This window comes from Roseomonas sp. KE2513 (assembly GCF_016107305.1).
In the GTDB taxonomy this organism is placed as follows: Bacteria; Pseudomonadota; Alphaproteobacteria; order Acetobacterales; family Acetobacteraceae; genus Roseomonas.
In genome coordinates this window covers 55,369-233,192 of record NZ_RCVR01000006.1, presented here as the reverse complement: position 1 = coordinate 233,192, position 177,824 = coordinate 55,369, and the positions used below count along the sequence as shown (strand labels likewise).

The following is a 177,824-nucleotide window of genomic DNA, read 5'->3' as shown; positions in this document are numbered from 1 at the left end:
CCGGCCCCGTGCAGAAGGGGTGCCGCCGTTCCGCCACCGGCACGGCCCGCCGGCAAGGGCGGGTCTGGGTTTCGCACCGCTCGCTTGACCCCCGCCCCGCCCCCTCCGCATATGGCGCCCATGCTCTTCCGGCCGCCCCGCGCGCGAATTCCCGGCCCGGTCCTCCCCTGAGGGCCGGGAAAAGACCGCCGCGCCCGCCCCTTCGCCGCGCCCCCTGCCCCGGGGCCGCGCGGCCCGAGACCCCGGACCACCCATGACCGACGCCCCCGCCGAAACCGCTCGCGACTACCGCGGTACTGTCTTCCTGCCGAAGACCCCCTTCCCCATGCGCGGGGACCTGCCGAAGCGCGAGCCCGCGACGCTCGCTCGCTGGAAGGCCCAGGACCTGCGCGGGCAGCTCCGCGAGCGCTCCCGCGGGCTGACGAAGTTCGTGCTGCACGACGGCCCGCCCTACGCGAACGGCCCGCTGCATATCGGTCACGCCCTGAACAAGATCCTGAAGGACGTGATCAACCGCGCCGCCCAGATGTCCGGCAAGGACGCCGACTACGTCCCCGGCTGGGACTGCCACGGCCTGCCGATCGAGTGGAAGGTCGAGGAGGAGTACCGCGCGAAGAAGCGGGACAAGGACAGCGTCCCCGTCCTCGAGTTCCGCTCCGAGTGCCGCGAATACGCCCGCCACTGGCTCGGCATCCAGTCCGCCGAGTTCCAGCGCCTGGGCGTGCTCGGCGACTGGGAGGGGCGCTACGCCACCATGGACTTCACCTCCGAGGCGGTGATCGCCGAGGAGATCGGGCGCTTCCTGATGAACGGCTCGCTCTACCGCGGCCTGCGCCCGGTGATGTGGAGCCCGGTCGAGAAGACCGCGCTGGCGGATGCCGAGATCGAGTACCACGACGTCACCAGCCCGACGCTGCACGCCGCCTTCCCGGTGGTGAAGCCCTCCCTGCCCGACCTCCAGGGCGCGCGGGTGGTGATCTGGACCACCACGCCCTGGACCATCCCCGCCAACCGCGCCGTCGCCTATGGCGAGGAGATCGACTACGCGCTGGTGCATGTGGACGGCATCGCGGAGGGATCGCTGCTCGCCACGGGCGACGACCTGCTGATCGCCCTTCCCCTGCTTCCCGCCTTCGAGAAGGAGGCGGGACTTGCCGCGCACTCCCTCAAGCGCGTCTTCAAGGGCAGCGAGCTGGCCGGTACGGTCCTCGCCCATCCCCTGCGCGGCTGGGCGCCCGGCGAGGGCGCCTATGACCACGACGTGCCGCTGCTGGCCGGCGACTTCGTCACGGCCGAGACCGGCACGGGATTCGTCCACATCGCCCCCAGCCACGGCGAGGACGACTTCGCCCTCGGCCGCGCCAACGGCCTGCCCGTGCCCGAGATGGTCGGCGACGACGGCACCTACACCGTCCAGGCCATGGGCTTCACGGGCATCCATGTCTTCAAGGCGCAGGACGCCGTCTGGGCCGCGCTGGAGACGATGGGCACGCTGGCCGCGAAGGGCAGCCTGCGCCACAGCTACCCGCATTCCTGGCGCAGCAAGAAGCCGGTGATCTTCCGCGCGACGCCCCAGTGGTTCATCGCCATGGACGATGACAATCAGATCCGCACGAAGGCGCTGGAGGCGATCGCCAACACGCATTTCGTGCCCGACCAGGGCCGCAATCGCATCGGCTCCATGGTCGCCGCGCGGCCGGACTGGTGCATCTCCCGCCAGCGCGCCTGGGGCGTGCCGATCGCCGTCTTCGTCGAGAAGCGGAGCGGCGAGCCGCTGCGCGACCACAACGTGATGGAGCGCATCCTCGCTGCCTTCCGCGAGGAAGGGGCCGATGCCTGGTACAAGCCCGGCGCCGCCGCGCGCTTCCTCGGCAACGAGCGGAACCCCGACGACTACGAGCAGGTGATGGACATCGTGGACGTGTGGTTCGAGAGCGGCTCGACCCACGCCTTCGCCCTGCCCGACCACGGGCTGCCCTTTCCGGCCGACCTCTACCTCGAGGGCACGGACCAGCACCGCGGCTGGTTCCACTCCTCGCTGCTGGAATCCATCGGCACGCGGGACATGGCGCCCTTCAAGGCGATCCTGACGCATGGCTTCGTGCTGGACGAGTCCGGGCGGAAGATGTCGAAGTCCCTCGGCAACGTCACCGCCCCGCAGGAGGTGATGAAGGACTACGGCGCCGATATCCTGCGCCTCTGGGTGATGAATTCCGACTTCGCGGACGACCTGCGGATCGGCAAGACCATCCTCGGCCAGCAGGCGGAGCTGTACCGGCGCATCCGCAACACGCTGCGCTGGCTGCTCGGCAACCTCGATGGCTTCACCGAGGAGGAGCGCGTCGATTACGCCGAGCTGCCGGAGCTGGAGCGCTACATCCTGCACCGCGTCGCCACCATCGACGCCCGCCTGCGCCGCGCCGCTGCCGACTACGACTGGTCGGGCGTGATGCCGGAGATCCACAACTTCTGCGCCTCCGACCTCTCGGCCTTCCTCTTCGACATCCGCAAGGACAGCCTCTACTGCGACCGCGCGGACGATCCGCGCCGGCGCGCCGCGCGCACGGTGATCGACGTGCTGCACCGCTGCCTCTGCACCTGGCTCGCCCCCGTGCTGGTGTTCACGGCGGAGGAAGCCTGGCTCGCCCGCTTCGGCGAAGCGGCTGATAGCGTGCACATGCAAACCTTCTTCGACGTGCCCGCGGAGTGGCGGGACAACGCGCTGGCGGATCGCTGGGCCCGCGTGCGCGCGGTGCGCGGCCTCGTCACGGGCGCGCTGGAGAAGGCACGGGCGGCCGGCACCATCGGCAGTTCCCTCCAGGCCGCGCCCGAGCTCTTCCTCGGCGCCGCGGGGGCCGATCTCGCGGACCTGCCCTGGGCGGAGCTCTGCATCACCTCCGACCTCTCCCTCCGCGACACCCCGCCGGAGGGCGAGGGCGTGGAGACCGAGGCCGAGGCCGCCGTGCGCTTCGCCCCCGCCCCCGGCGCCAAATGCGACCGCTGCTGGCGCGTCCTGCCAGAGGTCGGCCGCAGCGCCGCCCATCCCACGCTCTGCCTGCGCTGCGATGGGGCGGTTACCTGATGGCCGCGCTCAACCTGCGGCGGGGGCTGCTGCTCGCCCTCGTCATCCTGATCGCCGACCAGGCGAGCAAGTGGTGGATCCTGGAGGTCTTCGACCTTCCCACCCACCGCAGCGTGGAGATCTTCACCGCGGGGCCGGTCGGCATGAACCTGACCATGGTCTGGAACCGCGGCGTCACCTTCGGCCTGCTCTCGGGCAGCGCGCCCTGGCACGGCTGGGCCCTGGCGGCGCTGGCCGCCGTCATCGCCGCCTTCCTCATCCGCTGGATGACGCGCGCCGAGACGCGCCGCACGGCGCTCGCCCTCGGCGCCATCGTCGGCGGCGCGATCGGCAACGTCATCGACCGGCTGCGCTTCGGCGGCGTGGTCGACTTCATCGACGCGCATGGCTGGGGCTGGCACTGGTACGTCTTCAACGTGGCGGACGCGGCCATCGTGCTCGGCGTGGCCGTGCTGCTGGTGGAAGCCCTAACCGGCCGCCCGGCCACCCCGGACACGCCCCGCAAGGCCGCCTGACGGAACGGGGTTCGGGCTCCCTGTTCCCGCGCCCCTCCCTCCCCTGCTAGAAGGCGGATGCCATGAACCCCAGACCCCTCCTCCTGGCCCCGCTGCTGCTGCTGGCCGCCTGTGGCGGCGACACGGCCCGCACGCTCGGCCTCACGCGCGACGCCCCGGACGAGTTCCAGGTCATCACCCGCGCGCCCCTCTCCATCCCGCCGAGCATCGGCGACCTGCCGCCTCCGCGCCCCGGCGCCCAGCGCCCGCAGGAAATGTCGGCGAGGGAGCGCGGCGAGACGACGCTCGCCCCCGCCACCATCACCGGCGGCGGCCGCCAGGACCGCCCCTCCGGCGCGGAAGCCGCGCTGGTCGCCCAGGCCTCCCGCGCCGCCGGCAACCAGGCGGGCAACAACATACGCCGCCAAGTGGACGAGGAGAGCCTCCGGCTCGACCGCCCGCAGCAGAACGTGGTGGAGCGCCTCATGTTCTGGCAGGACGCGCCGCGGCCCGGCACCGTCCTCGACCCCCAGAAGGAGGCGCAGCGCCTGCGGGAGAACTCGGCCCTCGGCCGCTCCCCGGAAGAGGGCGACACGCCGATCATCCAGCGCCGCCAGCGCGGCATCCTGGACGGGCTGCTCTGATGCGGGCGGCCGGGGCCGTTTTTCACGCGCCCCGGCCACTCCCGCCAGCGCCGCCAACCCCCACATGCCAGGAATGCCTCCCCTGACCCGTCGCGCTGCGCTGGCCACCGCAGCCGCTGCGCAGGCCGCCTTGGCCACCCGCGCCCCGGCCCAGACCCCTGCCGCGGCGGCCCTGCCCGCCCCGGCCCCCATTCCCGCCGACCGCCCGCTCTTCGGTGCCCGTCTCTGGACGCTCCCGAACGGGCTGCGCGTTGCGCATGTCCGCACCCGCGGGGCGCCGGTGGTCGCGCACTACCTCTTCTACGGCGTCGGCGCGGGGGATGACCCCGCGGGCAAGTCCGGCCTGGCCCATTTCCTCGAGCACATGATGTTCAAGGGCAGCGCGCATGTGGCGGACGGCGAGTTCTCCCGCCGCGTCGCGCGGGAGGGCGGGCAGGACAACGCCTTCACCTCGCGCGACGTGACGGCCTATCACCAGACGGTGGAGGCCACGCGCCTCGCCCTCGTCGCCTCCATGGAGGCCGACCGCCTGCGCGCCCCCCTCTACCCCGAGGCGACGGTGGAGCCCGAGCGCGCGGTGGTGCTGGAGGAGCGGCGCCAGCGCACCGACAGCTCCCCCCGCGCCCGGTTCCGCGAGGCCTTCGACGCCGCCATGTGGGGCCGCCAGCATTGGCGTGGCCGACCGATCATCGGTTGGGAAGAGGAGATCCGCGCCCTCACCCGCGACGACATGCTCGAATTCCACCGCCGCTGGTACACGCCCGCGAACGCCGTGCTGGTGGTCGCCGGCGCCGTGGACGAGGAGGCGCTGCGCCGCGTGGTGGAGAGCGAGTACGCGGGCGCCGAAGGCGCGCCCGCCACGCCCCGCCGCCGCGCCGAGCCGCCGCCCGCCCCGTTGGAGGGCCGGCTGGTGCGCAACGACCCCGGCGTGCGGGAGGCGCAGATGCTCCGCGCCTGGATCGCCCCCACCCAAACTTGGGGCCGGGACGAGGCGGACAAGGCGCACGGCCTGCCGCTGGAGGTCCTGGCGCACCTGCTGGGCGGCGGCCCGGGCTCGCGCCTGCACCGCGCCCTGGTGGAGGGTGGTCTCGCGGTCGGCGCCGGCGCCGGCTACGACAGCGACGAGCTGGGTGCCTCCTCCTTCGGCATCTTCGCGACGCCGCGCGGCGATACCACGCCCGCCAAGGTGGAGGCCGCGGTGGAGGACGAGATCGCCCGCCTGCTCGATGCTGGCGTGACGGCGGAGGAGGTGGCGCGCAGCCAGCGCCAGCTCACCGCTGGCGCCTTCCTCTCGCTCGATGGCCTTGGCGCCGCGCCGCGCCTGCTGGGCAGCGCGTTGGCTATCGGCCTGCCCGCCGATGCCGTGGAGCACTGGCCCGCCCAGATCCGCGCCGTGACGCCCGAGGCGGTGATGGCCGCGGCCCGCGCCGTCTTCACCCATCCCTCAATGACTGGCTGGCTGCTGCCCGAGGGCACCCGCGCACCATGAGCGGCACCATTCCCAGCGGCTTCACCCTCCCCGTGCAGGTGGTGGAGGCGGCCGGCGTGACCGCCTGGCTGGCCGAGGACCACGCGGTCCCCGTCATCTCACTCTCCTTCTCTGTCCCCGGCGGCGCCTCCCTGGATCCGGAGGGCCGGGAGGGCGCGGCCGCCCTCGCCGCCGCCCTGCTGACTGAGGGTGCCGGCGACCTCACCGCGCCCGCCTTCCAGGACGCGCTGCGCGACGCCGCCATCTCGATCTCCTTCTCGGCCGACCGCGACGAGTTCTCGGGCAATTTCCGCTGCCTGACCGATGCGCTGCCTGAGGCCGCCCGCCTTGCCCGCCTCGCTCTTTCCGCCCCGCGCATGGAGGGGCCGGATGTCGAGCGGTTGCGCGCCCGCGCGATCGCCGGCGCGCGGCAGGCGTTGGAAAGCCCCCGCGGCCAAGCCGGGCGCGCCTTCTGGTCCACGGCCCTGCCCGGTCCCTTCGGCCATCCGCCGGGCGGCACCGCGGAGACCATCGCCGCCCTGCCCGCCGAGGTGCTGCGCGGCGTGCCCGCCCGCCAGTTCCGCCGCGGCGGCCTTCTCATCGCCGCTTCCGGCGCCATCACCGCGTCGAACCTGCGGGATCTGATGGAAACCCTCTTCGGCGACTGGCCGGCCGAGGCGCCGGCGGCCCTGCCTGCCCTGCCCCCCTTCTCCGCCCGCGGCGTGCAGGTGGTGGGCATGGACAGCCCGCAGTCCAGCGCGGTCTTCGGCCAGCCCGGTCTCGCCGTTGACGACCCCGACTGGGAGGCGGCCGGCGTGGTCATGCGCGTGCTCGGCGGCGGCGGCTTCTCCTCCCGGCTAATGAAGGCGGTGCGGGTGGAGCGCGGCCTTGCCTACGGCATCGGCGCGGGCCCGGAACCCGTGGCGGGCCGCAGCCTCATCGTCGGCTCGGTGGCCACCGAGAACGCGCGCATGGCCGAGACCATCTCGGTGCTGCGCGGCGAATGGGCCCGCATGGCCGCCTCCGGCCCCACCGAGGCGGAGCGCGAGGAGGCGATCGCCTATCTCACCGGCAGCCAGCCCCTCTCCTTCACCTCCACCCGGCAGGTGGCCGGCATCCTCCTCGCCCTGCAGCGGAACAATCGCCCGCTGGACTGGCTGGCCAACCGCCCGGCCCGCCTCGCGGCCCTCTCCCGGGACCGGCTTGCAGAGGTGGCGGCGCGCGTGCTGCGGCCGGATGATCTGGCCGTGACGGTGGCGGGGCGGCCGGTCGGGCTTTAGGCGGGCCCGGCGCCCCAAAGAGGGCTCCGCCCTCCGGGCGAACGCGCAGCGTTCGTCCCGCTCCGGACCTCACCCGCCAAGGGCCTGAGGCCCCTGGACCCCCATCTGGCTGCGCGGGACCTTCCTGACGGTGCAGTTGCCTCGGGTCCACGACCCGAGGCGCACCGGCTGAAAAAAATTTCAAACAGATAGAAAAAGATGAGAGGGGGCCTGGGGGAGAGAATTCGTTCTCTCCCCCAGAGTCACCAGCACCACCCGCTCAGATCGTCAGAGTCCCCGCCTTCGCCGCCGCATAGCGTTCGGAGACCTTGTTCCAGTCCACCACATTCCACCAGTTGGCCAGGTATTCCGGCCGGCGGTTCTGGTATTTCAGGTAGTAGGCGTGTTCCCACACGTCGTTGCCGAACAGCACGCGCTCGCCCTCAAAGAGAGGCGTGTCCTGGTTCGGACGAGTGGTGATCGCAAGCTTGCCGTCGCGGGCGACGGTCACGAAGACCCAGCCGCTGCCAAAGCGCGAGGCACCGGCCGCGTTGAAGTCAGCCTTCATCTTGTCGAAACCGCCGAGGTCGCGGGTCACGGCCTCGCCCAGTTCGCCGCCCGGGCTGCCGCCCTTCCCGCCCATGATCGGCCAGAACATGCTGTGGTTCGCGTGGCCACCGCCGTTGTTGCGCACGGCGGTGCGGATGCCTTCCGGCACCTCATTCAGCTTCGAGAGCAGCACCTCCAGCGGCATGGCGGCAAGCTGGCCGTGGTCCTTCAGCGCGTTGTTGAGATTGGTGACATAGGCCCGGTGATGCAGGTCGTGGTGGATCTGCATCGTCTGCGCGTCGATGGAGGGCTCGTTCGCCGAGGCCGCGTAGGGCAGCGGCGGCAGGCTGAAGGGGCCGGAGGCTGCCGGGGCCTGGGCGCGCACACCCCGCGTCATCGCGGAGGCGGCGAGGAAGGGCAGCGCGGCCAGGACGGCACGGCGAGGGGTCGAGATCACGGCGCGGGTTCCCTGATGGAGGCGCGGCGTCGCGCCTACGCGATTAAGCCGCCGTCATCCGCGCGGTTGCCAAGCGTGCCCGAGCCCTCATCCCCTTCCGTTCCACTCCGCGGACGCGAAAGGAGGGCAACGCCCAGCAGCGCGACGACCGGCAGCAGCGCGAGCGCCGGCGCCGCAACGGCGGGCGCGCCGGTGTCGAGCAGGGCGGCGACCGTGCTCTCGCCGAGCGAGAGGGCGAAGGACAGCGCGGCGCCCGTGGCGAGGGCGGCGCGGAAGCGGGGCCGCTCGACCGTCCGGACAACGAGGTCCGGCGGCGCGCCGCAGGCCCAGGCGGCACGAAGCAGCGCAGGGTCGATCCGGTCCAGCGTGCCGATGACGACGGCGGCAACGAGGGGCGCCGCGATCAGCGCGTGCCAGAGCGCGGCGGCCGGAAGCGCGAGCCCCGTCTCCCCCGCCACAAGCCGCAGCGCCGCCCCGGCCAGCACGGGCGGGAGGAGCGGCGGCAGGGCGATCAGCGCCAGGGCCGCGCCCCGGCCGGAGAAGCGCGAGCGCAGGCCGAGGCCGGCGGCGCCGCCCAGGGCCGTGGCGGCCAGCGAGGCGGCGATGCCGACCAGCAACGCGCCCAGGGGAGAAGCCGGCCCGCCCCAGGCCTCGCCGACGAGGAGCAGGAGAAGGAGCGGGGCGAGCGCCGCCGCCAGCACTGCCGCGCCGAAGACCCGGCTCATGCCGGTGCTCCCCGGCGCGGGCGGAGGAGCGCGGCCGTCAGCATCGCCGCCAGGAGCGCCGGGAGGAGGAGCCAAGTGGCCAGCGCCCCGGCCTCCGCCCAGTGCCCCGCCCGCGCGGCGGCGGCGAGGTTGGTGGCGGCGAGCCCGCCCTTCCCCAGCAGGGCGGACGGCAGGGCCAGCACGCCGAGCGCCTGAGTGAAGACAAGGGCGCAGCCCGCCACCACCCCGCGCCGGGCAAGCGGCAGGTGAACGCGGCGGAACACCAGCCAGGGCCGCGCCCCGAGCGCCGCCGCAGCGCGCGGCAGCCGCGTTCCCGCGTGGCGAAGGGAGATCGCGATCGGCAGCGCCATCAGCGGCAGCAGCCCAAGCACGAGGGCGACGAGGAAGGCGAGCGGCCCCGCGGCGATGCTGGACCAGCCCATAGCCCGCGCTCCCTCCCCGGCCAGAAAGGGGAGGGCCGTGGCGGCGGCGAGCAGCGCGGCCCGGGCGGGCGGCGCCTCGGCGATCCAGCGCGCGAGCGGCCAGGCGAGGACGAGGCAGCCGATCGTCGCCAGCGCCGCCGCGCCGATGCCGCCGGCAAGCGCCGCGCGGGCCTCGGGGCTGTGGGGGCTGCCCTCGAAACCGCCCGATGCCGTGCGGCGCAGGCCGAGGGCGGCGAGGAGGTAGAAGCCCGAGGCGTCGCCTCCCGCCTGCCGCAGCACGGCCCAGCTCTCCGGCTCGCTCCAGGCGGGATCGGCGACGAGGACCGAGACGGCGCGGACGGCGCGCGTCTCCGCAGTTCGGGTGGCGGTGCTGGAGAGGACCTCGTTCATCCCCGGCAGGTCGGCCGAGAGGCGGGCGGTGGCACGGGCCATCAGGGCAGCGCCCGGCGCGCCGGCGGCGCGGAGCGCGGCGAGATCGACGGCAAGGGCCTCGAAGGCCCCGTCATCGGGCAGGCCCGCGCCGTCCCAGTGGCGCAGCGCGGCGGCGGTGCGCGGCAGGGCCGGCCTCACCTCCGTCTCGATGACCGATTGCGTCAGGAGGGCGCCGAGCGGCACCACCGCGCCCAGGAGGACGAGCAGCACGAGGGGCATGGCCAGCATGGCCGCGGTGAAGGGGTCACGCTTCAAGGGGATCTCGCTTTCCGAGGAAGTTGGCGCGTCAGGCCGCGAGCCAGGCCTGGAAGCGGCGCTCCAGCCGGTCGAGGTGGAGGCGCCAGAAGGCGTCGTCGATCCGGAGCGCGTCGCGGGTATTGTCGGGCGCGGTGGGCAGGTTGGCCAGCACGTCGTCGGGCAGCCCGTCCTCCGCCCCGCGGGCGGTGACGCCGTAGGGGATGCGTGGCGGCAGCCCGGCCTGGATCGCGGGGTCGCCCACGAAGCGGAGGAAGGCGAGCGCCCGCTCCCGGTTCGGGCTGCCGCGCATGATCGCCCAGCTGTCCTGCGCGATGAGCTGCCCCGCCCAGACGGTGCCGAGATCCGCCGCGTCGTCGCGGTTCGCGACGTCGATGCGGCCGTTGTAGGAGACCGCCATTGCCGCCTCCCCGGCCGCGAGCAGCCGCGGCGGCTCGCTGCCCTGGTCCCACCAGCGCAGCACGGGGCGGATCGTCCCCAGCCGGCGGAAGGCGCGGTCCACCCCCGTGGCCGTGGCCAGGGCCGGGTAGACGGCCGCCGGCGCCACGCCATCCGAGAGAAGGGCGATCTCGAGCGTCGTCTTCGCACCCCGGCGCATGGCGCGAGGGCCGGGGAAGCGGCCGGTGTCGAAGAAATCCGCCCAGCCCTCGGGCACGAGGTCACTGCGGCGATAGGCGAGAACGAAGCCGTAGAGGATGGTACCCACGCCGCAGCGGCTGAGCGTGCCGGGGATGTAGCGCTCGGCGCCACCCACCTGCTCCGGGCGGATCGGCTCCAGCAGCCCCTCCTCGCAGCCGAGCTCCAGCTCGTCGCCCTCCACCTGCACGAGGTCCCAGCGCGCGGTTGCCTGACGGTCGCGCAGTACCTCCATGCCACCGTCCCAGGTCTCCTCGAGCAGGCGCTGGCCCGTCGCGCGCTGGAAGGGGCGGAACATCACCTCCCGCTGCGCATCCTGGTAGGCGCCGCCCCAGGAGACGACGGTGAGGTCCCGCGCCTGCGCGCGCGCGCGCCCGGCGGCGAGCATCGCCGGGAGGAGAGGAGGGGCGGACACGAGCAGCCTGCGCGTGATGGGGCGCATCATGGCGTCCTTTGGCCCGATCGGATCTGCAGCGCAGCATAGAACCTAACCGCGGGGCGCGGCACCCGTCCTGGCGATTCCATTGCGCGGTTTTGGCGCGCGGTGTCGCCGCGCTCTGGCCTCAGGCCGCGTAGACGCGCGCCGCCGCCAGGTCCCAGGCGATGGAGGCCTCCTCGCCCGGCTCAGGCAGGGGCAGGCCGAGCGGGCGGTGGCAGACCAGCTCGCCCCCCTCCCCGATCAGCAGCCGCAGGCGGAGGTGGTCGCCGGCGAAGCGCGTCTCCAGCAGCCGGGCGGCGACGGCGTCTCCGCCCATCTCCTCGGGCGGCACCGGGGCCACGGCCACGCGCTCGGGCCGGATCACGAGGGTGCAGCGGCCACCCGCCACCGGGGCCGCCGCCCCGCGCACGGGCGTGCCGACGCCTTGCAAGCCGCAGTCGAGGCGGACGAGGCAGCCCCCGCTCTCCAGCGAGAGGACGCGGCCGGGCAGGCGGTTGCAGGGGCCGGTCAGGGCGGCCACCCCCGGGTCGATGGGGGCCTCGTACAGCTCGCGCGGCGTGCCCGCCTGCCGCACGCGCCCGCCCTCCATCACCGCCACGCGGTCCGAGAGGGAGAGGGCGAGGGCGGAGTCGCCGGTGGCGTGCAGCACGGTCAGGCTCAGCTCGTCCCGCAGCCGCAGCAGATCGGCCGCGAGCGCCGCCCGCTCCTCGCCGTCCACCGCGCTCAGCGGATCGTCGAGCAGCAGAAGGGCGGGCTCATGGACGAGGGCGCGCGCCAGGGCGACACGAAGCCGCCGCCCGGGCGGCAGCGTGGCCGGCAGGGCGGGAAAGAGCGTGGCCGGCACGTCCCAGCGGCCCAGCATGGCGCTGGCGCGCTCCTCCCGCTCCGGGCGCGCGACGCCGCGCGCCTCCAGCGGGAAGGCGGCGTTGGCGAGGACCGTCATGTCGGGGAAGAGGTCCGGCTGGGAGGAGACGAGGCCGATGTCGCGCTGCCAGGGCGGAAGGCGGGTGACCGGTTCCCCCTTCATCATCACCTGCCCCCCGGCGGCGGGTGCGAAGCCGGCGACGATCTCGATCAGCGCGCCGCCTCCCGCATCGGCAGCGCCGAGCAGCGTGACGATCTCCCCCCGCGCCAAGGCCAGGTCCACTCCGGCGGAAGAAGGGGCGGCATCGCCGCGCGCGGGTCGCCGCACCCCCTCCAGCGAGAGGACGGGCATCGCCATGACGGCGGGCGTCGCGGGCAGCGGCGTGGCGCGCGCGGCCTCGCCGGCGAACACCGTTCCCTCCGTCCCGTAGCTCACCACTCGCCGCGCCATGGGGGCCCTCCCGCGCGGGCAGCCATCGCGGGGTGGGGCGGCGGTGTCAACCGGTCTCGGTGGTCCAGGGTCGCAGGCCCGGGCCGCTTGCCGTCCGGCAGGGCGGCGGCTAGGCGGGAGAGGGCAGCAGCGGAGAGTCCGGGATGGAGGGGGTAGAGCCGAGCGTGGTGGCGCGCGTGGAGGGCCGGGCCGGCACCATCCTGATGAACCGCCCCCGCGCGCTGAACGCGCTGGACGGGGAGATGATCGGGCGGCTGGCCGAGGCCGCCGCGCGCTTCGCGGAGGACCCCGCCGTCGATCTCGTGATCCTCGAGGGCGCGGGCGGCCGCGCCTTCTGCGCGGGCGGCGACGTGCGCGCCATCCGCGCGGCGGCGCTCGCGGGCGATGCCGGGACGGTGGAGCGCTTCTTCGCCGGGGAATACACGCTCAACCGCCGCATCGCCGAGTATCCCAAGCCCTGGATCAGCCTCATCGACGGAGTCTGCATGGGTGGGGGCATCGGCGTCTCCGTCCATGGCAGCCACCGCGTGGTGACCGAGCACGCCCTGCTGGCGATGCCGGAGACCGCTATCGCGCTCTTCCCCGATGTCGGTACCTCCTACGTGCTGCCGCGCCTGCCCGGCACGCCCGGCGCCATGGGCCGGTGGCTTGCCCTGACCGGCGCGCGCCTGCGCGGCGCGGAGGCGGTGGAAGCGGGGCTGGCCACGCACCACGTCCCGCGCGAGCGCCTGCCCGCGCTGCGCGAGGCGCTGCTTTCGGGCGATGCCAGCGTCGTCGAGCGCCACGCCGCCGCCGTGCCGCCCGGCGCGGTGGAGGCGGCGCGGGCCGCGGTCGAGTTCGCCTTCGCGCCCGGCGACCTCTCCTCCATCATGGCTGTCCTGACCGCCCAGGGCACCGACTGGGCACGCGCGCAGCTCGAGGTGCTGCACCGGATGTCCCCGACATCGCTCCTTGTCACGCTGGAGCTGCTGCGGCGCGGCGCGACGATGGACCTGCCGGCCTGCCTGGCGATGGAACTCGCCCTCACCCGCGCCGTGACGCGCCACCCGGACTTCGCCGAGGGCGTGCGCGCCGTGCTGGTGGACAAGGACAACACGCCGCGCTGGTCACCGCCCGCGATCGCCGATGTGGACCCGGCGGCGGTGCTCGCGATGTTCGGAGGGTGATCACCCTCTCCACCTTCCGCCGCCTCGAGCAGGCCAGCGGCTGGCTGTTCGACCGGCTGGGCGGTGAGTACCGCTGCCGCGGGCTCCGCTTCTCCGTCCCGGCGGAGCTGACCCGGCGCGGCTTCCGCGGGCGCTTCCTCCTCGGCCTCTACGAGCTGCCGGAGCGGCGGCTGCTGCGCCACCTGCCGGCGGATGCCACCCTGCTGGACCTCGGCGGCTGTCTCGGGGTCGTCTCCTGCCTCGCGAACCGGCGGCTGCGGGATCCGGCGCGCCACGTCGTTGTAGAGGCGAACCCAGCGCTGCTCCCCGTGCTGGCGCACAACCGGAACCGCAACGGGGCACACTTCAGCATTCTGCACGGCATGGCCGGCGGCAGCGGGTGCTTCTGGCCAGGCGGCAACATCGTCGCTGGAAGCGCGCACCGGCCGCGCGGCACCCCACTTTCCGTCCCGGTGCTGAACCTCGACGAGGTCGAGGCGCGGCACGGGGTGGCCTTCGATGCCTACCTGATCGACATCGAGGGCGGAGAGGCGGAGTTCATGGCGGCACAGGCGGCGCGCATCGCCCGAGCGCGCTTCGTGCTCGTCGAATTCCATCCGTCCTTCATCGGCAAGCCGGCCTGCGACGCCGCCCGGCAACAACTGGCCGCCGCCGGGCTGGTGCGCCGCGGCCGCGTGTTCGACGCCGAGGCCTGGATCCGGCCGGGCTCCTGACTTCGGCGCGGTGCGGCAAGGATGCCACAAGGGGCGCCAGCACCCGGCCTAGTCCTGGCCGAGCAGCCCGCGTCGCAACCCCGCGCTCCCCGCCCCGGGTCCGATGAAGCTCGACAGCATCATCCGGCCCTGCTGCCCGGTGACGGTCACGGGCGGCTCGCCGGCATAGGCAATCTCCGCACGGTCGGGCAGGAAGAGCCAGTCCTCTACCTGGCCCGACGGCAGGTCGCGCAGGCGGGCGCGGAAGGCGGGCGGCATCTCGCAGCCGCAGCCGTCCTGGAAGCCCTCCTCCCAACCCTCCACGAGCCTGCTCTTCGGCACAGGCACGGAATAGCGCAGCCGAAGCAGCTTCGCGCCGCCCGAGGCGAGGATGACCTCCGCGTCGCTGCTCCGACGCTCAAGGTAGAGCCATCCGCGGAGCACCTCGATCAGGAGGAAGCGGCGCACCCCCGTGCCGTTCAGCACGAGGCGCCGGCCTGCCACCTGGACCTCTTGAGGGGCCTCCTGCGCGAGGGCGGGCCCGGCCGCCAACAGCGGCAGCGCGGCGAGCGACCGGCGCGGCACGGAACCTGCCTGGAAGCGGCGGACGGCGGAACCCACCGCCCCCTCCGTTACACCTTCCGGGAGACCGTCCTTCGCCATGCCGCTCATCCTCTCACGCCGCGCCCTCGCGGGTCTTGCCGCCGGCACCACGACCGTGGCCCTCTCCGCCCCGCGCGTGCTGCGGGCCCAGGAACGGGCGCGCGTCCGCCTCGTGCTCAACTTCGGCGTAGATGGGTCCACCGCGCCGTTCTACCACGCCGAGGCGTGCGGCTACTTCCGCGAGGCCGGGCTGGACGTGCAGATCGACCCCTCCAACGGCTCGGGCGATGCCATCACGCGGGTGGCCAGCGGCACCTACCAGTTCGGGGTGGGCGACCTCTCCACCCTTACGGAATTCGCCTCCCGCCAGCCGGAGAACTCGCCGCGCGCGGTGATGGTGCTGCAGAACCGATCTCCCCAGGCGGTGATCAGCCTCAAATCCGCGGGGATCAACACGCCACGCGACCTCGAGGGGAAGGCGATCGGCAACGGCGTGTCGGACGGCGCCTCCCGCATGTTCCCGGCCTTCCTCAAGATCAACGGGGTGGACGAGGCGAAGGTGACGCGCCGGCAGGTGACGGCGCAGCTGCGCGACCAGATGCTGCTGACCCGCCAGGTCGCGGGCGTGACGGGCTTCGACTACACGACCTTCTTCAACATCAAGGCCAACGGCACGCGGCTGGAGGACGTGAACTTCCTCTCCTACGCCGACCACGGGATCGACAGCTACGGCAACTCCATCCTCGCGGGCCAGTCAGTGATCCGGGAGCAACCGGACGTGGTGCGGCGCTTCCTCCTCGCCGCCACGCGGTCCTGGCGGGAGTCGCTCGCCGATCCGAAGACGACCGCCTCGACCATTGCCGCCCAGTCCCAGCTCGTGGACCTCGCGCTCGAGACGGAGCGCCTGACCTGGCTGGCCCAGCGCCAGATCCTCACCCCCGCCACCCGCGCCCGCGGCATCGGGGACGTGGAGCCGGCGCGGCTGGCGGAAACCATCAGCACCGTCGCCAGCGGCTTCGGCCTCGCCCGCGTGCCGGCGCCGGAGGAGGTCTATGACGGCCGCTTCCTTCCTCCTCAGGAGGCGCGGATGCCCCTCGCCTGAGGTGGACAGGTCGGCGGAGGCATGGCTGGCAGCCCTCCTGGCCGCCGATCCCTGGCGGATGCGCCTCCTGCGCGCCGTGGCCGCGCTGGATCTGCCCGATGGCTGGATCGGCGCCGGCTTCGTGCGCGACGCCGCCTGGGACGCGCTGCACGGCCACCCGCCCGCGCCCAATCCCGGCGACGTGGACGTGGTCTGGTTCGACGCCTCCTCGCCCCTCGCCGAGGAGGACCGCGCCATCGAGGCCCGCCTGCGCGCGGCGGAGCCCGGCGTGCCATGGTCCGTGACGAACCAGGCCCGCATGCACGCCCGCAACGGCGACAGTCCCTACCGCAACACCGCCGATGCCCTGCGGCACTGGCCGGAAACGGCCACAGCCGTCGTCGCACGCTGGGACGGCAGGGGCGTGGCGGTGCTGGCGCCGCTCGGGCTGGATGACCTGCTCGGCGGTGTGATCCGGCCGGGGCCGCGCTTCATGGGCGAGAAGCGGGCGATCATGGAGGAACGTTTGGCCAGCAAAGGCTGGCGGCAGCGCTGGCCGCTGCTGCGGATGGGCTGATGCGGCGCTCGTGCCTCCGGGGGAGAGAAGGATTTCTCTCCCCCAGCCCCCTCTCATCTTTTTTCTATCTCTTTGAGGGACTTCTACGGCCGGTGCGCCTCGGGTCGTCGACCCGAGACGACTGCTCGGACAGGAAGGGCGTCAGGGAACAGAACTACCCGGGATCATCGCGTCCGCGCAGCCAGACGGGGATCCAAGGGCCTCAGGCTCTTGGCGGGTGAGGTCTGGAGAGAGTGGGGCCCTCTCCAGGGGCCAAGGGCGCAATCAGTCGGCCGGCGCGGCGGCCGTCACGCGCGCGCGGGGCGCCACCTGTGGCACGAGCAGGGCGAGAAGCAGCGTGATCACCGCCGTGGCCAGCACCGCCCAGAAGGTCAGGTGGAGCGATCCTTCCAAGGCCGCCCGCACGGTGCCGTCGATGGTGGTGGTGGCACCTCCGTGCTCGAGCAGCCGGCGGATGTCGTCGTAGTCCACGTCGCCGCCGTGGCGGGCGAGGCCGATGTTCAGCACGCCGCCGAGCACCGCCGCTCCGAGGGCGCTGCCGAGGTTGCGCGAGAAGACGTTCGAGGCCGTGGAGGCCCCGCGCTCGGACCAGCCCACGCTCTCCTGGACGATGACGATGGCGGAGACGCTGAGGAAGCCCATGCCGAGCCCCATGACGAGCGAGCCGGCACCGGCGAACCAGGGGGAGGAGCCGGGGCCGAGCAGCACGAAGGTCACCGCCCCCGCCGGCACCAGCACGGCGCCGAGCAGCAGGCAGGCGCGCAGCCCGAAGCGGCCGAAGGCGCGGGCCGCGATGGTGGCGCCCAGCGGCCAGCCGAAGACCATCACCGTCAGCGTGAAGCCGGCGACGAGGGCGGAGCGGCCGAGCACGGCCTGCACGTACATCGGCAGGAAGGTGGTCAGGCCGATGATGGCCATGCCGCTGAACAGGACGGTGGCGTTGGAGGTGGCGATCGGGCGGCGCAGCCAGAGGCGGATGTCCAGCACCGGGTCCGCCGCGCGGCGCTCCTGCCAGAGGAAGGCCGCGGCGCAGGCGATGCCGCCGAGCAGGGACGCGATGGAGAGGGCGCTGCCGGGATCGTTCGTCGCCACCATCAGCCCCGCGACCGCGAGGGTGAGGAGGAGGGCGCCCGCCACGTCCACCGGGCGGCCTTCCTGCGGCACCGCTTCGTGCAGGAAGCGCCAGAAGCCGGCGGCGGCGAGCAGGCCGATCGGGATGTTCATCCAGAAGATCCAGGCCCAGCTCGTCCGGCCGATGATGATGCCGCCCACCAGCGGCCCCGCGACGGAGGAGATGCCCCAGACGCTGGCGAGCCAGCCCTGGATCCGTCCGCGCTCCTCGATGGAGTAGAGGTCCCCCACCACCGTGAGCGAGACGGGCTGGATCGCCCCTGCGCCCACGCCCTGCACGAGCCGGAAGGCAATGAGCGATGGGATGGACCAGGCGAAGCCGCAGAGGAGGGAACCGAGAAGGAAGATCCCGATGCCCCAGAGCATCACCGGCCGCCGCCCATGGCTGTCGGCGAGCTTGCCGAAGACCATCGTCGTCGCGGTCTGCGCCAGCAGGAAGGAGGCGAAAACCCAGGAGTAGAGGTGGAGGTCGCCGAGCTGCCCCGCGATCTGCGGCATGGCGGTGGAGACGATGGTTGCCTCGATCGCGATCATGAACATCGAGGCCATGACCGAGGCCAGGACCAGCGGACGGCGCAACTTGGGCGGATTGGGCATGGCCGCGGGTTAAACCTGCTCGGGCGCGGGGGGAACGGGGCGCCGCGTCACCTTCGGGGGAGGCTGCCGCGCGCCTAGTTCCGTCGCCGCCGCTCCGCCGCCTCAGCCCGGCGCATGTCCACGAAAACCGCGTAGTCCTCGTGCTTCGTCGGCACCCAGCCGACGGCGCTGCCGCGCTCCACGGCCTTGTGGATGTCGGGATGGGCGCTGGGCAGGGCGAGGTGGAAGTCCACCATGTCCTTCTTGAACGCCGCCGGCAGGTCGGAGCGCACCACGATCGGGCCGTTCTGGATCGGGCGGGAACGCCAGATGACGCGGATGTCCTTCATGTCCAGCAGCCCCTTCTCGACGGCCGCCGTGAGCACGCCGCGGGAGAAGCCGCGGCTCTCCTCCCCCTGGCCGGAGGACCAGCAGACGCCGGCGTCGTACTGCTTCTGAAGCACGGCCACGAGCGCCTGGTCGTGCCCGCCCGCGAAGCCCGTGCGGGAGAAGAACCCCCCCGGCTCCGGGTTGATGCCGGCCGCCCGCAGCTCGGCGCGGGGGATCAGGTAGCCCGAGGCCGAGTTGGGATCGGACCAGGCCATCGACTTTCCGCGCATGTCCTCCAGCTTCGTGATGCCGGAATCGGCGCGGGCATACATCAGCGCGACGTAGCTCGTGCTGCCGTCCGGCTCCTTCGTGACGAGGATCGGCTCCACCCCGCCATTCGTATCCAGCCAGACGCCGGCATAGGCGGCCGGCGACATGTTGGCGATCTCGAGCGTCTTCGCCGCGAAGGCCTGCTGCACGCCGGAATAGTCGGAGGCGAAGAACATCCGCGTGGGAACGCCGAAGGTGTCCTCGAAGAGCTTGCGATAGGCCTCGTAGCGGCCGAGCCGGTCGCTCTCCGATTCGCCGCCGAGGACGCCCAGGCGGATCCCCGGCACCTGCGCGGCCCAGGCCCGCTTCCCCGGCGCGGGCATCGCCGGGGCCGCCTGGGCGCGGGCACGCGCGGCGGGCAGGAAGGGCAGCAGGCTTCCGGCAGCGACCAGGTGGCGGCGGCGGATCATGAGGCGGCTCCGGGCTTCGGTCTCGGCACCAGCGTGTCACGCCGGCGCGCCATCCTCCAAGACCCCGCCGGTTGCGCCCCATCGGTTGCGCCCAGTCGGTTGCGCAAGGAGCGCCGGCCGACCACCCTGGCGCCATGGCAAGGCGGCAGGACGGCGCGCCGGGGAAGGAGGCACGACACGCCGCCATTCTCCAGGCGCTCAACACGGACCCCACGGTGCGGATCAGCGCCCTCGCGGCGCGATTCGGCGTCTCCGGCGAGACGGTGCGGCGGGACGTGGAGGAGCTCTCGGCGAAGGGCGCGGTGCGGCGCACCTATGGCGGCGCCTCGGTCACCCATGCGGGCGTGCAGCCCGACCTTCTGGCGCGAGAAGCCATGGCAGGGCCGGAGCGCGCGCGGATCGGCGCCGCCGCCGCCGCCCTGGTGGAACCCGGCGCGGTGCTGATGGTGGATGCGGGCAGCACCACCGCCCGCTTCGCCCAGGCGCTCGCAGGGCGAGGGATCGCCGCCACCGTCCTGACCAACAGCCTGCCCGTGGCCGCCGCCACCGGGGAGGCCGCGGGCATGCGCGTGCTGGTGGCGCCCGGCGAGTTCCTGGCGGCCGAGCGCGCCCTCTACGGGCACGAGACCGACGCCTTCCTCCGCCGCTTCAGCGCGGATATCGCTCTCATCGGCGCCTCCGGCCTCGTGGCCGAGGGCCCGACGGATGCCGAGAGCCGCGCCGCCTGGGTCAAGCGCGCCATGCTGGAGCGCGCGCCCCGCCGGGTGCTGCTGCTCGATTCCGGCAAGTTCGGGCGCGGCTACATCGAGCGCGTGGCCGATCTCTCGGTGCTGACCGACCTGGTGACGGACGCGCCCCCTCCCCCGCCCCTGGCCACCGCCCTCGCCCGGGCTGGAGTCGTGGTGCATGTCGCGAAAGATGTTTGACCCTCCACATCATTGAGTGACATCCTCCACATCAACAGGAGGGACGATGCCCGCGCCGCTGCCCTTGAGCGAGGCTCCGCCGCACCGGCTGGCGGCGCTGCGCTACGTGCTCACCGATATTGACGACACGCTGACCGAGGAGGGGCGCCTGCCTGCCCTTGCCTATTCGGCCATGGAGGCGCTCTCCGCCGCCGGGATCGCGGTGATCCCGGTGACGGGCCGCCCGGCCGGCTGGTGCGACGCCATCGCGCGGCAATGGCCGGTCGCGGCCGTGGTCGGGGAGAACGGCGCCCTCTGGTACGCCGAGGACCGCGCCGCGCGCCGGATGCTCCGCTGGCAGGCGCAGGACGAGGCGGCGCGGCTGGCGAACCGGGGCCGACTGATGGCGCTGGCCGATCGGGCCATGGCGGCGGTTCCCGGCAGCGCCCTCTCCGCCGACCAGCCCTTCCGCCTCTTCGACGCCGCCGTGGACTTCGCCGAGGATGCCGGCCCGCTGCCGCTGGAGGACGCGCACCGCATCGCCGCCGTCTTCGAGGCAGGGGGTGCGCAGGCCAAGGTCTCCTCCATCCACGTGAACGCCTGGTTCGGGGACTGGGACAAGCGCTCGGGCATCGAGAACCTCTTCGCCACCCGCCTCGCGCCGCTCGCCTCGGTGATCGGGAGGGTGGCCTTCCTCGGCGACAGCCCGAACGACGCGCCGCTCTTCGCCGCGGTGCCGTTCTCCGTCGGCGTTGCCAACGTCATCCCACATCTCGACAGTATCGCAGCGCCCCCCGCCTATGTGACGCGCGCCCCGGGCGGGCGCGGCTTCGCGGAATTCGCGGAAGGGCTGCTCGCCGCGCGCAACACGACAACGGAGGAAAACGCCGCATGAGAAGAACCTTTCTCGCCACCCTGCCCGCGGGGCTGCTCGCCCTGATGGCGCTCCCCGCCATGGCGCAGGCCCCGGCGCCTGCTCCCACCTCCGGCCAGGCCGGCTGCTTCCGCGGCACGCTGGACGAGGGCTATTGCGACGAGAACCGCGACATGGTCGCGGACACGCCGGCGGCCGCGCGCCAGCGCGACCCCTCCACCCTTGTCTTCGCCTATACGCCGGTGGAGGATCCCGCCCTCTACGCGAGCCAGTTCCGGCCGCTGATCGACCACCTGACGCGCTGCACGGGCAAGCGCACCGTCTATTTCCAGGTGACGAGCAACGCGGCGCAGGTGGAGGCCATGCGCTCAGGCCGGCTGCACATCGCGGGCTTCTCCACCGGTCCCACCGCCTTCGCCGTGAACCTCGCGGGCGCCGTGCCCTTCGCCGTCAAGGGCGGGCCGGATGGGTTCGAGAGCTACCGCGTGCTGATGCTGGTCCGCGCCGACAGCCCCTTCCGCACGCTGGCCGATCTCAAGGGCAAGCGGGTGGCGCATACCTCCGCCACCTCCAATTCCGGCAACCTCGCGCCGCGCGCCTTCTTTCCGGGCCTCGGCCTGAACCCGGACGCCGACTACCGCGTGCTCTACTCCGGCGGGCACGACCGCAGCGTGATGGGCGTGAACGCCGGCGACTACGACGCGGCGCCGGTGGCGTCGGACGTCTATTCGCGCATGGTCTCGCGCGGGCAGGTGAAGGGCGAGAACTTCCGCGTCATCTGGCAGAGCGACCCCTTCCCCACCTCCTCCTTCGCCATGGCGCACGACCTGCGGCCCGAGCTGCAGGACAAGATCCGCCAGTGCTTCCTGGAATACCGCTTCCCGGAGGCCATGGTGCGCGACCTCGGCGGCAATGACCGCTTCTGGCCCGCCACCTATGCCGAGCAATGGGCGCCCGTGCGCGCCGTGGCCGATGCGGTGAACGCCCCCTACAGCCGCGCCGCCTTCGACGAGGAGAGCCGCAAGGAACTGGAGGCCGAGGCCCGGCGCAACGCCGCCCGCAGCGCGCCGCAGACCCAGGAAGCGGCGCCGCACGCCACCCCGCAGGCCGCTCCCCGGCCGTGAGCGCCGCCCTCGACATCCGCGGACTCACAAAGGAGTACGTGCCCGGCAAGCCGGTGCTGCGGAACCTGGACCTGTCGATCGGGGCGGAGGGGATCACGGCCATCATCGGCCCCTCCGGCACGGGCAAGTCCACGCTGCTCCGCTGCATCAACCGGCTGGTCGAGCCCACCAGGGGCGAGATCCGGTTGACGGGTGCCGGGGGCGCCATCGACGTCGCGAAGCTGCGCGGGCGGGCCTTGCGGCTCGCCCGGCGGCGGATCGGCATGGTGTTCCAGGAGTACAACCTCGTGGAGCGCCTCTCCGTCATGGAGAACGTGCTCTGCGGGCGGCTCGGCTACGTGCCGCTCTGGCGCGCCTGGCTCCGGAAGTACCCGGAGGAGGACGTCGCCCGCGCCTTCGCGCTACTCGACGCCGTGGGCCTGCCGGAGCACGCGACACGGCGGGCCGACGCGCTCTCGGGCGGGCAGCGGCAGCGCGTGGGCATCGCCCGCGCCCTCATGCAGCGCCCCGACCTGCTGCTGGCCGACGAACCCACCTCCTCGCTCGATCCCCGCACCTCCGTCGAGGTGCTGGAGATGCTGACAAAGCTCGCCGCGGCCGAGGGCGTGCCGGTCATCATCAACATCCACAACGTGGCGCTGGCCAAGCGCTACGCGCGCCGCATCGTCGGCATGCATGAGGGCGCCATCATCTTTGACGGCCCGCCCGAGGCGCTGCAGGACGACCACCTCCGCCGGATCTACGGCGGCGAGGACTGGCTGTGAGCGACACCGCCCTCCCCTCCCCGCGCCGCGCGCCCTTTGCGCCCGACTGGACGATGCGGATCCTCGGCGCGCTGCTGCTCGCCTATCTGATCTACGCCTCGACGCAGCTCGACCTCGGCCTCGGCCGCTTCGTCACCGGACTCGGCGAGGGCGGGCGATTCCTGGCGCGCATGTTCCCGCCGAACTTCGAGCGCTGGGAGCTGCTGCTGGAGGGGATGGTCGAGAGCATCCAAATCGTGGTGCTGGCGACCGTCTGCGGTATCGTCCTGTCGCTCCCGCTCGGGCTGATGGCGGCGCGCAACCTGGCGCCCTGGTGGGTGTCGGGGCCGGTGCGCGGCTTCATCGCGGTCTGCCGCAGCCTGCACTACGTGATCGTGGCCATCCTCTTCGTGAAGGCGCTCGGCTTCGGCGCGCTGGCAGGAGTCGCGGCGCTGACGGTGGCTTCGATCGGCTTCGTGTCGAAGCTCTTCGCCGAGGCCGTGGAGGAGATCTCCATGAAGCAGGTGGAGGCCGTGCGCTCCACCGGCGCCTCCGGCATGGCGGTGCTGCTCCTCGGCGTGCTGCCGCAGGTGGCCTCGCGCTTCGTCGGCTTCGGGCTCTACCAGCTCGACAGCAACCTTCGGAATTCGACCCTGGTGGGCGTGGTCGGCGCGGGCGGCATCGGCGGCACGCTCTTCGCGGCCTTCAAGCGCTTCGACTACGACTTCGTCTCGGCCATCCTGATCTCCATCATCGCCCTCATCCTGCTCGCCGAGCTGGTATCGGGCCGAATCCGGGCAGCGATGAGATGAGCGCCACCACCGGAGATACCCTGGCCCCGCTCCGGCGCGAGTGGATCCGTCACACGCCGGCCGAGCGGCTGGTGCGCTGGGCGATGCTTCTCGCCGTCGTCGCCTCCGTCGTCTGGGCGGTGCGGACGATCGACATCATCCCGGAGTTCCTGGCGGACGCGCCGGAGCAGATGGCGGACCTGCTGGTGCGGATGTGGCCGCCCGACCTCGCCTACTACCCGCGCACGGTCCACGCCGCGCTGATCGAGACGCTGCATATCGCCACGCTTGGCACCGTCTTCGGCTTCGTCATGGCGATCCCGCTGGCGCTGCTCGCCGCGCGCAACATCTGCCGCGTGCCGGCGCTGAACGCGCTCGCGCAGGTGGGGCTGGTGGCGTCGCGCTCGGTCAACTCCCTCGTCTGGGCGCTGATCTTCGTGGCCGTCTTCGGCCCGGGCGCGGCGGCGGGCGTCTTCGCCATCGCCTTTCGCTCCATCGGCTTCGTCGGCAAGCTGCTGGCCGAGGCGTTGGAGGAGATGAACCCTGGCCCGCGGGAAGCCCTGCGCGCGGCCGGCGCTCCCTGGGGCGCGGAGATGCTCAAGGCCGTCTGGCCGCAGATCCGCCCGGCCTTCTGGGGCGTCGCCCTCTTCCGCTGGGACATCAACGTGCGCGAAAGCGCCGTGCTGGGCCTGGTGGGCGCCGGCGGCATCGGCGTGGTGCTGGAGGACGCGATCAACTTCTTCCAGTGGGACCAGGTGGCGACCATCCTCCTCGCGATCCTCGCCGTTGTGCTGATCGCGGAAATCGTTGTGACCCGCGTGCGGGCAAGGCTTCTCTGATGGCTATTCCTGAAAGCGTGGACCTCCTCGTCATCGGCGGCGGCGTCAACGGCAGCGGCATCGCGCGCGACATGGTCGGGCGCGGCTTCTCCGTCATGCTGGTGGAGCGCGGCGACATCGCCGAGGCGACCTCCTCCTCCTCCTCCAAGCTCATCCACGGCGGCATCCGCTACCTCGAGACCTACGAGTTCCGCCTCGTGCGCGAGGCGCTCGCGGAGCGCGAGGTGCTGCTGGGCATCGCGCCGCACATCGTCTGGCCCATGCGCTTCGTGCTGCCGCACCGGCCGGAGATGCGGCCGCGCTGGATGATCCGCGCGGGCCTCTTCCTCTACGACCATCTGGCCAGCCGCAAGTCGCTGCCGGGGAGCGAGGCGCTGGCCCTCGACGGCCTGCCGCAGGGCGAGCCGCTGAAGCAGCCGCAATTCTCCCGCGGCTTCGCCTATTCCGATTGCTGGGTGGAGGACAGCCGCCTCGTTCTCCTCAACGCGCGCGACGCCGCCGATCGCGGCGCCACCATCCTGCCGCGCACGGAGTTCCTCAGCGCCAAGCGCACCGCCGACACCTGGATCGCCACCATCCGTGGCGCGGACGGGCAGGAGCGCGTCGTCCGCGCCCGCGCCATCGCGAACGCCGCCGGCCCCTGGGTGATGGGCGCGCAGGACGCGACCGGCACGGCGCTCGCCGGCCGCGTGCGGCTCGTGCGCGGCAGCCACATCGTCGTGCCCGCGCTCTACAGGGGCGAACAGGCCTACATCCTGCAGAACGACGACCGCCGCGTGGTCTTCGTCATTCCCTACGAGGGCGAATACTCCCTCATCGGCACCACCGACGTGCCGCACGACCCCGCGCAGGGCAAGCCGACCTGCACGCCGGAGGAGGCGGCCTATCTCTGCGAGGCCGTCTCCCGCCAGTTTCGTACCCCCGTCTCGCCCGACAGCATCGCCTGGACCTACTCCGGCGTGCGCCCGCTGCACGACGACGGCTCGGACAATCCCTCCTCCGTCACGCGCGACTACACGCTGGCAATGGACACGCAGGGCGCGCCGCTGCTCTCCGTGCTCGGCGGCAAGATCACCACCTACCGCCGCCTTGCGGAGGACGCCGCCCGCCAGATCGGCCGCGCCCTCGGCCGCGAGGGCGCCGACTGGACCGGGCGCGCCGCCCTTCCTGGCGGCAACCTCGGCGGCATGTCGCGCGCGACCTTCACCGAGAGCATGGCCGCCAGCCATCCCTGGCTGCCCCGCGACCTGCTCGACCGCCTGATCCGCACCCATGGCGGCGAGCTCGAACGGGTGATCGACGGCGCCACCTCCATCGAGGCCATGGGCGGCGACCTCGGCGGTGGCATCACCGCGCGGGAACTCGAGTGGATGCGCGCCCGCGAATGGGTGGTCGCACCGGAAGACGTGCTGTGGCGGCGCACGAAGCGCGGGCTGCACATGACGCATGCGGAGCGCGAGGCCTTCGCGGCGCGGTTCGAGACGGTGGCGGCGTAGCGGGGGCTTCCGCTCTGCGCGGCCGCCGCTGATGACTCTGGGGAGAGGAAGAAAGAATTCTTCCTCTCCCCAGACCCCTCACCATCATCTTTTTCTTCAAGCTGGGGATGCTTTGCGGCTGGTGCGCCTCGGGTCGTGGACCCGAGGCGCACCAGCCGCAAAGAAAGAGCGCCGAGAGAGAACCGGCCCCAATTACCGCATCCGCGAAGCCAGGTGGGGATCCAAGGGCCTCAGGCCCTTGGCGGGTGAGGTCCGGAGAGGGCAGCGCCCTCTCCGGGGCCGGCCCTATCCCTCCCGCGCCAGCAGTCCCCGCGCCAGCGTCTCGAACTCCGCCACGCTCAGCGTCTCCGCCCGCCGCGTCGGCTCGATCCCGGCATCGGCCAGAAGTTCTTCCGCCTTCCCCAGCGACTTCAGCGACCCCCGAAGCATCTTTCGCCGCTGGCCAAAGGCGGCGGCCGTCACGCGCTCCATCGCACGCGCCAGGGGCGCTTCCGGCTGCACGGCATGAGGCACGAGGTGCACCACCGCCGACCAGACCTTTGGCGGCGGGGAGAAAGCGCCGGGCGGCAGGCGCAGCACCATGTGCGCCGCGCAGCGCCACTGGGCGGCAACGGCCAGCCGGCCATAGCCCTCGCTGTCCGGCGCGGCCACGATGCGCTCGGCGACCTCCTGCTGGAACATGAGGGTCATGCTCTCGAACTCGCCGGCCCGGGCCAGCCATCCGATCAGCAGCGGCGAGCCGACATTGTAGGGCAGGTTGGCCACGATCCGGCGCGGTGCCGGCATCATCGCCACCGGGTCGATCCGCAGCGCATCCGCCTCGATGACGGTCAGCCGGCCGGGATAGGCGGCGGACAGCTCGGCGAGCGCGGCGACCGCGCGGGAATCCAGTTCGACGGCGTGTACGTGGTCGGCGCCGGCGGCGAGCAGCGCGCGCGTCAGCCCACCGGGGCCGGGGCCGACCTCCAGCACCTGCCGCCCGGCGAGATCCCCGGGCAGGCGCGCGATGCGGGCGCAGAGCGCCTGGTCGAGCAGGAAGTGCTGGCCGAGCGACTTGCGCGCGGCCAGCCCGTGCCGCGCGACGGTCTCGGCGAGGCCAGGAAGAGGGATCGGAAGATCAGTCACGCATCTCGATCGTCGCGCGGCGGCGAAGGTCGCGGATCTGCTGGCGGGAGAGGTTCTCCGCGCGGTCGCGCAGGATCTGCTGCTTGGCCTGCTCCGGCGTGAAGAGGGCGAGGTTGCGCGTCTCGCGGGAGCAGACGGCGATCACGAGGATGCCGTCCGGCGTCACGATGGGCTGGCTCGGGCGGCCGGGGGTAAGGCTAGCGACAAGCTGACGCAGCGGCGGCGGGTTCAGCGTCTCCAGCCGCACGGCGCCGCCGGGATCGGCGGGGCGGGGGGAATTGGCGGCGCGGGCCGCGGCCTCCACCCCGTCACAGCCGCCGCGGATGGCCTGGGCGCGGGCGAGCTGCGCCTTCTGCTGCTCCGTCGGGTTCTGCGGGTCGAGCGCGGAAGTGAAGGGCAGGAAGGCCTGGCGCAGCGTGATCATCGTCGCGTTCTCGCGGCCCGTCTCACGCTTCTGCCGCATGGCCACGACCTGGAAGCCGCCGGGCACCTCGATGGCGTTGGAGATCGCTCCGGGCGGCATGCGCTGCACGACAGAGGCGACGCTGGGGTCGAGGCTCTCCGCGCTCACCCAGCCGAGGTCGCCGCCCTGGAGGGCCGTCTGGCTCTGGCTGAACTGGGTGGCGGCGATGGGAAAGGGCAGGCCCTGGCGCAGGCGGCCGATCACGTCATCCACGAAACGCCGGGTCTCGGCGGCGGAGGAAGGGTCCTCCACCGGCACGAAGATCTCCGAGAGAAGGTATTCCGGCTGCCCGGCCCTCGCCTCCTGCGCCGCCACGGCCTCCTTGATCGCCTGCTCCGAGGGCTCGGCATTCGGGCCGAGGAGGGCGCGGATGAAGCGCGACCAGCCGATCTGGGCGCGGAGCTGGTCATAGAGCACGCGCGGCTCAACGCCCGCCGCGCGAAGCTGGGCGCGGAGGCCGCCGGGCGGGAGGCCGTTGCGCCTCTCGATGTCGCCGATCGACTCCGCCACCTCGTCATCGCTCACGGGGATGCGGCGGCGCTGGATCTCCTGCAGGCGCAAGCGCTCCTCGATCAACTGGCGCATGATCTGCGGGCGCAGCCGCGAGAGCAGCTCGGCGCCGGGCTGGAGGCCGATGTTGAGGGCGAAGAGCTTCGCGCGCGACTGGACGTCGGATTCCGTCACCACGTCGCCGTTGACGACCGCAAGGATGCGGTTGCCACTGGGTGCCGGTGCCGCGCCCCCGTGCGCAGCCCTCGGCTGAGGCTGGCGCGCGGCCGGCTGGGCCAGGGCGCCGCCGGCCAGCACGGGCACGAGCGAGAGGAGGGCGCCGAGCGCGAGCCCGCTCAGAGGGCTCTTCCGGCGGCCGGAGGGGCCGCGGAGAGGGCCGGGCAGGACCGGGCGGAGACGGGGGGAACGTCGCATCCGGGGTCTCTAGCCCATGCGGGCCACGGTTTGAAGCGATCCCTTACGCGCCGCGGTCCGCCCGTCGCTACAGCGCGCGCCCGGCGAACTCGCCGACGGTCTTGAGCGAGACTCTCAGGATAAGGGTTGTGCCGCTCGGATAGGGCCGGGCGGTCACCGGGTTCTCCGCCAGCGAGCGGTAGAAACGTCCCTCGAAGATGAAGCACTCATCCTCGTAGGCGGCGGTGGCGCCATAGGAAACCGCCCGGTTGAACTCGAGGTCGTAGCGGGTGAAGGCCGAGGCCCGCCAGCGGTCGGCGATGCGGGTGCTGGCCCCGGCATAGACCTCGCGGATGAAGCGGGGGGCGGAGGCGTAGACGCCCGGGCTGGTCTGTTGCACCTCGGTCCGCAGCGGCGAGGGAAGCTCGTAGAGGTAGCCGAAGGTGAGGCGCGAGGTGTTCAGGCCGATGGGTGCGAGGCCGAAGCCGGCGGAGGCGTCGATCATGCGCCGATCGAGCGTCTCGCCGTCGAGGCGCGTGCGCGCGGTGAGGTCAAGCCAGCTGGTCGGCGCGATGGTGGCGCGCGCCACCCAGTCCGAGGCGCGCTTCTCGAGGCCGGAGCGGGCCTCGAATACCCGCTCGTCCGAGGCCCGGAAGGAGCGGCCGACCAGGCCTTCGACGGAGCCACCGCTGGGGAAGTACCAGGCCCCGCGCATCGCGGCATCCACCCGCGTGCCGCCCTCCAGCCGGTCGCGGCCGGTGAACCGATTGAGGGCGAAAAGGTTTGCGTCGGTGAACTCGAAGTCGAGGCTGTCCTCGTTCGGGATGTTCGACTGCCGCCCGGTGCTCGGCCCGGTCACGACCTGCACGCGCGGCTCGATGAGCTGCTGGCCGTATGCTCCGGCGGAGCGCACCAGCGGCAGGCGCCAGTCCACCGCGGCCCGGATGTTGGCGCGGACCGTGTTGACCTCCTGGCCGCCCTCGTTCGAGCCGCGCAGGAGCGCGGCGGCCGGGACGTCCACGTTCTCGGCGTTGTAGCCGACGAGGTCGGCCTGGCTGCGGAAGGTCCACTGGCCGCCGAGGCTGTCGTAGCGCGGCAGCTCGTAGCTCAGCCGCGTGCCGGCCCGCCGGGTCTTGGCGCCGAGGTCGCGGTAGACGTTGATGGCCGAGGCGTCGGCCGTCAGCGTGCCGCCGAGTTCGTCGCGGTTGAACACCTTCTCGTAGTAGAGGTTGGGCAGCACGAAGGGGATGCGCGCCGTGACGTCCTGCGTCCGCAGGCTTTGGAAGGAGAGCGTGCTGATGCGGGCATAGGCGTTGTAGCCCCAGAAGCCATCCGCGTAGATCGTGCTGCTCAGCACGCCGGTGCCGGGCTGGCGATAGGCGCGCAGGTAGGTCTCGCTGGTCGCCCGGTTGATGTTGAAGCCGGCCTGCCAGTTCTCGTCGATGGTGAAGAGGCCGCGGGCAAAGACGTGGCCGCCCAGTCCCTTCTCGCGGCTCGATTCCTTGCCCGTCAGCTGGCCGACGGAGCCGAGGATCGTCATGGTGCCGAAGTTGTAGCGCCCGCGGTAGTTGGCGAAGGCGCTCGGCGGCGCCTGGGTCGCGATGATTGGCGTGACGGTCAGGTCGCTCTGCTCGTCGATCGCCCAGTAATAGGGGATCTCCGTGAAGGCGCCGAGGTAGCGCGTCTGCCCGAAGGAGGGGCTGAGGAAGCCCGAGGCGCGCGGCGTGCTCGGATCGGGCATCGACAGATAGGGGGTGTAGAAGGACGGGATCCCGTCGAACTCCACCGTCGCGTCGCGGAAGCGGATGCGCTTGTCCTCGCCGTCCTGCGTGGCCAAGCGGGAGCGGAGCTGCCAGAGCGGCGGCGCCTCCGGGTTCTCCGCGCAGAGGTCGCAGGAGGAGTAGACGACGCGCGAGAGGTCCGAGACCACCGCCCCGCTCTCGGTCGTGCGGCGGCGCGCGCCGTTCGCGGCCAGGCGGCCGTTCTGCGCGAGCAGGCCGCGGAGCCCCTCCACCACCGTGTCGCGCATGCCGCCCTGCAGCACCGCACGCTCGGCGAAGATCACCTGCCCGTCCGGCTCCAGCAGCTGGACATTGCCCTCGGCGGTCGCGATGCCCGTGTCGCGGTCGTAGGTGAAGCGATCGGCGCGCAGGATGCGCTCGCCCTGCCAGGCCTCCACCGCGCCGCTCGCGGTCACGCGGTTCTCGTTCTGGTCGTACTCCACCTCGTTGGCGGTGAAGGTGACGGGCGCGTCGCGGTCCACCGGGGTGCCGCCCGCGCGCAGGATGCTCAGCCCCGCGGCCGGCGGAGCGGCGCCCGGCGGCGGCGCGGTCACCTGCGGCACGCCGCCCGCACCCGCGGTCCCCGGCAGCACGATACCGGTATTGCCGAAATCACTCTGCCGGAGCGGTTGCGCGGCCACGGGGCGAGTGGCCCAGGGCTGAGCGAGCAGCGCAAGGGCGGCTGCGCCGCCGAGGAGCCGCGCGCGCCGGGGAAGATTGCGGGGAACAGGCGGCGCGCCAGGGCGCTTCCTTGGAGCCGCGTCGTTCATCCGTCCTCCAGGTGCAGCAGGAGCGCGACGGCACACATCAGGCCGGCAGCGGCGGGCGCCCAGGCGGCCAGCACCACGGGCAGAGCGCCCGTTTCGCCGAACTCGCCCGTCACGCGGTCAATGAGAAAGAGCACGAAGCCGGCGGCCACCCCCGCACCCAGCATCTGCGCCACGCCGCCCTTACGGGCCTCGCGCATCGAGAAGGCGGCCGAGAGGAGCGCCATGGCGACGGCCAGCATGGGCAGGGCGAGCAGGGAATGGAACTGCAGCCGGTGCCGCACCGCCGAGAAGCCGGATTCCTCCAGCACCTCGATGAAGTCCGGCAATGTCCAGAAGGAGAGCGTGTCCGGGCTCGCGAAGCTGTCCTCGATCCGGTCGGGCGTCAGCTCGGTCGGCAGGCGGAAGGTGCTGGCGGGATTGGCCTTGCGATCCGGCCCGAAGGCGACGGCGTTGTCGAGCACCCAGGCGCCGCCCGAGAGGCTGGCGCTCGGTGCCTCCACGCGCGCGAGGAAGCGGTCGGCCGAGGAGATGCGCCAGAGCGACACCTCCTCCAGCCCGAAGCGGCCGTCGCGGCGGTTCACGGCGCGGCCGGAAAGGATGGCCACGCCCTGCGGGTCCAGCTCGCGGTCCGCCTGGCGCAGCCAGAGGCGGCCGCCCGCGATGGCCGTCGTGCCGCCGCTGTTGCGGAGCACCGCCGCGTCGAGCCGCTCGGCCCGGGCCAGCATCACGGCCGAGAGCGGCGAGAGCCCCGCCGTCGCGCCCGCGCCGTAGAGGGTGGCGACGACCACCGGCCCGAGGAGGAAGCCCCAGGCCGAGATGCCCGCCGAGCGCGCCACGACCAGCTCCGACCCGCGGGCGAGGCGCCAGAACGCGAGGATGCCTCCCAGCAGGATGGCGAAGGGCAGCACCTGCAGCGCGACGAAGGGGATGCGCAGCCCCGCGATCGTGGCGACGATCCCGAAGCCGGCCTCGCGCGTCGCGGCCCGGCGCAGCAGTTCGATGAAGTCGAACAGCACGACGAGCCCGGTGAGGGCGGCCAGCATGATGAGGCACATCGCGGCGAAGCGGCGCGCCACGTAGAGCCCGAAGGTGAAGGGAAAGGTCACTCCGCCGCCGCCCCTTGCGGGAGGCCGGCGCGCCGGGCCGCGACCGGCGGCGACATCTCGGCCGGCACGGGCGGCGCACGGCGCGGCCAGCCCGGCGCGCCCGAGAGCACCCAGGCCGAGAGGATGGCCGGCCCGATGGCATGCACCCAGATGAGTGGGATGAAGCGGTTGTCCCGCGCCGCGAGGTTGCCGACGGCAAGCCCGAGGGCCAGCAGGGTGATGACGGCCGCGATGGCCATCATGGCGGACATGCCGCCGCCGTGCCGGCGGAAGCCGGTGGAGAGCGCCGCGGCCAACCCGACCATGGCGAAGGAGAAGGCGGTGAGCGGCGAGGCGAGGCGCCCGTGGCCCTCCGCCCGGAACTTGCGGATGTCGCGCTCCAGCAGCCCCTCCTCGGGGGCGGGATTGAGCAGCTCGCCCACGAAGCGCTCGCGCGAGTCCCGGTTGCGGGCATCTTCGGCGCGGCCGGAGCGGGCGAGGTCCACGCTGTTCTCGCCGAAAGTGAGGACCGAGAGCTGCGGCACGGGCGGCGTGCCCGGCGGCGAGCGCGGCGGCACCACCATCTCCATCTGCTGGCGCTGGCCGTTGAGCAGGATCACGCGCGGGCCGTTCGCCCCGGGCAAAATCACGCCGCGTTCCGCCAGGATGGTCACGGGGGAGCCGGGCTCGCGCATGTCGTGGATGAGGATGCCGCGCAGCGTGCCGTCGTTCTCCCGGAGGCGGGCATAGACGGTCAGGTCGTTGCTGACGGAGCTGAACACCCCCTCCTGGAGGAGGATCGCGGCCATCTGGTTGCGGATCTCGAACTGCCACTCGCGGAAGGCGGCATGGGAGACCGGCACGAGCCATGTCTGCAGCACGAGGCACACGGCGGTGGACAGGGTAGCCACGATCAGCGCCGGCCGGGCGAGTTGCCAGTCCGAGAGGCCCGCCGCGCGCATCACCACCAGCTCGCGGTCGGTCGAGAGGCGGACATAGGCGAAGAGGGTCACGATGAAGGTCGTGATCGGCAGGATCACCGCGAAGAAGGAGGGAAGCAGCAGCCCGGTCAGCTCGAGGAAGACCGCGAAGGAGAGGCCGCGGTCGAGCACCAGCTCGATGAAGCGCAGCGACTGGGTGAGCCAGATGAGCGCGGCAAGGCCGATCGTCACCGCCAGAAGGCTGACGGCGATCTGTCGCGAAATATAACGGGTTACCCGGCTCATGCGGGGATGAACCTACCCCTGCCAGTGGATGCGGGCAAAGGCCGCGTTCTGGAAATCACGTGCCGGGCCCGCGAAGTCCCGCCGCCGTGTCGCCCGCGCCCGGTGCGGCGGGGCCGGAACCCTTGCCCGTGCCTTCCACGTCACTGGTACCCTCCACCGCGCTCAGGAAGGTGCGGATGGTGGCGGCGGGCACGATGCGCGAGTGGTTGGGCGTCGCGTCCGGCCGATGGCTGACCACGCCGAGAAGGCAGAAGCTCCGCGCGTCGAAGACGCCGGCGCCGGATTCACCCTGGGCGAGGTGGATCGGCAGGTCGGCATAGGCGCCGTCCGATTCGCGGATCTCGGGGACCATTGGCCCGGCCCGCGTCTCGTGGCGATCGCCGGAGAGAACGATCACGGCCTGCCCCGCGCTGGGGCCGGCCGGGCAGGGCCGCGCGCCGGGGCCGGGCGGCACGCGCGAGGTCTCGAGGAGGGCGAGGTCCTCGCCGCGGCGGTAGATCGGTCCGATCTGCGGCTCCAGCTCCCCCACTCCCAGACGCAGCAGTCGCACCGGCATGGTGTAACCGTGGAAGACGACCAGCGGCTCCAGCGGGATGCCCGAGCAGTGGCGCAGGCGCGGCACCATGTCGTCCACCAGATGCGCGGCCGTCAGGAAGCGCCCGCCGCCGAGATAGACGGCCTGGCCGCGCAGGCGGCAATCCGGGCTGCGGCCGCCGAGAAGCTCGGCGCGGAAGGCGTCGGGCACGTCGGGCAGACGGGGCAGCGGCTCCAGCCTCCGCGCCTCGGGCTCGGCGCAGGCCGAGAGGAGGAGGACGGCCAGCAGCGGCAGGGCGCGGTTCAAACGGGCAGCACCTTGCCTGGGTTCAGCAGGCCCTTGGGATCGAGCGCCGCCTTGATCCGCCGCATCGCCTCCAGCTCCGCGCCCCCGCGCCAGTCGGCGAGCATGTCGGGCTTGAGGCGCCCCACCCCGTGCTCGGCGGAGAAGGAGCCGTCGAGGTCGCGGACAATGGCGTTCACGCAGTCCATGATGTCGTGGCTCAGCGCCAGGAAGGCGCCGGGGTCCATCCCCTCGGGCTGCTCGAGGTTCATGTGGATGTTGCCGTCGCCCATGTGGCCGAAGGGCACGGGGCGGCTGCCGGGGATAAGCTCCTTCAGCGCCGCGTTGGAGCGCCGGATCAGTTCCGGCACCTTCGAGACCGGGACGGAGACATCGTTCTTCACCGAGGCGCCCTCTCGCTTCTGCGCCTCCGGATGCTCCTCGCGCAGGCGCCAGATGGCGGCGCGCTGGGCCTCGCTCTCGGCCAGCGCGGCGTCCAGCACCTCGCCCGCCTCCAGCGCCTCCTCCAGCACCGCCTCCATCAGCCCGCGGAGGTCGGCATCGGGGCGGGAGGAGGCGAGGTCCACCAGCACGTAGTGCTCCGCCCGCTCGGAGAGCGGCAGGGTGGCGCCCTCGACGTGGCGCAGCACGAGGTCCATGCCCTGGCCGGCCATGTACTCGAAGGCGCGCACCGCCGTCTCATCGCGGTCGCGGAAGCGGCGGAAGAGGGCCAGCGCCGCCTCCTCGCTCTCGACCGCGCAGAGCGCGATGGCCTCGGCGCGCGGGCGGGGGAAGAGGCGCAGCACGGCGGCGGTGACGATGCCGAGCGTGCCCTCGGCGCCCACCATCAGGTGGCGCAGCGCGTAGCCGGTGTTGTCCTTGCGGAGCCGGCGCAGGCCGTTGATCACGCCACCATCGGGCAGCACGACCTCCAGCCCCAGCATCAGGTCCCGCGCGTTGCCGTAGCGGACGGTGGTGTTGCCCCCGGCATTGGTGGAGAGCACGCCGCCGATCGTCGCCGTGCCCTCGGCGCCGAGCGAGAGGGGGAAGAGGGTGCCGGCCGCCGCCGCCGCGTCCTGCGCCGCCTTCAGCACCACGCCCGCCTCCGCCACCATGGTCATGTCCACAGGGTCGATGTCGCGGATGCGGTTGAGGCGGGAGAGGGAGAGGATGACCTGCCGCCCGCTCTCGTCCGGCATGGCGCCGCCAACCATGGAGGTGTTGCCGCCCTGGGGCACCACCGGCACGCCGGCCTCAAAGAGCAGGCGCATCGCCGCCGCCAGCTCCCCGGTGGAGGCCGGGCGCAGCAGCGCGGGGGAGGCGCCGCGGTAGAGGCCGCGCCAGTCGGACAGATGCGGTTCCAGGTCCAGCGGGTCCGTCACCACGCCGCGCGGGCCAAGGAGGCCGTGAAGGGCGTCCAGCAGGCCGGCGGGCAGGGCCGGGAGGAGGGGCATGGGCGTGTCGGGCATGGCGGGGGACCAAACGCCGCGGCGGGGCCGCGGGTCAAGGGCGGTTTTCGGGGGTTACGTGCGGGAACCGGCCCTATCTGGCCCCGCGCTTCCATCCCGCAAAGGAGTCGCCCAGCAAAGCCCTCAGGCCGGCGGCCTGGACCTTCGCCCCGGCCGCCTCGCCCTGGCGGCCGTCGCCCGCCCGCCGGCCACCATCAGCGCGATCACCGGCAGCCCCACCACCACCAGGGCCAGCGCGGCCACCGCCCCTTCCTCATAAGTGCCGCGCGCGGCCTCGCCGTAGAGGGCCGTCGCCAGGGTCTCGCGGTTGAAGGGGCGGAGAAGGAGGGTGGCGGGCAGTTCCTTCATGGCGTCGAGGAAGACCAGCAGCGCCGCGGCCAGCAACGCGGGCAGCAGCAGCGGCAGGTGCACGCGCCAGAGGATGCGCCCCGGCCCCGCCCCCATGGCGCGGGCGGACCAGTCCACCTCCCGCTGGATGCGGCCATAGGCGGCGTCGAGGCCCGAGGCGGGGATGGCGAGGAAGCGCACGAAATACGCCAGGATGAGCGCGGCCAGCGTGCCCGAGAGCGGCGGCGGCGCGAGGGCGCCGAACGTCTCCAGCACGTCGTCGAGGCCTCCGAAGGCGATGATGAGGCCGACCGCCGCGATCCCGCCGGGCAGGGCGTAGCCGAGGAGGCTCGCGCGCAGCAGCGCGGCGTCCAGCCCCGGCCGCCCGCCCACCCCCGCGCCGGTACGCGCCCCGAAGGCGAGCAGGAGGGCGGCGGGCAGCACGAGGAGGGTGGCGATGGCCGCGAGCGTGGCGCTGTTGGCGATCCATGTGCCGAGCTCCGCCGGCCAGCCGAACTCCGCCACCCGGCGGGAGGCCGCCCAGAGAAGGTAGGAGGCCGGCGTGACGAAGCCGAGCAGTACCGGCACGGCGCAGGCGAGGGAGGCGAGCAGCCCGCGGCCGAGCGGCAGCGGGCGAAGGTCCGGCGGGATGGCGTCCGGCACCGCCCGCGCGTCCCGTGCCCGGCTGCGGCCCCAGCCCTCGATCGCGAGGACGGCGGCGACGGCCGCGAGAAGCACAAGGGCGATCTGCGCCGCCCCCTCCAGGGAGGAGCGGGTGATCCAGGTGACGTAGACCGAGACGGTGAGCGTCCGCACGCCCAGGAATTCGGCGGCGCCCACGTCGTTGAGCGTTTCGAGCAGCGCCAGCGCCGCCCCGGCCGTGACCGCCGGCCAGGCCATGGGCAGCCCGACTGTGAGGAAGAGCCGCCAGCCCCCCGCCCCCATCGCCCGCCCCGCCCGCAGCATGTCCGGCCCCTGGGTGAGGAAAGCGGCGCGGGCCGCGAGGTAGACATAGGGGAAGAGGACCGTCCCCATCACCATGATGCAGCCGGGGAGCGAGCGGATCTCGGGCAGCGGGATGGCGCGGGGATTGGTCAGTCCCAGCAGGGCGCGCAGGCTGGATTGCACGGCGCTGGCGGGGTGCAGCACGTCCAGCCAGGCATAGGCGGCGACATAGGCGGGCATGGCCAGCGGCAGCACGAGCGCCCAGGCGAAGGTCTTGCGCCCCGGGAAGCGGCAGGTGGTGACAAGCCAGGCCGTGCCCGTGCCGATCCCGACCGCGACCATGCCGACGCCGGCGAGCAGGAGCGCCGTCTCGACGGCGGCCTCGGGCAGGACATAGCGGATGAGGTGGGGCCAAAGGTCGCCAGAGCCCCGCGCGGCGGCGAAGGCGAGGGCCACCACCGGCAGGGCCACCAGCAGCACACCGAGCGCGGCGCCCAGCCTGAGGCCGAGCGCCGCGCGGCGGGTGCCGAGGCCGGGCCGGGGCGGCGCGGCGGAGAGCGCAACAGGGAGGAGGGGCGCGGTTCCCTGGTGGCTCATGCGCGCGCCGGGACCGCCCTCAGCGGTCGAAGCCGACCTCGTCCACGATGCGGCTGGCGGCCGCGCGGCGGGAGGCGACCTCGGGCAGGGACACGTCGCGCGGGTTGAGGGCGCCGAAGCCGGCGACGATCGGGTTCACCGGCGTGTTCGGGCGCACGGGGTTCTCGAAGTTGGCGTCGGCATACATCGACTGCGCCTCGGGGGAGGCGAGGAATTCAAGGAAGCGCACGGCCTCCGCCCTGTTGGGCGCGTGGCGGGTGACGGCGCCGCCGGAGATGTTCACCGCGGTCTCGGCGCGCGGCAGGACGACGCGCACGGCCTCGCCCCAGCGCTTCTGCTCCTCCCCGCCCTGCCCCGAGAGCATGAGGCCGGCATAGTAGGTGTTGGCGAGCCCCACGTCGCAGATGCCCGCGAGGATGTCGCGCGCCACCTCGCGGTCGCCGCCCGTGGCGCGGCGGGCGAGGTTGCCGTGCAGCTTCGTCAGGTAGTCGCGAAGCCAGGCCTCGCCGTGATGGATCATCAGGATCGAGAAGAGCGCGGTGTTGTAGGGGTGCTGGCCCGAGCGGATGCAGACCTTTCCCTTGAAGCGGGGGTCGGCGAGGTCCTCGTAGGTGAGCTTCGCGGCCTCGGCCTCCGGGATCCGCTCGCGGGAGGCGTAGATGGCGCGGGCGCGCGTGGAGAGGGCGAACCAGCGGCCCTGCGGGTCGCGCAAGGGGGCGGGGATGGCCGATTCCAGCACCTCGGAGCGCACGGGCTGGGTGAGATTGCGGTCCACCAGCTCCATCAGGTTGCCGACATCCACCACCATGGCGACATCGGCGCGGGAACGGCTGCCCTCGGCGTTCAGCCGCTCCGCCAGGCCGCCCTGGACGAAGACGGTGTTTACCTTGATGCCGGTTTCCTGGGTGAAGCGCTCCGTCAGGGGGCGCATCAGGCCCGGCTCGCGCGTGGTGTAGAGGTTCACCTCCGCCGCCCGGGAGGCGACGGGGGAGGCAAACAGGGAGAGGGCGAGCAGGAGGGCGGTCCGCGGGCGGATCATGGCGCTGGCCTCGGCAAGGGGCTGGTCAGATGAACGGCGCGCAATCTGTCCCGCCCGGGCGGCGCGGGCAAGAGGTGAGAATGATTATTAATCCGGCAGGCGGCGGCTACCCGCCGAGCAGCACCAAGCCGAGCAGCCCGCCCGCCAAGAGCGTCCAGATGGGGGAGAAGTTCGACCGCCAGACGAAGAGGGTCGAGGCGAGGGTGATCAGCACCGCGACGGCCATCTCGGTTCCCGTGCCGCGCGCCGCCGCGGCCCCCGTGACAAGGCCGGTGGCGAGGATCAGCCCGATCGCGACCGGCACAAGCCCGGCCCGTAGCGCCCCCATGCGCGGGTCGCCCGCCAGGCGCTGCGTCAGCATCGCGACGGCCCAGGCAAGGATGAAGGTGGGGCCGAGAAAGCCGATCAGGCTCGCCGCCAGACCCTGCCACCCCGCGACGTGCCAGCCGATCACCGCCACGAAGAGCACGTTCGGCCCCGGCGCGGCGGAGGCGAGGGCGTAGCCCTGGGAGAAGGCGGCGTCCGTCATCCACTGGCGCAGCTCCACCACCTCGTGGTGCATCGACGGCACGGCGGCGTTGGCCCCGCCGACCGCGACGAGGGAGAGCTTTAGGAAGAAGAGGAAGAGGTCCCAGACAGGCCCGGTCATGCCCGCGCCTCCCCGCCGCGCCGGGCGCGCCAGACCACGGCCGCGATGGAGATCGGGCCGAGCACGAGCACGATGATCGGCAGCGGCACCCGGAACCAGGCGGCCGCAACGGTGGAGAGGATGCCGATCGCGATCAGCTCCGGCGGCGGGCGGAGGCGCCCGATCATGCGAAGGCCGTTGCCGATCACCATCCCCGCCGCCGCGCAGGCGAGGCCGTGCATGAAGGCCGCGACCGCTGGGATATCGGCGAATTCCTGCCACAGCAGGACGAGCGACATCAGGACGATCAGCGGAAAGAGGTAGAGCCCGCCGGTCGCCGCGAAGGAGCCGGGCAGGCCCGCGAAGCGGCGGCCGATCATGACGGCGGCATTGCCCACATTGGGGCCGGGCAACACTTGGCCGAGGCCGAGGACCTCCGCGTAGTCCCGCTCGGTCATCCAGCGCCGCTCCTCCACCAGGGCGCGGCGGACCCAGACCTGGGCGCCGCCAAAGCCCATCAGCCCGGCCTTGGCGAAGGCGGCGAAGAGCTGGGCGGGGCCGGGCGGCGGGTTGAGGGGAAGCTCGGCGGGCGGGGCGGACGGCTTGGGCACGGCGGCAGACTCATCCCGCCGCCGGGTGCGGGCAAGGGGGTTCGGCCGCTAATCGTGGCCGCGCCGCGCTATCTCGGGGCGGCGGCGCGGCGGAGGCGGTCGTTGATGGCCTCGCCCAATCCCTCCACCGGCACGGGCATGGCGGCGATGCCCTTGAGGCCGCGGCGCGCACCCTCCGCATCCAGCCAGCGCAGGCCGGAGAAGAGGCGGGCGGCGGCTTCGGACGCGTCGCCGGCCAGGGAAAGGTTCCAGGTGACCGCCGCGCCCGGCAGGGGCGGACCGAAGGCGAGCAGTCCTTCCTCCGGCCCGACATCGGCGGCGGCGAGGCGCACCGGCAGGGCGGGCGCGTAGTGGGAGAGCATCATCCCGGGGGAGCGGAGCGTGCGCGTTGCCTCCGCGGCCTCCACCGGGATGGGGCGGCCGATGGGGCCGATCACCGCCTCGATCGCCGCCGCCGTCACGCCGCCAGGACGCAGCAGCACCGCCCCGGCTCCGGTGAGGTCGAGCACCGTGCTCTCCACCCCGACGGCGCAGGGGCCGCCGTCCAGCACCGCGGCGATGCGGCCGGACAGCCCGTCCAGCACGTGCTCCGCCGTGGTGGGTGAGACGCCGCCGGAGCGGTTGGCAGAGGGGGCGGCGACCGGGGTGGCCGCCTCCCGCAGCAGGGCGAGGGCGAGGGGATGGGCGGGCACGCGCACCGCCAGTGTGTCCAGACCCGCGCCGGCCAGGAGGTCCACCCGGCTGTTCCGGCGGCGCGGCAGCACGAGGGTGAGCGGGCCGGGCCAGAAGCGGGCGGCGAGTGCCAGGGCGCGCTCGTCGGGAACCACCTCCTCGAAGGCGGCGGCTGCTTCGGGGAAGTGGAGGATGAGCGGGTTGAAGTGCGGGCGGCCCTTGGCCGCGAAGATCGCCGCGACTGCGCCGCCATTGCGCGCGTCGGCGCCGAGGCCATAGACGGTCTCGGTGGGAAAGGCGACCAGCGCGCCCTCCCGCAACAGGGCGGCGGCGCGCGGGGCAGCCTCGGGCGGCAGGCGCTCGGTCATGCGGCCGGAAAGCCCTGGGCGAGGAAGGCGCCGTTCTCGAAGCCCGGCTTGCCGTAGCGAAGCGGCGTGCCATCGAAGCCGGCGACGCGACCGCCGGCCGCTTCCAGCAGGGCTTGGGGGGCGGCGGTGTCCCACTCCATCGTGCGGCCGAAGCGGGGATAGAGGTCCCCCGCCCCCTCAGCGAGGCGGCAGAACTTCACGGCGGAGCCGATCTTGATTACTTCCGCCACCCGCCGCCCCTCGAGGAAGCGGTCCAGCCGCGGGTCGTCCGAGTAGTGGCGGGAGGCGAGGACGATCACGCCCTCCGGCGGGATGGCGCGGGCGCGAATGGCGCGCCGGCCGGCGGCGTCCCTCTTCCAGGCGAGGCCCAGGGGGACGATGCCGCCGAAGACCTCCATGGTCGCGGGGATGGCGACGGCGCCGAGATGCGCGCGCCCCTCCACCACGAGGCCGACATTCACGGCGAAGCTGTCGTGGCCGGCAGCGAATTCGCGCGTGCCGTCCAGCGGGTCCACCAGCCAGGTGCGCGGGGCGAGGGCGGTGAGGATCCCGGCCGCGACCTCCTCCTCCGCCACCACGGGAATGTCGGGGGTGGCGGCGCGCAGGCCCTCCACGATCAAGGCTTCCGCGATGCGATCGGCTTCGGTCACGGGGGAGGCGTCGCTCTTGCGCTCCACCGCGAAGCCGGCGGCGCGGATGGCGTTGATGGCATGGGCGGCGCGCTCGGCCAGGCCCGCGGCGAGTTCGAGCAGGTCTTCGTCGGTCATCGGATGGGCATAGCGCGGGCGGGGGGTGCAGGGGCAGCCCTGGCCATCATCCCCAGAGCCATCATCCCCCTGGCCATCCTGGGATGTTGCGGCGGCTCGATCGCGCGGCCCATCATCGCCGCCAACCAAGCAGGGGAACTTCCATGCGCCTTCCGGTCATCCTCGGCGGCTTCGCGCTTGCCTTCACCGCCGGCCTCTTCGCGGCGGATGTCGTGCCGCACGCCCTTGCTCAGGCCCAGGGCCAAGTCGGAAGGCCCGCGATGGAGCCGCGGATCGTGAACCTGTTCAGCATGACCGAGGACGAGATCGGCGCGCCGCGCCCCGGCGCGGACCTTCGCTCCCGCACCCTCGTAGACACGGAGCACGGCACGGTTGCGATCCAGAGCGGCAACGTGATGAAGCACTTCCACGCGGATGCGGACGAGATCCAGCTCATCCTCGACGGCACCGGCTCCTTCTGGCTGGGAGAGCGGGAGGTGCAGATCAAGCCGGGCGACCTGATCATCATCCCCCGCCGCACCGCGCATGCCGGCTCGCGCCCGGCGACCGGGCGGTTCCGGGCGGTGGCCATCAAGCTGCCGCCGCAGCGGGCAGACGACGTGCACCCGGTTCCCTGAAGCTGGGCACAGAGCGCGCGATCACGTCCCCGCGCGCGGGCCTCCTGCCACGGCGCGGCCCTGATCCGGCCGCGGTTCAGACAGCTGCGGCGGGCGTTATTCCCGCCTGGCAGGGACCGCCGGCATGTCGCCGGCGCCCCGGCCGAGAGGAGGTCACCATGACCAACCGCTCCCGCGTGCTTCGCGCGCTCACCCTTGTCGTCGCCGCTGCCTCGCTAGCCGGCTGCGTCGCCTATCCTGTCGGCTATGGCGGCGGATACGGCGGCTATGGCCGTGGGTATGGTGGGCCGGCCTACCGCTCCTACGCCTACTCCGCCCCTGCCTATGGCTATCGCGGGTATGGCTACGGCCATGGCGGCTACTATGGGCGCGGCGGCTGGCGCTGAGCGGCGCCGCGTCCTTCCGTTCGGAGCATCGGAGTAGGACGCGCGGGCGGGCGGAGCGGGACGGACAGCCCTTCCGGGGCGATGCGCCGCCGCTACCGCGCCCTGCCCCTGCCTGCCAGGCGGGTGACCGGCCCGCGGCCGTGTTTCAGAACGAGACAAGCTCCCCGGTGCGGTGGGGGCCGTGTGGCGTATCGCGCGGCGGGTGCTATCTCTCGGCTGACAGACCCGGGATCCCCCATGCTCGACATCGCCTTCGCCAAAGCCTCCCTGCCCGAGAGCGGCGCCCTCGTCCTGCCGCTGGCGGAGGAGGATCTCGGCGGCGCGCTGATGGGCGAGTGGGACCGGCTGCTGGGCGGCAGCCTCGCGCGCGGGGCGGCGGCGGCGGAGTTCAAGGGCCGCAAGGGCCAGGCAACGACCCTCTACGCCCCCGGCGGCGGACTCTCGCGGCTGGTGCTGGTCGGCCTCGGCAAGCGCGAGGCGCTGGACGCGGCGGGCGCGGAGGTGGCGGGCGGGAACGCCGTCGCGGCGCTCGGGCGGGAGGCACTGGCCTCGATCGACACGCGGGCCATCGGCGGCTGGGCCGGGGCGGCGGCGGATGTGGCGCTCGGCGCCGTGTTGCGCGCCTGGCGCTTCGACCGCTACCGCACGACGGAGAAGCCGGAGGACAAGCCGCGCCTTGCCGGCGTGAAGGTGCTCTGCGAGGACCCGCACGCCGCCAAGGCCGAATGGGCGAGCCGCCGCGCCATCGCCGAGGGCGTGTTCCTGACCCGCGAGTTGGTCAGCGAGCCCGCCAATATCCTCAACCCGCCCGAATTCGCTGACCGCCTGCGCAAGCTGGAGAAGCTGGGTGTGGAGGTAGAGGTCTTCGGGCAGAAGGACCTTGAGAAGCTCGGCTTCGGCTCGATGCTCTGCGTCTCCCAGGGATCGGCGCAGCCGCCGCGCATGGTGGTGATGCGCTGGAACGGCACGGATTCGAAGAAGAAGGACAGCCAGCCGATCGCCTTCATCGGCAAGGGCGTGACCTTCGACACGGGTGGCATCTCCATCAAGCCCGCTGCCGGCATGGAGGACATGAAGTGGGACATGGCCGGCGCCGGCACCGTCGCCGGGCTGATGATGGCGCTGGCGGGCCGCAAGGCGAAGGTGGACGTGGTCGGCCTCGTGGGCCTCGTGGAGAACATGCCCTCCGGCACCGCGGTGCGGCCGGGCGACGTCGTCACCTCCTATTCCGGGCAGACGATCGAGGTGATCAACACGGACGCCGAAGGGCGGCTCGTGCTGGCCGACGTGCTGTCCTACTGCAAGAAGCGCTTCGATCCCGCCTTCATGGTGAACCTGGCCACGCTGACCGGCGCGATCATCGTCGCGCTCGGCAACGAGCACGCGGGGCTGTTCTCGAACGACGAGGGGCTGGCGGCGCGCATCCAGGAGGCCGGCAAGTCCGTGGGCGAGCTCGCCTGGCGGATGCCGCTGGGCGAGGCCTATGACCGCGCGATCAAGTCCGACATCGCGGACATGAAGAACGTGGGCGGCGGGCGCGCGGGCGGCTCGATCACCGCCGCGCAGTTCCTCCAGCGGTTCGTCGACGGCTGCCCCTGGGCGCATCTCGACATCGCCGGCGTCGCCTGGGGCGGCAAGGACCAGCCGACCGTGCCCAAGGGCGCCACGGCCTGGGGCGTGCGCCTGCTAGACCGGCTGGTGGCCGAGCACCACGAGGGCCGCAACGTGGAGGCGCCCGCCCCCGCGGCCGAGCCCGAGGCGGCGGTGAGCGGCGTCGGCAGCGAATCCCCGGCCATCCTGGCGGAGGGCGGGGCGGCGAGTGACGCCTCCATCGCCGAGCCCGTGGCCCCGCCTGCCCCGGCCCGCGCGGCGCGGCCGGCGACCCGCCGCCCCCGGCGCTAGTAGCAGCCGGCCGTGCTGAAGCTCCGCCTGACCGAGCTGCCGCGCGGCCGCCATCCCGTGGCCTTCCCGGCCCTGCCGGAGGAGCCGCTGCCCGCCGCCTACGCGCCGCTGGCCGCCGTCGCGCGCTTCGGCGCGGCGAGGGGGGAGGCGCTGCGGCTGGACGGCGTGCTGGGCGGGCGCACCGCTTGGCTGATCGGCGCGGGCCCGCCGCACCCGCTGCGGCTGGAGGTGGCGGGCGCGCTGGCCGTCGCCTCCATGGCGACGGACCCCGAGGACCGGGATTCGACGCCGGTCCGCCAGGCGGTGATCGACGCGCGCGGTCTGGACCCGGACGCGGTCGCGCAGCTCGCCATGGGCGCGGGAATGCGCGGGCACCGGCTACCGAATCTCTCCACCGGCCCGCGGCGCGACCTGCGGCGGCTGGACCTGCTGGTGGACGATGCCGCCGCCGCGGCGCCGGCGCTGGCGCGGGTGGAGGCGGTGCTGCGCGGCGTCGGCCTCGCGCGCGATCTCGCGGCCGAGCCCGCCAACCGCCTGACCCCCGATACCTTCGCTGAGCGGCTGACCGGGCTTCGCAAGCACGGGATCGAGGTGACGGTGCTCGGGCGCGAATGGCTGGAGCGGGGCGGCTACGGCGCCCTGCTGGCGGTCGGGCGGGGATCGGCGCATCCGCCGCGGCTGGTGGTGCTGCGCTGGCGGGGCGAGGGCGCGCCGGTCGCCCTTGTCGGCAAGGGCATCACCTTCGACACCGGCGGCATCTCCATCAAGCCCGCCAAGGGGATGGAGGCGATGAAGGGCGACATGGCCGGTGCGGCCGCCTGCGCGGGGGCGATCCTGGCTCTCGCGCTGCGCCGCAGCCCCACCCACGCCGTTGCCGTGCTGGCCATCGCCGAGAACGCCACGGGCGCCGACAGCTACCGCCCCGGCGACGTGCTCCGCACCGCCTCCGGCCGCACGGTGGAGGTGGTGGACACCGACGCGGAGGGACGGCTGGTGCTGGCGGACGCGCTGCACCACGCCCGCGGGATGGGGCCGCGCGCCATCATCGATCTCGCGACGCTCACGGGCAGCATCGTCTCGGCCCTCGGCCACCATCGCGCGGGGCTCTTCAGCAACGACGACATCCTCCGCGACGCCCTCATGGCGGCAGGCGATGCGGTGGGGGAGCCGCTCTGGCCCATGCCGATCGGGGCGAAGCACCGCCGCGACCTCGACAGCGCCATCGCCGACCTCCGCCACTGCCTGCCGGTCGGCGGCGGGGGGCCGGGATGGGCGGGGAAGTTCCTGCCCGACGCCTGCCAGGCCGCGGCCTTCCTACGGGAATTCGCGGGGGGTGACGCGCCCTGGGCGCATCTCGACATCGCCGGGATGGACCTGCGCGAGGAGGGCGTGGAGAGCGGCGCCTATCCCCTGCCGCCCGGGCCGAGCGGCTTCGGCGTGCGGCTGCTCGACCGGCTTGTCGTGGATCGCTTCGAGAGATGAGCGAGATTGGCTTCTACCACCTGACCCGCACGGCGCTGGAGGTGGCGCTGCCGCGCCTGCTCGGCCGCGTGCTGGCCACCGGCGGGCGCGCCGTCGTGCGGGTGGGGGGGCCGGAGCGGCTGGCGGCGCTGGATGCTGCCCTCTGGCTCTGCCCCGAGCCGGACTGGCTGCCCCACGGCACGCCCATCACGGGCGATGCCGACCTCCAGCCGATCTGGCTGACCACCGAGGACGAGGCTCCCAACGGCGCCCGGCACCTCTTCCTGGCCGACGGGGCTGAGACAGCGCGCGCCGAGGCCTTCGACCGCATTTTCGATCTCTTCGACGGGAACGATCAGGCGGCCTTGCAGGCGGCGCGGGACCGCTGGCGTCGGGGCAAGGCGGCCGGGCACGCGCTGACCTACTGGCAGCAGGGCCCCTCCGGTTGGATGAAGCGGGACTAGGCCGAGTTCACGCGCCCGTCACGCTCCCCGCCCCTTGCCCGCTTCCCCGCGGCCTGCCACATCGGCGCAGCCTTCAGGAGCGACCCCCATGTCCGACGACAATCAGGCCACCGAGACCATGACGGTCGGCGCCCTGATCGCCGAGCTGCAGAAGCTCGATGCCTCCCGCCCCATCGCGCTCGGCATCATGCTCGGCGGCGAGGAGGATGACGGAGACATCGACATCTACGGCATCGACCTGATCGAGGAGATGGAGGCCGAGGATGGTTCCCCGGCCTATGTCATCGCCTGCGACCTGCGCGGCGCCGACGACGAGGAGGAGGGCTGAAGCCCCCTTGCCTGCCGGCCCCTGACCGGGCCGGCTGAAGGGCATTTCCAACCGCCCCGCGCGGCGGCTGTTCGCGTACGCCCACGTTTCCTCGCATGGAATGCATCCATCCCGCGGCGGTCCCGTTTTCCCGGGGCCCCCAAGGATCGGATGCGCCCGATGATCATCTCCACCCGGCTGCACGGGCTGATCGACTATGGCATGGCCGCGCTGCTCGGCGGCCTCTCGGCCTCGCGCGCTCTGCCGCCACCGGTCTCGCGGCTGCTGGGCGCGGCGGGCGCCTATCACGCGGGCTACGCGGCGCTGACGGATTATGAGGGCGGGCTGACCCCGGCCCTTTCCATGCGCCAGCACCTCGCGCTGGACGCGGCCGGCGGCGCGGCGCTGCTGGTGGCAGGGCTGGCCATGCGGCGGCAGCCGGACGCGGCCCGCGCGCTTCTCGTCGGCCTCGGCATCACGGAACTGGTGGTAACGGCCATCAGCAGTGCGTCGCCGCGGCAGGGGCCGGGCCAGGGGGGCGGGCCGGTCGCGCGGCTGCTCGCCCAGGACAGCCACGAACTGGCGCACCATGTCGGCTATCCGCCGCTCGACACGCCCAAGCCCGTGGCGGAGGGCCTCTTCATCGTGGACAGCACGTTGGAGGGCGCTCTCGGCGCCGTGCTGGGCACGCGGATGACGGTGATCCGCCTGCCGGATGGCGGGCTTCTGCTGCACTCCCCCACGCGCTTCTCCCTCAAGCTCAAGGGCGAGCTGGAGGCGATCGGGCCGGTGCGGCACCTCGTCGCGCCGAGCTTCGGCCACTGGACCTTCATGAAGGACTGGTCGGACGCCTGCCCGGAGGCGACGACCTGGGCCACTCCCAGCCTGCGCTCCCGCGGACAGGTGCGGCGCAGCGGGCTCCGGCTGGACCACGACCTGCCCGGGACGGCACCGCCGGAATGGGGGGACGCGATCCAGCTCGTGCCGGTGCCGGGCGCCGCCGGCTTCACGGAGACGGCGATGTTCCACCGGCCGACCGAGACGCTGGTGCTGACGGACCTCGTCATCAACCTCGAATCGCCGAAGGTGCCGCTGCCGGTACGGCCGATCGCCTGGGCCTTCGGCGTGCTCTCACCGGACGGGATGCCGCCGCCCTATCTGCGGGCCATTGTGCGGCAGCGGCAGGCCGAGGCGGCACGCGCGGCCTCCCGCCTCATCGCGCTGCGGCCGGAGCGGGTGATCTTCGCCCATGGCCGCTGGTTCGAGCGCGACGGAACGGAGCATCTGCGACGCTCCTTCCGCTGGCTGGTCGACTAGGGCCGCGCCGTGGCCTTCAGCGCCCCTCGTCGGGGATGTTGAGGACGACGCCGCAGGCCTTGCAGTGCACCGCGTCCGCCTCGTGCCGCATCAGCCCGCAGGAGGGACAGTCATGGCGCACCTTGGAGGGGCGGAACATCGCCTGCGCGAGGCGCAGGAACAGCGTGACGCCCGCCAGCATGATGACGACGGAGAGCATGCGCCCCGTCGTGCCCGGGAGGGTGATGTCCCCGAAGCCGGTCGTCGTCAGCGAGGTGATGGTGAAGTAGAGCGCGTCCGCGTAGTTCGTGATGTGCGGGTTGGAACGGTGCTGGGTGGCGTAGACCATCCCGGTCATGACGAAGATGAAAACGATCAGGTTCGCCGCGGCCAGGACGGCCTCCTCCTCGCGCCGGAAGAGCGGCGAGACCTCGCGCAGCCGCTCGAGCACGCGGAAGAGCCGCAGCACCCGCAGGAGGCGGAGCACGCGCAGGAAGCCGAAGGCCTCCCCCGTCACGGGCGCGAGGAAGGAGGCGATCGCCACCATGTCCACCCAGGTCCAGGGGTGAAGCAGGTCCCGGCGCGGTGTCCGGCTGGCGAAGAAGCGGGCGGTGAATTCGGCGAGCAGGAGCAGTCCGAGCACGCCGTCCACCACCTCCACCCAGGCATGGCCTGGCAGGAAGGAGGTAGCGATGACGAAGACGAGAATGCTGATATCGGTGGCGAGCAGCACATCCCGTGCCCGGCGCGCCCAGGGCGTGTCATCCTCGTAGAGGCGGCGGAGGCGGGAGCGCAGGCGACGCAGGTGACCGGAAAGGCTGCGCCGCGGGCTCGCCAGGGCCGCCCCCGTCACGGCATTGCTCGTGCGGCAGCGGGCGGGCGCCCGCTACCCGCCACCACCCGGATCATCGCCGGAACGAGGCCCATTCGGCATCCTCCCCGATATCCGCACAGAGTGGAGTCGGGGCGGGCAGGACCGCAACCGCGGCCTACGGCTTGCGGCATTTTCCCCGCGGTCACGGCGTCCACAGGGAGAACTCCGTCCCGAAATCCGTTGTAGCCAGAGCTTGGCAGCGGGAGGGCTGGGGGCCGCAACCAGGCCCGGGCACGGCCGCGATCCGCCCGTCGCGCAGCGTGAGCACCAGCGGCACCGGCGGCTCCGACATCTTCGCGTAGGAGAGCGCGACGAGGAAGCGGATGGAGTCGTACCGCGCCGGATCCGCGTAGAAGACAAGGTCGCGCGAGACCGCCTCGCCGGGGTTGAGGCCGGAGGGACCACCCGACGCGCCGTCGAAGAGCACGCCGTTGCGGAGCAGGACCTCGCCCTCCTCCTCCGCGTAGTCGCGCGCCTGGGCCACCGCCCCGCTTTCCGGCGGGGCGGAGGGCAAGTCGCCGCCCTCCGCGAAGCGCACCCGCACGCCGATGACGTTGTAGGTGAGGCCGAGCACGCGAACCTCGGTCTGCCCGACGTTCCGGCGCGTGACGGTCGAGCGGATGGCGACGAGCCCGTCCTTGTGGCCGACCCGCTCCAGCGTGCTCGTCACGGAGACGCTCGGCGGTGCAAGGCCGGGGGCGATCCGGGCCTCGTAGATGAAGGTGTAGACGCCCCAGGCGCCGGCCCCGATGATGGCGAGCGTCTGCACGACGTTGTTGAGCGTTTCCGCGCTGAAGCGGGAGCGCCCGGCACTTCCGTCGGCTTCCTCGGCCATCCGGCATCCCTCCCCACATTGTCTGGGGTAACCCGCGGGCCAGCTCCCGGTTGTGGCGCGCGGCCTGCTTAGGTCCGGCCGAACATCCGCGCGAGGTCGCCCGCGCCCAGGCGCAGGAAGGTGGGGCGGCCATGCGAGCAGGTGGCGGCGCGCGGCGTCGCCTCCATCTCCCGCAGCAGGGCGGCCATCTCCGCGGGGTTGAGGCGGCGCCCGGCGCGCACGCTGCCGTGGCAGGCCAGGCGCGCCACGGCGGCGTCCAGCCTGCGCTCCAGCGCGGTGCTCTCCTCCCAATCCGCAAGCTCGGCGGCGATATCGGCCAGGATCGGCCCCGGCTCCGGCGTGCCCAGCAGTGCCGGCAGGGCGCGGACGAGGATGGCGCCGGGGCCGAAGGGCTCGATCTCCAACCCGAGGCGCGCGAGGTCCTCCGCCCGGCCGGCGAGGCGCAGCGCGTCGGCCGCGGGCATGTCCACCACCGCCGGCAGCAGCAGCGGCTGGGACCGCACCCCGCCCGCCACGAGCTGGGCCGAGAGGCGCTCATGCGTCAGCCGCTCATGCGCCGCGTGCTGGTCCACGAGGATGAGGGCGCCGTCGGGCGCCTCCGCGAGGACATAGGTGTCGAGGAGCTGCGCGAGCGGGCGGCCGAGCGGGCCCTCCGCCGCGCTGCCCGACGGCAGGGGCGGCGCTTCGGCCGGCACGGAGAGGGCGCCGGGCGGCAAGGCGAAGCGGGGCTGCACCGGGCGCGGCGCCGGGGCAGTGAATGCAAAGCCCGGTTCGGCAAAGCCGGGGGCGCGGGTGGGAGTTTCGGTGCCGTCCGGCCAGGTGACGCTGGCTTCCCCCTGGATTTCCTCCTGGGGCAGGGGCTGGCCGGCGCGGCTGGGCCAGGCGGGGTCGGCGGCGGTGCTGCTGGAATCCCAGCCCGTGCGGGCCAGGCCCACCCCGGCGCCCGTGCCCAGCGCCCGGCGGAGGGAGGCGATCATCGCCCCACGCACGCCGGAGGCATCGCGAAAGCGCAGCTCGGTCTTCATCGGGTGGACGTTCACGTCCACCGCCTCGGGCGGGATCTCAAGGAAGAGGGCGGCGACGGGGTGGCGGCCCGCGGCCAGCACGTCCCGGTAGGCGACGCGCAGGGCGGCACGCAGCAGCGGGTCGCGCACGGGGCGGCGATTGACCACGAGGTGCTGCTCGGCCGCCGTCGCACGGTGATGGGTGGGCAGGCCGGCCAGCCCCTCCAGCACGAGGTCCGGCCAGCTTCCCTCCACCGGCACGGAGGCCGTCGCGAAGTCGCGCCCCAGCAGGGCGCCGGCGCGCCCGGCGCGGTCGGCCGGGGGAAGGTCGAGGGCGGTGCGGCCGTCCACGGTGACGTGGAAGCCGACCTCCGGCCAGGCGAAGGCGAGGCGCCGCACCGCCTCCACCGCATGGGCGGCTTCGGTGCCCGGCGTCTTCAGGAACTTGCGGCGGGCGGGGGTGGCGAAAAACAGGTCGCGCACCTCCACCCGCGTGCCGGGCGGGGCGGCCGCCGGCATCACCTCGCCGACGCGCCCGGCCTCGACCGCGATGGCGTGCGCCTCCCCGTCGCGCGGGCGGGTGGTGATGGTCAGGCGGGAGACGGCGCCGATGGAAGGCAGCGCCTCCCCCCGGAAGCCGAGGGTGGCGATGCGGAACAGCGTCGCCTCGTCCGGCAGCTTCGAGGTGGCGTGGCGCTCGATGCAGAGGGCGAGGTCGGCGGGCGACATGCCGGCGCCGTCGTCCTCCACGAGGATGCGGTCGGTGCCGCCACCCTCCAGCGCGACGGTGACGCGGCGCGCGCCGGCGTCGAGCGCGTTCTCCACCAGCTCCTTTACGGCGGCGGCGGGGCGCTCCACCACCTCGCCCGCGGCGATGCGGTCGGCCGTGGTGGGGGGAAGGCGGCGGATGGCCTGGGATGTCGCCAGAAGGGAGGTGAAGGTCACAGCGCCAGGGATGGGGTTTTCCCGGGGCCGGGGCAAGGATGGCCGGCCAGGGTTGAGGAAGAGTGAACCGCTGATCTGGCCGGGGGCGCGCCGTTCCGCTATCCGGACGGTGATGCGCCCCTCCCGCGGCCAACTCGCTCGCCTGCTCGCCGGACTGCTGCTGCTGCAATGGGCGGCGGCGATGCTGCCGCACGCGCGGGCGATGGGGATGCTCGGCCGCGCCGTGGCGACGGAACTCTGTACCCCCTCCGGCACGCGGACGGTGCTGCTGGGCGAGGACGGCCGGCCGCTTCCCGCCGCGCACGACCTCGACTGCTGCGACATGGGCCAGGCACCGGCCGCCATCGTGGCGGAGGTGCCGCGGGTGCCGGCCGCGCGCGTCGTGCCGGTCGCGGTCGAGCGTCCGGAGGGCCGCGCCGGGCTGCCGCCCTTCCCGCCCCGCGCGCCGCCGCAACAACCGAGAGCCCCACCCACCGCCTGACCAGCGCGCCCGGCCGCTTCCGAAAGGATCAGGCCCCGGCGACCCCGACGGCACCGGCCCCGGCCGGTCGCCTCGGGATTGGCACCGCCTGCCCCCGCCGGGGCCGGCCGCTCCATGCCCGTCAGGAACCTTCCATGCCCTCGTCCCTTCGCGCCGCGCTGCCCTTCGCCGCCCTCCTTCCCCTGCCCTTCGCCGCCCTTGCCCAGCCCCTCATCGCCACGGAGCCGGTGGCGGTGCCCGAGGTGGCCGTAACCGGCGCCCTCCCCTCCCTCACCTCCCCCGATGCCGCCCAGGCAGCGGAGCGGCTGCGCGCGGTGCCCGGCAATGTCAGCGTCGTGCCGGCGGAGGAGATCCGCCTCCGCGCCGGCGTCACGGGCCTGCGGGACGTGCTCGAACACACCCCCGGTGTCTTTGCTCAGCCGAAATGGGGGGAGGACACGCGGCTCTCGATCCGCGGCTCCGGCCTCGCGCGGAACTCGCACCTGCGGGGCGTGCAGCTCACCCAGGACGGCGTGCCTCTGAACCAGGCGGACGGTTCCGGCGACTTCCAGGAACTGGATCCGCTCACCTTCGGGCACGTGGAGGTGCTGCGCGGCGCGAATGCCTTCGGTCGCGGCAGCGCGACCCTCGGCGGCGTGCTGAACTTCGTAACGCCGACCGGGCGCAGCGACCCCGGTGCCCTGATCCGCGGTGAGGTGGGCAGCTTCGGCTATCGCCGTGCCCAGGCGGCCTATGGCGTGGCGGCGGGCGGCTTCGATGCCTGGGGCAGCCTCTCCACCCTCAGCCAGGACGGTTTCCGCCGGCACAGCGACGGGGAGAGCCGGCGCTTCAACGGCAATCTCGGCTGGCAGGTGACGGAGAATGTCGAGACGCGGCTCTACTACAGCTACAACCACATCGAGCAGCGCATCCCCGGCACCCTGACGCGGGCGCGGGCGCTCTCCGACCCGCGCGCGGCGGCCGCGGCCAACCTGCTGAACGACTACCAGCGCAACATCGAGAGCAACCGCATCGTCAGCCGCACCACCTGGCGGATCGCGCCGGGCGCGCTGCTGGAGGCCGGCGCCTCCTTCGTGCACCGCGAGCTGGACCACCCGATCTTCCAGTACATCGACCAGCGCAATAACGACGTGAACGGGTTCGCCCGCCTCACGCTGGAGGGCGAGGCCTCGGGGCTGCGGCACCGGCTCGTCGTCGCGGCCACGAGCGGAATCGGCGCGACGAACAGTAATCGCTACGTCAACAATGCCGGCCATGCTGGGCGCCTCACCGCCTCCAGCAGCGACCGCGCGCGCACCAATACCGCCACGATCCAGGACACGGTCTATGTGCTCCCCACCCTTGGCCTCGTGGCGGGGGTGCAATTGGGCGACGCCTATCGCGCCAGCCGCGACCGCTTCCTCTCGGACGGCGACGGGTCGGGCTCGGCGAGCTACCGCTACGCCAACCCGCTGCTGGGCGCCGTCTGGGACGTGACGCCGGCGGCGCAGGCCTTCGCGAACCTCTCCTGGACGACGGAGCCGCCGACCATCTCCGACCTGACGCCGCTCGCGGCCCAGGGCTTCGCCTCGCTGCGGGCGCAGCGGGCACGCACGGTGGAGGTCGGCACGCGCGGGCGGGAGGGCGGCCTGCAGTGGGAGGTCGCGGCCTATCGCGCGGCCGTGCGGGACGAGATCCAGCTCTTCGACCCCGCGGGAAATGGGGCGAGCTTCGCGCTCAATGCCGGGCGCACGCTTCACCAGGGAGTGGAAGCGGCGCTCGCCTGGACGGTGCTGCGCGACCTGCTGCCGGGCGACGCTCTCACCCTGCGCGGCGCCTATACCTTCAACGATTTCCGCTTCGACGGTGACCCGCGTTACGGCAACAACAAGTTGCCGGGCGTGCCGCGCCACCTCGCGCGGGCGGAACTGCGCTACCGGCACCCTTCCGGCGCCAGCCTCGCGCCGACGGTGGAGTGGGTGCCGCAGGGGCTCTTCGCGGACAACGCCAACACGCAGCGGACGGGGAGCTACGCGCTTCTCGGCCTGCGCGGCGCGCTCGACCTCGAGAACGGCCTCTCCCTCTTCGTGGAGGGGCGGAACCTGACCGACCGGCGATACATCGCCAGCGCCTCGGTCGCGCCGGTCGCGACGGCGGCCTCGGCGCTCTACGAGCCGGGCTTCGGGCGCAGCGTCTATGGGGGGCTGGGGCTCCGGTTCTGACCCGCCGGAACCTGCCCGGCGCTACTCGGCGGCGGTGCCGAGGGACGCTGCGCCGAGGCCGGTCCTCGCCGCGAAGGCGGCGCGCTCCTCGGCCGTGGGCTCGGCCGGGGGCATGCCGAGATAGTCCCGCCAGAAGGGCACGGAGCGGTGGCGCGGGAAGGCCTCCCGCCAGCGAGCGCCGACCGCCGGCCCCTCGCGCAGCAGGCGGCGCAGGAGGGGGATCGCCTCCCCGATCAGGGCGCGGAAGCTCTCGCGCGAGCGACGCAGGACGGGCAGGTCCTTGTCCCACCAGGTCTCGAGCGCGAGGCAATCCATCCGGCCCAGCCGGGTCCATCCGAAGGCCGCCATCTCCAGGCGCCGGGGCGGCGCGCCGGGGTTGGTGGGGCGCAGCGTGCTCTCCGCCAGCGCGCGCACCAGCCGCGTGAGCCAGGCGAGGCGATGGGGTGGCGGGGACAGGGGTTCGTGGTCCGGCAGCACCACCCCGCGCGGCACGCTCTCGGCCGGGTAGCGCTCGCGGATCGCGTTGAGGGAGGCGTGCAGGGCGGCCGGCGCGCTGTCCAGGATCTCCGGCCCGCGCAGGAAGTCGGCGATGGCGCGAAGGATGAGGGCGGCGCTGTAGTAGCGGAAGGTGAGGAGGTGGAGGAGCAGCGCGCGCGCCATCCGCACCGCGATCCCGCGCGGCGCGGTGCCGAGGTGCAGGGCGGCGGCCACCAGCATGTTCCGCGTCTCGTAGTAAAGCTGCCAGCTGCCGAGCTTGAGGTAGAAGGGCTCGTGCCAGACGCCCACGCCCGGCATGGCAACGGCGGGCACCCCGGCGCCGTAGAGGCGCAGGCCGAACTCCACGTCGTCGCCGCGGATGAAGACCGGCAGCGGCATGCCCAGCCGCTCCACGAGGGAGAGCGGGAAACCGAGGCACCACCAGCCGTTGAAGTGGATCGCGCGCGGGTCGACCAGCGCCGTGAGGTTCCCGGGATCGCTGACGTCCAGCCCATGATGCTGCGGGTGGAAGGACCAGTTCGCGTCGCGGATGACGGCGCCGGCCTCGTAGACCCTCATCGGCTGGACCATGTCGAGCATGTGGCCGCCGAGCGGCGTCTCGTCGGTGGCCAGGCCGAAGAAGGCGGCCATGCGGAGCATGCTGTCCGGCTCGATCCGGATGTCGTCGTCGAGCAGCACGGCATGGGTGGCCGCGGGGTCGTCGATGGCAGCGAGGATGCCGCGGCCGAAGCCGCCCGCGCCGCCGAAATTCGCCTGCTCGATGATCCGCAGCTTCGCGGCGTGGCGCGCCATGATGGGCGCGATGGCCGGGTGCTCCGCCAAGCCCGGGCGGCCCTGGTTGACGACGTGGATGCGGGCCAGGCGCGAGAGAACCGCCTCGTCGGAGGTCAGGGCCGCCAGCACGGCGGCGATGTCCTTCTCGCGGTTGAAGGTGCAGAAGACGGCGGCGAGGCCGACTGGGCGGGGGGTGGCCTCCGTCACCCAGGCGCCGCCGCGGACCTCCACCGGGCCCTCATGCGTGCCGATCGAGAAGGCGATCAGGCCGTGCTGGCGGAAGTTGATCGCCCCGTCGGGGATCGGCACGCGGACCGGGCCACCCTCCAGCCGCCGCTCCAGCAGCAGCGTCTCCCCCATGGCGGTGCGGCGGGTGACGCGGAGGGTGCAGGCGCCTGATACGTCGAGGCGAAGGAAGAGCGTGCCGAGCGCGGTGCGGGCGCGCCAGTTCCCCTCAAAGAAGGCGTTGAAATAGGTGTCGAAGCCGAGCACCGCCCCCGCGGGGATCCGCAGCACCGGCCCCGGCTCCGGCGCCGGGGGACAGGGCGCGAGGGGTGAAAGGGCAGCCAGCGTCCAGTAGAGCGGCCGCAGCGGCACCGGGCGGTCCAGCAGCACCCGCTGGAGCGTGACCTCCCGCGCGCTCCCGGCCGGGCCGCGTCCATTCACCGCGCCCGCCGGTCGGTCGGCTTCCCGGAAGGAGGCGATCCGCTGGCTGTTCGGGAAGGGGTGAGTCGACAAGAGCGATTCCTGTGGCGATGGGACACGGCCGCAGGACGAGCTTGGAAGCCTGCGCCCGATCGTCATCGACCGATCAGCGCGCGCCTCGCTTTAACATAGGAACGCCCGAATATTTCTGACGGGCAGAACGGTGGATCACAAGAGCGCGGCCGTGGACCCCATCAGGCGCTCCGCAGGCGGTGCAGCTCCGCGATGAGGGCGCTGGTGGAGGGGTCGTGCTGCCCCACTGTCGCGCCGGGGGCGAGTTCCGGCAGGAGGGTGCCGGCAAGCTGCTTGCCCAGTTCCACGCCCCACTGGTCGAAGGCGTTCACGCCCCAGAGGGCACCGAGAAAGAAGACCTTGTGCTCGTAGAGGGCGACGAGCTGCCCAAGGGTGCTCGCATCCAGCCGCGGCAGGACGAGGGTGGTGCTCGGCCGGTCGCCGGGGAAGAGGCGGTGGGGCAGGAGGGCCTCGATGGCCGCGGGTGCCATGCCCTGGGCAGCCATCTCGGCGCGGACCTCCGCCTCGTCCCGCCCGCGCAGCAGCGCCTCCCCCTGGGCGAGGCCGTTGGCGAGGAGGTGGCGGTGGTTCTCGTCGAAGCCGTGGTCGGGCCTTGCCACCAGCACGATGTCCGCCGGCACCGGGGTGGTTCCCTGGTGGAGGAGCTGCATGAAGGAGTGCTGGGCGTTGGTCCCGGGCTCGCCAAAGACCACGGGGCCGGTGGCGCGGGGGACGGGTAGGCCCTCCAGCGTCACGCGCTTGCCAAGGGACTCCATCTCCACTTGCTGGAGATGCGCGGGGAAGCGGGCGAGGCGGTCGTCGTAGGGAAGCACCGCCCGGCTGCCGAGGTTCAGGCCGTCCACGTGCCAGATCTCGGTGAGCGCCATTAGCAGGGGCAGGTTCTCGGCCTCGGGGGCGGAGAGGAAGTGCTCGTCCATGCGCCGGGCGCCAGCCAGCAGCGCCGCGAAGACTTCCCACCCGCAGGCGAGTGCGATCGAGAGGCCGATGGCGGACCAGAGGGAGAAGCGCCCGCCCACCCAGTCGTGGAAGCCGAAGACCTGCCCTTCCGGCACGCCGAAGTCGCGCGTGGCCTTGAGGTTGGTCGAAAGGGCGACGAGCTGCGCGTCCGCGGCCTCACCTAGGGCGGCGCGCAGCCAGTCCCGCACGAGGCGGGCGTTCACCATCGTCTCGGCGGTGGTGAAGGTCTTGCTGGCGACAAGGACGAGGGTGCGCGCAGGGTCCAGCCGGTGGCGCAGCGCTTCCCAGGAGTGGCCGTCCACGTTGGATAGGAAATGGGCGCGCATCGGCATGCCGTCCCGCCAGAGGGCGCGGGCGGCCATCTGCGGGCCAAGGTCGGAGCCGCCGATGCCGATGCTCAGCACGTCCGTGAAACGGCCCTCCGCGTGGATGCGGGCGCAGAAGGCGCGCATGGCGTCGAGGGTGGCGTGCACCTCGGCCGAGGCATCCTCCCCGCCCGTCCGGAAAGCGCCGGGCGGGCCGCGCAGCGCCATGTGCAGCACGGCGCGGCCCTCGGTGGCGTTGATCGCCTCCCCCGCCGCCATGGCGTCGCGCGCGGCGAGCACACCGCGGGCGCGGGCGAGGTCGAGCAACGCCTCAAGCGCGGCGTCGGAGACGGATGTCTTGGAGAGGTCCGCCAGGATGTCGCCGGCGCGATGGGTGAAGCGCGCGGGCCGGGTGGGATCCGCCATCAGGGGCCGGATCGCCGCCGAGCCGGGCTCGCCCGCAAGCCGCATCACCCGGCCCCAGGCCGCCTCCGTCTCCGCCATGCGGCTTCCGCCTCCCTGGTTCACTGGGGCAGGAACGTAGAAGGACCGTAAAGGACGGGGAAGGCCAGGGGCGATCACCGGGTTGTGGGCGGGGCGGGATCGCGGCCGCGGCACGATCCTCGCTACCCTGGCGCCATGATCCAAGGCGCCGCCCTCATCCTCCTCTGCCAGCTTGCCGGGGAGGCCGTGGCCCACGGCACCGGCCTGCCCCTGCCCGGCCCGGTGCTGGGCATGATCCTGCTGCTGCTGCTCCTGCTCCTCAACGACACCCTGCCGCGGCCGGCGGACACCGGCTTCCTCGCCCCGGCGGCGGACGGGCTGCTCACGAATCTCTCCCTTCTCTTCATTCCGGCCGGGGTGGGGGTGGTCGGGCGGCTGGACGTGATCCAGGCCTATGGGCTGGGGCTGGCGGTCGCCCTGGTGGCCTCCACCATCATCGGGCTGGTCGCGACGGCCCTGACCTTCGCCGCCGTCGCCCGCCTGCTACGCCAGGAAGCCGAGGCGTGAGCGGCGCGAGCGACGCGCTCGGGGATTTCGGTCTCTGGGTCTATCTCTCCCGCACGCCGCTGCTCTGGCTGACGGTCACGCTGATGGCCTATGTGGTGGCGGACCGGATCTCGGCGGCGATCGGGCGCCACCCGCTGGCGAACACGGTGCTGATCGCGGTGGCACTGGCGGCCGGTATGCTGGCGGCGACGGGCACGCCCTATCGCACCTATTTCGAGGGGGCGCAGTTCGTCCACTTCCTCATCGGCCCGGCGACGGTGGCGTTGGCCCTGCCCCTTTATCGCAACCGCCACACGGTCTGGCGGGCCATCCTGCCCATGGGGGCGGCCCTGCTGGTGGGGGCGCTCGCGGCCATGATCTCGGCCCTGCTGATCGCCCGCGCCTTCGGCATCCCGGCGCCGGTGCTGGCGGCGCTGGCGCCGAAATCGGTGACGGCCGGCGTCGCCATGGGTATCGCGGAGGGGATGGGAGGCGACCCGGCGCTGGCCGCCGTGCTCGTGCTGATCACCGGGGCGATCGGGGCGGTGACGGTCACGCCGTTGATGAACGCGCTCGGCCTGCGGGACATGCGGGCGCGGGGCTTCGCGGCCGGGCTTGCGGCACACGGGCTGGGCACGGCGCGCGCCTTCCACGTGAACCACGTGGCCGGGACCTTCGCGGGGATCGCCCTCGCGCTGAACGCGCTTGTCACCGCGATCCTCGCGCCGATCGTGCTCAGGGCGCTGCTCTGAGTGTTTTCGAGGCGCCTGCGGGCACTTTCGCGCGCGGGAAAGGTTTGTGACGCGCGGCTTCTGCGCGTAAACCCGCCCCCCATGTCACGCCGCCCCCCTGCCCACGGCCCGGCCGCCGATCCCGCGCCCGTCCTCATCACCACCACCGAGCAGCTGGTCCCGCTCTGCGAACGGCTTCGCCAGGAGCCCTTCGTGACGGTGGATACCGAGTTCATGCGGGAGCGGACCTACTGGCCCGAGCTCTGCGTGGTGCAGCTCGGCGGCAGCCAGGACACGGCGGTGGTGGACGCACTGGCGCCCGGGCTGGACCTCACCCCGCTCGGCGCCCTGCTGGCGGACGAGGAGGTGGTGAAGGTGTTCCACGCCTGCCGGCAGGACGTGGAGATCTTCCTGCTGCGCTTCGGCCGCACGCCCCAGCCGATGTTCGACACCCAGGTGGCCGCCATGGTCGCGGGCTTCGGCGACCAGGCGAGCTATGACAGCCTCGCCCGCGCGCTGGCCGGCGCGCAGATCGACAAGGCCCACCGCTTCAGCGACTGGGCGGCCCGCCCCCTCTCGCCCGCCCAGATCACCTATGCCGCGGGGGACGTGACCCACCTGCGCCGCATCTACGTCGCGCTGCGCGAGCGGCTGGCGAAGGAAGGGCGGCTCGACTGGGTGGCGGAGGAGATGGCGGCGCTGACCGACCCCGCCACCTACGGCACCGATCCCGACAGCGCCTGGGAGAAGTTGCGGCCGCGCACGAACAACCGGCGCTTCCTCGGCACGCTGCAGGCCATCGCGGCCTGGCGGGAGCGGGAGGCGCAGCGGGTGAATATCCCTCGCCAGCGCCTACTGCGCGACGAGTCGCTGCTGGAGGTGGCGGCGACGGCGCCGTCCGATGCCGCCTCCCTCTCTCGCGCACGCGGCGTGACGGAGGGCTTCGCCCGCGGCAAGTCCGGCGCCTCCCTCCTCCAGGCGATCGAGGAGGCGCGGGCCCTGCCGGACGAGGCCCTGCCCGAGGCGCCGCGCGAGCGCTCAGGTGCCTCCCCCTCGCCCGCCCTCGTCGCGCTGCTGAAGGTGCTACTGGCCGCCAAGGCGGAGGAGCATCAGGTGGCGCCGCGCCTTCTCGCCAGCTCGGACGACCTGGACCGCCTGGCCACCGAGGCGCCGCCGGAGTTGCCGGCGCTGCAGGGCTGGCGGCGCCTCGTTTTCGGGGCCGACGCGCTGGCCCTCCGCGGGGGCGAGCTGGCGCTGGGCGTGGAGGGCCGGCGCGTGCGGCTGATCCGCCCGGAGGGGGGACGGCCCGCGCCGGGGAAGCGCCGTGGCGGCTCGGCCAAGGCCGCCACCGAGGCGCCGGCGGGCGCCGTTGCAACCCCGTCCCTCGCCACGGATTGAAACCCCTGCTTGCCCGGGACTGGCAACCGCGCTTGCGCGAAGCCGCCCCCTGGTCTAGCGCCCTCTACCGCCTTTCTGATCGGACGCTGACAACCCATGGCGCGGACCCTGCCCCACCTGACCGTCGATCCCACCCGCGACCACAAGCGCGCGGTGCTCGATGCGGGCGCGGTGCGCGACGCCTATCGCCGCTGGGCCGGCGTCTATGACGCGGTCTTCGGCGGCGTGTCCTCCTTCGGCCGCAAGCGGGCGGTGGCGGCGGTGAACCGCCTTCCCGGCAACCGCGTGCTGGAGGTGGGGGTGGGCACCGGCCTCGCCCTGCCCCTCTACCGCGGCGAGAAGCGGGTGGTGGGCGTCGATCTCTCGCGCGAGATGCTCGAGAAGGCGCGCGAGCGGGTGGAGGCGGAGCGGCTCCTTCACGTGGAGGGGCTGGTGGAGATGGACGCGGAGCACATGGCCTTCCGCGACGACTCCTTCGACCTCGCCGTCGCGATGTTCACGGCCAGCGTGGTGCCCGATGCGCGGAAGCTCTTTGCGGAGATGTCGCGCGTGGTGCGGCCGGGCGGGCAGCTTCTCTTCGTCAACCATTTCGCGGCGACCGACGGGCCGCGCTGGTGGGTGGAGCGCGCGATGGCGCCGCTCTCGCGCGTGCTGGGCTGGCACCCTGACTTCGCGCTGTCCGACCTCATGGGTTCGGAGGTGGAGGTGGAGTCGCTGGAGGCCTGCCCGCCGGGCGGTCTCTTCACCCTCGTGCAGGTGCGTAACGGCCGCGCCGCCCGGGCTCTCGCGGCCTGAAGCGGACGGCCGGGCAACGCGCGGCCCACTCGCCGGACGAAGAGGCTCGAGATTTCTTGACGGGTGTAACGGCCTGAGGTCCTTGCGGCAGACAGGAACGAAACGTTCCGTCTGATCGCTCGCGCTCTTCGCAAATTGGGTTAAACCAATTCCCTGCCGGCAACATTTCGGTCCTGACCTCCTTACACCGCGCATGAACGACGACGTCGCGCGGGACCGTCCGGCCCATTCTCCAAGAGGCGACGCAACGGATCTGGCGCAGCGCGGCGGGCGGCCCACGGTGGTGGGCGGTGCGGTCAGCGCGGTTTCCAGTACCCATTCCGATGTTTTCTTCGCCGCAGTCGAGATGACGCGGATGCCGATGGTCGTGACGGACCCGAATCAGCCCCGCAATCCGATCGCCTTCGCCAACGGGGCCTTCCTGCGCATGACCGGCTACGAGCGCGACGAGGTCGTCGGGCGCAACTGCCGCTTCCTGCAGGGGCCCGACACCGATCAGGAGACGGTGGCCGAGGTGCGCCGCGCGATCGAGGCGCGCCAGGACATCGCGACGGAGATCCTCAACTATCGCAAGAACGGCTCCACCTTCTGGAACGCGCTGTTCATCTCCCCGGTGCTCAATCCAAGGGGGGAGCTGATCTACTTCTTCGCCTCCCAGCTCGATGTCAGCCGCCGGCGGGACGCGGAGGACGCGCTGCGCCAAGCGCAGAAGATGGAGGCGCTGGGCCAGCTGACGGGCGGGATCGCGCACGACTTCAACAATCTGCTGCAGGTCATGCGCGGCTACATGGACCTCGTGGACAACGGCCTCGGCCAGCCCGCGCCGGATATGGGGCGGATGCGGCGAAGTCTCGGCGCTGCCCGCACCGCAGCCGACCGCGCGGCGACGCTGACAGGGCAACTTCTCGCCTTCTCCCGCCGACAGCGGCTGGAGGGGCGCACGCTGAACCTCAACGCGCTGGCCGAAGGGATGCGCGAGATGGCGGCGCGCAGCCTCGGCGAGGCGGTGACGCTCCGCTTCAACCTCGACCCCGGCCTCGGCCACTGCCGACTGGACGCCACGCAAGCCGAAGTCGCGCTGCTCAACATCCTCATCAACGCGCGCGACGCGCTCTCCGGACGGCAGGACGGAGTGGTGACGATCTCCACCCGCGGGGTAGAGGTGGCGCCGGGCGATCCGGAGTCGGGGATGATCCTTGGCGAGGGGCCCCATGTCTCGATCAGCGTAACCGATAACGGCATGGGGATGGCACCCGAGATCCTCGCGCGCGTGATGGAGCCCTTCTTCACGACGAAGGAGGAGGGGCGCGGCACCGGTCTCGGCCTCTCCATGGTCTATGGCTTCGCGCGACAATCCGGTGGTGCCGCGCGGATCTCAAGCGCGCCCGGCCAGGGCACCACCGTCCATCTCCTCTTCCCGCTGGCCGAGGAGGAAGCCGCCCCTCGCACGCCCGCGCCCCGCGCCTCGGAGCGGCCGGGAACGGAGACGATCCTCGTGGTGGACGACCGGCCGGAGGTGGCCGAGCTGGCACGGGCGATCCTGGAGGGGTTCGGCTACACGGTCATGGTCGTCCATAATGGGCACGAGGCGATGGGGATCATCCGGAGCAGCCAGGCTTTCGACATGCTCTTCACCGATCTCATCATGCCCGGCGGCATGAACGGGGTGATGCTGGCGCACGAGGCACGGCGGCACCGGCCACAGGTGAAGGTGCTGCTGACCACCGGCTATGCGGATGAATCGGTCAGCGAACCCTCTGCGGGCGCGCCGGAGTTCGACCTCATCCACAAGCCCTACAGCCGCTCCGATCTCGCGCGGCGGATGCGGATCATCTTGGATGGGCCAACCGGCGTGGGCTGACAGGGCGGGCGCTCGCGAGAGGCAGGCCAGATGATGAACAAGAAGCTCATCACTTGCCTGCCGCCATGTGTGAGAGCGAGAAGCAGCCGGAGGCTGCGCCAGTGGGTCAGGTTTCCCGGGGTGGCGCGGGTAACGCCGGGCAGAGGAAGAGGGAAATCCTCCTCTCCCCAGACCCCTCACCATCGTCCTCTATTTAGCTGAAACACTTTCAAGCCGATGCACTTCGGGTCGTGGTCCCGGGGCGACGGCACGTTAAGGAAGGTTCCGCGAAGGCCAGATGGGGATCCAAGAGACTCAGGCCCTTGGCGGGGCGGGATGAACGCTGCGCGTCTGCCCAGAAGGTTCGGAGAGGGCGGTGCCCTCTCCGCGTCAGCAGGAGGTTACGAACCCTGGCCCTGGCCGCCGGTGGCGCCGCTGCGCTGCAGGTAGCTCTGCTGCGAGGCGCCGGCGGAGGCCGGATTGGTGGCGGCGAGGGGCGTGCGGGCCTCGCTATGCGTCCAGGCGCTCAGGGCGGTGGGGCCGCGGCCGTCGAAGCCCTCGGCGAAGGCGCTGCCAGCGATGAGCGGGCTCACCGCCACCGCGGCGAGGCCAAGGGTGCGAAGGGACTTGGAGAAGCTAAAGCTAAACATCGCTCATATCCTGAGTGGATGGCGGCGAACCATATCGTCGTCTCGGCGGCGGATATGCGCGCCTGAGCCGCACCTTTCCAGATCGAAACACAAATGTTCCCCATCCACGCGATGGATGAGACCGACATCAACTTCATCGCGGGGGGAACGCAGGGGAATGCGCCACGGGTCAGAGGCGCATTCCAGGCGCGTGCGGGTCGAGCGCCGCGTCCGGCAGGGTCATCACATGGCCCGACCAGGTCCAGACGAGCGCGCATTCCACGGGCCGGTCCGGCCAGGCCGCACGCAGGACGGCGCGGTAGGCCGCCATCTGGCGAAGATAGGCGGGCGGCACCGCCGCCACCTCGGAGGGCGGGGGGCGGTTGGTCTTGTAGTCGATGACCAGCACGCGCTCCGGCGCCACCAGCAACCTGTCCACCTGGCCGGCAATGGGGATGCCGTCCACCACGCCGGCCAATGGGGCCTCGGCGAGGCTGCCAGGGGCGAAGGCGCCGGCGAGGGCAGGGTGGCGGAGAACGGCGAGCGTCTCGGCCAGCGTCGCCTCCTGCTCGTCCGGGTCGAGGCCGTGGCCGGGGCGCGCGAGATGGCGGCGGGCGAGATTTTCCCAGGCCGCCGCCTCGTGCTCCGGCAGGTGCTGGAGCAACCCGTGGATGAGCAAGCCGCGGCGGAAGCGTCGGCCGCCGGGATCAGCCACGCCGTGGGGTGCGGCGGCGGGGGTCTCGGCCTCGCCCTCCAGTCGGGAGGGGGCGACGGGGTCCTCGCTCGCCTCGGGCGGAGCGGGCAGGGTCGCCCAGTGCGGAAGGATCGCGGCCTCGGCGCGCAGCACGGCGGGGTCGGGCTTCGGCGGCACCTCCTGCGGGCTGGTGATCTCCCATCCTTCCTCCCCAAAGCCGCAGCCGGCGGGCAGGCCGAGAGCCGTCGGGTCGAAGGGCACGCGGGCGAAGCCGGGCTTCCCGCCGTCGTGGCCGCGGAAGAAGCCGGCCTTCACCATGGCGTGCCAGGTGGGATGCGCTGGCGCGCGGGCGGGGGCGAGGCCGCAGACGAGAAGCCGGTCCTCCGCCCGGGTAAGGGCGACGTAGAGAAGGCGGTTCTCCTCCTCCGCATCGGCATCCGCGCGGGCGTCGCGGGCGCGGGTCCAGGGCTCGGCCTGGAACTCGCGGCGCGGCGCCCAGAGAGGGATCGCGGGCGCGTCGTCGCGGCCACCCGTCCAGAGCAGCGTGTCGCGCGCGCCGCCGCGGCCGATATCCGGAATGACGACGACCGGCGCCTGCAATCCCTTCGAGCCGTGCGCGGTCATGATGCGCACGGCGTCGGCCGCGTTCTCCATCTCGCGCTTCACCTCGGCGCCGCCGCGGCGCAGCCACTGCACGAAGCCCTGGAGGGAGGGTGCGTGGCGGTTCTCGTGGCGCAGCGCGGCCGATAGAAGCTCGTCCAGCGCCTCCGCGGCCTCGGCGCCGAGGCGGGCGAGGAGGCGCGCGCGGCCGCCATGCTCACCCAGCACCTCTGAGAGAAGCGCGTGCGGCGTGATGTTGTCGGCGCGGTCGGCGAGATTAGCGATCCAGGTGGCGGCCTGCCCGATCGGCGTGCTCTCGTCGCGATGCTTGATGAGGACGTGCCAGAGCGGTCCCTCGCGGCCATGGGCGAGGTCGAAGAGGTTGTCTTCCGACAACCCGATCAGCGGCGACTTCAGCAGGGCGGCGAGGGAGAGGTCGTCCTCGGGCAGCAGCAGCGTGTCGCAGAGGGCGAGCATGTCGCGCACGGCCATCTGCTCGACCAGCACCATGCGGTCCACGCCGCCGACGGGGATGCCGCGCTGCTTCAACCCGCGCACCAGCAGCTCAATTAGCCGCGTGCGGCGGCGGACGAGGACCATCACGTCGCCCGGGCGGATCGGGCGGTCGCCGCGGGCGGCCAGCGTTTCCTCGCGGATCATGGCGGCGATGCGGGCGGCGATCGCCTCGGCCAGCAGCGCCTCGGAGTCCTGCGCGGCGACGGGCTCGTGGGGCACGACCCACGGCTCGGGCGCCGCTGCCTCCGTGCGCTCCAGCAGCGGCCAGATCTCGACGCGCCCGGCATGGCCCGCGCGGTCGGCGGAGTGCTCGAGCGTCGCGCCCTCGCGCACCACGCCGCGCCGCGCCTCGCCGTCGGCGAAGACGTGGTCCACGAGGGAGAGCACGGGCGCGCAGGAGCGGAAGGAGACGGTGAGCGGCACGCGCTCGAAGACAGCGCCGCCGCGCGTCACCTGCCGGTCGAAGCGCGTCTCCCATTCCGCGAAGCCGCGGGCGTCGGCGCCCTGGAAGCCGAAGATGCTCTGCTTCTCGTCGCCCACGACGAAGAGCGTGCGGTCGCCGGGCTCGCGCGTGCCGGTGCCGGCGAAGAACTCCTCGGCCAGCGCCTGCGCGATGCCCCATTGCGCGGGGTTCGTGTCCTGCGCCTCGTCCAGCAGCAGGTGGTCGAGGCCGCCGTCGAGCTTGAACAGCACCCAGGCCGAGCCGGGGTCGCGCAGGAGGGCCTGCGCGCGGTGGATCAGGTCGTCGAAGTCGAGGGCGCCGCGGCGTTCCTTGCGGGCGCGGTAATCGGTCAGCACGGGGCGCGCGGCGGAGAGCAGCGCGCCGGTCGCGGCCAGCAGGCGGTGCGCGGACTGGCGCGCGAGGATCGCCTCCACCCGCGCGATCTCGGCGGCGAAGGCGGCCTCCTTCATCAGCGCCGCGCGCGGATCGCCCTTCTGAGTGAACAGGATCTCGCGCCAAGCGTCCGATCGGGCGGCGCGCGCCTCCTCGGCTTCGGAGAGGATGGCGAGCAGCGCGGACGCGGCCTCGCGCGGGACCTTGTTCTTGTGCTGCAGCAGGGTTTCCAGCGCGCCGCGGAAGGCCTCGGGCGGGCGGACGACCTGCGCGGGCAGCGCGCTCTCGTCCTCGCCATCGGGCAGGCCGAGGCAGGCACGCAGCGCGCCGGCATGGCCGTCGGCGCGGTCCAGCAGCGGGCGCAGGCGCTCGCGCTTGCCGACGAGCTCGCGCAGCGACTTCGCCAGGCTGTCGGCGGAGACGAGGCGCGCCAATCCGGCCAGCGCCTCGTCCGGGATGGAGCGGCCGGCGAGCGCGGCCTCGCGCGCCTCGGCCAACAGCGTCGCGCTGTCCGCTTCCTCCAGCAGGGTGAAGGCGGGGGGCAGGCGGGCCTCCAGCGGGAAGCTGCGGAGAAGGGACTGGCAGAAGGCGTGGATGGTCGCGATCCGCATCCCGCCCGGCTGCTCCAGCACACGGCAGAAGAGGCGGCGCGCGGTTTCGATCTCGGCACGGAGCGGCGGCTGACCCGTGAGTTCCTGCAGCGCCGCGCGCAGTTCCTCCTCCGGCATCATCGACCAGCGGCCGAGGCGGAGCGCGAGGCGCGTCGCCATTTCGGCGGCGGCCGCCTTGGTGAAGGTGAGGCAGAGGATGCGGCCGGGCTGCGTGTCCTCGCGCAGCAGCAGGCGCAGCACGCGGTCGGTCAGCACCTTCGTCTTGCCCGAGCCGGCGGACGCGCCCACCCAGGCGGAGATGCGGGGATCGGAGGCGGTCTGCTGCGCGTAGAAGGCGCGGGTGCGCGCCGAGAGGGCCTCGTTCAAGCGCCGTCCCCTTCGCCCGCGCCGCCCCATTCGTCGAAGCGCGAGAGGTGATCGTACTCGCCGCCCTTCGGCGCGCGCGCGGGGTGCGGGCGGGCGATGAAGGGCCGGTCGCCGAGGAGGAAGTCCGTCGCCAGCGTGTTCAGCGCCTCGAAGGCGGCCTCGCTCACCTCGGGCAGGGTGGACTCCTTCGGGCGGAAGGGCGCGACCGTGCCGGCCTCGTAGCCGCCCGAGACGTGCCAGTGCTCCAGCGACGCGACCTCGGCGGCGGGGATGCCGGCGAAGCCGCCGCGCGCGGCGATCGCGGCCTCCAGCGGCATCTGCGGCGCGCGGCCATCGGCCATCTCGGCGTTGCTCGGCGGCGCGCCGGTCTTGAGGTCGATCAGCACGAGGCTGCCGTCGCGCAGCACGTCCACGCGGTCCGCGCGGCCTTCCAGCCGAACGCCGCAGGGCAGGTCGATGCCGCCGGTGATCTCGGCGTGGCGGCGGATGACGCCGTCGCGTCCGCGCTCGGTCTCGAGCACGAATTCCGCGATGCGCGCGAGGCGCGGTCGCCAGTAGGCGACGAGGCCCGGGCGCGGGGCGAATTCCTCCAGTGCGTGCTCCGTCGCCGCGGCGAAGTGCTCAACCGCGTCCACGCAATGCGGGTCGCCGTCGCAGAGGGTGAGCCACTGCGAGACCATGTGGTGGACGATGTTGCCGTATTCCGCCGCATCCGCCTCGGCATCGAGGTCGTCGAGCGGGCGCAGCCGCAGCATGCGCTTCGCGTACCAGGCATAGGGGTCGGATTTCAGCAGCCAGACATCCGTCACGCCGATCTTGCGCGGGCGCAGGGCGGCGGGCGGCGCGGGGGCGGGGCGGGCGCAGGGGCGCGCGACATCGGGCATGTCGAGCAGCCCGGCCCAGCCGGTGGCGGGGGAGGTTTCGAGGCCGCCGAGTTCCTGCCCGCGCAGGAAGGTGTCGAGCCGCGTCAGCCAGCGCGCGGGAACGGTGGGCGAGCCGCCGCGCTTGCGGGCGCGGGAGAGCGTGGCGCGCGGGGCGGAGAGCGCGGAGAGGAAGAAATCCGCGCAGACGCGGCCGATGCGCGCCTCGGGCGCGGGCAGGCCGAAGGCGGTGCGCATCGGGCGGCTCATCCAGGCGCCGGGATCGGTCGCGATGGGCCAGACGCTCTCCTCCAGCGCGCCGAGCACCACGCGGTCGAAGGATTGCAGCCGCGCTTCCAGCAGGCCGAGGATCTGCACGCGGGGGTGCGACCCACCCTTGCGGCCGCGCATGGTGCGGACGCCGGGCGCGAGCGGGCCTTCCAGCAGCGCGTCGAAGAGGGCGGGCCAGGCGGCGGCTTCCAGCGGCGGCAGGGTGCGCATGGAGGGCTCCAGCCCCGCGAGGTGGACGGCGAGCGGCTCGCCCTCCTCGCCCGAGTAGAGGCGCAACCCGCCGGGGCGCTCGTCCGTGCTCGCCAGGGCCTCGGCAGCGGAGAGGTGGTCGGCCAGGAGGTCGGCCGGCGGGCGCACGGCACGGTCGAGCTCGCGGAAGTTGCCGAGTGCGGTTTCCAGCGCGTCCAGCATCGCGAGCACCCGCGCGCGCGGCTCCTCGTGGCGGATGGCCTCGGCGGCGCGGCGCAGGCCTTCCAGCCCGGCGCCGGGGCGCGGGCCACGCAGGGCGTGGCGCTCCAGCTCGCGCACCGCCCGCATCCAGTCCGAACGCGCCATGCCGCCAGCGCAGAGCGGGTGCTTGAGAAGGGAGAGAAGGGCGACGGGCGCGAAGCCCTCCTCCACCGCGCGGCCGATGAGGCGCAGGAAGGCGCCGGCCGGCGTCATGCCGAGCGGCTGACCGGCGGAATCATCGGCGAGGATGCCGTGGCGTAGCAGCTCCACCGAGACGCGGCGGGCGAGGTCGCGGTCGGGCGTGACAAGGGCGGCGCGGGCACCGGGGGTTTCCAGGGCTTCGCGCAGCAGCAGGGCGATGGCGGCGGCCTCTCCCGCCTCGTCCGGGGCGGTCAGCAGGTCGAGGCCGGCCAGCGCCGGGCGCCAGCGCTCGGGCTCGCGCTCCTGCCAGCAGGCGATCCCCTCCTCCGGCCGCAGGGCGCGGGCGAGGAGGGCGGCGCGGGCCTCGTTCGGCGCGGGGGCGTCGGGGGCGCGGTAGGGCCAGGGGCGGAGGTCCGCCGCCGTGGCGTCCAGGCCGCGCAACAGGCGGGCGGTGCCATTCAGCGGGTGGCTGGGGGCCTCGCGCAGCACCTCCCAAAGATCGGACGACAGCTCCTCCCCGGCGCCGTGCAGGACGACGGCGCCCATCTCCATGCGGGCGATCTGACGGAGCAGGTCGGTCGCGGCCGGGATGGTGCCGCCGACGCCTATGCCGGCGGCGATGATCGGATCGCGTGGCGGGTTGTCGCGCCAGGCGCGGGCCTGGGCGCGCAGCGAGGCGACGCGGCGGGCGCCGATGTCCGACAACCCCTGCTCGGCCAGCCAGGCGTGCCAATAGTTGATGGCCGCGCCGAGGAACTCGTGGGTGATCTTCCAGTGTGTGGCCAGCTCGCCGGTGACGAGGTCCGGGATCCCGGCAGGGTCGCAGCCCTCCAGCGCCATCTCGTCGAGCAGCGTCGTCAGTTCCAGCGCGAGGCGCCAGGCTTGGTCGGGGTTGCTTGGGCCACCGAGATGCGGCGGCAGCTTCATCACCACGTCGGTCAGCACCGCGAGGCGGCGCGCGGCGTCCACCGCGGGCGGCTCGTCGAGCAGGGTGGGGAGCGACAGCTCCTCCGCGTCCTCGGTCGAGAGGCCGGCCAGCGCGCGCAGGCGGGGCAGCAGCAGCGCCTGCTTGCCGGAGGCCCGGAGGAAGGATTCGCGAAGGGATCGCGCGGCGCGGCGGGTGGGCAGGAGGATCGTCGTGCGGGCCAGCGCCGCCGGGTCCTCCATCCCCTCGACCATGGCGAGGACACCGTGGGCGAGGTCGTCGAGGAAGGGGCGGTGCGCGGGAATCTCGTAGAGCCTCACCGCGCCATCTTCCCCTTGCCGTTCAAGAACAGCGCTAGAACAACCTTACCATTCCCTTGTCCAGCGCTTCTTCGGCCCGTTGCAGGTCCGGCGGTGTCGAAAGATGGAACCAGGCACCGTCATGCACCAGTCCGTAGAGGCGGCCGGCCTCGATGGCGCGCGTCCAGGAGCCCATCAGGCCGAAGCGACCGTGTTTCGTGCCGTCCAGCAGGCGGGGATGGATGATCTGCACGCCGGCATAGAGGTAGGGCGCGACCTCGCGCTCCTTGGGGCGGCGGAGTCGGCCCAGCGGGTCGAGCAGGAAGTCGCCGAGACCGACCTCGCCCTCCACCTGCGCGGCGCGCACCATCAGCAGCATCGCGTCCATGCGATCCTCGTCGAAGGCGGCGGCGAGGCGGAGGAGCGCGGGGCTGGGGCCGTCGAGCCAGTAGGCGTCGCCGTTCACGCAGGCGAAGGGTGCGGCGCCGAGATGCGGCAGGGCGTTGCGGATGCCGCCGCCGGTCTCCAGCAGTTCATCTTCGACCAGCACGGTGCAGCGGGGCGTGCGGCGGGCCTCGCAGGCGGCGACGACCTGCGGGGCGAGATGGAAGGCATTCACCACGGCCTCGCCGATGCCCACATCCTCCATCCGGTCCAGCGCGTGGTCGAGCAGGGAGCGGCCGCGCAGCGCGAGGAGCGGCTTGGGCACCGCCTCGGTCAGCGGGCGCATCCGCGTTCCCAGCCCGGCCGCGAGGACCATGCCTTTGCTGAGGGTGATCATGCGGCGGGTTCCATCCGGGGATTGGCGCGGAGCGCGCGCGGCACGTGCTCGTCGAGAAAGGCGGCGAGCGGCGCGGTGGCGGGGTGCTTCAGGGCCTCGTCCAGCAGGCGCCAGCAGCGGGGGCCATGGGCGAGGTAGTGCGGCTTGCCGTCTCGCCGGTCCAGCCGGACCCAGAGGGCGGCGACGCGCAGGTGGCGCTGGGCGGCCATGGCGGCGGTCGCGGCCTCGAAGGCGTCACGGTCGATCCCCGGGCGAGCGCCGAGGTAGCGCTCGGTTGCGGCGCGCCGCACGTCCTCCGGCACGTCGCGGCGGGCGTCCTGGAGAAGGCTGACGAGGTCGTAGGCCGGGTGGCCGTGGCCGGCGTCCTGAAAGTCGATGATGCCGACCGAGGCGGGCCCGGGGCGGTCCGGTAGGGGCAGGAGGTTCGCGGGGAAGTAGTCGCGATGAACGAAGGCTCCTTCCCCCTCGAAGGGGGCGAGCATCGTGCGGAGGGCGACCCGGAAGGCCTCGCGCTCGGCAGGGGTGGGCTCGCGGCCGAGGGCGGCGGGCCACCACCAGTCGAGGAAGGTGGCGGCGGCGGTGCGGGCCATGGCCTCCCCCTCCCAGGCCGGCAGGCCGGCGGGAGGCGGGGCGTCGTGAAGGGCGGCCAGGGTCTCGGCGGCGGCGCCGTAGAGGGGGATCGGATCGGCGCCGGCGTCGAGCAGGCTGGCATGGGTGTCCTCGCCCAGGTCCTCCAGCAGCAGCAGGCCGGCGGGCGGGTCGGCGGCGATCACCTCGGGGGCGGAGAGGCCGATGCCCCGCAGGTGGCCGGCGATGGCGATAAAGGCGCGAAGATCCGCCTCGGCCGAGGGCAGGCCAACGGCGGCGGCGGCGGAGCCGTCCATCAGGAGGGCCGGGCGCGGGCCGCCGGTCAGGCGGAGGTAGCGCCGGTGCCCCGCGTCGCCCGGCAGGAGCAGGCGCGCCGCGGCCGCGAAGCCGTGGGCGGCAAGGAACGGATCGAGGCTCATGCGGCGGCGAAGGCTTCCAGGCGGCGAGCGTCCCAGCCGGCAAGGGTGACGCGGCGCGCCTCCTCGCTCCCGGCGGGCAGCAGGGTGATGCGCAGAGCGTCGGCGGGGGTGAGCGGGCCGAGGCGGTCGGGCCATTCGACGAGAACGATCCCCTCCCGCGCCTCCTCCCAGCCGAGCTCCGTCAGGGCGGCGGGGCCGTCCAGGCGGTAGAGGTCCATGTGGTGCGCGGGGCCCACAGGCAGGTCATAGGACTGGACGAGGGTGAAGGTGGGGGACGGCACCTCCAGCCCCGCATCGCCGCTGGCTGCGCGGAGGAAGGCGCGGGCGAAGGAGGATTTCCCGGCGCCGAGCGGGCCGTCCAGCAGGATGGCATCGCCCGGCCGGGACAGGCGCGCCGCGCGGGCCGCGAGCGCGCGGGTCGCCGCCTCGTCGGGCAGGGTAAGGGTGAGCGGGGAGGTCATGGGCGGGGGCAATCTGCCCCCGCGGCACCGGCCCCGGCAAGCAGTCCTGGCAAGCCGGTCGGAAACCGTGGCTCCGCCGGCCGGTTAGCCCTGCATCGCTGCCCCGAACACGTCTGAAGGACATCCGCCATGCGCCTCATCCGCGCCGCCCTGCTGCCCGCGCTGCTTCTCGCCACCCTTGCCGCCTGCACCGGCGGCAACCGCACCTTCGGCGAGCGCGTGCGCGACACCGTGGACCCGCCGAGCGGCCCCGTGGAGTCCACCGGCCGCGCCGTGGATCGCGCGATTGACCGCGTGCGGCCGAACTAGTCGCCTCGCTTCGTTCTGAACGGTTCCGGGAGGGAGTAAGGAATTCTCCCTCCCGGACCCTTCCTCATCTCTTTCTGTTTGGCGTTCGCGGAGGGCTAAACTGCCGTCTCGCCGGGGGCTATGACCCCACGGCGCGGGCGTGTTCAGCCCTCGCTGCCAGATTGCGCTCGGCTCATTGGCGCCACCCCTCATCCGGGGCATCCACGACAGTCTTGAAAAAGAAGATGAGGGGGTCCGGGGGAGAATTCTTTTTCCCCCGGCCTTTCCCATGCATCCCGAGGCACCGTCCCAAGCGGGAGGGCGCACTGAAAGGGGCTGGGGCCCCTGCCTTCCCCCCCTTCCCCACCCGCTGTATCACGCCTCCCTCTATTTCCGACGGGAGGCGCCACCGCCATGACCGCGCATATCGAGACGGACGTCGCCATCATTGGCGCCGGCCCCGCAGGCCTTTTCGCCGTGTTCGAGTGCGGGATGCTGCGGATGAAATGCGTGGTGATCGACGCGCTGGAGGCGATCGGGGGCCAGTGCTCGGCGCTCTATCCCGAGAAGCCCATCTTCGACATTCCCGCCCATCCCCGCATCGCCGGCGGCGACCTGATCCGCGAGCTGGAGACCCAGGCGCAGCCCTTCACGCCGCTCTACCTGCTCGGCCGCCGCGTGGAGCGGCTGCTGGAGGAAGACGGGTTCTTCACCCTCGGCACCAGCGAGGGCGACAGCGTGCGCGCGCGGGCCGTGGTGCTGGCGGCCGGCGCCGGCGCCTTCGGGCCCAATCGCCCGCCGTTGGAGGACCTGCCAGGCTACGAGCGGGCTGGCGCGGTGCGCTACATGGTCAACCGGCGCGAGGACTTCCGCGGCAAGCGCGTGGTGATCGCGGGCGGCGGCGACTCCGCGGTGGACTGGGCGCTTTCCCTGAAGGAGATCGCGCGAAAGGTGACGGTGGTGCACCGCCGCCCGAAGTTCCGCGCGGCGCCCGAGAGCGCGGCGCAGCTCGACGCCGCCGCGGCGCGCGGCGAGGTGGAGATGGCCATCCCCTACCAGCTGCACGGGCTGAAGGGCGACGGATCGAACCTCACGCATGTGACGCTGGCCACGCTGAAGGGCGAGGAGCGGGACGTGGAGGCGGATCACCTGCTCGCCTTCTTCGGCCTGTCCATGGAGCTGGGGCCGATCGCGGAATGGGGGCTGGGGATGGACCGCAGCCACGTGCAGGTGACGCCCGCGACCTGCGAGACCTCGCGGCCGGGAATTTACGCGATCGGCGACGTCGCGACCTATCCGGGCAAGCTGAAGCTCATCCTGCAGGGCTTCTCGGAGGCGGCGATGGCCGCGCACGCCATCCACCCGCGCGTGCATCCGGGCGAGGCGCTGCATTTCGAGTACTCCACCTCCAAGGGGGTTCCCGTTCATGGCTGACCAGGGGGCTGACGGCAGGCTCGTCATCGGGACGAAGCGCTACTCCTCCTGGTCGCTGCGCGGCTGGCTTGGGGTGCATCTCGCGGGGCTCGACGTGGAGGAGGTGGTGATCCCCCTCGCGGGCGGTGGCGGCACCGCCGCGATCAAGTCCGCGACCCCCACGGGGCTCGTGCCCTATCTCGAGCACCGCGGCGCGCGGGTCTGGGAAAGCCTTGCGATCCTCGAGTACTGCGCCGAATTCGCGCCTGCCCTCTGGCCGGAGGACCGGGTGCTGCGGGCGCTGCTGCGGAGCGCGGCCTCCGAGATGCACGCGGGGTTCCGCGGTCTGCGACAGGCCATGCCGATGAATCTCGGGCGCGACTTCTCAGGGCGCGGCGGCACGCCGGACGCGCTGGCCGACATCGCGCGGATCGAGACGGTCTGGGCAGGGTGCCTGGACGCCAGCGGCGGGCCCTTCCTGCACGGGGCGGCGATGGGGGTCGCGGACGCGATGTACGCTCCGGTGGTGACGCGGCTGATCACCTACGCGCCCGCGCTTTCCGCGCGCGGCAAGGCCTATGTGGCGGCGGTGCGCGCGCATCCGCTCATCGCCCGCTGGTACGACGAAGCCGCGGCCGAGCCGGAATCCTGGTTGCTGCCGCATTACGAGGCCGGGCCGCCCGCCTGATGGGGACCGCGAGCGGCCTCGATCACGTCGGCGTCTGCTCGCGCGACGCGGCGGCGCTCTGGAGCGCCTATGAGCGGCTCGGCTTCGCGCTGACGCCGGTGGCGCAGCAATCGGGCGGGAACGGGCCGCTCGGCACGGCCAATCGCTGCGCGATGCTACGGCGCGGGTACATCGAGTTGCTGGCGATCCTCGATCCCGCGCTGCCTGACAACGGGCTGGGCGCGATGCTCGACCGGATGGCGGGGGCGCTGATCCTCGCCCTCGGTATGAGCGATTCCGAGGGGAACCTCGCGCGTCTGCGGCGGGCGGGGATCGAGGTGCCGGGCATCGCGCCGCTCTCGCGCCCGGTGGAGCCCGGCGGACCGGTTGCGCGCTTCGAGCGGCTGCCGCTACCGGGCGCGCCGGAGGGCCGCGTGCAGCTCGTGCGGCACCTGACACCCGAGCTGATCTGGCGGGAGGCCTGGATGCGCCACCCGAACGGTGCGCGGGAGCTGCGTGCGGCGATCCTCGTCGCGGAGCGGCCGGCGGAGAGCGCGGCGCGGCTTTCCCGACTGGCCGGGCTGCCGCTGGAGCCGGACCCGGCTGGCGGCTTCGCCCTGCCGCTGCCGGATGGCGCACGGGTGCGCGTGCTGGGGCCGGAGGAGGCCGCGCGGGTGCTGCCGGGACTGGCGGCGCCGGCCCTGCCGGCCGTAATGGGCCTGGTGATCGGCGTGGAGGACCTCGACGCCACGCGCGCCGCCCTTTCCGGCGTGCTGCACGCGGAGGTGCCGGGCGGGCTGATGGTGCCAGCGGCGGAGGCGGCGGGCTGCGCCCTGCTTTTCGAGGCATGAGGCCGCGCAGCGCCATCCGGCGGTCGGTCGAGACCTATTGCGCACCGGGGCGGGCGGCGCTGCTGGACAGTTTCCTCGCACGCTTCCTCAAGCCGGGGGAACTCGGCTTCGATGTCGGCGCCCATGTCGGTGACCGCGCGGCAAGCTTCCGGCGCCTCGGCGCGCGGGCGGTGGTGGTAGAGCCGCAGCCCGCCCTGCTGCGCGTGCTGCGCTGGGCCTTCCGCGGGGATCCCGACGTCGCGTTGGTGGGCGCCCTTGTGGGCGCGGTGCCGGGCGAGGCGGTGCTGCGGCTGAACACGCGCAACCCCACCGTCGCCACCGCCTCCGGCGCCTTCGTGGCGGCGGCGGAGGGGGCCGCGGGCTGGGAGGGGCAGGAATGGGATCGCGAGATCATGTGCCCTGTCACCACCCTCGACGCGCTGACGGCCGAGCACGAGCGTCCGGATTTCATCAAGCTGGACGTGGAAGGCTTCGAGGCGGAGGCGCTGACGGGTCTCACCTTCGCGCCGCGCGCCCTCTCCTTCGAGTTCACGACCATCCAGCGCGGCGTCGCGGCGGAATGCCTCGGCCGGATGGCCGCCCTCGGCCCCTACCGCTTCAACGCGGCGCTGGGGGAGAACATGGCACTCGCCCTTCCCGCCCCCGTCGATGCCGCGGCCATGCGGGAATGGATCGAGGCGCTGCCGCACGCGGCCAATAGCGGCGACGTCTATGCGAGCCTCGATCCCCTGCGGATCACGCCCTGATGCGGTTGGAAGCCTTCCTGCCGCATCTCGGTTTCGCGGCGCTGCTCGTGCTGCTCTCGGCCGGCGTCGTGCGGCTGCTGATCGCCCATCCCATGCTGGACGATCCCGCCCGGCGCGCCGCCACCGCGCATACGGTGCCCACCCCCAAGGGCGGCGGTCTCGGCATCGTCGCGGCCTTCGTGGCGGGCATGGTGGTGCTCTACGGCACCGCGCGCTTCGCCCGCATCGCCGAGACAGAATTCATTGGCACCATCCTGGCCGCCGTGGCCATCGCGGGCGTCGCGCTGGCCGACGACCTCCGGGACTTCCGCTTCGTCGTGAAGCTGGTGGCGCAAGCGGGAGCGGCCATGGTTGCCATGGCCAGCGGGTTGGTGGTGACGCGCCTCGCCCTACCCTGGATCGGCGTGGTCGAGCTCGGGATCTGGGGGCCGCTGCTGACCCTCTTCTGGATCGTCGCCTGCACGAATGCCGTGAACTTCATGGACGGGATGGACGGACTCGTCGCCGGCTCGCTGCTCGTGGCGTGCGCCGCGCTCTGCCTCATCGGGGCGGAGCAGGAGGCCTGGTTCGTCTACGCGGCCTCCCTGTTCCTGACGGCGGGGCTGATCGGCTACCTACCCTACAACCTGCATCCCGCGCGGATCTTCATGGGGGATGTCGGCAGCCAGTTCCTCGGCTTCGTGCTGGCGGTGCTGGCGGTGGCCTGCGCGCGCTTCGACACGGCGCAGGTCTCCTTCCTCATCGTGCCGCTGCTGCTCTTCGCGCATCTGTTCGACACGGGCTTCACGCTGATGCGGCGGATCGTCATGGGGGAGCGGCCGAGCACGCCGCATCGGACGCATCTCTACCAAATGGCCGCGCGCAGCGGCATGCCGGTGCGCTGGGTGGCGGCGGTGCACGGCGCCTTCGTGCTGTTCCAGGCGGCACTCGCCCTTCTCTTCCCGCAACTCGCGCCTTGGGCGAAGCCACTGGTGGTGCTCCCGCCGCTGCTCGTGCAGCTCCTCTGGCTCGCCTATGTCGTGCGCCGCGTGCGGCGGGCGGGGCTCAGTTGGAAGGCGAACTGACGACCTCGATCAGGAGCGGGCGGTTGTCCATGCCCACCCACTGCTCCGAGCGCCAGACGGCACCGCTTTCGGCATCGGCCCAGTAGCGGTTGACGAAGCGGGCGCCGCCGCCGCAGCGCTCCTCGACATAGAGCCCCTCCTCCACCCGTACGGCGCGGAGCCGGCACTCGAGCGGGACACCGAAGCGCATGCGGTCGATGTCGCGGTTGGCCGGCACGAGGTCCACCACGCGACGGGCTGCGGCGGGGCGGTCTACGAGGGTGGTTACGTCGTCCAGCGGGTCCGGGCTGTCGAAGCGGGTGGCGGCGAGGCTGGTCTGGGTGCCGGCAGTAGCCACCACGCGGGCGCCATCCGTCGCGATGACCGTGCCGTCGTCGGAGCGCCACATGCGCTGCTCGCCCGTGCCCTGGATGAGGCTCATCACCTTCCGCTGGCTGCCATAGGTGACGAGCAGCGTCGGGCCCTCCGTCGCCTCCACCTCGTCCGCGTCCTGGATGCTGCCCGCGGGCAGGGATCGGCGGATGGGCGTCAGCCCGTCCTGGCGGGGCGGCAGGAAAACGCTGGCACGAAGGGCGTTCTCCACCGTGCGGCCGGTCTCGGCCATGTTCGACGTCTCGCAGGCCGCGAGGAGAAACAGCAGGGGCAGGAGGCGCGGGGACAGCATCGCCACAGGATAGAACGGCTGGGGGCCGGAAGCATCACGGAATCGTGTTCCCGCCCGCGGCGTGCTTCATGCGACCTCGATGGCCGTCAGCCCGGCCGCCAGCGCGGCGCGCAGGTCGGGCAGGGCCAGGGCGATGCAGCCCTCCGTCGGCGCGTAGTCGGGCCGGGCGGGGTGGAGGAAGATCGCGCTGCCCCGCCCGCGCACCACCGGCGCATCGTTCCAGCCGAGCACGCCGATGATGTCGTAGACGGCGTCGGCCCGCCAAAGCTCCTCGTGGCGGGCGGCGAAGGGAAGGGTGACGGGGCGGTTATAGGCGGCATCGGCGGGGTCGTCGCACCAGCCATCGCTGGGCGAGATCGGCTCCACCGGCACGGCGCAGCGGGGGGGCGGGAGGCGGTCGGCCCGGTAGAGCACGCGGCGCAGCGGCAGGAGGGCCCGCGGCGTGGCGCCGTCGCCCTCGCTCTTGTCGGCGCGGATGCCGCCGCGGCCGATCGCGCAGCGCCAGCGGTCCCGCTGCAGCGTCAGGTAGGTGCCGTCGAGCCAAGCGATGGTCATGCGGCTTCCTTGCCGGGGACAGGGCTGCTTGCAAGGGGGCGGCCCCCGGGGGAGCTCCCAGTTGTTACCTCGCGGCGCCCCTTCAGCTCGTCGGCGACCCGGCGGAGGGCGCCTGGACCGAAGCGCGCACCGACACGCGCTCCTCCGGCAGGGGGATGAACTCCTTGTCGTCCCCTGGAACAGTGCCGAAGCGGCCGGCCTTCCAGTCCGCCTTGGCCTGCTCGATCCGCTCGCGCGAGGAGGAGACGAAGTTCCAGAAGAGGTGGCGCGGCCCGTCCATGGCGGCGCCACCGAGCATCAGCAGGCGGACACCACGAGGTCCGGCGCGGAGCGCCAGGGCGTCGCCGGCGCGGAAGACGAGCATGCGGCCGGCCTCGAAGCGGTCCTCTCCTACGCTTACCTCGCCTTCCACGACATAGGCGCCGCGCTCCTCGTGGTCGGGTAGGGGAAGGGTGGCGCCGGGGGAGAGGACGGCGTCGGCGTAGAAGAGGTCCGAGGGCGTCTCGACCGGGGATCGTGAGCCCCAGCCATGGCCGGCGATGAGGCGGAGCCGCGCGCCTCCGTCATCGATGATCGGCAGCGTATGGGCAGGGTGGTGGACGAAGGCGGGCGCCGCCTCCTCCTGCGCGCGGGGAAGCGCGACCCAGGACTGGATGCCGTAGAGCGGGTTGGCATGGTCGCGGAGCGCCTGGCCGGTGCGCTCCGAATGGGCGATGCCGCGGCCAGCGGTCATCCAGTTCACGTCGCCCGGGCGGATGGAGAGGTCGGAGCCCAGGGTGTCGCGGTGCTGGATCTCACCCTCGAAGAGGTAGGTGACCGTGGAGAGGCCGATATGCGGGTGCGGGCGCACGTCCAGGCCCTTGCCGGTCAGGAACTCGCCCGGTCCCATCTGGTCGAAGAAGATGAAGGGGCCGACCATCTGGCGCCCCTTGGCGGGGAGCGCGCGGCGCACCTCGAAGCCGCCGATGTCGTGCGTGCGAGGCAGGATCACCTGGCAGACCGGGGCGCCGTCCGGGCATTCGGGCATGACGCCCGCGGGGTCGCTCTCGACGCTCATCGCGTTTCTCCTGGCGGGCTCAGCAGGCAGCGGGATACCCCGCAGCCTGCTGCCCTTGTGTTCACGGGGCGCGGTTCGGCCGGGCCGCAGGATGCGCGAGCCGGGCGCCCGCGTCACGCAGGCGGGCGCGCGCCCGCATCACGGGCGCGTGGGCGCGGCGCCTCAGCGCTCCGGGCGCATGAGCGGAACGCGGACGAGGGCATCGTGATGGTCCATCAGGCGGTCGAGCAGGGCGGTGAGGGTTTGCGCCTCCTCGGGGGAGAGAGGGGCGAGCAGGCGATCCCGGGCGCGCTCGGCCGCCGGTGCCAGGGCCTCAAGAAGGCGCGCTCCCTCCTCGGTGAGGGAGAGCACGCGGCGGCGGCCGTCGGTCGCGTGGCGGTCGCGGCGGAGCAGGCCACGCGCCTCCAGCAGCCCGACCACCATGCCCGTGGTGGAGCGGTCCAGCCCCAGAGCCTGGGCGACACCGACTTGGTCGAGTCCAGGCCACTCGCTGACGGCGACGAGGATGCCGTACTGGGTGGAGGTGACCTCGAAGCTGCGGCACTCCTCGGCGAAGACCGAGAGGGCGATCTGGTGTGCGCGGCGCAGCTTGAAGCCGGGGCGCGCATAGATCGCCGCGAGGAAGCTCGCCTCGGCCGCGGAACCCTGGGCAGGGGCCGGGCGGGGCTTGCGGGCCTGGCCGTTCACGGCCGCGCTTCCAGGGCGTGGTCGGGCATGGGAAGGGGTTCGCAGGAATCAGGGGCGAGCGCCAGGGGGTCCTTACAAATTTCGTCAGTCGTCTGACGATCTTGACTGACGGCGAGCGGGATGGAAATCTTGGGCCTGCTCAAGGAAGAACCGGAAACGCCTCGATGCCAGAAAACCAGGACAGTACGCAGGTCATCATCGTCGGCGGCGGACCGGTGGGAACGGGGCTCGCGATCGAGCTGGCGCTGCGCGGCGTGCGGTCCATCCTGGTGGAGCGCTACCCCTCCCCTCAGCCGATTCCCAAGGGTCAGAACCTGACCCAGCGGACCATGGAGCACTTCCATTTTTGGGGCGCCGAAGCCGCGCTGCGCGCCGCGCGGACCATCCCGCCTGAGTACGGGATGGGCGGGCTGACCGCTTACGGCACGCTGCTGGGCGAGTACCAGCACGACTGGCTGCAACGCGAACTGGTGCGGCAGTTCTACTTCACGGGCAACGAGCGCTTGCCGCAATACGCGACCGAAGCGGTGCTGCGGGCGCGGGCCGCAACCCTGCCGGAGATCACGACCCTCTATGGCTGGACCGCGGAGAGGGTGGAGCAGGACGCCGACGGCGTGACCGTCACCGTTGCCGAGCGGAAGGGCACGGGCCGCCGGACCCTCCGCGCCGCCTATGCCGTGGGCTGCGACGGCAGCAAGTCCACCGTGCGCGAGGCAGCGGGCATCACCCAGACGCGCTCGGACCACGATCGCCTCATGGTGCTGCTCGTCTTCCGCTCCGAGGGGCTGCACGAGTTGCTGAAGCGCTATCCCGGCAAGTCTTTCTACAACGTGCTGCACCCCGACCTTGAGGGATACTGGCAGTTCTTCGGACGCGTGGACCTCGGCACCACCTGGTTCTTCCACGCGCCCGTGCCGGCGGACACGACGAAGGACAACACCGATTTCACGGCGATGCTGCACCGGGCCGCCGGCGCGCCGTTCGACGCCGAGTTCGAGCATATCGGCTTCTGGGACCTGCGCTTCGCCATCGCGGACAGTTACCGCAAGGGCCGCCTCTTCGTCGCAGGCGATGCCGCGCACAGCCATCCGCCCTATGGCGGCTACGGCATCAACACGGGGCTGGAGGACGCGGTGAACCTCGGCTGGAAGCTCGCCGCGTGCTTCGACGGCTGGGGCGGGCAAGGACTGCTCGATTCCTACGACGCCGAGCGGCGGCCGGTCTTCGCCTCCACCGCCGGCGACTTCATCGAGCGCTCGATCCACGTGGACCGCGACTTCCTCGCCGCGCACGACCCGGCGCGCGACCGGGCAGGCTTCGAGGCCGGCTGGGCCGCGCGCACGTCCGGTGCGGCCGCCGAAGTGGCGTCCTTTGAACCGAACTATGAGGGATCACCCATCGTGCAGGCGCCGCCGGGCGAGCCGCGCGGTCCGAGCGCGGTCGGCACCCACAGCCTGACCGCACGCGCCGGCCATCACCTAGCACCGCAGATCATGGCCAGCGGCCGCAACGTCTACGAGGAGCTTGAACAGGGCTTCTCACTGCTCTCCGCCGCGCCGGAGAGCGGGGTGGCCGCTGAATTCCGTGAGGCCGCGAACAGGCTGGGCATGCCGCTCGCGGTGATCGCCCTCAGCGAGGAAGCTCGGCGCAACTACGCCGCCGAGAACGTGCTGGTGCGGCCGGACCAGTTCGTGGCCTGGGCGGGTGAGTCCGCGGAGGCGGAGAAGGTGCTGGCGCAGGCGCGGGGCGGCTGAGAGCCCTCTTCTTCTGTCGTTGCCCTGCGGCGCCGGAGAGGGCGCTGCCCTCTCCGGACGTCCGAGGCAGTGCCTCGGACCCCGCCAAGGGCCTGAGGCCCTTGGATCCCCATCTGGCTTCGCGGCTTCGATGACTGGGACCGGTTCTCTCCTGACGCCCTTCCTGCTCGTGCAGTCGCCTCGGGTCAGTGATCCGAGGCGCACCGACCGCTCAGTGATTCGGACTCAAAAAAAGATGATGGTGAGGGGTCCGGGGAGAGGAAGAATTCCTTCTTCCTCTCCCCGGCGTCACACAAAACCGGCTTACCCCGCCTTGAGCCCCAGGCGCCGGATCATCGCCCCGTCCTCCTCGTATTGCGCCCGCGCGGCCACGGTGTAGTCCGCACTGCCGAGGAAGGCGGGGGACATGTCGTAGCGGTCCAGCACCGCGGTATGGGCGGGGTCCTGGGCAGCCTCCCGGAAGGCCTCTTCGAGCACGCGCACCACCGCGGGGTCCATCCCCGCGGGGCCGCCGATGCCGTAGGGCGAGGTGGAGACGATATCGAGGCCGAGTTCCTTCAGCGTCGGCGCATCGGGGAAGCGCTTGGCGCGCTCCGGCCCCCAGGTGCAGAGCAGGCGGAGTTGCCCGGCGGCGACGAGTTCGGACCAGCCGCTCGTTTCCGCGGAGACCTGGGTATTACCGGAGAGGGTGGATTGCAGGTTCTCCGCCGCACCGCGGTAGGGCACCTGGACCCATTCGATCCCCTGTTTGGCCGCGATCTGCTCCATGGTGATGTGGAGCGAGGTGCCGGCGCCAGGCGTTCCGTAGCTGATCTTGCCCGGATTTGCCTTCGCGTAGTCCAGCAGCTCGCGGAAGGTTTGCCAGGGCGCATCGGCCTTCACCACCACGCCGAAGAGGTAGCCGGTGATCTGGGCGATGTAGGTGAAGTCCTTCATCGGATCGAAAGGCGGGCGCGGAACCATCTGCGGGTAGCGGAAGACCGAGATGGGGATCTGCGACAGCGTGTAGCCGTCCGGCCGCGCACCGCCCGCGAGAAGCTGCGCGCCGAGGATGCCGCCCGCGCCGGCGCGGTTTTCCACCACCACCGGCTGGCCGAGGCGGCGGGAGGTGGCGTCGGCCAGGGCGCGCATGAGGATGTCTGTGGAGCCGCCCGGCCCCCAGGGCACGATCAGGCGGATCGGCCGGTCGGGGAAGCGGGACTGAGCCAGCGCCGGGCGGGCAAGGGCAAGGCCGGTGCCGAGTGCGAGCGCGCCGCGGCGGCCGATGATGTCAGCGGTCATGGATAGTTTCCTCCTCGGCAGGCCCTTCGGCCCTTCCCGGTGCGCAGCAGCGTTCCGTCAGATCTCTTCCACCAGCCCGCCGGCCTCCGCAACCTCGCGCAGGTGGTGGTCGGTGTCACCGAAGAGCAGCTCGTTGGAGGTCAGGCGCTTGAAGAGGTGGCCGGCCCTGTACTCCCAGGTCATCGCGATGCCACCGTGCAGCTGCACCGCCTCCTGCCCGACGAGGCGGGAGGAGCGGTTGACCTGCGCCTTGGCCGCGGCGATCGCCGGGCGGCGCTCGCGGACGTCGGGCTCCTCCGCCATCATCGCGGCGTAGAGCGCCATGGAGCGCGCCTGTTCCACCGCGACCAGCATGTCCGCCGCACGGTGCTGGAGGGCCTGGAACGACCCGATCGTGACGCCGAACTGCTGGCGCTGCTTGAGGTAGTCCACGGTGATGCGGTGCAGCTCCTCCATCGCGCCGAGGCTGTCGGCGCAGAGGGCGGCAAGCGCCACGTCCACCACGCGGCCGGCCAGTGGCAGGCCGGCATCGACCTCGCCCAGCACGCGATCGGCCGGCACGCGCACGCCGTCGAGGGCGATCTCCGCCACGCGGGTGCCGTCCTGCGCGGGCATGCCGTGGCGGGAGACGCCCGACGCGTTCGCGTCCACCAGGAAGAGCGTGATGCCGTCTTGGTCGCGGCGCCCGCCGGCGGTGCGGGCGGTGACGACCAGCAGGCCAGCGTCGTCGCCGCCCAGCACCACACCCTTGCGGCCGTCGAGGACGAAATCGCCGCCGTCGCGGCGCGCGGTGGTGGCGACGTCGTAGAGGTCGTAGCGCGACTGCCGCTCGAGCTGCGCGAAACCCACCTTCAGGGAGCCGTCGGCGATCTGCGGGATGAACTCCGCGCGCTGCGCCTCCGTGCCGCCGAGGCGCAGGAAGCCGCCGCCGAGCACGACCGTGGAGAGATAGGGCGCGGTGATGAGGGCACGCCCGATCGCCTCCATGACGATCATCGTCTCGACGGGGCCGCCGCCGATGCCTCCATCCTCCTCCGCGAAGGGCAGCGCGAGGACGCCGAGTTCCGCGAGCCCGTTCCAGAGCGCAGCGCCATCACCCGCGCCCCCGTGCTGCGCGGGTTCGCGCGCGTTGTCCGCCGCGAAGCGGTCGATGCTTTCCTTGAGGAGCCGCTGCTCCTCCGTCAGGTCGAAGTCCACGCCGCGTTTCCTCTCAGAGACCCAGGAAGGCCTTGGCGATGATGTTGCGCTGGATCTCGTTCGAGCCGCCGTAGATCGAGACCTTGCGGTAGTTGAAGTAGAGCGGCGCCGCGGCATCGGCCCATTCGGGTGAGACGGCGGGCTCGTTCCAGCCCTCCGGCCGGTCGTGCTCCGGCGCCGGCAGCGCGTAGGGGCCGGCGACCTCCAGCAGCAGCTCCGTCGTCGCCTGCTGGAGTTCCGAGCCCTTGATCTTGAGGATCGAGGAGGCCGGATCGGGCTTGTCGGCGTCGCGGTGGCGCTGGTTGGCGACGACCCGCATCTGCGTGATCTCGAGCGCCTTCAGCCCCACTTCCAGTTCGGCCACGCGGCGGCGGAAATCGGCGTCGTCCCACAGCGTGCGGCCGCCCGCCTCCGTCTCGCGCGAGAGGCGCTTGGCGCGCGCCAGGCGCTGCTTGGAGAGCCCGATGCGCGCGATGCCCGTGCGCTCGTTAGCCAGCAGGAACTTCGCGTAGTCCCAGCCGCGGTTCTCCTCGCCCACCAGGTTCTCGGCGGGCACCTCCACCTCGTCGAAGAAGACCTCGTTCACCTCGTGCGCGCCGTCGATGGTGATGACGGGACGCACTGTGATGCCCGGCGTCTTCATGTCGATCAACAGGAAGGAGATGCCGCGCTGCTTCTTCGCCTCGCGGTCGGTGCGGACAAGGCAGAAGATCCAGTCCGCGTGCTGGCCGAGCGTCGTCCAGGCCTTCTGGCCGGAGACGATATACTTGCCGTCCCGCTTCTCCGCGCTGGTGCGCAGCGAGGCGAGGTCCGACCCCGCGCCGGGCTCGGAGAAGCCCTGGCACCACCAGATGTCAAGATTGGCCGTCGCCGGCAGGAACTTGCGCTTCTGCTCCTCCGAGCCGAAGGCGGCGATCACGGGGCCGACCATGAAGACGTTGAACTGAAGCGGCAGCGGCACGGCGGCGCGCTGCAGTTCCTCGGTGTAGAGGTAGCGCTGCACCGGCGACCAGTCCTTGCCGCCCCAGGCCACCGGCCAGTTCGGCGTGGCCAGCCCCGCCGCGTTGAGGATGCGGTGGGAGGTGATGATGTCCTCGCGGTCGAGGTGCCGGCCCTCGGCCACCTTTCGGCGGATCTCGGCGGGCACCTTCTCGCGGAAGAAGCGGCGGAGATCGTCGCGAAAGGCGATCTCCTCGGGCGTGAAGCGCAGGTCCATTGTTGTCCCTCCTTACGCGATCTCGATCAGGCCGGCCGCGCCCTGGCCGCCGGCCACGCACATCGTCACCACGGCGTAGCGCACGCCTCGGCGGCGGCCCTCTATCAGCGCGTGGCCGACCATGCGCGCGCCGCTCATGCCGAAGGGGTGCCCGATGGAGATGGCGCCGCCGTTGACGTTGACCAGCTCCGGGTCGATGCCGAGGGTGTCGCGGCAGTAGATGGACTGCGAGGCAAAGGCCTCGTTCAGCTCCCACAGCCCGATATCCTCCACCTTCAACCCGTGGCGGGCGAGCAGGCGGGGCACGGCGAAGACCGGGCCGATGCCCATCTCCTCCGGCTCGCAGCCCGCGACGGCCAGGCCGCGGAAGATGCCGAGCGGCTGGAGGCTCCGCCGCGCCGCCTCCTCGGCGGACATCAGCACGCTGGCGCTGGCGCCGTCCGAGAGCTGGCTGGCGTTGCCCGCGGTGATGTACTTGCCCTCCCGCACGGGCTTGAGCTTGGACAGGCCCTCCATCGAGGTATCGGGCCGGTTGCCCTCGTCCTTGTCGAGCGTGACCTCCTGCTGCCGGACCTCGCCGGTCGCCTTGTCCGTCACGTTCATCGTCGCGGTGATCGGCATGATCTCGTCGTCGAAGCGGCGAGCCTGCTGGGCACTTGCGGTGCGGCGCTGGCTTTCCAGCGCGAACTCGTCCTGCGCCTCGCGGGAGATGCCGTAGCGCTCGGCCACGAGGTCCGCCGTGTCGATCATCGTGTCGTAGATGGAGGGTTTGTTCGCCTCCAGCCAGGCGTTGCGATAGTGGTTGCGGTTCACCGTGGGCTGCACGAGGGAGATCGATTCCACCCCGCCCGCGACGGCCACCGGCACCTTGTCCACGATGATGCGCTTGGCGGCAGCGCCGATGGCCTCCAGACCGGAGGCGCAGAAGCGGCTGACGGTGACGCCGGCCGAGGTGACGGGGATGCCGGCGCGGATGGCGGCGTGGCGGGCCACGTTGCCGCCCGTCGCGCCCTCCGGGTAGCCGCAGCCCATGACCACTTCCTCCACCGCCTCGGGCTCTAGCTTCGCGCGCGACATGGCGGCGCCGATGGCGTGGGCGGCCATGTCGGCGCCGTGGGTGGCGTTCAGCGCGCCGCGCATGGCGCGCCCGATGGGCGTGCGGGCGGTGGAGACGATCACGGCATCGGTCATGCGGGGGGGCTTTCCTTGGGGGTCGCGCTCCGGGCCATTTCCTCGGCGACCAGGGCGCTGGCCAGCAGCTTGCCGGCGGGGGAGCGGGGAAGTTCGCCGCGCAGTTCCAGCGCGGCCGGCATCTCGTGGCGGCCGAGGCGGTCGCGGAGGAAATCCTTCAGCGCGTCGAGCGTCATCTCGGGCGCGCCGGAGCGCAGCGTGACGAAGGCCTTAGCGGACTGGCCGCGATAGGCGTCGGGAATCCCGATCACCACCACCTCGTTCACGTCAGGGTGCTCGTAGATCGCGCCCTCGATCGCGGCCGGGTACACGTTGAAGCCGCCGGAGATGATCATGTTCTTCCGGCGGTCCATGAGGAAGAACATTCCGTCCCCCTCCATGCGGCCGATATCGCCGGTGAGGAACCAGCCGTCACGGAAGGCGGCCGCAGTTTCGGCGGGCGCGTTGAGATAACCGGCGAAGACATTGGGGCCGCGGATGGCCATCTCCCCGGCCTCACCGGGCGGCAGCGCGCGGGAGGGGTCGTCCAGCGCCACAATGCGCATGTCCACGCCCGGCAGGGGTACGCCGATAATCCCGGGGCGGAGCTTGGCCGCGATCGGCACGCGCGTGCCGGCGGGCGCGGTTTCAGTCATGCCCCAGCCGATATGCAGGCGCTGACCGAGCATTGCCTCCACCTTCGCGCCGACATCAAAGGGCAGCGGCGCACCGCCGGAGACGCAGGCTCGGAGCGAGGAGAAGTCGCGCGAGGCCGATCCCGGCTGGTTCAGCAGCGCGATCCACATCGTCGGCACGCCCGAGAGCACCGTCACGCGCCGCTCCTCGATGTCGCGCAGCACCGCCTCGGCCTCGAAGCGCGGGCGCAGCAGGATCTCGTTGCCGCAGGAGAGGTGGCGCAGCAGCACGCTCGTCAGGGCGTAGATGTGGAACAGCGGCAGCACGCCCATGACGCGCTGCTCGCCCTCCGCCAGCGCGCCGCCGTCCACCCAGTGGCGGTAGATGTCCACGGCGGCCGTCAGGTTCGCGTGGGTGAGCATGGCGCCCTTGGGCAGGCCGGTGGTGCCGCCGGTGTACTGTAATAACGCGACGTCCCCCGGCGAGACCTGCGGCCAGGCGGGCACCGCGCCGCCATCGAGGGCTGAAAGGCTGGGCGCGCGCGGGTCCCCCTCCCCCGATGCGCCGCCCCAGGCAGCATCCTCGCCGAGCAGCACGCGATCGACGATGCCCGAATCCAGCATCTCCAGCGCCGCGGGAAGCAAGCCCGGCAGGTCGGTGGTGATGACGATCCGCGCGCCGCTGTCGGTCAGCTTGTGGTGCAGCACCCGGCGGGCATCGAGCGGGCTGAGATGCACCACCCGCGCCCCCAGCTTCGCGAGGGCGAGGAAGCAGACGGGGTGCCAGGGCGTGTTCGGCAGCAGCAGCCCGACGGGAAGGCCCGGCGCCACCCCAAGGCGCATCAGGCCGGCCGCCAGCCGGTCCACCGCGGCGCCGAGGGCGGTGTAGCTCACCCTCTGGCCGCGGTACTCCAGCGCGGGTTGGCCTCCCCAGCGCGCTACGGCCCGGTTCAGCAGGTCGCCGATGGTGCCGGTCGTGATGGGCGCATCCCAGCGGCAGCCCGGCGGGTAGGAGGCGAGCCAGGGGCGGAGCGGCGCTGTGAGCGCCTCCTCAGCCATGGGTTCGGGAAACCGCCATCTGGGGCCGCACCGTCGTCTCCTCTCGCCGGCCTTGTCGTATATTCCGCAATGCGGAAATATGTTCTGCCGCTTCGCTCTTGGTATCGGAGAGCCAGGGGCGCGGTCAAGCGCGAGAGGATGGGCCATGCGGAAGCGCGCGGCGGAAGTGGAGGTGGCCCCCGGCGAGGATCGCCAGTTCGTGGCGGCCATCGCCCGCGGCTTCGACATCCTTCACGCCTTCCGGGCCGAGGACCCGATGCTCGGCAACCAGGAGCTGGCGGAGCGCACGGGGTTGCCGCGCGCCACCGTCTCGCGCCTCACGCACACGCTGACGCGGCTGGGCTACCTCACCTACCTGCCACGCTTCGCGAAGTACCAGCTCGGCCTTGGCGCGGTGCCGCTGGGGCAGCTCGCGCTGGCCAATATGAGCATCCGGCGGCTGGCCGCACCGCTGATGCGCGCCCTGTCGGAGGAGACGCAGGCCTCCACCTCGCTGGGCAAGCGGGACTGGCTGCTGATGGTCTATGTGGAGCACGTCTCGCCGCGCACCGCCGTCGCGCTGCAGCTGGAGGTCGGGTCGCGCCTGCCGCTCGCGCTGACGGCGATGGGCCGCGCCTGGTACGCGCGCTCGGGCGAGGCGGAGCGGGAAGCGATCGACCGCGAGCTTGCCGCCCGCCAGCCCGGCGAGTGGCCGGCGATCCGCGAAGGCCTGCGGGAGGCCGTGGCGATGCAGGAAAACCTCGGCTTCACCGCCTCGCTCGGTGACTGGCAGCCGACGGTGCACGCGGCGGGCGCGGCCGTGGCGCTGCCGGGGGGCGAGATCGTGGCGCTCAACTGCGGCGCCCCCGCCTTCATGCTCGGGCGGGAGCGGGTGATGACGGAAATCGGCCCTCGCCTCGCGGCTGTGGCGCGGCGGATCGAGGCGATGGCGCGGGGGCCGGGCTAGCGCCCGTAGATGCGGTCCAGCACCTCGGCCACGGCCACCAACTCCTCCGCCGAGGGGTCAAAGCGGGCACCGGCGGCGAGGCGGGCGGCCCAGTCGGCGGCGGCGCGCCCGCCCCAGTCGTCCGGCGGGCTCGCGAGCGTCTCGCGGGCGGTGCCGCGGAAGCGCTCGGCGGTGAAGTCGTAAAAGGAGCCGTTCTCGTTGCGCAGCGCCGCTCCGCCCGCACTTCCCTGGAACTCCGCCGCGATCACCGCGTCGCGCCCGGCGTGGAGGTTCCAGGAACAGGCGAGCCGCACCACCGCACCGGTCGCGAGCGTGAGAGTGGCGACAGCGTAGTCCTCCACCCGGTCCGTGCGGCCCGCCAGCGGCTCCCCGCCGGCAAAGAGGGCACTGGAAACATCGGTGACCGCCGGGAAATCGAGCGCCCAGAGGGCGAGGTCCACGAGATGGACGCCAAGGTCCATCACACAGCCGCCTCCCGACAGAACGGGGTCGCGGAACCAGGGCTTGTCCGGCCCGTAGGCGTTGTGGAAGGTCAGGTCCACGGCGAAGGGATGGCTGAGGCCGCCCTCCCCGATCACCTCGCGGATGCGGCGCATCCCCTCAGTGTGGCGGTAGGAGAGATCGACCGCGAGAAGCCTGTCGGCCCCGCGCGCCGCCTCCACCACAGCCCGCGCCTCGGCGGCGGTGCGGCCAAGAGGCTTCTGACAGAAGACGGCCGCGCCCGCGCGCAGCGCCCGGATCGACTGCTCTGCGTGCAAGGCGCTCGGGGTGGCGATCACCACGCCATCCGGCCGCAGGGCGAGGAGTTCGTCGAGGCCGTTCACCACCGCGGCACCGGGCGCGAGCTTCGCCGCCTCCGCTGCCATCTCGGGCGAGGGATCGGCGATCCCCACCGCCTCCACCGCGCCGCCCGCGAGGATCGCGGCCATGCGGTGGCGCCCGATCCAGCCGGTGCCGAGGAAACCGAGGCGCGGACGGCTCACGAGAAGCGCACCAGGGCCTTCAGGAAGCCGTCCGGCCGATCCCGCGTGGCGTCCAGCGCCTCGCCCAGCCCTTCCAGCCCGTAGGCATGGGTGAAGAGGGGCGCGGGGTCCAGGCGGCCTGAGGCGATGGCGTCCACCGCCTCGCGGATGCCCTCGACATAGACCTTGGGGTCACGCTCATGCGCGTTGATCACGTCGATCCCGCGCCAGTTCCAGAGCCACATGTTCACCTGTCGCGGCCCGTCCTGGTGATAGCCCGCGACGACCAGCCGGCCGCGCTCCGCCGTCAGCTCGCCCGCGAGGTCGAGCGGCCACTGCTTGCCAACGGCCTCAATCACCACCTCGCAGAAGCGGCCCTCGGTCAGGGCCTTCACCCGCTCGATAATGGCGTGGTGGTCCTCCATCGGGATCGTCTCGGCCGCGCCCATGCGGCGCGCGAGGTCGAGCGAGTAGGGGCGGCGGGAGATGGCGATCACGCGCGCCCCCGCATCCGTCGCCAGCCGCGTCAGGATGGCACCGAGGAAGCCGATCCCCACGATCGCCACCGTCTGCCCCGCCTTGATCCCGCTGCGGCGGAAGATGTTCATCGCGCAACCCAGCGGCTCGCCTGGGAAAGGCTGGCCCGCGAGCGAGGCCGGGAGCGGCACGACGTTGCCGGCCTCCGCGATGTCGTACTCCGCATATCCGCGATAGGTGAGCGCGGCCACGCGGTCGCCGACGCGCAGCCCCTCCACGCCCTCGCCCAGCGCGTCCACCACCCCCCAGGCCTCGTGGCCGAGGTCGCCGGGCTCGGTCGGGAAGCGCATCCAGTCGGGTCCCGACCAGGGCGTGAGATTGGAGGCGCAGACGCCACAACCTTCCAGCCGCAGCCGCACCTGCCCGGGGCCGGGCTCGGGGCGCGGCACCTCGCGCACGGAGAACTGGCCGGGTCCGGTCAGGACGGCGGCGCGCATCTGGTCAGTCATGAGCGGGAAGGGCTTCTCTTCAGGCCGCCACCGCCGCCCGCGCCGGCGCGTAGCGGCGCACCATGGAGGCGCAGAACTCGGCGAATTCCTCGGGCACCTGGGGCGGGCTGGTGTGGTGGGGCGCGACGCCGCGGTGCTCCGGCGTGAAGCAGAAGGTCACGGTCACGTCGAAATCCGCCAGCGCCTCCATCTGCCGGTCGAACCAGTCGAGCGCGTTGGGGCGGAAGCTGTCGGCCCAGGAGAGGCCGGTGCGAAGATGGCGCACGCCGAGGCGCTTCATCCAGGCCACCGCGTCGTGCAGGCGGTGATCCTCGTAATGGAACCACTGGCAGAGGCCCATCTCCGGCGCGTGCTTGCCGAAATGCTCGATCGCAGGCTTGGGCGACCCGTCCTCGCGCAGCAGGCCCATGTAGAAGTGGCGGTAGTAGGAGGAACCCTCGGCCTCGCGGTGGCGCGTGGTGGCGCCCCAGGCCTGCGGCAGGTCATAGAGGGAGTACCAGTGGATGCGCGGCGCCTTGCCGATCAGCAGTTCGGCGGTGCGGTTGAGACCCCAGACCTGCACCTCCTCCGCCCCGAAGGTGGAGATGCCCACCTCGCTCACCCAGATCGGCTTGTCGGTCACCGCCCGGATCTCGTCGATCTTGGCGGGCCACTCGTCGATCTTCCAGAGATTCCAGTCGAGCGGGAAGCCGTGCACGGCGACGACGTCGATCTCCTCCATCAGCCCGCGCTCCGTCATATTGACGATGAAGGAGGGATCGATGGGCGAGATGCCGCCGAGGACGCGCGGCAGGTTCGGGTTCGCCTCGCGGATGGCGCGGCCGGCGAGGCGCGCGGTCTCGGCGAAGATCGCCCAGCCGGGATCGAGCTCAGGGTCCCAGTGGGACTTGTTGTTCGGCTCGTTCCAGATCATCGCGGCTTCGATCACGCGCGGCTTCCCTTCTCGTCGCGTCCGGGCGCGGGATAGACGGCGCCGGCGCCCCAGGGGGCCTCCGCGCGCCGGCAGAGATAGACCTCCTCCTCGGGGTGATCGAGGATCGCGAAGCCGGCGGAGCGGAGCATGGCCCCCGACGCCGCGGCGTTCGGCACCCACCAGTTGGAGGGATCCTTCGAGTAGTTCCGCTCGATGAAGTGCAGCTTCGGCCAGCCGGGCTCGTCGAAGATCGCCGTCTCGGAGAAGGGGTAGTCGGCCTCGGGCGTCATCACCGTCTTCGCGCCGCGCTGCATCGACTGGAACAGCAGCAGGTCGTCCGCCACGTGCTCGTGGATGAGGTCCAGCGCCAGCAGCGGGTGGCGGAGGTGGTAGAGGACGCCCATGAAGATCACGAGGTCGAAGCGCTCCCCCAGCGCGCCCACGTCGTAGACGGAAAGGTTGCGGAACTCCGCCTCCAGCCCCGTCACCTCCGCGGCCAGGCGCGCCTGGGCAAGGTAGCGATCGTCGCTGTCGATGCCGAGCACGCGGGCGGCGCCGCGCCGCTTCATCTCCATCGAGTAGAAGCCGGCGTTGCAGCCGATGTCGAGCACGCTCTTGCCCGTGAGATCGGCGGGAATCGCGTGGGCGAAGCGGCGGAACTTGTTGGCGGGGTAGTCGTAGAGAAAATGGTTCGGTGCGGTCCGCACGCCCCCGAGGTCGAGGTTGTGGAACCAGTCGCCCAGCGCCTCCACGCGGGCGCGGATCTCCTCCGTGGATAGCATCGCGGTGCTGCTCATGGCGCGGGCGCCTCTTCAGTACGGGTGGGGCCCAGCTTCCGCGCGGGCGCCGTGCCCAGGCGGGAGAGAATGCTCATCAGCTCGTCCACGCGATGCGCGCAGCTATGGCGGGCACGAATGGTCTCGAGGCCGCTCTCAACGACCGCGCGGCGCAGGGCGGGATCGTCGCGCAGCGCCAGGAGGTGCCGTGTCATCTCCGCGCCGTCGCGGGCGGTGAGATAGTCCCGGCCGGGTCGGAACAGCCCCTCCTCGTCGCGCCAGGGGGCGGAGACAAGCGGGATCCCGCAGGCCAGCGCCTCGAAGACGCGGATGGTTGGGATGCCCGGCAGCATGTCCACGTAGAAGCGGCGAGGGACGTGGACGGTCGCGAGGTGGCGCGCGAAGACCTCCGGCGCGCGGGCATTGGGCAGCCAGCCGCGGTAGCGCGCGCCGTGGCGCTCCAGCATGGCCCGCGCCTCCTCGGGGTAGCGCACGCCGAAGATGTCGAGCGGCAGCCCGGCCTCCTGCGCAGGGCGGAGAAGGAAGCCCTCCAGCTCCGCCGTTCGCTCGCCGTCGCCCCAGTTGCCGATCCAGACGAGCCCCTCGCGCGGGCCCTCCTCCTCGGGCGGGTGGAAGAGGCGCGTGTCGGCCGCTTCGTGCCAGGTGAAGACGCGGTCGCCCCAACCCCAGCGCCGATAGACTTCGGAGAGCGTGGCGCCGAAGGCCAGCACGGCGTCGTAGCCGTCGAGGTCGAAGGTGCGGATAGCCTCGGGATCGCTGACCGCGCGGTGGTGCGTGTCGTGGAAGAGCAGCGTGAACGGCGCGCCCAGCCGGCGGAGCCGCCCGACCGCGGCGACGAGCGCGGGCTCGTTCCACTCATGCACGATGACAACATCGGCACCGGAGAGCGCGGCCTCCAGCCCCTCCGTGCCCGTGAAGGCGGTGGAGCGAAGCTCGGGATAGTTCGCGCGGTAGGCGTCGAGCCCGGCCTCGCCATGGTCCCGCAGCAGGTTCTCCAGGCTCCAGGCGTCCTCCGGCTCCATCGCCCGCACCTCGTGCCCGCGATGGATCAGCTCCCGCAGCACGCCGCGCAGGAAATGCGCGTTGCCGTGGTTCCAGCAGGAGGCGAGGGAATGGGTAAGATAGACGAACCTCACGCCGCCACGCTCCCGGACAGAATCAGTGGGCGGTACACGTCGAGCATCGCGCCCGCCATAGTGTCCACCGTGTAGCGGGCCGCACGACGGCGGGCGGCGGCGCCGAGGCGCGCACGCTCCGCAGGGTCGGCCGCGAGGCGCGCGATGGCCGCGGCGGCCGCGGCTTCGTCGCGTGGTGGCACGTAAAGGGCGGCGGCGCCCCAGAGTTCGCGAAAGGTCGGGATATCCGACAGCACCAGCGGGCACCCTGCACTCGCGGCTTCCAGCACCGCGAGGCCGAAGGGCTCGTAGAGCGCGAGGGAGGCGTAGATCGGGCGCTGCGCGAGCAGCGCGGCCAGGGCCGGCTCGCCGAGATGCCCGAGGGCGCGGACATGCCGGGGCTCCGCCCGGTCGCCGTTCGGCCCCGCTACCGGCCCGGCCGCGAGCACCGGCACGTCGAGGCGCGCGGCCGCGAGGTCCAGCGTGCGGAGGTTCTTCCCCTTGTCCCAGAGCCGCCCGGCCGTGAGCACGAAGAGCGGCGGCGTGCCCGCCGGAACCTCGCCCGGCGGAGCCATGGGGCGGCGGCCGTTATGCACCACCACCGGCCGCCGCGGCAGGGCGTAGCGCCGCGCGGTGGCCTCCCCGAAGGCGCGGCTGGGCGTGACGAGCGTGGAGGCGGCGAGGCACCCTCGGCGCATCAGCTCGGCGTGCCAGGCGAAATCTGGCGGCAGCGCGCCGCCATAAACGGCATCCCACCAGGTGACGACGCAGGAATGCGAAACGGCGACGACGGGCACGGGAAAGGCCGTGCCGGCGGCGTGCGCCGGGCTGTTCAGGTGGACGGCATCCACCCGCGCGGCCTCGGCCAGGGTGGCCAGGGCCTCGCCGGAAGCGCGCAGTTCCTCCGGCCCCTCGGCCAACCAGTCCAGCGGCAGGCCGGTCGGCAGCAGCTCCAGGCCGGGAATCGCGGCCGCACGGACGAGTTGATCGCCCCGCGGCGCCGGGCCGAGCACGGCGATGACCGGCATCACGCCCGCCGAGGAGAGCCCGGCCGCGAGGTCGAGCGCGTAGGTCCAGACACCGCCGGCCGCATCCGCCGTGATCAGCAGCCTCGCGCCGCGGCCTCGCGAGCCATCGGTCACGCGCTGGCGTGCTCGGCGGCGTGCTCGGGCGCCGCGCGCTCCTCGCGCAGCCAGCCGGCCAGGGCCGCCACGCCCTCGCGCCACGGACGGGCCGGGCGCAGGTCGAGCTCCCGCACCGCGCGCCCCGTGTCCGAGACGTAGTAGCGCTGGTCGCCCGCGCGCCAGTCCGCGTAGTGCGTCTCGACCGGCCGTCCCGTGATGTCGCCGATATGCGCGAGAAGCTGGCGCAGGCTGATCGCGTTGACCGGCCCGCCGCCGAGATTGAAGGCGCGGCCCGAGATCTCGTCGATGCGCCGCCAGGCCGAGACATAGGCATCCACCGCGTCGCGCACGTCCAGCACGTCCCGCACCTGGCAGCCGTCACCGTAGATGCTGATCGGCTCCCCCCGCAGCGCGCGGAGGATGAAGTGGGCGACCCAGCCCTGGTCCTCGGTGCCCATCTGGCGCTGGCCGTAAATGCAGCTCATGCGCAGAACCGCCGTCGGCACGCCGAAGGAGCGGCCGAAATCAAGCACGTACTGGTCCGCCGCCCCCTTGGAGCAGCCATAGGGCGTGTGGAAGTCGAGCGGCCGATCCTCGCTCACGCCGCGCGCGCGCACGGTGGGGTCGCGCGGCACGTAGGCGTCGCCCAGCAGGTCCAGCGTCACGTCGCCGAGGTCGCCATAGACCTTGTTCGTGCTGGCGAAGACGAGCGGCACGCGCTCCCCGCGGCGACGCAGCGCGTCCAGCAGGGCGAAGCTGGCGCCGAGATTGATGTCGAAATCCTCGCGCGGGTCCACGAGACTGGTGGTGACGGCCACCTGTGCAGCGAGATGGAACACCGCCGAGGCCTCGCTCGCCGCGGCCTCCAGGCTCGCCGTGTCGCGCACATCGGCGATGGTGGCGGAGATCCGGCGCGGATGCCGCTGCTTGAGCCAGTCGAGGTTGGTCGAGACCCCGGGACGCGAGAGCGCGTCGTAGATCAGGACGTCGTGCCCCTCCCCCGCCAGCCGATCGGCAAGGTTGGAGCCGATGAACCCGGCACCGCCCGTGATGAGGACTGGCCGGGTACCGGGAAGGGCCGGCGCCTTCGGCATCGCGTCCATCACGCGACGAGCCCCCGCAGCTCCAGCTCGTTCCTCGCCTGGCTCACCCGATCGAGCGCCTGCTGGCGGGCCACCCACTCGGCCAGCTCCGCGAGATCGGCGGTGAAGTCGAGGCGCTGCGTGCGATAGCCGAGCTCGTCCCGGGCCTTGGTGATGTCGGGGATGTTGTGGCGGATATCGCCGGCGCGGGTCTTGCCCGCGATCTCCGGCGCGAGGCCGGTGCGGCCCATGGCGCGCGCGAGGTCCGCGGCCACGTCCTGCACCGTACGGTCCACGCCGCTCGCGATGTTATAGACGCCACCGGGAGCCCGCGGATGGTCGAGCGCGAGAAGGAAGGCGCGCGCCACGTCCTCTACATGCACGAAGTCGCGGCGCTGCAGCCCGTCCTCGAAGATCATCGGCGGCTGGTTGTTCTGCAGGCGCGCAGCGAAGATCGCGAGAACGCCGGTATAGGGGTTCGAGAGCGCCTGTCCCGCGCCATAGACGTTCCAGAGCCGCAGCGCGACGCCCTCCATCCCATAGGCCGGAGCGAGGGTGAGCGTCAGCCGCTCCTGCACGAACTTCGTGATGGCGTAGACGGAGGCGAGGTTCGTCCGCTTCCATTCCGGCGTGGGCACTGGCACCAGCGGGCGGCCCTTGGCGTCCAGCGGGTCCCAGGGCGCGTCGGGCGTGAGGCGCGGCTGGCGCACCGCGTCCTCCACGAGGGTGCCGTCGGCGTCGCGGTAAAGCCCCTCGCCGTAGACGCTCATGGAGGAGGCAACGACGACGCGCTTCACGGGCTGATCGATCAGCTGCTGGAAGAGCACCGCGGTGCCACAATCGTTCACCGAGACGTAGCGCTCGATCGCGTACATGCTCTGCCCGACGCCGACCTCGGCCGCGAGGTGGACGACCTTGTCCACGCCGCGCAGCGCGCGCTTGACCGCATCGGGGTCGCGGACGTCGCCGGTCACCACCTCCACCTCGGAGTCGAGGCCATCGGCGCCGCGGTCGGCATGGACCTGCTCGATGAAGCTGTCGAGCACGCGCACGTGGTCGCCGCGGTCGAGCAGCGCGCGCGACACGTAGCGGCCGATGAAGCCCGCGCCCCCGGTGATCAGGACTGATTCCGCCAAAGCTCTCGCCCTCCCGTCTCAAGCTGCTGCCGCCCGTCGGACCGGAAGGGCCCGGCTCGATGATCGGTTCCGGCAGGGCGTAAAGCGCCATTGCCCGTCTCGAATCGCGTTCCGAGGTGGAGCACGCAAGTCTTTAACCGGCGCGGACACTTTGAAGAAGGCCACCGGCAACATCACATTTTCTTGTAGAAAATGGCGGCCAACCATGCGCATCCCGGCATGGCGTTGATCGCTAGTTGGGGCGATAGCTAAGTTGATGCATGCGGCCGCCCCGGCCGCAGTGCCATGGAGAGGAACGCGATCCTTTGACGATTGCTTCGCCGCGCGCGAACGGACCGAGGGCGTGAGCGCGCTGCGCGTCGCGATCGTGGGCGTTGGAAACTGCGCGTCCTCCTTCGTGCAGGGCCTGTCCTACTATTGCATGGCACAGGCCAACGAGCCCGTGCCCGGCCTGATGAACGTGGAGTTGGGCGGATACCACGTGCGCGACATCGCCGTCTCCGCCGCCTTCGACGTGAACGCGGCCAAGGTCGGGCGCGACGTGGCGGAGGCCATCCTCGCGCCGCCCAACAACACGCAGGTTTTCGCTGAAGTGCCGCGATCGGGTGTCGTGGTCAACCGCGGCCCGACCCTCGACGGAATCGGCCGCTATCTGACGGCCGAGATCGAGGAATCCAGGGCGCCGGTGGCCGATGTCGCGGGCATCTTGGAGGAGTCCCGTACCGACGTCCTCGTCTCCTATCTCCCGGTGGGCTCACAGCAGGCGACGGAATGGTACGCCGAGCAGGCACTGCGCGCGGGCTGCGCCTTCGTGAACTGCATTCCCGTCTTCATCGCCTCCAACCCCGAATGGAGCAAGCGCTTCGAGCAGCGGGGCCTGCCGATCATCGGCGACGACATCAAGAGCCAGGTCGGCGCCACCATCGTCCACCGCGTGCTGGCGAACCTCTTCCGCGAGCGCGGCGTGCGGCTGGACCGCACCTATCAGCTCAATTTCGGCGGCAATGCCGACTTCCTGAATATGCTCGAGCGAGAGCGGCTGGAATCGAAGAAGCTCTCCAAGACGCGCGCCGTGACAAGCCAGTTCGACGTGCCGCTGCCTGCCGAGAGCGTCCATGTCGGCCCGAGCGACCATGTGCCCTGGCTGACCGACCGCAAGTGGGCGCAGATCCGGCTGGAGGGCACGGGCTTCGGCGGCATGCCTCTGAACGTGGAGCTGAAGCTGGAGGTCTGGGATTCCCCCAACTCGGCCGGCGTGGTGATCGACGCGGTCCGCTGCGCCAAGCTCGCGCTCGACCGCGGGATCGGCGGCGCGCTCACCGGGCCGTCCAGCTACTTCATGAAGTCCCCGCCCCAGCAGTTCGACGACGGTGAGGCCCGGGAGCGCACGCTGCGCTTTGTCGTCGGCGAGGGTTGAATTGGGGTGGCGGCCACGCTCTTCCTCCTGCGCCACGCGGCGCATTCACGCGTCGGCAGCACGCTCTGCGGCCGGATGCCGGGGGTGACGCTGGGGGAGGAAGGGCACCGCCAGGCACGCGCGCTGGCCGGGCGGCTAGCCGACGAGGCGATCGAGGCGGTCTATTCCAGCCCCCTGGAGCGCGCGCGGGAGACGGCGGCGCCGGTCGCCGCGCGGCTGGGCCTGGACCCGCGCGTCGAGGACGGCGTGACGGAGATCGATTTCGGCCACTGGACGGGGCGCGACTTCGCCTCGCTCGATGGCGATCCTGACTGGACCCGCTGGAACGCCGAGCGCGGCACCGCCCGCCCGCCCCAGGGTGAGAGCATGGCCGAGGCGCAGGCCCGCGCGCTCGGCGCCCTCGAGCGGCTGCGCGCGCGGCACCCGGAAGGCCGGGTCGCGGTGGTCAGCCATGCCGACATCATCAAATCGGTGCTCGCGGCCATCCTCGGCATCCCGCTGGACGGGATCGGGCGCTTCGAGATCCAGCCGGCCTCCATCAGCGCCCTGGCCCTCTGGCCCGGCGGCGGAAAGGTGTTGAGCATGAACGAGACGCTTCGCGCATGAAGATCGCCTTCTACGGATCGAGCCTTCTCTCCTCCTACTGGAACGGGGCGGCGACCTATTACCGGGGCATGCTGCGCGACCTCGCCGCGCGCGGGCACGAGATCACCTTCTACGAGCCCGACGCATTCGGACGGCAGCAGCACCGCGACATCGAGCCGCCCGCCTGGGCCGAGGTGCGCGTCTACGACGCGACGGAGAGCGCGCTGCGGGCAGTGATGGACGAGGCCGCGCGCGCCGATGTCGTGGTGAAGGCGAGCGGGGTCGGCGTCTTCGACGACGAGCTGATCGCGGGCGTAATGGCCGCCGCCCGGCCCGAGGCGATCCGCATCTTCTGGGACGTGGACGCGCCGGCGACGCTCGCCGAGATCACGCCGGTGCCGGACCACGCACTGCGCCGCGCCCTGCCCTCGCTCGACTTCGTGCTCACCTATGGCGGCGGCCCGCCGGTGATCGCGGCCTACGAGGCGCTGGGTGCCCGCCGCTGCATCCCCATCTACAACGCGCTCGACCCCGAGACGCACCACCCGGTGCCGCCGGACCCGCGCTTCGAGGCGGACCTCTCCTTCCTCGCCAACCGCCTCCCGGACCGCGAGGCGCGGGTGGAGGCCTTCTTCCTCGATGCCGCCAGGCGGCTGCCGGGGCGGAGCTTCCTGCTCGGCGGCAACGGCTGGGACGACAAGCCGATGTCGCCCAATATCCAGCGCATCGGCCATGTCGGCACGCGCGACCACAACGCCTTCAACACCTCCCCCCTTGCGGTGCTGAACGTGGCGCGGGACAGCATGGCCTCGGTCGGCTACTCGCCGGCCACGCGCGTCTTCGAGGCGGCCGGCGCGGGCGCCTGCCTCATCACCGACGCCTGGGTGGGCCTCGACCTCTTCCTCAAGGAGGGGGAGGAGGTGCTGGTGGCGCGCGACGGCGCCGACGTGGCCGAGCATGTTCGCTCGCTCACGCCGGAGCGCGCGAGGGCAATCGGCGAGGCGGCGCGCCGGCGCGTGCTGGAGGGCCACACCTATGAGCGCCGCGGCGCCGAGGTTGACGCGCTGCTGCGGCGGGAAGCCGCGCTGATCGCAGAGCAGGGCGTGCGCGCATGAGCGCCCCGCTCCGCGTCGTCGTCCTCGGCCTCAGTCTCTCCTCCTCCTGGGGGAACGGCCACGCGACGACCTTCCGCGCGCTGTTGCGTGCCTTCGCCGCGCGCGGCCATGACGTGCTCTTCCTGGAGCGCGACGTGCCCTGGTACGCCTCGCACCGCGACCTCCCCTCCCCCGATTTCTGCGAGCTCTCGCTTTACCAGGATCTCGAGGATCTCGATCGCTGGCGCGGCGCCATCGAGGCGGCGGATGCCGTGATCGTCGGCTCCTACGTGCCGGAGGGCGTGGCGGTCGGGCGCATGGTGCAGGGCGTCGCGCGCGGTGCCACCGCTTTCTACGACATCGACACGCCCGTGACGCTCGCCAAGCTTGAGCGCGGCGACGAGGAATACCTCTCCCCCGCGCTCATCCCCGGCTACGGCGTCTATCTCTCCTTCACCGGTGGCCCGACGCTCGACCGGCTGGAACGGCAATACGGCTCGCCGGCCGCGCGGCAGCTCTACTGCTCCGTCGATCCCGACGCCTACCGCCCGATGGAGGTGCCCCCGCGCTGGGACCTCAGCTATCTCGGCACCTACAGCCCCGACCGCCAACCGGTGCTGGAACGCCTGCTGTTGGAACCCGCGCGCCGCGCCCCTGACCTGCGCTTCGCCGTCGCCGGCCCGCAATACCCCGCTGACATCGACTGGCCCGCGAATGTGGAGCGGATTGACCATGTTCCGCCCGCCGACCATCCAGGCTTCTACGCCGCCAGCCGTTTCACCCTGAATGTCACCCGTGCCGACATGATCCGCGCCGGCTACAGCCCGAGCGTGCGGCTCTTCGAGGCCGGCGCCTGCGGCGTGCCCATCATCTCCGACCGCTGGGACGGCATTGAGACACTGCTACGCCCAGCGGAGGAGATCATCCTCGCCGATGGCGCGACCGACGTCCTTGCCGCCCTGCAAGGCATGGGGAAGGCGGAGCGCGGCGCGATGAGCCGGGCACTCCGGGTGCGCGTCTTGGGCGAGCACACCGCCGCCCACCGCGCGGCCGAGCTGGAAGGGCACCTGCGGGAGGCCATGGCGCGCGCCGCCCGCCCGCTGGACGCCGCGAACGCTCCGTGAGCGGTACCGCTCCCCGCTAGGATGCTCGTCTACGGCGACGCGCCCCGGCGGGAGGATCCGCGCCGCCTGCTGGACGCCCTTGGCGTGGCGCTGCGGGAGGTCGCCGCCGCACCGCCGGGCCTCGCCCGCCACGCCGCCCTCGTCGCCGTGCTGATCGAGGCGGGGGAGCTCGCCCAGGGCCTGGCCGATGCCGGCTTCGCCGAGCGAGGGGAGGATGCGCCCGGCCCCGCCGAGGCGGCGGCCATGGCGCTGCTCGGGGCGATCGCGGCTGCCGTGCTGGAATCCTGGCGTTCCGGCTTCGTCTGCACCGGCCCCTTGCCGACCGCGGAAATCGCGGCGGCCATGCCCGACACCATCCTCTGCAAGCGGGCGGAGGGCTTCGCGCACTACGCCCTCTTCCCGGAAGCCTATGGCGCGGCCGCGGCGGCACTGCCGGAGGGGCCGCTACGGGTGATCGGCCTGCGCTCCATCGGAACCACTCTCGGCGCGGTCGTCGCGGCCGCGTGCGGCGCCCCGCCGGCCGTCACGCTGCGCCCCACCGGCCATCCTTTCCGCCGGAAGGTACAGCCCTCCCCTAAACTTGCGGCCTCCCTGCTCGCCGACCCCGCCGCGCGTTTCGCCGTGGTGGACGAGGGACCAGGTCTTTCCGGCAGCAGCTTCGGCGCGGTGCTCGATTTCCTGGGGCAGCGCGGCGTCCTGGAGGGCCGGATCCACCTTCTCCCCGGCCATGGCGGGGAGCCCGGCCCCCAGGCCAACGAGGCAGCGCGAGTTCGCTGGTCACGCCTCGCGCGGCACCCGGCCCCCGTCGACACCCTTCTGCTCGATGCCACCGCGGGCTTGCCGCGCTGGGCGGCGGACCACCTCGGCTCCCCGGACGCGCCGATGGAGGAGATCACGGGCGGCGGCTGGCGGCGGCTGCGCTCCCCCGATCCGGCGGACTGGCCGGCCGTGCACCCCTATCTGGAGCGGCGAAAGTTCCTGCACCGCAGCGGCGGCCGGACCTGGCTGCTGAAATTCGCAGGCCTCGGCCGGCAAGGGCTGGAGGCGGAGGCGCGCGCCCGCCGCCTGCACGCGGCCGGCTTCACCCCTGAAGTGGCGGGGCTGCTGCACGGCTTCCTCGCCGAGCGCTGGGTGAACGAGGCCCGGCCGCTCGACCCCGAGGCCTGCGACCGCCCGGCCCTCCTCGCACATCTCGCCCGCTACCTCCTCTTCCGTGCCCAGCACCTCCCGGCAGGCGAGGAGGAGGGCGCCTCGCCCCGGGCGCTCTGGGAAATGGCCCGGCACAACACCGCGGAGGCGCTGGGCGCGGGCCCCGCCGCGCGGCTCGACGCCTGGGAGCCGCATCTCGCGGCGCTCGGCGCGCGGCTGCGGCGCGTCAGCACCGACAACCGGCTGCACGCCTGGGAATGGCTCGTTCTTCCCGGCGGGCGACTGCTGAAGGCGGATGCGGTGGACCACGCGGCGGCGCATGACCTCGTGGGATGCCAGGACATCGCCTGGGACGTCGCCGGTGCCGCCGTGGAACTCGGCCTCCCGGCAAAGGAGCGCGAAGGGCTCCGCGCCGCAGTGGGGGCGGATGCCACGCTGCTCGACTTCCTCACCCCCTGCTATCTCGCCTTCCAACTCGGCTACTACACCATGGCCGCCGGAGCCTGGAGCGGCGGGGAGGAGGCCGTACGGGCGCGCGCGGCGGCGGGCCGCTACGCCGCTGGCCTCGAGCGCGTCCTGGCACGGAGCTGAGCTTCCAGAGCGTCCTTGCTAAACCGTTTCGTCAGAAGGTCCGATTGCGGAACCCCCGTTCGAGCGTCGCGTTACGCCTGGTAACAGCCGGGAGGTCCCCGCCCATGTCCGAAACTCGTTCCCGCCCCCTCTTCCGCCTCGTCGCGGCGCTGGCCGCGCTCAGCACGGCGGTGGCCTGCGCGCCGGTCGGCCCTGGGCCTTACCAGCAGCAGGCGAGCAACGCGGCCTATGCCTGCCAGCAAGGCATCGCCCAGGCCTGCTACGACTATCAGGCGATCGCCCCCGCGGCGAATGCGGAGGTCTACCAGGAACAGCAGAACGCCCAGGTCGGCACCGCCGTCGCGGCAGGCCTGGTCGGCGCCGTCGCCGGCGCCGCCATCGCGAGCAGCGCGCGGCGGCCCCATTATCGTGGGCGCGGCTACTACGAGCCGCGCCGCGGCTATTACGGGCCGCACCGCGGCTATTATGGGCCGCACCGCGGGCACTACCGCCACTACTGAGGCGGAAAGTCAGACGACCCCGGTGCGCCCCATCTCGAGGAACTTTTCGCGCCGGCGGGCCCGTAGCGTCGCGCCGTCGAGGGCCAGCAGCGGGGTGAGGCAGGACTCGATCCGGTTCCCCACCGCCAGGACGGTCGCCGCGGCGTCGCGATGGGCGCCGCCCATCGGCTCCGGGATCACCCCGTCTACGAGGTTGAGGCGCTTCAGGTCCTCGGCGGTCAGGCGGAAGGCCTCGGCGGCGGTCGGGGCCTGGGCCGCGTCGCGCCAGAGGATGCTCGCCCCGCCCTCGGGCGAGATCACGCTGTAGATGGAGTGCTCCAGCATCAGCACGCGGTCGGCGGTCGCGATGGCGATGGCGCCGCCCGACCCACCCTCGCCGATGATGGTGGCGACGAAGGGCACGGGAGCATCAAGGCAGGCCTCGATGGAGCGGGCGATCGCCTCCGCCTGGCCGCGCGCCTCGGCCTCCACGCCCGGGAAGGCGCCAGCCGTATCCACGAAGGAGAGGAGGGGCAGGTTGAACCGGCCCGCCAGTTCGATCAGGCGGCGCGCCTTGCGGTAGCCCTCCGGCCGGGGGCTGCCGAAATTGTGCCGGATGCGGCTGTCGGTATCCGTGCCCTTCTCGATTCCCAGCACCATGACGGACTGGCCCCGAAAGCGGCCGAGCCCGCCGACCACCGCCTGATCGTCCGCGAAGGCGCGGTCGCCGGCGAGTGGCGTGAAGTCCTCGATGAGCTCCGCGATATAGGCGAGGCATTTCGGCCGGTCCGGGTGCCGCGCCACCTGGGCCTTCTGCCAGGGCGTGAGCTTCGCGTAGGTGGCGGCGAGCAGCTTCTCCGCCTTGTCGCGCAGCTTGCCGATCTCGTCGGCCACGTCGATGCCGCCCGCGTCCGTCGTGCGACGCAGCTCCTCGATCTGGCCTTCCAGCTCGGCGATCGGTTTCTCGAATTCGAGGAAGTGGCGCATCAGCGGTCCGGAAAGAGGGGCCTCTTGGGAGCGCGGGCGGCTTAGCGCAGGGGCGCCGCGGACGCCAGACGCCGTGGCAGGGCGCGGGTGCCGGCAGGTGGGTGCCCTGAAAGCAGGCGAGGCGGGACGAAACAGGTTCGACCGGGCGCCGAAGCCGATCTAGGCTTACTCCCCATCCCCCGAGAACAGGGGGCAGGAACGGAGGAACGTCATGGCCAGGATCACCCGGCGCCAGAGCCTGCTGCTCGGCGCAGCCGTCTCCACTGCTGCCCTGGCAGACCCGCGGCCAGCCAGTTCGCAGGCGGCCTATCCTGATCGCCCTGTCCGCGTTGTCGTCCCTTTCCCTGCCGGCGGCACCACCGACATGCTTGCGCGCCTCTTCGCCCAGCGCATGACCGAATCCATGGGCCAGCCCGTCGTGGTGGAGAACCGCGGCGGCGCTGGTGGATCACTGGGCGCGGACGTGGTGGCAAAGGCAGCGCCGGATGGTTACGTGCTGCTGTTCCACAATCTTACCTTCACCTCGACCACCGCGGCGCTCCAGCTCGCCGGGCGCGCACCGCACGACATCGAGCGGGACTTCGCCCCGGTCTCGCTTGCGGCCAACGTACCGATGCTGCTCGTCGCCTCCGCCTCGGTGCCGGCAAAGGATCTGCGGGAGTTTGTCGCCTTCGCCAAGGCGCCGGGGCAGTCCGGGGTCTTCTACGGTTCCACTGGCCCGGGCAGCATCATGAACCTGGCCGGGGAGGTGCTGAAGCGCGACGCCGGCATCGCCATGGAGCATGTGCCCTTCCGCGGCGCGGCGCCGCTGGTGCAGGAGATGGTGGCCGGGCGCATCCAGTTCGGCGGGGACCAGCTCTCCACCGCGCTCGGCCATGTAAGGTCGGGAACGCTGCGGCCCATGGCGACGCTGGCCGCCGACCGCTCCGCCGCCCTGCCCGACGTGCCCACGGTGCGTGAACAGGGCTTCCCCAACATGGAGCTGCGCGGCTGGAACGGCTTCTTCGCCCCCGCCCGCACGCCCGACGCCATCATCGCCCGCCTTCACCGCGAGATTGCCGCCGCCGCCGCCCACCCGGAGGTGCGCCGCCGCATGGCCGAGGTGGGCGCCGAGCCCGTCGGCTCCTCCCCCGCCGAGTTGCGGCAGGCGGTGGGCGAGCAGGTCGCCCAGGTCAGGCCCCTGGTTGCAGAGTTGCGGCTGCAGGTGGAGTAGGCGGCATGGCGGGCGTGATCCTGGTAACGGGTTCGGGGCGGGGCATCGGCGCCGCCACCGCGAGGCTGGCGGCGCGGCGGGGCCACGCCGTCTTCGTGAACTATGCCGAGCGGGAGGACCGTGCCCGCGCCGTGGTGGAGGAGATCCGTGCCGGCGGCGGCCGCGCCGCGATGGGCCGCGCCGACGTGGCGCGGGAGGACGAGGTGGAGGCGATGTTCGCCGCCATCGACAGGGAGTTGGGCCCGGTGACGGGGCTGGTGAACAACGCGGGCGTCACCGGCCCCGCCACCCGGCTGGAGGGCTACGACGCCGCCACCATCCGCCGCGTGCTCGATGTCAGCGTGGTCGGCACGATGCTCTGCACCCAGGCGGCGGCGCGGCGGATGTCCAAGAAGAGGGGTGGCATGGGCGGCTCGGTCGTCAATCTCTCCTCGGTCGCGGCGACGATCGGCGGCGCCGGGCAGTGGACGGCCTATGCAGCGGCCAAGGGTGCGGTGAACAGCCTGACCATCGGCCTGTCACGGGAGCTGGCGCCCGAGGGCATCAGGGTGAACGCCCTGATGCCCGGCCTGATCGACACCGAGATCCACGCCACGGCCGGGCTAGGCGACCGCCTGGCGCAGCTGGCCCCCACCGTGCCGGCTGGGCGGATCGGCACGGCGGAGGAATGCGCGGAAGCCATTCTCTGGCTGCTCTCGGGCGAGGCGCCCTACCTCACGGGCGCGCTCATCCCCGTCGCGGGCGGGCGCTGAGGCCAGCCCGGGGCACCTCACGTCAGCTGCCCGCGCCGAAGCCCTCCAGCACGATCTTGCCGCGCGCCTTTCCGCTCTCCACCGCGGCATGTGCGCGGCGCAGGTTGACGGCATCGATGGTGCCGAAATGCTCCGCCAGGGTGGTCCTAAGCGTGCCCCCATCAAGCATCCGGCTAACCTCTGCCAGCAGCCGGTTCTGCTCCTCCATGTCAGTGGTGTGGTGCATGGGGCGGGCGAACATGAACTCCCAGTGCAGGGAGGCCGCCTTGCTCTTCAGCTTCATCACGTCGGGCGGCGTCTTCGGGTCATCGATGAGGCAGATCGCGCCCTGGGGAGCCACGATCTCGCAGATTGCGTTCCAGTGGGCCTCGGTGTGCGTGGTGACGAAGACGTAGCGCACCGGCACACCCAGCGCCTTCACCTGCGCGACGAGGTCGCCACCGTGGTCCAGCACGCTGTGGGCGCCCATGTCGCGCGCCCAGCCCATCGTCTCCGGCCGGCTGGCGGTCGCCACCACGCGCAGGCCCGTCAGCTGGCGGGCAAGCTGCACGGCGATAGAGCCGACGCCGCCTGCACCGCCAATGATCATCACCGCCTCCTCGCGCGGCGCGTCGCCGGGCGAGGTCCTGTCGCGCGGGATACCCAGGCGGTCGAACAGGGCCTCCCAGGCGGTAATGGCGGTCAGCGGTACGGCCGCGGCCTCGGCGAAGGACAGGGCCACGGGCTTGGGCCCGACGATCCGCTCGTCCACGAGGTGCAGTTCGGCATCCGTACCGGGGCGGGTGATGTCGCCGGCGTAGAAGACGGCGTCGCCCGGTCGGAACAGGGTCGCCTCAGGACCCACTGCGCGTACCATCCCGGCGGCGTCGTAGCCGAGCAGCTTGGGCGTGCCAGCCGGATCGGTGCGCGCCCGCACCTTGGCGTCCACCGGATTCACCGAGACGGCACGCACCTCCACCAGCAGGTCGCGGCCCGTGGGAGCGGGCGGGTCGGGCAGCGTCATGTCCTGGAGCGCCGCAGGGTCGCTCGATGGCAGGCTGTGGGTGTAGGCAACGGCTCTCATGCTCTCGGTCTCCTTTCGGCGCGGGCCATGGCACCGCTCCGGCGTGCGGAAGGGCACCTGCCACAATGGGCTGCGTCCCCCCCGAATACCGGTGAGATGCATCCTCCTGCCGCCATTGAAAATCGGCTCGGCAGGGAAAACATTTTCAATGAATGGTCAGTAATCCACCCTTTGACCTTCTCGATCTCCGCCTTGTCCAGCACGTGGCGCGGGCAGGCAGCCTTTCGGCCGCCGCCGGGGCGCTCGGGCTAACCCCGGCCGCGGCAAGCCGCCGGCTGGCAGTCATGGAGAAGCGGCTGGGCTTGCGGCTCTTTGCCCGAACCACGCGCCGGCTGCGCCCAACGCCGGAGGGTGAGGCCTTCCTGCCCCATGCTGAGCGAGTTCTCGCGGCGGCGATGGAGGCCGAGGCGGCGCTGCCCGGCGGCTCGGCGGCGCTCTCCGGCACGCTTCGGCTCACGGCGCCCGCCACCTTCGGCCGCAAGGTCCTGGCGCCCCTGCTGGCCGAGCTTCTCTCCAACCATACGGAGTTGCGGCTCGACCTGCTGCTCACCGACACGCAGCTCGACCTCGTCGCTACCGGCTGCGACGCAGGGGTGCGGATCGCGCCGCTCTCCGGCCAGACGCTCGTCGCGCGGCGGCTCGCCCACAACAACCGCGTTCTCTGCGCGGCGCCCGCCTACCTGGCGCGGCGTGGGGTGCCGGCCAGCCGCGCGGCGCTGGCCGCGCACGATGCACTGGTGCTGCACGGGGTGGAGGCCTGGATGCTGCTGCCGGAAGTCGGCGGCCCGGCCCAGCGCGCCAGACTGTCACCGCGCATGGTCAGCAGTAGCAACGAGGCACTACGGGAGGCCTGCCTCGCGGGCCTCGGCATCGGGTTGCACTCCACCTGGGACGTGGGCGAGCACCTGCGCCGAGGCGAACTCGTCGCGCTGCCGCCGGCGGTCGGCGTGCCGGAAAGGCTTGGCATCTGGCTGGTCTTCCCCGACAGCGTCGCCACGCCGGCGCGGGTGCGGGCTCTGACGGACCTCCTCGTCCAGCGCCTCGGCCCCGTCCCTCCCTGGGAGCGATGAGGGGCCGCGCTCAGGCCCGCGCCAGCGGGTGGTGCTCCTCCACCAGGGCGCGCAGCCGTTCCTCCAGCACCTGGGTGTAAATCTGGGTGGTGGCGATATCGGCATGGCCGAGCAGCACCTGCAGCGTCCGCAGGTCAGCCCCGCGCCCCAGCAGGTGCGAGGCGAAGGAGTGGCGGAGGACGTGGGGCGAAACCCGCGCCGGCTCGATCCCGGCCGCCAGCGCCGCCTCCTCGATCAGGTTGTTGAGGGTCTGGCGCGTGAGATGGCCCGATGACCCGCGGGAGGGAAAGAGCCAGCGGGAGGTCTCCGCCCCCTTGGCGCCCGCCCGCGCGGCCGCCACCGCCTCCCGCGCGCGGGCGCTGATCGGCACCAGCCGTTCCTTGCCGCCCTTGCCGCGGACGACGACGAGGGGGGAATCCTCCCGCAGCGCCGTCACCGGCAGTTCCACCAGCTCGCTCGCCCGAAGGCCCGAGCAGTAGAGCAGCTCGCAGACCGCGACCGCGAGCGGCGCCCGCCGGGCCGGCAGGCGGGCGGCAGCGGCGATCAGCCGCTCCACCTCCTCCTCGCGCAGCGGGTGGGGCAGCAGGGCGGGCTTGGCCGGGCTGTCCAGCGTCTCGGTGGGGTCATCGGCGCGCAGGCCCTGGCGCGCCAGGAAGCGGTGGAACTGGCGGAGCGCCGAGAGGCGGCGGGCGGCGGTGCGGGGAGAGAACCCCGCATCCGTCAGCCCCCCGATATAGGCCGAGAGGGTTGCGGCGCTCATCGCCTCGGCCGCCTCCCCCGCGCGGCGCGCGGCGTAGCCGATCGCGTCCTCGAGGTCCGCCCGATAGGCCTCCACCGTGTTGCGGGCCGCGCCGCGCTCGGCCATCAGCACCTCAAGGAAGGCCTCGAGATGCCGGTTCATGCCGAACACACGCCCGCATTCACGGTGACACGGGGTTCAGCGGGGGCCGAAGCGGTCGTTCGGCAGCACGCGCTCCACCGGCTGCTGCTTCACGCCCGGCGGGAAGGCGCCGACGGCGAGCAGGCCCGCGACGAGAAGGCCCACCAGGAGGAGGATCACCACGAGGATGGGGCGTCGGAACATCAGGTAATCGGCTTCCCCGGGGTGCGCCGCGCGGCGCGACTCTCTGGCGGCCGCGCGGACGACGCGGCGTCCGGCTTGTGCTAGCGTCGCGCGCCGTGTCACGCAACCTCGCCGATCCCCTCCCCGCCACGACGGACGCCGAAGCGACCGAAGGGCCACCCTCCGCCCCCCGGGCTGCGGCGGCGCGGCCGTCGCACAGCCCTATGCACAGCATCGTCCTCGTGGGCATGCCAGGGGCAGGGAAGTCCGCGATCGGCAAGCGCCTGGCCGCGCGCCTCGGCCTGCCCTTCCTCGACGCCGACACCGAGATCGAGAACGCGGCCGGCATGACCGTTGCGGAAATCTTCGCCCGCTACGGCGAGGCCCATTTCCGGGACGGCGAGCGCCGGGTGATCAGCCGAATCGCGGCCGGCCCGCCGGTCGTGCTGGCCACGGGTGGCGGCGCCTATGCGGATGCCCGCACCCGCCGCGCCCTGCGCGAGGCCGGGGCGGTCACGCTCTGGCTGCGGGCCGATATCCCCGTGCTGAAGCGGCGCATCGTCGGGCGCAGCAACCGCCCCCTCTTCATCGGGCGCGACCCGGAGGAGGTGCTGCGGGGCCTCATGGCCGCCCGCTACCCCTTCTACGCCGAGGCCGACCTCTCGATCGACTGCGGCGACGACGCGCCGGAGGTGACGACGCTCCGGGTGGAGCGGGCCATCCTCGGCTGGCAGCGGCCGGCGCGGCTGCCGGTCGCCCTTTCGACCGACGCCTATGAGGTGGTGGTGGGCTCCGGCCTGCTGGCGCGCGCGGGTGGGCTGCTGGCGCCGCATTTGCCCTCCCGCCGGGTGGCGGTGGTCTCGGACGCCTCGGTCGCCGGGCTGCACCTGCCTACCCTGCGCGCCGGCCTCGCCGAGGGTGGCTTCGCTCTCCGCGCCGAGGTGCTGGTGCCGCCGGGCGAGGGTTCCAAGCGCATGGCCATGCTGGAGGAGGTGCTGGAAGGCCTGCTCGCCGGCGGCGCGGACCGGAAGACGACCGTGATCGCCCTCGGCGGCGGGGTGGTGGGGGACCTCGCGGGCTTCGCGGCCGCCGTCGCGCTGCGCGGCCTGCCCTTCGTGCAGGTGCCGACCACGCTGCTCTCGCAGGTGGACAGCTCGGTCGGCGGCAAGACCGGGGTGAACCTGCGCGCGGGCAAGAACCTCGCCGGCGCCTTCCACCAGCCGCGGATCGTGCTGGCCGATACCGACACTCTCGCCACCCTGCCGCGGCGCGAGCTGCGCGCGGGCTGGGGGGAGGTTGCGAAGCACGGGCTGCTCCAAGGCCCGCTCTGGGATTGGTGCGAGGCCCAGGGCCCGGCCGCCATGGCCGGCGACCCGGAGGCGCTGCGCCACGCCGTGCTCGAATCCTGCCGCCTAAAGGCCGGGGTGGTCGTGGCCGACGAGCGGGAGGAGGCGCCGGAGGGCGGCCGCGCCCTGCTCAACCTCGGCCACACCTTCGCCCACGCGCTGGAGGCCGAGTGCGGCTACGACGGCACGCTGCTGCACGGGGAGGCGGTCGCGGTCGGCCTTGGCCTCGCGGCCAGCCTCTCGGCCCGGCTCGGCCACTGCTCGCAGGAATGGCCGGGGCGGGTGATGGAGCACCTGGCGACGGTCGGCCTGCCCGCGCGCCTCTGCGACCTGCCCCGCGGCTTCTCAGCCGAGGCGCTGCTCGGGCGCATGAGGAAGGACAAGAAGGTGCGGGACGGCGCGATGCGCTTCGTCCTCATGCGCGAGGCCGGCGGCGCCTTCACCACTGGAGACGTGCCGTCCGAGCAGGTGGAGGCGCTGCTCCGGGACGAGGGGGCGAGCTGAAGCGCCGCCGCCCCTGGTCCTGGACCCCGGGCGGCCTTACCTTGCACCGCACCATGCCCCTTTCCGCCCCTGCCGAGCGTGAACCCCTTCACCGGCGCGAGATCACCATGCACGGCTACCGCCGTGCCGACGGTCTCTTCGACATCGAGGGGCACCTGGTCGATACGAAGACCTACCCTTTCGAGAACCTCGACCGCGGCACGATCCAGCCCGGGGAGGCGCTGCACGGCATGTGGCTGCGCCTGACGGTGGACGACGACCTCATGATCACCGCCTGCGAGGCCGCCACCGACTTCTCCCCCTATGACATCTGTCCCATGGCCGCGCCGAACTTCGCGGCCCTCGCGGGGGTGCGGATCGGGCCGGGCTTCACCCGCGCGGTAAAGGAGCGGGTGGGCGGCTCCCACGGCTGCACCCATCTACGGGAGATGCTCGCGCAGATGGCGACCGTCGCCTTCCAGACGGTCTACCCCGTGCGCCGCAAGCGCGAGCGGGACGACCCGGAGGCGGCGAAGGCAGCGCGGGACCGGATGATCGGCACCTGCCTCGCCTATGCGCCGGACAGCCCGATCGTGACGAAGCGCTGGGGTGCCGCCGAGCCGGGCTGAGCGCCCGCTACGCCTCCCCCGGCGCGCGCAGTTCCAGCGCCAGCGCGTGCATCCCGCCGCCGAACTCCGCCGCCAGCGCAGCGTGCACCGCCCGCGACCGGGCGAGCCGCGTCATGCCCGCGAAGCCCGGCGCCACCACGTGCACGGCGAAATGCGTCTCCCCGCCCGGCGCCGCCCCGGCATGGCCGGCATGAAGGGCGCTGTCATCGCGCACCAGCACCTCCGCGCCCGGGAAGGCGTGCAGCAGGGTAGCGCGGAGGCGGTCGGCGCGGGAGGCGGGTTCGGTCGAGGTCATAGGGCGGTATTGCTCATAAGGGGAAGGATTTCCATGTCTTGGGGGCGCGGCAGACGGCGCGTTTCCAGCCTTGCCGGCAGGGGCGGCTGCGATCATAAGGCTCCCCATCATGGCCCGACGCGGCGCAGCACCCCCCCGATCCACCGTTCCTCCAGGCACCACGGCGCGTAACTGCGACGCGCCCGGCTGCGAGGCCGTAGGCGAGTTCCGTGCTCCGCGGGACAGGTCACGCCTGCGCGACTATTACCATTTTTGCCTCGAACATGTCCGTGCCTACAACCAGGCCTGGGACTTCTACCGCGGGATGACGCCCGAGGAGATCGAGCAGAACCTTCGCGACGATTCCGGCTGGCAACGCCCCACCTGGCCCCTTGGCCGATTGGGCGCGCAGGCCCATCTCGGGCCTGAAGCGATGCGCGACCCGCTCGGCCTCTTCGCCGACACAAAGCCGACGCCGAAGAAGACCGCGCGGGAGGCCCCGCCGGAGCTTCGCGCCGCGCTCGACGTGCTCGGCCTCGGCTGGCCGGTGGACGAGACCGGGCTGCGGGCGCGTTATAAGGAACTCGCCAAGCGTTTCCACCCGGACGCCAATGGCGGCGACAAGTCCTCCGAGGAGCGGCTGAAGGACATCAACCGCGCCTATAGCCTTATCCGCAAGCGCCTCGCGACGCTTGCACCCCAGCCGAGCCAGGCAGCCTGACCCCGAAGGGCATGCCGGCCACCACCTTCTCACGGAATCGAACCCGCCCATGAACAAGGTCGCCAGCATCGCCGAGAGCCGCAACGCCGCCGTCTCGCCCACCGGAACCATCGACCAGCCGGACGTGCAGGTGTCGGTCCGCGACGCCTTCGGCATCGAGAGCGATATGATGGTGCCGGGCTTCTCCGTCCGCATGGACCACGTGCCCGAGCTGGACGAGACCTACCGCTTCGACCGCGACACCACCCTTGCGATCCTCGCGGGCTTTGCCTTCAACCGCCGCGTCATGGTCCAGGGCTATCACGGGACGGGCAAGTCCACGCATATCGAGCAGGTGGCGGCGCGGCTGAACTGGCCCTGCCTGCGCGTGAACCTCGACAGCCACATCTCCCGCATCGACCTCGTCGGCAAGGACGCGATCGTGCTGAAGGACGGCAAGCAGGTGACGGAGTTCAAGGAAGGCATCCTTCCTTGGGCCCTGCAGCACCCCTGCGCCATGGTCTTCGACGAGTACGACGCCGGCCGCCCGGACGTGATGTTCGTCATCCAGCGCGTGCTGGAGGTCGAGGGCAAGCTGACGCTGCTCGACCAGAACCGCGTCATCCGCCCGAACCCGGCCTTCCGCCTCTTCGCCACCGCCAACACGGTGGGCCTGGGTGACACGACCGGCCTCTATCACGGCACCCAGCAGATCAATCAGGGCCAGATGGACCGCTGGAACATCGTGGCGACGCTCAACTACCTGCCGCACGCGCAGGAAACTGGGATTGTCATGGCCAAGCTCGGCATCGCCGAGAGTGACGCGAAGAACCGCAAGCAGATCGAGGCGATGGTGGCGCTGGCCGACCTCACCCGCGCCGGCTTCATCGCGGGCGACATCTCCACCGTCATGTCCCCGCGCACGGTCATCACCTGGGCCGAGAACGCGCGGATCTTCGGCGATGTCGGCTTCGCCTTCCGCCTCACCTTCCTCAACAAGTGCGACGAGGCCGAGCGCTCCACCGTCGCAGAGTACTACCAGCGCTGCTTCAACGAGGAGATCCCGACGGGTCTCTACGTCAAGCGGTAAGCCGCACCGTGGCGGCGCGCTTCCTGCTGCACCACGCCCCGAAGACCCGCTCCGCCGGCAGCCTCTGGCTGCTGGAGGAGGCGGGGGCGGACTACGAGCTCGAGTGGCACGACATGGAGGCGGCGACCCACAAGGCCGCCGATTACCTCCGGATCAACCCGGCCGGAAAGCTGCCTGCGCTCGTCGACCGTGGCCCCTCCGGCGACTGGCACGGAGTGGTGGTGACGGAGGCCGCGGCCATTGCGGCCTATGTCGCGGACACCCTGCCCGACGCGGCGCTTGCGCCCCCCGTCGATACGCCCGCGCGCGCGGCCTACACGACCTGGATGGCCACCGCCTCCGGCGTGCTGGAACCCGCCATTGCCGATCTGGCCTTCCCCCGCGCTCAGGCGGCGCCCGCCCGCGCCCTTGGCTGGCCGCCCCTGCCGGAGGTCGCGGCCCGTATCGAGGCGGGCCTCGAGACCGGCCCCTGGCTGCTGGGTGAGCACTTCACCGCGGCCGATATCCTCATCGGCGGGCTGCTCGCCTGGATCACCGAATGGGGCATGTTCCGCCCCGGCCCCGGCATCGCCCGCTACCTCACCGCCATCGAGGCCCGCCCCGCCCGGGGGGCCGCCATCCGCAAGGGAGCCGCGCCACAATGAGCGGCAGCAACAAGGACACCACCCGGCAGGAGGAGTTCAAGCGTGCCACCGCCGGCACGCTGCGCGCCATCGCGCGCTCCAACGACGTGCAGGTCGCCTTCCAGCCCGGCCCCTCCGGCCTTGCCGGCAAGCGCGCCCGCCTGCCGCTGCCCACCCGCGCCCTGCCGCCGGCCGAGATGGCCCGGCTGCGCGGCGCGGCCGATTCCGTGGCCCTCAAGCTCCGCCACCACGACGAGGCCACCCACGCCGCTCGCACCCCTGGCCGCCGCGAGGCGCGGGAGGTCTTCGACGCGCTGGAGCAGGCCCGGGTGGAGGCCGTGGGCGGCCGCCACATGTCCGGCGTCGCCGCCAACCTCCGTGCCCGCCTGAACGAGCAGGCAGAGGCCGAGGGCTACGACCGCATGACCCGCAAGGATCAGCTGCCGCTCACCGCGGCGCTCTCCCTGCTGGCGCGGGAGCAGCTGACCGGCGAGCCCGTGCCCGAGGCTGCAAAGCGCGTGGTCGATCTCTGGCGCGACACGCTGGGCGAGCGCGCCGACCAGGCCCTGGCCGAGATGGCTGGCGCCGCCGAGGACCAGGAGGCCTTCGGCCGCGCCGCCCGCAAGCTACTCGCGGCCCTCGACCTCGCGGAGGCCGAGGTCGAGGCAGAGAGCGAGGAGTTCCAGGACCAGGAGGACGAGGGCAGCGAGACCTCCGGCGCTCAGGACCAGAGCGGTGAGGGCGAGAGCAAGCCGCAGGAATCCGAGAACCCGCTGGGCGCCCAGCCCGAGCAGACCGAGGGTCAGGCGGGCGAGGAGGAATCCGGCGAGCAGGAGGAGGATGACGGTGCCGCGGCCGAGGGCGAGGACCGCCCGGGCGGCCCGCAGCAGCGGAAGGAGGTGCCCGTCACCGACGACGCCTCCACCTACCGCGCCTTCACCCGCCAATTCGACGAGGAGGTCTCGGCCGATGACCTCTGCGACCCCGAGGAACTGTCCCGGCTTCGCCAGCAGCTCGACCAGCAGCTCTCCCACTTGCAGGGCGTGGTTTCGAAGCTTGCCAACCGGCTCCAGCGCCGTCTCCTCGCGCAGCAGCAGCGCGCCTGGGAGTTCGACCTGGAGGAAGGGATGCTCGATGCCGCCCGCCTCGCGCGCATCGTGGTGAACCCGATGCTCTCCCTCTCCTACAAGCAGGAGCGTGAGGCGGACTTCCGCGACACCGTCGTCACGCTGCTGATCGACAACTCGGGCTCCATGCGCGGACGGCCGATCACGGTGGCCGCCATGTGCTGCGACATCCTCGCCCGCACGCTGGAGCGCTGCGCGGTAAAGGTGGAGATCCTCGGCTTCACCACCCGCGCCTGGAAGGGCGGCCAGTCGCGCGAGCGCTGGGTGCAGGACGGCAAGCCGCGCAACCCCGGCCGGCTGAACGACCTGCGCCACGTCGTCTACAAGGCGGCCGACGCCCCCTGGCGCCGCGCGCGCAAGAACCTCGGCCTGATGCTGCGGGAAGGCCTGCTGAAGGAGAATATCGACGGCGAGGCGCTCGACTGGGCCTATCGCCGCCTCCTCCAGCGGCCGGAGCGCCGGCGCATCCTGATGGTGATCTCGGACGGCGCGCCGGTGGACGACAGCACGCTGAGCGTGAACCCTGGCAACTATCTCGAACGCCACCTCCGCAAGGTGATCGGCGACATCGAGGGGCGAGACTTGGTGGAGCTGATCGCCATCGGCATCGGCCACGACGTCACGCGCTACTACCGCCGCGCCGTCACCATCGTGGATGCCGAGGAACTGGGCGGCACGATGATGAAGAAGCTGACCGAGCTCTTCGACGAGGACGCGGCGGCGGCCTGGCACCGCGCGGCCGCGGAGCGCGCCCCGGTCATGGTGTGAGCGCGCCGGGCGGGCCCCCGCGACGGGGCCTGCGGCGGCGAGCCTTTGGGCGACGGGCGGCCATGGCCGCGCTGCTCGGCGCCTCCTCCTGCGGGTTGCCGGGGCCTCTGACCCGGCCGGAGCCGCTGCCGGAGGGTTTCCCCGACCCCCTGGCCGGCATGGCGCTGCGCCCGCTCGGCGTGCTTCGGATCGACACGGAGGCGCTGGGGGCGGACGGCCTCTCGGCCCTGCACCTGGGGCCCGACCTTACCCTCACTTCCATCAGCGACCGCGGCCGCTGGTGCCAGGCCCGGCTCGTTCTGGCCTCCAACGGGGCGCCGCTCGGGCTGGACGCGCCCCGCGCCGGACCGCTGCGCGACATCGCTGGCCATCCACTGCAGGGCTTCCTCGGCGATGCCGAGTGCCTGGCCGCCCTGCCCGATGGCTCCTGGCTCGTCGGCTTCGAGCGCTTGCACCGCATCTGGCGCTACCGCCACCTGGACGGCCATGCCGAGCCGATGGAGGCGCCGCCGGGGATCATCGGCTGGCCCGGCAATGGCGGGCTCGAATCGCTGGGCGTGCTGCCGGACGGCCGCTGGCTTGCCATCGCCGAGAGCGAGCGCGCGCCGGAGGATAACGCCGCCCGGATCGCCTGGATCGGTGGTCCCGGGGCTTGGCGCCGCTTCGCCTATCGCCCCGCCCCCGGCCACGACCCGAGCGACCTCTGCCCCTTGCCCGACAGCGGTGCCCTCGTGCTGGAGCGCCACGCGGAGTTCCCCGAGGGCTTCTCGGCCCGCCTCATCCGCCTGCCGCCCCTCGCCGAACGGCCCGAAATGGTGGAGGGACGGCTCGTCGCCCACCTCGCCCCGCCGCTGCCAAGCGACAACTGGGAGGGCGTCAGCGCCTTCCGCCACGGCGGGCGCGATCTGGTGGCAGTCATCTCGGACGACAACCAGCTGTTCTTCCAGCGCACCCTGCTCATGATCCTCGGCTGGTCGGACGAGGTTGCCGCCTCCTAGGCCGCGACTGGATCCTCCAGCACCCGCCCGCGCGGCAGGGTCAGCCAGGTGCGCGCGCCGATCCCGGGTGCTGCTTCCAGGGTCAGCTCCCCCCCATGGGCCCGCATCAGCTCCCGCGCGGCGGCGAGGCCGAGGGAGAGGCCTCGCGTGCCCTCGCCGAGGCCGGACAGATCGTCGCGCGGCAGGCCCGCGCCCTCGTCCTCGATGACGAGGGCCACGGTCTCGGCGGCGCGCACGACACGGAGCGCGATCCGGTCGCCGCTGCGCGTCTCCCGTGCCGCGCGCGCGAGAGACTGGGAGAGCGCGCGGCGCAGCGCCCGGCGGTCGGCGAGCAGGACCAGCGCCTCCGCCTCGGGCGTGACGTGCCAGTGGCGCGCCCCATCCCCCATCAGCCGGGACACGGCGCCCACGGTTTCATGCAGCAAGGGGCCGAGCGGGATGCGGTTCTCGGCCAGGCCGCGCGAGCCGGGCTGCGAGAGGAAATGGTCAGCCACTTCCTCCGCAAGGTTCAGCAGCCGCCGCGCCTCGGTTTCCACATCCGGCGCCACCGCGGGCGGCAGGCGGGCGGCGAGGCCCAGCAGTGAGAGGCCGGGCGCCTCGAGTTCCCGCGCGATCATGCCCAGGCACCGCCCGAGCGCCTCCGCTTGGCTCGCGGCCCGGTCGGCGCGGCGCTCGGCGGCGCGAAGGCGGTTCAGTGCGAAGGCGGCGCCGGCGAGAACCAGCACGGCGAAGATCGCCGCCATGACGAGAAGCTTTGTCTCCATGCGGCGCAGACTGCCAGCGGGAGACCTGCCGAATCGTGAACGGTCAGGTACCAGAAATAACGACGGCGCGAGGAGACTTCCTCGCGCCGTCGTTCAACTCAGCGGATCCGGGTGGATCGTCTCAGGCAGCGGCCTTCTTCGCCTGGGCGCGCTCGATCCGGCGCTTCAGCACCATCGCCTCGGGCGGGAGGGAGCGGTCCGGGGTGCCCAGCAGGAAGGCGTCGAGGCCGCCATTGTGCTCCACGGTGCGGATGCCACGGGTAGAGAGGCGCATCTGGATCGAGGTGCCCAGCACGTCGGAGAAGAAGGAGGCCTCCTGCAGGTTGGGCAGGAAGCGCCGGCGGGACTTGTTGTTGGCGTGGCTGACATTGTTGCCGGCCTGGACGCCCTTGCCGGTGATGCCGCAGCGGCGGGACATGGTGGAAACCCCAGAATAACGCGCGCGCGGGACGCGCGGGCAGGCGATGGAAAGATTTGAGGGGCGCGTATTGCCCGCGAGACCTCCAGGAGTCAAGGCATCAGGGCGTGCAGGGGCGGATGCTCTCCGCTGCGGGCGGGCTGGACGGAGGCTCGAAGACCGCCAGGTACTCGGACCGTGGCGGTGCCTCCAGCAGCCAGTGGAAGCCGACCTGCCGGTAGCCCACGGCCGCCAGTTCGCAGGCCAGCAGCGCGCGGGGCGTGCCGTGGCGGGGCGTTGCGTCGTCCACGTCGAGGATGCCCACCCGCGCCCCCGGACGCAGCGCGGGGACGAAATTGGCCAGCAGCGCGAAGGGCTGCTCGATCTCGTGATACATATGGACGAGGAGCGCGACGTCGGTGGAACCGGGCGGCAGCCGCGGGTCGCCGGGCTCGCCGAGGCCGACAAGGACATTGGGCAAGGACGCGACCCGCTCGCGCAGCCGCGCCAGGTATCCCGGCACCACGTCCTGGGCGAGGACCCGGCCCTCTGGCCCGACGCGCGCCGCCAGCCGCACCGTGTAGTAGCCCGAGCCGGCGCCGATATCGGCCACCGTCTGCCCCGGCTGGATATCGAGCCAGGCGAGCACGCGCTCGGCCTCGCCCACCCGCTCCCGCGCGTCCTCGCCCTGCCAGCGGTCGGAGACCACCGGCGCCACCGGGCGCACGGGGGCGGGAAAGCGGCTCGCGGCGATCCCCGGCGGGCCGAGAGGGGGAATGGAGGCCTCCTGCGCTTCCCCGCAGGAGGACAGCAGGAGCAGCGCGAGAAGGGGGCCCGGAAGGCGGCGATTCGGCATGTCCGGGAGGTGGAGCCCCCGCCCGGCCCCGCAAGGGCTAGGACGGGCCGGCGCCGCCCGCCTCGGAGCGCCTCATCTCGTGCAACTCGCCGTTCTCGACCGAGGCAAGGGCGCTGCGGAGGACGCGAGCGATGGCGGGGTCCTCCATGGTGCGGGCCATCAGGCCCAGCGCGCCGCCCAGCAGGGCGGAGGCGACGGAGATCGGCGCGATCCCCTGCTCGATCATGTACTCGATCGCCTTGTCCGTCACCGAGCCGGCATGGCTCAGGTCCTCGGGGGCGTTGCCTTGCGGGTCCAGGGTCATGCCCGGGGCCTCCTACTGTCTGCTAAGTGTTGGGGCCAGATGGTCAGGCCGGAGCGGGAGCGGAAGACCCTACGGGCTGGGGCGCGGGTGTTTCCACCGGCGCGGGGCCCGAGGCTTCGGGCAGCACGTCGCGCGCGGCGGCAGCGGCCTCGGCGAGCGCCACGGCTTGAGCCTGGCGGCGCCACATGGCCGCGTAGATCCCCTCGGCCGCGACGAGCTCGGCATGGGTGCCGCGCTCGGCGATCCGTCCCTCGGAGAGAACGATGATCTCGTCGGCCTCCACGACGGTGGAGAGCCGGTGCGCGATCACGAGCGTCGTGCGGCCGCGCGAGACGCCGCGCAGCGCCGACTGGATCTCCTGCTCCGTTCGGGTGTCGAGCGCGCTGGTGGCCTCGTCGAGGATGAGAATGCGCGGGTTCTTGAGGATGGTGCGCGCGATGGCCACGCGCTGCTTCTCGCCGCCCGAGAGCTTCAGGCCGCGCTCGCCCACGCGCGTCTTATAGCCTTCCGGCAGGCGCAGGACGAAGTCGTGCACCTGGGCGAGCTTCGCGGCTTCCACCACCTCCTCCTCGGTCGCGTCGGGGCGGCCATAGGCAATGTTGTAGAAGATGGTGTCGTTGAACAGCACCGTGTCCTGCGGCACCACGCCGATGGCCGCGCGCACGCTCTCCTGCGTGACGTCGCGCAGGTCCGCGCCATCGATGGTGATGCGGCCGGCCGAGACGTCGTAGAAGCGGAACATGAGGCGGGAGATGGTGGACTTGCCCGCGCCCGTGGGTCCGACGATGGCGAGCATCCGGCCGGGCGGCACCGCGAAGTCCACGCCGTGCAGGATCTCGCGGTTGAGGTTGTAGCCGAAGCGGACGTTCTCGAACCGCACCTCGCCCCGGCCCGGCGGCAGCGCGGGCGCGCCGGGCTTGTCGGCGATCTCCTGGCTTTCCCGCATGAGGGTGAACATCGCCTCCATGTCCACCAGGCCCTGCTTCATCTCGCGATAGACGAAGCCGAGGAAGTTCAGCGGCAGGTAGAGCTGGATGAGGTAGGTGTTCACCAGCACGAAGTCGCCGACCGTCATCTGGCCCGCCGCCACGCCGCGCGCGGCCATCAGCATGACGACCGTGAGCCCCGCCGCGATGATCGCGGCCTGACCCATGTTGAGGAAGTTCAACGAGACCTCGGACTGGTTGTAGGCGCGCTCGTAGCGGGCGAGGGATGCGTCGTAGCGCCGCTCCTCGTGCCGCTCGTTGCCGAAATACTTCACCGTCTCGTAGTTCAGCAGGCTGTCGATGGCCCGCGTGTTCGCCTCCTGGTCAGTCTCGTTCATCTGGCGGCGGAAGCGCAGGCGCCAGTTGGTGAACATGAGCGTGAAGGTGACGTAGAGCGCGATGGTGCCGAGGGTCACGGCGGCGAAGGAGAAGCTGAACAGCCGCCAGAGGATCACCGAGACCATGAGGATCTCGAGGATCGTCGGGATGATGTTGAAGATCATGAAGTCGAGGACGAAGTTGATCCCCCGCGTGCCGCGCTCGATCACGCGCGACAGCCCGCCTGTCTGCCGGTCCAGGTGGAAGCGGAGCGAGAGCGCGTGCATGTGGGTGAAGACCTGCAGCGCGATCCGCCGCCCGGCCCGCCCCTGCACCTTCGTGAACACCGCGTCCCGCAGCTCCCCGAAGGCAGAGGAGGCGACGCGGAGGAGGCCGTAGCCGACCACCAGCGCCACCGGAACGGCGAGGACAGCGGCAGTGCCGGCCGCCGCCCCCTCCCCCAGATGCGGCGTCAGCGCGTTGACCGCGCGGGAATAGGCGATGGGAACGAGGACATTGGCGATCTTGGCCGCCGCCAGGAGCAACAGGGCGATCACGACCCGCGCCCGCAGCGCCGGCTCCCCCTTCGGCCAGAGATAGGGCGCGAGGCTGCGGAGGGTGGCGAAGGTACCGCGCGGGGTGGTGCTGTCGGTCGCCGAGCTTTTCGGCGGAGTGGTCGGCTGGGTAGTGGCGGCGGACACGCGCGAACTCCGGTGCGGGCCGCGTCCCCGGGCATGGGCGGCCCCGGGGTGGGAGCCGGCGCCGCGCCGGGCGGGTCCGAGTGGGGGGTGCCGGCACCCCTCACGAGGATGGGAACGGCTAGAGCTTACAAATGGGGTCTTCCCGCGCTCAGCGCCAGCCGGGGCGGCCGCATGGCGGGGATGCCGGCCGCGGCAAGGCGGGGCAGGATGGGCGCATGGACCCCTTCGCCCGCCACATCGCCGCCTGCAACAACCTGCCCTCCCCGGCCGGTTACCTGCCTTTCCGCATCGGGGACGAGCAGGTGGGCTGGCTGGAGCCGGACGCTGCCAAGGCCCTGACCTTCCTACCGAACCGTGTGCATTTCGGGCCGGAGGGCGTCTCCCTCGCCGCCGGCATCCGCGGCAGCGCGGCCCGGACCGGCGCGCTGGCGGAGATCGCCCGCACCCTCGCCCGTGCCGGCTTCGGCCGCATCCGGGGGGAGGAGTTCGACGTCAGGGCCACCCCCGAGGGGCCGGTCCTGGGCACGGTGGACCGCGGCGTGCTGCCGGCGCTCGGAATCATCAGCCAGGGCGTGCACGTGAACGGCATCGTCCGCCGGGCCGATGGGCTGCACCTCTGGGTCGGCTGGCGCGCGAAGGACAAGGCGGTGGCGCCGGGCCAGATGGACAACATCGTCGCCGGCGGCATCCCCGCCGGGCTGACACCGGAGCGCTGCCTCGTGAAGGAGGCGGAGGAGGAGGCCTCCCTGCCCGCCGCACTCGCGGCGAAGGCCCGGCCGGTCGGGCGCGTCTCCTACATCATGCGGACGGAGGAAGGGATGCGGCGCGACTTCCTCCACCTCTTCGACCTTGAGATCTCCGAGGGCGTCGAGCCGCGCCCCAATGACGACGAGGTGGAGCGCTTCGAGCTCTGGCCGATCGGGCGCGTGCTGGAAGCGGTGCGCGACACGGAAAGCGTGAAGTTCAACGTGAACCTTGTGCTGATCGATCTGTTCCTCCGCGAGGGCCTGTTGCCGGACCCAGACGGGGCGCTGCGGGCGGGGCTGGACCAGCTGGCCTGACTGCGGCCCCCCCGCAGAAAAGGATGATCCATGATGCAGCCCGCGCTCTCACCCGACTCCGTGGCGGTGGTCACGGGCGGTGCCTCCGGGATTGGCCTGGCCGCCGCGATGCGCTTCGCGCGGGAGGGGCTGCGCGTCTGCATCGCCGACCTGGGGGAGGAAAGGCTCGCGGAGGCGGCCCGCGCCCTCACGTCCGTGGCGCCAGGCGGGGAGGCGGGGGTCCTGGCGATGGCCACGGATGTGAGCCGCCCGGAGGACCTCCGGAGGCTGGAAGAGGCGGTCCGCGAGCGATTCGGCGGCACGGACCTGCTGATGAACAATGCCGGCGTCCAGCCCGGCAGCGCCCTCTTCGGCCCCGCCGAGAACTGGGAGCGGGTGATCGGGGTGAACCTCTGGGGCGTCATCCACGGGACCCGCGCCTTCGTGCCCGGAATGATCGAGCGCGGGCGGCCGGGCCTGGTGATCAACACGGGGTCGAAGCAGGGGATCACCACGCCGCCGGGGGACCCGGCTTACAACGTCTCCAAGGCCGGGGTCCGGGCCTTCACCGAGGCGCTGCAGCACGAGTTGCGGAATACGCCGGGCTGCCGGATCGGCGCGCATCTGCTGATCCCCGGCTTCGTCTTCACGCCGCTGACCGCCAATGGCCGCAGCGAGAAGCCGGCGGCCGCCTGGACGCCCGAACAGACCGTGGACTTCATGATGGAGCGCCTGGCAGCGGGGGATTTCTACATCCTCTGTCCAGACAATGACGTGACGCGGGCGCTCGACGAGCGGCGCATCCTCTGGGGCGCGGGGGACATCGTAGAGAACCGGCCGCCGCTGTCGCGGTGGCACCCGGATTACGCGGAGGCCTTCAAGCGCTTCGTGGAGGGGTGAGGGAGCGGCCGCGGATGCTGCCCTCGGCCATGCCTCACACGTGCTGCCCGCCATTGATGTGGATCTCCGCCCCGTTCACGTAGGAGGAGGCGCGCGAGCATAGGAAGAGGATTGTTTCCGCCACCTCCTCCGCCGTGCCGAGGCGCCGCATGGGAATGTCCCGCTCCACGATCTCGGAGGTGCCGGGGGATAGGATGGCGGTGTCGATCTCCCCCGGCGCGATGGCGTTCACGCGGATGCCGTGAGCGCCGAACTCGTGCGCCATCTCCCGCGTCAGCGCCGCCAGCGCGGCCTTGGAGCACGCATAGGCGGTGCCGGCGAAGGGATGCACGCGCGAGCCCGCGATGGAGGTGACGTTCACGATGCTTCCCTTGCCCGCGGAGAGTTCGGGGAAGAGCCCGCGCGCGAGGGCCGCGGTGGAGAAAAGGTTCACGTTGAACACAGAGTTCCACACGTCCTGATCGGAGCCGAGCGTGCCCAGCCGCGCGCCCCCCTCCCCCTTCGGCGAGATGCCGGCATTGTTGACGAGCGCGTGGAGCTGCCCGTCCGGCAGGCGGTGGCGCACGATGTCCACAAGCCGCGTCACCTCCGCGGGATTCGAGAGATCCGCCTGGATGTGGCTCCAGCGCGCGTTCGGCCAACGGCACTCCTCCGAGAAGGGCTGGCGGGAGACGGTGAGGATGCGCCAGCCCTCGGACTGGAAGCGCTTGACCGTCGCGTGGCCGATGCCGCGGCTCGCGCCGGTGAGCAGCATGAAACGGGTGCCCGCCGGCGCGGGTGTGGTGGGAAGCTGATTCGGCAAAGCCCTGGTCTTTCCGCTGCGCCGCAGCAGATGACGCCGCCGGGCCGGCCGGGGCAAGCGCCCGCCCGGCGCGGGTGGCGGGAAGAGTCCGGCGCGCTCAGCCCTCCAGCCCGGCAATGCGCCCTGCCCAGACGCGGGCGACGGTGTTCGGCGTCAGCAGCCGCCGCGCGGTCTCCGCCACCTCCTCGCGCGAGAGGCCCGGCACGGGGCGGGCCGTGGCGCCCGCCGCCAGCGCGACGGCGGCGTTCTCCACCATGTAGATCGCGACCATGACGGCGGTGGCGATATCCGGCCCGACCACGACCGCGCCGTGCCCCCGCAGCAGCACCGCACGCGACTGGCCGAGGCACGCCGCCAGGGAATCCCCCTTTTCCACCGTGTCCACCAGCATCCCGCCGGCGCCAAAAGGTGCGCTGTCCCAGACCGGGATGTCCCATCCCGCCACGGCGCCGGTGTGAAAGACGGGACGCAGCGGGGGCGCACCGGGCATGGTGAAGGGCAGCAGCGGGCGCGCGTGGTGGTGAATCGAGACCTGCACATCGGGATGCGCTGCGAAGACGCGGGCGTGCAGCACCGCCTCGGAATAGGTGCCGACCGAGTTGTCCTCGCAAACCCCGTCCGGGCCGTGCAAGCGAAGGTCGCCTGGCGTCACCCGGTTCGACGGCAGCGCGCGGGAGAGCCAGAAGCGCTCCGGGTTCTCCAGGTCCCGGTGCGCGACATGGCCGAAATCATCGACGATCCCGTCCCGCGCCAGCAGGCGGTTCGCCAGGGCGAGGTCGCGCAGGATAGCCTCGGTCATGTCGAATCGGTCCCCAGGGATGGCTCAACGGATGCACCGCCGCAACCTGCTGGCAATCGCCGGCCTTCTGCCTGCCGCCGCTGCGCGGGCCCAGTCGCGCGCCGTGCGGGTCGTGGTGCCCTATCCGCCGGGCGGGGGCATCGACATTTCCGGCCGCATTTTCGCCGAAGCAGTGGGGCCGATGCTCGGCGAGTCCTGGGTGATCGAGAACCGCTCGGGCGCGAACGGCGCCGTCGGCAGTGCGGTGGCGGCGCGGGCGGAACCGGACGGGCGAACCCTGCTCTGCAACTCCGACAGCCACCTGTTGGCGCGCGGCGTGATGCGCCAGGTGCCCTACGATCCCATCGCGGACTTCACGCCGGTCGCGCGGCTGGCGATCTCGCCCCTCGTGCTCGTCGGCGCGCCGGGCCTCGCGCCCACGGACCTGCCGGCCCTTCTCGCAGACGTGCGGGCCCGGCCGGACCGGCACGCCTTCGCCAATACCTCCCTCGGCACCTCCGGCCACCTCGCGACCGAGGTGTTCCGGCTGGAGGCCGGGGTGCCCGTGCTCGTCGTCTCCTACCGCGGCACCGGTCCCGCCTTGCAGGACGTGGTGGGCGGACAGACAAGCCTCATGATGGCGCCGCTCCTCTCCGCCTTGCCGCTGATCCAGGCGGGACGACTGCGCGCCTACTGTGTCACCGGACCCGGCCGCGCCGCCGTGGCGCCCGACATCCCCAACGCGGCCGAGGCCGGCATGCCGGCCTTGGCGCCGATCGCCCCCTGGTTCGCTCTCTGGGGGCCGAAAGGACTACCGGCCGCCCAGGTCTCGCGCGTGCACGCCGCTGTCCAGGCCGCGGCAGCACAGCCCGAAGTGCGCCGCAAACTGGCCGAACTGGGCGGGGAACCGGTCCTGGGCGAAAGCCCCGAAGCCTTTGCGGCCTTCATTACGGAGGCGGCGGAACGCGGGCTCTCCATTCTCCGCCGCGCGGGGGTAGAGCCGGAATAAGCAATTTGGGGCTTGGCACCGGTGACTACGGGGAGAGGAAGAAGGAATTCTTCCTCTCCCCGGCCTGCTTACCGTTATCTTTTTCTTCGAGTCCGGACTGCTTCGCGAACGGTGCGCCTCGGGTACTGACCCGAGGCGGCTACGCGCGCAGGAAGGGCACCAAGAGGGAACCAGCCCCCAATTATAGCATTCGCGACAGCCCGACGCAGGTCCAGGAGCCTCGGGCTCCTGGCGGGAGAGGTACCGGAGAGGGAAGAGCCCTCTCCGGCCGCGCAGCGCGTCAGCGCAGGGTTTCGCGCGTGATCGTCCCGCCGCTGGGCGCGGCTTGCATGGGCGGAAGGGCGCTCGGTGCCTGCGCCATGGGGGTCATGGCCGAGGCCCCGCCCGCGCCGAAGCGCATGAGGGCCGCGCGAAGAGGGTCGGCCGCCGGGTTATGGGCCTGCATGTCCACCACGATCTGGCGGGTCGCGACGGCGCGGCCGTAGTAGCCGCTGTTGAAGTCGCTCCGGCTGGAGAGGAGCGATCCCTCGAGGGAGATGCCGGCATAGAGGCCGCGGGTGCGGGCGTAGCTGACGATGTCGGCACCGACAGCGGTGGTGGTGGCCCCGGCGATGCCGCCGCCGATGGTGGCAAGCGCGACGGAGGCGTCGGCGCCGAGCTTCACCTGGCTGTCCATGACGGCGTTGAGGCCCTTGTTGGTCAGGATCAGCATCATGACCTGGGCATCCTGGATGCCGATCTGGAAGCCGAAGCTGGCGGAGCCAATGGTGTAGAAGGCGGGCGAGGACCAGGAGCCGGCGCCATCGCGCGCCGTGAGCACGCAGTCGCCGCCCTGGCCGCCGAAGATGAAGCCGGCGCGGAACAGACGGGGGCAGATGACCACGGCCCGCGCCTGGCCGAGCAGGCGGGTGACGTCGCGGGTCGCGTTCGGGTCACCCTCTGTCAGCATCTCCTGGACGGTGAGTGTTGCGCGGTCCACCAGCCCCTGCATCTCGGACTGGGCGCGGGCGGCGCCTGGCAGCGCGGTAAGGGCTAAACCCGCCACCATCCCGAGGAGCATCATCGTGCGCCGCATGAAGTTCTCTCCCCAACCCCTTGGCAGTGCGGGAGACTAGCCGCTCCCTTCCCGCGAAGCCAGAGCAGCCATGGGCGGGCCCGATGGCGGCTGCTCGTTAACCGTCCGGATGCGCCAATGGCCCCCCTCCCGCTCCAGGGTGGTGAGGGAGAGATTCTTCACGCTGAACTGCAGGGCCTGGTAGGGCGTGAAGGCGCCGGCATGGGCCAGGGCCGCGCGGATCGAGCCGCCATGGGCCACGATCACGACACCGCGATCATCAGCCTCGTCCGCCACTGCCTCCAGGGCGGGGCCGACGCGGGCGACTACGTCGGACAGGGTCTCCCCGCCCGGTGGCCTCTCGTCGGCGCCGTGCATCCAGAAGGGGTGAGGCGGGTCGCGCAGCAGGGAGGTGAATTCCTCGTGCGACAGGCCTTGCCACTCCCCGAGATGCTGCTCGACGAAGGCCGGCAGCTCCGTCAGCTCCGCTTCGGGATAGCCGGCGGCGAAGACGGCCATGGCGGTCGCTCGCGTGCGGGCCAGCGGCGTGCAGTACCAGTTCGCCCCGCGCGGCAGGCGGGAGGCGAGCCAATCGTAAGCTGGGCGATCGGCCGCCAGCGTCTCCTCGCAGAGGGCAACGTCCATCGAGCCATAGGCGATCAGCCGGGCGGCGGGCACGACGAGCGCGTGGCGGATGAGGAAGATGCGGGGGCTGTCCGTCATGGCGCGGTCCTACGACACAAGGCCGCGCGGGACGAGGCCCCTTCCTATTCCCCGATGGTCAGCAACGCCCCGCTGTCGCGCGCCCGGTGGAACTGGCGCATGAAGACCCAGCCCATCGCGCCGATCCAGAGGAGGTCCAGCGCGAAGGCCCAGCCGAGATGGCTCCAGGCCACGCGCCCTTCGATCAGCGCGGCCCGCATTCCCTCGAAGACATGGGCGGAGGGGGTGGCCAGCGCGACGGGCTGGAGCCAGCCTGGCAGGATCGAGACGGGGTAGTAGACCGCCGAGATGGGCGCGAGGCCGAAGAGGACCGACCAGGCCAGCGATTCAGCCCCTGCCCCGTGCCGCAGGATGAGGGCGGTGACGCCGAGTGCCACGGCCCAGCCCATCATCATCAGCGCCGCGAAGAAGAGCACCACGACCGGCCCGAGCGAGAAGAGCCCGAAGCCGTAGAGCAGCCAGGCGAGCAGAACCGCCGGCAGCACGCCGACGAGCATGCGGATCGCGCTCATGAGGATCAGTGCCGCCACCAGCTCCCAGGGGCGGAGCGGGGAGACGAAGACGTGGCCGAGGTTGCGCGACCAGATCTCCTCGAGGAAGGAGATGGAGAAGCCCATCTGGCTCCGCAGCGTCACCTCCCAGAGCAGCACGCCGCCCAGCAGCACGCCCGCCGCGAGGGTGGCCGTGTTCTGGCCGACGCCCGCGACATAGGCCGTGACGAAGCCCCAGACGGTCATCTGGAGGACCGGCCAGTACATCAGCTCCACCACCCGCGGCCAGGAACGGCGGAAGAGGGCGAGGTGGCGATAGACCATGCCCCACACCCGCCGTGCGGAGGCGAGCGCGGGCGAGCGGGGCCGCGGCTGGGGGCGCACGGGCGCGGTTGCATTCCCGGTCATGTCAGGTCTCTGCCGCCTAGTCAGCGCGCCCGCCCGGCATCCGCCACCTCGGCCGCCGGGGAGAGAACGGGGCGGAGGGCGGCGAGGATGCTATCCGCCAGGGCGGCCGCGACGCAGTCGTAGCCGAGGTCGGTGTGGTGCAACCCGTCCGGCCCGATCACCGCGGCGGTCGGCACTCCCTCCCCCTGCCAGCGCCGCATCAGGGCGGAGCGGGAGAAGAGGGGCACGCCCCTATCATGCGCGATGCCGGCCGTCTGGGCCAGGATCTGCGCATTTCCCTCAGGCCAGGCCTGCAGCTTCGGCGCCTCCTGGTTGTCCATCAGCACGACCTCGATCCCGGCGGCGCGAAGGCGGTCGAGCCCGGCCTCCACCCTCTCGCGATAAAGGGCGGGCGGCATGGCGCGCAGCACGGCATTGCTGCCGACCTGCCAGATCACGAGGGTAGGGGAGGCCTCCAGCACGTCACGCTTCAGGCGGCGCATCATCTCCGCCACCTCCTCCCCTCCCCGGCCGCGGTTGAGCACGGTGACGAGATGGCCGGGCAGGGCCGCGCGCAGCCGGGCCTGCAGGCGCGCGGGATAGCTGGCCTCCGGGCTGCTGGCCGCAAAACCCTCCGTGGAGGAGGAGCCGAAGGCGAGGATGCTCACCGGCCGTCCCGCCGCCATCGTCGCCGCGGTGGCCGGCAGGGAGAGGGGCTGGACCGGCGCCGCGGGGCACTCCGCAGCCGCCGCCCGCAACGCCGAGAGGGGCAGCGCGAGAAGGGCCAGGCCGCAGATGATCAGCACGCGGAGCATTCCCCAGTTTGCCACGCGGCCACGGATTCCGCCAAGCTCGACCAGCCGGCAGCTGCCCGCGGCGTTACCGCTGCGGCCGCCCGGTGGCGGTGCCATTTTGCACGCCTGGAGGATGTCATGGAGGGATCGGCTCAGGCCTCGCCGGGTGCGACCGCCCCCGCCGCGGGCGGGCGGCGCCCTCGCGACCTGCGGGCCGATTTCTTCCGCGGCATCGCCCTGTGGTTCATCTTCATCGACCACATCCCCGATAACCGGCTGGGCAACCTGACCCTGCGCAACATCACCCTCTGCGACGCGACCGAGGCCTTCGTGCTGCTCGCGGGCTATGCCGGCGGCATCGCCTACGGCGCCGCGCTGGAACGGGAGGGATGGCTCTTCGCGGCGGCGCAGGTGCTGCGGCGGGTGGGCACGCTCTACGTCGCGCATATTGTGCTCTTCGTCATGTTCACGGCCCAGGTCGGCTACTCCGCCGCGGCGATGGACGCCTCGATCTACATCGACGAGTTGCACCTCGACGCTTTCGGGGAGCAGCCCTACCGCGCGCTGCTGGAAGCCTTGCTGCTGCGCTTCCAACCGGCCTTCCTGAACATCCTGCCGCTCTACATCCTGCTTTTGCTGCAATTCGCGCTCATCCTGCCGCTGATCCGCCGGCCGCGGCTGCTGCTGGGGCTCTCCCTGATCCTCTACGCCGCGACGCGGCTGCTCGGGCTCGAGCTGCCGACTTGGACGGGCGGGGGATGGTTCTTCAACCCCGGCGGCTGGCAGCTTCTCTTCGTCATCGGGGTGCTGATCGGGCATCGCCCGCCCGACGGCGTGCCGGGACCCCTCTCCTTCCCCTGGCGACGCTGGGCGGGCGGTCTGGCATTGGCCTGGCTTGTCTTCGCCTTCGCCCTGCTCTTCCTCGCCTGGCACCGGCCGGATCTCGGCCAGCTGGCGCCGCGCTGGTTCACGGGGCTGCTGACGGACGTGGACAAAACGGCGATGCACCCTTTCCGCCTCGTCTCCATGCTCGCCCTCACCTACCTCGTCGCCCACTGGGTGCCGGCCTCGGCGGCCTGGCTGCGGAGCGGCGCGGCCTGGCCCTTCCTGGCCATGGGCCAGCAGGGATTGCCCGTCTTCTGCAGCGGCATCCTCTTCTCCTTCATGGGGCGGCTTGCGCTGGAATATGACGACCGCGTTATGATGCAACTGGCGGTGAACGTCGCCGGATTGGCCAGCCTCGTCGCCGTCGCCTGGCTGTCGGGCTGGTACAAAGGGAAGGAACGGGCGCGGCGCGCGAGCCCCGCGATCCCCTCAGGGAGGCCGGCATGAGGTGTTGCAGCCCGCGCGTCGCGTTCCTGGTACTGGCACTGCTCCTGCCGGCGCTGCCCGCCGCGGCCTCGACCTGCGAGGCGCCGCCTGAGCTGCTGGACGCCGCCCTGCCCCTGCCCGCCACCGAGCGCGCGCTGGCAGAGGGCGCCCTTCGCGTCCTCGTCGTCGGCTCCGCCTCCGTCTTCGGCCCTGGCAGCAGCACCCCGGGCCATGCCTGGCCCGCGCGGCTGGAGGCGAGCCTGCGGGAGAGCCGTCCCGACTTGCGGCTGGAGGTGAAGGTCCTCGGCGGGCGCGGGCTGACGGCGGCGGACATGCTGATGATGATCGAGGCCGCGATGGACCCGGCCCCGCAGCTCGTGGTCTGGCAGGTCGGCACCGTGGAGGCGGCGCGCGGCATCGAGCCGGACTGGCTGGCCGACCGGCTGGCCAGCGGCCTCGGATGGCTGAAGGACCGCGGCATCGACACCGTGCTGATGGACCAGCAGTTCTCGCGCTTCCTGCGGGCGAACGCCGATATCACCGCCTATCAGGACACGATACGCATCGCGGCAGCAGGCCAGGGCGCCGCGGTCTTCCCACGCTACGAGCTGATGCGCTTCTGGGCGGACACGGACCGGATCGACCTCGAGCGCGCGCCCCGCGCGCAGCGGTCGGCCTTGGTGGACCAGCTGGGGGAATGCCTCGGCCAGACGGTCTCGGCCTTCGTGCTGCGCGGCGCGGCCGAGGCGGCGAAGTTGCGCTAAGGGCCGGCGACCTCAGGCGGTGTTCGTCCCGAGCACTTCGAACTCGTAGGATTCCCGCGGGATGTCGCGGTGCTCGCCCTCGCGGAAGGCACGCCGGCCGAGGACGTATTGGCGCAGGATCTTCAGGGTCCGCAGGGATTGCGACACCATCTTCACGTTGGAGACCTGGTCCGACTCCCGCCAGCTGATCGGGAAGAACATGAACTTGCGCCCGCCGTCGATGAGGCCGAGGAGGAGATAGACATTGAAGCGCAGGTCGTCGGCGTAGCGGGCGATACCGGGGTCTGCGAAGACCGGGCGGGCAAAGATGTTCAGCCCGGAGCCAAGATCGAGCACGCGCCGGAAGGACACGCCTGTGATGAGCGCGTTGAAGACGTGGTTCCCGAAGATCCGGAAGCGCGAATAGCCCTCCAGCCGCGATCCCCTGGCAAAGCGGGCGCCAAGGCAGGCGTCGTAGCGGTGGTGGTCGCCGCGCTCGATCACCGGCAGGAGGTCGGCGATCGAGCCCTGGTCGTCGCCGTGCAGCACGACGACATGGGTGTAGCCCTGGCGGACGGCGTGGGCGAAGGCCGACTTGTGGGAGCCGCCGAGGCTGTAGTTGTCGCGGTTGCGCGCCACCGTGACCGGGCATGTCGTGACGGAGCGCGCGGCCTCGATCGCCACCTCCGCCGTGCCGTCTCGGCTGCCGTTGTCCAGGACGAGGATCTCCGCGAAGACTCCGGGCGGCACCGCCGCGAACTGCGCGAGCACACGGCCGATCTGCGGGGCGCAGTTGTAGGCAGGGATGAAGACAAGCATTCGGTCAGCCATGGACGGATCCGCCACCCTTCAGGTCACGTTCGATGAGGAAACGGGATACGAGGAAGTTGAGGATCAGCTGGGGCGGGGTGACGAGCACCTTCGCGATCGCCGCCAGCGCCGTGGCCGAGAGCGCAACGCCCTCCGCCCTGGCCAGCCCGCCCAGCCAAGCGGTGATCATGCCAACGCCGGCGGAGGCGATGAGGATGACCGAAAGCGTATAGGCGAGATAGCCCGCGACGCGCAGCCCCATTCCCCCGGCGGCCTTGTTGAAGACCTTCTCGCGCGACAGGAGGAAGACCGAGAGCGCCGCGATGCTGGAGCTGATGATGTTGGCCGCGAAGGGCGCCATGCCGGCCAGCCGCACGAGCAGGAGAAGAATGCAGGTGTCGGCGATCCAGCCGAGGCCGGAGAGCCCACCGAATTTAAGAAAGTTGATCAGCCAGGGAGGCAGGTTCCTCATGTGCCGCTCGTCCAGCGCAGGACATGGCCGCCGAAGGCCCGAGCGGCGGCGAGGCCGGTCTCGGAGTCCTCGATGACCATGCACTCCTCCGGCCGCACCCCGAGCTGCCGCGCCGCCAGTTGGTAGCCCTCCGGGTCCGGCTTGGCGCGGGAGACGTGATCGCCGCAGACGAGGATGTCGAAGAGGTCGCGCAGCGCGAAGCGATCGAGGATCGCCTCCGTGCTGCCAGAGGCCGCGGTGGTGACGAGCCCGGTCGCGAGCGAGCCGAGACGCGTTGCCCGCAGCAGGTCGGCCAGTGCCTCGTTCGGGCGGATCAGGCGGAAGAAATCGGGGTAGATCGCCCGCTTTCGCCGGGCCACCGCCGCCGGCTCCGTGCCGGGTGCCTCGGCGAGAAGCTCCGGCAGGAAATCCCCCCAGGCGCGGCCGGTGATGCGCGGCAGGATCGCCTCCGCCTCGACGGCCACGCCGTGCTCGCCGAGCGCCGCGGCATAGGCGGCGGCGTTCGCGCGCTCGCTCTCGACGAGGGTACCGTCGAAATCGACGAGAACGGCCCTCAGCATTTCTCGTACTCGTCGAAGTAGCGCTGCACCAGCAGGCAGAGGCAGCCGAGGAAAACCAGCCCCGCATAAGCCCCCTTGCGGAACTTGTAAGGCGTCAGGCGGAAATAATGCACGACCTCGTGCAGCCGCACCTCGCGTAGCCCATCCTCGCCGAGGTTCTCGCGCATCCAGGCCGTCGCCCGCTCGTGCAGCACGGCGTACTGGGCCGTGCGCGCGATGGGGAAGGTGAGCACGCCATCCCCGTAGGAGCAGGAGATATCGCGGTTGAGGGACTCGTAGCCGAGATGCAGCGACTGCAGCAACTTCGCGTAGTCGAGCAGCGGGGACTCGAAGATATTGCCGACGTTCGGGTCGATCAGGAACCAGTGCGAGGTGCGCACCGGATCGGCCAGGATGTTCTCGATGGTGAGGTCGCCATGGATCGTGGCCGTTTCCCGCCGGTGGATGCGGCTGGTGACGAAATCCGGGGCGGCGAAGCGCTCCAGCAGCCCGATATCCACCTTCACCCCATTCACCAGCACCGTGTCCCCGTCGAAGAAGAGCGGGAAGGCGTCCTGGATGTTCCGCAGGTTGCCCGCGACCTTCTCCCTCGCGTAGCGCTCGATGACCTCCGGACCGGCGGGCGCGCCGCGGGTGCGCTCGTGCAGCGCCCGCATGGCGTTCAGCACGTCCTCAAGGATGCGCCAGGAGGATTCGATATCCGAGGAGTGGATAATGTCGAACAGATCGCGCGAGGTTGGGGAATACTCCATGTCGTAGAGGAAGCGCGAGCCGATGCGGGACTGGTCCGTGATCCGCACGAGCGGCAGGTCGGTGCCGTGCGTCTCCAGCCAGCGGCACTGGTCGTGCAGCTTCCCCGCGGCACTGCCGAGCGCGTATTTTCGGATGCGAAGCTCGTTGCCGACCTGCACCATGGCGGTCAGCGCGTCCGAGCCACCGCGGAACATGCGCTGCACCACCGCGTCCCCGATCGCGTTCGCCTCGAAGTCGGAGACCAGGTCGGAGGCCCCGCTGAAGCGGCGCATCAGGAAGCCGCTGTACTGCTCGGCCTCCGAGAAGCGGTTGCGCGAGCGCGGCAGGCGGTGGACGTAGAGCATCGGGTCCGAGACCCAGCTGATAGCCCCGCGCAGCGTGACGCCGATGCGCTCCCTGAAGATGCCGTAGCCGAGGACGAGGGCGAAGGGCGCGACGGTATAGAGAAGGAGGATCGCGGCCTGCCCCATCCCCTCATACAGCAGTGAGAGGAAGGCAGGTTCGAGCGGCGCGCCGTGGATGACGATGAACAGGCGCTGGAAGTCCACCCCCACCGCCCGCGACAGCATAAGGTAGGAGAGTAGGTAGAGCGCCCACATGGCCGCGCCCTGCGCGACGATGCGCACCCATTGCGCGCTGGCCTCGGACAGCACCTCAGGCAGAGACCAAGCCCCGTCGAGGATCACCAGGCGGATGCGCGGGTTGAAGATCGAGGCCGCGAGCCAGACGAAGTAGCGAAACCGGGCGGAGCGCTCGACCAGCACGGCCGAGAGAAACACGCCGCCCACCACCAGCACCGCGCCCGCGGTCCAGGCCCAGACATCGACATCCGAGAACACGCCGGCGGCCGTGAAGACGAGGACGAGCACCCAGACGGCCAGCAGGTCGAAGGCGCGCTCGACCACGATCGTGGCGAGCACATAGGCGAGGTCGCTGCGCGTGCGGGAGGCGTAGTAGACCCCGCGCGCGATCTCGCCGAGCCGCAGAGGCAGGAAGGCGTTGAGCACATAAGCGAGCGAGAGCGCCAGGAAGCCGGTGCTGGAGCGCGGCGTTCCGATCTGGCGCAGCAACAGCGACCAGCGCAGCACGCGGACGAGGTGGCCGAGCACGAGCAGCGCGAGCGCCGCCACGAGACCGAGGGCCGAGACCCATTCGGGGTTCATCGCCACCCCCGTCTAGCCCCGCACATCGGGGCCGCGCCAGGAACCGAAGCCCCCGATCCGCGCGAGCGCCGCCTCGTACTCCGCCGGGGTACCGAAGGAGAGGTGCTCGTCGAGCAGCACGCCGCGCACCTTCTCCCCCGCCGCCACCATCGTGTTGTAGATCCCGCTGACGAAAAGCTCGGGATAAGGGCAGTCCGCGGCATAGGCGCGGGCGTGGCCGAGGAAGGTCTCACGATTCCGGAAGCCATAGGCACCGGCGATGGCGAGGTCGCTGATCGCCTCCTTCTCCACGGTGCGGAGAAGATCGCCCGCCTCGTCATAGGCCGCGTAGGAATAGGCGGGCGCAGTCGCGTGGAAGTGGCAGAGGAAGCCCGCGGTCTCCGACGGCATGGCCGGCAGCGCCGCCGCCAGCCGATCCGCGCGGAAGGTGTGATCGCAGTCGTTCACCACCAGCCAGCCATCCTCCGGCACGCCCTCGCAGCCGGCGACCGCGGTTTCCAGCGCGCCCGATGTCACCTCCGGCAAGGCGATGATCGAGGCCTGCGGGTAGCGGTCCAGGATCTGCCGGTCGATCGCGTGCGCCTCGATGTGCTCGGCCAGCACGACGAAGCTCATCGACTGGAGGTCGAAGCAGCGCCGCAGCGCCTCCGTCGCCCACCAGAAGAAGGGCTCGCCATCCAGCAGGAGAAGCGGCTTGGGCAGGTCGAAGCCCGCCCGGCCAAAGCGGCTGCCACGCCCCGCCATCGGCATGACCAGGTTCACGCGCGTCCCTGCCGTCATCTCTCGATGCTCCTCGCACTCGATCCAACGCACCGGCCGCCGCGCGCCCTGCCGTTCATCGACGGGCGCACGGCTACTGCAGCAACCGGGTGCGCGCGAGGAACAGGTCCTCCGCCACCTTCCTCTCGGCCGGCGTCACCGGCGCGTTGAGGTATCTCGCCACCGCCGCTACGGGCGCCTGCGCGATGAGGTAGACCTGACGCCGCAGCGCAGGGTCCGCCCAGTCCGGCACGATATCGCCGGGCGGCCGGAAGACCTCCGTCACGCCCTCCTCGCGCCCGGTGCCCGCGGGGGAATGCGCGGCCGGGCGCCAGCCGAGCACGAGCGCCGTGGCATCGGCGAGGCCGGCGTCGCGCAGGCAGGGCAGCCCGCCTTCCTGCCAGTTCACGGCCTCGCGCTGGCCCGGCACGAAGGGAAGATGCGTGCGCACGTGCAGCACTGTCGTCCCCCCGCGCGCGAAAACCTCGGCGACGCTGCGGCAGGCCTCAGGCAATCCCTCGTGCCGCGGGGCGAAGCCGTGTTCGAGCAGCAGCAGGTCCAGCAGGCGATCGGAGTTCCAGTAGGTGGAGACGAAGACCTTGGGCGGCCCGCCCTGCGCATCGCGTTCGATGGCCTGATCGATGGCGGCGATCCCGCCATTGAGGTCGTCGAGCCAGCGCGTCCAGATGAGCGGCGACCAGATCCTGCCGATGAGCGGCCGCGGCCCGTCATTGTCCACGCCCAGCCGCGCGATCTGCCAGGAGGGCACCCGGACCGGCGGCGCGAGGAGGGCAAGGACGGCGACCGCGAGCGCCGCGGAGAGCACCATGCGGGGCAGGCCGCGGGCGCGCAGCACCGCGCGCCCTCCCTCGACGATGGCGATGGCGATGAAGGGCGCGAGCGGCAGGAGGTAGCGCAGCTCGTAGAGGGAGCGCCCATAGGCCGCGAGATAGATGAGCGGGACGAGGATGCAGAGCAGCACCTCCCGCCAGCGCCGCTGGGCGAGGAAGGAGGCGAGGCCGAGCGGCAGGAGGATCATTCCGGGCAGGGCCAAGCCATAGACCGCGTGGCGCAGCAGCGAGACGAAGCCCTCCTGCCGGTCCCAAAGCGCAATGGCGCGCGAGGCGACGGAGAAGATCTCAAGGTAGTTGAGGCCGAAGGCGGCGTAGACCCCGAGCGGGATGAGGGCGATCAGCGGCGCCGCGAGAAGGGCGTGCGCGAAGCGGGCCCGCCAGCTCGGCAACTCGAACCACATGAGCACCGCGAAGGCCGGAAGGACGAAGAGCGCGTCCGGCCGCGTGGCCGCGGCGAGCCCCATGAGCACGGCCGCGACCGCCGTTGCGGGAAGCGACAGCCGCGTCCAGAACACCGCGATGGCGAGAGTGGTGAGGCCCGCCGAGAGAACGTTGTCGTTGAAGAGGTAGGCGGATTCGAAGATCGGGGGGAAGAGCAGGCAGGCGAGCGCGCCGAAGGCCGGCGGGACGCGATAGACCCGCGCGAGAAGATAGACGACGGCGCCGACGAGCAGCACCAGCGACGCGAGCATCACCAGCCGGAAATTCACGAGCGTGGGAAGATGATCGAGCGCACCCAGCCCCGCGATCACGGCCGTGCTTCCCAGCCGCGTGACGAGGAAGAAGCGGCCGCTGAAGGGATAGAGAAGATCGATGTCCTGCAGCTGCCCAGAACGAAGACCAAGGGCATTGATGCCGATGCTCGGCTCGAAGCCTTCCGTATAGGTGGCGTGCAGGACAGGGAGGATGAACCACGCCAGCACCACGAGGCTGGCGACCATGGCGAGCGGGCGTAAGGCTTTAGACGATCTACCCACCGGCGAATCCTGTCTGTTGGGCCACGGAACGAGACAGAATGCACCTCGACTACCGGGTGGCAGGCGGCCCTTCGTTCTACATTAGCAAGCGTTCGCTGCGCTGCAAACGCCGCGGCAGGTCACATCACCGATGGCAAACGGCTTTGCACGCGCCCTGCATGGCATCGCGCTCACATCCCTGTCATCGTTCCTGCGGGGCCACCCTTCCCGGCGAGGCCTTGCCGCGCATCCGCCTTGATCCGCAAGCTTCTTCGGCCGTGCCGACGAGGCCAGGCGATCATGATCCTGTGTGCAGCACGAACTTTGAGCGCTTACAGGTTTGCGGTAAACGACCGCACCGCCGGCCCGTGATCGCGCGGCGATCACGTTTCCGAGCAAGGCCGGGTGGTAACTGTGACGCGACCGTTGCGATGGCGTTCGTTGTCGGCGTATCCGCCAGGAGTGCCGGAGAGGGGACGCCAGCACGGCCGCCGCTTGGCCAACCGCATGACGAGAGCGATCGGCTCGCAAGGAACCAGCGCGTGGCGTCGATAAGACAGGGCTTTGCGTGGATGACGATGGCGCAGGGCACCCTGTTCGTCCTCCAGTTCGTCGTCTCGATCCTCATCGCGCGGCTGCTCGGCCCCTACGAGATGGGCATCTTCGCCATCGCGCTCTCGATCGTGGGCCTGCTCTCGATCGTCCGCTCCTTCGGGCTCGGCTCCTATCTCATCCGTGCGGCGGAGCTGACGCAGCCTCTGAAGCGCACGCTGTTCACGATCAATGGCGTCCTCGCCGTTGCGGTGTCGCTCGCCATCCTCCTCCTCAGCCTCCTAGGCGGCGCGCTGCTGAAGGAACCGGGCGTGGAGGACCTTCTCCGTGTCATGGCGATTCTGCCGCTGATCGGGATCTTCGACTTCATCCCCTCCGCCTCCATCGAGCGGCGCGGGGAGTTCCGGCTCGTCGCCATCGTCAATGTCTTCCGCTACTCGCTCGCGAACGCGGCGACGCTTGCCTTCGCCTATGCGGGCCACGGCTACATGAGCCTCGCCTATGGGCAGGTGATCAGCGCCCTCGCCGCGGCCGTCCTGAACAACCTCTTCGCGCGGGACTCCATCGTCCTCTCGCTGGGGTTGCAGGGATGGCGGGATGTGGTGCGCTTCGGAACGCAGGTGCTCGCCATCTCCGCCATCAACGGGCTGCAGGGCAGGATGGCGGACCTCGTGCTCGCGAAGTTCCTCGGCCTCGCCGCCTTCGGCATCTATTCCCGCGCGACGAGCCTGACGGGCGTGCTGTGGGAGAATATCCAGATCATCGTCCTGCGCGTGCTCTTCGTGGACTTCGCGGAGCAGAAGCGGCAGGGGATCTCACTGCGCCACAGCTACCTGCGGCTTACGCAGGTGCTGACAGGCTTCCTCTGGCCGGTCTTCGTCGGCATCGGCGTCGTCTCCGGGCCCCTGGTCCTCGCCCTCTTCGGCGAGAAGTGGCTCGACGCGGTCATGCCGCTGAGCATCCTCTCGCTCTCGGCCGCCCTCTTCGTGCCGATCATGGTGGCCTATGACATCTTCGTCATCTCCAACGAGACAGCGCGCCAGACGCGGCTGGAGATGATCCGCGCGCCCGCCTCGCTCGCGCTTTTTGCCATCGGCTGCCTCGTCAGCCTCGAGGCCGCGGCGGCGACGAAGGTGTTGGAGGCGGTGATCATGTACCTCGTCTACCGTCCGCATCTCGAGCGCATGACAGAGACGCGATGGGCGGATTACGTGCCGATCTACGGCCGCAGCCTCCTGCTGGTGGCCGCCGCCGTGCTGCCGGCCGCCCTTGTCATGCAGTTCTACGGGTGGTCGCCCCAGGCGCCGCTGCCGGTGGTCATCGCGGGCGTGGCGGCCGGCGGCCTGGCCTGGGTCGCCCTCCTCTGGGCGCTGCGCCACCCCCTCTTCGAGGAGGGCGCCCGTCTCCTCTCGAAGCTGCTGCGCCGGCCGCGCGCCGCCGTTGTGGCGCCCCAGGCCTGAGGCCGAGTTAAAGGCCAAGTGAAGGAATTGATGATGCCCGCAGACGGCCAGGCCCTGATCGACGTCCTGATTCCCGCCTACAACAGCGAGGGCACGATCGAATCCTCCGTGCGGTCCATCCAGGACCAGACGGTCCGGTCGATCCGCATCCTCGTCATCGATGACGGCTCCAGCGACCGGACCTCGGAGATCGTCGCGGCCATCGCGGCGGCGGACTCGCGAGTCCAGCACATCCAGAAGCCCGGCAACAGCGGTATCGTGGACACGCTGAACATCGGCCTCGCCCGCTGCACCGCGCCCTATGTCGCGCGGCACGACGCCGACGACCTCGCCTATCCCAACCGCTTCGAAGTGCAGCTCGCCTACCTGGAAGCAGACCCGGACCTCATCGCGGTCGGCGCGGTGGCCCGCCACGTGGACGAGTGGGGCAACCATACCGCCGCGCATGGCAGCTTCTCCCGCCCGCCGCCGCCAGAGCTGGCTGACCCGCGCAGCTTCCCCTCGCGCGAGCCCTATCTCATGCACCCCTTCCTGATGGTCCGGCGCGAGGCGCTGGTGGCGGTGGGGGGCTATCGCTACGTCATGCATGCCGAGGATACGGACCTCTACTGGCGGCTGCAGGAGCGCGGCCGCCTTCACAACCCGCCGGACCTGCTCGGCGACTACCGCTTCCACACGGGCAGCATTACCAGCGGGTCCGTCCATAACGGGCGCATCGGCGCGCTCGCCTCGCAGCTTGCCGCCATCTCGGCGGTGCGCCGCCGGGCCGGGCGGCCCGACCTCGACTTCCCGCCCGAGCGGCTGGCGCAGTACCGGGCGGCGGCAGGCGTCACCGACCTTCTCCGGATCGCCTCCGCTGACCTCACGCCGGAGGAGCGCGCCTATCTCGAGGTCGCCGTCGCCGCCAAGCTGCTGGAGTCCGCGAGCTACCGGCCCTACCTGCTGGAGGGTGCCGACTGCCGCTTCATCCGCACAACGTTGACGGCCAACTGGCACCGTCTCAGCCCGGAAGAGGCGGCGGAGATAGAGGAGAAGCTCGTCGCGGTGGGCACCCGGATGTTTTACCACCGCCGCCTTCGTGAACTGACGATGCTGCTGCCCCGGGCCGCCTTCGTGCGGACCGTCCGCCGCGTGGCGGGAATCACCTTGCAGACCCGGCTTCAGCGCCTCCGCCGGGCGCGCGGCCGGCTTCGGTCGCGCCGGGAAGGAGACCAGCGCGGCAGCGCGGCCTGAGGGCGCAGCCCCTCAGCGCCGCTCCGCGCGCGGGGGATGCCAGAGCTGGACGGTGACGAGCGGGAAGGAAACAGCCGCGTCCGCGCGGTGTCCCCGCCCAAGGGCCTCCGCCAGCGCGGCAGGTTCGACCCGGTCGTGCCAGGGGCTCGATACGGCCCATACGCGCTTCCCCTCCGCGGCCGCCACGAGATCCGGCAGTTGCTCCTTCTCCCCTACCGGCCTGACGAGGCGCCGCAGCGGGGCGGCGTAATAGCCGATGACAGCATCGACGCCGGGCGGCGGCGGCGTGACGATCACGTCCCCCGGCCCGGCGGAGGCTGCGATGAGCGCGACGGCGCTCCGCCAGTCAGGCCGGCTCCACTCGGCGTGGTAGGCATAGAGGCCGGCGGCCTGAGCGGCCATGACGAAGCCGACGAGTACGAAGCCCGCCACCCGCCCGCCATAGGCCACCATCGCCGCGGCGATCAGAAGGTAGAGCGGCAGCAGCGACCAGAGATGGATCCTCGTCACGAAGATCGGCGCCACGGCAAAGCTGACGGCGATGGTCAGCACGAAGGGCAGCACGCCCGCGAGGATCGCGAAGGCGAGGAAGCGAGGGTTCCGCCGCGCGGCCCAGAGCCCGAGCGCCGCGACGAGGGCGAAGCCCGCCGCCGCCACCGTGGTGAGGCGGACGGAGAGGATTGCGTTGAGCTTCTGCGCCAGCATCGGCCCGATCGTCTCCGCGATGACGCGCGGCGTCGGCGGCGGCAGCCAGGCGACGAGCCCCTTCGCGTTCGCCATCAGCACCGAGAGGACGGGGACCGAGGCCGCGAGGATGCCGAGGAGCACGACATTGGCAAGGAGCCAGGTGAGGCCCGCCGCCCGCCCGCGCCCGCCGAGCCACCAGCCCACCAGCATGATCAGCGACGCCGAGGGGATGACGAAAAGGCCAGCCATCTGCGTCCAGAGCGCGAGGGTGGAGCCGAGCACGAAGACGAAGGCGCCCTTGAGCCGCGCCCCCCGCTCCTCGGGCGCCGTCGCGAACCTCACGGCACCCCAGAGGGCGACTGAGGCAAGGAGCGGCAGCAGCGAGTACATCCGCACCTCGGTGCTGTACTGCACATGCAGGGCGGAGGTGGCGAGCAGCGCGGCCGCGAGCAGCCCGACGCGGAGGCCGACCAGCATCCGGCCGATCGAGAACAGCACGGGGATCGTCAGCACGCCGAAAAGGACGCTGAGCGAGCGCAGGGCGAATTCCCCGGCTCCGAAGACCGAGGTCCAGGCGAGCAGCGCCAGGTAGTAGAGGGGAGGGTGGGTGTCCGCCATGATCAGTTCCATGGCGCGTGCCCGGTCGAGCACCGCGACCTGGACGCTGAAACCCTCGTCCACCCAAAGTGACGAAGATGTAAGATGCCAGAACCGGACGCCCAGCGCGACGAGGACGATGCCGGCGAGAAGAAGGCGCGCCCCTCCAAGGCCGGTGTCGTGCCGGCGTGCCCTGCTCGCTATTGCCAAGGAAAATCCCTCTGCTCTGCCGCTTCCCGCTCTGCGCGGCGCGCAAGGCTTGCTGTAGGTCGTCTGGCGCTTCGGCATCTATACCGGATGACCGGAGCGGATATGAATCGACGCTGTCGTGATCGGAAACCGCCGGGCGAGCCGCTCCAGGCCATTTATCGCCGAGAAGTTACAACGCACACTGTCTTTACGATAAGGTTTAGTTGCTAATCCCTGCCTATGAGAAGTCCACAGGTTGCCGCCGGGAGGTCGAGCCGCGACGTGACCGAGAGAACTGGCGAAAGGCAGGGAGACCGCTGGGCGACCGATGGCAGTGCGGGATGGCTCCCAGGCTCCGCCCCTTGCCGACACGGCAGAGGGCCGGCGGCACCCCCACAGTGACGACGGCGCAGGGCTTGCGGCGGACCAGTTCCGGACGGCTTGATCGTGACCGGGATGGTCGCGGCCGATGCCTGCCGGTAGGCTTCCATCAGTGGGCCGCGGGACGGTCGATCGCGGGGGGACGGCCTGAATGTGCGGACTGACCGGCTTCTGGTCGCCGGCACACTTCGGCAGCGCGGCCGCTGCCCGCGGGATCGTCGAAGCGATGCGCGACCGGCTCACGCATCGCGGGCCAGACGATCACGGTACCTGGATCGATGCGGAGAGCGGCATCGCCTTCGGCTTCCGCCGCCTCTCCATCATCGACCTCTCCCCCGCCGGCCACCAGCCGATGGCCTCGGCCGACGGGCGCTTCGTCGCTATGATGAATGGCGAGATCTACAACTTTGCCGAACTTCGCGCCGAGATCGACGCGGCACGCGGCGGGCATCCCTGGCGCGGGCACTCCGACACGGAGGTGCTGGTCGAAGCCATTGACGAGTGGGGGATCGAGCGGGCGCTGGGGCGTGCCAACGGCATGTTCGCCATCGCCGTCTGGGACCGGCGGGAGAACTCTCTCTCCCTCGCGCGCGACCGGATCGGTAAGAAGCCCATGTATTACGGCTGGATGGGTGGCCACTTCCTCTTCGGCTCCGAGCTGAAGGCGCTGCGGGCCCATCCCGCCTTCGACGGCCGCCTTTCGACCGAGGCACTCTCGGGCTTTCTCCAGATCGGCTACGTCGTCGGGCGGCGGACGATCTTCGCTGGCCTCTCCAAACTGCCCGGCGGGCATATCCTGCGCCTCGACGCTCGGGCGGCGGGGCGCCGAGAGTCCCCGGAGCCCAGCCCTTACTGGGACCTCCGCGGCGTCGCGGAAAACGGGCTGGACGCCCAGGCCGCCGGCCGCCCGGCCCAGCAGGAGGAGTTCGAGGCGCTGCTGCGGGACTCGGTCGCGCTCCGCATGGTCGCCGACGTGCCCGTGGGCTCCTTCCTCTCAGGCGGCATCGACTCGAGCCTTGTCACGGCGCTGATGGCCAAGGGTTCGGCCGGCGCGGTGCACAGCTTCGCCATCGGCTTCAACGTGCGCGAATGGGACGAGGCGCCGCACGCGCGCGCCGTGGCCGAGCATCTCGGGACGCAGCACGAGGAGGCCTATCTCGGCGCCGCCGACATCCAGGACATGATCCGCGACATCGCCGAGGTCTGCGACGAGCCGCTGGCCGACGACTCGATCGTGCCCACAACCTTGCTTTGCCGGCTCGCGCGCCGCCAAGTGACGGTCGCGCTCTCCGGGGATGGCGGTGACGAGCTGCTGGCCGGCTATGCCCGCTACGCCGCGGTGAACGACTGGCTGGAGCGGCGGCAGGGCCTGCCGCGGCCGGTGCGGGCCTTGGCCAGCCTCGTCTCGGGCGGGCTGGCGCCGGCGGCAGAGCGGCTGGGGCAGATGCGCGTGGCGCGCCGGCTGCGGCTGCTCGACTGCCTGATGGGTTCGGGCGACCCGGACGAGGTCCACCGGATGCTCGTGTCGCAGACGCTCGAGGCGGATTCGTTTCTCGCCAGCCCCGCCGGACTGCCAAACCCGCTGGAGGATCCGCGCTACCTGCTTGGCCGCTCGACCCCGATCGACCGCATGGGCTTCACCGACCTCACGAGCTACCTTACCGACGACATCCTGGCGAAGGTGGACCGGGCGAGCATGTCCACCTCGCTGGAGGTGCGCTGCCCCCTGCTCGACTACCGCGTCATCGAGATGTCATGGCGCTTCCCCACCGCCGCGAAATACGCGGCCGGGGAGGGCAAGCTCCCGCTGCGGCAACTACTCTACCGGCACGTGCCGCGCGCCTTGGTGGACCGGCCCAAGCGCGGCTTCGGCGCGCCGGTGGAGGTCTGGCTGCGCGACGAGCTGCGCGACTGGGCGGAGACGCTGATGAGCCCGGCGGCGCTGGCCCGCCACGGCCTGCTCGATGTCCGCGCCTGCCGGAAGCTCTGGGAGGATTTCCTCCACCGGAACCACTCGTTCAACCGCGTCATCTGGAACCTGCTGATGTTCCAGGCCTGGCACGCATCGCTCGACCACGCGCGCCCGCAGCCCTTCAGCGGGCAGGAGCCGTGGCAGCCAGATGCGACAGATGCTCGTGCAGCTGCCGACCGTTTCGTTCCCAACTGAAGCGCTCCGCGCTCTCCCGCACGGCGGCCTGGGGGGGCGGGTCGGCCAGGACGTCCCGGATGGCGGCGGCGATCGCCGTCGGCGTCCGCTCACGTAGCAAGCGGCCGGCCGCCGGGCGGTCGATGGCCTCCGCGGCCCCGTCCACGTCCGGCGTCACGACCGGGGTGCCGCAGGCGAGCGCCTCGACCCAGGCATTGGCCAGCCCCTCGCTCTTGGAGGCGAGGGCCATGACGTCGGCGGCCCCCAGGATTCCCGGCAGCTCGGCATGGGGGCGATTGCCGAGGAGCCGCACCCGCTCCTCCAGCCCGCGCTGGCGGACGAGGCGCTCCAGCCGGTCGCGCTCCGGCCCTTCCCCCACCACGAGGAGGGTGGCGCCCTCGACCTCCGCCATGGCCTCGATCACCAGCTCGTGTCCCTTGCGCGGGATGAGCGACCCGAGGCTCACCACCAGCGGCCCCGTCACGCCAAGGTTGCGCTTCGCTGCCGCGCGGTCGCCCGGGCGGAAGCGCTCGAGGTCGCAGCCGGTGTAGTGCACGGCGATCTTGGCGGCATCCATGCCCATGCCCGCCATGTCCCGCGCGAGGGACTGCGAGACAGCGAGGAGGCGGCCGGCCCGGGCAGCGGCCCTCATGATCCCCTTCCGGCAGCCAGGGCGTGCGCCCCAGTAATGGATGTCAGCGCCCCGCGCCTTGACCAGCAGCGGCACCCCGAACTCTGCTGCCAGCCGCTCGGCGGCAGGGCCGTCGGGATAGAAGAACTGGGCGTCGATCACGTCGAAGGCGAAGCCCTCGTCCCGCCAGCGCGCGATCACGGGGCGGGCTGCCCGGGCCAGGAGAGCCGGGTTGAAGCGCCCGCTGAGACCCGGGATCGTCAGCATGCGCGGCCGCGCGACGCGGACACCCTTCCAGCTCTCCTCGGCCGGCAGGTTGCGCAGGGGCCGGTAGTGGGGGTGTAGGTCGAGTGGAAAGGGGGGCCGGCCGATCGGGTTGACTACGCGAACCTCCACCCCCTGCCGGGCAGCGAGGGCGCGGGTCTGTTGCTCCACGAAGACACCGAAGGTCGGTCGCGCGGCGTTCGGGAACAGCGTGGAGATGGTGAGCACGCGCAGCATTCGGGCTCCCACACCTCTTCGTGCCAGGTCGCGATGCGCGACGGGGCGCAACCTGACGGCCCTCGAGCCCGGCGTCTAGTAGCCGAGGGACGGCTGGCGGTCCCAGGTGGGGACGATACGCGGCCGTGCGCTCTTGCAACGAGCTCGCCCGCATGCGTTCTGCCTCTCTGGCCGAGAGGGCGCGTCGCCTCGCCGGACCCGGATCGGGGGCCGGCTCCAACCCCGGCACGGGAGTCACGGTTTGAGCAGAGTGAGACCGATTCACGCGCTCACCTCGCTGCGCGGCGTCGCGGCCTGGTGGGTGGTGCTCTACCATTTCCGGGAGTTCTTCCCCGCGGGCACGCCCTGGGCCATCCAGGCTTTCACCGCCAAGGGCTACCTTGCGGTGGACCTGTTCTTCGAGCTGAGCGGCTTCGTCATCGCCCTCAACTACGCCAGCCGGATGGAGACCTTCCGCCTCGGAGACAGCATCCGCTTCCTCTTGCTGCGGCTCGCGCGGATCTACCCGCTGCACCTCTTCATGATGCTCGTCTTTCTTGCGAACCCTATCGCGCTGAAGTTCTTCTCGACCCTGGGTACGGTCGATCACCGCTACGACCCTGCCTACTACGTAATGAGCCTCTTCCTCGTGCAGAACTGGGGCCTGACGGACGACATCCGGTGGAACATACCGGCTTGGTCGATCAGCACCGAGTGGTTCTCCTACCTCGTTTTCCCGATCCTCACCCCTCTCCTCGTCCCGGCCTATCGCAGGCGGGTTCTCGTCGTCGGCGGGGCGATCCTGCTGCTCGTGCTTCTCGCGGTGCTGACGGCGGCAAATGGCGGGGAACTCGGCGGCGAGATCCCGCGCCTCGGGCTGATGCGCTGCCTGATCGAATTCCAGACGGGCGTACTGCTCTGCCACTTCACCACTCTCTGTCCGGCGCGCGGCCCGTGGCGGAGCGGGATCGCGGCGGGCCTCGCCCTCGCCCTCTTCGCGGCCTATGCCATGCTGCCGGTGCCGGACTACGCCGTCATGCCCGCGGGCTTCCTGTGCCTGATCTACGCTCTTACCGACGAGAACAACCCGCTGGCGCGCGCGCTCCGGGTGCCGGTGCTGGAGCGGCTCGGCGACATCTCCTACTCAACCTATCTCGTGCATTACTTCGTGAAGGACTGGGTCAAGTTTCTCATCGTTGGCCCCGACACGCCGCTGCTGGCGATCCTTGGCACCTATGTGCTCGTCACCGGGGTCCTGTCAGTCGTTCTCTACCGCTTGGTCGAGCGGCCGGGGCAGCAGGCCGTGCAGGCCCTGCTGCGAAGCCGCCCCCTGCCCGGTTCAGGTGCCTCGACGCAGCCCGGCCCCCGCTGAGGGAGGGCCGGGCTCTCAACCCTTGACCGGAAGGTCGCCTTCCATTCTCGCCGGCGCGGCCCGTCCGCGCCAGCCGGCATCCTGGGACCCCACCAGGGCGGGGGTGGCGGCGAGCGTCGCGGTTCCCGCTGCGGGGCGGTTGCGCCAGCCCGGCTGGCGGGCGGGGGCGGGCGGCTTGTAGGCGGGTCCGCCCGCCAGTCCCTTGGCCGCGGGCGCCGCGCGCCAGCCGCCGCCTGCGGCCACCGCCGGCTCGGGCAGCGCAGGGCCGGCAGGCTTCGGCAGGGCGGGCCGATCCCGCCAGCTGCGCTGCTGCTTTGCCGCGTCCGCCGCCCCCTTCTTCAGCCGTTGGACATGGTGGGCGAGGCAGGCCGAAAGGGCGAACATGTAGTAAAGCATCGGCTGGAAGGCGACGCCGATGAAGGAACCGCAGGCGAGCAGCGTAATCAGGGAGACCTGCAAGGCGTAGGCAAGTTCTCGCAGCCACTCCATTCCCGGCGTCTTCTTCGCCCATCGCGAGGTCCGCTGGAGCGAGAGGAAGGCGGTGACGATCAGCGCGCCAAAGAGGGCGAGGCCCGGCCAACCATGCTCCCCCAGCACCTCGAAGTAGATGCTGTGGAAGGCTTTGCCCCTGAAAACATCGTCCTCCAACCCGCCATCCGCGGCAGGGAAGCGGATCTCGTTCACTTCATACGAGTTGAACCCGCCGCCCAGCGGGTTGTGGGCAACAAAGTCGAGGGTCCACTTCCAAACGAGAATGCGCCCGAGGGCCGAGCCTTCGGACTTGTAGTCGTTGATTGTGGAAATCCGTTCGTTCCAGGCGCTCGACGTAAAGAAGACGAGTGCTGCCCCCGCCACCGCGCCCATCAGGCCGTAGGTCACCTTATGCCGCGTGCGGAGCCACAGCCCGGTGCCGACGACGAGCATGCCAATGAGCCCGGTGCGGGCGTAGGTGCCAACCGCGCAGGTAATGGTCGCGACCGCGAGGCCGATATACATCAGGTTCGTGATCGGATGCTTCGGCACGAGAATGGTGTGGTTGCGCAGGTAGAGGATGATCGGCAGCAGCATCAGGGCGACGGCCGCGAGGGTGCTTCCCTCCGCGAAGCCGGAATTGCCGCTCACCACGCCGAGGGCCATGCCGTAGCCGCCGCCGTTGATAATGGTTTTCAACCCGGTGGGCAGGACGTGGATCGCCAGTGAGAAGAGGTAGATCTGGAGGAAGGCTTCGATCTGCACGCGCGAGCGGAAGACGTAGGGGATAAAAGCGGAGAAGAGGATCGTCTTCACCGCCCAATTCCACTTCGTCCAGGCTGACCAGGGCGAGACGGCGAGCACGGCGGTCGTGAAGGTCACCCAGCCCGCAAAGAGCACGGTGAGCACGAGGATGAGAGAGATGCCCGGCGGATCGCGGCGGTCCATGATCACGTAGCCGCCGATCGCCAGAAGCGCCATGATCAGCGAGACCGGAATCGAGGGAAGGATCGAGTAGGCGACGTTCTGCGGCGTGAATGTATCGACCCAGACATAGCCGAGGCTGAACACGAAGGGCGCGGCCACCCCGAGCGTGACGAAAGCGATATAGATGAGGGTCAGATAGACGCTGCGAAGCATGGGGCCTTATCTCTCCCCGCGCGCGGCGCCGGCCGTGCGCGCGTGCTTCCGGCGCCAGCCCTCATCCACTTCCTGTGTCTTCCTCTGCATCTCTTCGGGCTGCGGCTGGCTGAACCAGGGAATTTTGCTGTCCAGAATCACGGCGCGAACGGCGATAAAGACACACAGAATTGTGGTAAACAAAATGGCACTTAGATCAAGCATGCCGCTCCCGCTCCGCTCGTCCGGTACTGTATTCCTGTCGAAAACCCGGGCCGAATGAAATAGGTGGGGGAACGCAAGTTCATGATTGACCGTAACGTGATCTCGTTACGGTTTCCTGAACCAGGCGCCCAGGCTGCCATTTCACACCGCGAGCAAGCGAGGCCCGGCAACACGGGCGGCGCGGAGCTGGGCATTCTGGCGGACCCGACACGATTCGAACGTGCGACCTTTGCCTTCGGAGGGCAACGCTCTATCCAGCTGAGCTACGGGTCCCCACGGGCTCAATAGCCCAGCCGCCCGCCGGGGGGAACCCCTGACGGGCGACCGCCTCACCTGTAGAGCGGCTCAGGCCGCTAGGCTCTCTGCCGACCCCGCGCTCATCGCCGTCGCGGAAGTCCCCCCTGCCGACATCCTCAGGGCCGCCTGCCGGGCGCCCTCTACCCGGCGCGTCCAGCCTCGGCCGAAGGTCTGGAACCCATCCAGGCCGCGGTAGTAGGCCATCCGTCCCTCCGCGAGCCGGCCGATCAGCTCCGCTCCGCGGCAGGCCCGGGCCGCAGCGAGGGTGATCGGGCCGATTGAGCCGTCCGCCTTCACCCCGACACCTCCCTGGAGGAGGCGAAGGCTGCGGCCAGGCCCGCCGTTCACCCCGAAGTCGAAGACCATTAGGTCCACCCCGGGGGGCAGTTCGGCGCAGCGCATCGGGATCCAGTAGCGAGCCCGGTAGATCTCGCGTGCCTCTGCCCGGGTCAGGGCGCGGACATCCGCCTCGGTCACCTCAGCATCGCGAAAGTCAGAGAGGATACGGCGGGTGATGCCGAGATTGGTGGCGCCACCGGGATCGGCCGGATGGTTTACGAAGCCCCCTTCCGCCGCCAGCACATGGTCCAGACAGGCATCGAAGCGGTCCTCAGCCGGCCGCTGCGCGATAAGCGAGACGAGGGAAAGCGCCGGGGCCGGCGGGTCGGCCGAAACGGCGGCGCCCTGCGGGGGCGAGGGCGGGCCCTGCAGCCGGGCCTGCAGCTGAACCTCCTGCAGCCGCCCCACCAGGGCGTCCTTGTTGCGGGAGGACTGGGAGGAGCCGATCCAGAAATTCACCACTGCGGCGAAGGCGGCGCCCAGCGTGCCCACGGTGATGTTGATCACGCTTGCCACCTGCGGGTCGAAGCGGGGGCCGCCCTCGGCCGGCGGGTTGAGGCTCACCAGCAGCGCCAGCACCGAGAAGAAGCCCAGCACCACGAGGGCGGAGACGGTGACGGGTCCCCAGGCCGCCCCCCCGCCCCGTGTCATGGCAGCCCCTTCCCGGCTCGATTGGAGACCGGCAGGGAAAGCCGCGCTCCGGCGCCCCTCCCTGGGCGGGCTGGTCTCGGCCGCAAGACGGGCACCTTGCAGGGCAATCTCCGCCAACCGGGCACGGAGGGCGGCCGCCCGCCCAGGATCTGCGGCCAGGGCCGCGCGGGCGGCCACCGGGTCGGCGGTACCGAGCGCTTGGTGAACGGCCTCGGCAGCCGCGGCCGCGAGGAGGCCAGCGGGATCGGCGGCCACCAGACGCAGGATGTCAGGCACGAGGGCGGCCGCGACGGGGATGAGCGATAGTGCCATGCGGTGGGGCTCCTGCGGTGAAGGGGACCTCGGATCACCACACCAGTGTATAAGTTCCTAATATAGGAAATCAAGCATTTTCCAGTTACACGCCTTGTTTCCACCGCCCAGGCCGGGCCATCCTGCGCCCACGCCCAAAGGTGCCCCCATGAACAGCATGTCCCCGCCGCGCCCGAACGACCTCGACTCGTTCTGGATGCCCTATTCCGATAACCGCTACTTCAAGACGAACCCGCGCATGCTCGCCCGCGCCGAGGGCATGTCCTACTTCACGCCCGAGGGACGGGAGGTGCTGGACGGGACGGCCGGCCTCTGGTGCTGCAATGCGGGCCACGGCCGGCGGGAGATCGTGGAGGCCATCCAGAAGCAGGCCGCGATCATGGACTTCGCCCCCACCTTCCAGCTCGGCCACCCCATCGCCTTCGAGGCCGCAGCGCGAGTCGCGGAGATGACGCCCGCGGGCATCGACCGGGTCTTCTTCACCAATTCCGGCAGCGAGAGCGCGGACACGGCGCTGAAGATCGCCCTCGCCTACCAGAAGGCCCGCGGCCAGTCCCAGCGCGTGCGCCTCATCGGGCGGGAGCGCGGCTATCATGGAGTCGGCTTCGGCGGCATGTCGGTGGGCGGCATCGGCGGCAACCGCAAGCAGTTCGGCGCCATGCTCCCCTATGTGGACCACCTGCCGCACACCCACGATCCCGCGCGCAACGCCTTCACCAAGGGCATGCCCGAGCACGGCGCGGAGTTGGCGAACAAGCTCGAGGATCTCGTCGCCCTGCACGGCGACACCATCGCGGCCGTCATGGTGGAGCCTGTCGCCGGCTCCACGGGCGTGCTCGTCCCGCCCAAGGGCTACCTCAAGCGCCTGCGCGAGATCTGCGACAAGAACGGCATCCTGCTGATTTACGACGAGGTCATCACCGGCTTCGGGCGCCTCGGCACCGATTTCGGGGCGGAGCGGCTGGAGGTGGTGCCGGACATCATGACCATGGCCAAGGGCCTGACCAACGCCGCCGTGCCCATGGGCGCCGTCGCCTGCTCCAACGCCGTCTACGAGGCTGTGGTGGAGGGCTCGCCGGCGGGGATCGAGCTGTTCCACGGTTATACCTATTCCGGCCACCCTCTCGCCTCCGCCGCCGCCATCGCGACGCTGGCGCTCCACCGCGAGGAGGACCTGCCCGGCCGGGCGCGGGCCATCGAGCCCTATTGGGAGGAGGCGGCGCACTCGCTCCGTTCCGCCCCCGGCGTGGTCGATATCCGCAATCTCGGCCTCATCGCGGGGATCGAGCTGGCGCCGCGCGAGGGCAAGCCGGGTGCGCGCGCCATGGACGTGTTCCGCCGCTGCTTCGACGACGGCGTGCTGGTCCGCGTGACCGGCGACATCGTCGCGCTCTCGCCCCCGCTGATCATCGAGAAGCCGCATGTGGACCGGCTGATCGGCACCCTTTCCGACGCGATTCACGCGATCGCCTGAGAGCCCGAACGAGGAAGGACCGGGGAATGCGCTGGGCTCGCCGGCTGGCCATCGCCATAAGCCTCGTGCTCGCGGCCACCGCGCCGCGCGCGCAGACCCTGACCTTCGGCAACAACGCCACCGTCACCAGCATCGACCCGCATTTCTACACCGCGACCCCCATCATCGAGGTGACGCGGGAGATTTTCGACGGTCTCACCGCCATGCGGGCCGATGGCAGCATCGGCCCGGCCCTGGCCGAAGCCTGGTCCCCCGTCGCGCCCGACATTTGGGAGTTCCGCCTCCGCCCGGGCGTCACCTTCCAAGATGGTACGCCCTTCACCGCCGACGACGTGGCCTTCACCATCGACCGCGTGCCCCAGGTGCCGAACTCCCCAGGGTCGCTGGTGATCTTCACCGCCAGCATCGCGCGGGTGGAGGTGGTCAGCCCCCTCGTCGTGCGCCTCCACACCAAAGGGCCGGACCCGCTGGTCCCCGCGAACCTCGCCTGGGTCGGGATGCTCAGCCGCCGCATCCACGAGGGCGCGACAACCGCGGGCTTCAACGAGGGCCGGCTCGCCATCGGCACCGGTCCCTACCGCCTCGTCTCCTTCACGCCGGGAGAGCGGGTGGAACTGGCGCGGAACGAGACCTATTGGGGCCCGCGCCCGCACTGGGAGCGGGCGGTGAACCGCACCATCCGCAACGCCGCCGCGCGCACCGCCGCCCTCCTCTCCGGCGACGTGGACGTGATCAACGGCGTGCCGACCGCCGACCTTGCCCGCCTGCGCGCCGACCCGCGCCTCGCGCTGGAGGAGACCGTCGGGCTACGCATCGTCTTCCTCCACCTCGACAGCCTGCGAGACGAGACACCCTTCGCCACCGGGCTCAACGGCGAGAAGCTCGCGGCCAACCCGCTCCGCGACCTCCGCGTCCGCCGCGCACTCTCGATGGCCATCGACCGCAACGCCCTCACCGAGCGCGTGATGGAGGGATCGGCCGTCCCCTCCGCCCAGCTCGTCCGGGAAGGCCTGAGCGGCTACGTGCCCGGCCTGCTGCCGGCCTACGACCCCGCCGCCTCCCGCCGCCTGCTGGCCGAGGCAGGGTTTCCCGGGGGCTTCCGCCTGACCCTGCACGGGCCGAACGACCGCTACCCCAACGACGCCCGCGTGCTGCAGGCCATCGGCCAGATGTGGCAGCGCATCGGCGTGCAGACGGTCGTCGATGCCCAGCCCTGGACCACCTATTCCGCACGTCAGGGGCGGCAGGAGTTCACGGCCTCGCTGATGGGCGGCACCGCCGTGACCAGCGAGGCCTCCTATCCGCTGCGCTCCATCCTCAACCTGCGGGACGAGGCGCGGACCAACCGCCGCTACAACAACCCTGCCTTCGAGGCGGTGCTGGACGAAGCCGGGCGCACGCCCGACCCGGCGGCGCGGGAGCCGCTGTTGCAGCGCGCGGTGCGGATGGCGATGGAAGATGTCGCCATCGCGCCGCTCTACATCCAGAAGGCCACCTTCGCCTCCCGGCGCGGGCTGACCTTCGAGCCGCGGGTGGACGAGATGCTCAGCATCTCCGCCGTGCGGACGGCGCCGTAGGCGCAAACTCAGGGGAGCGGACGTGACGGGAACGAGGGACGGCGCCATCGCGCGCGCGCAGGGCGAATACGACGACGGCACCTTCCTCGACCGGCTGGCCAGCCTGGTCGCGGTGCAGACCGAGAGCCACCCGCCCGAGCGGAAGTCGGAGCTGGAGCGCTACTGCCACCAGGTGCTCGGCCCCATGGTCTCGGTGCTGGGATTCGAGACGCAGGTGATCGACAACCCCGAGCCGATCCACGGCCCCGTGCTGGTCGCGACCCGCATCGAGGACCCCGCCCTTCCCACGGTGCTGTTCTACGGCCACGGCGACGTGGTGCGCGCCATGCCAGAACGCTGGCGGCCGGGCCTTGATCCCTGGAAGCTCACCGTGGAGGGCGACCGGATCTACGGCCGCGGCACCGTGGACAACAAGGGCCAGCACCTGCTGGGCATCGACGCCATGGGCGCCGTGATGGACGAGCGCGGCGGCCGCCTCGGCTTCAACGCGAAGATCATGGTGGAGACGGGGGAGGAGGCGGGATCGCCGGGCCTGCTGCCCTTCATCCGGGCGCACCGCGACCTGCTGGCGGCGGATGTCTTCATCGCCCTCGACGGCCCCCGCGTCTCCCGCGTCGTGCCCGACATCATGCTCGGCACCCGCGGCGGGATCGCGATGGACCTCGTGATCTCGCTGCGGGAGGGCGGGCACCATTCCGGGCACTGGGGCGGGCTGCTGAAGGACCCCGGCGTGATCATGGCCCACGCCATCGCCTCCATCATCTCCCGCGACGGCCGCATCCTCGTGCCCGGCTGGACGCCCGCCCATGTGCCCGAAGCCGTGACGGCCGCCGCGCGCGCCGTGATCAGCGAGCCCCAGCCCGGCGCCCCCGTGCCCGAACCCGACTGGGGCGAGCCCGGCCTCTCCAACGCCGAGCGCATCTACGCCTGGAGCAGCGCCATCGTCCTCGCCAGCATCTCCGGCCAGCCGGAGGGCCCGGTGAACGCCGTCGGCGGCACCGCCCGCGCCCGCATCCAGCTTCGCCACACCGTGGACGTGGACGGCGCGCAGGTCGTGTCCGCCCTCCGCGCCCATCTCGATGCCCAGGGCTTCCCCGAAGTGGAGGTCGTGCCGGTGACGGAGCGCGACATGTTCCTCGCCTCCCGCACCGACCCGAATGATCCCTGGGTGCGGACGGTGGAGGCCTCCTTCGCCCGCACGGTGGGCCGCCAGCCCAACGTCATCCCGACCATCGGCGCCTCCGGCCCCTCCGAGTTCTTCAAGCAGGAACTCGGCGTGCCGGTGATCTGGATTCCCCACTCCTACGGCGGCTGCGGCCAGCACGGGCCGGACGAGCACGGGCTGGGCACGCTTTTCCGCGAAGGCCTCGGCCTCATGGCCGGTCTCTGGTGGGATATCGGAGAGAGCCGGCGGTAACCGCTTCCGCACAGCGCCCAAACAGAAAGAAAAAGATGGTCGAAGGCCCTGCCTTCGACGGGCCCGGGGGAGAATTCCTTCTCTCCCCCGAAGTCACCAACGCCGTCCCCTACCTCGGCAGCGAGTCGTGCGCCGCGAGGCAGGCCATGTCGAGGATGCCGTTCACCCCCGACGCGATGGACAGGATCTGCGCCGGCTTGGACAGACCCATGAGCAGCGGCCCGATGGTGGTCGCGCTGGTCAGGCGCGGCGCGGCCTTGCTGAGGATATTGGCCGCGTGCAGGCCGGGCATGATGAGCACATTGGCCGCCCCGGTCAGGCGGCAGAAGGGATAGAGCGCGCGCAGCGAGGGATCGAGCGCCACGTCCGCCGCCAGCTCGCCCTCGTACTCGAAGCCGACATCGCCGCGAGCATCGAGCAGTTCCACCGCGTGGCGCACGGTCTCCGGGATGACGCTGCCCCGCGGGTCGCCGAAGGTGGAGAAGGAGAGGAAGGCGACGCGCGGCTCCAACCCGAGGCGCCGGGCCTGGGCCGCGGACTGCACGGCAATTTCGGCCAGGGTTTCGGCGTCAGGCCGCTCGTGGATGGTGGTGTCGGCGATCAGCACGGTGCCGGCGCGGCGGGTCAGCATCAGCGTCAGGCCGAAGAGCACGCCCTCCCCGCCCTGGGAGGAGGGTGCGGGGTCGATCGCGAGAGTGATCTGCTTCAGCGCCGCGGAGTAGGAGCGGGTCGTACCCGTCACCATGGCGTCAGCGTCGCCGAGCGCCACCATGCAGGCAGCGAAGACGTTGCGGTCGAGGTTCACCGCGCGCTGGGCGTCGCGGAAGAGGAAGCCGCGCCGCTGCATGCGGCCGTAGATGTACTCGGCATAGCGGTGATTGCTGTCCGAGCGCGCGGCGTTGTGGATCTCGATCCCCTCGGGAAGCGGAATGCCCAGTGCCGCGACCGTCGCCGTCACGCGCTCCTCTCGGCCGACGAGTACGGGCGTGCCGTAGCCCGCATTGCGGAAGGCGATGGCCGCGCGGATCGTCTTCTCCTCCTCGCCCTCCGCGAAGACAACGCGGCGGGGATTGTGGCGAACGCGCTCCGTGATGGCCTCCAGCGCCCCACCGGCGGCATCCAGCTTCTGCGCGAGGTCACGGGCGTAGCGCTGCATGTCCGTGATCGGCTTGCGCGCGACGCCGCTCTCCATCGCGGCCTTCGCCACGGCGGGAGAAACGCGGGAGATCAGCCGCGGGTCGAAGGCGTGCGGGATGATGTAGTCCGGGCCGAAACGGAGCCCGAGCCCGCCGCCGGCGCCCGCCACCTCCTCCGGCACGTCCTCGCGCGCCAGCATCGCCAGCGCGTGGGCGGCAGCGATCTTCATCGGCTCGTTGATCGTGGTGGCACGCACGTCCAGCGCGCCGCGGAAGATGAAGGGAAATCCGAGGACGTTGTTCACCTGGTTCGGGTAGTCCGAGCGCCCGGTGGCCACGATGCAGTCGGGGCGGACGGACTTCGCCTCGTCCGGCGTGATCTCGGGATCCGGGTTGGCCATGGCGAAGATGATGGGCTTGTCGGCCATGGCGCGGACCATGTCCGGCGTCACGGCGCCCTTCTTCGAGAGGCCGAAGAAGGCGTCCGCGCCGGAGAGCGCCTCGGTCAGCGTGCGCGCGCTGGTGTCAACGGCGTGCGCCGACTTCCACTGGTTCATGCCCTCGGTGCGGCCGCGGTAGAGCACGCCCTTCGTGTCGCACATGACGATGTTCTGCGGGCGCATCCCCATGGCGCGCAGCAGCTCCGCGCAGGCGATGGCGGCGGAGCCGGCGCCGTTGATGACGAGGCTCGTTTCGCGGAGGTCACGGCCGGTCAGGTGGCAGGCGTTGATCAGCCCGGCGGCGGCGACGATGGCGGTGCCGTGCTGGTCGTCGTGGAAGACCGGGATGTCCATGATCTCGCGCAGGCGCTGCTCGATCACGAAGCACTCGGGGGCCTTGATGTCTTCGAGGTTGATGCCGCCGAAGGAGGGTGCGAGGAAGCGGACGCAGTTGACGAATTCGTCCACGTCGGAGGTATCGACGCAGAGGTCGATGGAGTCCACCTCGGCGAAGCGCTTGAACAGCGCCGCCTTGCCCTCCATCACCGGCTTGCTGGCCACCGCCCCGAGGTCGCCGAGGCCGAGCACCGCCGTGCCGTTGGAGATGACGGCCACCATGTTGCCCTTGGCCGTGTAGTCATAGGCGAGGGACTTGTCCCGATGGATCTCGATGCAGGGCTCCGCCACGCCCGGCGAGTAGGCGAGGGAGAGGTCGCGCGCGGTCGAGAGCGGCTTGGTGAGGCGGATCTCCAGCTTGCCGGGCTTGCCCTCGGCATGCATCGCCAGGGCTTCTTCCCGGGTGATGCGGGCGGTCCGGGAATCCCCGTTTCCGGTGCGGCGCGCGTCGTCCATGGCTATTTCTCCCGCTCTGGCGGCGTTATGCCCCGCCGGGTGCGAAGCGTGAAGCGCATCAGACCCGACGGATGTTCCAGGGATAAGGCGTGCTGCCCTCGAGAAAATCCGTCAGGTTGCGGCGGAAGGCGGTTCGGATGGTGAACTGGCCGAGCGGAATGGTCGCGACCTCCTCCAGCGCGAGCCGCCCGAGGGCCTCCGCGGTGCGCGCGCGGGCCGCGTCGTCCGGCGCGTCCATCCACTCCGCCGTCAGCGCCTCCGCCCTCTCGCTCTTCCACCACCCGAACCATCCGGCCTCGCCCTGGCCGCGGATGAGCGGGGACATGGCGGGGCTGCCATAGGTGTTGGAGGAGCCGGTGGTGTGGAAGATGCTCCAGCCGCCGCGCTCCACCGGCTCGCGCGAGTTGCGGCGCTGGATCACCGTGCCCCAGTCGCTCTCATCCAGCTGCACGTTCATGCCGATGCGGCGTAGCGCATCGTTGGTCACCTGGCCGAGCGGCCCGATATCCGGAAAGTCCGTGGGGTTGATAATGACGAGCTTGCCATTGGTGTAGCCGGCCTCCTTCAGCGCGGCGCGCGCGGCGTCGAGGCTGCCGGGCATGAGGTCGGGGTTGTCGCGGTAATAGGGCGTGCGGCGGGGATAAAGGCTGCGCGTCTCGCTCCAGAGGGAGGTGTCGTCCCCCTGGGCGGCGCGCATGTAGCTGTCCTGAATGACGGAAAGCCGCACCGCCCGGCGCAGCCGCACGTCATCGAAGGGCGGCTGGAGGCAGTTCAGCCGCATGAGCGCGAGCCGCCCCTCCACGTCCAGGATCTCCTGCCGGATCTCGCGGTTACGGGTGAGCACGGGGCGAAGGTCCGACAGCGGCCGCTCCCACCAATCGATCTCGCCGTTCGTCAGGGCCGCCGCGGCGGTGGAAGCGTCGGGGATGACGCTCCACTCGATCCGCCGCATCCGCGCGATCTTCCCGCCCGAGGCGCGCTCGGGTGCCTCCTGGCGGGGCACGTAGCCGTCGAACTTCTCGTACACGACGCGCGAGCCCGAATTGTACTCGCCCGCCACGAAACGATAGGGGCCGGAGCCGATCATCTCGGTGATGGCGCGGGTCGCCTCGGTGTTCGCCAGGCGCTCGGGCATGATGAAGCAGACGCTGGCGTCCGGCTTGGCCAGGGCGTCGAGCATCAGCGGGAAGGGACGGTTCAGCCGGGCCTCGAAGCTCCGGTCATCCACGACGCGCCACTCCGCCACCGCGCGGGCAAGGAGCTGGCCGAAGGGGTCGCGCACGCACCAGCGCTTGATGCTGGCGATGCAGTCCGCTGCGCGCACGGGCTCGCCGTCGTGGAAGCGCAGGCCGTCCCGCAGCCGGAAGCGCCAGCGGCGGCCGTCGTCAAGCACCTCGTGCCCCTCGGCCATCTGCGGGCGGGGGCGGTTTGCGGCGTCCACCGCGTAGAGGGTGTCGAAGACGTAGTAGCCGTGGTTGCTGGTGACGGTCGCGGTTGTCCAAACAGGATCAAGGCTCGTCAGGTTCGCCTGCGGCACGAAGCGGAGCGTCGCCGCGCGCATGTCCTGGCCCAGGGCTGGGGCGGCCAGCCTTGGGGCGAACGCGCCGGCGGCCAGGGCCGCGCCGCTGCGAAGAAGGCTTCGACGATCCATCCGGTTCTCTCCAGCGGGGTCCTTTGCCGGCCCCTTGCCGAAAACCTGCGCCCGCCTTGCGGGGCTTTGCAAGCGCTGGACCGAACCCCGCGCCGCACTTAGGACTGAGGGTCATGAACGCCGTCCCGCCGTCGCCTAACAGCATCCCCCGTGCCGAAGGCGCCACCCCCGCCATGGCGCAGTGGTTCGCCGCCAAGGCCGCGCATCCGGACGCGCTGATCTTCTTCCGCATGGGCGATTTCTTCGAGCTGTTCTTCGCCGACGCGGTCACGGCCGGGGAGGCGCTGGGCTTGGCCGTTTCCCACCGGGGCGAGCACGCGGGGCGGCCCGTGCCCATGGCGGGCGTGCCCGTGCACGCAATGGAGGCCTATCTCGCCCGCCTCATCCGCCGCGGCTACCGCGTCGCGATCTGCGAGCAGATGGAGACGCCCGAGGCCGCCAAGGCCCGCAAGGCCCCCGCCGTGCGGCGGGAGGTGGTGCGGGTCGTCACCCCCGCGACGGTGACGGAGGAGGCGCTGTTGGAGGGCCCCCGCCCCTCCTGGCTGCTGGCCCTGGCACCCGAGGGTGGGGAGCGGGTCGGCGCCGCTTGGCTGGACGTCTCCACGGGCCAGGTCTGCACCGAAAACCTAGTGGCCGCCGAGTTGGGCGCCCTGCTGGCCCGACTGGAGCCAGCGGAGGTGCTGGCGCCCGAGTCCCTCACCGCCGGCGACCTCCTCACCCCGCTCGGCGGCGCGGTGCGCGAGACGGCCCCGCCTCGCGATGGCGGTCGCGTCGCGGCCGAGGCATGGGGCGTGGCGAGCCTCGCGGCCTTCGGGGGCTTCACCGAGGGCGAGACGGCGGCCTTGGCCATGGCGCTCGACTACGTGCGCGCGACCTCCGGCGGCACCCTGCCCCGCCTTGCCCCGCCGGAGTGCAGGGGCGGCGAAGGCACGCTCAGGATGGACGCCGCCACGCGGCGTAGCCTCGAAATCCTCCGCGCCGAGCGCGGGGGCAAGGACTGCCTCCTGGGCGCGGTGGACCGCACCCTGACCGCCGCGGGGGCGCGGGAACTGGCTGCCCGGCTCTCGACGCCGCTCGCGGAAGAGGCGCCGATCGCGGCGCGGCACGACGCCGTCTCCTTCCTCCTCGCGGCCGGTTCCGTGCGGTCGGGGCTGAGGGAGGCGCTGCGCGGCGCACCGGACATGGCCCGCGCCCTCGGCCGCCTCTCGGTGGAGCGCTTCTTCCCGCGCGATCTCGCGGCGCTGCGCGACGGGCTGGCGCGGGCGGAGGCGATGCGGGCCGCGATCGCCGAAGCCGCCGGCGTGCCCCCCGTCCCGCCCCTGCTGCTCTCGGCCCTCGGGGCACTGGTGCCGGATGGGTCACCCCGCGCGGAACTCGCCCGCGCCCTTGCGGCCGAACTGCCGGCCCGGCTGGAGGACGGCGGCATCGTCGGCGCCGGCTACGATGGGGAGCTGGACGCCCTGCGGCGCCTCCGGGACGACGCTCGCGGGGCGATCCTCGCGCTGCAGATGGACCTCGCCCAGGCCTGGGGGGTCGCCAGCCTCAAGATCCGCCACCACCAGCAGCTCGGTTTCCTGGCCGAGGTGCCGGCGGCGGCGGGGGAGACGCTGCTGCGGGCCAAGCCCGCGCCCGGCCCCATGGCGCCGGTCCATCGGCAGAGCATGGCCAATGCCCACCGCTTCACCTGCGGGGCGCTCTCGGACCTCGACCGCAAGCTCTCCCAGGCGCGGGACGAGGCGGCGCGGCGGGAGGCGATGGTGGTGCGCCACCTCCGTAAGCTCTGCCTCGACGCCGCCGCGGGCATCGCCGCCGCGGCCCGCGCTGCGGCGGAAATCGACGTGCACGCGGCCTCGGCCGAGCTAGCGGCGGGCGGCGGCTGGTGCCGGCCGGAAATCCCCTCCCGCCCAGATTTTTGCATCACCCAGGGCCGGCACCCCGTGGTGGAGGCCGCGCTCCGCCGCAACCGCGGCCCCGCCTTCGTGCCGAACGACGCCGACCTCTCCCCCGGTCGCCGGCTCTGCCTGCTGACGGGGCCGAACATGGCGGGCAAGTCCACCTATCTCCGCCAGAACGCGCTGATGGTGGTGCTTGCCCAGGCCGGCCTCTTCGTTCCAGCGGAATCCGCCCGGATCGGGCTGGTGGACCGCCTCTTCTCCCGCGTCGGCACGGCGGACGACATCGCCGGCGGGCGCTCCACCTTCATGGTGGAGATGAGCGAGACGGCGGCGGTGCTGAACCAGGCCGGCCCCCGCTCCTTCGTGGTGCTGGACGAGGTCGGGCGCGGCACGGCCACCTGGGACGGCCTCGCCATCGCCTGGGCAGTGCTGGAGGCGCTGCACGACCGCCTCCGCTCCCGCACCCTCTTCGCCACCCATTTCCACGAGCTGACGGCGCTGGCCGGCAAGCTGCCGGAACTGGCGCCGGCCGCCATGAAGGTGCGGGAGCACCGCGGGCAGGTCGTGTTCCAGCACCTGGTTGGGCCGGGCGCCTCGGAACGGTCCTGGGGCCTGCACGTCGCCCGCCTGGCGGGTGTCCCGCGGGAGGTGGTGGGGCGGGCCGAGACGGTGCTGGCCTCCCTGGAGGAACGGGCGCGGGGGCTGGACCCCCTTTCCGGCGAGTTGCCCCTTTTCGCCGCAGGGGCCCCGCCCAGGCCGCAACCAGGGGTAGAGCCGGACCCGCTCATTACAGCGTTGGAAGGGCTCGATCCTGATGCGATGGCGCCACGCGAGGCGCTGGAGGCGCTGTACCGGCTGAAATCGCTCCTGCCCGGCCACGGGATGGCTGTTGCACCGCAGAAGGACTCCTTATCTTCCGTCGGATGAACACCGCTGCCCTCGGCACCGCCGAAGCACCCTACGTGCCGCAGTTCGGGTTTGACGGGGCGGGGCTAGAAGGGCTTGGGTCCTCGCCGCCACCGTCCCGGGACGTGGCGCTGGCCTCTCTGCGCCGTCATCTCAGCCGCATCCAGGGCGGCATGCAGGAACGCTTCGAGCGGGAGAACCTCGCGGGGCTGGTCGCCGCGCGGGCCCTCGCCAGCGAGATGGACGGGCTGATCGCGGCCATCATGCGCTACAGCCTCGTCGCCACCGGGGTGCCGGTGGAGGCACCGCCCTTCGCGCTGGCCGCCACCGGCGGCTACGGGCGCGGCACCCTCGCCCCCTATTCCGACATCGACCTCCTCTTCGTCTCAGAGGCGCCGCTGGAGGCCCCGGGGCGGCAGGTGGTTGAGTTCATGCTCTATCTCCTCTGGGACCTCGGGGTGAAGGTCGGCCATGCCACGCGCTCCATCGCCGAGTGCCTGGTGGACGCAAAGGCGGACACCACCGTGCAGACGGCACTGCTCGACGCCCGCTTCCTGGAGGGCGACCGCGCCGTCTACGACGGCTTCCACGCCGCCTATGCGAAGGCGCGGGCGGAGTGGGGGCTCGGGCAGTTCCTGCACGCCAAGCAGATCGAGCGCGGACTGCGGCACGCGCGCTACGGCGACAGCCCCTATCTCGTGGAGCCGCACATCAAGGAGGGCCGCGGCGGCCTGCGCGACCTCCAGACGATGTACTGGCTCGCCCGCTACGCCTTCGACGTCGAGAAGATGTGGCAGCTCGTCGGGCCCGACAGCCCCGGCGGCGGCTTGCTGACAGCACAGGAGGCGCGGGCCTTCCGCCGCGCCTGGTCCTTCCTCTGGACCGTCCGCTTCCACCTCCACTACGTGACGGGGCGCGCCGAGGAGCGGCTGACCTTCGACCTGCAGCCCGTGGTGGGCGCCCGCATGGGCTACACCCGCCACGGCAAGCAGGACGGGGTGGAACGCTTCATGAAGCACCTCTTCCTCACCGCGCGGGAGGTGGTGCGCCTCAAGCGGCTGCTGGAGCCCGCGATCGAGCGCGCGGCGCTCGGCATGCCCGCGCTCCAGCCTGCGCCGGACGCGACGATGAAGCGCGAGGGGCTGACGCTCGCCGACGGCAAGATCCTTTTCGCGCCCGACCACGACATCGCGTCCGACCCGGCCGTCATGCTGCGGCTGGTCCGCACGGCGCGCGACCGGGGCCTGGAGATCCACCCGCTGGGCCTCCGCGCGCTCATTCGCAACGCGCGCTACGCGACGCGGCTGCGCGGGCAGGCGGCGGCCAACGTGCTCTTCCTGGACATCCTGGTCGGCAAGAACAGCGCGCGCTGGCTGCGGGCGCTGAACGAGGCCGGGGTGCTGTCCAGCCTCGTGCCCGAATGGGCGCGCATCGTCGGGCTGATGCAGTTCGACACCTACCACGTCTTCACCGTCGAGGAGCACACGATCGAGGCGGTGGGCGTGATGAACGCTCTCGAGCGCGGGGAGCTGGACACGATCGCGCCGGTGGCCTCCGAGCTCGTTGGCCAGTTGCAGTCCCGCCGCGCGCTCTACGCCGCGATCCTGCTGCACGACATCGCCAAGGGCCGCGGCGGCGACCACTCCGAGATCGGCGCCGGCATTGCGCAGGAGCTGTGTCCCCGCCTCGGCCTCTCGCCGGAGGAGACGGAGACGGTCTCCTGGCTCGTGCTGAACCACCTTCTCGTCAGTCAGACCGCCTTCAAGCGCGACATCGACGACCCCAAGACCATCCTCGACCTCGCGGAGGTCGTGCAGTCGCCCGAGCGGCTGCGGCTGCTGCTCGTGCTCACCGTCTGCGACATGCGTGCCGTCGGGCCGAAGGTCTGGAACGGCTGGAAGGCCACCCTGCTGCGCGAGCTCTACTGGCGCGTGGCCGAGGTGCTGGCGGGCGGGCTCTCGGTGCCCGAGCGCGACGTGCGCGTGGCCCGCGCGCGCGAGGCCGCGGCAGCGGCCCTTTCCTTCCGCCCGCAGGCGGAGGTCGAGCACTTCCTCGCCCTCGGCTATCCCGGCTACTGGCTCTCCTTCGATCCCGACACGCATGCCCGCCACGCTGCCCTCATCCGCGAGGCCGAGGCCACCGGCGCGCCACTGACCGTGCGGACCGAGGTGCTGGAGGACCGTGCCGTGACGGAAGTGACGGTCTACACCGCCGACCATCCCGGCCTGTTCAGCCAGATTGCGGGGGCGCTCGCGGTGGGCGGCGCCTCCATCGTCGATGCCCGCATCCACACCATGACGAACGGCATGGCGCTCGACACCTTCTGGGTGCAGGACGCCGCCGGCGGCGCGCTGGACGCGCCGCACCGCCTGGCGCGGCTCTCGGTCATGATCGAGCAGGCGCTGTCGGGCCGGATGCGCATCAACGACGAGATCAGCAAGGTGAAGCGCGAGCCCGCGCGCCTGCGGGCGGTGACGGTGCCGCCGCGCGTGGTGATCGACAACCACGCGAGCAACACCCACACGGTCATCGAGGTGAACGGCCGCGACCGCCCGGGGCTGCTGCACGACGTGACCGCCGCGATCTCCGGCCAGGGCGTGCAGATCGCCTCAGCCCATGTCACGACCTATGGCGTGAGGGCTGTGGACGTCTTCTACGTGAAAGACCTCTTCGGCTTGAAGATGGAGAACGAGCGCAAGCTCGAGGGGCTGCGCCGGGCGGTGCTGGCCGCTCTGGGGACGGAGCAGGCGCTGACCGGCTGAATGCCCTAGTGGCGAGCGCGCGCGGTGCGGACGAGCACCGCGATGGACAGCAGGATGGCGGAGACGAGGAAGCCGACCGCGACCAGGCCTGCGGGGGTCGCGCGCGCCGTGGCCCGGAGCGTGCCGGCCGGGCCGAGGCGGACCTCCACCTCGGCGCGCATCTCCTCTGGATGGGGAGCCGAGGTGGCGGGCGGCGTGTCGCTCATCGGGTCGTTCTCCATGGGATCATCACGAACCCGGGCCTTTCCACCTTCGCTGCGGAGTGCGGAACGACGTCCGACGAGCCAGGGCGGTCAGCCCAGCATCCGCCCGATCACCTGCGCCGTGTAGTCCACCACCGGGATCACCCGCCCGTAGTTGATGCGCGTCGGCCCGATGACGCCGATGGCGCCGACGATCTTTTCCTGCCCGTTGCGGAAGGGCGCGACGACCATGGAGAGGCCGGCGGTGTCGAAGACACCGCTCTCGGCGCCGATGAAGATCTGCACGCCCTGCCCGCGCTGGGCCAGTTCGAGCAGGCGCAGCATTGTCTCCTGCGCCTCTAACCGGTCGAAAAGGGACTGGATCTCGGCCACGCGGGTCGCCTGATCGATGTTCTGCAGCAGGCGCGACTGGCCGCGTAGGATGAGCGACCCCCCTCCCCCGCCCGCCCAGGTCGCGAGACCGGACTGCACCACCTGGTTCGTCAGGGCATCCAGCGCCGTGCGGTTCGCCGCGATCTCGTCCGAGACGAGGTGCCGGGCATCCTCCAGCGTGCGGCCGTTGAGGCGGGCGTTGAGGTAATTCCCGGCCTGGGCCAGCGCCCCGGCAGGGAGCCCGGGCGGAACCTCGATGATGCGGTTCTCCACCTGGCCACGCTCGCCCACCAGCACCACCAGCGCGCGGCCGGGGCCGAGGGCGACGAATTCGATGTGGCGCACGGCCGACTCGGCGCTCGGCGCCACGACGAGGCCGGCAGCCCCGGCCAGGCCCGAAAGCATCTGCCCGGCCTCGGCCAGCGTGTCCTGCATCGAACGGCCCGAGGCGGCACAGCGGGCGGAGATGGCCTCGCGCTCATCATCCGTCAGGTCGCCGAACTCGAGCAGCCCGTCCACGAAGAGGCGCAGCCCGCGCTCGGTCGGCAGGCGGCCGGCGGAGGTGTGGGGCGCGTAGAGCAGCCCGGCCTCCTCGAGATCCGCCATGGCGTTGCGGATGGTGGCCGGGGAGAGCGAGAGCGGCAAGCGGCGGGAGAGGGTCCGGCTTCCGACGGGCTCCCCGGTCTCGACGTAAAGCTCCACCACCTGGCGGAGGATCGAAGCGCTGCGCATGTCGAGGCCCGGCAGGCTGCCCCCCGCGGAGATGCTGCGAGATGCCGTGATGCCGGGGCGTTGGTTGGGCTGGGCGCCCATTCGGTGGCGGGTCTCCGTGAAAATTGGCGAACCTTCAACCTAGGTAGCAGGAGGTGGAGCGTCAACGCGGTGCGCGCGGCGGGCAGTGCCCTCTCACCTAATTGTTCCGATCAGGCCATGTTCCATTAACGGGATTGCAAGCGCGGCGCTGCCACATTCGGTCACGCGGGCGACATTCTTCCGTCGCGCGAGGCCTTGCTCAATGCGGTCGTGATGCGGGGGCCGACATGGGCGACGCGGCGGATGGATCGGGACACAGGCGGGGATTGCCTTCGGCAGGGGCCTGGGCAGCGATGCTCGCCCTTTGGCTGCCCCCGGGTGAAGCGGGCGCAGCCGAAGCCCTGGCGGCGGAAGTGACCGTGCCGGGGCCGCCCCTCGCGAAGGCGGCGCCAGGCGCGGCGTTGACAGGGGTGGGGCCGGGCGTGTTCCTCCCGCCTCCGTCGCGAGAGAGAGCCGCCGCATGTCATCCGCACCGCCAGGCCGGAGCCCCGGCAAGCCCGCCGGCACCGCCTTCGGCGCCGCCCTCGGGCAGGCGCTCGGCATCGACCCCGCCGCCCGCCCCGCCGGTCGGCCCTCCGGGCGCGCTCCCGACCAGCTGCGACAGCTGAAGCTCGAGCCCGGCTTCGCCCGCCACGCGGAGGGTTCCTGTCTCGTCCGGATGGGCGTGACCGAGGTGCTCTGCACCGCCAGCGTCGAGGGGCGTGTGCCCGGCTTTATGCGCGGCAAGGGCCAGGGCTGGGTCACGGCCGAGTATGGCATGCTGCCCCGCGCCACCCACACCCGTGGGGAGCGCGAAGCGGCCCGAGGCAAGCAGTCCGGCCGCACGCAGGAGATCCAGCGCCTGATCGGGCGCAGCCTGCGCGCCGTGACCGACCGCGCGGCCATGGGGGAGATGACCATCACCCTCGACTGCGACGTGCTGACGGCCGATGGCGGCACGCGCTGCGCCGCGATCACGGGCGCCTGGGTGGCGCTGCACCTCGCCTTCCAGCATCTCCGCCGCAACAACATCATCGCGCGCGACCCCCTGCTGGACCAGGTGGCCGCCGTCTCCTGCGGGATCCATGGCGGGGAACCGGTGCTCGACCTCGACTACGCCGAGGACAGCGGGGCGGGCACGGACGGGAACTTCGTGCTGACGGCCAAGGGCGGCATCGTCGAGGTGCAGGCGACCGCCGAGTCCGCCCCCTTCTCCGAGGCGGAGCTGACGGGGCTGTTGGCCCTCGCGCGGAAGGGAACGGCGGAGATCTTCGCGGCCCAGCGCGCGGCGGTGGGGCTGTGAGCGGCGCGCACCGCCCGCTGGCGGAGAAGCGGCTCGTCCTCGCCACCCATAATGCCGGCAAGGCGCGGGAGGTCGCGGCCCTGCTGGCCGGGCACGGCATCGCGGTCGTCACGGCCGGGGAGTTGGGCCTGCCCGTGCCGGAGGAAACCGAGACGACCTTCATCGGCAACGCCTCGCTGAAGGCGCTGGCAGCGGCGCGGGCGAGCGGCACCGTCGCCCTGGCCGACGATTCCGGCTTCTCCGCCGCGGCCCTGGACGGCGCGCCGGGCGTCTATACCGCCGACTGGGCCGAGCAGCCCGACGGCACGCGCGACTATGCCGAGGCCATGGCGAAGGTAGAGCGGCTGGCGCGCCACTCGCCCGACCGCGCGGCCTGGTTCTCCTGCGCCCTCGTCCTCGCCTGGCCGGACGGCCATGTTGAGGCCTTCCTCGGCGAGGCGCATGGCCGCTGGGTCTGGCCGCCACGCGGCGATCACGGCTTCGGCTACGACCCGATGTTCGTGCCCGAGGGCGAGACACAGACCTTCGCGGAGATGGACCCGGCGCGGAAGCACGCGATCAGCCACCGAGCCGCCGCCTTCCGCATGCTTGAGGAGGCCTGCCTGCCGAAGGCCTAACCCGCCCGCTAGGCGCCGGCGGTTAACCGGGCCTTGAGAGTGCTTCGGCGATGCTACCCGCGGTTAGGGGTGCAGAGCCGTGGCAAAAGGCAAGGGCGAAGGCGTCACCATCGTCATCAGGAAGGAGGAGGGGGGCGAGGGCGGCCACCATGGCGGCGCGTGGAAAGTCGCCTATGCCGACTTCGTCACGGCCATGATGGCCTTCTTCCTCCTCATGTGGCTGCTCAACGCCACGACGGAGGAGCAGCGGCGGGGACTGGCCGACTACTTCAACCCGACGAACGTGATGGGCCAGCGGCCCAGCGGCTCAGGTCAGCCCTTCGGCGGCCGCACGCCGAGCGAATCGGGGCAGATGGCCTCCAACGCCTCCTCCATGCGGGTAGAGACGGGCCCGCGCCCGGTCGTCTTCGACCTCGAGGAGGACGACAGCGACACACCGGCCACCCCGGTGGAGCGCCGCGAGGGCCCGAAGGGCGACGACGAGACGGCGACCCCCGCCCGCCTCCAGGCCGAGCAGGCGGCCGAGCGTCGCGCCGCCGAGGGAATGGGCACGCCCGGCAACCGTGAGGCGGGAACCAGCCCGGCCGACGTCGCCAAGGCGGGCACCGAGGTGCTGCGGGAGGAGTTGGAGAAGCGCGAGCGCGAGGGCCTGGACCGCCTGGCTGAGCAGCTGCGCGCCGCCGTGCGCGACGACCCCGCCCTGGCCGACCTCGCCCGCCAGCTTCAGGTGGAGCAGGTGCCGGAAGGACTGCGAATCCAGCTCCTGGACGCCGAGCGCCAGCCGATGTTCGCCCTTGGTGGCAGCGCGCCGGCGGACAAGGCAAAGGCGCTGCTGGCGAAGGTAGCGGCGGTGATCAACCGGGTGCCCAACGCGGTCTCCATCACCGGCCACACGGACGCGACGCCCTTCCGGCCCGGCGCGCGCTCGAACTGGGATCTCTCGGCGGAGCGCGCCAACGCCACCCGGCGGCTGCTGGTGGAGGGCGGCGTCGCGGAGTCGCGCATCCGCAGCGTAGCCGGCCTCGCCGAGCGCGAGCCGCTGCTGCCCAACGATCCCGGCAATGCCGCGAACCGCCGGGTCTCCGTCCTGCTCCTGCGCGAGAACACGAGGAACGCCGCCCCATGACCACCATCATCGGCTTCGTCCTGATGATGATCACCGTTTTCGGCGGCTACACGCTGTCGGGCGGCAAGTTCGACATCATCCTGCACGCCCTGCCGCTCGAGGGCATAATGATCGGCGGCGCGGCGGTCGGCGCCTTCGTCATGTCGAACTCGATGCACGACGTGAAGCACACGCTCGCCGGCTTTGGGAAGATCTTCAAGGGCGCCCGCTTCCACAAGAGCGACTACGTGGAGATGCTCTCGTTGCTCTACTGGTTCGTGCGCCTCGTGCAGACGAAAGGCGCCATGGCGCTCGAGGCGCATATAGAAAAGCCAGAAGAGAGTCCCGCCTTCGCGAAGTTCCCCAAGATCAAGGCGAATCACCACGCCGTCTCGATCATCTGCGACTATCTCCGCATGGTCGGCATGAATGCCGACGACCCGCACCAGATCGAGGACGTGATGGCGCGGGAGCTGAAGAAGCTGAAGGAGGAGGAGCTGCACCCCTCCCACGCGATGCAGAGCATGGCGGACGCGCTGCCGGCGCTCGGGATCGTCGCGGCGGTGCTCGGCGTCATCAAGACCATGGCCTCGATCGACCAGCCGCCAACGGTGCTCGGCGGCATGATCGGTGGCGCGCTGGTCGGCACCTTCCTTGGCGTGCTGCTGGCCTATGGCGTGATGGGCCCCATGGCGGCGCGGCTGAAGGGCGTGGTGGACGAGGAGACGAAGTACTTCGAGGTGATCCGCGCGGTGCTGGTCGCGCACCTGCACGGCAACGCGCCTCAGGTCTCGGTGGAAACCGGTCGCAAGATGGCGCCGACCGCCTACATGCCCTCTTTCCAGGAGTTGGAAGCGGTTCTCCAGGATTTGCAGATCGCCTGAGGGCCGCGCTACGCCATCGGCATGGACGACACAGCCCCCTTCCACGACCTCATCGGCATCACCCTGGAGGAATGGCGAGACGGCTATGCCCGCCTCGCCCTCGACGTGGAGCGCAGGCACCACAACCGCAGCGGCGTGCTCCACGGCGGCGTGCTGCTCGCGATGATCGACCAAGCCGGCGGCTATTCGGGGCTGTTCTGCACCGTGCCCGGCAATGTGCGCCGGGCCGTCACGGTGGATATGGACTGCCGCTTCACCGGGCAGGTGACCACCGGCCGCATCGTGGCCGAGGGGCGGATCGTCACCGCCGGGCGCAACATCTTCTTCACCCGCACCGAGGTGCTGGGCCCCGACGGCAAGCTGGTGGCCTACGGCGCGGGCACCCACCGCTGGCGCTCCGGCAGTCAGGTGCCGGAGGGCGTGCCGGCCGATTCGCCCCTCCGCTGAACCGGCTCAAACCCGGAAGCGGTATTCCCGCCCGGGCTCGCGCTCGATATCCGGCGGGAAGTTCGCGCGCTTCTCGGCAAAGTAGCGCTGCCGGTGGTCGCCCTCGGCCGCGAGGTTGTAGGTGAGATAGAGGATTCGCCGCGCCTCCGCCGTCAGGTTCGGCTCGGAGGCGTGCGGGACGTAGCTGTCGAAGAAGAGCACGTCGCCGGGCTCGGTAGGCACGGGCGTCAGGGCGAAGCCCGCCATCTGCCCGGGCGTGAGGGGGCGCCACTCTTCGCCGATCAACCCAACGAAGCGGGGGGCATCGGCCATGAGGAGGCAGCCGTTCTCCACCGTCGCGCGGTCGATGCAGACAAGGGCGGTGAGGAAGAGGCGCGCGTAGACCGACCAGCCCGCCTGCTGGTCCTGGTGCGGCTCGAAGCCCGCACCGCCCGGCATTTTGAAGTTGATCTTCTCTTTGAACAGCACGACGGGGCCGCCCATCAGCTGCGCGGCGGCCGCTTCAAGCCGGCTGCCGCGAACGAGGCGGTCGAAGCCCTCGTGGAAGGGACAGAAGTTCTCGATGCGCTGGATCACCCGCTCCGCACCGCTCAGCAGGCTCTTCTCGCGGTAGAGCATGTGGCGGCCCGGCACCTCGGGGGCAGCCACCAGCTCGTCCGTCCAGCGCGCGATTTCGGCGGCCTCCGCGGCGGAGAAGAAGCCGCGGGCGGCGAGCCAACCTGTGCGCTCGTAATGGGCAAGGTCCTCGGCGCCGAGCGGGCCTTCGGTAAGGGGGACGGAGATTTCCCTGATATCGCTCATACTGGATCGTCGCTCGGAAGTATGGCCTCTGCTTTTCCAGATGTTAGGCCCGGTGCCGGGCACGTGTCATCGGCGCGCGAGAGGGGTCAGGCCCCGCCCCAGTTCATGGTCAGGCCACCATCCATGACGATCGTCTGTCCCGTGATGTAATCGGCGTCGGGGCTCGCAAGGAAAAGCGCGAGCTTCGCGATCTCCTCGGGTTGCCCGGCACGGTGCCAGGGGATCTCCTTGAAGGAGGCCTCCCGCTTAGCGGGATCATCCAGCCGCTCCTGCGTCATCGGCGTCTGGATCAACCCGGGCGCGATGCCGACGACATTGATCTTATGGGGCGCGAGTTCCACCGAGAGGCTACGGATGAAGGAGCCGACCCCCGCCTTGGACATGCCATAGGGGGCGCTGCCATCGGTCGGCAGGTGCTGGGCGACGGAGGAGACGTTGATGATCTTGCCCCCTCCCCCCGCCGGCAGGCGGTAGCGGAGGAAGGCGCGGGCGCACCAGAGCGGCCCCATGAGGTTGGTGCGGATCACCACCTCCACGTCCTCGTCCGCGATCTCGGCGACGGGCTTCTTGCCGCCCATACCCTTGCCGGCGTTGTTCACGAGGATATCGGGGATGCCGAGCGCGTTGCGGGCCGCCTCGAAGGCGGCATCGACGGACTTCGATTCCATTACCTCAAGCTGCGTGACGAAGGCGCGGCGGCCCGTGGCCTCCACGCGCTGGGCCGTCTCGCGCGCCCCGTCCTCGTCGGTGTGCCAGGTGATGGCCACATCCGCCCCGGCGCGGGCGAGGGTAACCGCGATCTCCGCGCCGATGCCGGAATCCGATCCGGTGACGAAAGCCACCTTGCCCTGAAGAACCATGCCGCCGCCTCCGCTCGCCTGCGCCGTTTCAAGCGCGGGAACGGAGGCGCGGTTGCCCCTCAGCCCTTGCGGAGGGTGCGGAGATTGGCGCTGACGCGCCGGCGGGCCGGGCTGGCGGCGGCGGCCATGACGGCGGCCGGGTTCTCGCCCCGCATGGCCGCGCGGCCGGCGGCGAACCAGCCGTCGGCGAAGGCGCGCTGCTTCTCCAGCGCCATGCGCGTCAGCTCCGCGCCGGCGCTGGCGGGGCTGGCCATCAGGTCCGCGCTGCGCAGCGCGAAGACCCAGCCGGCCTGCCAAGCGAAGAGGGGCCAGTTCGTACCGGCCCCCTTCCGGCCGCTCACAGCTTGGCCAGCACGGCTTCCGCGCTGCTCACGTCGAAGGCGCCGGGCTCCTCCACACCGACATAGGTGACCTTCCCATCCTTCAGGATGAGGGCGAAGCGCTGGGCGCGAACGCCGAGACCACGGGTGGTCAGGTCCTGCTCCAGGCCGAGGGCCTTGGTGAAGGCGGCGGCGCCGTCGGCCAGCATCGCCACCTTGTCCTCCACGCCCTGGTCCTTCGCCCAGGCCTGCATCACGAAGGCGTCGTTGACGGCCACGCAGGCCACGGTGCCCACGCCCTTGCCCTTCAGGGCCGCGGCCTGCTGCACGAAGCCGGGCAGGTGCTTGGCGGAGCAGGTGGGGGTGAAGGCGCCGGGCACGCCGAAGAGCACGGCGGTGCCGGTGCCAAGGAGGGCAGCGGTATCGACCTCCTTCGGGCCCTCCGCGCTCGCCTGCATGATCTTGACGGAGGGGATGGCGTCGCCGGTCTTGATGGTCATAGGGGGTCCCTGCAGCGGATGGAGGCGGCAGTTTCGGCGCCGGTTCCGCCGCCCTGTCAACGCCCGTCCACCGCCGGACGCGAAGCTGCACAGCGGAGGCAGCGGGCGGGTTGCACCACTCGGGGGGCACCGCCATCTTCGCGGGATGACGAGGCGCCCGAAGGACAAGGCTCCCCTTTCCCCCTCCTTCGACGAGGAGATGGAAGAGGCGGAAGTCGAGAGCCCACCGATCCAGCTCTCCCGCATGAAGCAGCCCCCAGCGGAGGAGGGCTGGCTCGGCGGGCAGCTGCTCATCGCCATGCCGAGCATGGAGGACCCGCGCTTCGCGCGCTCCGTGATCTGCCTCTGCGCCCACTCGGCCGAGGGGGCGATGGGGATCGTGCTGAACCGCGCCATCGAGAACCTCACCTTCGACGACCTGCTGAAGCAGCTCGACGTGACCCCCGTTCCCCCGGCGCGCCGCATCCGCCTGCATGCCGGCGGCCCTGTGGAGGGTGGGCGAGGCTTCGTGCTGCACACCCAGGATTGGTCGAGCGACAGCAGCCTGACCATGGATGGCGGCTTCGCGCTGACCGCCAGCGTGGACATCCTCAAGGCCATCGCGGGCGGCGGCGGGCCGCGCCAGGGGCTGCTCGCCCTCGGCTATGCCGGCTGGGGCCCGGGCCAGCTCGAGAGCGAGATCCAGCACAATGCCTGGCTGAACGTCACGCCGGACGAGGCGATCCTCTTCACCGAGGAGGACCAGGACGCGAAGTGGCGCCGGGCGCTGGCGAAGCTGAAGGTGGACCCGCTGCTGCTGGTGGGCACCGCCGGGCGGGCCTGAAGGCCTGGCGCCCGATCACCGGGGTTGACACCCGCCCCGCCCTGCCGCTCTTGCGGGCCCTGAGACGACAGCACCACGACCAGCATCAGGCCCCTCCACCATGCACGCCTATCGCACCCATACCTGCGGCGCACTCCGTGCGTCGGATGCCGGCAGCACCGTCCGGCTCTCCGGCTGGGTGCACCGCAAGCGCGACCATGGCGGGCTGCTCTTCATCGATCTTCGCGACCACTACGGGCTGACGCAGTGCGTGGTGCCCGCCGGCTCCGCGGTCTTCGAGGCCGCGGACAACCTTCGGCCAGAGAGCGTGATCACCGTCACCGGCCAAGTGGTGGCGCGCGAGGCGGGGACGGTGAACCCGAAGCTGCCGACCGGCGAGGTGGAGCTGCGGGTGGCCGAGCTGGCAGTGCAGTCCCCGGCCGATGTCCTGCCCATCCAGGTGGCGGGCGACCAGGAATTCCCGGAGGAGCTGCGGCTGCGCTACCGCTTCCTCGACCTGCGACGGGAGAAGCAGCACCGGAACCTCATGCTCCGCTCCGGCGTCATCGCCTCCATCCGCCGCCGGATGATCGAGCAGGGCTTCACCGAGTTCCAGACGCCCCTGCTGACCGCCAGCAGCCCGGAAGGCGCGCGCGACTTCCTCGTGCCCTCCCGGCTGCACCCCGGCAAGTTCTACGCGCTCCCCCAGGCGCCGCAGATGTTCAAGCAGCTGGCGATGGTCGCGGGCTTCGACCGCTACTTCCAGATCGCCCCCTGCTTCCGCGACGAGGCCGCCCGCGCCGACCGTTCACCCGGCGAGTTCTACCAGCTCGACTTCGAGATGAGCTTCGTGACGCAGGAGGACGTCTTCGCGGCGATCGAGCCGGTGATGCACGGCGTCTTTGTGGAGTTTGGCGGCGGCCGTACCGTGACGCCCGCGCCCTTCCCGCGCATTGCTTACGATACCGCGATGCTCGAATACGGCTCGGACAAGCCGGACCTCCGCAATCCGATCAGGATCACGGACGTCACGCAGCATTTCGCCAATTCCGGCTTCGGGCTCTTCTCGAAGATCGCGGCCTCGGGCGGCATCGTGCGCGCCATCCCGGCACCGGGCGCGGCCGACAAGCCCCGCGGCTTCTTCGACAAGCTTAACGAGTGGGCGCGCACCGAGGGCGCGGGCGGCCTCGGCTACATCCAGTTCGCCGCCGATGGCGCGAAGGGCCCCATCGCCAAGAACCTTGAGGCCGACCGCGTGGAGGCGATCCGCGCCGCCTGCGGGCTGAACCCCGGCGACGCCGTCTTCTTCGCCGCCGGGGTGAAGGAGGACGCCCAGAAGTTCGCCGGCGCCGTCCGCACGCGCCTCGGCAACGAGCTCGGCCTGATCGAGGAGGGCGCCTTCCGCTTCTGCTGGATCGTCGATTTCCCGATGTACGAGGCGAGCGAGGAGAAGCCGGGCGGCATCGACTTCAGCCACAACCCCTTCTCCATGCCCCAGGGCGGGCTGGAGGCGCTGAATTCGATGGATCCGCTCGATATCAAGGCCTATCAGTACGACATCGTCTGCAACGGCATCGAGCTCTCCTCGGGCGCCATCCGCAACCACCGGCCGGACATCATGATCCGCGCCTTCGAGATCGCCGGCTACACCGCGGACGAGGTGGAGGAGCGCTTCGGCGGCATGCTGAACGCCTTCCGCTATGGTGCGCCCCCGCATGGCGGCTCGGCCCCCGGCATCGACCGCATGGTGATGCTGCTGGCCGACGAGCCGAACATCCGCGAGATCACCCTCTTCCCGCTCAACCAGCAGGCCGAGGACCTGATGATGGGGGCCCCGGCGCCCATCGAGCCCTCCCGCTGGAAGGAGCTGTTCCTGAAGCCGGACGTTCCCCCGGCCAAGGCCGCCGCCAAGCCCGCGGGCGCGCTTCGCGAGGAAGCCGCTGGCACGCAGGGTGCAACACCGGGGAAGAGCACCTAAGTCAGGCCCGAACCGGAAAGGCACCTCGATGCGCCTGCGCTCTCTTCTCGCCGCCACCATCGCCCCCGTGGCCGCCCTGGCCGGGGCCTTCGCCCTGGCGGGACCGGCGCCGGCCCAGCAGCCCGCCCCGGCGGCGGCGCCCGGGGCGGTCCAGGCCGCCGTCCTGCCCGGCTCGGAGGAGATGGTGGCCCATCGCGGCGCCTATCGCCT

158 protein-coding genes, 1 tRNA gene and 1 pseudogene (1 of these 160 running past the window's edge) are annotated in these 177,824 nt (G+C 71.8%); 76 read left to right on the top strand and 84 right to left on the bottom strand.

The window, feature by feature from the left end:
• Nucleotides 1-253: 253 nt before the first annotated feature.
• From ileS to D9599_RS08825, 5 genes are all read left to right on the top strand, one after another.
• Nucleotides 254-3,082 (top strand): isoleucine--tRNA ligase, encoded by a 2,829-nt coding sequence (gene ileS / locus D9599_RS08845; RefSeq protein ID WP_198380852.1) that lies wholly within the window; start codon nucleotides 254-256, stop codon nucleotides 3,080-3,082.
• Complete coding sequence (lspA, locus tag D9599_RS08840; protein WP_198380851.1) at nucleotides 3,082-3,597, top strand: signal peptidase II; 516 nt, start codon at nucleotides 3,082-3,084, stop codon at nucleotides 3,595-3,597. Before ileS ends, lspA begins: the two co-directional genes overlap by 1 nt.
• A gap of 62 nt (nucleotides 3,598-3,659) precedes the next feature.
• The gene (locus D9599_RS08835; RefSeq protein WP_198380850.1) at nucleotides 3,660-4,220 is read left to right on the top strand and encodes a DUF3035 domain-containing protein; all 561 of its coding nucleotides are present in this window, start codon (nucleotides 3,660-3,662) and stop codon (nucleotides 4,218-4,220) included.
• 130 nt (nucleotides 4,221-4,350) lie between these two features.
• A complete protein-coding gene (locus tag D9599_RS08830) occupies nucleotides 4,351-5,709 on the top strand; it encodes a pitrilysin family protein (protein ID WP_232480280.1) in 1,359 nt (452 codons plus the stop codon).
• Nucleotides 5,706-6,968, top strand: a complete 1,263-nt coding sequence (locus tag D9599_RS08825) for a pitrilysin family protein (RefSeq protein ID WP_198380848.1) — start codon at nucleotides 5,706-5,708, stop codon at nucleotides 6,966-6,968. The genes D9599_RS08830 and D9599_RS08825 overlap by 4 nt, the downstream gene beginning before the upstream one ends.
• 259 nt (nucleotides 6,969-7,227) lie before the next feature.
• Here the strand turns inward: D9599_RS08825 and D9599_RS08820 are convergent, their stop codons facing one another.
• The 5 genes from D9599_RS08820 to D9599_RS08800 form a co-directional block, all read right to left on the bottom strand.
• On the bottom strand, nucleotides 7,228-7,893 hold the full coding sequence (locus tag D9599_RS08820) for a superoxide dismutase (RefSeq protein ID WP_198380871.1): 666 nt from the start codon (nucleotides 7,891-7,893) through the stop codon (nucleotides 7,228-7,230).
• A 95-nt stretch (nucleotides 7,894-7,988) separates the two neighbouring features.
• A complete protein-coding gene (locus tag D9599_RS08815) occupies nucleotides 7,989-8,678 on the bottom strand; it encodes a hypothetical protein (protein WP_198380847.1) in 690 nt (229 codons plus the stop codon).
• Nucleotides 8,675-9,787, bottom strand: coding sequence for an ABC transporter permease subunit (locus D9599_RS08810; RefSeq protein WP_198380846.1), 1,113 nt, complete (start codon nucleotides 9,785-9,787; stop codon nucleotides 8,675-8,677). Before D9599_RS08810 ends, D9599_RS08815 begins: the two co-directional genes overlap by 4 nt.
• A 31-nt stretch (nucleotides 9,788-9,818) precedes the next feature.
• On the bottom strand, nucleotides 9,819-10,868 hold the full coding sequence (locus D9599_RS08805) for an ABC transporter substrate-binding protein (protein ID WP_309228584.1): 1,050 nt from the start codon (nucleotides 10,866-10,868) through the stop codon (nucleotides 9,819-9,821).
• Nucleotides 10,869-10,986: 118 nt separating this feature from the next.
• Nucleotides 10,987-12,177: an ABC transporter ATP-binding protein gene (locus tag D9599_RS08800; protein WP_198380845.1), complete on the bottom strand. Its 1,191-nt coding sequence runs from the start codon at nucleotides 12,175-12,177 to the stop codon at nucleotides 10,987-10,989.
• A 143-nt stretch (nucleotides 12,178-12,320) separates the two neighbouring features.
• On the opposite strand from D9599_RS08800, the gene D9599_RS08795 reads away from it, so the two are divergent.
• Both D9599_RS08795 and D9599_RS08790 read left to right on the top strand, forming a co-directional pair.
• On the top strand, nucleotides 12,321-13,343 hold the full coding sequence (locus D9599_RS08795; RefSeq protein WP_198380844.1) for an enoyl-CoA hydratase/isomerase family protein: 1,023 nt from the start codon (nucleotides 12,321-12,323) through the stop codon (nucleotides 13,341-13,343).
• Nucleotides 13,340-14,056: an FkbM family methyltransferase gene (locus tag D9599_RS08790; protein WP_198380843.1), complete on the top strand. Its 717-nt coding sequence runs from the start codon at nucleotides 13,340-13,342 to the stop codon at nucleotides 14,054-14,056. The genes D9599_RS08795 and D9599_RS08790 overlap by 4 nt, the downstream gene beginning before the upstream one ends.
• Before the next feature lie 48 nt (nucleotides 14,057-14,104).
• Here the strand turns inward: D9599_RS08790 and D9599_RS08785 are convergent, their stop codons facing one another.
• A complete protein-coding gene (locus D9599_RS08785) occupies nucleotides 14,105-14,698 on the bottom strand; it encodes a chalcone isomerase family protein (RefSeq protein WP_198380842.1) in 594 nt (197 codons plus the stop codon).
• Here D9599_RS08785 and D9599_RS08780 point away from each other — a divergent pair.
• Both D9599_RS08780 and D9599_RS08775 read left to right on the top strand, forming a co-directional pair.
• Nucleotides 14,697-15,740, top strand: a complete 1,044-nt coding sequence (locus D9599_RS08780) for an ABC transporter substrate-binding protein (protein ID WP_198380841.1) — start codon at nucleotides 14,697-14,699, stop codon at nucleotides 15,738-15,740. The two genes, D9599_RS08785 and D9599_RS08780, sit on opposite strands and share 2 nt — an antisense overlap.
• Nucleotide 15,741: 1 nt before the next feature.
• A complete protein-coding gene (locus D9599_RS08775; protein WP_309228583.1) occupies nucleotides 15,742-16,296 on the top strand; it encodes a nucleotidyltransferase family protein in 555 nt (184 codons plus the stop codon).
• Between the two features lie 264 nt (nucleotides 16,297-16,560).
• Here D9599_RS08775 and D9599_RS08770 read toward each other — a convergent pair whose 3' ends face one another.
• Together D9599_RS08770 and phnD (D9599_RS08765) are read right to left on the bottom strand one after the other, a co-directional pair.
• A complete protein-coding gene (locus D9599_RS08770; protein WP_198380839.1) occupies nucleotides 16,561-18,024 on the bottom strand; it encodes an MDR family MFS transporter in 1,464 nt (487 codons plus the stop codon).
• Nucleotides 18,025-18,098: 74 nt separating this feature from the next.
• Nucleotides 18,099-19,073 carry a phosphate/phosphite/phosphonate ABC transporter substrate-binding protein gene (gene phnD / locus D9599_RS08765; protein ID WP_198380838.1) on the bottom strand — a complete coding sequence of 325 codons (975 nt, stop codon included), beginning with the start codon at nucleotides 19,071-19,073 and terminating at the stop codon, nucleotides 18,099-18,101.
• Between the two features lie 71 nt (nucleotides 19,074-19,144).
• Here phnD (D9599_RS08765) and D9599_RS08760 point away from each other — a divergent pair, with 71 nt between their 5' ends.
• The 7 genes from D9599_RS08760 to glpD are packed head-to-tail and all read left to right on the top strand — an operon-like array spanning nucleotide 19,145 to nucleotide 25,845.
• The gene (locus D9599_RS08760; protein WP_232480279.1) at nucleotides 19,145-19,999 is read left to right on the top strand and encodes a DeoR/GlpR family DNA-binding transcription regulator; all 855 of its coding nucleotides are present in this window, start codon (nucleotides 19,145-19,147) and stop codon (nucleotides 19,997-19,999) included.
• 46 nt (nucleotides 20,000-20,045) lie between these two features.
• Entirely contained in the window at nucleotides 20,046-20,873 is an 828-nt protein-coding gene (locus D9599_RS08755) for an HAD-IIB family hydrolase (protein WP_198380837.1), read from the top strand.
• The gene (phnD, locus tag D9599_RS08750) at nucleotides 20,870-21,976 is read left to right on the top strand and encodes a phosphate/phosphite/phosphonate ABC transporter substrate-binding protein (protein WP_198380836.1); all 1,107 of its coding nucleotides are present in this window, start codon (nucleotides 20,870-20,872) and stop codon (nucleotides 21,974-21,976) included. Before D9599_RS08755 ends, phnD (D9599_RS08750) begins: the two co-directional genes overlap by 4 nt.
• Nucleotides 21,973-22,740 (top strand): phosphonate ABC transporter ATP-binding protein, encoded by a 768-nt coding sequence (gene phnC, locus D9599_RS08745; protein WP_198380835.1) that lies wholly within the window; start codon nucleotides 21,973-21,975, stop codon nucleotides 22,738-22,740. The genes phnD (D9599_RS08750) and phnC overlap by 4 nt, the downstream gene beginning before the upstream one ends.
• A complete protein-coding gene (gene phnE / locus D9599_RS08740; RefSeq protein WP_309228582.1) occupies nucleotides 22,737-23,531 on the top strand; it encodes a phosphonate ABC transporter, permease protein PhnE in 795 nt (264 codons plus the stop codon). The genes phnC and phnE (D9599_RS08740) overlap by 4 nt, the downstream gene beginning before the upstream one ends.
• Complete coding sequence (gene phnE / locus D9599_RS08735) at nucleotides 23,528-24,349, top strand: phosphonate ABC transporter, permease protein PhnE (RefSeq protein ID WP_198380834.1); 822 nt, start codon at nucleotides 23,528-23,530, stop codon at nucleotides 24,347-24,349. The genes phnE (D9599_RS08740) and phnE (D9599_RS08735) overlap by 4 nt, the downstream gene beginning before the upstream one ends.
• Nucleotides 24,349-25,845 (top strand): glycerol-3-phosphate dehydrogenase, encoded by a 1,497-nt coding sequence (glpD, locus tag D9599_RS08730; protein ID WP_198380833.1) that lies wholly within the window; start codon nucleotides 24,349-24,351, stop codon nucleotides 25,843-25,845. Before phnE (D9599_RS08735) ends, glpD begins: the two co-directional genes overlap by 1 nt.
• Before the next feature lie 285 nt (nucleotides 25,846-26,130).
• On the opposite strand, the gene rsmA is transcribed toward glpD, so the two are convergent.
• From rsmA to D9599_RS08665, 13 genes are all read right to left on the bottom strand, one after another.
• Nucleotides 26,131-26,970, bottom strand: coding sequence for a 16S rRNA (adenine(1518)-N(6)/adenine(1519)-N(6))-dimethyltransferase RsmA (gene rsmA, locus D9599_RS08725; protein ID WP_309228581.1), 840 nt, complete (start codon nucleotides 26,968-26,970; stop codon nucleotides 26,131-26,133).
• Entirely contained in the window at nucleotides 26,963-28,357 is a 1,395-nt protein-coding gene (locus tag D9599_RS08720) for a peptidylprolyl isomerase (protein WP_198380832.1), read from the bottom strand. Before D9599_RS08720 ends, rsmA begins: the two co-directional genes overlap by 8 nt.
• Nucleotides 28,358-28,424: 67 nt before the next feature.
• Complete coding sequence (locus D9599_RS08715) at nucleotides 28,425-30,887, bottom strand: LPS-assembly protein LptD (protein ID WP_198380831.1); 2,463 nt, start codon at nucleotides 30,885-30,887, stop codon at nucleotides 28,425-28,427.
• Nucleotides 30,884-31,993, bottom strand: coding sequence for an LPS export ABC transporter permease LptG (lptG, locus tag D9599_RS08710; RefSeq protein ID WP_198380830.1), 1,110 nt, complete (start codon nucleotides 31,991-31,993; stop codon nucleotides 30,884-30,886). Before lptG ends, D9599_RS08715 begins: the two co-directional genes overlap by 4 nt.
• The gene (gene lptF, locus D9599_RS08705; protein ID WP_198380829.1) at nucleotides 31,990-33,198 is read right to left on the bottom strand and encodes an LPS export ABC transporter permease LptF; all 1,209 of its coding nucleotides are present in this window, start codon (nucleotides 33,196-33,198) and stop codon (nucleotides 31,990-31,992) included. Before lptF ends, lptG begins: the two co-directional genes overlap by 4 nt.
• 55 nt (nucleotides 33,199-33,253) lie before the next feature.
• Complete coding sequence (locus D9599_RS08700) at nucleotides 33,254-34,039, bottom strand: hypothetical protein (RefSeq protein WP_198380828.1); 786 nt, start codon at nucleotides 34,037-34,039, stop codon at nucleotides 33,254-33,256.
• Nucleotides 34,036-35,484 (bottom strand): FAD-binding oxidoreductase, encoded by a 1,449-nt coding sequence (locus D9599_RS08695; RefSeq protein WP_375373042.1) that lies wholly within the window; start codon nucleotides 35,482-35,484, stop codon nucleotides 34,036-34,038. The genes D9599_RS08700 and D9599_RS08695 overlap by 4 nt, the downstream gene beginning before the upstream one ends.
• Before the next feature lie 123 nt (nucleotides 35,485-35,607).
• On the bottom strand, nucleotides 35,608-37,353 hold the full coding sequence (locus D9599_RS08690; RefSeq protein ID WP_198380827.1) for an iron ABC transporter permease: 1,746 nt from the start codon (nucleotides 37,351-37,353) through the stop codon (nucleotides 35,608-35,610).
• Nucleotides 37,354-37,372: 19 nt separating this feature from the next.
• Nucleotides 37,373-38,392, bottom strand: a complete 1,020-nt coding sequence (locus D9599_RS08685; protein WP_198380826.1) for an extracellular solute-binding protein — start codon at nucleotides 38,390-38,392, stop codon at nucleotides 37,373-37,375.
• A 106-nt stretch (nucleotides 38,393-38,498) separates the two neighbouring features.
• On the bottom strand, nucleotides 38,499-39,041 hold the full coding sequence (locus D9599_RS08680) for a chromate transporter (protein WP_198380825.1): 543 nt from the start codon (nucleotides 39,039-39,041) through the stop codon (nucleotides 38,499-38,501).
• Nucleotides 39,038-39,631 (bottom strand): chromate transporter, encoded by a 594-nt coding sequence (locus D9599_RS08675; protein WP_198380824.1) that lies wholly within the window; start codon nucleotides 39,629-39,631, stop codon nucleotides 39,038-39,040. The genes D9599_RS08680 and D9599_RS08675 overlap by 4 nt, the downstream gene beginning before the upstream one ends.
• 68 nt (nucleotides 39,632-39,699) lie before the next feature.
• Nucleotides 39,700-40,671: an L-threonylcarbamoyladenylate synthase gene (locus D9599_RS08670; RefSeq protein ID WP_198380823.1), complete on the bottom strand. Its 972-nt coding sequence runs from the start codon at nucleotides 40,669-40,671 to the stop codon at nucleotides 39,700-39,702.
• Complete coding sequence (locus D9599_RS08665; protein WP_198380822.1) at nucleotides 40,668-41,438, bottom strand: 3'(2'),5'-bisphosphate nucleotidase CysQ; 771 nt, start codon at nucleotides 41,436-41,438, stop codon at nucleotides 40,668-40,670. The genes D9599_RS08670 and D9599_RS08665 overlap by 4 nt, the downstream gene beginning before the upstream one ends.
• Before the next feature lie 143 nt (nucleotides 41,439-41,581).
• Between D9599_RS08665 and D9599_RS08660 the strand changes: the two genes are divergently transcribed.
• The 7 genes from D9599_RS08660 (at nucleotide 41,582) to D9599_RS08630 (ending at nucleotide 47,892) form a co-directional block, all read left to right on the top strand.
• Nucleotides 41,582-42,055 (top strand): cupin domain-containing protein, encoded by a 474-nt coding sequence (locus D9599_RS08660; RefSeq protein WP_198380821.1) that lies wholly within the window; start codon nucleotides 41,582-41,584, stop codon nucleotides 42,053-42,055.
• 158 nt (nucleotides 42,056-42,213) lie between these two features.
• Complete coding sequence (locus D9599_RS08655; protein ID WP_198380820.1) at nucleotides 42,214-42,441, top strand: hypothetical protein; 228 nt, start codon at nucleotides 42,214-42,216, stop codon at nucleotides 42,439-42,441.
• Nucleotides 42,442-42,678: 237 nt separating this feature from the next.
• Nucleotides 42,679-44,343, top strand: a complete 1,665-nt coding sequence (locus D9599_RS08650; RefSeq protein ID WP_198380819.1) for a leucyl aminopeptidase — start codon at nucleotides 42,679-42,681, stop codon at nucleotides 44,341-44,343.
• Nucleotides 44,344-44,355: 12 nt separating this feature from the next.
• On the top strand, nucleotides 44,356-45,825 hold the full coding sequence (locus tag D9599_RS08645) for a leucyl aminopeptidase family protein (RefSeq protein WP_198380818.1): 1,470 nt from the start codon (nucleotides 44,356-44,358) through the stop codon (nucleotides 45,823-45,825).
• Nucleotides 45,822-46,268, top strand: coding sequence for a DNA polymerase III subunit chi (locus D9599_RS08640; protein WP_198380817.1), 447 nt, complete (start codon nucleotides 45,822-45,824; stop codon nucleotides 46,266-46,268). The genes D9599_RS08645 and D9599_RS08640 overlap by 4 nt, the downstream gene beginning before the upstream one ends.
• Before the next feature lie 88 nt (nucleotides 46,269-46,356).
• Nucleotides 46,357-46,596 carry a hypothetical protein gene (locus D9599_RS08635; RefSeq protein WP_198380816.1) on the top strand — a complete coding sequence of 80 codons (240 nt, stop codon included), beginning with the start codon at nucleotides 46,357-46,359 and terminating at the stop codon, nucleotides 46,594-46,596.
• Nucleotides 46,597-46,755: 159 nt separating this feature from the next.
• Nucleotides 46,756-47,892 carry a DUF4336 domain-containing protein gene (locus tag D9599_RS08630; protein WP_198380815.1) on the top strand — a complete coding sequence of 379 codons (1,137 nt, stop codon included), beginning with the start codon at nucleotides 46,756-46,758 and terminating at the stop codon, nucleotides 47,890-47,892.
• 16 nt (nucleotides 47,893-47,908) lie between these two features.
• Here D9599_RS08630 and D9599_RS08625 read toward each other — a convergent pair whose 3' ends face one another.
• The 3 genes from D9599_RS08625 to mutL all read right to left on the bottom strand — a co-directional run bounded on the left by D9599_RS08625 (nucleotide 47,909) and on the right by mutL (nucleotide 51,529).
• A complete protein-coding gene (locus D9599_RS08625; protein WP_198380814.1) occupies nucleotides 47,909-48,724 on the bottom strand; it encodes a potassium channel family protein in 816 nt (271 codons plus the stop codon).
• Between the two features lie 163 nt (nucleotides 48,725-48,887).
• The gene (locus D9599_RS08620; RefSeq protein ID WP_198380813.1) at nucleotides 48,888-49,580 is read right to left on the bottom strand and encodes a hypothetical protein; all 693 of its coding nucleotides are present in this window, start codon (nucleotides 49,578-49,580) and stop codon (nucleotides 48,888-48,890) included.
• A gap of 68 nt (nucleotides 49,581-49,648) precedes the next feature.
• Nucleotides 49,649-51,529, bottom strand: coding sequence for a DNA mismatch repair endonuclease MutL (gene mutL / locus D9599_RS08615; RefSeq protein WP_309228580.1), 1,881 nt, complete (start codon nucleotides 51,527-51,529; stop codon nucleotides 49,649-49,651).
• 52 nt (nucleotides 51,530-51,581) lie between these two features.
• Here mutL and D9599_RS31260 point away from each other — a divergent pair, with 52 nt between their 5' ends.
• Together D9599_RS31260 and D9599_RS08610 are read left to right on the top strand one after the other, a co-directional pair.
• A complete protein-coding gene (locus tag D9599_RS31260) occupies nucleotides 51,582-52,010 on the top strand; it encodes a hypothetical protein (protein ID WP_232480278.1) in 429 nt (142 codons plus the stop codon).
• Between the two features lie 134 nt (nucleotides 52,011-52,144).
• Nucleotides 52,145-54,211 carry a TonB-dependent receptor gene (locus tag D9599_RS08610; protein ID WP_198380812.1) on the top strand — a complete coding sequence of 689 codons (2,067 nt, stop codon included), beginning with the start codon at nucleotides 52,145-52,147 and terminating at the stop codon, nucleotides 54,209-54,211.
• A gap of 21 nt (nucleotides 54,212-54,232) precedes the next feature.
• Here D9599_RS08610 and D9599_RS08605 read toward each other — a convergent pair whose 3' ends face one another.
• Nucleotides 54,233-56,221 carry a glycosyltransferase gene (locus tag D9599_RS08605; RefSeq protein ID WP_198380811.1) on the bottom strand — a complete coding sequence of 663 codons (1,989 nt, stop codon included), beginning with the start codon at nucleotides 56,219-56,221 and terminating at the stop codon, nucleotides 54,233-54,235.
• Nucleotides 56,222-56,382: 161 nt separating this feature from the next.
• Nucleotides 56,383-57,987 (bottom strand): glucose-6-phosphate isomerase, encoded by a 1,605-nt coding sequence (gene pgi, locus D9599_RS08600; RefSeq protein ID WP_198380810.1) that lies wholly within the window; start codon nucleotides 57,985-57,987, stop codon nucleotides 56,383-56,385.
• A 135-nt stretch (nucleotides 57,988-58,122) separates the two neighbouring features.
• On the opposite strand from pgi, the gene D9599_RS08595 reads away from it, so the two are divergent.
• The 5 genes and pseudogenes from D9599_RS08595 (at nucleotide 58,123) to D9599_RS08575 (ending at nucleotide 63,258) form a co-directional block, all read left to right on the top strand.
• The gene (locus D9599_RS08595) at nucleotides 58,123-58,494 is read left to right on the top strand and encodes a CidA/LrgA family protein (protein ID WP_198380809.1); all 372 of its coding nucleotides are present in this window, start codon (nucleotides 58,123-58,125) and stop codon (nucleotides 58,492-58,494) included.
• The gene (locus tag D9599_RS08590) at nucleotides 58,491-59,225 is read left to right on the top strand and encodes an LrgB family protein (protein ID WP_309228579.1); all 735 of its coding nucleotides are present in this window, start codon (nucleotides 58,491-58,493) and stop codon (nucleotides 59,223-59,225) included. The genes D9599_RS08595 and D9599_RS08590 overlap by 4 nt, the downstream gene beginning before the upstream one ends.
• 81 nt (nucleotides 59,226-59,306) lie before the next feature.
• Nucleotides 59,307-60,491: pseudogene (gene rnd / locus D9599_RS08585) on the top strand (ribonuclease D); the annotation flags it as partial.
• Between the two features lie 207 nt (nucleotides 60,492-60,698).
• Nucleotides 60,699-61,397 carry a class I SAM-dependent methyltransferase gene (locus D9599_RS08580; RefSeq protein ID WP_198380807.1) on the top strand — a complete coding sequence of 233 codons (699 nt, stop codon included), beginning with the start codon at nucleotides 60,699-60,701 and terminating at the stop codon, nucleotides 61,395-61,397.
• A 193-nt stretch (nucleotides 61,398-61,590) separates the two neighbouring features.
• On the top strand, nucleotides 61,591-63,258 hold the full coding sequence (locus D9599_RS08575) for a histidine kinase famiy protein (protein ID WP_198380806.1): 1,668 nt from the start codon (nucleotides 61,591-61,593) through the stop codon (nucleotides 63,256-63,258).
• Nucleotides 63,259-63,638: 380 nt separating this feature from the next.
• Here the strand turns inward: D9599_RS08575 and D9599_RS08570 are convergent, their stop codons facing one another.
• From D9599_RS08570 to tsaE, 6 genes are all read right to left on the bottom strand, one after another.
• Nucleotides 63,639-63,887, bottom strand: coding sequence for a hypothetical protein (locus tag D9599_RS08570; protein WP_198380805.1), 249 nt, complete (start codon nucleotides 63,885-63,887; stop codon nucleotides 63,639-63,641).
• Between the two features lie 169 nt (nucleotides 63,888-64,056).
• Nucleotides 64,057-67,488, bottom strand: coding sequence for a double-strand break repair helicase AddA (addA, locus tag D9599_RS08565; RefSeq protein ID WP_198380804.1), 3,432 nt, complete (start codon nucleotides 67,486-67,488; stop codon nucleotides 64,057-64,059).
• On the bottom strand, nucleotides 67,485-70,475 hold the full coding sequence (gene addB, locus D9599_RS08560; RefSeq protein WP_198380803.1) for a double-strand break repair protein AddB: 2,991 nt from the start codon (nucleotides 70,473-70,475) through the stop codon (nucleotides 67,485-67,487). Before addB ends, addA begins: the two co-directional genes overlap by 4 nt.
• A gap of 34 nt (nucleotides 70,476-70,509) precedes the next feature.
• Entirely contained in the window at nucleotides 70,510-71,235 is a 726-nt protein-coding gene (locus tag D9599_RS08555; RefSeq protein ID WP_198380802.1) for a nucleotidyltransferase family protein, read from the bottom strand.
• On the bottom strand, nucleotides 71,232-72,242 hold the full coding sequence (locus D9599_RS08550) for an aminoglycoside phosphotransferase family protein (RefSeq protein WP_198380801.1): 1,011 nt from the start codon (nucleotides 72,240-72,242) through the stop codon (nucleotides 71,232-71,234). Before D9599_RS08550 ends, D9599_RS08555 begins: the two co-directional genes overlap by 4 nt.
• Nucleotides 72,239-72,703, bottom strand: coding sequence for a tRNA (adenosine(37)-N6)-threonylcarbamoyltransferase complex ATPase subunit type 1 TsaE (tsaE, locus tag D9599_RS08545; protein ID WP_198380800.1), 465 nt, complete (start codon nucleotides 72,701-72,703; stop codon nucleotides 72,239-72,241). Before tsaE ends, D9599_RS08550 begins: the two co-directional genes overlap by 4 nt.
• Nucleotides 72,704-72,832: 129 nt before the next feature.
• Between tsaE and D9599_RS08540 the strand changes: the two genes are divergently transcribed.
• From D9599_RS08540 to D9599_RS08515, 6 genes are all read left to right on the top strand, one after another.
• Nucleotides 72,833-73,012 carry a hypothetical protein gene (locus D9599_RS08540; RefSeq protein ID WP_198380872.1) on the top strand — a complete coding sequence of 60 codons (180 nt, stop codon included), beginning with the start codon at nucleotides 72,833-72,835 and terminating at the stop codon, nucleotides 73,010-73,012.
• Nucleotides 73,013-73,405: 393 nt separating this feature from the next.
• Nucleotides 73,406-74,425 carry an NAD(P)/FAD-dependent oxidoreductase gene (locus tag D9599_RS08535; protein WP_198380799.1) on the top strand — a complete coding sequence of 340 codons (1,020 nt, stop codon included), beginning with the start codon at nucleotides 73,406-73,408 and terminating at the stop codon, nucleotides 74,423-74,425.
• Entirely contained in the window at nucleotides 74,418-75,092 is a 675-nt protein-coding gene (locus D9599_RS08530; RefSeq protein ID WP_198380798.1) for a glutathione S-transferase family protein, read from the top strand. Before D9599_RS08535 ends, D9599_RS08530 begins: the two co-directional genes overlap by 8 nt.
• Nucleotides 75,092-75,922 (top strand): VOC family protein, encoded by an 831-nt coding sequence (locus tag D9599_RS08525; RefSeq protein WP_198380797.1) that lies wholly within the window; start codon nucleotides 75,092-75,094, stop codon nucleotides 75,920-75,922. Before D9599_RS08530 ends, D9599_RS08525 begins: the two co-directional genes overlap by 1 nt.
• A complete protein-coding gene (locus D9599_RS08520) occupies nucleotides 75,919-76,668 on the top strand; it encodes an FkbM family methyltransferase (protein WP_198380796.1) in 750 nt (249 codons plus the stop codon). The genes D9599_RS08525 and D9599_RS08520 overlap by 4 nt, the downstream gene beginning before the upstream one ends.
• A complete protein-coding gene (locus D9599_RS08515; RefSeq protein ID WP_198380795.1) occupies nucleotides 76,668-77,732 on the top strand; it encodes a glycosyltransferase family 4 protein in 1,065 nt (354 codons plus the stop codon). Before D9599_RS08520 ends, D9599_RS08515 begins: the two co-directional genes overlap by 1 nt.
• Here the strand turns inward: D9599_RS08515 and D9599_RS08510 are convergent.
• The 4 genes from D9599_RS08510 to D9599_RS08495 all read right to left on the bottom strand — a co-directional run bounded on the left by D9599_RS08510 (nucleotide 77,713) and on the right by D9599_RS08495 (nucleotide 80,695).
• Nucleotides 77,713-78,396 carry a YjbF family lipoprotein gene (locus D9599_RS08510; protein WP_198380794.1) on the bottom strand — a complete coding sequence of 228 codons (684 nt, stop codon included), beginning with the start codon at nucleotides 78,394-78,396 and terminating at the stop codon, nucleotides 77,713-77,715. The genes D9599_RS08515 and D9599_RS08510 overlap by 20 nt on opposite strands.
• A 66-nt stretch (nucleotides 78,397-78,462) precedes the next feature.
• Nucleotides 78,463-78,951 carry a L,D-transpeptidase gene (locus D9599_RS08505; protein ID WP_198380793.1) on the bottom strand — a complete coding sequence of 163 codons (489 nt, stop codon included), beginning with the start codon at nucleotides 78,949-78,951 and terminating at the stop codon, nucleotides 78,463-78,465.
• Between the two features lie 82 nt (nucleotides 78,952-79,033).
• Nucleotides 79,034-80,008 (bottom strand): pirin family protein, encoded by a 975-nt coding sequence (locus D9599_RS08500; protein ID WP_198380792.1) that lies wholly within the window; start codon nucleotides 80,006-80,008, stop codon nucleotides 79,034-79,036.
• A gap of 162 nt (nucleotides 80,009-80,170) precedes the next feature.
• Nucleotides 80,171-80,695 carry a MarR family winged helix-turn-helix transcriptional regulator gene (locus D9599_RS08495; protein ID WP_198380791.1) on the bottom strand — a complete coding sequence of 175 codons (525 nt, stop codon included), beginning with the start codon at nucleotides 80,693-80,695 and terminating at the stop codon, nucleotides 80,171-80,173.
• 164 nt (nucleotides 80,696-80,859) lie between these two features.
• Here D9599_RS08495 and D9599_RS08490 point away from each other — a divergent pair, with 164 nt between their 5' ends.
• On the top strand, nucleotides 80,860-82,449 hold the full coding sequence (locus tag D9599_RS08490) for an FAD-dependent monooxygenase (RefSeq protein WP_198380790.1): 1,590 nt from the start codon (nucleotides 80,860-80,862) through the stop codon (nucleotides 82,447-82,449).
• A 303-nt stretch (nucleotides 82,450-82,752) separates the two neighbouring features.
• On the opposite strand, the gene D9599_RS08485 is transcribed toward D9599_RS08490, so the two are convergent.
• The 5 genes from D9599_RS08485 to D9599_RS08465 are packed head-to-tail and all read right to left on the bottom strand — an operon-like array spanning nucleotide 82,753 to nucleotide 89,007.
• Nucleotides 82,753-83,730 carry a tripartite tricarboxylate transporter substrate binding protein gene (locus D9599_RS08485; protein ID WP_198380789.1) on the bottom strand — a complete coding sequence of 326 codons (978 nt, stop codon included), beginning with the start codon at nucleotides 83,728-83,730 and terminating at the stop codon, nucleotides 82,753-82,755.
• Nucleotides 83,731-83,787: 57 nt separating this feature from the next.
• On the bottom strand, nucleotides 83,788-84,927 hold the full coding sequence (locus D9599_RS08480) for an acyl-CoA dehydrogenase family protein (protein WP_198380788.1): 1,140 nt from the start codon (nucleotides 84,925-84,927) through the stop codon (nucleotides 83,788-83,790).
• A 13-nt stretch (nucleotides 84,928-84,940) separates the two neighbouring features.
• The gene (locus D9599_RS08475) at nucleotides 84,941-86,143 is read right to left on the bottom strand and encodes an acyl-CoA dehydrogenase family protein (protein WP_198380787.1); all 1,203 of its coding nucleotides are present in this window, start codon (nucleotides 86,141-86,143) and stop codon (nucleotides 84,941-84,943) included.
• A gap of 12 nt (nucleotides 86,144-86,155) precedes the next feature.
• The gene (locus D9599_RS08470) at nucleotides 86,156-87,334 is read right to left on the bottom strand and encodes an acetyl-CoA C-acyltransferase (protein ID WP_198380786.1); all 1,179 of its coding nucleotides are present in this window, start codon (nucleotides 87,332-87,334) and stop codon (nucleotides 86,156-86,158) included.
• On the bottom strand, nucleotides 87,331-89,007 hold the full coding sequence (locus tag D9599_RS08465; RefSeq protein WP_198380785.1) for an AMP-binding protein: 1,677 nt from the start codon (nucleotides 89,005-89,007) through the stop codon (nucleotides 87,331-87,333). The genes D9599_RS08470 and D9599_RS08465 overlap by 4 nt, the downstream gene beginning before the upstream one ends.
• Nucleotides 89,008-89,152: 145 nt before the next feature.
• Here D9599_RS08465 and D9599_RS08460 point away from each other — a divergent pair, with 145 nt between their 5' ends.
• The gene (locus D9599_RS08460) at nucleotides 89,153-89,953 is read left to right on the top strand and encodes an IclR family transcriptional regulator (protein WP_198380784.1); all 801 of its coding nucleotides are present in this window, start codon (nucleotides 89,153-89,155) and stop codon (nucleotides 89,951-89,953) included.
• On the opposite strand, the gene D9599_RS32255 is transcribed toward D9599_RS08460, so the two are convergent.
• Genes D9599_RS32255 through D9599_RS08420 form a run of 8 tightly spaced genes read right to left on the bottom strand, consistent with a single transcriptional unit; the run spans nucleotide 89,950 to nucleotide 98,068 of the window.
• Nucleotides 89,950-90,936 carry a Gfo/Idh/MocA family protein gene (locus D9599_RS32255; RefSeq protein WP_198380783.1) on the bottom strand — a complete coding sequence of 329 codons (987 nt, stop codon included), beginning with the start codon at nucleotides 90,934-90,936 and terminating at the stop codon, nucleotides 89,950-89,952. The genes D9599_RS08460 and D9599_RS32255 overlap by 4 nt on opposite strands.
• On the bottom strand, nucleotides 90,933-91,901 hold the full coding sequence (locus D9599_RS08450; protein ID WP_198380782.1) for a zinc-binding dehydrogenase: 969 nt from the start codon (nucleotides 91,899-91,901) through the stop codon (nucleotides 90,933-90,935). Before D9599_RS08450 ends, D9599_RS32255 begins: the two co-directional genes overlap by 4 nt.
• A gap of 19 nt (nucleotides 91,902-91,920) precedes the next feature.
• Nucleotides 91,921-92,829: a beta-xylosidase gene (locus D9599_RS08445; RefSeq protein ID WP_198380781.1), complete on the bottom strand. Its 909-nt coding sequence runs from the start codon at nucleotides 92,827-92,829 to the stop codon at nucleotides 91,921-91,923.
• Nucleotides 92,826-93,611 (bottom strand): TIGR04290 family methyltransferase, encoded by a 786-nt coding sequence (locus tag D9599_RS08440; RefSeq protein WP_198380780.1) that lies wholly within the window; start codon nucleotides 93,609-93,611, stop codon nucleotides 92,826-92,828. The genes D9599_RS08445 and D9599_RS08440 overlap by 4 nt, the downstream gene beginning before the upstream one ends.
• Nucleotides 93,608-94,747: a glycosyltransferase gene (locus D9599_RS32250; RefSeq protein ID WP_198380779.1), complete on the bottom strand. Its 1,140-nt coding sequence runs from the start codon at nucleotides 94,745-94,747 to the stop codon at nucleotides 93,608-93,610. The genes D9599_RS08440 and D9599_RS32250 overlap by 4 nt, the downstream gene beginning before the upstream one ends.
• Nucleotides 94,744-95,868 (bottom strand): glycosyltransferase family 4 protein, encoded by a 1,125-nt coding sequence (locus D9599_RS08430; RefSeq protein ID WP_309228578.1) that lies wholly within the window; start codon nucleotides 95,866-95,868, stop codon nucleotides 94,744-94,746. The genes D9599_RS32250 and D9599_RS08430 overlap by 4 nt, the downstream gene beginning before the upstream one ends.
• On the bottom strand, nucleotides 95,865-96,944 hold the full coding sequence (locus tag D9599_RS08425) for an NAD-dependent epimerase/dehydratase family protein (protein ID WP_232480277.1): 1,080 nt from the start codon (nucleotides 96,942-96,944) through the stop codon (nucleotides 95,865-95,867). The genes D9599_RS08430 and D9599_RS08425 overlap by 4 nt, the downstream gene beginning before the upstream one ends.
• 8 nt (nucleotides 96,945-96,952) lie before the next feature.
• Nucleotides 96,953-98,068 (bottom strand): NAD(P)-dependent oxidoreductase, encoded by a 1,116-nt coding sequence (locus D9599_RS08420; RefSeq protein WP_198380778.1) that lies wholly within the window; start codon nucleotides 98,066-98,068, stop codon nucleotides 96,953-96,955.
• 343 nt (nucleotides 98,069-98,411) lie between these two features.
• Here D9599_RS08420 and D9599_RS08415 point away from each other — a divergent pair, with 343 nt between their 5' ends.
• From D9599_RS08415 to D9599_RS08390, 6 genes are all read left to right on the top strand, one after another.
• Complete coding sequence (locus D9599_RS08415) at nucleotides 98,412-99,485, top strand: inositol-3-phosphate synthase (RefSeq protein WP_198380777.1); 1,074 nt, start codon at nucleotides 98,412-98,414, stop codon at nucleotides 99,483-99,485.
• A gap of 6 nt (nucleotides 99,486-99,491) precedes the next feature.
• The gene (locus D9599_RS08410; protein WP_309228577.1) at nucleotides 99,492-100,091 is read left to right on the top strand and encodes a histidine phosphatase family protein; all 600 of its coding nucleotides are present in this window, start codon (nucleotides 99,492-99,494) and stop codon (nucleotides 100,089-100,091) included.
• The gene (locus tag D9599_RS08405; protein WP_198380776.1) at nucleotides 100,088-101,185 is read left to right on the top strand and encodes a glycosyltransferase; all 1,098 of its coding nucleotides are present in this window, start codon (nucleotides 100,088-100,090) and stop codon (nucleotides 101,183-101,185) included. Before D9599_RS08410 ends, D9599_RS08405 begins: the two co-directional genes overlap by 4 nt.
• Nucleotides 101,182-102,288, top strand: a complete 1,107-nt coding sequence (locus D9599_RS08400) for a glycosyltransferase (protein WP_198380775.1) — start codon at nucleotides 101,182-101,184, stop codon at nucleotides 102,286-102,288. Before D9599_RS08405 ends, D9599_RS08400 begins: the two co-directional genes overlap by 4 nt.
• A 21-nt stretch (nucleotides 102,289-102,309) precedes the next feature.
• On the top strand, nucleotides 102,310-104,028 hold the full coding sequence (locus D9599_RS08395; protein WP_198380774.1) for a hypothetical protein: 1,719 nt from the start codon (nucleotides 102,310-102,312) through the stop codon (nucleotides 104,026-104,028).
• 104 nt (nucleotides 104,029-104,132) lie between these two features.
• On the top strand, nucleotides 104,133-104,528 hold the full coding sequence (locus tag D9599_RS08390; protein ID WP_198380773.1) for a hypothetical protein: 396 nt from the start codon (nucleotides 104,133-104,135) through the stop codon (nucleotides 104,526-104,528).
• Between the two features lie 9 nt (nucleotides 104,529-104,537).
• Here D9599_RS08390 and D9599_RS08385 read toward each other — a convergent pair whose 3' ends face one another.
• Entirely contained in the window at nucleotides 104,538-105,494 is a 957-nt protein-coding gene (locus D9599_RS08385) for an acetyl-CoA carboxylase carboxyltransferase subunit alpha (protein ID WP_198380772.1), read from the bottom strand.
• Nucleotides 105,495-105,705: 211 nt separating this feature from the next.
• On the opposite strand from D9599_RS08385, the gene D9599_RS08380 reads away from it, so the two are divergent.
• Both D9599_RS08380 and D9599_RS08375 read left to right on the top strand, forming a co-directional pair.
• On the top strand, nucleotides 105,706-106,707 hold the full coding sequence (locus tag D9599_RS08380) for a tripartite tricarboxylate transporter substrate binding protein (RefSeq protein ID WP_198380771.1): 1,002 nt from the start codon (nucleotides 105,706-105,708) through the stop codon (nucleotides 106,705-106,707).
• 5 nt (nucleotides 106,708-106,712) lie between these two features.
• Nucleotides 106,713-107,459, top strand: a complete 747-nt coding sequence (locus tag D9599_RS08375) for an SDR family oxidoreductase (protein ID WP_198380770.1) — start codon at nucleotides 106,713-106,715, stop codon at nucleotides 107,457-107,459.
• A 22-nt stretch (nucleotides 107,460-107,481) separates the two neighbouring features.
• On the opposite strand, the gene D9599_RS08370 is transcribed toward D9599_RS08375, so the two are convergent.
• Nucleotides 107,482-108,522, bottom strand: coding sequence for a zinc-binding alcohol dehydrogenase family protein (locus D9599_RS08370; protein ID WP_198380769.1), 1,041 nt, complete (start codon nucleotides 108,520-108,522; stop codon nucleotides 107,482-107,484).
• A gap of 152 nt (nucleotides 108,523-108,674) precedes the next feature.
• On the opposite strand from D9599_RS08370, the gene D9599_RS08365 reads away from it, so the two are divergent.
• Complete coding sequence (locus D9599_RS08365; RefSeq protein ID WP_198380768.1) at nucleotides 108,675-109,592, top strand: LysR family transcriptional regulator; 918 nt, start codon at nucleotides 108,675-108,677, stop codon at nucleotides 109,590-109,592.
• 10 nt (nucleotides 109,593-109,602) lie between these two features.
• Here the strand turns inward: D9599_RS08365 and D9599_RS08360 are convergent, their stop codons facing one another.
• Together D9599_RS08360 and D9599_RS08355 are read right to left on the bottom strand one after the other, a co-directional pair.
• On the bottom strand, nucleotides 109,603-110,493 hold the full coding sequence (locus D9599_RS08360) for a tyrosine recombinase (RefSeq protein ID WP_198380767.1): 891 nt from the start codon (nucleotides 110,491-110,493) through the stop codon (nucleotides 109,603-109,605).
• Between the two features lie 36 nt (nucleotides 110,494-110,529).
• Nucleotides 110,530-110,676: a hypothetical protein gene (locus D9599_RS08355; RefSeq protein ID WP_169742737.1), complete on the bottom strand. Its 147-nt coding sequence runs from the start codon at nucleotides 110,674-110,676 to the stop codon at nucleotides 110,530-110,532.
• 95 nt (nucleotides 110,677-110,771) lie between these two features.
• Between D9599_RS08355 and aroB the strand changes: the two genes are divergently transcribed.
• Entirely contained in the window at nucleotides 110,772-112,505 is a 1,734-nt protein-coding gene (aroB, locus tag D9599_RS08350) for a 3-dehydroquinate synthase (protein ID WP_309228576.1), read from the top strand.
• A 53-nt stretch (nucleotides 112,506-112,558) separates the two neighbouring features.
• On the top strand, nucleotides 112,559-113,113 hold the full coding sequence (locus tag D9599_RS08345) for a DUF2889 domain-containing protein (protein ID WP_198380766.1): 555 nt from the start codon (nucleotides 112,559-112,561) through the stop codon (nucleotides 113,111-113,113).
• Nucleotides 113,114-113,120: 7 nt separating this feature from the next.
• Here D9599_RS08345 and D9599_RS08340 read toward each other — a convergent pair whose 3' ends face one another.
• Entirely contained in the window at nucleotides 113,121-113,408 is a 288-nt protein-coding gene (locus D9599_RS08340; protein WP_198380765.1) for a BolA family transcriptional regulator, read from the bottom strand.
• A gap of 109 nt (nucleotides 113,409-113,517) precedes the next feature.
• Between D9599_RS08340 and D9599_RS08335 the strand changes: the two genes are divergently transcribed.
• The 5 genes from D9599_RS08335 (at nucleotide 113,518) to D9599_RS08315 (ending at nucleotide 118,693) form a co-directional block, all read left to right on the top strand.
• Nucleotides 113,518-114,108 carry a J domain-containing protein gene (locus D9599_RS08335; RefSeq protein ID WP_198380764.1) on the top strand — a complete coding sequence of 197 codons (591 nt, stop codon included), beginning with the start codon at nucleotides 113,518-113,520 and terminating at the stop codon, nucleotides 114,106-114,108.
• A gap of 49 nt (nucleotides 114,109-114,157) precedes the next feature.
• Nucleotides 114,158-115,177, top strand: coding sequence for a cobaltochelatase subunit CobS (gene cobS / locus D9599_RS08330; protein WP_198380763.1), 1,020 nt, complete (start codon nucleotides 114,158-114,160; stop codon nucleotides 115,175-115,177).
• Between the two features lie 8 nt (nucleotides 115,178-115,185).
• A complete protein-coding gene (locus tag D9599_RS08325) occupies nucleotides 115,186-115,821 on the top strand; it encodes a glutathione S-transferase family protein (RefSeq protein ID WP_198380762.1) in 636 nt (211 codons plus the stop codon).
• The gene (gene cobT / locus D9599_RS08320; protein WP_198380761.1) at nucleotides 115,818-117,695 is read left to right on the top strand and encodes a cobaltochelatase subunit CobT; all 1,878 of its coding nucleotides are present in this window, start codon (nucleotides 115,818-115,820) and stop codon (nucleotides 117,693-117,695) included. Before D9599_RS08325 ends, cobT begins: the two co-directional genes overlap by 4 nt.
• Before the next feature lie 62 nt (nucleotides 117,696-117,757).
• Nucleotides 117,758-118,693, top strand: coding sequence for an esterase-like activity of phytase family protein (locus D9599_RS08315; RefSeq protein ID WP_198380760.1), 936 nt, complete (start codon nucleotides 117,758-117,760; stop codon nucleotides 118,691-118,693).
• On the opposite strand, the gene D9599_RS08310 is transcribed toward D9599_RS08315, so the two are convergent.
• The 5 genes from D9599_RS08310 to D9599_RS08290 all read right to left on the bottom strand — a co-directional run bounded on the left by D9599_RS08310 (nucleotide 118,690) and on the right by D9599_RS08290 (nucleotide 123,019).
• Nucleotides 118,690-119,457 (bottom strand): sensor histidine kinase KdpD, encoded by a 768-nt coding sequence (locus D9599_RS08310; RefSeq protein ID WP_198380759.1) that lies wholly within the window; start codon nucleotides 119,455-119,457, stop codon nucleotides 118,690-118,692. The two genes, D9599_RS08315 and D9599_RS08310, sit on opposite strands and share 4 nt — an antisense overlap.
• 121 nt (nucleotides 119,458-119,578) lie before the next feature.
• A complete protein-coding gene (gene rpmB, locus D9599_RS08305) occupies nucleotides 119,579-119,875 on the bottom strand; it encodes a 50S ribosomal protein L28 (protein WP_043831561.1) in 297 nt (98 codons plus the stop codon).
• Between the two features lie 100 nt (nucleotides 119,876-119,975).
• Nucleotides 119,976-120,710 carry a class I SAM-dependent methyltransferase gene (locus D9599_RS08300; protein ID WP_198380758.1) on the bottom strand — a complete coding sequence of 245 codons (735 nt, stop codon included), beginning with the start codon at nucleotides 120,708-120,710 and terminating at the stop codon, nucleotides 119,976-119,978.
• Between the two features lie 37 nt (nucleotides 120,711-120,747).
• On the bottom strand, nucleotides 120,748-121,014 hold the full coding sequence (locus D9599_RS08295) for a hypothetical protein (RefSeq protein WP_198380757.1): 267 nt from the start codon (nucleotides 121,012-121,014) through the stop codon (nucleotides 120,748-120,750).
• 43 nt (nucleotides 121,015-121,057) lie between these two features.
• Nucleotides 121,058-123,019, bottom strand: a complete 1,962-nt coding sequence (locus D9599_RS08290; RefSeq protein WP_198380756.1) for an ABC transporter ATP-binding protein/permease — start codon at nucleotides 123,017-123,019, stop codon at nucleotides 121,058-121,060.
• 215 nt (nucleotides 123,020-123,234) lie between these two features.
• Between D9599_RS08290 and D9599_RS08285 the strand changes: the two genes are divergently transcribed.
• Nucleotides 123,235-124,080, top strand: coding sequence for an NUDIX hydrolase family protein (locus D9599_RS08285; protein ID WP_198380755.1), 846 nt, complete (start codon nucleotides 123,235-123,237; stop codon nucleotides 124,078-124,080).
• A 30-nt stretch (nucleotides 124,081-124,110) separates the two neighbouring features.
• Nucleotides 124,111-124,959 (top strand): SDR family oxidoreductase, encoded by an 849-nt coding sequence (locus D9599_RS08280; protein ID WP_198380754.1) that lies wholly within the window; start codon nucleotides 124,111-124,113, stop codon nucleotides 124,957-124,959.
• Between the two features lie 34 nt (nucleotides 124,960-124,993).
• On the opposite strand, the gene D9599_RS08275 is transcribed toward D9599_RS08280, so the two are convergent.
• Together D9599_RS08275 and D9599_RS08270 are read right to left on the bottom strand one after the other, a co-directional pair.
• Complete coding sequence (locus D9599_RS08275) at nucleotides 124,994-125,713, bottom strand: SDR family NAD(P)-dependent oxidoreductase (protein WP_198380859.1); 720 nt, start codon at nucleotides 125,711-125,713, stop codon at nucleotides 124,994-124,996.
• 145 nt (nucleotides 125,714-125,858) lie between these two features.
• Nucleotides 125,859-126,560: a class II aldolase/adducin family protein gene (locus D9599_RS08270; protein ID WP_198380753.1), complete on the bottom strand. Its 702-nt coding sequence runs from the start codon at nucleotides 126,558-126,560 to the stop codon at nucleotides 125,859-125,861.
• A 31-nt stretch (nucleotides 126,561-126,591) separates the two neighbouring features.
• Here D9599_RS08270 and D9599_RS08265 point away from each other — a divergent pair, with 31 nt between their 5' ends.
• Complete coding sequence (locus D9599_RS08265; protein WP_232480276.1) at nucleotides 126,592-127,548, top strand: tripartite tricarboxylate transporter substrate binding protein; 957 nt, start codon at nucleotides 126,592-126,594, stop codon at nucleotides 127,546-127,548.
• 280 nt (nucleotides 127,549-127,828) lie between these two features.
• Here the strand turns inward: D9599_RS08265 and D9599_RS08260 are convergent, their stop codons facing one another.
• The 4 genes from D9599_RS08260 to D9599_RS08245 are packed head-to-tail and all read right to left on the bottom strand — an operon-like array spanning nucleotide 127,829 to nucleotide 131,114.
• Nucleotides 127,829-128,623: a lipid-binding SYLF domain-containing protein gene (locus tag D9599_RS08260; RefSeq protein WP_198380752.1), complete on the bottom strand. Its 795-nt coding sequence runs from the start codon at nucleotides 128,621-128,623 to the stop codon at nucleotides 127,829-127,831.
• 36 nt (nucleotides 128,624-128,659) lie between these two features.
• The gene (locus tag D9599_RS08255; protein ID WP_198380751.1) at nucleotides 128,660-129,325 is read right to left on the bottom strand and encodes a histidine phosphatase family protein; all 666 of its coding nucleotides are present in this window, start codon (nucleotides 129,323-129,325) and stop codon (nucleotides 128,660-128,662) included.
• A gap of 44 nt (nucleotides 129,326-129,369) precedes the next feature.
• The gene (locus D9599_RS08250) at nucleotides 129,370-130,224 is read right to left on the bottom strand and encodes an ABC transporter permease (RefSeq protein WP_198380750.1); all 855 of its coding nucleotides are present in this window, start codon (nucleotides 130,222-130,224) and stop codon (nucleotides 129,370-129,372) included.
• A gap of 20 nt (nucleotides 130,225-130,244) precedes the next feature.
• On the bottom strand, nucleotides 130,245-131,114 hold the full coding sequence (locus tag D9599_RS08245) for a GDSL-type esterase/lipase family protein (protein ID WP_198380749.1): 870 nt from the start codon (nucleotides 131,112-131,114) through the stop codon (nucleotides 130,245-130,247).
• A 21-nt stretch (nucleotides 131,115-131,135) separates the two neighbouring features.
• Here D9599_RS08245 and D9599_RS08240 point away from each other — a divergent pair, with 21 nt between their 5' ends.
• Both D9599_RS08240 and D9599_RS08235 read left to right on the top strand, forming a co-directional pair.
• The gene (locus D9599_RS08240) at nucleotides 131,136-132,329 is read left to right on the top strand and encodes an OpgC family protein (protein ID WP_198380748.1); all 1,194 of its coding nucleotides are present in this window, start codon (nucleotides 131,136-131,138) and stop codon (nucleotides 132,327-132,329) included.
• Nucleotides 132,326-133,072, top strand: coding sequence for an SGNH/GDSL hydrolase family protein (locus tag D9599_RS08235; protein ID WP_198380747.1), 747 nt, complete (start codon nucleotides 132,326-132,328; stop codon nucleotides 133,070-133,072). Before D9599_RS08240 ends, D9599_RS08235 begins: the two co-directional genes overlap by 4 nt.
• 12 nt (nucleotides 133,073-133,084) lie before the next feature.
• On the opposite strand, the gene D9599_RS08230 is transcribed toward D9599_RS08235, so the two are convergent.
• The 6 genes from D9599_RS08230 to D9599_RS08205 all read right to left on the bottom strand — a co-directional run bounded on the left by D9599_RS08230 (nucleotide 133,085) and on the right by D9599_RS08205 (nucleotide 139,399).
• The gene (locus D9599_RS08230; RefSeq protein ID WP_198380746.1) at nucleotides 133,085-133,882 is read right to left on the bottom strand and encodes a glycosyltransferase family 2 protein; all 798 of its coding nucleotides are present in this window, start codon (nucleotides 133,880-133,882) and stop codon (nucleotides 133,085-133,087) included.
• The gene (locus D9599_RS08225; protein ID WP_198380745.1) at nucleotides 133,875-134,333 is read right to left on the bottom strand and encodes a GtrA family protein; all 459 of its coding nucleotides are present in this window, start codon (nucleotides 134,331-134,333) and stop codon (nucleotides 133,875-133,877) included. The genes D9599_RS08230 and D9599_RS08225 overlap by 8 nt, the downstream gene beginning before the upstream one ends.
• Entirely contained in the window at nucleotides 134,330-134,893 is a 564-nt protein-coding gene (locus D9599_RS08220) for an HAD family phosphatase (RefSeq protein ID WP_198380744.1), read from the bottom strand. The genes D9599_RS08225 and D9599_RS08220 overlap by 4 nt, the downstream gene beginning before the upstream one ends.
• On the bottom strand, nucleotides 134,887-136,809 hold the full coding sequence (locus D9599_RS08215) for a lysylphosphatidylglycerol synthase transmembrane domain-containing protein (RefSeq protein WP_232480288.1): 1,923 nt from the start codon (nucleotides 136,807-136,809) through the stop codon (nucleotides 134,887-134,889). The genes D9599_RS08220 and D9599_RS08215 overlap by 7 nt, the downstream gene beginning before the upstream one ends.
• Before the next feature lie 12 nt (nucleotides 136,810-136,821).
• Nucleotides 136,822-137,589, bottom strand: a complete 768-nt coding sequence (locus D9599_RS08210) for an NTP transferase domain-containing protein (protein WP_198380742.1) — start codon at nucleotides 137,587-137,589, stop codon at nucleotides 136,822-136,824.
• Between the two features lie 73 nt (nucleotides 137,590-137,662).
• Nucleotides 137,663-139,399, bottom strand: coding sequence for a hypothetical protein (locus D9599_RS08205; RefSeq protein WP_198380741.1), 1,737 nt, complete (start codon nucleotides 139,397-139,399; stop codon nucleotides 137,663-137,665).
• Nucleotides 139,400-139,437: 38 nt separating this feature from the next.
• Here D9599_RS08205 and D9599_RS08200 point away from each other — a divergent pair, with 38 nt between their 5' ends.
• Nucleotides 139,438-141,390 (top strand): lipopolysaccharide biosynthesis protein, encoded by a 1,953-nt coding sequence (locus D9599_RS08200; RefSeq protein WP_309228575.1) that lies wholly within the window; start codon nucleotides 139,438-139,440, stop codon nucleotides 141,388-141,390.
• A gap of 30 nt (nucleotides 141,391-141,420) precedes the next feature.
• Nucleotides 141,421-142,623 (top strand): glycosyltransferase family 2 protein, encoded by a 1,203-nt coding sequence (locus tag D9599_RS08195; RefSeq protein ID WP_198380739.1) that lies wholly within the window; start codon nucleotides 141,421-141,423, stop codon nucleotides 142,621-142,623.
• Between the two features lie 12 nt (nucleotides 142,624-142,635).
• Here the strand turns inward: D9599_RS08195 and D9599_RS08190 are convergent, their stop codons facing one another.
• The gene (locus D9599_RS08190) at nucleotides 142,636-144,117 is read right to left on the bottom strand and encodes a glycosyltransferase family 39 protein (protein WP_198380738.1); all 1,482 of its coding nucleotides are present in this window, start codon (nucleotides 144,115-144,117) and stop codon (nucleotides 142,636-142,638) included.
• Between the two features lie 511 nt (nucleotides 144,118-144,628).
• Between D9599_RS08190 and asnB the strand changes: the two genes are divergently transcribed.
• Nucleotides 144,629-146,644: an asparagine synthase (glutamine-hydrolyzing) gene (asnB, locus tag D9599_RS08185; protein WP_198380737.1), complete on the top strand. Its 2,016-nt coding sequence runs from the start codon at nucleotides 144,629-144,631 to the stop codon at nucleotides 146,642-146,644.
• Here asnB and D9599_RS08180 read toward each other — a convergent pair.
• A complete protein-coding gene (locus tag D9599_RS08180; RefSeq protein ID WP_198380736.1) occupies nucleotides 146,571-147,755 on the bottom strand; it encodes a glycosyltransferase in 1,185 nt (394 codons plus the stop codon). The genes asnB and D9599_RS08180 overlap by 74 nt on opposite strands.
• A gap of 250 nt (nucleotides 147,756-148,005) precedes the next feature.
• Here D9599_RS08180 and D9599_RS08175 point away from each other — a divergent pair, with 250 nt between their 5' ends.
• Nucleotides 148,006-149,106 carry an acyltransferase gene (locus tag D9599_RS08175; protein WP_198380735.1) on the top strand — a complete coding sequence of 367 codons (1,101 nt, stop codon included), beginning with the start codon at nucleotides 148,006-148,008 and terminating at the stop codon, nucleotides 149,104-149,106.
• A gap of 15 nt (nucleotides 149,107-149,121) precedes the next feature.
• Here D9599_RS08175 and D9599_RS08170 read toward each other — a convergent pair whose 3' ends face one another.
• The 3 genes from D9599_RS08170 to D9599_RS08160 form a co-directional block, all read right to left on the bottom strand.
• A complete protein-coding gene (locus D9599_RS08170) occupies nucleotides 149,122-150,717 on the bottom strand; it encodes a putative O-glycosylation ligase, exosortase A system-associated (RefSeq protein WP_198380734.1) in 1,596 nt (531 codons plus the stop codon).
• Nucleotides 150,718-151,117: 400 nt separating this feature from the next.
• A tRNA-Arg gene (locus D9599_RS08165) sits at nucleotides 151,118-151,194 on the bottom strand.
• 72 nt (nucleotides 151,195-151,266) lie between these two features.
• A complete protein-coding gene (locus D9599_RS08160; protein WP_198380733.1) occupies nucleotides 151,267-152,520 on the bottom strand; it encodes a glycoside hydrolase family 108 protein in 1,254 nt (417 codons plus the stop codon).
• A gap of 157 nt (nucleotides 152,521-152,677) precedes the next feature.
• On the opposite strand from D9599_RS08160, the gene D9599_RS08155 reads away from it, so the two are divergent.
• From D9599_RS08155 to D9599_RS08145, 3 genes are read left to right on the top strand one after another with little or no spacing between them, the layout of a single operon-like run.
• Nucleotides 152,678-153,994 carry an aspartate aminotransferase family protein gene (locus tag D9599_RS08155; protein WP_198380857.1) on the top strand — a complete coding sequence of 439 codons (1,317 nt, stop codon included), beginning with the start codon at nucleotides 152,678-152,680 and terminating at the stop codon, nucleotides 153,992-153,994.
• Nucleotides 153,995-154,020: 26 nt separating this feature from the next.
• Entirely contained in the window at nucleotides 154,021-155,571 is a 1,551-nt protein-coding gene (locus D9599_RS08150; protein WP_198380732.1) for an ABC transporter substrate-binding protein, read from the top strand.
• Nucleotides 155,572-155,593: 22 nt separating this feature from the next.
• Complete coding sequence (locus D9599_RS08145; protein ID WP_198380731.1) at nucleotides 155,594-156,988, top strand: M20/M25/M40 family metallo-hydrolase; 1,395 nt, start codon at nucleotides 155,594-155,596, stop codon at nucleotides 156,986-156,988.
• Between the two features lie 109 nt (nucleotides 156,989-157,097).
• On the opposite strand, the gene D9599_RS08140 is transcribed toward D9599_RS08145, so the two are convergent.
• Both D9599_RS08140 and D9599_RS08135 read right to left on the bottom strand, forming a co-directional pair.
• On the bottom strand, nucleotides 157,098-159,416 hold the full coding sequence (locus tag D9599_RS08140; protein ID WP_198380730.1) for an NADP-dependent malic enzyme: 2,319 nt from the start codon (nucleotides 159,414-159,416) through the stop codon (nucleotides 157,098-157,100).
• A gap of 58 nt (nucleotides 159,417-159,474) precedes the next feature.
• The gene (locus tag D9599_RS08135) at nucleotides 159,475-161,067 is read right to left on the bottom strand and encodes an ABC transporter substrate-binding protein (RefSeq protein WP_198380729.1); all 1,593 of its coding nucleotides are present in this window, start codon (nucleotides 161,065-161,067) and stop codon (nucleotides 159,475-159,477) included.
• Between the two features lie 113 nt (nucleotides 161,068-161,180).
• On the opposite strand from D9599_RS08135, the gene mutS reads away from it, so the two are divergent.
• Both mutS and D9599_RS08125 read left to right on the top strand, forming a co-directional pair.
• A complete protein-coding gene (gene mutS / locus D9599_RS08130; protein ID WP_198380728.1) occupies nucleotides 161,181-163,889 on the top strand; it encodes a DNA mismatch repair protein MutS in 2,709 nt (902 codons plus the stop codon).
• Entirely contained in the window at nucleotides 163,886-166,630 is a 2,745-nt protein-coding gene (locus tag D9599_RS08125; protein WP_198380727.1) for a [protein-PII] uridylyltransferase, read from the top strand. Before mutS ends, D9599_RS08125 begins: the two co-directional genes overlap by 4 nt.
• Nucleotides 166,631-166,635: 5 nt before the next feature.
• Here the strand turns inward: D9599_RS08125 and D9599_RS08120 are convergent, their stop codons facing one another.
• Entirely contained in the window at nucleotides 166,636-166,836 is a 201-nt protein-coding gene (locus tag D9599_RS08120) for a hypothetical protein (protein ID WP_198380726.1), read from the bottom strand.
• Nucleotides 166,837-166,923: 87 nt separating this feature from the next.
• Nucleotides 166,924-168,018: a heat-inducible transcriptional repressor HrcA gene (gene hrcA / locus D9599_RS08115; protein ID WP_198380725.1), complete on the bottom strand. Its 1,095-nt coding sequence runs from the start codon at nucleotides 168,016-168,018 to the stop codon at nucleotides 166,924-166,926.
• A 460-nt stretch (nucleotides 168,019-168,478) separates the two neighbouring features.
• On the opposite strand from hrcA, the gene rph reads away from it, so the two are divergent.
• The 5 genes from rph to D9599_RS08090 all read left to right on the top strand — a co-directional run bounded on the left by rph (nucleotide 168,479) and on the right by D9599_RS08090 (nucleotide 172,353).
• A complete protein-coding gene (rph, locus tag D9599_RS08110; RefSeq protein WP_198380724.1) occupies nucleotides 168,479-169,300 on the top strand; it encodes a ribonuclease PH in 822 nt (273 codons plus the stop codon).
• Nucleotides 169,297-169,917 (top strand): RdgB/HAM1 family non-canonical purine NTP pyrophosphatase, encoded by a 621-nt coding sequence (gene rdgB / locus D9599_RS08105; protein ID WP_198380723.1) that lies wholly within the window; start codon nucleotides 169,297-169,299, stop codon nucleotides 169,915-169,917. The genes rph and rdgB overlap by 4 nt, the downstream gene beginning before the upstream one ends.
• A gap of 79 nt (nucleotides 169,918-169,996) precedes the next feature.
• Nucleotides 169,997-171,043: a flagellar motor protein MotB gene (locus tag D9599_RS32245; RefSeq protein ID WP_198380722.1), complete on the top strand. Its 1,047-nt coding sequence runs from the start codon at nucleotides 169,997-169,999 to the stop codon at nucleotides 171,041-171,043.
• Nucleotides 171,040-171,906 (top strand): flagellar motor stator protein MotA, encoded by an 867-nt coding sequence (gene motA, locus D9599_RS08095; RefSeq protein ID WP_198380721.1) that lies wholly within the window; start codon nucleotides 171,040-171,042, stop codon nucleotides 171,904-171,906. The genes D9599_RS32245 and motA overlap by 4 nt, the downstream gene beginning before the upstream one ends.
• Before the next feature lie 21 nt (nucleotides 171,907-171,927).
• Nucleotides 171,928-172,353, top strand: coding sequence for a PaaI family thioesterase (locus tag D9599_RS08090; RefSeq protein WP_198380720.1), 426 nt, complete (start codon nucleotides 171,928-171,930; stop codon nucleotides 172,351-172,353).
• A gap of 6 nt (nucleotides 172,354-172,359) precedes the next feature.
• Here D9599_RS08090 and D9599_RS08085 read toward each other — a convergent pair whose 3' ends face one another.
• The 4 genes from D9599_RS08085 to D9599_RS08070 form a co-directional block, all read right to left on the bottom strand.
• A complete protein-coding gene (locus D9599_RS08085) occupies nucleotides 172,360-173,154 on the bottom strand; it encodes a phytanoyl-CoA dioxygenase family protein (RefSeq protein ID WP_198380719.1) in 795 nt (264 codons plus the stop codon).
• An 86-nt stretch (nucleotides 173,155-173,240) separates the two neighbouring features.
• Complete coding sequence (locus D9599_RS08080; RefSeq protein WP_198380718.1) at nucleotides 173,241-174,014, bottom strand: SDR family NAD(P)-dependent oxidoreductase; 774 nt, start codon at nucleotides 174,012-174,014, stop codon at nucleotides 173,241-173,243.
• 59 nt (nucleotides 174,015-174,073) lie between these two features.
• A complete protein-coding gene (locus D9599_RS08075) occupies nucleotides 174,074-174,355 on the bottom strand; it encodes a hypothetical protein (protein WP_198380717.1) in 282 nt (93 codons plus the stop codon).
• Nucleotides 174,352-174,834, bottom strand: a complete 483-nt coding sequence (locus D9599_RS08070; protein WP_198380716.1) for a peroxiredoxin — start codon at nucleotides 174,832-174,834, stop codon at nucleotides 174,352-174,354. Before D9599_RS08070 ends, D9599_RS08075 begins: the two co-directional genes overlap by 4 nt.
• A 244-nt stretch (nucleotides 174,835-175,078) precedes the next feature.
• Between D9599_RS08070 and D9599_RS08065 the strand changes: the two genes are divergently transcribed.
• From D9599_RS08065 to D9599_RS08055, 3 genes are all read left to right on the top strand, one after another.
• Entirely contained in the window at nucleotides 175,079-175,657 is a 579-nt protein-coding gene (locus D9599_RS08065) for a YqgE/AlgH family protein (protein ID WP_198380856.1), read from the top strand.
• 100 nt (nucleotides 175,658-175,757) lie between these two features.
• Entirely contained in the window at nucleotides 175,758-177,614 is a 1,857-nt protein-coding gene (aspS, locus tag D9599_RS08060) for an aspartate--tRNA ligase (RefSeq protein WP_198380715.1), read from the top strand.
• A 28-nt stretch (nucleotides 177,615-177,642) separates the two neighbouring features.
• A protein-coding gene (locus D9599_RS08055) for a cell envelope integrity EipB family protein (protein ID WP_198380714.1) crosses the window boundary here: on the top strand, nucleotides 177,643-177,824 show its beginning. The gene runs 700 nt beyond the window's last position; only the first 182 of its 882 coding nucleotides appear in the window; it begins with the start codon at nucleotides 177,643-177,645; its stop codon lies off the right edge, out of view.

Coding starts and splice junctions, on each gene's coding strand:
- ileS (WP_198380852.1), top strand. CDS start 254: ATGACCGACGCCCCCGCCGAAACCGCTCGCGACTACCGCGGTACTGTC.
- lspA (WP_198380851.1), top strand. CDS start 3,082: ATGGCCGCGCTCAACCTGCGGCGGGGGCTGCTGCTCGCCCTCGTCATC.
- D9599_RS08835 (WP_198380850.1), top strand. CDS start 3,660: ATGAACCCCAGACCCCTCCTCCTGGCCCCGCTGCTGCTGCTGGCCGCC.
- D9599_RS08825 (WP_198380848.1), top strand. CDS start 5,706: ATGAGCGGCACCATTCCCAGCGGCTTCACCCTCCCCGTGCAGGTGGTG.
- D9599_RS08820 (WP_198380871.1), bottom strand. CDS start 7,893: ATGACGCGGGGTGTGCGCGCCCAGGCCCCGGCAGCCTCCGGCCCCTTC.
- D9599_RS08815 (WP_198380847.1), bottom strand. CDS start 8,678: ATGAGCCGGGTCTTCGGCGCGGCAGTGCTGGCGGCGGCGCTCGCCCCG.
- D9599_RS08805 (WP_309228584.1), bottom strand. CDS start 10,868: ATGATGCGCCCCATCACGCGCAGGCTGCTCGTGTCCGCCCCTCCTCTC.
- D9599_RS08800 (WP_198380845.1), bottom strand. CDS start 12,177: ATGGCGCGGCGAGTGGTGAGCTACGGGACGGAGGGAACGGTGTTCGCC.
- D9599_RS08795 (WP_198380844.1), top strand. CDS start 12,321: ATGGAGGGGGTAGAGCCGAGCGTGGTGGCGCGCGTGGAGGGCCGGGCC.
- D9599_RS08780 (WP_198380841.1), top strand. CDS start 14,697: ATGCCGCTCATCCTCTCACGCCGCGCCCTCGCGGGTCTTGCCGCCGGC.
- D9599_RS08785 (WP_198380842.1), bottom strand. CDS start 14,698: ATGGCGAAGGACGGTCTCCCGGAAGGTGTAACGGAGGGGGCGGTGGGT.
- D9599_RS08770 (WP_198380839.1), bottom strand. CDS start 18,024: ATGCCCAATCCGCCCAAGTTGCGCCGTCCGCTGGTCCTGGCCTCGGTC.
- phnD (WP_198380838.1), bottom strand. CDS start 19,073: ATGATCCGCCGCCGCCACCTGGTCGCTGCCGGAAGCCTGCTGCCCTTC.
- D9599_RS08755 (WP_198380837.1), top strand. CDS start 20,046: ATGCCCGCGCCGCTGCCCTTGAGCGAGGCTCCGCCGCACCGGCTGGCG.
- phnD (WP_198380836.1), top strand. CDS start 20,870: ATGAGAAGAACCTTTCTCGCCACCCTGCCCGCGGGGCTGCTCGCCCTG.
- phnE (WP_198380834.1), top strand. CDS start 23,528: ATGAGCGCCACCACCGGAGATACCCTGGCCCCGCTCCGGCGCGAGTGG.
- glpD (WP_198380833.1), top strand. CDS start 24,349: ATGGCTATTCCTGAAAGCGTGGACCTCCTCGTCATCGGCGGCGGCGTC.
- D9599_RS08720 (WP_198380832.1), bottom strand. CDS start 28,357: ATGCGACGTTCCCCCCGTCTCCGCCCGGTCCTGCCCGGCCCTCTCCGC.
- D9599_RS08715 (WP_198380831.1), bottom strand. CDS start 30,887: ATGAACGACGCGGCTCCAAGGAAGCGCCCTGGCGCGCCGCCTGTTCCC.
- lptF (WP_198380829.1), bottom strand. CDS start 33,198: ATGAGCCGGGTAACCCGTTATATTTCGCGACAGATCGCCGTCAGCCTT.
- D9599_RS08695 (WP_375373042.1), bottom strand. CDS start 35,484: ATGCCCGACACGCCCATGCCCCTCCTCCCGGCCCTGCCCGCCGGCCTG.
- D9599_RS08690 (WP_198380827.1), bottom strand. CDS start 37,353: ATGAGCCACCAGGGAACCGCGCCCCTCCTCCCTGTTGCGCTCTCCGCC.
- D9599_RS08685 (WP_198380826.1), bottom strand. CDS start 38,392: ATGATCCGCCCGCGGACCGCCCTCCTGCTCGCCCTCTCCCTGTTTGCC.
- D9599_RS08680 (WP_198380825.1), bottom strand. CDS start 39,041: ATGACCGGGCCTGTCTGGGACCTCTTCCTCTTCTTCCTAAAGCTCTCC.
- D9599_RS08670 (WP_198380823.1), bottom strand. CDS start 40,671: ATGACCGAGCGCCTGCCGCCCGAGGCTGCCCCGCGCGCCGCCGCCCTG.
- D9599_RS08665 (WP_198380822.1), bottom strand. CDS start 41,438: ATGACCGACGAAGACCTGCTCGAACTCGCCGCGGGCCTGGCCGAGCGC.
- D9599_RS08660 (WP_198380821.1), top strand. CDS start 41,582: ATGCGCCTTCCGGTCATCCTCGGCGGCTTCGCGCTTGCCTTCACCGCC.
- D9599_RS08655 (WP_198380820.1), top strand. CDS start 42,214: ATGACCAACCGCTCCCGCGTGCTTCGCGCGCTCACCCTTGTCGTCGCC.
- D9599_RS08650 (WP_198380819.1), top strand. CDS start 42,679: ATGCTCGACATCGCCTTCGCCAAAGCCTCCCTGCCCGAGAGCGGCGCC.
- D9599_RS08640 (WP_198380817.1), top strand. CDS start 45,822: ATGAGCGAGATTGGCTTCTACCACCTGACCCGCACGGCGCTGGAGGTG.
- D9599_RS08635 (WP_198380816.1), top strand. CDS start 46,357: ATGTCCGACGACAATCAGGCCACCGAGACCATGACGGTCGGCGCCCTG.
- D9599_RS08630 (WP_198380815.1), top strand. CDS start 46,756: ATGATCATCTCCACCCGGCTGCACGGGCTGATCGACTATGGCATGGCC.
- D9599_RS08620 (WP_198380813.1), bottom strand. CDS start 49,580: ATGGCCGAGGAAGCCGACGGAAGTGCCGGGCGCTCCCGCTTCAGCGCG.
- D9599_RS08610 (WP_198380812.1), top strand. CDS start 52,145: ATGCCCTCGTCCCTTCGCGCCGCGCTGCCCTTCGCCGCCCTCCTTCCC.
- pgi (WP_198380810.1), bottom strand. CDS start 57,987: ATGGCGGAGACGGAGGCGGCCTGGGGCCGGGTGATGCGGCTTGCGGGC.
- D9599_RS08595 (WP_198380809.1), top strand. CDS start 58,123: ATGATCCAAGGCGCCGCCCTCATCCTCCTCTGCCAGCTTGCCGGGGAG.
- D9599_RS08580 (WP_198380807.1), top strand. CDS start 60,699: ATGGCGCGGACCCTGCCCCACCTGACCGTCGATCCCACCCGCGACCAC.
- D9599_RS08575 (WP_198380806.1), top strand. CDS start 61,591: ATGAACGACGACGTCGCGCGGGACCGTCCGGCCCATTCTCCAAGAGGC.
- D9599_RS08570 (WP_198380805.1), bottom strand. CDS start 63,887: ATGTTTAGCTTTAGCTTCTCCAAGTCCCTTCGCACCCTTGGCCTCGCC.
- D9599_RS08555 (WP_198380802.1), bottom strand. CDS start 71,235: ATGATCACCCTCAGCAAAGGCATGGTCCTCGCGGCCGGGCTGGGAACG.
- D9599_RS08550 (WP_198380801.1), bottom strand. CDS start 72,242: ATGAGCCTCGATCCGTTCCTTGCCGCCCACGGCTTCGCGGCCGCGGCG.
- tsaE (WP_198380800.1), bottom strand. CDS start 72,703: ATGACCTCCCCGCTCACCCTTACCCTGCCCGACGAGGCGGCGACCCGC.
- D9599_RS08540 (WP_198380872.1), top strand. CDS start 72,833: ATGCGCCTCATCCGCGCCGCCCTGCTGCCCGCGCTGCTTCTCGCCACC.
- D9599_RS08535 (WP_198380799.1), top strand. CDS start 73,406: ATGACCGCGCATATCGAGACGGACGTCGCCATCATTGGCGCCGGCCCC.
- D9599_RS08530 (WP_198380798.1), top strand. CDS start 74,418: ATGGCTGACCAGGGGGCTGACGGCAGGCTCGTCATCGGGACGAAGCGC.
- D9599_RS08525 (WP_198380797.1), top strand. CDS start 75,092: ATGGGGACCGCGAGCGGCCTCGATCACGTCGGCGTCTGCTCGCGCGAC.
- D9599_RS08520 (WP_198380796.1), top strand. CDS start 75,919: ATGAGGCCGCGCAGCGCCATCCGGCGGTCGGTCGAGACCTATTGCGCA.
- D9599_RS08515 (WP_198380795.1), top strand. CDS start 76,668: ATGCGGTTGGAAGCCTTCCTGCCGCATCTCGGTTTCGCGGCGCTGCTC.
- D9599_RS08510 (WP_198380794.1), bottom strand. CDS start 78,396: ATGCTGTCCCCGCGCCTCCTGCCCCTGCTGTTTCTCCTCGCGGCCTGC.
- D9599_RS08505 (WP_198380793.1), bottom strand. CDS start 78,951: ATGACCATCGCTTGGCTCGACGGCACCTACCTGACGCTGCAGCGGGAC.
- D9599_RS08500 (WP_198380792.1), bottom strand. CDS start 80,008: ATGAGCGTCGAGAGCGACCCCGCGGGCGTCATGCCCGAATGCCCGGAC.
- D9599_RS08490 (WP_198380790.1), top strand. CDS start 80,860: ATGCCAGAAAACCAGGACAGTACGCAGGTCATCATCGTCGGCGGCGGA.
- D9599_RS08485 (WP_198380789.1), bottom strand. CDS start 83,730: ATGACCGCTGACATCATCGGCCGCCGCGGCGCGCTCGCACTCGGCACC.
- D9599_RS08475 (WP_198380787.1), bottom strand. CDS start 86,143: ATGGACCTGCGCTTCACGCCCGAGGAGATCGCCTTTCGCGACGATCTC.
- D9599_RS08470 (WP_198380786.1), bottom strand. CDS start 87,334: ATGACCGATGCCGTGATCGTCTCCACCGCCCGCACGCCCATCGGGCGC.
- D9599_RS08465 (WP_198380785.1), bottom strand. CDS start 89,007: ATGGCTGAGGAGGCGCTCACAGCGCCGCTCCGCCCCTGGCTCGCCTCC.
- D9599_RS08460 (WP_198380784.1), top strand. CDS start 89,153: ATGCGGAAGCGCGCGGCGGAAGTGGAGGTGGCCCCCGGCGAGGATCGC.
- D9599_RS08450 (WP_198380782.1), bottom strand. CDS start 91,901: ATGACTGACCAGATGCGCGCCGCCGTCCTGACCGGACCCGGCCAGTTC.
- D9599_RS08440 (WP_198380780.1), bottom strand. CDS start 93,611: ATGAGCAGCACCGCGATGCTATCCACGGAGGAGATCCGCGCCCGCGTG.
- D9599_RS08425 (WP_232480277.1), bottom strand. CDS start 96,944: ATGCCGAAGGCGCCGGCCCTTCCCGGTACCCGGCCAGTCCTCATCACG.
- D9599_RS08405 (WP_198380776.1), top strand. CDS start 100,088: ATGAAGATCGCCTTCTACGGATCGAGCCTTCTCTCCTCCTACTGGAAC.
- D9599_RS08400 (WP_198380775.1), top strand. CDS start 101,182: ATGAGCGCCCCGCTCCGCGTCGTCGTCCTCGGCCTCAGTCTCTCCTCC.
- D9599_RS08395 (WP_198380774.1), top strand. CDS start 102,310: ATGCTCGTCTACGGCGACGCGCCCCGGCGGGAGGATCCGCGCCGCCTG.
- D9599_RS08390 (WP_198380773.1), top strand. CDS start 104,133: ATGTCCGAAACTCGTTCCCGCCCCCTCTTCCGCCTCGTCGCGGCGCTG.
- D9599_RS08385 (WP_198380772.1), bottom strand. CDS start 105,494: ATGCGCCACTTCCTCGAATTCGAGAAACCGATCGCCGAGCTGGAAGGC.
- D9599_RS08380 (WP_198380771.1), top strand. CDS start 105,706: ATGGCCAGGATCACCCGGCGCCAGAGCCTGCTGCTCGGCGCAGCCGTC.
- D9599_RS08375 (WP_198380770.1), top strand. CDS start 106,713: ATGGCGGGCGTGATCCTGGTAACGGGTTCGGGGCGGGGCATCGGCGCC.
- D9599_RS08370 (WP_198380769.1), bottom strand. CDS start 108,522: ATGAGAGCCGTTGCCTACACCCACAGCCTGCCATCGAGCGACCCTGCG.
- D9599_RS08365 (WP_198380768.1), top strand. CDS start 108,675: ATGGTCAGTAATCCACCCTTTGACCTTCTCGATCTCCGCCTTGTCCAG.
- D9599_RS08360 (WP_198380767.1), bottom strand. CDS start 110,493: ATGAACCGGCATCTCGAGGCCTTCCTTGAGGTGCTGATGGCCGAGCGC.
- D9599_RS08355 (WP_169742737.1), bottom strand. CDS start 110,676: ATGTTCCGACGCCCCATCCTCGTGGTGATCCTCCTCCTGGTGGGCCTT.
- D9599_RS08345 (WP_198380766.1), top strand. CDS start 112,559: ATGCCCCTTTCCGCCCCTGCCGAGCGTGAACCCCTTCACCGGCGCGAG.
- D9599_RS08340 (WP_198380765.1), bottom strand. CDS start 113,408: ATGACCTCGACCGAACCCGCCTCCCGCGCCGACCGCCTCCGCGCTACC.
- D9599_RS08335 (WP_198380764.1), top strand. CDS start 113,518: ATGGCCCGACGCGGCGCAGCACCCCCCCGATCCACCGTTCCTCCAGGC.
- cobS (WP_198380763.1), top strand. CDS start 114,158: ATGAACAAGGTCGCCAGCATCGCCGAGAGCCGCAACGCCGCCGTCTCG.
- cobT (WP_198380761.1), top strand. CDS start 115,818: ATGAGCGGCAGCAACAAGGACACCACCCGGCAGGAGGAGTTCAAGCGT.
- D9599_RS08315 (WP_198380760.1), top strand. CDS start 117,758: ATGGCCGCGCTGCTCGGCGCCTCCTCCTGCGGGTTGCCGGGGCCTCTG.
- D9599_RS08310 (WP_198380759.1), bottom strand. CDS start 119,457: ATGGAGACAAAGCTTCTCGTCATGGCGGCGATCTTCGCCGTGCTGGTT.
- rpmB (WP_043831561.1), bottom strand. CDS start 119,875: ATGTCCCGCCGCTGCGGCATCACCGGCAAGGGCGTCCAGGCCGGCAAC.
- D9599_RS08300 (WP_198380758.1), bottom strand. CDS start 120,710: ATGCCGAATCGCCGCCTTCCGGGCCCCCTTCTCGCGCTGCTCCTGCTG.
- D9599_RS08295 (WP_198380757.1), bottom strand. CDS start 121,014: ATGACCCTGGACCCGCAAGGCAACGCCCCCGAGGACCTGAGCCATGCC.
- D9599_RS08285 (WP_198380755.1), top strand. CDS start 123,235: ATGGACCCCTTCGCCCGCCACATCGCCGCCTGCAACAACCTGCCCTCC.
- D9599_RS08280 (WP_198380754.1), top strand. CDS start 124,111: ATGATGCAGCCCGCGCTCTCACCCGACTCCGTGGCGGTGGTCACGGGC.
- D9599_RS08275 (WP_198380859.1), bottom strand. CDS start 125,713: ATGCTGCTCACCGGCGCGAGCCGCGGCATCGGCCACGCGACGGTCAAG.
- D9599_RS08270 (WP_198380753.1), bottom strand. CDS start 126,560: ATGACCGAGGCTATCCTGCGCGACCTCGCCCTGGCGAACCGCCTGCTG.
- D9599_RS08265 (WP_232480276.1), top strand. CDS start 126,592: ATGCACCGCCGCAACCTGCTGGCAATCGCCGGCCTTCTGCCTGCCGCC.
- D9599_RS08260 (WP_198380752.1), bottom strand. CDS start 128,623: ATGCGGCGCACGATGATGCTCCTCGGGATGGTGGCGGGTTTAGCCCTT.
- D9599_RS08255 (WP_198380751.1), bottom strand. CDS start 129,325: ATGACGGACAGCCCCCGCATCTTCCTCATCCGCCACGCGCTCGTCGTG.
- D9599_RS08250 (WP_198380750.1), bottom strand. CDS start 130,224: ATGACCGGGAATGCAACCGCGCCCGTGCGCCCCCAGCCGCGGCCCCGC.
- D9599_RS08245 (WP_198380749.1), bottom strand. CDS start 131,114: ATGGCACCGCCACCGGGCGGCCGCAGCGGTAACGCCGCGGGCAGCTGC.
- D9599_RS08240 (WP_198380748.1), top strand. CDS start 131,136: ATGGAGGGATCGGCTCAGGCCTCGCCGGGTGCGACCGCCCCCGCCGCG.
- D9599_RS08235 (WP_198380747.1), top strand. CDS start 132,326: ATGAGGTGTTGCAGCCCGCGCGTCGCGTTCCTGGTACTGGCACTGCTC.
- D9599_RS08230 (WP_198380746.1), bottom strand. CDS start 133,882: ATGGCTGACCGAATGCTTGTCTTCATCCCTGCCTACAACTGCGCCCCG.
- D9599_RS08225 (WP_198380745.1), bottom strand. CDS start 134,333: ATGAGGAACCTGCCTCCCTGGCTGATCAACTTTCTTAAATTCGGTGGG.
- D9599_RS08220 (WP_198380744.1), bottom strand. CDS start 134,893: ATGCTGAGGGCCGTTCTCGTCGATTTCGACGGTACCCTCGTCGAGAGC.
- D9599_RS08215 (WP_232480288.1), bottom strand. CDS start 136,809: ATGAACCCCGAATGGGTCTCGGCCCTCGGTCTCGTGGCGGCGCTCGCG.
- D9599_RS08210 (WP_198380742.1), bottom strand. CDS start 137,589: ATGACGGCAGGGACGCGCGTGAACCTGGTCATGCCGATGGCGGGGCGT.
- D9599_RS08200 (WP_309228575.1), top strand. CDS start 139,438: ATGCACCTCGACTACCGGGTGGCAGGCGGCCCTTCGTTCTACATTAGC.
- D9599_RS08195 (WP_198380739.1), top strand. CDS start 141,421: ATGATGCCCGCAGACGGCCAGGCCCTGATCGACGTCCTGATTCCCGCC.
- asnB (WP_198380737.1), top strand. CDS start 144,629: ATGTGCGGACTGACCGGCTTCTGGTCGCCGGCACACTTCGGCAGCGCG.
- D9599_RS08180 (WP_198380736.1), bottom strand. CDS start 147,755: ATGCTGCGCGTGCTCACCATCTCCACGCTGTTCCCGAACGCCGCGCGA.
- D9599_RS08170 (WP_198380734.1), bottom strand. CDS start 150,717: ATGCTTCGCAGCGTCTATCTGACCCTCATCTATATCGCTTTCGTCACG.
- D9599_RS08160 (WP_198380733.1), bottom strand. CDS start 152,520: ATGGCACTATCGCTCATCCCCGTCGCGGCCGCCCTCGTGCCTGACATC.
- D9599_RS08155 (WP_198380857.1), top strand. CDS start 152,678: ATGTCCCCGCCGCGCCCGAACGACCTCGACTCGTTCTGGATGCCCTAT.
- D9599_RS08150 (WP_198380732.1), top strand. CDS start 154,021: ATGCGCTGGGCTCGCCGGCTGGCCATCGCCATAAGCCTCGTGCTCGCG.
- D9599_RS08140 (WP_198380730.1), bottom strand. CDS start 159,416: ATGGACGACGCGCGCCGCACCGGAAACGGGGATTCCCGGACCGCCCGC.
- D9599_RS08135 (WP_198380729.1), bottom strand. CDS start 161,067: ATGGATCGTCGAAGCCTTCTTCGCAGCGGCGCGGCCCTGGCCGCCGGC.
- mutS (WP_198380728.1), top strand. CDS start 161,181: ATGAACGCCGTCCCGCCGTCGCCTAACAGCATCCCCCGTGCCGAAGGC.
- D9599_RS08125 (WP_198380727.1), top strand. CDS start 163,886: ATGAACACCGCTGCCCTCGGCACCGCCGAAGCACCCTACGTGCCGCAG.
- D9599_RS08120 (WP_198380726.1), bottom strand. CDS start 166,836: ATGAGCGACACGCCGCCCGCCACCTCGGCTCCCCATCCAGAGGAGATG.
- hrcA (WP_198380725.1), bottom strand. CDS start 168,018: ATGGGCGCCCAGCCCAACCAACGCCCCGGCATCACGGCATCTCGCAGC.
- rph (WP_198380724.1), top strand. CDS start 168,479: ATGTCATCCGCACCGCCAGGCCGGAGCCCCGGCAAGCCCGCCGGCACC.
- motA (WP_198380721.1), top strand. CDS start 171,040: ATGACCACCATCATCGGCTTCGTCCTGATGATGATCACCGTTTTCGGC.
- D9599_RS08090 (WP_198380720.1), top strand. CDS start 171,928: ATGGACGACACAGCCCCCTTCCACGACCTCATCGGCATCACCCTGGAG.
- D9599_RS08085 (WP_198380719.1), bottom strand. CDS start 173,154: ATGAGCGATATCAGGGAAATCTCCGTCCCCCTTACCGAAGGCCCGCTC.
- D9599_RS08080 (WP_198380718.1), bottom strand. CDS start 174,014: ATGGTTCTTCAGGGCAAGGTGGCTTTCGTCACCGGATCGGATTCCGGC.
- D9599_RS08070 (WP_198380716.1), bottom strand. CDS start 174,834: ATGACCATCAAGACCGGCGACGCCATCCCCTCCGTCAAGATCATGCAG.
- D9599_RS08065 (WP_198380856.1), top strand. CDS start 175,079: ATGAAGCAGCCCCCAGCGGAGGAGGGCTGGCTCGGCGGGCAGCTGCTC.
- aspS (WP_198380715.1), top strand. CDS start 175,758: ATGCACGCCTATCGCACCCATACCTGCGGCGCACTCCGTGCGTCGGAT.